Source organism: Lentibacillus cibarius (assembly GCF_005887555.1).
GTDB classification, from domain to species: Bacteria; Bacillota; Bacilli; order Bacillales; family Amphibacillaceae; genus Lentibacillus; species Lentibacillus cibarius.
The window spans coordinates 1,614,795-1,845,480 of the sequence record NZ_VCIA01000001.1; the positions used below are offsets into that span (position 1 = coordinate 1,614,795).

Sequence of the window (230,686 nt, forward strand, 5' to 3'; positions counted from 1 at the left end):
AGAACCTTTTTGCTCAAATTTATTAATCACAATAAAGTCGGCAAAGTCAATCATATCAATCTTTTCCAGCTGTGATGGGGCACCGAATTCGGCCGTCATGACATACATGGACAAATCGGTCACATCAGTGATAGCAGCATCCCCTTGGCCGATTCCGCTCGTTTCAACGATAATGAAATCATAGCCAGAAGCACGGACGACGTCAATGACATCCTGAAGGGACTTTGTCAGCTCGGTCCGCGACTGGCGTGTGGCCAATGAACGCATATAAACACGTTGATTGAAGATAGCGTTCATCCGGATTCGGTCACCTAAAAGCGCCCCACCTGTTTTCTTTTTCGTCGGGTCAATCGAAAGGATAGCGATTTTTTTGTCCGGGATTTCGTTGACGAACCGGCGAATCAATTCATCGGTCAATGAACTTTTCCCGGAGCCGCCTGTACCGGTAATGCCAATAACCGGTGCCTGATTGGACGCTGTCTGCAACGAATCAAGCACTTGTTGCCGGCCATCATCATCCGGCTGATTTTCCATATACGTAATGAATCGGGCAACAGCCTGGCGGTCACCTGCATACAATTTTTCCCAACTGTCTTTCAAGTCAAAGGATGGAGTATAGTCGCATTCCTCCATCATGACATTGATCATACCTTGGAGACCTAATTCGCGGCCATCATTCGGTGAAAAAATGTGGGACACACCATAGTCCTCAAGCTCTTTAATCTCCCTTGGGATAATCACACCGCCGCCACCGCCATACACGTTAATATGGTCGGCACCTAATTCACGCAACAAATCTACCATATATTTAAAGTATTCGACGTGGCCGCCCTGGTAGGATGAAATGGCAATCCCTTGAGCGTCTTCCTGAATCGCGGCATAAACGACTTCCTCCACCGAACGGTTATGACCGAGATGGACAACTTCCGCCCCGCTCGACTGCAGAATGCGCCGCATAATATTAATCGACACATCATGCCCGTCATACAGACTTGATGCTGTTACAAAGCGAACAGGGTTGACCGGTTTATAAATCTGCACTTGCTCCATGATAATCCCCCTTGTGTAAGTTATTCTGTGCGTGAATCTCCTGCGATTTGGTTCATTCGCCAAGCGCGGAAGTGTATGTAACGCAACTGTCCCAAAACTGGCTGACCACATACGACCGATGTGATTGTAAGGTGATTGACCCAGCTTCTGCACGCGGCAAGTGGTCAACTTATTGACGTTAATCCGTTTGTGCTGCTGCCTGCCCCGGGTCGGCAATCGCCAACGCTTGCAGTACATAGTGGATTTGCCGTTCGATATAGGTCTCAAGCGTGAATTGCTTTTGCAGCATCCACCGTCTGAATCCCCACATCTGCCCCTGCACAAAGATGTTGTTAGCAAGCAATGTAGCGTCCTGCCTGGAACTGGATGCCGGCAGACAAGTCACCATGACGTTTTCCAGCATGCTGACCATATCGCGTTCTTTGGTAAGGACGTATTCTCTCGTTTCTTTTTTTAGCGATTTAACTTCCTGATACATGATGATAACTTCCTCTTGCATGTCATCCATTAGTTGGAAGTATGCGGTAATCACTCGTTTAAGGTTGGCAACGGGTGGGCTGTTCCAGTCAATAGCCGCTTCCAAGCGTTCTCTAAACCGCTCATAAATCGCGTTACATACGAGAAAAAGCACATCTTCTTTCGTGCGGATATATTCGTAAAGCGTACCAATGCTAAAACCTGATGCCTTTGCGATTTCCCTTGTTGTCGTGCGATGGAATCCCTTTTCTTTAAACAGGGTGATTGCCCCTTTAATCATTTGGCTGCGTCGTTTTTCAACCAATTCGGCATCCTTCACATTGGATAAAATTCGGCTGTCAGTCATTTCAAGCCCCCTTCCTATTTCTGTATTGAGGCTGCATGCCGTCGGGTGCGTTTTGGCTCGGGCCGCGCGAATTTCCTGACTGTCGCGTGAGCTTCTGCCTAGGCAGCGTGAGTTTCGGCCAGGCCGCGCGAATTTGTGAACTTCAGCGAAAATCTTGTGAACTTCAGCGGAATTTGTGACAACTTTAGCGAAAATCTTGTGAACTTCAGCGGAATTTGTGACAACTTTAGCGAAATCGACCGTGATCGCTCCTTATTTCGTCAGCATGCGCCCGATAACGAGCCGTTGGATTTCATTGGTTCCTTCATAAATTTGGGTGATTTTTGCATCACGCATGTATCGTTCGACCGGGTAATCTTTCGTGTAGCCGTACCCGCCGAAAATTTGCACGGCTTCAGTTGTGATCCGCATCGCCGCATCACCGGAAAATAATTTGGACATGGCTGATGCTTTGCCGTACGGTTTTCCTTCTGACTCGAGCCAGGCCGCTTGATAGGTTAATAGACGGGATGCCTCCACTTCCGTTGCCATGTCGGCCAATTTAAATGATATGCCTTGATTTGCTGCGATTGGTTTGCCGAATTGTTCGCGTTCTTTCGCGTAATCCACCGCAGCATCGAGCGCGCCTTGGGCAATGCCGAGTGCCTGTGCGGCAATTCCGTTACGTCCACCATCAAGGGTTGACATGGCAATCTTGAATCCTTGTCCTTCTTCCCCGAGCAGATTTGCTTTTGGAACTCGGCAGTTGTCAAAAATTAGCTCGGTCGTTGGTGACGAACGGATACCCAGTTTCTTTTCTTTCTTGCCGAATGTGAATCCGTCCATTTCTTTTTCCACAATGAACGCACTGATGCCTTTGTGTTTTGCTTCCGGATCGGTAATGGCAAAAACGATATAAATATCCGCAACACCACCGTTAGTAATCCACACTTTATTGCCGTTTAAAATATAGTCATCACCGTCTTTTTTAGCAACGGTTTTCATAGCAGCGGCATCACTGCCTGACCCTGGTTCGGACAGTGCATATGCGCCAAGTGCTTCCCCGGTTGCCAGCCGGTACAAAAATGTTTTCTTCTGTTCTTCGCTTCCATACTTATAAATCGGCCAGCTGGCAAGCGACAAGTGTGCCGACAGCGTCACACCTGTGGAGGCGCAGACACGTGACAACTCTTCCACCGCAATACAATAGCTTACAAAATCCGCACCAATGCCGCCGTATGCTTCCGGCCACGGGATACCGGTCAAGCCAAGTTCCGCCATTTTATCGAAAATCGCACGGTCAAAGCGTTCCTCTTCATCCCGTTCCGCGGCTGTCGGCTCCACATCGTTCTTGGCAAAATCACGCACCATTTTACGTAGCATTTCTTGTTCTTCGGTTAATTGAAAATTCATTGTCTAGATCCCCTTCCTTGTTGGACATATTGCGTTTTACTGCAGCAAGTTTTTCGCGATTACTTTATGCTGGATTTCATTGGTCCCTTCATAAATCTCGGTCACTTTCGCATCACGGAAAAAGCGCTCCACTGGGTAATCTTCCGTGTAACCGTACCCGCCGTATACTTGCACCGCTTCGATGGCGGCGCGCCTTGCCGTTTTGGATGCGTACATTTTAGCCATGGACGCTTCCTTGCTACATGGGACATTGAGCTGGACGAGTGATGCGGCCTGGTAAGTTAATAGTTTGGCAGCTTCCACTTCTGTCGCCATATCGGCAAGCTTGAATGCGATGCCTTGATTTTTGGCAATTGGCTTGCCGAATTGTTCCCGCTCGCCCGCATACGCACAGGCATGCTCCAACGACGCCTCGGCAATTCCTAAGGCCTGTGCCGCAATACCGATGCGGCCGACATTTAAGTTTGCCAGGGCAATGTTGAATCCGTCGCCTTCTGTACCGAGCAGCTGGTCTTCGGAAACGGTACAATTGTCAAAATTGAGCTGAACTGTACTGGAGCCATGCAGTCCCATTTTCCGCTCTGACTTACCGATGACTAGACCTGGCGTGTTTTTTTCGACAATAAACGCACTAATCCCCTTTGACCCCTGTTCATCCTGTGTTCGGGCGAATGTAATATATGTATCCGCCTCCCCACCATTGGTAATAAAAGCTTTGGAGCCGTTCAGGATATAGTGATCTCCATCCTTTTTCGCTTTCGTACGCATGCTGGAAATATCCGACCCCGCACCTGGCTCCGTCAGTGCAAACGCACCAAGAAACTCACCGGATGCTAGTTTCGGTAAGTAATATGACTTCTGCTGATCCGTGCCGAATGCCAGAATCGGATTGGTGCCAACAGATGTATGCACGGATAAAATGACACCGAGTGCCGCACTCACCTTGGACAGTTCATTGATTGCCGTGATGTATGATGTGTAGTCCATCCCACTACCGCCATACGCCTCAGGGATAGGAATCCCCATCAGGCCGAGTTCGCCCATCTTTTTAATTAATTCAGTCGGAAAACGTTCTTCCCGCTCCATACGCTCTACTTCCGGCTTGACTTCCTTCTCGGCAAAATCACGGACCATGCGGCGCATCATTTCTTGTTCGTCGGTTAATTGCAAATTCATCGCTATGTCCCCCTCCTAGTCATTCCTAGCTGCTAGGACTCATATTGGTAAAAGCCACGTCCAGATTTTTTACCGAGCCAGCCGGCATTCACATACTTCCGTAACAATGGGCATGGACGGTATTTGCTGTCTTTGTATCCATCATGGAGTACTTCCATAATGTAGAGACAGGTATCCAGGCCGATAAAGTCAGCCAGTGTCAGCGGTCCCATCGGATGGTTCATACCAAGCTTCATGACGGTATCCACGTCCTCGACTGATGCCACGCCTTCATGAACGGCAAAAATAGCTTCATTGATCATTGGCATTAAAATGCGGTTAGCAGCAAATCCGGGCGCATCATCAACTTCAACCGATGTCTTAGAAAGTGCTGAAGCCATGTCCGCTATCTTCGTATAAGTGTCATCACTCGTTTGCAGTCCACGAATAATTTCAACCAGTTTCATGACAGGAACCGGATTCATAAAATGCATGCCAATGACTTGTTCGGGACGGTTGGTTGCTGCTGCAATTTCCGTAATTGAAACAGATGACGTATTCGTCGCAAGAATCGCGTGGGAAGGTGCATGGGCATCAAGCTCACGAAATACATTCTTTTTCACATCTGCATTTTCAACGATGGCTTCAATGGCCATGTCACACTTGCTTACGTCCTCCATCTCTGTTGCCGGTGTAAGCCGGTCGATTGCCTCTTGCTTCTCACTCTCGGTGATGCGCGATTTGTCCACCGCTTTGGCCAGACGCTTCTTAATCCCTTCTGTGCCGTTATGAAGTGCCTGTTCGTTTGCATCATGCAGGAAAACGTTGTAACCGGATTGGGCACATACTTGAGCGATCCCTGCTCCCATCTGCCCCGCACCGATCACCATTACTTGTTTGATTGTCATATTATTGCCTCCTTTGTGGAATTGTTTTTTTGCCTGTGAGTCTTTTTGTAACTACTGTTTGCTTTTTTGCGAAGTTGATATATAATTATTGAAATGTTCTCTATAGGTACAACGACTTTTCGTCCACCGTCCGGGATCGCTCTGGGCGGATGCTTTCCGCGGGCACGGCCTCAGCCTCCTCGGAAGAAAACCGCTTCCTGCGGGGTCTTCAGACTCGTGCTGTTCCCGCAGGAGTCACCGCCCTCCGCTCACCCGGACTAGTAAAGTGGTGCACTCGTTTTTCTGTCACGATTCCTGCTTCAATCAATAAAAACAGCGGAGGAAATACATGCCCCTTCATAAGGGGTATGCCGACGTTGGGCGCATCACCCACTCTTGGTCGGCCTTCCTTACGACGGGAACAGTGGCCAGCAGGCTAAGTTCGCGACGTCCTGTCGCAACGCCTGCACTAGCACGTCCTGTGCGTCGGAGACCCCACAGCGAGGTACGAGCGAGGAGGCTCACGGGTCACCCGCGGAAAGCGAAGTGTATTTCCGTAGCGGCGATTTAACACTTATACAAAGTTATGCCGCATTATCTTTTGTGTCAAAAGCATCTTCCTTTTAGAAAACGGCTTTGCCTAAATTACTGTTATGCCGCGTTTTAGTTGGCCGGTACTTCTACAAGAACGGCATCACCTTGGCCGCCGCCGCTGCAGATGGCTGCGATACCGAGACCGCCGCCCTGGCGTTTCAGTTCGTGGACGAGCGTTAAAATAATGCGGGCACCACTCGCCCCGATTGGGTGACCCAACGCGACGGCACCACCGTTTACATTGACTTTTTCCGCATCAATACCGGCTATTTTGCCACTAGCCAGTGAGACGGCCGCGAACGCCTCGTTAATTTCAAAAAGGGCAATATCTTGCTTGGTGTAGCCGGTCTTTTCCAGCAGCTTATTGATGACAAGCCCTGGTGTTTTCGGAAAATCCTTCGCCTCCACTGCCACTTCCGCATGACCAAGGATGGTGGCCATTGGTGCTTTCCCGAGTTCCTTTGCTTTTTCGTCTGACATGACGACAAATGCGCCGGCACCATCGTTTACGCCTGGTGCGTTTCCGGCAGTAATCGTTCCATCTTTATCAAATGCCGGGCGTAATTTGGCGAGCTTTTCTGTATTTGTGTCCCGACGTGGCGCTTCGTCGGTATCCACTGTGATTGGGTCGCCTTTTCTTTGCGGTACATCGACCGGGACAATTTCATCAGCAAATTTACCCTCGTCAATGGCTTTCACCGCCCGCTGGTGACTGCGGTACGACCACTCATCCTGCGCTTCTCTCGTTAGCCCGTATTCTTCCGCGGTGCTGTTGCCATAACTACCCATGTGGACACCGGCAAAGGAACAAGTAAGCCCGTCGTGAACCATCATATCGACTACCTTTTTATCCCCCATACGGTTTCCCCAGCGCGCATCCGGCAACAAATACGGGGCATTGCTCATGCTTTCCATCCCCCCGGCAACAATCACGTCTTCATCACCGGCCCGGATGAGCTGATCAGCAAGGGTAACACTGCGCAGCCCGGACGCACACACTTTATTGATGGTTTCCGTTTTGACGTCCCACGGAATACCCGCATCACGCGCTGCCTGCCGGGATGGAATCTGCCCCTGACCACCTTGCAGTACCATTCCCATGATTACCTCATCAACCTTTTCACCGTCCAATCCAGCACGACTTAATGCTTCCCGTATGGCTGTACCACCAAGTTGCGGTGCTGTCAGCTGCTTCAGGCTTCCCCCAAAAGTACCAAACGGTGTCCGTGCACCGGATACTATAACTGCTTTGCGCATAACTTCAACATCCTTTCCTTTTAGTAGATTTGTAGATTTCTGTGACAGCGGTTTCCTTATTGACCGAACGCTCGCTCAATGATTGGTCAAAAGAGAGGAGGGGTTGCTCACCTCCTCTTTTTATCTAGGTATGCCGCGAGAGAACTTGGCCCGGGCCGCGCAACTTTCCCGGTTACCGGGCTTTATTCCAATAACTTTCTTCTGTTAGGCTGTTTGTTCTTCTTTCTCTGTAAAAACGGAAAGTGCTAGTATTTCGGCTACATCCATCGTGCTAACGTCTTCTTCTATTTCTTTGGCTTTCGTGCCGTCACTAAGCATGGTGAGGCAGAATGGGCATGCACTTGAAATCATCGTTGACTCGGTTTCCAGCGCCTGCTCGGTTCGGGCGACGTTGATCCGGTTTCCGGTTGTGTCTTCTGTCCACATCAGTCCGCCGCCAGCACCACAGCACATGCCATTTTCCCTGCTGCGGTCCATTTCTACCAAATCGAGACCCGGTATGGCTTTTAAAATTTCTCTTGGCGGATCGTACACACCGTTATATCTTCCTAAATAACAGGAATCGTGGTATGTAAGCCGCTGATTGATTTCACGCTGTGGTTTCAACTTACCATTCATCACCAAATCATAGAGCATTTGTGTATGGTGGTAGACTTCTGCTTCAAAGCCGAAATCCGGGTATTCATTTTTGAAAATATTGTACGCGTGTGGATCAATCGTAACAATCTTCTTTACATTATGTTTCTCAAATTCTTTGATATTTTTCTCCGCAATTTCCTGGAACAAAAATTCATTCCCAATCCGACGTGCGGTGTCACCGGAGTTTTGTTCCTTGTTACCAAGAATCGCAAAGCTTATTCCGGCCTGATTCATTAATTTAGCGAATGCAAGTGCGATTTTTTGACTGCGGTTGTCAAATGATCCCATTGAACTGACCCAGAAGAGATATTCAAAATCTTTGTCCTCTTTTTTCAGTTCTTTTATTGTCGGGATGTACGCATCTTCATCCTGCTCGCGCCATTTGATGCGGTCTTTTTTCGACAGCCCCCAAGGATTGCCTTGCCGTTCAATGTTCATGACGGCACGCTGAGCATCCGGGTCCATTTTCCCTTCTGTCATAACCAGATAACGGCGCATATCGATAATCGTGCCGACGTGCTCATTCATGACCGGGCATGCATCTTCACAGTTGCGGCACGTCGTACAGCCGGCAAGTTCTTCTTCTGTAATCACATCACCGATCAGGCTGACATCCGCCATGCCTGCCGCCGCTTCATTGGCTCCTTTACCGGCGAGCCGATTGCCTTTCGTTCCGGAAAAAGCATAGGAAGGAACCCATGGCGATTTGCCCGTAACAGCTGCTCCTTTTTCTGTGAGATGGTCGCGGACTTTAACCATAATATCCATCGGTGACAGCATTTTGCCGGTGCCTGATGCCGGACAGACATCGGTACAACGCCCGCATTCCACACATGCGTAAAAGTCAATCATCTGATGTTGCTCAAAATCTTCCACCTTACCAACGCCAAAAGAAATCTCATCTTCGTCTGCTTCCTCATCAATATCAAAGTCTATTTTTTTCAGTTTGCCAGGTACCTGTTTGCTTAAAAAGACATTAATAGGCGCGGCAATCAAGTGTGCGTGCTTGGACTGCGGCACGTAAACTAAAAATGCCAGTATGGTAATCGTATGAATCCACCAGAAACAATAGAACAACACCATAGCAGCTGTTGGCCCTAGCCAGCCAAATGCAGTAGCTACCAAACTGGCGACAGGCTCTGTCCATGTTGCCGCTTCACCGTGCCAAATCATCGCCATCCCATTTCCAAGTAGTACGGATAGCATTAATGTGGCAATAAATAATAGCACAAGACCCGCTTTGAATCCGCGCTTCAGACGGACAAGTTTTTCAATATAACGGCGGTAAAACGCCCACACGACAGCTACCAGAATCATTAATGTGACAAGTTCCTGGAAAAATGTGAACCCTGGATACAGCGGGCCAAACGGTAAATGACTTTCCGGCGCAAGCCCCTTTACAAACATATCAATGGCGCCGAACTGCACAAGTATAAATCCATAAAACATCATCACATGAATCGTTCCGGACTTCTTATCTTTCAACAGTTTTGACTGGCCAAAAACAATTTTACCTACACGGCGGAAACGCGCTTTAAAATCCCGGTCAAACTCGGACTTTTTTCCAAGTTTAATATAGGAGACACGTGTCGCTACTACTTTGGCAAATAAGTATACGCCATAGATAACAATTGCCGTGAATGCCAACCAGTTGATTAGTAAAAATGTGTCCATCGTTCGCTCCCCCTTTGTCATAGTATAACGGAAAATGATAGCGATTGCATTTTTTTGAAAATAAAATCGCCTGTACGATATATATGATTCTATTACTACTTTATATGATGAGTGATCATTCAGTCAACTCAGAACATGATGACAAATTGGTATAGTCATTGAATTTAGATTCGACTCGAGCCGCGCGAGTTTCCTGATTTTCGCGAGCGTTTTGGCTCGGGCCGCGCGAGTTTCCTGATTTTCGTGAGCGTTTCGGGCCCGGCCGCGCGACTTTCTCGATTTTCGCGAGCGTTTTGGCTCGGGCCGCGCGAGTTTCAACATGTAAAAAAACTTGCAGAGGTGCGGTACCTCTGCAAGTTTTTTTAGTTACATTTTTTCTGGTGCGGTGATGCCGATCAGTTTAAGGCCATTGGCAATGGTGGTCCGGACTGCTTTCATGAGTGCGATGCGTGCTTTTGTGCGCTCCGGATTGTCCGGATCAAGCACTTTTTCCGCGTTGTAGAAACTGTGCAGCTGGGACGCCAGGTCAAAGACATACTGCGGCACTTTATGCGGTGCGTGTTTTTCGGCAGCATCGGCGACAGCTTGCGGGAATTCCCCTAATTTTTTCAGCAGATCGACTTCTTTTTCTGCGGTCAGAAGGCTGGCATCGAAGGATTCACTATCAGCCAAGCCTTTTGCTTCCGCCTGCTTGAGCATGGTGCAAATCCGGGCGTGTGCATACTGGACATAATAGACCGGGTTGTCATTTGATTCGGATCGTGCCAAATCAAGGTCAAAGTCAAATTGGGTGTCATTGGACCGCATGACGAAAAAGTAGCGTGTCGCATCCACGCCGGCTTCTTCCATCAAATCCCTTAGTGCAACAGCATTGCCTGTCCGTTTGCTCATGCGCAGTTTTTCCCCGCCTTCGAACAGGTTGACAATCTGGATAATTTTAACACCAAGTTTGTCTGCCGGATAACCAAGTGCCTGGATCGCTGCCTGCATCCTGGCGATATAACCGTGATGATCAGATCCCCAAACATTGATAATTTTATTGAACCCGCGCTCCAGCTTGTCTTTATGATAGGCGATGTCCGGTGTCAGGTACGTATAGCTGCCATCCTGTTTGACTAACACCCGGTCTTTATCGTCGCCGAAATCAGTCGAGCGGAACCATACAGCCCCGTCCTGTTCATAAACATAACCGCCATCGCGCAATGTTTCCACAGCCGCTTGTACTTTGCCGTCCTCATACAGCGACTGTTCGGAAAACCAGTTATCAAACTGCACGCCAAATTCGTTAAGGTCTTTTTTAATCTGATCGAGTGCATGATTGAGTCCGTATTCCCGGAAAAAGGAAAAACGATCAGATGCATCGGCGTCCACCCATTTGTCCCCGTGTTCTTCGGCTAGCTCCCGGCCAATCGCGGCCACATCATTCCCGCGGTATCCGTCCTCAGGCATTTCAGCGTCATGCCCGAGCGCCTGCAAGTACCGGACTTCAACGGATGTAGCCAGCTTATCAATCTGGTTGCCCGCATCGTTAATATAGTATTCCCGTTCCACGTCATAACCCGCCGCGTCCAATACATTGCAAAATACATCGCCGTACGCCGCACCACGAGCATGGCCAAGGTGCAGATCACCAGTCGGGTTGACGGATACAAATTCCACTTGCACTTTTTCGCCCTTGCCGGTATCGGTTCGGCCATAAGTCTCGCCGGCTTGTAAAATAGTCGGGATCAAATCACCGAGAAAATCATTTTTCATAAAAAAGTTGATGAATCCAGGTCCTGCCACTTCGACTTTTTCCACACTCGCTTTTGCCGTGTCGAGATTGGCTGTAATATCCTCAGCAATTAGCTTCGGCGCTTTTTTGGCGATGCGGGCTAGCTGCATGGCAATATTTGTCGCAAAATCACCGTGCGCTTTTTCTTTCGGTTTTTCGAGAATCACTTCCGGAATGTCTTCTTCGGCTGCCAAGCCTGCTTTTAGGACAGCCGCAGCAATTTCCTGTTTCAGTATATCTTCTGTCTGTGCCAACACGTTACTCATTCGGAGCCCTCCTTATTGCGTACGTTTAAGGTTAGTTGATGCGTTCGTTCCTCTTGTCCGTTCAATTTCACGGTATAATCAATCGTCAGCTGCCCGGCTTCCTGTAATGACGGTCGCTGATAGTTCATCCGTTTCGTATAAGTTTCCATATGTATATTGCCGTGCGGATGCTGATACACATTTTCCGTTGATCGGTACTGGCGGAACTGCTGATGCATAGCAACCGGCCCTTTCCGCTTAATACTCACCTTATCGTTATAAATGGTAATCATGTTGCTGACTTGTGATCCGTCATCCATTGTTTCATTAAAAGTCAGCACATCCATTTTTTCCTGTTGATAATAACGACCCATTTGCCTTACCGTATTGTACTCCATTTCGCCATTGTCAGCAATCGCTGTTCGTAGTTCAATGGCAACCTGTTTCGCATTGTCGTTCATTTCCAACCGCTCCTGCTTGATATAATTGTCTATTATAGCGATAAACCCCAGTGATTTCAATACAAAGACTAGTGTTGACAGTTCCACCCTCGGTAGTCGATGCTCGCCGCTATTCCGTCGATGCTCGACGCTATTCCGGTGATATCCACCTCTATTCCGGTGATGTCCACCGCTATTCCGTTGATGCTCACCGCTATTCCGTTGATGTGCGCCTCTATTCCGGTGATGCTCCTCCCTATTCCGTCGATGTCCGACGCTATTCCGTTGATGTGCGCCTCTATTCCGTTGATGTCCGACGCTATTCCGTTGATATCCACCGCTATTCCGGTGATATCCACCCCTATTCCGCTGATGTCCACCGCTATTCCGCCGATGTCCACCGCTATTCCGCCGATGTCCACCGCTATTCCGGTGATGTCCACCGCTATTCCGGTGATGCGCATCGCTATTCCGTTGATGTCCACCTCTATTCCGTCGATGGCCGACGCTATTCCGTTGATGTGCGCCTCTATTCCGTCGATGCATCTCTATTCCGTCGATGGCCGACGCTATTCCGGTGATGCTCCCCACTATTCCGGTGATATCCACCTCTATTCCGTCGATGTGCGACACTATTCCGCACTATTCCGTTGATATTGACCCTTATTCCGTTGATGTTCCCCGCTATTCCGTTGATATTGGCCCTCATTCCGTTGATGCTCCCCCCTTATTCCGTTGATGTTCCGCACTATTCCGTTGATATTGACCCTCATTCCGTTGATGTTCCCCGCTATTCCGTTGATATTGACCCTCATTCCGTTGATGTTTCCCGCTATTCCGTTGATATTGGCCCTTATTCCGTTGATGTTCCCCGCTATTCCGGTGATACCCACCGCTATTCCGTCGATACCCGCCGCTATTCCGTTGATGTCCGCCACTATTCCGTCGATGTCCACCGCTATTCCGCCGATGTGCACCGCTATTCCGTCGATACCTGCTGCTCAGCAACCGGACTCTTGACCCGCCTGGATGGTTCCACTTTATAAAGATGAACGAACCGGCGTTTAATTCCGTTCATTTTTTCCCATAATGGAACTAGCTAGAAATCTGTCGAAAATGGGGCATGTGATATGCGGAATTTATTGCGGCTGCGCAGAGGCAAAAAAGGAAAAAAACGGTTAGCTTATCTGCTGCCGCTTTCGATTTTAACGGTGGGGATTGCACTGATCATCGGGGTTTATGCGGTCAGTTTTTTGCTTGGTCCCCCACCGTTGGCCAATGACCAAAACACGATTTATTACGGAATCAATGGGAATGTCATCGGTGAAGAGCGCGGTGCACAAAACCGTTATTGGGTAGGTCTGGATGAGATGCCGGCAAATCTAATCAATGCAACTTTGGCAATTGAGGATAAGCGTTTTTACGAGCATAACGGGTTCGATTTGATGCGGATTGCGAGTGCGGTTGTGTCTGATATCAAAAGTTTTTCCCTGAAAGAGGGGGCGAGCACACTTACCCAGCAATATGCTCGGAATTTGTATTTATCCCATGAAAAAACGTGGCTGCGCAAACTTAAGGAAGCGTTTTACACGATAAGGCTGGAAATGCACTATTCCAAAAAGGAAATTCTCGAGGGATATTTGAACACCATTTATTACGGACATGGCGCATATGGCGCGGAGGCAGCCAGTAGGCACTTTTTTGATAAACCGGCGGATAACCTTACATTGGCAGAGGCCGCGATACTTGCCGGTATTCCAAAAGGGCCTGCCTATTATTCACCATTCAATAACCTGGAAAACGCTGAACAACGGCAGGACGTCATTCTCGATCAGATGCTTGCAAACGGTTATATAAGCAAACAGGAACGGCGTCTTGCCACACGGGAAAAGCTCACCTTTACGGATGCACAAGAACGAGAGCGTGTGCCGGTTGCCCCGTATTTTCAGGATGCGGTGCTCAAAGAAGCGGCATCCATTTTAAATCTTGATTCGGAAAAAGTGCGCTCTGGTGGGTATGAAATTTACACAACACTTGATAAACATATGCAGAAGCAGCTGAAACAACATGCATCCGACGTCATTCGGTCCGGGAGTGATATCCAGCTCGGTGCCATGGCTATGAATCCTGACACAGGCGGCGTCCGTGCACTCGTTGGTGGCCGGGACTATACGAAAAGCCAATTCAACCGGGCAATGCAGGCTAAGCGGATGCCGGGTTCTTCCTTTAAACCATTTTTATACTATGCAGCACTGAAGAACGGCTACACACCCACCACGATGCTCATGAGCAAACCAACTGCATTCAGACTGGAAAACGGCAAAGTCTATCAGCCAAGCAACTACAACGGCTATTATGCCGATAAACCTATTTCACTTGCCCAAGCGCTGGCACTGTCGGATAACGTCTATGCCGTAAAAACCAATCTGTATCTTGGTCCGCAAAAATTGGTTGAAACAGCGCGCAAATTCGGGATTGAGAGTAAGCTGCCGGCGGTTCCCTCTCTAGCGTTGGGCAGTGCTGCGGTATCAGTGGAAGAAATGGTGACCGGCTACGGCATGCTGGCTAATGGCGGCCACCGAATCGATAGCCACACGGTGATGAAGATTGTGAACAAAAACGGAAAGACGGTATTTGAGCGGGACAATACGGATGGAGAGCAAGTGCTTGATCAGCAGACGGCATTTGTGCTGACACAACTTTTGACCGGTATGTTCGATCATGCACTTGATGGCTACATGCAGGTAACCGGAGCTAGTGTTGCTAATCAGCTGAGCAGGACCTATGCCGGTAAGTCAGGAACAACCAATGCAGACAGCTGGATGATCGGCTACAGCCCGTCGCTGGCGGTTGGCGTGTGGACCGGGTATGACGACAATAGGCAAATGGTTAAAACAGCCGAAAAGACCTACGCCAAAAACATATGGGCATCCTTTATGGAAGACGCACATACAGAAACCGCTGCAAAGCAATTTCAGGAACCTCCAGGGGTCACAGGTATTGCGATTGATCCTGACAGTGGCAAGCGAGCAACCCCTTATTGCGAGGATAGCCGGGTAATGTATTTTGAAAATGGAACAGCACCAAAGGAATATTGCAAGCTCCACATGCCAGAAAATAAGCAGCAGCCAGAAGAAGATAATAAAAAAGATCAACACGATAAAAAGGGTGTGTTCAAAAGAATAGTCGACTTTTTGTTTTGACACATAACCGAGGTGGCAGGCCCGAGCTGAAACTCGCGCGGACCGGCCAGAAACTTGCGCGATAATCGAAAATCTCGCGTGGCCAGAGCCACAACTCGCGCGGCCCAGCACGAATCTCGCGCGAAAACCGAAAAACTCGCGCGGCACAAGCTGAAACCCCGCAAAGGCTATACTTTCTAACGTTACAAGCAAAAAGAGCTGACTCCCGGCAATGCCTTCAATGGAGTCAGCTCTTTCTGTGTCCTAGTAATACATGTGTTAGTCCATGTACACTTATTTTACAAATTTCCACCAAAAAGTACAAGCGGAAAAATAATTGTTCACCATTCAGTCACAAAATGTTCACTAATTCGGAAGGGCATCTTTTAATTCTGCGGAAGCATTCTCCCACATCTCACCGCCTTCAAAATTAGCAAGAAAGTCTTTCAGAAGTTTTTTGGAATGGTCATCCATATGTTGAACCATAACTTTGCCCTTCAATGATTTCTCCATATGTTTTACATGTTCCGGCATTGATTTAAATGCACGTTTGATGGAACGGTCAACAATGATTTGACTGCCGCATACACCAGCAAAGTACGGACCATGCTCTCCTTTTTCAACCGTTACCCAAACGATCCAGTACAGTTTACCGTTGGCGACAACATCTCTGTCCGATTGAAATTTGACACGGCGCTCCACTTCACTGCGCCCATGCATCGCACCCATGTCAACAAACGCACGATCGTCATTTGGATCAATGATGACCGGGGACATATTTTCCAGACTGATGGATCCGATGCCATAGCCGCCATGGCCGTCATTTGGATCATCTTTAATAATATTGAACTGATTACTTTTCTTTTGGTTGGAAGATTGCTCAGAACTCATGTCAAAACCCTCCTGCAATATAGTGCATCCCATTGTAGCATATGGCGTGTCCGTTTTCATCTGATGCCCACTGCATCAGGTAAAGGCGCGTCTGCTCGGAAGAACTACTGCAACGGGCGGATGGTCCTAATAAACCGGAACGCCTCGTCCAATTCCGACTGTGAGTAGTTTTGCTTCGGTTTGACCGTATGCACTTTTTCCACTGCTTCGTCACGGCTCAGTCCGTCAAAATAAAGAATCGTCGAGACAAGCTCGAGAAAGCGGGAACTCTTTTCCTTTAGCATGGCGATTTGCTCAGTCATTTCCGGCATGTCCATCTGGAACTGACGTAAGAAGTCCAGTCCATCCCCTGTTATCTGGTAGTGATACTGAAAATAGTTGCTCTTTTCTTCTTTCCGTTCGGTTAAAAAGCCAAGGTTGCAGAGCTCCTCCGTCCTTAATGACAGTTCCTCCGAATACGGTCCGTAAAAATGAAACTGGTATTTTTCCTCGAATGGAAAGTCGCATTTTTGCAATATATAAATCATCTTCTGCAGTTTTTTTCGTCCGGTTACTTCCTTTGCTTCGGAAAAAAATTGCATCAGCTTGGCGTGGTCAGTCAGCATGATATTTCGCTCCTTTAATAGATTCTGTTCGCTCACTTATATACAAATGTCGTGATGCTTATGTATCCGCGGCTATCAAGCAGTTCCGGCGATAATCACCTGCGCAAGTCAAGATGTAGGAGTTCTGCAATCCGTTTTTTGGCAGGTTGCTCAGCAGGCAGCTTTTGCAGCATGTCTGCCGGATAATACAGTTTATGGTCCGTACGCTTTTTCCCGGATATGGACTCAACGATATCAGAGTTGCGGGACAGCTCCATTAAGCTACCATTCGGCATCAGTAAGTGAATCGGCAGGCGTTCTTCCTCTTCACCAGGGCGGTAAAAGTCGTACGGCAGATCTGATGAGGAGTCGACTTCCAAGTAATAATCCGGGTCAATGCCCACCTCTTGGAACAATCGATGAAGCTCCATCCACTCATTCATTTGCTGGTTCGGGTTAAATTCAATGTACTTAAACAGGCGCCGGTTCACAAACCGCTCGCACAAATCACACAGAATGGGGTCATCCTCTTCCTGCCAAAGTTGGAAATAATAGGTAACCACTGCCTCGTCCAACTTCAGATAATCGCGTAGGCCGACCGATTCATTAAAAAAGGAAATGAAATGAATTGGCTTCAACTTGAATACATAATCCTGTTCATACAAATACTTGGCACGATGCAGGATTTTTGACAAAATCACTTCCGCACTCCGGGTCACCGGGTGAAAATACACTTGCCAGTACATCTGATAGCGGCTCATAATATAGTCCTCAACCGCATGCATGCCGCTCGATTTGATAACAACCTGATCCTCCAGCGGCCGCATGACACGCAAAATACGCTCCATGTCGAAGTGCCCGTAGCTGACACCGGTAAAATACGCATCGCGCTGCAAGTAATCCATCCGGTCGGCATCAATCTGGCTGGAAATAAGGCTGACAACGAGCTGGTCCTCATAGGTCTTGTCAATTACATCAGCTACTTTTTGGGAAAATCCGGGTTCAACCCGCTCCAGAATGCGGTGAACTTGCGTGTCTCCGAGGATAATCTGTTGGGTGAAATGCTCATGATCCAGTTTGAATACTTTTTCAAAGGAATGAGAGAACGGGCCGTGCCCCAAATCATGTAAGAGTGCAGCACACAGGCAAAGCAGCCGTTCGCTCGCGTCCCAGCGCGGGCTATCTTCAAAATTCGTGATAATCCGCCGAACGATTTCATAGACACCGAGCGAGTGATTAAACCGGCTATGCTCGGCACCGTGAAACGTCAAATACGTTGTCCCGAGCTGCTTGATCCGTCTTAAGCGCTGAAATTCCGGTGTAGCAATCAAATCCCAGATCACCCGGTCATTGACATGAACATAGCGGTGCACCGGATCTTTGAAAACTTTTTCCTCATGCAATTGTTCATCTTTGTACGGCATATTTTCACCTGTTTCTATTCGGCAATTTGGTTTATATTATATAATAGATTCACGAGAGTTAAAAGAGGTTGTTCAAAAGGTCCGGTAAAAATGACGCTTCGAAATTCTTCGTTGGCTTGTTTCTTCGCTGCTCATGTATCTAATAGCATACATTCCGCTGCTCGAAACTACACCGCCTCGAACTTCTCGGTCCTTTTTATCCTCCCTTTTAAACACAGACTAAAAGGATAGACTAAAGGAGTACACTATGAAAAACTGGAAAGAAGTCGTGCACCACACGACATTTCGTTACCTTGACCATACTGAAAAGAATTTTTTCCACGGGCAGGCATACACTGCGCTGACGTCGTTTGCTGTCGACGATGTGCTCGCACTTTCTGCTGCCGGTACGAATGCTAATCCGGCGCTCCGGCTCTGGGTGCATCCGGATACGGTTGTGTTAGGCATTCCGGATGCACGCCTACCGCATCTGGAGGAAGGAATCCAGCTATTGTCGAACCACGGTTATCGTGCCATTGTTCGCAATTCCGGTGGGCTGGCGGTTGCCTTGGATACAGGTGTCTTAAACATTTCCCTCGTCCTGCCCGATGTTAGAGGGTTGTCCATCCACGACTGTTACGAGGCGATGGTTAGCTTTATTCAATATATGTTGCGCGACCTCACCGATGCGATCGAAGCATATGAAATTGTCGGATCTTACTGTCCCGGCGACTATGACTTAAGCATTAACGGACGAAAATTTGCCGGCATCTCCCAACGCCGGGTAAAGGACGGGGCTGCTATTCAAATTTATTTGGATGTGGAAGGAAAAGGCCGCGAGCGTGCAGAACTGATTCGGGATTTTTATGATGTGGCAAGGAAAGAAGAAGAAACATCATTTGACTATCCGGAAATTAATCCGAGTGTGATGGCCTCGCTGTCGGAACTGCTCGGCATCAAGCTGACCGTTGACGACATGAAACAACGGGTCCTAAACGCATTGGAAGATGTGAGCGAAGAATTAGTAAGTAATGACTTTTCCGAAGACGAATTAGTACAATTTGAAAAGCGGTATGAGCAGATGGTGAAACGGAACGAGAAAACCGGGATGAATGGACAAGATTCTCGTTCAGGAAGAAAAGACTAATATTGAGCTGATCCATGTTTTGGGTTGGGCCGCGCGACTTTTTCCATTTTCGCGCGACTCTCGCCCCGGGTCGCGCGAATTCCGGCTCCAGCGCCTTTGTTCAAATATCATTTATGGATTTGTTCTAGGTGCTTCGTGCAGTTAAGATATTCAAGCTTCCAGCCGTCGTCACCTGAAGTGATACAGCTTACTGATGTGTTGGCTAGCAATGTTTGCGTATCTATTTCCGGTATGAGATAGGTTAATAGTTGTTTTAAAAAGGTGCCGTGGCTTACGATTAAAATATTTTCGCCTTCATGTTTTGCTGCCACTTCATCGAGAAATGACATGCCGCGTTCGACCATGCGTTCTCTCGTTTCCAGCCCTAAATCAAGCGATCTCCAGTCAGGTCCCCATGTTGCGGTGCGTTCTTCTTCGGTCATTCCTTCAATCCGGCCGCAGTCGCGTTCCCGAATCCTTTTATCAACATGAAGTTCCACCTTTCCGATGGCTCGTGCAACGGCCTCGGCGGTTTGTTTTGCTCTGGTTAGGTCGCTGGCATAAATGACGTCCCAATTTTCCGTGCAAAGTCGAGCGGCTGCCTGTTCGGCTTCCCTTATGCCTTGTGCATCAAGCGGCACATCGGAGTTTCCTTGTGCCCGTCCTTGTTTATTCCAAAGTGTCGTGCCGTGCCGGACAAAACCAATTGTCGTCATGTCTCTCACTCCAAATCGTTATGCTATGATCAGTATAACATATCGTTGTCGTACTGAACCCGATGCAGCATGATCAGCTGCTCATTAACGTGATAGATGCGAATTTTTTCCGACTAATCTATTTAATTATCTTCAACACTTGTTTAAATGTATCTGTTCCCGCTACTTCCATTAATTCATATAGCGCCATTTCCACGCTCGTACCTTTAATACCGGCCTGTTCCATTGCCTGGATGCCGATTTGTCTGTCGGAAGCAGTTCGTGATGACACAGCATCTTTAACGAGATGGACGTCATAATTCATCGTATGCAGCTCCATTGCCGTCTGATAGACACAAACATGTGCCTCTACCCCGGCTATGAGTGCCTGGCCGCGTCCAGTTGATTGGAGCTTGCTTATGAACGTGTCGTTTTTACATGCGCTGAACGTCATTTTGGGGATTGGTTTTAAGCCATTAAGATATTGAACTAGCTCCGGGACCGTTTCCCCCAACCCTTCCGGATATTGCTCCAACCAAATAATGGGGATGTCTAGAACTTGAAGTCCCCTAATCAGTTTTTCTAATTGACCCAGCACCCGCTCACTGTCCACCACAGTTCGAGCGAGCTTACCCTGAACATCCACAAGAACAAATACCGTATCTTCTTTTTGCAACAACCACCATCCACCCTCTCCTATATTGCTTTACGCTTTATACCTTTACATCGGTCATGCGTCAATCGCGCCCATACTAAATGTATAAAAACCGCCTCATCTCAGAATTCATACCACCATATATATTTCATTACTCATATCGATATAACAAAAGCGCACAGCTTAACTGTACGCTTTTGTCCTATCATGCCTGCGTTGCCGTAATCAATGCCAGATTGTACACATCTTCGGCGCTACAGCCGCGTGACAGGTCATTCACCGGTTTGTTCAGCCCTTGCAAGATTGGGCCAACCGCTTCGAAATTGCCAAGCCGCTGTGCGATTTTATAACCGATATTACCTGCTTCCAGGCTCGGAAAAATAAACACATTCGCATCGCCCTTCAGCACAGAGTCAGGGGCTTTTTTAGCGGCGACGTCCGGAACAAAGGCCGCGTCAAACTGGAATTCTCCGTCAATCACAAGCGATGAATTTTTCTCTCGCGCCAGATTTAGCGCCTCGACAACCTTGTCTGTTTCCTCCGATTCAGCAGATCCTTTCGTGGAAAAACTGAGCATGGCGATACGCGGATCTACATCAAACAGTTTGGCTGTATTGGCACTTTCAACGGCGATCTCCGCCAAATCCTGGCTGTCAGGGCTCATATTAATCGCGCAATCAGCGAAAACATATTTTTCATCACCCCGGACCATGATAAACACGCCGGATGTTTTCTTAACGCCTTCTTTCGTCTTGATAATCTGTAGCGCCGGACGGACAGTATCAGCAGTTGAATGAACCGCGCCGCTGACAAGCCCATCCGCTTTGCCCATATAGACCAGCATCGTGCCGAAATAATTTTCATCGCGGAGAATGTCTTTTGCCTCGTCGGCTGTCACTTTGCCTTTGCGGCGTTCGGCAAACGCGTCAACCATTTCAGTAAAACCTGCATCATCGCTCGGATCTATCCATTCGCACTGGGATACATCAACACCGGCTGCTTTCGCCTTGCTGCTGATTTCCTGCTCATTTCCCAATAATATAGGTGTAACGATTCCTTTAGCAGCAAGCTGTTCAGCCGCTGTCAAAATCCTTTCGTCCAGTCCTTCAGGGAAAACAATCCGTTTATTCCTCTCTTTCAGTCGTCCTTCTATTTCATCAAAAAGATTGCTCATGCTAAGAACCTCCTATTCATACAACGATACACTTCTATCATAAGCGAATTCCTGTCCTATGAAAACAATTTTGATAAGCATATGGTGATTAAAATGACAGGCATATCATTTTCATGCTTATCGTACCCTAAATATGATATAGTTAAAACATGTACAATTAGTCACTGTAATGATTATCGATACATCAGTGAAGCAGCCAATCCGAAAGTAACATATCGGAACTTACTAATGAAGGAGAGATTTACTATGGCAGCTGAAGCGGTTAAAACATTGGACGGGTGGTATTGCCTACATGACATGCGTACCGTGGATTGGACTTCTTGGAAAATGGCATCCAGCGAGGAACGTGATGAAGCCATTCAGGAATTCAAAAACTTGCTGACAAAATGGGAAGAAGTCGAAACAGCGGAAAAAGGCAGTCACGTTCTTTACAACGTTGTCGGCCAGAAAGCGGACTTAATGTTCATGTTTTTGCGCCCGACGATGAACGAATTAACGGACATTGAAACAGAATTCAACAAATCAAAATTTGCCGAGTTTCTGCGCCCTGCTCATTCGTATGTTTCCGTTGTTGAAATTTCACAATATGGTGGGAAAACTTCAGCAGATGATCCAAAAGTCCGGGAGCGGCTTTACCCAATATTACCAAAATGGGAGCATATGTGCTTCTACCCGATGGATAAACGGCGTGAGGGAGATGAAAACTGGTACGCGCTTGATTTTAAGGAACGGGCAAAACTACTTTACGAACATTCCAAAACCGGGCGCCAATATGCTGGTGAAATCAAGCAGATTATTACTGGTTCATTTGGTTTTGACGATTGGGAGTGGGGTGTGACCTTATTTGCACACGACGTGCTCCAGCTGAAAAAAATCGTCTATGAAATGCGTTTTGACGAAGTGAGTGCCAAATATGGCGAGTTCGGAGCGTTTTTTGTCGGTAATCATCTTGCCAAGGATGCCATTGACGCCTATTTGCAAGTATAAATATTGAAATGAAGAACCGGTACTGTTGCCGGTTCTTTTTTTAAAGGTTAGGAAAGTAAAATGATCACCATCCTCCCAATAGACATATGTCACCCCTAAAGTGTCGACCATTAGCCCAATTTGTCAAAAAACCACATACATTAGTATCCGGTCCATTGTCATCATTTCCTTTTCGCCCACATATAGATATCTAGGAAAGTAAATCATCTTAAACATGGTGACATGAGAAGGCGTTGATGCGGCAGTAATCCGATACACAAGAAAGACGGCCAATTTATGATGGTTTTAACTGAGTGGTGCATATCCAGCGCAATGGTCCAGAGAAACAATCTTATGAAAAAATAAATCCCATCGCTTTATGCACCGCTCTCAACGGAGTGTCCCAACGTATATTATCAACAGGAGGTTTTCATATGAGTGAAAATTATTATGACCCAAACCCTTATCAGGCGTATCCATCCTTCTATTTTCCAACGGCGTCACCTGCTTATTATCCGGCTTATGACCCAAGACAATTTCCGCAATACGACAGCAGTATGAGCAGCAGGTACCGCAATATGAGCAGCAACAGTTCCCACAATATCAGCAGCAGATGCCGCAGTATCAACAGCAACAATTCCCGCAATACCAGCAGATGCCACAGTATCAACAAATGCAGCCGCCGGCACAGCAAACAATGCTCCCGTCAGAACAATCCTATATTGAAAACATTCTGCGGTTGAATGAGGGAAAAACAGCCACCGTTTATATGACATTTGAAAATAATGAACAATGGAATGCAAAAATCTTTAAAGGGATTGTCGAGGCGGCCGGAAGGGATCACATTATTCTCAGTGATCCAAAGACAGGGAAACGGTATTTATTACTGATGATTTATCTGGATTACATCACCTTTGACGAGGAACTTAATTATCAGTATCCATTTAACGGTGGACAAATAACTCAACAACCGACGCGCGAAGACACATAAGCCAGGTCGACATACCTACCGAGGAGTCCATACCGCGTTGGACTCCTCCTTTTCCTTTACACGATCATATACACCCGCAATCGACTAGGCGCCCGCATAAAACAGAGAAGCCGCGACAGCTTTACACTTGCAGTAAACGTGGTTATTTTCAAGAACGTTGTGTTAGTCGGCTCGGTAGTTCAATCCCCGCTCCCCCCTTTTATCTTACTTGATGAGCTTGAAGTGGGGGCCTTACCGCCAGTTGTTTGTGAAAATAAAAAGCGCCCGTCTCTAACTCGGGCGCTTGCTGATCAACAAGAGGGGATGTGGCTCATATGCAAAGTCCGTATGAAAAATACTTAAAGATGGAGCGCCTTACGCTTGGACTGGCTGTCGTGGTCGGTATTATTTCAATCATCCAAGGTAACCGATTCATTATCCTATGTAGCTTATATATACTTGGATATAGCATTTTTTGTGAAGGTGTCATTTATTTGAACACAAACTATAAGGATCTTGGTATCAAACAATTTATCAAAGCCGGTATGGTTGTGCTTCTGTCCACCATCCTGCTGTTCAAGCTATAAGTATTTCATAACGGCATAGCCAACGAGCACCCAGCCGATCAAAAAAGCGACACCACCAAGCGGGGTAATCATCGCGAATGTTTTCACACCGGTCACCGAATAGATATAGAGTGTGCCGGAGAAAAGAATGATTCCAATCAAAAACATCCAGCCAGCCCAAATCAGTCCACCATTCTGCCATTTGGCCAGCAGCAGTCCGACAGCCAACAATGCCATCGTATGAAACATCTGATAGTTCACAGCTTTTTCCCATGTGCCAAGTGCCTTTTCCGTAAGCTTACCTTCCAGGCCATGTGCCCCGAATGCCCCAAGCGCAACGGCCAGAAAGCCATTAATCGCTCCGAGTGCCAGAAATGCCTTCATATGTATGCTCCTCTCCGTCCCAGATGTATGTTAAAAGTCAAAAATAGAATCGCCATTTGCTCCGTCTTCTTCCAAAACTTTTCCCGTGGTCTCCCGTGGTGTGGGGGGAGTTGTTGTCCCGATCATCGCCTTCATTTCTTCAACAGTGAAATCACTTCCAGCTCCGGGTATGGATTCCTCCTCTAGCAGCAGTTCGCATAGCAGATGGATATTCGCAATATGTTTTTTCATAGCGCGTTCATCCCCGGTCAGCTGTTTTGCTTGTGCTAGTTCTTTCTGCATCTTCTGAATGATTGTATCATTTGTTACCGCCATGATTGCCACTCCTTTTACGTTACTACGTGTAACCAGTATAACATTGACGCTATCTGTTAACATATAAAAAGTCTTGGATATGCACCAAGACTTCCCCCAAGTTTTCCCCCTAAGTATTATACCTGTAGCCTCTTCTGTGATTCTTCTTTGTATTTCTCATAAACCCATCGCAGGAAGACAAGCTCTTTCTCTTGAAGTTTTCGGCCGAGCTGTTTTTCTGTGTCCTCCCGCACCTTCAGCAGATTATCCATAACGCTGCATCCCCCCTATAATGCTGTCACCGTTGCGGATCCTTTTACTCATTGTATCGTTAATGGTGCCAATAATCAATACGAAAGTGAAAATATACAAAATTAACTGATAACCGACACGTTTCAACATTTGGGTTCGAGCGATTTGTTATGCTTTTTCGTCAAGTTTCGCTTCGAGTTCGGCCATGCGGGATTCTAGCTTTTTAATGTCATCTTTTGTGACAAGCCCAAGATCCTTTGCAAGCTCCTGCATCTGCTCTTGACTTCTCGCATTCCATTCTTCCGTTTTTAATTCGCCTTTTTCCGTGAACTCATGCAGCATATTTTTGGCCTGGTCCTGTGTTAACTCCCCTTTATCTACTAAAGTCTGTAGCTTCTGTTCTAGCTTTTCCTTCCCGGTTACTGCTACCCCAAGTCCAAGAAGAAATCCCTTTTTAAAAAAGTCACTCATTTTTAAGTCTCCTTTTCCGAGTTTTGTTTAAGCTAATCATTTAAAATTTCCCTATTTATTAGTAAGTTAAACATAAACCATACAATAAAACAAAGAATTTCAAGAAACGGACACTATTATTCTACGATTCAAGGTGGACATTTATGCACTTTTAATATTTTTTCTCCCTATCTATGTCGAAAAAACAGATATGCATAATTATACTGGTCAGAAATAATCAAGTCCTTTATACTTAAAAGAAAGTCGCTTATTTAGGGGGAGCTTCATGGGGAAACGAACCTATCAACTAACAGATCATTTAAAATTCCTTATTCCATCGCTGCTAGGCATTTTCCTGTTCATGACCCCGGTCAGTACCGGTGATGGAATGACCATTCCGATTGCAGTCATGGCCGGCTGGGTGGAGTCACTGCTTAAGGATCAGCTTTCAGCTATTATGATGGTTATTATTATCGTTACAGCAATCTTGACCGTGCTCGCTAAAATAATAGGACCTGATGCCTTTAGGCGGACACCTTTTTTTCAGCAGCTATTTTATACAAGTAGCTTTTGGACCGTGACACGGGTGCTTGCGGCAGTATTTGCCGTAATGGTATTTTTCCGTATCGGGCCGGCTGCTATTTATAGCGATGCCACCGGACAAATGCTTCTGGGAGATTTATTGCACGTATTGTTTGCCGTTTTTTTATTTGCAGGACTGTTTTTGCCGTTATTAATGAATTACGGGCTGTTGGATTTATTTGGAACGTTGATGACCAAGATTATGCGACCATTATTCAAACTGCCCGGCCGTTCGTCCGTTGACTCGCTTGCCTCATGGGTTGGTGACGGGACAATTGGCGTATTAATGACGAGTAAGCAGTATGAGGATGGTTATTATACAAAGCGGGAAGCAGCCGTGATCGGTACGACTTTTTCCATCGTTTCCATTACATTCACATTAGTTGTTGTCAGTGAAGTAGGGCTCGGTGACATGTTCATCCCGTTTTATCTGACAGTAATCGCAGCCGGATTTATCGCGGCACTAATAATGCCACGAATTCCTCCACTGTCCCGGAAAGCAGACACATACATCACCGAAACGTCTGGTGGCATTAAGGAAGAAATTCCTGCAGGCTATAACAGTCTGACCTATGGCTATAAGAAGGCATTAGATAGAGCAAAAGGGGAAACAAGTATTTATAAACTCTTTAAAGAAGGCGCCCAAAATGTTCTGGACATGTGGATGGGAGTTGCGCCGATTGTTATGGCATTCGGCCTTGTTGCCTTAATCTTTGCAGAGCATACGCCCCTTTTTAGCTGGCTTGGCCTGCCGTTCATCCCACTTTTGGAACTGATGCAAGTTCCATTTGCTCAGGAAGCATCCGAAACAATCCTGATTGGGTTTGCCGATATGTTTTTACCAGCCATTATTGGATCTACCATTGAGGCGGAAATAACAAGATTTATCATCGCAGCACTATCGGTCACACAGCTAATTTATTTATCGGAAGTCGGAGGACTGCTGCTCGGTTCCAAAGTACCTGTTTCTTTTAAAGATCTGGCTATCATATTTTTGCAGCGGACGCTGATTACACTGCCAATCATCACGCTGTTCGCACATTTCATATTTTAAAAGAAGATACATTAGGCGGGCATCATCACGCCAAACAAAACACCCGGATTGATTAAACCACCGGGTGTTTTTGTTGTTTTATCTGGCTTTAACGGGGATAAATAGCCCGGCCCGGGGAGGAAAGTCGCGCGGCACAGGGCAAAACTCGCACTTTACGGTAGTGGGCGAAAGTGAAGGTTGGTTTCCTTTACTATTTTTTCAGTTGCCAGTGCTGTGTTTTTGGGAATTTCTTTGTCCGGTAATTCCTCTTTTTCTGCCCGTTGAACCAACTCTTTGTCATAACCAAGCGATTCCGCCATTCGTCGCATAAACGAATAAAAACTTGCCCTTTGATTAGGCCCGGCATGATAAACACCTGTCAATTCGTTCATTGCAAATGCCTTCACCGCAGCAGCCAGGTCGTCCACATGCACAAACGTTCGAATTAAGTCATCGCGATAAGCGGTCGTCTCCCCTTGGCGTAGTGATGTGAGCAATTGATTGGTACGTTCATCTCGCTTGCCGAGGCTATTTTTTCCGTAAATTGGGCCAGCCCGTAAAATCACGCAATTTATCAGATCATTTCTAATAAAACGCTCAGCCTTCACTTTTGCATTGGCATAGGTGCTTAACACATGTTCGTCGGGAAGTTTTGTAATCACACTATCCTCTGTATATGGACCATACCCATCTGCAAATACAAAGTCCGTTGAGATATACACCAGTTTTGTTTCTGGTGATAAATGATTGATTAGATGCAGCAGCCCCTCGTTGATTAACTCGTCTTCATAAGGGCCACTCATAACAGACCAGACAACAGCATCCGGCTGAATTTGTTTAAAAAATGCTGAAAATGATTCTGGCTCGTTTACATCAAGTTTATACAGATCATCGAACATGCCCGGATCGTCCAGATAGGTACCTATCACCTCCGTCTGTGGGTCGTTTTTCAACAATTGATAGATTGCCGAACCTGCATAGCCACTTGCGCCAAATACAATTATCTTCATTGCTTTCACCTTTCCTTTCCCAGATTGATAGTTTTACTGACCGGTCCACTTGTTCAGAAATGCAGCATGTGATCTGCTCAATCCTCCTATGCGCTCTTACTTGGCCGATTTTGTCTGTAACCGTTGCCCCGTTTCAGCATTGCTATTTTTCCTTCTACCAATGGCTGCCAAACACCCAGAACCGGCTTACTTGCGAGTATAAACACAATGCCAGCAGCAACCATGGCTAGCCCGAGAACGTCCATAACGTGATGAACGGCAAACAGATCTGCTTTTCGGAATAGCTGGATAAAAAATCCATGCAATAAATAAACATATAACGTGCGCCTGCCTAAATAAGTGAGCCGGCCGTGTCTGGATGGAACCCATGCCAGCACACTAGCAGCCATCAATCCGGACGTGACATAAACTAGTAATCTTGCAAATATTCCTAAATCAGGCATACCCAAATCATTATATGACTTGGAAGCAAGCAGCCAACCCGAATTGAAATCAGGCGCCAAATAAATGGCCGCTCCAATGACGGACATGACAACAAGTGCAGCAATTCGCACCCGCAGTCGCCTCAACCATCCCAATTGCTCGTTCGTCATCCAGTAGCCAAGAAGGAAAAATGGAAAAAACACAAACGTCCTTGACAAGCTAAACGTATGCCCAATTTCACCGAATAAGCCGACAATCAGACCAACGCCGACCGAAATAGCGATCCCCATCCCGGCAGGCACCCTTTTAAATAAAATCAACAGCATATGCCAGCTGAACAAACTAAACAAAAACCATAACGACCAATGCGGATAAAACATACCCGCCTGCCAGCTTCCCTTCCCAATTAAAAAGAAATAACCTGTATAAACCATTTGAAATATAACGTACGGGAGCAGCAGCTTTTTCATCAAGCCCGTAATATAAGTTATGTTCCCTGAACCTTTAGCAAAAAAACCTGACAGAAAAATAAATGCCGGCATATGAAACGTGTAAATCCATAAATACAATGTGTTCATTCCTGTCGACGCTGCTGTAAATGGCTGAATAACGTGACCAAACACAACCAAATAAACAAGCAGCAATTTCGCATTATCTACATAAGCATTCCGTTTCATTCCCCACACCCTTTGCGCTTTAATCATGCTGTTCAAACCATATATACCCGTTTTACTACAGCATTACGACAGGTGGACACCGCTTTTTGATGATTGTTAATGGAATGTAAGTGGAATGTAACCATCGGAAAAATTTTGTAAACTTGTAGGGACTCGTGAAACCCGGCTGGAGGTCGCGCGCATTGGGGCGAAACTCGCGCGATAACGGGAAAAGTCGCGCGGCACAGGCACAAACTCGCGCGAAAACCAGAAAAGTCGCGCGACCCGAGCCCAAACTCGCGCGATAATCTAATCGGTCTTCCTATCCCACGTTTATTTGGCGACTTTTTTCTTTGGGGCTGTTTTTTTGGCGGTCTTCCGTTTTGGTTTTGTCTTTTTATCGTCCTGGGCTCGGTCAAGCGACTTTTGCAAGGCGTCCATCAGATTGGTAACATTGTCGGGTTTTGGTTTTTCCTGAGCGGTTGTAACCTCGTCTTGATCTTTCTTTTCTTCAATCAGCTCCAGCAGCGCCGTGCGATATTCATCTTTGTATTTTTCCGGATCAAATGTTGCAGACAGTTGGTCAATCAGCATCTTTGCCGTATCCAATTCTTTTTCATCTGCATTATCTGCTTCCGGCACATTCGGGACATCCTTTACATCGCGGACTTCATCCGGATAATGAATCGTTTCGGCGACAAGAGTATTTTCATAAATGCGGATAACAGCCAATTGTTCTTTAGAGCGGATCATCATTTTGGCAACGCCGATTTTTCCGGTATCCTTCAATGCCGAGCGAAGAAGTCCATACGATTTTGCCCCGCCTTCATCTGGTGATAAGTAATAGCTTTTTTCAAAATAAATCGGGTCTATTTCGTCCAATTCGACAAAGTCCATGATTTCTACTGCTTTATCTTTTTGCTCCTTTTTGAGGTTCTCCAGCTCCTCATCGTCAAGCACAACAAATTTATTCTTGGCGTATTCGTATGCTTTCACAACCTCGTCATTTTCCACTTCCCGGTCACAGTTCGGGCAGACGCGCTCATATTTAATCGGTGTTTCGCATTCTTTATGGAGATTGCGCAATTTCACGTCTTTGTTTTCGGTTGCGGCGTGCATTTTCACCGGAATATTGACAAGTCCGAAGCTAATCGTTCCTTTCCACATCGTATGCATAGGGACTGCCTCCTTTTTTCAATTTTTACTGGCAGAAGTAAGTCACGTCCGTCCCACGTACCGGACGTGCTGAATGGAGCCGGCCAGCGACCTTTGTTCTATAGTTTGTGAATAAGGGAAAAATTTATCCTAATAAATCGCGCTGATTGGAGGCAACGTAACAGCAAGGAGTGTGGTTGGATGGATGTCATGAAGCCGATAGCCAGTAAAAAATTACCACTTGGCGACGACTGGGTGTATGAAACAAAATATGACGGGTTCCGTTGTCTGCTGCAATGGGAAAAAGATTCGGTTAAACTCATCAGTAGAAAACACACGGATTTGACAGCTAATTTTCCCGAAATCGTTGCAGCTTGCCTAACGCAGCAGCCATTGGTCGAGGAGCTTTTGCCGCTAACGATCGACGGGGAGCTCGTTGTCCTAAACAATGCGCACCAGGCCAATTTTTCCTTACTTCAACAACGCGGTCGGATGAAAAATAACGACCGGATTGCGCGAGCCTCATCCGAACGCCCGGTAAGTTTTATGGCATTTGATCTGCTTTTGGAGGCGGGCAATTCGCTGACGGGAGAATCCTTGGAACAACGGAAGCGGCGGTTAAAAAAGTTGTTTGGTGGTGCCAACCAGTTAGGTGATCTTATTTATCTTGTCCCATTTTTGACCGATGCAGATGCAGCGTGGAGGAAAATGGATCACTATAAAGGGGAAGGTCTTGTTGCGAAACGAAAAACAAGTGTCTATAAACACGCGAAAGACCACCATGACTGGTTTAAAATTAAAAACTGGCGGACGATTACAGCATTTTTAACCTTTTATCATACGAAAAATGATTACTTTACTGCTGGTGTTTTTCAAGACGGCCAGCCGGTTGAAATCGGGAAATGCAAGCATGGGCTGGATGAGTCGGAATTCGATGCGTTGCGGCAGTTGTTTGTCACCAATGGGACGAACGAACCGGACGGCTACCGTCTTCCGCCCGCAGTCTGCGCATCTATCCATACATTGGACTTGGTGTCGGGTGAAATACGCGAACCCTCCTTCCACCGGCTACTTCCGGATATGCATGCAACTGACTGTACAGCAGAAAAAATGACGTTGGATATGGCCATGCTGCCGGAGACCGTTGAGGCGACCAATACGGAGAAAGTTTTTTGGCCATCTGTAGGAATAACGAAGGGGGACTTACTCGCTTACATGCGGGAGGTCGCGCCATATATGCTGCCGTTTTTGCAGGACAAGCTGCTCACCATTATCCGCTGTCCGGACGGGGTAGAAGAGGAATCCTTTTTCCAGAAACACTTGCCGGATTATGCGCCGGATTTTGTCGAAGGTGTGCGTCGTGGCGACCGGGTGCACTTGACCTGTAACAATTTGGACGCACTTATCTGGTTTGCTAATCACGGAGCCATCGAATATCATATCCCGTTTCAAACAGCCAATCACACACAACCGGATGAGATTGTGTTTGACCTGGACCCGCCTGGACGGGAAGCATTCCATCTGGCGGTTAAAGCTGCGACATTGCTGAAGCAGCTGCTGGACAACCTTGACCTGATTTCATTTGTCAAAACATCCGGCGGAAAAGGGCTGCAAGTACACATTCCCATTCCAGCCGGAAGCATGACGTATACGGAAACAGGTATATTCACGCAAGCGATTGCTTGGACGCTTGAACAGGAGTATCCGGACGCCTTCACGACCGAGCGTTTGAAAGAAAAGCGCGCTGGCCGGTTGTATATCGACTACGTGCAGCACGCGAAAGACAAAACATTAATCGCACCCTATTCCCCTCGAAAATGGGATGACGCCACCGTTGCTACACCACTTTTCTGGGCGGAAGTCAATGACAGCCTCGCACCAGACATGTTCAGCATTGCTAATGTTATCGACCGCGTCCGAACAAACGGATGTCCGTTCAAAACCTACTTTACCGCCAAACAGCAGCAACCAATCGACAAAATCATCAACATGACCCGGGAGTAAAGACGTGAGAAAGACTCCCCCGGCCGCGCGACTTTTCCTGTTTTCGCGCGAATTTCGCACCGCGCCGCGAGCGTGTCACCCACTTTATTCAACAGTTGCCTGCACTTCTATTTCTACATTGCCTTTTACGGCGCGGGAGATCATGCAGCTTGATTCGGCTTTTTCGATAAGTTTTTGCAGTTTTGCATATTCCTTCTCACTCGCACCGTCCTGCAAGGCCACGTATGGTTTATGGATGATTTTTTTATACGTGAACACACCTTTCGTCACGTCTACTACTCCCTCCGAGTCAAGTGACATTTCCGCAAGCGGTAGTCCGGACCGTTCGATCATCGCTGCGAGTGTAATTACATAGCATGTGGCTGCCGCTCCCAATAACATTTCGTCCGGGTTGGTACCCACGCCCGGTCCGTCCATCTCCGGCGGTATCGAGATTTTCGTCTGCAAATTCCCGGCTGCAATTGATCCGGTACTGTTCCTACCGCCTGGCCAATTCGCTTGTAAATGAAAATGATGCTGTGCCATCTGATCACTCCTATCCAAATATATAACTCATGCCTGTACCAACAATAACACCAATGATTACAACGAGCCATGCCGGTGCTTTCCAAAAATGTAGCAGGCCGAACAGCGCTACAGCCAATGCAAAGTCTGCACCATCCGCAACGGAACTGGTAAAAACCGGGTCATACCACGCTGCCAGCAATATACCGACCACACTGGCGTTCACCCCGGTTAGGACGCCCTGAAAACCGGAACGTTGGCGCAGCTCGGACAAGAAAGGCAGTGCACCGATAAGCAGCAGAAAAGACGGGAAAAAGATGGCGAACGTCGCAATAATCGCACCGCCTATACCACTAATCATCGTGCCCAAGTAGCTGGAAAACGTGAACAGCGGCCCAGGAACCGCCTGTGCCATTCCGTAGCCTGCGAGAAATTCACTACCAGTAAGCATGCCATTCGGCACCACTTCCTGCTCCAAAAGCGGCAGGACGACATGGCCACCACCAAAGACAAGGGATCCTACTCGAAAAAAGATATCAGCGAGTGTGACATACAAGTTAGACACCGTTTGGGAAATCAATGGCAAGCCGATAAGTAAGCTTACCAGCACCGCCAATGATACCACGCCCTGTTTTTTGCTTATGGGCATAGAAAACGGCTGAACGCGCGGTATAGCTTGATTGGAAAATAGAAAAAATCCCAACATAGCCGCACCAATAATGACACCTAGCTGTACCAATGCTGACGGGAAAAGTAACATAACAACAGCCGCCGTCAGCGCAACGGCAATGCGTGGTGTATCAGGGGTCAGCTTTTTACCGAGGCCAATAACCGCATGGGCAACAACAGCCACTGCTACTATTTTCAAGCTGGCAATCCAGGCCGCGTCTCCCAGCGAAAAGTTTTGATAGAATAACGCAAACAATACAAGTGCGATCACAGAAGGAACGGTAAAGCCGAACCAGGATACAAGTCCTCCTAAAATACCACCACGCAGCATGCCAATCGATATTCCGACTTGACTGCTGGCTGGTCCAGGAAGAAACTGGCACAGTGCAATTATGTCCGCATATGTTTTATCATCTAGCCACTTTCGTTTATCAATGTATTCACCTTTAAAATAACCAAGATGGGCAACTGGACCACCGAACGAGGTTAACCCCAACTTGAGGGCAGCTCCAAGTATTTCTATAAGTGAATGTTGTTTTTGCATCTCTTTCCTCCTTGGTCTTTTTATCCTAACGTCAAGTTACCACATTTCCTTTAACATGACGATTACACCACAGCGCGAAAAAGATGATAGAAAATGATGACAAAATATTGAACAACAAGTGTCGAATTAGCAAAAATGGGCAGTCTAAGAATCCAGATAACTTGCACAACAACTAATCAATCATGCATAGTGGAAGTAGGGATTTGGGTATTGCGTTATAGTTGACGAAAAACAAATTTCATGTAATAGTTAGTATTGGATTATATAAATTATAATCTAGAAAAAACATTAGGTTCGAAACAAACCATTATACATTATTTCAAAATTAGGAGGAGATTAACTATGTCTTTAATTGGAAAAGAAATTCAACCATTCCAGGCATCCGCCTACAACCCAAGTAACGGAGAATTTATCGAAGTGACTGATGAAAATCTAAAAGGAAACTGGAGCATTGTTTGCTTTTACCCGGCAGACTTTTCATTCGTTTGTCCAACAGAACTGGAAGACCTTCAGAACCAATATGCTGATTTGAAAGAGCTTGGTGTTGAAGTGTATTCCGTTTCAACAGATAGTCATTTCGTCCATAAAGCATGGCACGATCACTCTGAGGCAATCAGCAAAATTGAATATACCATGATTGGCGACCCTTCCCAAACTATCTCTCGCAACTTTGATGTATTAGATGAAGAAATAGGTTTTGCGCAACGCGGAACGTTCATCATTGACCCGGACGGTGTTGTGCAAGCTGCTGAAATCAATGCAGACGGTATCGGCCGTGATGCTAGCACGCTTGTCAGCAAAGTGAAAGCAGCACAATATGTACGTAACAATCCAGGCGAAGTTTGCCCGGCAAAATGGGAAGAAGGTTCCAAAACATTGAAACCAAGCCTTGATCTTGTAGGCAAAATTTAAGGGGAGTTCAACTATGATATTAGACGCGGATCTAAAAGCTCAATTAGCTCAATACCTTGAACTAATGGAAGGCGATGTACTGCTTAAAGTTAGCGCAGGTTCCGATGAGGCTTCCCGCGACATGATGGAACTAATGGATGAACTAGCAACCATGTCATCCCATATTAAAGTGGAAACGACCGAACTTGAGCGAACACCAAGTTTTAGTGTAAACCGGATTGGCGAAGACACCGGTATAACGTTTGCCGGTGTCCCGCTTGGCCATGAATTTACATCTTTGGTACTGGCACTTTTGCATGTGAGCGGAAGAACTCCGAAAGAAGACCAGAAACTAATGGATCAAGCGAAGAATTTGGAAGGGGAACACCACTTTGTTTCCTATGTAAGCCTTAGTTGTCAAAACTGTCCGGTTGTTGTCCAGGCACTAAACGTACTTAGTGTTCTTAATCCGAACGTGACGCACACCATGATTGATGGTGCGACATTTAAAGAGGAAGCAGAAGCAAATAACATCATGGCCGTGCCTACCGTGTTCTTGAATGGCGAATCATTCGGAAGCGGCCGTATGACACTGGAAGAGATACTTGCCAAGTTAGGCAGTACCCCGGATGCGTCTGAATTCGAGAACAAGGATCCATATGATGTACTTGTTGTTGGAGGCGGACCTGCAAGTGCCAGTGCCGCTATCTATGCAGCACGTAAAGGTATTCGGACAGGTATTGTATCCGAGCGTATCGGCGGTCAGGTCAATGACACCGCAGGCATTGAAAACTTTATCAGTGTGAAGCGTACGGAAGGTCCTAAATTTGCAGCTGATCTCGAGGAACACGTGAAAGATTACGATATCGATGTGATGAACTTGCAGCGTGCCAAGCAATTGGAAAGAAAACAGGACTTCGTTGACATAGAGCTAGAAAACGGTGCTACTCTCCAAAGCAAGTCCGTTATTCTTGCAACAGGTGCTCGCTGGCGTCAGTTGGGCGTACCTGGGGAAGAAGAATTCCGTAACAAAGGTGTCGCGTACTGTCCGCACTGTGACGGTCCGATGTTTGAAGGTAAGCACGTAGCCGTTATTGGTGGCGGTAACTCTGGTATAGAAGCCGCCATTGACCTCGCTGGTATTGTTAAGCATGTAACAGTTCTTGAGTTTTCACCGGAACTGAAAGCTGATTCTGTATTACAGGAGCGGCTGAACAGCTTGCCAAACACTACTGTTGTAACGAATGCAAAAACAACAGAAATCACCGGTGATGACAACGTAAACGGTATTACCTACATCGATCGTGAATCGGAAACAGAGCAGCACATTGAATTGGATGGTGTATTTGTCCAAATCGGTCTTCTGCCAAATACCGATTGGTTAGGTAACGCTGTGGAACGGAATAAATTCGGTGAGATTGTGATAGACAGAAATGGTGCAACAAATGTACCTGGTGTGTTTGCTGCAGGAGACTGTACTGATGATCGAAATAAACAGATTATCATTTCCATGGGATCCGGCGCAAATGCGGCCTTAAATGCATTTGACTATCTTATCAGAAACTAGGATAACACATTAAATAGTATATTAATTAGGGGGTGCAATCACATATGATGTTGCATCCCCTTTTATTAGATAATCTCGTTGTGCTAAGCAATCGGAGCCAATTAGTGGAATATGGTATTATTTGAACAGTATCATGAAAAAGAAGATAGGGTGAAAGGCTTCATTGTTAGATAGTTTTTGCATCCATCCAGGGAAATTCCATATGTTGTTATAGGGGAGATTCTAGCGTGAAAAAGGGATTACTTTTTTTATTTCTAGCTTTATCGATAACATTAATTGCCTGTGGACAGGAAGAAGACATAGATACATTGGATAAACACAAAGGGACTATTGTGAGTATAGAGAAAAAGAATGAGGATAGTGATTCATTTGAAGGATGGTATTTTATGTTGGTTATATCAGATGTTAAAGACGTTAATATCTCGAAAAAAGATGATGACGAACTAAAAGAATTAGCTAAAGAAAAAGATGGTGCTTATTATAATGTACCTCCAACTATCTACAAAAGTTCAGATTTAAAAGTTGGCAATCAGGTGGTTGCTTATTTTGATAAGGAAAGTCAGGCCGAAAGTAACCCTCCTGTACGTGATGCTGAAAAGATTGATGAGTAAAAATTATTTTTCCTCCAGAATCAAATGGAATTGAGCACAGTTACTACACAACATAGCAAGTTTATAACTCGAAAAAAAGCACAGACGTTTTTCTGTGCTTTTTTGCTTGCTGTTTATATGGTTACACAGGTGAAAAGGATGTCATTCGGCTCGCTCTTGTCTATTGCCTGTCCAATATTTCTTTAAGCACATTGGCCTGGTTATATGTTTCATCTTTAGCTGCGAACAACAAGGTTAGCTGCTTATGATTATCTTTTGTTAGTTCCTTCAGCTGCTGGAGGGCTTCTTGCTGTTTCCCATTCTCAAGCTCTTCTTTGTATTTCTGTTTAAATTCTTCATACTTGTCCGGATCATGGGCGAACCATTTGCGCAATTCGCTAGATGGTCCGACTTCTTTCAGCCAATAGTCAAGCTGTGCGGCATCCTTAGAGACACCTCTAGGCCAAACCCGATCCACTAACACACGCACACCGTCCTCACGATCTACTGCTTCATAAATACGCTTCGTCTTTATAAGCATACTAGGTATCACACCCTCTCATGAATTGTCATGTTGTGGCGCATTTTTTTCTGTTTTCCCAGATGCAAACCAACCTGTTAACGCAATGGCAACGAGTACACCGTAGAATATAAGTTTCCAAGTTGTTGAGTGGGGGAATTCATGTGGAATCAACCCGATATCGTCGTGTGCAAGAACAATCAGTGTCAATTTTACACCAACCCAACCAACAATGGTAAACGCGGCCACTTCTAAACCAGGACGTTTATTAAGCAATTCCACGAAAATATTGGCGGCAAACCGCATAATAATCAAACCGATCATCCCACCGGCAAAGACAACGGCAAACTTCGCACCATCCAGACTGCCGATATTCGGCCAAGCCGTATCGGGAAGGGCAACCGCCAGTGCGACTGCAGCCAAAATCGAGTCAACAGCAAAAGCAAGGTCGGCAAATTCCACCTTTACAACTGTCATCCAAAAACCGCTGCCGGCCGGTTTCGGTTTCGGTCCGCCGTTTTCCCCGTTCTCCGGTTTGAATTTATCGTATAAGTTTTTCCCGGAAATACCGAGCAAATAGAGCGCACCCAAGGCCTGTACCTGCCAAACGTCAACAAGAAACGAAATAATAAACAGTGAACCGAACCGTAGCACAAACGCTCCGGCCAACCCGTAGAAAAGTGCTTTTTTCCGATCTTCGTGCGGGAGGTGTTTCACCATTATAGCGAGCACCAGTGCGTTGTCGGCAGCGAGTAACCCTTCCAAGCCGACCAGTATCACCAATACCCATAAATATTCAATCAGTAATTGTGCCTCCACAATCATCTCTCCTTCTTCTTTATGATCCCACCAAATGGTTGGGACCAAAACAAAGGCGTAAGCGCCCGGGCAGGCTAAGAACGCGACGTCCTGTCGCAACGCCTGCACTAGCACGTCCTTTGCGTCGTAGCGACGTACGGACTGCGCCTGCGCGTCGCAGGTGGATCGGCGTTGCCGCGCATCGCGGCGGGCTTAGCCGATCTTCCCTACTAGCCGCAGGAGATAAAGGAAACATGCCCCTTTATGGGGTATGCCGACGTTGGGCGCTGGCCGGCTAAGTTCGGCACGTCCTGTGCCAACGCCGGCACTAGTACGTCCTGTACGTCGAAGCCGGACGTGGCTAAACTTTGCCAGTAAAAATTGTATTGCTCATTTTATACTTTCACAGACCATAAAAAAAGACCCTTACCATTTTGTGGTAAAGGTCTCGCTAACAACGTGACGTTGCCAACCAAGCCGGAGATAAGCATCTCGAAATGACGACTTTAATTGTACAGCTACTCCCCTTTTCGAAACAGGAACGAATCATATGTTTGTTTTCATTAAACCGCGTTTGTCGTTAAATGTCAAATGATACCGTTCGTGTTGAACGATGGGATGCTAATTACGATTGTACCTAATTAAAAAGTCATTCATCGCCGCAGTCAAATCATCCAGCCGCTTCTTGCTCTCTTTTTCACTGTCACCACGCACACCGACATAACATTTCAGTTTCGGTTCTGTTCCTGATGGGCGCAGACAGACCCAGCAGTCATCGTCCAGCAAAAATTTCACCACATTTTCCCGCGGCAGTTCAATCTGCTCTGTTTGTCCGGTGTGCGGCGTTATGCGCTTACCACTCCAATAATCTTCAACAGCTTGTACGTTCACTCCGCCAATGTCAGTAAGTGACTCGGTCCGTGCCACCTGCATAATACTGGAGATCTTGTCCGTTCCTTCTTTACCGGTCAACTTCAGTGAAATCATATCCTCCAGATAATAACCGTACTGTTCATAAAGTGAATGCAATGCGTCATATAGTGTTTTACCTTGTTTTTTCCAATAATAAGCCATTTCACAAGCAAACACTGCTGCCTGAACCGCGTCTTTATCACGAACAACATCACTAATCAAATAGCCGTAGCTTTCCTCATAGCCAAAAGTAAATGACTCACCGGTGGCATCAAACTGACGGATTTTTTCACCGATATATTTAAAGCCTGTTAATGTGTTAATCGTTTTGACTCCGTAATTGTCAGCAATCCTTCTACCGAGTTCGGATGTGACGATGGTCTTAATCATACGCGCATTTGCCAGCAGTTTCGGGTTAGTAGTTTTTAACCGATAATCGAGCATCAAAGCGCCAAGCTGATTGCCGGTAAGCACCGTATACTCGCCCATGTCATTTGTCACCGCAGCGCCTAGCCGGTCTGCGTCAGGGTCAGTTCCGATCAGAATGTCTGCATTCGACCGTTTAGCCAGGTCGATGGCCATCGTAAATGCCTGGTGTTCTTCCGGATTAGGCGAAGCAACTGTGGAAAACTCCGGGTCCGGTGTGGCCTGTTCCTCAACCACATCCACCTGATAGAAGTTCAGCTGCTTTAGTGCTTGCACTACTAGGTTATGGGCGGTCCCGTGCAATGGCGTAAAGACAATCTGCAAGTCTTTCTCCTGCTGTTGCTCTAAGGAATCCAGTTTCGTTATGGACTTTAGCTGCTCCAAGTAGGCGTTATCCACTTCCTGCCCACCCCATGTGAGTAAGTCGCGTGCTTCCAGTTCGGCTTGTTCTATAACTGGGACGGACAATTCGTCCTCCGTTTTTTCAATCTCCTCTGTAATGGCAGCTGCTTCATTCGGTGTAATTTGTCCGCCATCTTCATTGTAAACTTTAAAACCATTGTATTCCGGCGGGTTATGACTTGCCGTGATCATGACCCCCGCGGCAGCACCAAGGTAGCGGACAGCAAACGAAAGCAGTGGTGTCGGGTGTAGCGTATTAAACACATATGCTTTTATTCCATGCGCACCAAGTACTTTTGCCGTCTCAAGCGCAAATGCTTTTGACATATATCTGGAATCATATGATACTGCTACGCCACGGTCATACACATTGACACAATGCTTTTTCAAATAATGACACAACCCATTTACCGCTTTCCGAACGGTATACCTATTCAAGCGATTTGTTCCCGGTCCAAGCACACCGCGCATTCCCCCGGTTCCAAACGCTAAATCGCGGTAAAATGCATCCTCCAGCACCTCAGGCTGATTACTTATTGCTTCTAATTCTTGTTTGAGATGTGAATCCAATCCTTCACAATTCATCCATTTTTCGTAAACCGTCTCCCACTGACGCATAAAGCACTTCCTCCACCTTTAATCGCATTCAAAACTCGGCATCGCCTCTCCTTATAGCGAGTACCGAAGTTTGTGACGTTAGCACAAATTCTATCATACTTTTGTCCCGTATTCTATGAAACATGGTTATGGTGCCGATGACGCAACGTTTATCCCCTGCCGGTTTAGACAAAACTACTAGTGATTGCTTTTTATCACATAGAAAAACCGTTACAATAGAACAAAATGCTCGCAGAAAGGACGTAATGACAGTGCTGGAAAAACGCTCATTCCAAACAATGACGATGCTCATTCTCATATTTCTATTAATTTTGCTCATTTCTAAAACGAGTTTTATATTTAATCCTCTATTTACGTACATGGGCGCGGTGGCTTTGCCCATCATCGGTGCCGGGATTCTATTTTACCTGACACGGCCGCTAGTTGACCTGCTGGAGAAATATAAAATAAACCGAATCGTTTCCATCCTTATCGTGTTTCTCCTGCTTATTCTGGTACTGTTTCTGATTGTCACGTATGTTGCACCAGTACTCCAGCGGCAATTTACGAACCTTGTCCATAATATACCGCGCATGGTGGCTGGCATACAAGATCTCATCTCGTATTGGCAGGATAATCAGAACCTTATCCCGGAACGAGTAAATGAAACGATTAATGAATTCACATCGAATCTCCAGTCCTATATTCAATCGTTCATGGGCTTTATTTTTGGATTCATCAGTGAGTTTATCGGGTTTATGTTTTCTATCGTGCTCATTCCATTTTTCCTCTTTTTTATGTTAAAGGATGGGGAAAAATTCGCGCCATTTATCACTCAATTTTTCGAAGCCAAGAAAGCTGCCAATATTCGCTCGCTATTACAAAAGATTAACGATACACTCACTTCTTATATTCAGGGACAGCTGATTGTCAGTGTCTGTATCGGTATTTTATTATATATCGGCTATTCCATTATTCATCTGGATTATGCGCTGACACTGGCTATTTTCGGTATGGTCATCAGTGTCATCCCGTTTCTCGGCCCTTACCTTGCAGTCACGCCCGCACTTATTGTCGGGTTTTTCCAAGATCCAATGATGGCCGTCTGGGTAGCCATTGTCATGATTATAGCCCAGCAGATTGAAGGTAACCTCGTGTCGCCAAATGTCATGGGACGTGCATTGCATTTGCACCCATTGACAGTGATTACGGTAATTCTTGCGGCGGGGAGTATCGCGGGATTATTGGGAATGCTGTTTGCTGTCCCATTGTACGCCGTTGTTAAAACAATCATCAGCCACTTTTATGGTTCCTATCAGGATTCCAAACCAAATGAAGAAGATGCATTGATATGACGTGTTCCCCTTGTTTTCCAGCGGGGATCTAGGCTACACTACAGACAGGAGTGATACTATGACAAAAAAGGAAATTGAAGCGGAAATGGCTGAACTGAAAGCAGATTACAGCCGTATCCAGGGAGATGTCGAGAAGGCAACATCGTTCAGTGTGGACACATCCGCCGGTGAAAATCGGTTGATCGAGATCGAAAATCGGATGAAAGAACTGAATCGTAAACTGGATGAATGCTGATAACAAACGCGGCAAGCGCCCTTGCAGGCTAAGAATGCGACGTCCTGTCCGGGCGCCTGCCTACCTTTTCCCGCAGTAGTCGGCCGGCCTCCACTCCAATCAACCATCAAAATAGAGATATAACTAAGCATCATGTAAATGTAATAAGATCAAAAGTACAACACCAGCGGAGGAAATACACGGAGACTCCTGCGGGAAGTAGGAGGAAGCTGCTGAAAAAGTCCCTAAAAAATTTAAAAATCATGCCAGAACACCCTGAAAATGGTTTATAATTATAGTATTAACTTAAAAAGCGGGGATTTCCAATGTTAGAACGCCAACCATCTTTACCATTAAGTGCACACGATGAACTATATGAGATGCTGATTCCGGAAGACAATTTCCTCCGTCAAATGAAGGAGCTAGTGGATTTTCATTTTATTGAAGATGAATTAAAGGATAAATACTGCCTGGACAATGGACGAAATGCGGAGTCTCCCGTTCGAATGTTTAAGTATCTTCTTCTTAAACAAATTTATGACTTATCAGATGCGGATCTCGTGGAACGCGCTCGATACGATTTATCCTTTAAATACTTTCTGGATCTCGTACCAGAAGCTTCCGTAATCCACTCCAGCTCGCTAACCAAATTCCGCAGACTTCGTTTGCAGGATAAAGATCTCATGGATATGCTTGTGGAAAAGACGGTTGCACTAGCGTTGGAACATGACGTATTAAAAAGCAACAGTATTATTGTAGATGCCACCCATACGACATCTCGCTTTCATGCCAAAACGGCTAGGGAATATGTTCAAGAGAAATCCAAATTATTACGAAAAACGGTTTATAAACACCATGAATCCTTGAAAGAGAAATTCCCAGCCAAGCCAACGACTGATTCCCTGGAAGAGGAACTCACCTATACGAATGCCGTCATCAATGTTATTGAAAAAGAAGAACATGTAAAACAGCTCCCTGCCGTTAAAGAAAAAATCAATATGGTGAAAGAAGTCATAGAAGATATTGAAGAAGAAGCTGATTATGGTGGAGACCCTGATGCTCGAAAAGGCTATAAAGCAGCTGACTATTCTTTTTTAGGTTATAAAACCCATATTGCGATGTCAGATGAACGAATTATTACAGCTGCAGTGGTGACGTCTGGTGAAAAAAGTGATACCAATTATTTAAGTGAGCTAATAGAGAACACCGAAAAAAATGGCGTGGTAGTGGATACAGTCATTGGAGACACCGCCTATTCTAGTAAGAATAATTTAAATTATGTGCAGGATAAAGGAATGCAATTAGTCTCCCCCTTACATCCCGTGATTACGAATGGAAAACGCGGCGAAGATAAGGGATTTGAATTTAATAAAGACGCGGATATGTACGTGTGCCCGGCCGGACACTTGGCGACAAAAAAGGCAATCAAAAAGAGACAGGATACATCCAAAAATGCGCAATTAAAATATTACTTTGATGTCGAAAAATGTAAAGTATGCCCATTACGTGCCGGTTGTTACAAAGAAGGAGCTAAAACAAAAACTTATTCTGTAACTGTCAAATCGACAGAGCATCTAGCTCAGGAGAGTTTTCAGGAGACAGAAGAATTTAAACGATTAGCGAGAGAACGGTACAAAATCGAAGCTAAAAATAGTGAATTAAAATACAGACACGGGTTTAAAAACGCTAATTCCTCGGGTCTATTTGGCATGAAAATACAAGGAGCTGCAACCATATTTGTGGCTAATATGAAAAGAATTATAAAGCTAATGAACGAAAATTAGGCAAGAATACGAGATAAAAAAGAAAAAAGGGAGTCATTTTTCCAATAAAACGGAAAAAGTTCCTCTCTTTTTTCTTTTATACCTTTTAATCCTTCAAATAGGATGCTTTTTCAGCAGCCTCGAAGTAGGAGATCGGTGAGACCCCACAGGGCACGAGCCCGAGGAGGCTCACCACTCCCCCGCGGAAAGTGTAGTGTATTTCCGCAGCGGTGGTGTATCAAGGTTGTCAAGGCTCAAATTAGTTCGCCATTGTTAACTGTTTGAGCTTAATTTTTGGGTGCGAAAGTTAAGTAATAACAAATGCAGACCACAAGTTGTCGTGGTCTGCATTTGCTTACTCACTCGTCGTTGCCTGGGCATTTTCACCGTTCGTCCTACCATTATTCCGCTGATTTTCCAGCCGTTTACGGATTTTCTTCATTTCTTTTACCGGTGGCGTCAGACTGACAATCTTATCGCCCGGCTCCGCTGTTACCCGCATTTCCTCCGTATAAAAGCGCATACGTCCGGATGGCTTCATGATATACATGAGAACCGTATCTTCATCCTTATCATTCAAATATTGTTTGTAGCTGTATTGGTTAGTAATGGAGGTCTGGCGAAAGACGTAATGGTGTTCTAGCTTACTATTTAAATATTCGAGCGACAATTTCTTGTTAAACAAAATCCGCCCGGCAACTTTACCCACGATATCGCCTTCGAAATTGTTGCGATAGGGGCTTACTTTAAACACATTCGTCCTACCGAATTCCGGCATAAATGTCGTACAAATCAATGCATTATACGAATTGTACTCGGTACCGGCAATCAGATACTCATATGGATTCGTATCAAGCTGGTATTCCGTCTGCTCTGACAGCATTTCCCCGTGAAAAAACGGTACACCTGCCACGCGTGCCTTGCGCAGCCGTTCCCAGGATGAATCCACAATCATGACCGGGGCTTTTACTTTTTGCAGTGATTTAGCAAGGTTGACGGTGAAATTATTACTGCCGATGATCAGCGTACCAGGCTTTCCTTCCAGCGAGAGGTGCAGCTTTTTGGCAAGCCAGCCGATGGAAAAGCCATGGGCGACAACCGTGGTAAATACTAACGCAAACGTAATCGTAGTGATTAATGACGCATCCACATAACCTGCGTCAGATAAGATAGAGGCAAAATAGCCGGAAACCGTCAACGCAACAATACCTCTTGGTGCAATCCATCCTACGAAGAGCTTTTCATTCAAGGACAGGTCGGTGCCAATCGTTGACAGAAAAATTGATAAAGGGCGAACTGCAAACATCATGAGCAGCACATAGCCCATAATACCGGGATCAAACACTTGCAGCAGGGTATCGACTTTTAATGAAGCGGTTAGCATGATGAAGATAGCCGAAATGAGAAGCATAGAAACATTCTCTTTGAAGTGGCGCATGTCGGCAAGCGAACTGATACCCATGTTCGCAAGTGTCATCCCCATTGCAGTAACCGCAAGTAAACCTGTTTCGTGGATTACTTCATCAGCGATGGTAAAACAGCCGATAACGACCGTGAATACGGCTGGCGATTTTAAGAATTCCGGAATATAGCCGGACTCAAACATCCAGCCAATCCCTTTTCCGCATGCCCATCCCAACATCGCAGCAAAGACAGATGCTGCGAAAAACGTTAATAAAGCAGATCCATCGGGATTTACTGATGTCAGATAGCTGATGATTTCAAAGGCAAACACTGCCAACAGTGCACCAATCGGGTCGACGATAATCCCTTCCCACTTCAAAATTTTCGCCGGCCGTGGCTTTAACTTCGACTGTCTTAACAATGGCATGATAACAGTGGGCCCCGTAACAATAAACAAACCACCAATGACAAAGGCAGCCGCCCAGCTCAGTCCAGCAATATAGTGCGCTGTCACCGAACCAAGAATCCACGACAGGAAGGCTCCGATGGTCGATATTCGAAAGACCGGTCGTCCCAATCCACGAATTTCTTTATAGTTCAAATTAAGGCTGCCCTCAAATAGAATAACGGCAACGGCAACCGAAATAATCGGGTTATATAATTCTCCAAAGTCTTCCTCTGGGTCCATCAGTCCCAAAACAGGTCCAATAAGCAGTCCGGTAATCGACATGAGAACGATTGCCGGCATTCTGTACCGCCAAGCCACCCACTGGGATCCGATACCCAAAAGAAAGACGAGCATTACTTCAAATAAAATGGATGGAACCATATATTACCCCCTAACCTACTAGATTAAAAAACTGGACAATAACATAAGGACATTTTAAATGGGGGGCGAGGTACTTGTAAACAGATAAAAACCTATTCCACAACTGTGACAATTCACAAAAATGTCATTATATAATTTAACTCACCATTACACCGCTAATAATAGCCTTCATTTTGTGATATAGCAGGGTTTTTCCCGGAAAGTATCCAAACAAGTTGCAAGCGTATCATGCAAATATGTGTCGAATTATGTTGACACTTCATGCGGTTCTTGCTAAACTAATCTTGCTTTTGTCGAAATAATATTTTTTTGCAATAAATTTTCTGACTTTTAAATCTTCATTGAAAATATACACTTTCCCATTTAATTAATTGAAAGGAAGGAACCAAGATGAAAAAAGACACGCTGACAGTAGGCTTTATGTTATTTGCATTATTTTTTGGTGCCGGAAACCTCATCTATCCACCAACACTAGGGGATGAATCAGGGACATCTTACTGGGCGGCTATTGTAGGATTTGTACTAACAGGTGTCGGCCTGCCAATCCTCGCCGTAACTGCCATCTCATTTGTAAAAAACGATGCCAGGGAGCTTGCTGATCGTGTTCATCCAATGTTCGGGGCCATCTTCACTTCCGTCGTATATCTTGCCATTGGACCGTTTTTCGGTGTGCCCCGCGCCGCCACCGTTGCATTTGAGATGAGCATGGAACCATTTACAAGCGTATCACCGTTTATATTGTTCCTGTTTACGACGTTTTTTTTCCTAATCGTTTATTTTATCAGCATGAATCCGTCCAAAATGGTTGACCGGGTAGGACAGCTGCTGACACCGTTTTTATTGTTTGCGATCGTTATACTCTGTGTCGGTGGCTTTATGCTATTAAACAACGATGTACAAAGTCCCAGTGAAAAATATGCCGAATCCCCGTTATTTACCGGCTTTGTAGAAGGCTACTTGACGATGGATGCGATTGCAGCACTGGCATTTGGCATTATCGTTGTAAATGCGTTTAAAGACAGAGGCATCACTTCTCGGGAAGCACTTATTCAATCCACACTAAAAGCAGGACTGGTAGCTGGCATCGGACTTGTATCGGTCTATGCGTCGATAGGATGGATTGGCACAAGATTGGGCGCTACCGGCAGCTTTTCTAACGGTGGAGACATTTTATCAAGCGCTGCTAACATGATGTTCGGAAACTTTGGTGCCATATTACTCGGCATCATTGTCGCACTGGCCTGTTTAACTACTTCAGTAGGTCTCGTTGTTGCTTGCGGGCAATTTTTCCATAGGTTGACAGATTTTTCCTACCATTGGATTGTTGCATTGGTCACCATTGTTAGCTACTTGATTGCTAACCAGGGGCTGAACACGATTATTAGTGTTTCGGTACCTGTACTAACATTCCTTTATCCGATTGCGATTGTTCTTATTCTATTAACCTTTTTACAGCCATTGTTCGATGGGGATGCTTACGTTTATCGCGGTGCTATCCTGATGACCGGATTTATCTCTCTTTACGACGGACTTACAGAATATGGTATCAGCATGCCAGCTGTTACGTCGGTACTGGAGCATCTACCGTTTTTCACTTTAGGACTCGGCTGGTTTGCACCTGCCGTCCTTGGCGGTTTAATCGGACTATTGTTTAAAAAAAGCCCGGCGTTATCCTATTCCAAATAGGGCTGGATCGCCGGGTTTTTCTTTACAAACTCAACTTTCGCAGCTTGAAATGATTTCTTTTATAAGCTTTTAGAAAACAGCTTTTATGTTTATCAAGGTTGTAGAGGGCAATGGTTAGAAGGTTTCAAGTTTGCCGCAGTTATCTGTAGAAACTTCATTATTTGGTGTGAAGGTTGTTTTAAAATATATCTTTATGGATGACTTTAAACAACAGCCCCGACATTCGCGAATGCCGAGGTTTTCTAATGGTTTCGACATGAAAGGATATGTTAGGATAAGTAGAAGCAAAGGAGAGACAAGTGATGCTTGAGCAAGCTGAATCCATTTTGAAAACATATTTTGGGTATCCATCATTTCGTTCAGGACAACGGCAAACAATTGAACAGATTATGGGAAAAAGTAACACGCTGGCTGTGATGCCAACCGGCGGGGGTAAATCGCTATGCTATCAGATTCCGGGCATGGCGCTGGATGGAACGGCCATTATCATCTCACCGCTCATTTCCCTTATGAAAGACCAGGTGGATGCCCTAAAGGCGCTGGGAGTAGCAGCAACCTACATCAACAGTTCACTGTCTGCTAGCGAGCAGCACGAACGCCTTGCTGCCATCGAAGCAGGTGAATACCAGTTTGTTTACGCGGCACCCGAACGATTTGAATCCGGCGCATTCATGTCGGTCATGAAACGAATTTCAATTTCGCTGATTGCTTTTGATGAGGCTCACTGCATCTCGCAATGGGGACATGATTTTCGACCAAGCTACAGATCAATCGTCACGACGCTAAAGCAGATTCCCTCCATCCCTGTCGTTGTTGCTCTAACCGCTACCGCAACAGCTGAAGTGATTGCCGATATCCAGTCACTACTTTCCATAGATGATTTTCATGTTGTGAAAACCGGTTTTGAACGGGAGAACCTAGCCTTTCATGTCGTTAAGGGGAAAAACAAACAAACGTACATCAAGTCCTTTATGAAAGCGCACAAACATGAATCCGGAATCATTTATACAGCGACACGGAAGCAAGCCGATGCACTCGCCGAACAGTTTGAACAGTGGGGGCTAGCTGCGGCCAAATACCATGCCGGTTTGACTGAGGACGAACGGAAAGCAGCACAATCCGCCTTCATTCATGATGAAAAAACCGTCATGATTGCGACGAATGCGTTTGGTATGGGTATCGACAAATCGAATGTGCGGTTTATTATTCATTATGCGATGCCGATGACGATGGAGGCGTATTATCAGGAAGCAGGCAGAGCTGGCCGTGACGGGGAGCATAGTGATTGTATCTTGCTGTTTTCGCCGCAAGATGTGCAGCTGCAAAAATTTCTGATCGAACAATCGCAAATGGATGATGAAGCCAAACAAGGTGAATACCGGAAGTTACAGGCGATGATCAACTACTGTCATACCCACAGCTGCCTGACATCGTACATATTAGACTATTTCGGCGATATGTCCAGCCATGAGCCATGCGGCCGCTGCAGTAACTGTCAGCACCGCCGGGAACGTGTGGATATCACTGAAGAAGCACAAATGATTCTGTCATGTGTCAAACGGATGGGCGAACGATTCGGCATCTCCATGACCGCAAAAGTGCTAAAAGGATCAAACGACAGCCGGCTCCGCAGTTTTCGCCTGCATACCTTGTCCACATATGGCATCTTATCCGCTTACACGGAAAAACAACTGGCAGAGCGGATCCAATTTCTCGTAGCAGAACAGCTGCTGGCAACCGCAGACGGCAAATTCCCGACGTTACAGCTGAACAGGAAGTCGGTCGATGTATTGAAAGGTAGAGAGACCGTCTGGATGTATACGGCACCAATCCCTGCCGGCGAGGAAACTGACTACCGGGAAGATCTGTTCACTGCTTTACGCGACAAGCGGAAGAAAATTGCCGACGAGCAGGGCGTACCCCCATATGTCTTGTTTTCCGACGCAACGTTGAAAGAATTTAGCCGCTATTTCCCGGAAACAAAAGCAGACATGCTCGCGATCAAAGGGGTTGGCGAAAAGAAGTACGAACAGTATGGTGACGTATTTCTCGAGGTGATCAGCCAGTGGCGCAAAAACAACCCCGATGCCAGTCGTCCCGTTAAAATAGCTAGCGGTCGTCCAACTGTAAAAAAGGAAAAACAAGCGGACGACCGGCCGAGCCATATGATTAGTTATTCGTTATTTCAGTCTGGAAAACCTGTCAAAGATATTGCCGCATTGCGCGGCGTGACTGCACAAACCGTTGAAAACCACCTGTTTAAAGCATTTCAAGATGGATACCCACTTGTCTGGGATGTATTTTTTAATGCAGAAGATGAAAAAGTCATATTAGAAACCCGAGAGCAGCTGGAAGAACCAAAGCTGAAATTGCTGAAAGACTCATTGCCCGAGAGATTTGATTATACAGCCATCAAGGCAGTATTGGTAAAAAACGGAATTATGTAATGGTGAGAATCAAAGTTGTTTGAAAAAGGAAAAAGCACGGCATGATTTTATGAAATCGTGCCGTGCTTTTTTTGGTTTATTGATGTGTGCGGGTCACACCCGGGCCGCGCGACTTTCACTCGAGTCGCGCGAGTTTTACCCTTTTACATTTAGTGCCCAAGTACCGTTGCGGAATACGGCTTCGGTTGAGCCGTCTTCAAGAATGCCGTCAATGTCCAGGTTTTCAGAACCGATCATGAAGTCAACGTGGACGAGGCTGTCATTGACGCCGTGCTTATCGAGTGTGTTTGCATCCATATCTGAGCCGCCTTCTAAATTGGTCGGATATGCTTTGCCAAGCGCAATATGGCAGGATGCATTTTCGTCAAAAAGTGTATTGTAGAAAATCAATCCTGATTGAGAAACCGGTGATTCATTCGGAACGAGCGCCACTTCGCCAAGCCGGCGTGCACCTTCGTCTGTGTCGAGCAAATGCTTTAATGTTTCCCCGCCTTGCTCTGCTTGAAAGTCAACTACTTTTCCGTTTTCAAATGTAAGTGTAAAGTTATCGATTAGGTTTCCGCCGTAATTCAATGGCTTCGTACTTGAGACCGTGCCGTTCACGCCATATTTGTGCGGCATGGAGAAAACTTCCTCGGTCGGCATGTTTGGATTAAACTGGGTTCCCTGCTCAGATACGGCAGATCCGCCCTTCCAAAGATGTCCATCAGGCAGTTCCAGTTCTAAGTCTGTTCCAGGTGCCTTGAAATGCAGTTTTTTGTACTTTTTACGATTCAGGATTTCGCGGGCCGTCTCCAGCGTCTTGTTATGTGCTTCCCACGCGGCAATCGGATCATCCTTGTCGACACGGACGATATTGACAATCGCATCCCATAAGCTGTCCACCGCGTCTTCACGGGATTTTTCCGGGAAGACTTTCTGTGCCCAGTCACCGGTCGGGATGGAGATAATGGACCAGGTAATGCGGTCGTTCATTGTGTACTGGCGGAAGTTCTTCATTGCTTCACCAGCCGCCTTGTTGGCCATGGCTACCCGAGCTGAATCAATACCTTTCAGCAGGTCCGGATTGGTTGCTTTGATGGACAGAACGGCCGCACCGTCTTCTGCGTATGCATCATGCAGCTTCACCTTCCACTCCGGAAATGAGCCAATCACTTCATCTGGCGCATTTTCATACTTTAAACGCGTCAGTTCGTCATCCGCCCAGTTAATATGTACGTCTTTCGCACCCATTTCGTACGCTTTTCTGGCAACGATTCGGGTAAAATCCGCTCCCTCAATTGGCGCATTGATCATTAATGCTTGGTTTTCTTGCAGGTTGACCCCTGTCCGTAATGCTAAATCTGCATATTTTTCCTTCGTCTGTTGGTTAACCATTTTTTGACCTCCAAAATAAATTTCATGTACTCCTATTATTTCATATTTTTGAAAGATCACCAAATCATACATACATGTTAAACAGGATGCCCATCCGCGTGCGAAAAATGCACCACCGGCTTAAAATGTAACAACTTGAGCCACGCCACCGGCCACAACCTTTTCCAAGCACAAAAACTGCCTGCCCCGCAATGGAGGCAGACAGCTAACTTGCCAACCTATTCACCTTTACCGGTTGCCTGGTCGCGTCCCCAATAATCAACACCGGTCGTATCGTCTAAGGTGTCTCGATAAAATACTGGGTCTTTGCCGGCTTTCCGCTGGTCACGGTAATCATGCAGCACACGCCGGGCAACACCAAATAATCTCGTGATCGCGTACAAGTTGATCAGCGCCATGATGCCCATGGTCAAATCGGCGAGCTGCCAGACGAGATCGAACGTCGCTACCGCACCGAAGAAAACCATTAAAAGCACTGCAATCCGGTAAATAAACCTTCCCAGTCCGGAGTTTTGGATATAGTCAATATTACTTTCGCCATAATAGTAGTTTCCGAGGATAGAACTATAGGCGAAAAAGAATATAGCAATCGCGATGAAGATAGCCGCGCCTGTTCCAATATGAAATTCAAATGCTTGCTGTGTCAGCTGAATGCCATCCAGTTCACTGTCCGCATAACTACCGGCCGAAACTAAGATAAAACCGGTCGCACTGCACATTAGGATGGTATCAAAGAAAACACCTAGTGCCTGGATAAAGCCTTGTTTAGCCGGATGGGTTACCTCGGCAGTCGCTGCTGCATTCGGTGCACTACCCATACCAGCCTCATTTGAGAACAAGCCGCGTTTGATTCCCATCATAATCGCAGCGCCGAATCCACCACCGGCCACTTCACGGATACCGAACGCATTGCTAAAAATAAGTCCAAGCATGTCCGGTACTTCAGCAATATTGATGATTAATATATATACAGCAAGAACAATATACATGATAGCCATAATTGGTACAATATACTGCGTCACGGTTGCAATTCGTTTCAATCCGCCAAAAATAACGATGGCCGTCAACACACACAGTACGATGGCCATCATGTTCCGGTTAATGTCAAACTCGCCGCTAAAGGCAAGGCTAATTGTGTTCGATTGCACGGAATTGAACACGAGTCCGTACGTGAATGTAATGGTTATGGCAAATATAATCCCGAGCCAGCGCTGGTTCAGGCCTTTTTCCATATAATATGCCGGGCCGCCTCTATACTGATCCTTATCAGGGGTTTTATACACCTGTGCGAGCGTACTTTCCACAAAAGCCGTGGCTGAACCGAGCATCGCAATCAGCCACATCCAAAAAATCGCCCCTGGTCCGCCGACTGCCACAGCCGAAGCAACACCAGCCAAGTTTCCCGTTCCAACACGGGATGCCGCACTGATGGCAAATGCCTGGAATGAGGATATTCCTTTCTTTCCTTCCGCACTAACGACCCGTTTATCAAACATAACACGTATCATTTCATTAAAATAGCGGAACTGGACAAAGTCAGTGCGTATGGTAAACCATAAGCCGAGTCCGAGCAGTACGGCGATTAAAATCGTACCCCACATGGCATCATTGGCAACACCAATCACCTGCTCCACGACTCCCATGAGTGTCAGGTCAGTTTCCATGTTGTTCTGCTCCCTTCCATAAAATAGAGCCAGCTTCATTCACCTCACATCCCCACTTGTTTAAGGATGCGATTAGGAAAATGGTTTCTATTGAGTAAGTTGGCTTCTCCACCAACCTATCATAATGGAAAAAGACCTATTTTGAAAAGTCGTGACGGAAAATCGACACCTTATTCATTCCATGGATAAACGGTACCAAACGTCGCCGCCATTTCCCTGGAGCCCTTCCGCCGCTGTTTCCGTTGTTCGGCACGTTCCGGTGCGGATTGATGCAGCTCCTTTTCCTGATCTGTTTCCGGATACACTTCCGGGACAGCAGTGGGCTTGCCGTCTTCATCAATCGCAACAAATGTTGAAAAAGCAGTTGTGCACACTTTCCGATCGCCCGTCTGTAAGTTTTCGGTTACCACCTTGGCAAAAACCTCCATCGATGTCGTGTGTGCCCACGTCACAAATGCTTCCACACAGACCGAGTCTCCTTCCCTGACCGGTTCCAGAAAGTCAACAGAATCGGTCGATGCAGTGACAACTAGCTTTCTCGCATGGCGGACAGCGGCAATTGCTGAGACATCATCGATATGTGCCATCAGCTTACCCCCGAAAAGGGTTCCATGATTGTTCGTGTCCGGCGGCAGCACGTGCGACGTTTTAACTGCCAGTGAATTTCTACAAGATTTTGATTCCATCCTTATTCCTCCATTTTCTCTTCTATATCTGTTTAGTCTGTTCATTTGCCATGTATTTACTCATCAAAGCCTACAGTATTGGTGACAGAAGCCGGGAGAATGATTCTTTAAGACGGATACCGATTGATCGTTTTCGGTACAGTTTCCTAGTCATTTGGGTGGAAACGGCAATATCACCTTTGAATGCTGCCAACAGCCGCTCAGCTAACCCCTGGTCATACAAAAAAGCGTTCACTTCAAAATTAAGTCGGAAACTACGCACATCAATATTCGCTGTACCGACGGAGGCAATTTTTCCATCAACAATAATCGTCTTCGCGTGCAAGAAACCGTTCTGATAAATGTACACTTCCGCTCCTGCATTCAATAGGTCACCAACATAGGACATGGTTGCCCAATAGACAAACGGGTGATCCGGTTTGTTCGGGATCATCACTTTCACATCAACACCTGATAATGCAGCAATCCGCAATGTATCCTGCAGACTGTCATCCGGGATGAAGTAGGGTGTCTGTATATAGACATATTCTTTTGCCGACATGATCATTTTAATATAGCCATTTTTAATCTGTTCCCAATCAGAATCAGGACCGGATGATACAATCTGTACACCGACATCACCACATTTTTCCGTCGTATAGTACCGATCATCATACAAGATATCATTCCGGGATGCTTGGTTCCAGTCAAGAATAAAGCGTGTCTGCATATTAGCCACCGCATCGCCGCATATGCGCAAGTGTGTGTCTCGCCAGTATCCAAATCGTTTATTATGGCCCAGATACTCATCACCAATATTAAATCCGCCAATATAGCCGACTTTTGCATCGATAATTGCCAATTTACGGTGATTCCGGTAATTGATCTTTAAATTGATTTTCGGTATCTTTGGTGGAAAAAATGATTCAATCTGTACCCCTGCTTTTCGCATACGATTAAGAAACTTTTTGTTAATTCCCCGTGACCCCATATCATCGAATAGAACCCGCACTTCCACACCTTGCCTAGCCTTGCGAGTCAGTATACCGGCAATTTTCTTTCCCAGCTGGTCATGGCGTAAAATGTAATAGAGAAGATGGATATGATCATATGCATGTTCCAGATCCTCCATCATTGCAGCAAACTTCTCTTCCCCGTCAGTAAATATACGTACCTTGTTATTCTGGGTAAAAATGGCATCATTATTGTGCAAATGCAAATAAAAAAGATCTTTATACGCGCTTAGTCCCTGATGCTTGAAAGGAAAGCTGTTGTCCTCAATAGCGCGCAGCTGCTCCTGCACAGCCTTTTTCACACCAAGTTTACTTTTCGTATCCCACGTAAAAATGCGCTCGCCGCTGATGCGCCTACCAAAAATGAGATATAGTATAAATCCGGCAACAGGGACAAACATGAGCACCATCAGCCACGCCCATGTTGCCGTTGCATCCTTGCGCTCCAGAAAGATAATCGTCAGTGCAAGCGCAATATTAAATATAAGAATGCCGCCTACAATCATTGACCAGATGCCCACAAATAAAACCTCACTTTAACTGCCATACCATTACCTTTACTATAGCATAATTTTCCTTTTGGCTGTTATGCAGTAATGGCGACTCTCTTTAGAATATGCAGACACACGTCAACATACCCGTTACAAACAAGCCAAAAACAAAAAAACGCTTGGATATACATAAGTTATCCAACTTCTTTATTTTCATTTTGTCTTTTAACTAACATCCCGATGATTGAATAAGCTAATCTCATATAAGCTGATATTGCGGAAGTTAAATTGTAAAGCGTTTTTAGGAAGTTGCCACGTATAGCAATGAATCGCTACCGTTCTAATGCTGATGGTTTCATTTGGCATGCTGATTGCGTTTATCATGTCCGATAACAATAAAAAGTAATCCCTCATGTGGTTTGAACGGCCTTTGAGGGATTATTTTCCTTGAATGCGCCTAGCCCCTCTTGATGGGGTTCGGTCTATTATAACCGTTCCATGTTTCAGCATGGACGGTCTTTATTATCATATGCACTTTTTATGCTTCTATGTTTACTATACCACAAAATCCACGTTTGTTCACTTCTTTTCCCCTGTATTTTGTTGCTGTAATATACATCGACAGCATCAAATTGATAAAAAACACAGTTTCTTCATTCAATTACTGCGCCCGTTTCTATTTTATGGTCAGCCGGTTCCGATTATTATAAACCCAGTGGTTATCCACCCTAATGGTTTCATTTAAATCCCACCTTACAGTCTTAAACATTCAGGCCCGATTGGTGAATAAAGATTAATTTAGACTTTCCACTATATGCTATGTTTCGTTAGTTGAAAGTCTTCTTACACAATACAAATTAGCATTAATATTATAAGGATTTAACAGAGATTCATCACTGAAATTAACAGTGTAATTTGAGCATTGACAATAGCCATTGTGAACGGGGTAAAGGTATGTATTTACTATGCCGATTTAGACCTATTTTTAATAGCAATAAAAAAACAGCATACCAATTTCTAAGTTAGTTGATATGCCTGTTTCATTTGTTCATTCAATTTTCTCCACCAAGAAAGTAAACTACTCAATGTTCATGAGTGTTTTTTATGTTTAGTAAACGATTACGAGAGGCGGTGTACCTCTCGCTAGTTCGTTCTTTTGTGTTTTGCTCGAATAACGTGAACTGCATACAGACTTCTTTAAGACAAGGCGGATGCTATTCGCCTGCAGCTGTATGCGCCTCAGCCAGCTGCAATTGATCCAATGCCTGCTCGAGATCTGCCCATACATCCTGCCACGCTTCAAGACCGACCGATAAACGGATGAGTTGATCACTGATACCCATATCCGCACGTACATCTTCCGGAACGACGGAATGGGTCATCGTTGCCGGATGCTGAATCAATGTTTCGGCATCCCCGAGGCTAACAGCAATTTTAACAAAGTTCAGGCTGTTCAAGAGCTGTTGTGCCTCCGCTTTCGTCCCATTGATCTCAAATGATAAAAGCCCGCCGCCGCGTTTCATTTGCTTTTGACAAATGGCATAAGCTGGACTGGCTTCATCACCTGGATAAAAAACACGTGCGACCTTTGGATGCTGACGGAGCCGTTCGAAAATGTTCTCCGCGTTATCACAATGCCGGTCCAACCGAATCGGCAATGTCTTCAAGCCGCGGATCAACAGCCATGCATCAAACGGTGCCATGACACCACCAATATCTTTTTGGGTCGTCATCGCCACTTCATCAAGAAAATCTTTTTTCCCGACAGCAACCCCGGCAATGACATCCCCGTGCCCACCAATGTATTTCGTCGCACTATGCAAAACGACATCACAGCCTAAGTCAAGTGGCCGCTGCAAATATGGTGAGGAAAATGTATTATCAACGACGACCGGAATGTTATATTCATGCGCAACGTCAGCAACCATTTGTAAATCGATCAGTTTCATCGTCGGGTTAATTGGCGTTTCCACATAAATACACGCTGTTTCCGGTTTAATGCAGTCGCGAACTTCCTCTTTCGTGCGCATCTCGGAAAAGTCATGTGTGATATGATACTTCTCCTTCATCATCGACAAGAGTCCGAACGTACAACCGTATAACCCTGATGAACAGACAATGTGGTCATTCGCCTTCGTCAAGGCAATCAGAATAGCCGACACAGCCGCCATCCCCGAGCTAAACGCCAACCCGCGTTCGCCGTTTTCGAGTGCGGCCATTTTTTCTTCCAGAACGGAGACGGTTGGATTACCCAGCCGTGAATAAATGTAACCATCCTCTTCTCCAGCAAAACGGCGCTCCCCCTGTTCTGCTGTTTCAAATGTAAATGTAGACGTCTGAAACAACGGACTTGACAGACTTCCCAGCATATCGTTTGCATCATAACCATCATGGATAACAGATGTTTCAAAGCGCTTATTGTTTTTCGTCATCGGTAATATTCCTCCCAGGTTAAAACTAATAAACTTCTTACTATTATTATATTCCATGCAGCCATGTTTAGAAAGCGTTTTCTTATGGTTGTTGAAAAAGAAAGCGTCCTATCCGAAGCAATAATAACGCACGTCTCAGTTCCTATTGCGGATATCAACACTGCTACCCCACTGCCAGTCTATAAAACTACCGTATGCAAGAAGCGCGTTTTTAAAAAGGCCGTGCACCCTTATTGCTTTTTTTCAAAATTGATTTTAAAATTGGTTTATTTACATATTCAACTTTCATTGGCCGAAATGAACACATAAGGCTTGGAAGAAGGAAGAAAGGCAGACTAAGAGCGGGCGATGCGCCCAACGTTGGCATACCCCTTATGAAGGGGCATGTATTTCCTCCGCTGTTTTTATTCATTGGGGCAGGAATCGTGGCAGAAAAACGAGTAGCACCACTTCACTAGTCCGGGTGAGCGGAGGGCGGTGACTCCTGCGGGAACAGCACGAGTCTGAAGACCCCGCAGCGGTGGTTTTCCGCGAGGAGGCTGAAGCCGTGCCCGCGGAAAGCATCCGCCCGGAGCGTTCCCGGACGGTGGACGAAAAGTCGTCGTACCTATAGAAAACATTTCAATAAATACATCGCATTATATATCTAATGTGTATAAAAATGACCTTTTAGAAAACAGTTTTTATGTTTATCAAGGTTGTCAGGACAACAGTTAGAAGCGTTTCAAGTTTGTCACAGTTACTGTAGGGGTTTCATTTTTGGGTTCGAAGGTTGCGTTACATACATAAGCGGATTACCAGCAGCAGTTTTAGCCAGTTCATTCATGACGATGCAAAGGGGGATTCTATCATGAACCAGGAAAACAAACTAGGGATTTTGTATGCGACAGTTGCTTATCTTATGTGGGGATTTCTACCTATCTATTGGAAATGGATTGATACGATTCCGGCGGGTGAAATACTTGCCCACCGCATTCTATGGTCATTTATCTTTATGGTGATTGTTGTACTAGCTGTAGGAAAGTGGCGGCCATTCGTTGACGAGTGCAAAGTCATTCTACACGATAAAAAGAAACTGATCGGCATCTCGCTGGCCGCGATTGTCATTAGCATCAACTGGCTTACGTTTATTTGGGCGGTTAATCATGATCACGTCATCCAGTCTAGTCTCGGTTATTACATTAACCCGCTCGTTAGTATTTTGCTGGGAATGCTTGTTTTAAAGGAAACATTAACACGGGTTCAGCTTTTTTCGTTTATTCTGGCTGCCATCGGGGTAGTGAATCTGACCGTTAGTTTCGGAGTGTTCCCATGGATATCCATCCTGCTGGCATTCTCGTTTGCCTCATACGGGCTACTGAAAAAGACCGTCGATATCAGTGCTATGTTCGGCTTAACCGTAGAAACAATGATTGTTACTCCGCTGGCACTTGTGTATTTGTTCTTTTTCAGTGGGGAATCGTTAGCGGGTTCCGTTATGTTCTCTGGTACCGGTCTTTTGCTTGCCGGCGCCGGTATGGCTACAGCCGTGCCACTGCTTTTGTTCGCGTTCGGTGCCAAAAAGATTCCATTATCCATGGTAGGCTTTCTGCAATATGTTGCACCGACGATTATGCTCATTCTTGGTGTATTTGTCTATAAGGAAACGTTCTCCACGGCACACCTGATATCATTTGCACTGATATGGATTGCGCTGATTATCTACATGGGCGCTGCACAACGCAGATCAGTTCGTCACCAAGCAGCCAGTTAACCTTTTTCAAATTTTCTGTTGACTTATGGCTACAAAGGCGTATATAATGTTCATTAAATTAATAAGATTACATCTCTTATCAAGAGCGGCGGAGGGAATAGGCCCATCGAAGCCCGGCAACCAGCAAGCCATGTGCTTTGCAAGGTGCTACATCCTACAGGTCAAGAAAGATCTGGTAGATAAGAGGAGGACGGTTACAAACACAAACCCTCTTCTCTTATGGAAGAGGGTTATTTATTTCTCCTCTTCCTCCAGTCGAAAAGTAACTCATTTTAAAACCAAAAGGAGGAATTTTTTATGACTAATTTTCATTTGTACAATCAGGAAACACATTTACTTCACGGGGGACAGGAACCCGACCCGACAACCGGATCGCGAGCAGTACCGATCTATCAAACGACTTCTTATGTTTTCCAGGACTCTGAACACGCACAAAATCTATTTGGACTGGCGGAACCCGGAAACATTTATACTCGTATTACCAATCCGACCATCGACGCTTTCGAACAGCGGATAGCACTTTTAGAGGATGGTGCAGCTGCCGTGGCAACCGCTTCCGGCATGGCAGCAATTACGATGGCGATTATGAACGTTGCCGGCAGTGGTGACGAAATCGTTGCCGACAGCAATCTATACGGGGGCACGTACAATTTATTCGCCAACACGCTACCTAAATACGGCATTAATGTCATTTTTGCCGATGGAACCGATCCGGACAGCATCAAAAGCGCCATTACTGATAAAACAAAAGCCATTTTCGGCGAGATTATTACCAATCCGAGCTTACATGTGCTCGATATTGAAACCATAAGCGGCATCGCCCACGACCATGGGATTCCGTTGATTATCGATAACACATTTGCAACGCCATACGTTACCAAACCACTGACATGGGGGGCTGATGTCGTTGTTCACTCCGCAACTAAATGGATTGGCGGTCACGGCACGTCTATCGCGGGTGTAGTCGTTGATGGCGGGCGGTTCAACTGGGCTAATGGCAACTTCCCGGAATTTACCGAACCGGATGAAAGCTATCACGGACTGAGGTATGTGGACGTTCAACCAGCTGCATTTGCGACAAAACTGCGCGTCCAGCTGCTCCGTGACATCGGTGCTTGCTTAAGTCCGCAAAATGCCTTCCTGCTATTGCAAGGACTGGAAACATTGCATTTGCGTGTTGAGCGTCATAACGAAAATGCCAAAGAAGTTGCTAACTATCTGCAAGCACATCCTGCCGTGGAATGGGTTAATTATCCCGGCCTGGCTAACCATCCATCCCATGAAACCGCGAATAAATACTTGCAGAAGGGTTATGGATCAATTATTACATTTGGCATTAAAGGTGGACGTGACGCGGGAAGGAAGCTTATCGACAACATTACACTCTGGTCACACGTTGCCAATGTAGGTGATGCCAAGTCACTGATTATTCACCCGGCATCGACCACGCATCAGCAGCTTAGCAAAGAAGACCTTGTCAAAAGCGGTGTATCCGAAGAACTTGTCCGCCTGTCGATTGGACTGGAATCAACAACAGATATCCTTGCCGACCTTGATCAGGCTATCGCTAAGGCGACCGGTGAGGAACCGACCATCCAGCAAACGGAAAAAGACGCCATTAGCTGGCTGCTCGCCTCTCCGTTTGACCGTGCGAATGGGGGACTGCGCAAAAAGGTGATTGCTGTTGTCGGAGGCACTTCTGCAGATACCACAAGCAAGCAAGCAGAACAGCTAGCGCAGCTCGGATTTCAAATCATCCGGATCGACGAAGCCACCTTTACCGAACAGTCAGGTCTACCTAATGTCATTGACGCCGTGCTGACGAGTGAACCTGTGACTCCAAAGATTTTAGACCAATTGGCACAAAAAGACGGAAAAATTTTGTGGACGAATCAGCCACAGCCAAAGACAGAAATTGTAGCTAAAGCTGCTGAATCAGGTATCGCGGTTGTTTTCGGAAAGGATGCCTACGAAGAAGCTGCACGCCTCCGCAGCGGCAGCGCTCGGAAGGAAACAGTACACGTTTGATAGATACTCCCCATTCCCATTTAGATTAACGGGGAGCAGCATGCTAGAATTTATAAACCAATACAGTAAAAAAGGAGCTTTGTACATACCAGCGTGTACAGCTCCTTTTTTTAGTTAAATGTCTGTTTATAGCTCAAAATAACACTTTCGTTTTGCATAGTATATATTAGGGATTTTTTAAATTATGTGACATGGTATAATAAATGAACAAAGGCGCAATTTACTTGCAGACTAAAACCGTCACACCCTGTACGTCGGGGGCGGACGTGGCTCAACTTTGCCAGTAAAAATTGTATCGTTTATTTTATACTTTCTTACTTTTATAACAACAAACCAAATCACTCTTTCCTTTACGGTTGGTGCACCCCAGTGGCACAATGAAAAACAGTCTGCATCAACAAAAGCCTCAAACAACAACGGAAACGGAAAGTGCCTAGCCGTAAGCGCATCTGCAGGTTTACACTTGCGCAGGCAACAGGAATTATACAGTATAGGTGTGAAACATATGAACAAAAAACAGGTTAGCATCTTTTTGATCATACTCGTTCTTTCATTGACCGGCTTTCTGATTTGGCTGCAGCCGGATACCACCATTAGTCAGCCGGCAGAAACAAGTGTACAAGAGGATCGGGAAACAGACGATAATAATCCGGGCGAAACTGACAATGATCATAAAACAGCACAAACAACGGAGGAAAGATCCGGCGAAAAAACAAAAGAGCCTACCTCACAGTTTTCGGATTTGCTTAAAGAAACAGTACAGCGCACAACAAAATTTTTTACAAATCAACAAATGCATGTAACTGCGATTGGTGACTCATTAACACAAGGAGTCGGTGATGACGTTGTGGAAGGCGGCTATGTCGGTATTTTGGATAATAAAATCAATCAAAACCAGCAACTTGTCACGTTTGATAATTACGGTAAACGAGGCAACCGCTCAGACCAGCTCTTAAAGCGACTCGATAAATCGGAAATCCAACAATCGCTTGAAAAGGCGGACATGATCTTGATTACAATTGGTGCAAACGACATCATGCAAGTGTTAAAGCAAAATTTTACCAATCTAAAAATGAATGATTTCAACCAGCCCCAGCAAGCTTATGAATCCAGGCTTAAGAGAATTTTTAAAACAATAAAGGATCTTAATGATGATGCTGCTATTTACCTAATCGGCTTCTACAATCCATTCGGGCGTTATTTTCAGGATATTAAAGAGCTTGATACGATTGTAAGTAATTGGAACAATACAGGAAAAACAGTCACAGCGCAATTTGATCGCACGAATTTTATCCCAGTAGCGGATTTGTTTAACACAACAGATGTAGATTTATTTGCGGAGGATCATTTTCATCCTAATCACCGGGGCTACCAGTTGTTTGCCAGACGTGTGCTCAATTATATAACCGATCAATAGGAGGTGCAGGCGTTGTCAAAGCATAAAATAACAAAAAATGTATGGAAGCGGCTCTTTTACTCGCTAATTGGCGTGAATGTGCTTATCTTCGCGGGCATCGCGGCACTGCTATTTTGGCCTGTCCCTGAAACGGATACACCTGAACCCGCGAAGGAAGAGAAAAAGCCGGGGTCGGAGTTCGTCGTCCGCACAACGAAGCAGAATGTCAACGAGCTTGTCAATGCCTATATTGATAAACTGCTGGAAGGAAACAACCACGATTACCGTATAACATTGGATGATGATGTGAAATTGGTCGGGGAACTTCCTGTTTTTTCTTCATCTGTTCCAGTATCCATTTACCTTGAGCCGCTTGTGCAAGAAAATGGCGATGTTATTTTGAGACAAAAATCCATCTCCATCGGTCAGCTGCAACTCCCGAATAAGAAAATTATGGAATACTTAAAGAAGTATTTGCCGATGCCGAAATGGGTAACGGTGGACCCGGCTAATGAAGAAATCTATGTAGCTGTAACTGATATGCACATTAGAAGTAACTTCCGCGTCAGTGTACAACAATTTGACTTGGAAGCGAACAACCTCGCGTTTAAAATTAACGTTCCTTATGAATCGCTCGGAATTGAAATGGCTATCGAATGACCACTTATTTGGCACGGGGTAGCTAGAAGTCATACGAATTCCAACCGAATCGGATAGCTGATTCAACTTTTGCACTATCAATTGGATTGATGCGATGTTTACTGAGGGGTCTAATTCCCCCTAATCGTCTTCATACACTTGCTGCATGTTGGTGATCTGTTCTTTTACCCGCTCGGCAAGGTGATCCGGCGAAAGCACTTTGGCACGGTCGCCCCACGTCAATATCCAATTAACCAGCCCGTCAGACAGTTTAGCTTTCGTCGTCAGAACAAAGTGGTCATCATCCAGCTCCCGAATATCTGCGTCCAGTCCGAGCCGGTCCAGCACCACATTGACCAGGTCATTATGGAACCGGATTTTTATCCACATTTCCTCCCCGGCAAACATGTGAAAACTCTGATTAACATATTCCTGCAAGTTGAAATCTCGCTTCTTGAACTTCTCATCACTCACTTGAATGTTGCGAATTCGATCAAGCCGGTAGTGGCGGATTTCATCATTGTCCAGGAAAAGGCCAATTAAATAGTAATAATCATTTTGCCAAATGAGCGCATATGGCGCTACGTGATAGATCATGCCGTCTCGGTGGTATTCGAACTCCTTTTGTACGTTGAATTTTCCGTACTGATACGTCAGCACCCTCCCCTCCGAAATGGCACGGTGCACCCGATCGATATTCAGCTTAACTAGTTCGTAATCAATATTGGAGGATTGACTGAACAAAATCGGCTCCGGCAATGTTTTGGCAATCGACTCGCTCGTCATCTTCTTCACTTTTTGAATAAGCTTTTGCTTTTCGTTCGTTGTGATAAAGCGCGCTGACAAAACGGCATCAATGATCAGCCGCAACTGGTATGTTTCGAACAGCCGTGATTGATGACTGTAAAGAGTCTTACCGAATTTACCTGTATTCCGAACAATTTCAAAGCCCATATCGTCCAATGTTGCCAAGTCACGTTTGATCGTCCGTCTATCAAATTTAGCATCATCAGTCATTTCTCGCCGCAGCTTTTCAATCAGTCCATCAATACCCAATTCATGCCATTCGTCCGTTTCATTAAAAAGTATTTCCCGCAGTTGCAACAGGCGGTAATTGTTACCACGCTCCACGAAAAAGCCCCCTTACCAAAAAAACCTATACATCTACTGTAAGCTTCCTAGCATCTGTTAGCAAGTCTTGGTAATATCCAATCAGTAACCGGATAGTGATTTCATTTTTTCCTAGGAGATATTACTTCACCTGCCTCGTAAACAGCCAAGTATTGTTACCCGAAAGTTGACCTACATTTTTGTTCTGCTTTTTAAACCGTATACATTGACGAAACTGTATAAATCTCGTACGCTAATATGGAGTCTATTTTTTGGAGGACGTTTACGAATGATAACTGTTAATAATGTAAGTTTGCGATATGCGGATAAGAAACTGTTTGAGGATGTTAATCTGAAATTCACGCCAGGTAACTGTTATGGTGTCATCGGAGCGAATGGTGCCGGTAAATCCACCTTTTTGCGGGTTCTTTCCGGTGAGGAAGAGACGCAATCCGGTAATGTATCCATCACGCCAGGCGAACGGATGGCTGTATTAAAACAGGACCACTTCGCATTTGAAGACCACGATGTACTAGAAACAGTGCTAATGGGACATGAACGATTGTATGAAGTCAAACAGGAAAAAGACGCTATTTATATGAAAGCAGACTTTTCCGAAGAAGACGGCATGCGCGCTGCCGAACTTGAAGGTGAATTTGCCGAGATGAACGGCTGGGAAGCGGAATCCGATGCAGCCATGCTCTTGAAAGGACTTGGTATCGACGAGTCACTGCATACAGCCAAAATGGCGGAATTGCCAGAGGAACAGAAAGTAAAAGTCTTGCTCGCACAAGCGCTTTTCGGCAATCCGGATATTCTGCTTCTAGACGAACCGACGAACGGCCTTGACATTCATGCGATTCAGTGGCTGGAAGAGTTCCTGATTAACTTTGAAAACACGGTCATCGTCGTCTCACACGACCGCCACTTTTTAAATAATGTGTGTACCCATATTGCGGATATTGACTATGGAAAAATTGAAATTTATATCGGTAACTATGATTTCTGGTACGAATCCAGCCAGCTCGCTAAAAAGATGGCACAAGAAGAAAATAAGAAAAAGGAAGAAAAAATTAAAGACCTTAAAGCCTTTATCGAACGATTCAGTGCCAATAAATCCAAATCACGACAGGCAACATCACGGAAAAAGATGCTCGACAGCATTACGCTTGATGATATTAAACCATCGTCACGCAGGTATCCGTATATTGCCTTTACCCCAGAGCGGGAAATCGGTAACGACCTGCTGTTTGTCGAAGGGCTGACCAAAACCATCAACGGTCAAAAGGTGCTTGATAATGTCAGTTTCACGATCAATAAAGATGATAAAGTAGCGTTCATCGGTAAAAACGACATTGTCAACACGACGTTGTTTGAGATTTTAATGGGCAATATGGAACCAGATGCGGGCACGTACAAATGGGGCGTGACCACATCACAATCTTATTTCCCACGTGATAACTCCGACTACTTTGACGGAAGTGACCTGACCTTAGTTGACTGGCTGCGGCAGTATTCACCGGAAGACGGCACCGAAACATTCCTGCGCAGCTTCCTAGGCCGCATGTTGTTCTCAGGTGACCAGGCACTGAAAAAGGCAAGTGTCCTATCCGGCGGTGAACGTGTCCGCTGCATGCTGTCGAAAATGATGCTCTCAAACGCTAACGTGCTCATTCTAGATGAACCGACCAACCACCTGGACTTAGAATCGATTACGTCATTGAACAATGGGCTGAAGAAATTTAAAGGATCCATCCTGTTCACATCGCACGACCACGAATTCATCCAGACGATCGCCAACCGGCTGATAGAAATCACACCAAATGGCATCGTCGACAAAGAGATGACCTACGACGAATATATTGCAGATAAAGAATTGCAGAAAAAAGTGGAAGAAATGTATACAGAATAAGCAGAAGAAATCGGCATACCAGCCGATTTCTTTTTTTGTATTTGGGATGCGGGTCGCGCGACTTTCACCCCGGGCCGCGCGAGTCCACCTGGCCCAAGGAGCCTGTCCCCACGGTCCGCACGTTTCGCCTATTTCGTTTGAATTTTTTCCAGCATATCTGCTGTCATTGTGTCTATATCATACGTTGCTTCGAAGCCCCATTCTTCTGCTGCTGCGGTGGCGTCGATGCTGTCCGGCCAGCTTTCGGCAATCTGCTGGAGCGCTGGGTCTACATCATAGGCTAACTCAAAGTCCGGTATGTGTTTTTGAATCGCTTTTGCAAAGTCTTCCGGTGCTGCTGATATGGCCGAAATATTATAAGCATTGCGGTAAACAAGCTTGTCCGGGTCCGCTTCCATTAGCTTCATAATTGCATGCAGTGCGTCGGGCATGTACATCATATCCATATACGTACCGGCGGCAATGTAGGATGTATATTTTTTATTACGCACAGCTTCGTAATAAATTTCTACGGCATAATCGGTTGTGCCTCCGCCGGGCGGAGTTACATAGGAAATCAGTCCTGGATACCGGACTCCGCGTGTGTCAACGCCAAAACGATAATAGTAATAATCGCACAGCAGTTCACCGGCTACTTTATTCACGCCATACATGGTCGTTGGGCGCATGATTGTTTCTTGTGGTGTACCTTTTTTCGGGGTTGATGGTCCGAATGCCCCGATGGAACTTGGGGTAAAAAATTGCAGGTTACGTTCTCTGGCAACTTCTAGCGCGTTTATCAACCCGCCCATATTCAGGTCCCACGCTTGCTTGGGTTTGGCTTCGGCTTTGGCAGATAACAGCGCGGCCAGATGCATAATTGTATCGACGTTATGTTTTGCCGCTGCGTCATATAATGCTTTTCCATCGGTCACATCAACGATTTCAAATGGACCTTCTTCCGCTTCACCTTTCCGAATGTCAGATCCGATAACGTTGGCAGTCCCATAATGGTCACGCAGCATGGTGACGAGCTCAGAACCAATTTGGCCTTGTGCTCCTGTAACGAGTATTCTTTTCATAGTGTTTCCCCTTCTGTATTCCTGGTGTGGTGTGTTCATTATACCGGCACCAAACCACAGCAAAAATAAGGGCGGGTGCCGGATAGATTGTTAAATAATACCGAGTTCCTTACCGATTTTTTCATAAGTGGCAAGTGCTTGATCAAGCATTTCTTTCGTGTGGGCTGCTGTCGGCATGTTGCGCACACGACCTGTTCCCCTTGGTACGGTTGGGAAGACGATGGATTTGGCATAAACGCCTTCTTCATTTAGTCGCTTACTGAACGTTTGTGTATCATTTTCGTCACCGATGATACATGGGGTAATTGGTGTTTCACTGTTACCGATATCAAATCCAAGCTTTTGCAGGCCGTCTTTTAAGTAGTTGCTATTCTCCCACAGTTTTTCGTTCAAATCAGTGGATTCCATCAGCAAATCAACAGCTTTCGTGCTGGCTGCGGCATCGGCCGGTGACACAGCTGTCGAGAACAGGAATGGACGGGAACGAACTTTTAACCAGTCAATCAATTCTGCTTTGCCGGCAACATAACCGCCGATCACACCGATTGCCTTGGATAAGGTCCCCATCTGGAAGTCTACCTTATCCTGCAGACCGAAATGCTTGACAGTACCGGCACCTTGACCAAGCACCCCGGACCCGTGGGCATCATCGACATACGTAATCAAGTCAAATTCCTCGGCGATACCGACAATTTCTGGAAGTTTGGCAATATCGCCATCCATAGAAAAGACCCCATCCGTAATGACCATGATTTTATTGTACTGGCCGGACTCAACTGCTTGGCGTGCTTTTTCGCGCAAATCGTCCATATCCGCATGGTTGAATGGTATGATTTTTGCTTTGGAAAGCCGGCATCCATCAATAATTGATGCGTGATTCAACTGATCGGACAGGATGGCATCGTTTTTATCCATTACAGCGGATATCGCTGCCATATTGCAATTGAAACCGGACTGGAAGGAAATGACTGCTTCTGTTCCTTTGAATGCTGCCAGTTTCTTCTCCAGCTCCAGGTGCAGATCCATCGTCCCATTGATTGTGCGAACCGCGCCGGCACCAACGCCATGCGAGTCGACGGCATCTTTGGCGACTTCCTTAAGGCGCTCATCGGTTGCCAGGCCGAGATAGTTATTGGACGAAAGATTAATCAACTTCTTCCCGTCAATCGTAATCTCCGGACCGTTTGCACCTTCGAGAGGATCGATTTCATTGTAGAGTCCTTTTTCTTTCAAGTCGGCAATATTTTCATGTAAAAAGGTTTGCAATGCGTTGCTTGTCATCTTGGTTTCCTCCTTTATGTAAACGCTTTTACACAATCTCCAACATCATTCTACCATGTTCTATCATAAAGTTTAACACATCTCCGGATCATTTAGCACTTCCGTACGGTTCAAGTGATGCTGTTTTAGCGGTTCTTCTGTTCAAAATGACTCCTGCGACTAGTACGACAGACGCGCCTATGGCAATATAGAGACCTGCTGCTGGGTAACTCACCGATTCACCCATATAGCTTTGCGATACTTCCATACTATAAAAAACCAGGAAAACCACAGCAGAAACCGATGTGGCGACACTGAAAAAGCGCGGTGTTTTTTTAAACAGGGAAGCACAAATCGGAAAGGCAAACAGTAAGAGCACGATGTACCCCCGGTGCGCAAATCCATTAACGTTCCCATAAAAGGTAACATAGACCCAAGGAAAGAATAATGAGCTAGTGTATACGGCCGTTGCTATGTAGATAAGCAAATCACCGGTTTTCATTTTTTTTAGCATAGAATCCCTTCTTCCTGTATAACAAGTTTTACCTATCATTTTGTCACAAAAAGCGGTGGTACATTCGTATCTATTTTATTATAATAAAGTAGAGAAAGAAAAAGCGAGGGTGGAAAATTGAAAAAAATCTTAATGGCGTTATTTTTTGTTTTAATCCTCAGTTTTGGTATTATTGGCGTCACCCAAACGGTCAATGACACAAATGATATAGTTGAAAAACAGGATAATGGTGAACATAAAACAGTCACATTTCAGTAGCTGGGCCAAAGTTACACCACATGCGCCTGGCCACTACAAAAAGGAAGCACCCTTAGTGGATGCTTCCTTTTTTCTTTGTGTTTATTTGTTAACAATCGTTACGTCGACAGTGCGGACGCCCCAGTTATAGGCCTTTTTCTTCGTTGGAACATGGATATCAATTCTTTTACCCTGGATGGCACTGCCAATATCGGCAGCCGTTGCGTAGCCGTATCCTTCAACATACACTTCTGATCCAAGTGGAATGACATTCGGGTCCACAGCAATCACTTTGGCGTTCGGGTTGGCGTTTAAGTCCACCCCTGTTGATGTGACACCGGAACATCCGTCACAATCCGCTGTATATGCTGTCGCTGATACGGTGACTGTTTTACCTTCCGGGTTATCTTTGGATGGCTGCTGTTTACTATCGCTTGTTTGTTTGGCTTGTTTCTCACGTTGATCCGCTGTCGTTTCATTCGCTACATGAGATGATGCGACTGCAGCCTTTTTCTGTTCTATTTGAACACCTTTCATGTCAAGTTCTTGTCCAATCACAATTAAATTAGACTCTAATTCATTCCACTTTTTCAGGTTGTCCACAGAGACATGATATGCTTTACCAATACTGATTAGTGTATCACCACGCTGCACTTCATATGTTTGATGCAAGTTTAGTTTTTGTTTCGGTTGGATAGTGGTTGTTTTAAATTCATTTATGTCAACTTGTTTTTCTTCCGTTGTATGATTTGTTTCAGCGATAGTCCAAAGGTTGTCCCCTTTTTCTACGCTTTGTTCTTCTGCCGTTACACTGGTCAGTGCTACGCCGGCTATGGATACAGCCGCAACAATCGAAACTGCCAGTTTTTTCATAAGGTAGCCCCTCCTTTAATTTCAGCATTGCCATACTACCACAGCCCCATCGGCCATGCAGTTACAGGTCAATTAAGAATTCATTACAAGGATTACCAGACTACCAAGGAAATATTACAATTTTAATAGATTTATTGCATCAAAGGGCTTTCATTACATTTGTAAGGGTTTTTAGTGTAATAATTGTCATTTAGTTAAGACAAAATTGAGGGGTTGCCTTTATTGAGGTTTATTCTCGGGTGAAATTCCCGCTTTATCTTTTTAAAAAAACTCACCCGGTTGCTATCACCGGATGAGTTTTCTATCTATTTTACCGTTTCACGTGCGCATTTAACTTTGAACTGCCTGTCGTGCTTTGTGTTCATCATTATATTTATCATTGTACAAGTGGCATGAAACCCAATGATCTTTCGTATACTCCTGCCACTCCGGTTCCACTTTTGCACAGACGTCCATTGCCAGCGGACACCTAGTGCGGAAACGGCAGCCGCTTGGTGGAGCAATCGGACTTGGAACGTCACCTTCAATGACAATCCGTTCTCTCGTGCGTTCGACTTCCGGATCAGAAATAGGAATCGCACTTAAGAGCGCTTGGGTGTACGGGTGTAATGGCTCATGATATAAATCGTCACTCGTTGCTACTTCGGCCATTTTACCTAAATACATCACGCCTACCCGGTCACTGATGTGTTTCACCATGGAAAGGTCGTGGGCGATAAACAGGTAGGTGAGGCCTCGCTCCTCCTGTAGTTTTTTCATCAGATTAACAACTTGCGCCTGAATCGATACGTCCAGTGCGGAAATCGGCTCATCGGCAACGATAAACTCCGGATCGACTGCTAACGCACGAGCAATGCCTATACGCTGACGCTGGCCACCACTGAACTCGTGCGGATAACGGTTGCCGTGCTCCTGGTTCAGACCGACCGTTTCCAATAGCTCGTTCACTCGATTCAGCCGTTCCTTTTTTGACTTGGCCAACCCGTGGATATCAATACCTTCAGCAATAATATCTTTCACAGTCATTCTTGGATTCAGCGATGCATACGGGTCTTGGAAAATCATTTGCATGCAACGGTTGAATTTCTTCAGTTCCTTGGTCGATTTTTTTCCGTGCACATCTTCTCCTTGAAAATCTACCTCTCCATTGCTGGCTTCATACAGTCTTAGAATCGTTCGTCCGGCTGTTGATTTTCCGCAACCTGATTCACCGACAAGTCCGAATGTCTCCCCTTTATAGATATCAAAAGAAATACCGTCTACCGCTTTTAGTACCGTCTTTTTATCCATTGGAAAGTGTTTTTTCAAATCTTTTATTTCAAGCAATTTCTCACGTTGCTCATTCATTTGTTTTCAGACCTCCTGCAATTGCAGATTCGGGTGGTTCTACGTCCGGTGCACGCTCGTCCAGCAGCCAGCATGCCGTTTTTTGTGTATCAGATAGCTCGGTATATTCCGGCATATGGTTTTCGCAAACTTTCATCGCATATGGACAACGCGCTGCAAACGGACAACCCTTTGGCGGATCCAGCAAATCCGGTGGTGAGCCCGGAATTGCCTGCAGCTCCTCGTCGCCACCTTCCAGTTTCGGCATGGACCCGAGCAGTCCCCACGTATATGGGTGACGCGAGTTATAGAAAAGTTCATCAGAAGTACCTGTTTCGACAATTTTCCCACCATACATAACCGCCACACGATCAGCTGCATTGGCTACCACACCTAAATCGTGGGTAATCAGAATAATGGCGGTACCGGTCCGTTCCTTTAAGTCCCGCATTAAATCCATTATTTGTGCCTGAATGGTCACATCCAGTGCAGTAGTCGGCTCATCGGCAATTAGTATTTTCGGATTACAGGCTAGCGCGATGGCAATCATTGCCCGCTGCCGCATCCCCCGGAGTACTGGTGCGGATACTGGTTAATTCGTGTTTCCGGATGAGGAATTCCGACAAGTTTCAGCAATTCGACACCACGTTCGTGTGCCTCTTTTTTCGACATGCCTTGGTGCTTAATCAAACTTTCGGAAATTTGTTTCCCGACGGTCATGGTCGGATTCAGCGATGTCATTGGGTCCTGGAAAATCATACTAATTTCCTGACCGCGGATGCTCTCCATCTGTTTATCAGATTTTTGAATAATATCTTCACCGTCAAACTTAATCGATCCGTCGACAAATTTTCCTGGCGGCATCTGAATCAGACGCATTAGTGATTGGGCTGTTACACTTTTACCAGATCCGGATTCACCGACAATAGCCAGTGTTTCTCGTTCACTCAGTTCGAAATTTACATCGCGAACAGCCTTCACTTCGCCGCCAAACGTATCAAAGGAAACGGAAAGATTATTAACTTCAAGTATTTTTTTCATGTTTCGATCCTCCCATTATTTACGTTCTTTCGGATCCAGCGCGTCCCGCATTCCATCACCAATAACGTTGAAAGCAAGCATGGTCAATACGATAAAGAATGATGGGAAAAAGAGCTGATATGGCTGATATTGCAGATAAGGTAAGGCTGCATCTGACATGGTACCCCAACTGGCAAGCGGTGCCGGAACACCAAGCCCTAAATAACTTAAGAATGCTTCTGTGAAAATGGCGTTCGGAATCGTTAATGTCAGTGTAACAAGAATTGGCCCCATCGTATTAGGTATCAAGTGTCTGAACAGCAGTCTGATTTTACTTGCTCCCAGTGACTGGGCTGCCATAACATATTCCTCGTTCCTTAACTGCATCACTTGTCCACGTACAATCCTGGCCATGTTAATCCAGCCTGTAATCGTCATTGCCAAAATCATCGTCCATAACCCTTGTGGCATAACGACCATCAATAAAATAACGACAAGCAGATACGGAACACCATAGAGAATATCGGCAATACGCATCATATATTCATCAACTCTGCCGCCAAAGAAACCGGCCGTTGCACCCCAAATAACACCAATAATCAAATCGAGAAATGCAGCGGCGAGTCCAATGAAAAGAGAAATCTTCGCACCATACCATGTCCGTGCAAATATATCTCTTCCTAATTGGTCTGTCCCAAACCAGTGCTCACCGGACGGGGGCTTGTTTGCATTAATCAAGTCGTTGGAAAAATAATTGTAGCCGGAAATCGGGCCACCAATTAACGACATAATCCCAAGCAGGACAATAATTCCAACTCCAAATAAGGCCAGTTTGTTCTTTTTAAATCTGCGCCACGCATCTTTCCAAAAAGAAGTCGTTTCGCTGGCGATTCTTTCAGCTTCTGCTTCGTTATATTCAACAGGTTCGAAATCAGATGGTTTCAAGTTCAATTGTGCCATTATTTGCTTCCCCCTTTGCCAACCTTAATCCGAGGGTCAATCAGTCCGTAAATCAGGTCGACTACCAAGATAGAAATCAGCAAAAGAACACTGAAGAAAACAGTCGTACCCATAATGACCGTATAATCACGGTTTGTGATACTTTGGACAAATTCATTGCCAAGTCCAGGAATGGCAAAAATCTTTTCAATGACGAAACTTCCGGTCAAAATAGCTACTACTAATGGCCCCATATAGGAGACAACCGGCATGATTGCATTCCGGAGCGCGTGTTTATATGTCACAACGCGGTCACTCAAACCTTTGGACTTAGCCGTTTTAATATAATCCGAGCTCAACACTTCCAGCATACTCGAACGCATTAAACGTGCGATAAATGCTAGTGGCGTTGTTGCCAGTGCTATAGCCGGAAGTATGGTGTGTGCAAATGACTCAAATCTGGCAACCGGCAGTGCACCCAGTTGAATCGCAAACACATATTGTAATAAAGCGGCCATAATAAAGTTTGGTACCGAAATACCTAGAACAGCAATCACCATTGCCGAATAGTCACCGAACTTATTATGCTTCAAAGCGGCAAACACCCCGAGGAGCACGCCTATCGATAACGCAATAAAAATAGATTCAAGCCCTAGCACAAGTGAATAAGGGAAACTCCGATTAATGATATCGTTGACTGACTGAGCAGGATATTTGAATGACGGTCCAAAGTCCCATGTCGCGATATCAGTCAAATAATCGAAATATTGCACGTATAATGGATCGTTTAATCCATATTGTTCGTTTAACTGTTCCTCAATTTCCGGTGGTAGCTGTCTTTCAGCTGTAAATGGGCCACCCGGGGCAGCTTGCATTAATAGAAACGTAATTGTAACGATAAAAAATAGGGATATAACGATAAAACCCAAACGTTTCAATAGGTACTTTGCCAAAGTGTAACACCTCACCTTTCTATTCTTTGTTTTGCTATAACTCCAAAAGTAGTTTTTACTCAAGACGATTGTTGCTAAAATTATTCGAATCCTATAAGTTTTCGGTAATATTATATTAAAATAGGGGTGAATTTAATCACCCCCTAACAGTTCACTATCTCCATCAAACTGATGGTAGTTTGAAAGAAATAGTGAACGGTTGATAACTACCAACTTATAAGACTTAGATAACACAGGAGTTTAAATTCTTGTTGTATCATGGCTATTCTGTTTTTAGGAAAAGCCGGTATAAGGTATATTAATCGATACACCTTATACGGCTTTCGGTAGCTGCCTACTTATTAGTGTTCAGCAATATAACCCCATTTGAACTGAATGGTTCCCAACTTACTTACTGGTACATCCTTCACGTAATCTTTGTGGGCATAAACGTTTGTATAGAAATAGATTGGTGCAAGCGGCATTTCATCCATGAAAATCTCTTCCGCTTCACGCAGCAATTCTTTACGTGCCGCTTCATCTGTTTCTTTTCTTGCTTCTTCCAGCAGGCTGGCATATTCATCGTTTTCCCAGTTGGTATAGTTCGTGCCACCAACCGTTTCAAAGATTTCCAAGAAGTTGATTGGATCAAGGAAGTCTGCAAGCCAGCCATGGCGACCAACCTGATAATTGCCTTGACTTAAAGAATCGAGATAAACATTCCATTCTTCATTGTTCAGCTCAACGTCAACACCAAGACTCTCTTTCCACATATCCTGAATGGCTTGTGCTATTGCACTGTGCCCTTCACTTGTGTTATAAGAAAGCTTGATTGTTGGCAATTCATCGAGACCCAACTCCTCTAGCCCCTTGTCAAGATATTCTTTCGCTTTTTCAACATCATTATCTTTAAAGTAGCCGTCTTTATTTTCTTCCCAAATGGCTGTCGGAACCAGTGCCATTGCAGGCTTTTGTTCACCCTTAGTAATATTTTCGACAATGCCTTTACGATTAATGGCTAATGCCAACGCTCTCCGGATATTTTTGTTCATGAACGGTTCCTTTTCTGTATTATACGAGTAATAATACGTGCCTGCCTTTGGCGAAACTTTTAAGCTACCTTCTTGTTTCATTGGCGGAATGGCTGCTAATGGTACCGAATCTAACGGTGAGCCTAGCCAGTCCAACTCCCCATTATCATACATTTGCTTAGCCGTGTTTTCGTCGTCGACCATTTCCATGGTGATAGTTTCTAGTTGGACATTTTCTGCATCCCAGTAATCAGGGTTTTTCTTTAGAACAATTTGATTCTTGTGTTTCCATTTATCCAATAGGAACGGTCCGTTTGTTACATAGTCCTCGTCAGCATCAGCTGCCCAGTCTTTGTTCTTTTCGGCCACGTTTTGATTTACCGGGTAATACGTATAGAATGCTGTCAGTTCAAGGAAGTATGGTGTCGGGTTTTCCAGTTCCACAACGAGTGTTTTCTCATCTTCTACAGTAATACCGACATCATCAAGTGAGCCTTCTCCGGTTTTGGCAGCTTCTGCACCTTTAATTGGATACAGCTGATAGGCATACTCAGTATCAGGACTGTTCGGATTGAGCACCCACTTCCACGAGTCGGCAAATGTCTGTGCGGTAATTGGGTCACCATTCGACCATTTCACACCGTCACGGATAGTGAATGTGTATGTTTTCTTATCATCTGAAATCTGAATGTCACTGGCCATCGCCTTTTGCGGTTCCCCATCAGGGCCAATACGCGTCAGCCCTTCAAATACTTGGCTAAGTACAGCATTTGACGTCGTATCCGTTGCCTTTCCAGGGTGCAAGGATGGTGGCTCGGTCTTAAGGTTCACTGTCAGTGACTGGTCATCTGCTAACGTCGCTTCTCCTGATCCTTTATTGTCACCTGTATCTTTTCCCCCGTCGCCGCTGTTGTCATCTCCACCGCCACACGCAGTAAGGAAGATGCCCATGGCGAATACGAGTGTAAACAGTAATGACCACTTCTTCCAATTCATTGATTAGACCCTCCTAGTTAATACATCTGTGTTGTCGAATTTTTACAGATAATTCACATTGTTGTTGAATTATCTGTTCTATTATTATACTATGATTTCTAACAAATTTCACTATTTTTTTTATAGAAAACTATTAATTTTATTTCATAACCGAAATATTTCGTATCTCTAAATAATTCCCGGGTAAGCAATTTCATTTGATAGGGAGGTTCTTTTGCATGTGTATAACACCTGCATTTATGCGGCCGTAGCGTGAATACATATATTTATGAGGAATAGATAAGTTAGAAAGCCCAGTGTGATTCGGTGACTCATATTACTGTTAAAAGCAATACACTTCCTATGGAAAATACCGACTTGAATGAAGTATGTTTCTTAAATGTACCTTTTGTATTCCATCGGTTGTCGTTATATGGCGAATTGCAAAAACCGCAGATAGAGTGGTTAACTTTTTACGAAGAAAGATCCGTGCCTGTGTGCAGCACCCCGTTTCCTTGTGCCTTTTATCCTACTTAGAATGTTTTGATTTGCTCATATCTCGATTCACAATGTTAAACGCAGTTAAAAAGCCATATAAGGTATAGATTAATATACCTTATATGGCTATAGGTTATCTCTTTTTATCCTGCTTTATCGACTGTTCACTTAATGTTCAGTGATATAACCCCACTTGAACTGGATAGTGCCCAGATTTCCGACTGAAACGTCTTTGACATAGTCTTTATGCGCATAAACGTTTGTATAGAAGTAAACCGGTGCAATCGGCATGTTATCCATGAACAGCTGTTCCGCTTCACGCAGCAATTCTTTACGTACTGCTTCATCTTTTTCTTTTCTTGCTTCTTGCAGCAAGCTAGCATATTCTTCATCTTCCCAGTTGGTGTAGTTGTTGCCGCCAACGGTTTCAAAAATCTCCAAGAAGTTTATTGGGTCAAGGAAGTCAGCAATCCAGCCCGTACGGCCAACTTGATAAGTACCCTCAGACATAGAATCAAGATGAACGTTCCATTCTGAATTATTCAACTTCACATCGACACCAAGCGTTTCCTTCCACATGTCCTGTACGGCCTGCGCGATTGCCGCGTGACCCTCATCTGTATTATAGGAAAGCTTGATGTTTGGCAATTCATCAAGACCTAACTCCTCAAGTCCCTTGTCAAGATATTCTTTTGCTTTTTCAACGCCGTTATCTTTGAAGTAGCCGTCTTTATTTTCTTCCCAAATGGCCGTTGGTACCAAGCCCATTCCAGGCTCTTGCTCCCCTTTTGTAATATTTTCAACAATGCCTTTACGGTTAATGGCTAATGCAAACGCCTTACGGATATTCACATTTGTGAACGGTTCTTTTTCTGTATTAAATGAGTAGTAATACGTACCAGCCTTTGGTGAGATATTTAAGCTGCCTTCCTGTTTCATTGGTGGAATAGCTGCTAATGGTACATTATCTAACGGTGAACCAAGCCAATCCAGCTCTCCATTATCGTACATCTGTTTAGCCGTATTTTCATCGTCGACCATTTCCATCGTGATTGTCTCTAGATGAACATTTTCAGCATCCCAGTAATCAGGATTCTTTTTTAAAACAATCTGGTTCTTATGTTCCCATTTTTCCATAAGAAATGGGCCATTTGTCACATAGTCTTCTCCAGCGTCGGCTGCCCAGTCTTTATTTTTATCAGCTACGTTTTGATTAACCGGGTAAAATGTATAGAAAGCTGTCAATTCCAGGAAGTATGGCGTCGGGTTTTCCAATTCTACAACAAGCGTTTTCTCGTCTTTCACAGTAATACCGACATCATCCAAGGAGCCTTTACCTGTTTTGGCAGCTTCCGCACCTTTAATTGGATACAGCTGATAGGCGTAGTCAGTATCAGGGCTGTCCGGATTGAGCACCCACTTCCACGAATCGGCAAATGTCTGTGCGGTGATCGGGTCACCATTTGACCATTTCACACCATCACGAATGGTGAATGTATATGTCTTCTTATCATCTGAAATTTCGATATCACTCGCCATTGCTTTTTCAGGCTCACCGTCCTGATTCATCCGTGTCAAACCTTCAAAGATTTGTGACAGTACTGCGTTGGATGTTGTATCTGTCGCTTTGGCAGGGTGCAAGGAAGGTGGCTCCGTCTTAATATTTACTGTCAACGACTGATCGTCTGCCAAAGCAGCTTCACCATCGTCTTTCCCTTCATTATTTGACTGTTCTGTATCGCCACCTTTACTTTCTCCCCCGTCACCACTGGTGTCATCTCCACAAGCTGCAAGGAATATACCCATGGCAAACACGAATGCTAATAGTAATGACCACTTCTTCCAATTCATCAGCTTTGACCTCCCTAGGATTCTTTATTTGCTATGCAGACAATTGCTATTATTAGTTCAATTATCTACAACATAATTATACTACGTTATCTAATAAATTGCACTATTTTTATAAAAATTATTGATTTTTTAAATATAGACTATTTTAGAAGGTAGATTTGTAGGTGTTAGAAATTAAATTGTTTATTATAAAGGGAAATGTCCAAGTAGTGGGGGACAATCCTTATATAGAATAGAGGGGGCTTGTTGTCCGTTTATGCACGGATACAAGCGACTGGAATATTTATTTAATGTATGCTGATCAACTAATTGACCAGCATACGATAAAGAAATCAATAGGGTTATTCCGATTTTGCACTGACGCTTTTGTTGTTTTATTTAATGTTCGGCAATATAGCCCCATTTAAATTGAACAGTACCTAACTTTCCGACTGAAACATCCTTGACATAGTCTTTATGTGCATAAATGTTAGTATAGAAGTAGATTGGCGCTATTGGCATTTCATCCATGAACAGCTGTTCCGCTTCACGCAGCAGTTCTTCACGTGCTGTTTCATCCGTTTCTTTTCTTGATTCCTCCAGCAAACTAGCATATTCGTCGCTTTCCCAGTTAGTGTAGTTGTTGCCGCCGACTGTTTCAAAAACTTCCAGGAAGTAAATCGGATCAAGGAAGAAGGATGCTGTCCAGCCCATGCGTCCAACCTGGTAATTTCCTTCACTTAGCGTATCAAGATACACATTCCATTCTTCGTTATTCAGCTGTACATCAACATCAAGGCTTTCCTTCCACATGTCCTGAACCGCCTGCGCAATGGCGGCATGAGCTTCATTCGTATTGTAGGAAAGTTTGACTGTCGGCAATTTGTCAAGACCTAGCTCATCAAGCCCTTTCTCAAGGTATTCTTTCGCTTTTTCTACATCGTTATCTTTAAAATAACCGTCTTTATTACCCTCCCAAACGGCTGTTGGTACGAGTGCCATTCCCGGTACTTGATCACCTTTCGTAATGTTTTCTACAATGCCTTTGCGATTAATGGCTAATGCAAATGCCTTGCGAATATTTTTATTGGTGAATGGTTCCATTTCCGTATTAAACGAATAATAATACGTACCTGCCATCGGTGAAATATTTAAACTACCATCTTGCTTCATCGGTGGGATAGCCGCTAGTGGAATCGAGTCAAATGGCGAACCGATCCAGTCTAGTTTGCCGTTATCGTACATTTGCTTAGCTGTGTTTTCATCGTCGACCATTTCCATGGTGATTGTTTCAAGATGTACATTTTCGGAGTCCCAGTAATCGGGGTTTTTCTTCAGAACAATTTGGTTCTTATGTTTCCATGTATCTAAGAGGAACGGTCCGTTTGTAACATAGTCTTCACCCGCATTAGCATCCCAATCTTTGTTCTTCTTGGCCACATTTTGATTTACCGGATAATACGTGTAGGATGCAGTCAGCTCTAGGAAGTACGGTATCGGGTTATTCAATTCCACAACGAGCGTTTTGTCATCTTTGACAGTAATACCGACATCGTCCAGAGAACCTTCACCGTTTTTAGCAGCTTCCGCCCCTTTAATCGGATACAGTCGATAAGCGTAATCCGTATCCGGACTATCTGGATTTAGCACCCATTTCCACGAATCAGCAAATGTCTGCGCGGTAATCGGATCACCATTCGACCATGTTGCGCCGTCACGAATCGTGAATGTGTATGTTTTTTTATCATCTGAAATGTCAATATCACTCGCCATCGCCTTTTGCGGCTCCCCATCGGGTCCTAGACGTGTCAAGCCTTCAAACACTTGACTGAGTACGGCAAGTGACGTATTGTCGGATGCCTTCCCGGGGTGCAATGAAGGCGGTTCAGTCTTAATGTTTACTGTCAGTGATTGATCGTCTGCCAAAGCAGCGTCACTATTGTCATCCCCTCCATCATCTGATTGCTGTGTATTGTCACCTTTACTTTCCTCTCCCTCACCACTGGTGTCATCTCCACAAGCAGCAAGGAAAATTCCCATGGCGAATACGAACACTAATAGTAATGACCACTTCTTCCAGTTCATAACTGTTGCCCTCCCTAACGTTCTGCGTTTTTTTACAGATAATTCATATTATTGGTAAACTAGCTATGCTATTATTGTACTATGGTTTCTGATAAATTGCACTATTTTCTATTGAAAATTACTGACCAATCCCCCAAGAAAGTCGCTAATTAAATTTATAAGCTTACTAAAAAAGTTCTCCACTTTATTCCAAAAACCTTCATCATTGACTAAGTCCTGAACTTTGGATGCAATATCATTAAGCTGCTTTTTAACTGTATCAAAATTTATATCCAAATCGCGCATCCGATTAAATAAATCAATAAGCATTTGCCGGTGTTCGTCGCTAAGTGAAATGCCGAGTTTGTCTAGCTGGTCCTGGACGATTTGTTCGACTTCTTCTTTTGTCGCTGGATTCTGTTCAGCTATTTGCTTCTTGATTTCTGTCAACAGTTCACTTACTTTTTCCTGATTTATTCCTGCTTTATCGGCGAGGTCTGTCGCCACACCAAGTTCGTCATTTGCTAATTCCATCCGTTCTTTATTAAGCTGTTTCCCCTCCGCATCATACGCCTTATAAATCCCGGTTAATGCTGAATGCCCGCTTACCTTTACGGGGGAGGCCACATCGACCGTTGCATTTTCCACACCGGCAGTCAGTAAGGCATTTGCGTACATTTCATTGGTCACCTGTGTAATATTATCCGGGGTGACAATATTGATCGTTAGTCCGGCTCCCTTTTCTTCCCTGGTAATTTTAGCTGATGAGAACATGCGTGAATTCGGATCACCGTCAATATAGTTTGCAATATCCTCACCCGTCACAGTATATGTTTTTACAGTATCAGGGTCTGTTACATCGAGTTGCTCACTCACCTGCTGCTTTTGTGATTTGGATAGAGTATCGCCATAAACAACAATTGGAACACCAAGTTTTTCATTGATCCCTTTATCTGTGGCAAGTGCCGGTTGTGCAGCGAAGATAACCAAACCGACCATCGCCAAGAACATTGTGGCTAATTTAACATAACGTTTCATTTCATTCACCCCTTTATAAGTGGATTCATTCTTGTCCAACAGCACTTATTATTATGATTCATTATACCTTTTTAGCACTGTTATGAATACCGTTTCCCTGTTGAATTTCTAAACAAACGATGTAACAATACGTGGTAAGCATTTAACTTTCCTTTTAGTTTGTGTTGCTATATATTTAGAGTACCGAAATAAATTTCAGAAAGAAGGGACCTGTAATCTCTGGTCAAAACCAAAATGTAAAACGAAATTTAGTCATCATGTGGTTTGCGAATTTCTTTATTGCGGGAAGCATCACCGTGGTTCTTCCGTTTATCTCTCTGTACATTGAGGAATTCGGGGATTTTTCTGATTCGTACGTGCAAACCTGGTCTGGCTGGATATTTGGTATTACCTTTGTCGCTGCATTCATTTTTTCACCGATTTGGGGGAAAATTGGGGATAAGTATGGCAGGAAAAAAATTCTTATTCTCTCATCAGCAGGACTTGGCGTTTCCGTCTTATTGATGGGATTTGCCGACTCTGTTTGGGAACTGTTTTTATTGCGACTGTTTATGGGCGTTTTTACTGGATTCATTCCAATGTCCCAGGCGCTCATTTCAACACAAACACCGAAAGAGGTTGCCGGAAGAGTACTGGGAACGCTGCAGACCGGAAGTATTACCGGATCATTGATGGGACCAATGATAGGTGGCTCGCTTGCTGATATATTCGGCTTTGAGTCAACATTCAAATGGATCTCCGTTACTATCTTCCTATCAGGGATTATCGTCTTATTTGGCATTCGGGAAGTAATGCTAAAAAGTTCCGACGATGCAAAACAAACATCCTATTCCAGTAAAGAAGTCCTCCTACACATTATCGGCAATCCCGTACTGTTTGTTGTCATGCTGATCTCCGCACTTGTGCAAATCGCGCACTTCAGCATACAGCCCATCTTATCCTTATACGTTGCTGACATTCACGGTGAGGCTAATATTGCGTTTTTCTCCGGTATGGCATTCTCGGCTGCGGGTCTCGGAAACCTTCTAATGACCAAGCGCTGGGGACGGCTCGGTGACCGAATTGGTTATGTGAAAGTGATGATTTTTCTTTTGTTCATGGCGGGTATCGTTTACTTTCCGGGAGCATTTGTAACTAGTATCTGGCAGCTGATTATTTTGCGGTTTTTACTTGGTATTTCGATTGGTGGTATTATTCCTGTTCGAATTGCTTATATCAGGCAGGAAGCACCAATTTCGATGCAAGGAGAAGTGCTTGGTTACAATACTAGCTTACGGTTTTTCGGAAATATCATCGGTCCGGCGCTAGGGGGAATGCTTTCGGGGTTATTCGGATTTTCTGCCGTATTCTTTGTGACAAGCGGACTGCTGATTTTAAGCGGCATGATCACCCTTATCGCTTGGTACAAACACGAACATGGCAGCAAAAGGCATAGAAAACGATCACATACCTTTTCACATTGAATGAAAAGCGGTTGCTGAAGGAAGCTACTGTTTTTTTGTTTCCGGGTTGGGTTATTCAGTATAGGTTGATATTAAATAAACGATATGTTACAAATACTAAGTCTACTATTAATAAGAAAGAAAGTGATACCATGGGCGTAGTCATTGTTGAGGTCTGCGACGGAAACGCGATCACTTCTTTAGATATAGAAGAAATCATCGAAAACGAATTTCCAGAGGTAGCCGTTTTAATGAACGAATGCTTATCATTTTGCGGCTTGTGCCGAGTTAAACCATACGCACTTGTCAATAACCGACGCGTTTTCGGGAACACACCTGAAGAATGTTTAGACAAAATTCGTCAAACAATTAAAGAAGAACTGGCCGTTTATCAATAATGGCCAGTTCTTTTTTCTGCTATAAGTACTGTTTTTCGGTTATTTTCACCGAACTTATTTCCCTGCTTTTATTACCCGGGTAATATTTTGGCGAAATTTGCGGTCTATAAACTAGCCTGTAAAATTTCTACCGAGTCGTCTCTTGTCAGTTTTTTAAAGTTACCGAACTCCGGACGGGCGATGACGGTCTTATCGGCCATCTCCTCAAGTGTGCTTTCATCAATGCCGTAATAACCCAATTTTTCAGGAGCACCGATACTATTCCAGAATTCCCGCAGTTTTTCAATACCTTCCAGTGCTGCTTCGTAATCACTTTTTCCATTCGGGTCAACAGCAAACACACGAACAGCCAACTGCTTAAACCGGCTGGCATTAGCTTCATCCAGCACGTGTTTCATCCAGTTCGGAAACAGAATGGCCAATCCACCACCATGCGGAATATCATGAACCGCTGATGCTGCATGTTCCAGGTTATGTGTCGCCCAGTCGCCGCGGAAGCCCATATTAAGCATGTCATTTAAAGCCAATGTCCCGCTTAACATAATTGTTTCCCGGTATTCGTAATTTTCCAGGTCCTCAAGTAATTTCGGGGCTGTCTCCTTAACCGTCAGTAAAATCGATTCACAAAACCGGTCCTGCACAGGCGTATTTCCTGTCTGATGGAAATAGTGCTCCAGTACATGTGACATGATATCGACTATCCCATAAACGGTCTGTTCATGCGGAACGGAAAAGGTATGCGCTGGATCAAGTATGGAAAACTTAGGGTATGTATACGGACAACCCCAGCCATGCTTTTCATGTGTTTCCCAGTTAGTAATTACTGAGCCACGGTTCATTTCCGAACCAGTTGCGGAAATCGTTAATACCGTACCGAACGGCAGTGCATCCGTTGCCTGGACTTTTTTCGTGACAATATCCCATATATCCGCGTCAGTCTTTGCTCCTGCTGCAATCGCTTTTGTCGCATCAATCGTGCTGCCGCCACCGACGGCAAGTAAAAACGCAATACCTTCACGTTTGCAGATGTCTATACCTTTTCTAACGGTAGAGACACGTGGATTCGGCTCCACGCCGGGTAATTCGTGCACTTCCGCATCAATGGCAGCCAGCCTGTCCATGACATTGTCATAAACGCCATTGCGCTTAATGCTGCCCCCGCCATAGACGACGAGAACTTTTTTTCCGTACTTAGAAACTTCTTCCGGTAAGTCTTCCAGCTGACCTCTGCCAAAAATTAATTTGACCGGATTGTAATATGTGAAATTATTCATGATGATTCCTCCAATTGTCAGCTTGTATAGCGTAAGTCTTCATTGGTCGGACTTCTCAATTCGCGGTATAAACGATTGCATCCATTTCAATACGGGCACCTTTTGGAAGCCCACTCACCTCAATAGTAGCCCGTGCCGGATATGGCTCCGACAAATAACTACCGTAAATTTCATTGACAGTTGCAAAGTCATCAATCGAAGCTACATAAATCGTAAATTTCACTACATTTGCAAAGTCCGCATCCGCTTCTGTCAGGATGGCCTTTAAATTTGCCATCACCTGTTTTGTCTGTTTCTCTATCCCCTCTTCTATCGCACCTGTTTCCGGGTTAATCCCAATTTGTCCGGAAATGTAGATGAAGTCACCCGCTTGAATCGCTTGTGAATACGGTCCGAGTGCATTTGGTGCGTGATTTGTATGAATTGCTTTTCCCATAAAAATTCCTCCCCCAATTAATCAAGATTATATCAATCCTATCATTTCATCGCTGATGGTACTACTTTTTTGCAAGCGCGTTCCTATATGCCAGCACGTCACGAACGTAATGAATGTCGCCGTAGCAGGCATTGTATTGTTTGGCCGCTTCACGCAGACAGCTGTATTGTGATTTGTCAGCGGCGCTTTTATACATCTTTTGCGAAAAGGCAATGGCTGCTTCTTCTGAATAAGCTCCCGAATTAGCTGCCACATAATCAATAAAACCCTTGCCAAAATTGTACGACTGGATAGCTAGCTCCACGTCGCCATTCGCCGCCTCCAGCGTCCGTGAAAAATAGGAAACCCCTTGCTTAATCGACATTTCCGGATCATTAATACAACCTCGGGATCCACAATAGCTTTCCGAGGATTGCATGGGATCACTTCCACGGCCGCCTGATTCCTGCATCATCATTGCCAGCAGTACATCCACATGCTCACTTACATCGTATTTGGCTGCATAGGTTTCCACCATTGGCTTGTAATCACGAACTTGTTTACTCACCGCGGCATGTGGTGGGAAAAATGTTTTGTTGTCGTCGTCCAACCTAATCACTGATAATAAAACGAAGGTCCCTACGAATACGAATGCAATGAACATTGTTTTTTTTATCGCCTTTTTCCTTTTACGTTTCATGGTATCCCTCTGCTATTTTCTAGGTAATCGCATTTATTTCCTGCCCGACTTTCATTAATGCCCCCGATGTTTCGCAAATATCTCCTTTTCCCGCCATCTTCCAAACCGATAGTACATAAATGCAGCAAAACTGCTCAGCAAAAAGCTTATCCCCATACCAATGGCAAGGCCTGTATCCCCAAACCAGCCGGAAAAGAGTTCAGCTAGTGGAAATCGGAGAGCCCAGAATGAAATAATATTTAAAGCCAATACTTGATACATCGCCCCAGAAGCTCTTACAATCCCATTCAAAATAAAATTGATGCCAAGAAACGGATAGCACAGTGCAATGATTTGTAAGTATTCGGTCCCGAATGCTACAGCTGCACTGTCGTTAATAAACAGCTTGATGCCATATTCGGCAAACAGAACAACCAGGATGCCGACTAATAGCATAATAGAAAAGTTGTACAGCACGCCGTATGTTGCAATTTTTTTGACACGTTTCCAGTCGCGCACCCCGATATTTTGCCCGGCCATGCTATTGACCGATGTTCCCAAGGCATGTGCCGGCAGCATCAACATACTGTCCAGCCGCTGTGCAGCACCAAAGCCTGCCACAACATGGCCACCAAAGCCAGTCACAACACTCATGATAGCCGCCGACCCAGCCGAAATAACCGCCATTTGTAAGCCGGACGGGATACCAAGATGCAAAATGAGGCCAACCTCTTGTTTCGCCGGTAAGGAAGGAACACGAAACGGCGCCAGCTTTTTGGAAAGCACATGGATTAGGCCATACAAAAACGCACTGCCCTGTGCAAAAATCGTCGCCAATGCCGCACCATTGATACCAAGATCAAATCCTGCGATAAATATCGGATTAACGACGATATTTAACAGTACAGCAATCATAACAAAGCGCAGTGGTGTCTTACTGTCCCCAAAGCCCTAAGTACCGTGCTGATAAAATTATAGCCAAATAGAAATAATATACCGAGAAAATTCATTTGCAAATAAGATTTAGCCGCAGCCAATATCGTTTCCGGCGTCCCTAACAAACGCAGCAATTGTTCGGCAAACGTGTAGCCAAGCGTGCTCAGTAGCAGAGCCATCACCGTCAAAATAACGACAAATGCATTCAAATACTTCTTCAGGCCGGCTTCATTGTTACGCCCTTTCTGCTGCGAAAGAATCGTGAGCGCCGCGTTGTTCAGGCCGATCACAAAGGAAAGTACCGTAAAAATAATGGTACTCGATACAGCAACCGCCCCTAGCGCACTGGCACCAAGTAAATTGCCCACCCACAGACTGTCCGCAAACTGATACGACGTCTGCAGCAAATTGGTCAGCATAAGCGGCCCGGAAAAAACGATTAATTGTCGTAAAATATTTCCCTGTGTGAAATCATGCTGGTTACGCATTGTAGGCCGCCTTTCCACGTTATTCCTCGTTATTATAGCATGAAGTGAACGATTCTATCAGCTGGCAGGACAGTACTAAACGTTCTTACACAAGCGAACGCACGATGGCCGCTGCTGTCTCTTCCCGCTCAATCATTCCGACGCCCTGACCAGCCCACAGTGACTGCACTTCCGCTAGTTCACTTTTCTTTCCGGCCGTGCGGATATCTTTAGTCATTTGATTCTGCACCGGAAATGGCGGCAATGGTACCCCGCTCGACGCCACTTCAGTTACAAACCGGTTACGAATGGCGCGCGCTGGTCGTCCGGAAAATACTTTCGTGATTACTGTATCATCTGTCCCTGCCTGCATGAGCGCCTCGCGATATGCTGCATTCGTTCCGGCTTCCCTCGCTACTAAAAACCTCGTGCCAAGCTGGACGGCTGATGCTCCCATCGCTAGCAGTGCATCGATCTGATTTTTGTATGGATGCCACCCGCAGCAACAACTGGTACATCAATTGCATCAAGCATTTCCTGCAGCAATACCAAAAGTCCGATATTATAGCCATCCGGGTGTTTGGTAACGTCAAATGTGCTGCGGTGCCCACCTGCTTCCGAACCTTGTGCAACGACTACATCATAACCAGCGCTTTCCAATTGTCTTGCCTCATCAACACTAGTTGCCATACCGATCAATATAACATCATGCTTTTTCAGTAGTTTGATCAATCTATCAGCCAATACACCGAAAGCCGTGCTGACAATTGGAATGTCTTCCTTCACAATAACGTTTATTTTTTCCTCTAAATAATCATGTACTTGAATCACTTTATCTCCTAGCGGCATGCCTAATTCGCCCCGGTATCCATCTAAAAATGGCTGCATTGGCTGCTCGTCTCCGGAAACCACCTCCAAATCAGTGGCAAAAAGATTTACTGCGAATGGTTTTTCCGTCAGTTGCTTCACTCGCCGAATATCCTCACGAAGGGCGTCTTCGGTCATGTACCCAGCACCAATAGTCCCAAGCGCTCCTTCATCTGCAACAGCAGCAACCAGTTCAGGTGTCGTTATCCCACCTGCCATACCGGCCTGAATAATCGGCAGGTCCACACCGGCTAATTCCAAAAATGATTGCATCCATATCCCCTCCCTCTAGTATTTTAATTCAACATATTACACGAACTTTTAAAATAGAAAAAGGCCATTTCCCAGCATCAAACTGCAAAAATGGCCTATGAAACTTACACATTTTCCTGGGCAGTTTCAACATGCGTCTTATCTTCCTTATCCTTTTTCCACCATTGATAAGCAATAATAATAGCGAACAGGCCTACACCAATTCCATCTGTCAGTAATGAATGGTTGAGCAGGACAATGGCGGCTGCCACGGCAAGAATCCGTTCCATCCAGCCAAACTTGGTAAACAGATAACTTTGAATAAACGTTGACCAGGCAATAATGCCAATAAACGCGGTGGCGATGCTTAACGCTATCTGGATCCACGTTGCAGTATCATCCTGCAAAATCAGCATCGGATTCATGACAAACGCAAACGGCAGCAAGAGTGCCCCCATATCAAACTTAAATCCTTGTACACCGGTTTTTATCGGATCGGATTTAGCGATACCTGAGGTTGCGTAGGCCGGTAGATTGATTGGTGGTGTATCGTCCGCCAAAATACCGAAGTAAAACACAAACAAATGTGCCGCTAACACAGGAATATCCAGCTGAATTAGCGCCGGTGCCATTACAGCTGCAAGTACAATATAAGTCGCGGTCGTTGGCAGTCCAAGCCCCATAACAATGCATGCAAGCATGGTAAACAAGAGTACCAGGAACAACTGTTCATTCGCCAGATCAAGTATGAGCCCGGATAAAATAGGCCCCAGTCCGGTCATAGTGACAACACCGGTTAAAATCCCGGCAGCCGCACAAGCCGCAACAACGCTTAAGGCATTTTTTGCACCAAGTTCAAGTGCCGTCAAAAATTCTTTCCAGCCAAATGTCACTTGTTTTTCTGTATCCACTTTTTTGCCCATCGCATACCAAATCATCGCAAGCAACAGACTGCCTGCCGAAACATACGTGACGTACTCATTTAGTCCAAACAACAAATGTGCTGCATAGGCTGCACCAGTAAACAGTAACGAGACGAGAAAGCCTGCACCAAAATTTTTCTGCATTCGGTAGGAAAACAGCGCAATCGTAATCGTTCCGACAATGGCCATAAACGACGCAAGAATCGGGGTCAACCGCAGCATAAGCAATATAATGATCGCGACAATCGGTAGAAGCAGGTAACCGCGTCCAGCAAAAATTCTAAACGGGGAAACGAGGTCTTTCCGTGGAATGCCCTTCAGATTAAACTTACTTGCTTCCAAATGGACCATAAACAAAATCGCCGTGTAACTGAGTAATGCCGGTATAGCTGCTGATTTAACGATGTCCAAGTAAGGAATGCCGGTGAAATCTGCCATAATAAATGCAGCAGCACCCATTACCGGTGGCAGCAACTGTCCACTAGAAGAAGCTGCAACCTCAACACCACCGGCAACTTTCGGGCGAAACCCGGTTTTTTTCATCAATGGAATGGTAAACGTACCGGTTGTCACCGCATTGGCAACCGAACTCCCGGAGATGGATCCCATCAAACCCGAGGACACAACGGCAGCCTTGGCAGGTCCGCCTTTGAATGAACCGACAAGCGACATGGCCAGATCGATAAACATTTTCCCTGCTCCGGTCACTTCCAAAAAGGCCCCAAATAAGATAAAAATAAATACATATTGTGCAGATACGGTAATCGGTGTACCAAAGATCCCCTCATTGGACAGGTACATGAATTCCGCAATTTCATTCCAGGTGAAACCAAAGTGATTAATTGCATCCGGCAAAATCGCTCTGGCGCCTAAGAAATCCGGCAAATACATGTCGCCAAGCCAAGCATACAACATAAATACTGTTGCCAAAATGACCAGCGGTTTGCCAACAACACGCCTTGTCGCCTCTAAGACTAGAAGCAATGCGACAAACGACATAGTGGTGTCGATTGTATTGGGGTTACCGACCTTCCCAACCAGTTCCTCGGAAATAATCAAAATATAAATACCGGTTGACGCCCCAAGTGCCGCCAACACTAAATCATACCAAGGAATTTTCTTTTGTCCGAGGTTCTTTTTATATGGAAAGATCAAAAAGATGAGGGTTAAAGCAAATGCCAGATGGACGGCGTTCTGTTGCATTCGCGGCAGCATATCAATACCGGCCGTATACAAATGGAACAATGAAAAGCCGACTGCTACTGTCAACACGATAGCTGCCATCCAGCCGAATAATGTCCGGTCACTGCCCTCAAGTTCGTCCAATTTTTTATTCATTTCATCCTGACCGACGCTGTTATCCAAATTTGATTTAGCCATAAAGGACCTCCCTTCCGTACATCATGATAGTTTGGCCCACAAATACGAGAACCAATTTTCCTTTTTTATGGTAAGTGCAAACGTTCTGCCGACAAATGGTTCCTTGGATATATTCCACGTTTCATCATCTATCGTAATTGTTTGATCCGTGAAGCTGACAGGATGAAAAAGCACTTCTTGAAATGGTTTATCAATCTCATCGATGATATAAAAGCCATCTTCCAGACGATCAGTAGCACCAGGCGGCGGCTCTGTCTCAATGCCGGCGCCAAAGCTGCAGTTCCAACTCTCCATTAAAACCATCTCATAATTATTGCTAACTTCATATTTCTCAATGATTGGACACTTGGCAACAGAATGGGTATAGCGAGATGAAAAACTCGTATCGGCATTTACCCGCTCAGCAATCAGTACGTCACCATTATCTGCCTTTGCATATAAGACATGAACAGTTGACAGGAGCAAATAAATGCCGATAACAGTCATCATCATTAAAAATAGCAGGAAGGCACGCCTGTGATTAAACAGGCTGTGCCGATTTTTGGCAGATACGTCCATTAGTCAGTCGTCATGCCTTCCTCTTCATAATACTTTTTCGCACCTGGATGAAGATCAATTGACATACCATCTGTTGCAGTTTCCAGTGTTATATCTGCACCGCGTGAATGTGCCGATTCCAGCTCATCCCGCTTTTCAAATAATGCTTTTGTCATGTTGTATACAGCATCTTCCGGCAATTCTTTATCTACTACAAGAATAGCCATGACAGCTACCGTGTTTATATCCTCTTTCTGACCATAGTCCGCATACGTATCAGCAGATATTGTACGCTTAGTATAATAAGAATAATCAGAAATTAACTTATCAATTACGTCATCAGAAAGCGATAATACCTTTACGTCTTTGTTTGCACCCAGCTCCTGAATAGCGCTTGTCGGTGCACCGGCAGTAATAAATGCGGCATCAATCGTGCCGTTCTGCAGCCCCTGTGAAGCGTCTCCAAAGCCTAAAAATTCCGTCGTAATATCATCATACGTTATTCCTGCTGCATTAAGTATTTGTTTTGCGTTAGCCTCGGCACCACTGCCCTGGTCACCAACGGCTACATTTTTCCCTTTCAGATCATCCAGTGAATCAATGCCGCTGTCAGCCGTTGTTACTATCTGAATATCTTCCGGGTACAGGGAGGCCATACCAGCCATGTTATCGACGGTACTTCCTTTAAAATCTTCAAGTGTCTCGCCGTTAACCGCATAATAAGAAATATCATTCTGAACTAGAATGGCCTGGTACTTTCCCGCAGCCAATTCCTGTGCATTGGTAACCGATGCCCCCGTCGATACAGCACGTGCTTGGGAAACCCCTTCAACATCAGCAAAAATCTGTTGTGCCATCGCTACACCTAATGGATAATACGTACCACTCGTTCCACCGGTTCCTAGTGTTACGCGCACTTCTTCACCTGAAGAATCATCTCCCCCGCCGTTGTTATCGCTGCCGTCGTCCGTTTCCTCGCCTTCTTTCTGCGAACTTCCGCAGCCAGCCAGGGCAAGTAAAAGAACAAGTAACAGCAAGCCAGCAAGTTTCAGATTTTTCACTTAAAATTCCCCCTTTAGCATATTAATCTATCACAGTCCATCATAAACCGCTTTCAATATCCTGTCAATTTAAAATACTACAAACTCTCCATTATGAAAAGCAACACACCAATACCTGTACACCTTTTTTTAAATTTCTCTTGACAATTTTACGAAAATTCCGTACTATATTGGCATTAGCGAATAGTGTCGTAAAATGTATCGCCATGCAACCTATTATTAAATGGAATAAAAATGTTACCCAATCAGGAAAGGAGGCGAACCACGTGAAGGTTAAAATTGCTGTATTTGGCAGTGAAGCGGTCATCAAGCAATTTCAAAGCTATACAGGCGGGCAGGAGAATATAGAAATTTTTCCGCTTGTTTATTCGGACCCTTCAGAAACAGAAACCTTAGTGGAAAAGGCATTCATGTGTGATATCTACCTGTTTTCCGGCGCACTATCGTACCAGTATGCCAAAGAAAAGATTATTAAAAAAAGGCTGCCTGCCGTCCAAGTTGAAGTAGATGCTTACATGATCTTGATGGCATTTTATTATGTGAAAAATTATAAACAGCAGCCATTGGAGCGGCTTTCCATTGATGTGCCTGATGCAAGTAAAGTAGATGAAACCTTAGACGAAACCGGCATCGCTTGCGACTCTATCTATACGTACAGTTACGGTAAGCGTGATGCGGCAGCAGACATTGCCACGATTGTTAAGTTCCATGAAATGCACTGGAAAACAGGAAAAGTGGATCATGTGCTAACATCCATCAGTGAGGTTGAACAGCTATTGCATGCTAAACATATTCCCGTTACCTGTATGCGGATACCTAACCTGAACATCAAGCATGCTTTAGAAAAAGCAACATCCTTGGCGGCCATCAATCAAACCAACAGCGTACAAATTATTATCGGTTATGTCCATTTAAAACATAAGTCCGCTATTCAATTGGAAAAAGGGAATGCTTATGGTCAGGAATTGCACAGTAGACTACATCAAATTCTGCATAGATATGCCGAAGAAACCAATGCATCAATCTTTTCCGATGAAAATGACCGGTTCGTCTTATTTGGAACACGCGACATGCTCGATCATATTACGAGTCATTACCGTGATTTTCCGTTAATGAAGGAGATTGAACACGCGCTGGACACGCCTGTTGATATCGGTTTCGGACTGGGGTTGAACGCTAAACAAGCCGAGAGTAATGCACAACTCGCACTAGAGACGTGCGGAAGTTCCAACAAGGGGGCATGTTACGTCATTAATGAACGCGGGGAAGCAATTGGGCCGCTCGGCGTTGAAAAGCAGTTTAACCCCTCCATATTATATCGGTCTTTAATCCACAAAGCTAAATTAAACAACGAATTATCATACAATTTTATCGATTTTATTGAAGTGCGCAACAACGAACCATTCTCATCCAATGACATTGCGAATTACTACCAGGTGACCAAACGAAGCGCAGAACGAACCATCAAAAAATTGCTCGCAGGCGACGTTATCAAAGTTGTCGGTGAAGAAAAGCCATATGTAAAAGGCCGGCCGCGGAAACTGTTTCAATTAAACCAAACAAGTTAGCAACCAGCGAAACAAAAAAGCTGCAACACCATAGCATGGTTGTTGCAGCTTTTTTCACCCCTAAGAATGATTGTTATTGAACAGGTAATCCATCATGCTGTCCAACAATGGTACGGAGTCTGTCACTAACAGTACCGGCAAAAGTGCGATAACAACAAGCACCGTAAAATTAGCGACAAAAAATTTAGGTATGCCCTTCAGCATTCTCATGAAATCATCCCCTTTGGTTTATAACCACCTTTCTAGCCATTTTACCCTTTATCTGAATATTTTAAAAGTAGCTCGTTTCATTCTATATATTTAACAATTCTCGCACATCATCTTCGTTCAGACTTGATAGCATCGATTCGCCCGGCTGAATAACCTGGTCGATCAGTTCCCGTTTTTTCTGTTGCAGGTCATAAATTTTTTCCTCAATCGTTCCTTCTGTCACAAGCCGTATCACTTGCACCACATTTTTCTGCCCAAATCGATGCGCACGGCCGGTCGCTTGATCTTCTACCGCCGGGTTCCACCATAAGTCATACAAGATAACGGTGTCGGCACCCGTAAGATTTAACCCGGTCCCGCCTGCCTTGAGCGATACAAGGAAGACACTTTTTTCACCTTGATTGAACCGTTCACTCATCTGGACGCGTTCCTCAGAGGCAGTCTGTCCATGTAAGTAGAAGTAGTCAATTCCCTCATCTTGCAGTTTTTCTATAATAATTTCATGCATGCTGGTAAACTGTGAGAAAATGAGCATCCGTTTCCCATTAGCGACAGCATTTCTTACGGTATCCATCAACTGATTGAGTTTACCGGACTCACCTTCATAATTCTCCATAAATACGGACGGATGACAGCAAATCTGGCGTAGGCGTGTCAGACCGGCCAGAATCTTCATCCGGCTTTTATTGAATCCTTCCGTTTCCATTGATTGTGCCGCATCTTGCTGCAGCTGACGCCAGTAGCCGACATACAACTGTTTTTGTTCCTTCGTTAGTTCAGATACATGAACGGTTTCGATTTTTTCCGGCAACTCTTTTAGTACATCTTCTTTTACACGCCGCATAATAAATGGTCGTGTCATCGCGGCGATCTTCTCATGCGACAGCTGTTTGAATTTGCGCTGATTCGGCATCAGTCCCGGTAGGATCACCTGGAAAATCGCCCATAATTCATCAATAGAGTTTTCAATTGGCGTTCCACTCAGCGCAAACCGTCTGCCAGCCTTTAGCTGCCGTATCGCCTGGGACGTTTTCGTTGCATAGTTTTTAATATACTGTGCTTCATCAAGAATAAGCGTCTGGAATGTTTTTTCGCGATATAAAGCAATATCCTGTCGTAATGTTGCATAGGAGGTAATCCAAACATCGATATCGCTATATGCTTCAATCATTTGCTCACGCTCAGCAGGTGTTCCGGCTAAGACGGCCACCTGCAAGTCAGGCGCAAATTTTATACATTCGTTTTTCCAGTTAAACAAAACAGATGATGGCGCAACGATCAAGTGCGGTGCTTCACCGGGATCGGAAAGCATATAAGCAATACTTTGGATCGTTTTCCCGAGCCCCATATCATCGGCCAAGATCCCGCCAAGATAATAGGCACTGAGCGATTTAAACCATTGATAACCGGTTACCTGATAGTTCCGGAGTTCGGCATGCAAGTTTTCCGGCAATGGGTATACCTGTTCTTCCGGCGACTTCAGCTGATGAAGCAGTTTTTGGAATGCAGGACCGTATTGCTTTTGTGTTCCAATCAGTTCGTCCACCTGTGTGCCGCGGTAAACAGGCATATGAACATTGCCGTTCTGAATATCGTCTTTTTGAATCTCCAAGTCGTCAAAAAGCTGTTTCATCGATGTGAATGCCTCATCCTCCAAGGATAGGAAGGTGCCATCCTGCAAACGATAATAGCGCTTTTTCTCCAAGACAGCATCAAGCACACGGTCGACCTCGTCGTCATCGATACCGTGCACATTAAACCCAATCTCCAGCAGGTTCGACGAGGATTCCAGCTGTACGCTTGTGCTTGGTGAGGGTTCACCGTCGATAAGCAAGCTGCGGATGTCACCAGTCATAAACAGGTCAAGGTAGTTATTGAGTACAGGCAGGACATGGTATAAAAATTCATACAGTGTTTCCTCATCGGCTTCGATATATAATTCCTTACCATTATAATGAAAGTTGGCATATTCAATGAGGTGCATGATTTGTTGTTCTTTTTCCATATCACGGATGACAATGCCGTCATTTTGTTCACGCCCTGTAAATGGGTCAATCTCATAATCACCATAATGATAGGTTAGCTTGCCGATCATCCAATTCCCGTCAAGTTCCAAAAACAATTTAGCGTGTAATGGTGCCTCGATTATTTCCGAGGCAATATCATCTGCTATTTGCACATCACCTACTTTTTTCAGTGATGGAATAACTTCGGAAATGAAGGTGTCCGCTTGTTCCTTCGTAATGTGCAAACGATCGTGTGTGGTTCCTGCCATGGTGATCTGTTCAACAATTGGGAGCTGATCCTGTTTCGGATAATAGAACACCCCATCGTAAAACAATAGATGATAATATTCGAAATACGTCATCGAATCCATATTGTCCATCAACAATGTGAATTCGTCTTTGCCATTTTTCTTTAAGTCAAAGTGAAACGGCAGCGCATCTTCAACAATCTCAAAACTCCTGTACGTGCCTGTGTCCGCTTTAACCGTGACATCACGCTCCTGCAGTGAGTAAAGCATCTGCTTAGAAACCAGCGGCGGAATGACCACAGCGCGATCCGATGTGTCTCTGATATAAGAGATTCCTCTGTCCGCGTAGACTTTTTCGTTGCGAATAATGGAAAAGATTTGCTCTAAAATAGCCCTGTCCTGTTCATGAAAATAGTGTATATCCGGGTTATAGGTGAATGTTTTGGTGAAATAATGCTCATTGCCGGAGAAAACATCTTGTAAAAAATGATCAATATCTTTAACGACCAAGCAGCGTTTTTCGCCTACCTTCAACTCGAGCAGCAGATTGTCGTCCAGATTCCACTTCAAATAGTATTCCACATGCAATGGCGTTTTTTGTTGTGTGATTTCCGATGCGGGTTGATATGTGTTTAATGATGAAATAGCACTCATCAGCCAATTGGTCACTTGATAATCTCTGGATCTCCTAATCGAATTGCTTCTGTCACTATTGCTAATTGCTAATAGCACCGCGGCGATATGCTTACATGGACCGAACGTTTCAAATGCCGGGCAGTTACAGTGAGCTTCCATGGTCCTGTTTTCCAAATCAGGTGTGCTAATTTCCACAAAGTAATCGTCAGACCCGTGCACGGTTGCCGTCCAAACTTTAAAATTCCGGTCAAATACCGGATCACTGACTAAATGATTGTTATAATATTCTACTCCACGATTGTAGACAGCGGATGGAAACATAGATTTTATATTGATATCACGAATAGAATTCAAAACGCTTATACCCTACCTTCTGCCATTCTCTTTATCTACTATTGTACTATGAAGAAAAAAACTTTTAAACTGAATTCTCTTACCAGTATGGAAAGGAGGAATATAAAGTATACGTGGCAAAGCAGTTATTCGTGAAGCTGGGACAAGTTATTGATTTTATCAACCCCCTTGGAAATCTCAAAAAAACCTGCTTGATTCTAATGCAGGTCTTTTCAAAATAACATTTACCTTTCAATATATTTATATTATTTTGAAGTTATGATCTTACTTAAATTCTTAAGTATTCCTTCCTTTTAAACTGTAACGTTATAATCAAAAGAAAGCGAAAGGATTTTTATCAATGACAAAGAAATTCTTGTTTTTTATATTACTTTGCATTGGGGTTATTATACTTTTGGTTTTCAAAATAGGACCCAGCTTTGAAATTGGAAAACATAACTCATCTAATGGCAATCAAGAATCTACGACAAAGTCACTCAATATTAGTAATAATGATTTATATGACTTAAATTATTCATTGGAGGCTATTCGCTTATTAGATGCTTTACCTTCTGACAAAAAAGACATTATAAAGAAGTTCAAAAAAATAAACCCTAATCTATCCACTGACAACCTATATAATGCGTGGCTCTACGTTAATATCGCTAATCTCCTAGACATTGAGCCTAAACATCAAAGGAAAGTAGTTGGAACAGTAAATGAGGTACAGACAAGTTCGGGCTGTTTTGCATCTAACTCTAAAGAAGAATACAGCCCTAAGAATAAGGAGCAATTTATTTTGCCAACCAAAATGGCTTTAGATGTTTATAAGTCATATGGTAAACCTGTTCCAGAAACAGCTTTTAAATGTTTAAAAGAAACTGCGAGTGAACTGTTGAATAAACAAGGAAAAAAGAGTATTTCATATGGTGATTATCTACAACTTATAAAAGGTGTTGATAATAAATTTAAGAATGGCTTTTATTTCCTTAGTAAAAAGCAATATAAAAAATACCTTAATAAAGCTACTCAGCCATTATTAAACAAACAGAATAGTATTAAGAAGCTTAAAGTGATCATGGATATACATTCCAAATTTAAAAATTCAGAGGTTAATATAGATAAGAATGCTGTAAAAGAATATATATACTCAAGACAATTACAGAATGGTTCATTTCCCATTTACGATGATAAGAATAACAATGCGGATACTTTAACAACATTTTATGCTGTGGACATAATGAAAAAGAAAGATATAAAAGTGCCAAAGAAAATTAAACTTATCAAATACCTTAAGGACAATGTAACTGCTAAACTAAAGTAGACAATTTTTGCTAGATAAAAATGAACACTTTACGGGCGCCTTGGCCATTGGAAGCTATATTGGATTGTGTATTGCACCGTGCGGGGATGATTAATATAGACGAACCTAGTTACAGAATGATGTACAGGAAATTTATTTTGGATTGATGGAGAAAACGATACACTAAAACTAGCAAAAGTTCAGGCCCTTTTAGGGGGCATCTTTGTCAATTTGACTAAAGGTGAAAAAGTATGTTTTGTATGTATAAATTGACTAAACAACAACCCCAAATAACGTTACAACAAGTAGCTCTTTAGGGATGGGCTTCTTTTTATTCAGGCGCAATGTTTATGCCGCAACTGCGCCCTATCGTATTATTGAATAATAATTATAACAAATGATAAAACAATGCTAAATATCCGGAGCCAACAAGGATTGCTATCGAAACCCCAAAACAAACTAATGCTGCATATTTCGATTGCTTCACAACACGTTCATCTTTCTTGTGTAAGTATTCAATAAAATTAAGTGTGAAATAAAAGGCAAAAATAAAAAATAAAAATAACATTACAAAAATTGCTGCTGAAATTATTAACCCCACGGAATTTACCACCTCTGAACTTAACTTTCAATCTTGGACATTATGCCCTTATATGGCATAAAAAGCGCAAAGATTTATGCTGCAAACGCGCCCGTTTGATGAAGATTGGAAAGTATTTAAAAGTGAACTCTAGTTATTGCTAATACTAATCTTTGGGATAAGAGCCATTATTAATTTGAAATTTCTTTTAATTTTGCTACTGCTTTTTCTAGGTCATAGGTTTTAAACTCTAACTTTTTTAACTCTGCTCCATCTGTTTCAAATATTAACACCGCAGGAACTTGTTCTATTTTATACTCTGGATATTGTTCTTGAGCATCTTCTGAACTTCTGAGGAATTCTATTTTGTGAAATCTTTCTGAGGAAACATCTATTGCCTCAGTAATAATATCGTCCGTTTCATCATCTCCATTTTGTACCACTAAAACAGAATATAATTTTTTTCTTCTTCATTAGCAGCACATCCAACTAATAAGCTGAAAATGATAGTTGCCATTAAAAGGAGAATCAGTTTACCTTTCACAATTACCACTCCCTTACAAAAACTTGTTTTTTCAACAACCCTGCCCTGTTAGTTCAATAAGCCTTATTCCGTTAAATGGCGCTTATGTATAGAACGGGCGCCAAGTCTTATTTCGGAATGGCGCCCGATTGTTTAACGGTGGATTATTGACTACGATATCCATATTCTTAGAAAGCATCCTCATAAATTTTGTCGATATCTTTATCAATATTCTTTCTAATAATTTGATTCAATTCCTTTATGGTTAACTCTGGATTTTCCTGTCCCGTTTTTGGAGAGTACATTTCTTGTTTAGCCTTCGCCAAATATCCTGCAATGGTTTTCAACAATTTAATTTCTTTATCATCAAGTGCACCATCTTCAGCGATCGGTGATATTTTAGCTGTTCCTTTAATATCAATGCCCTCTAAGAAATAAACGGAATAACGGAAAAACTGAGTGGGAATGATCTCGGAATTCAAAAATGAACTTCCATTCCGTATAATAGTATTAGCTTGTAGTAACTCATCCCGAATCGATTGAATTCTTTTATCTAATTCTTCATTTTGCGGTTTTTCTTCAATGAGATGTTGAATTCTTCCTAATGAATCATCTACCGAAAAGTAAAAATGATTTAAGAATACTTCATATTGTCGTTCTTCTTCTTGTTTATCCTGGTAATTTAGAAATGTAATAATACCAGAAAAAACAACCAGAAATCCTATGATCACAATCATAATTTTTCTGTCTTTGCTCATTCTTTCGTAAATTGCAACTGGATTCTTTTGTAAGTTTTTTAGTCCTCTGAACATAATATCCCCCAAACTGTTTTTTGATATCACTGACTTATTCCACAAAATGGCGCCTTATGTATGCGAACGGACGCCAAGTTTTATTCTGGAATGGTGCCCGTTAGCGAAATAACATTTTGATTCTTTATGTTAAGTTAAGAATATGAGTGGATTGAAAATTGGTAAATTAGTAGCTAACGGAATCATTAGAAATATAAAAGCCCACACTTTTTCATCCGAGTTCAATTCAATCTTTTTAAATAGGATTATTAAAATGACTACAAAAAAGATTGGATAAGATAGTAAACTAAAATAAAAAAGCGAATATCCTACATACCATTCAAAGTTTACTATTAAGAAGTCTGAAAAAAAGTGAGCTACGCCAGATAAAAGCCACGAAATTACAATAAATGCCACCATAGAAAACCAGAACCACTTTGGAAATTCACTCAACAAATCCCTCCTTGAACGCATTCCTATTCCGCGAAAGCGCCCGTTAGTGGTAAATTAACCTTTATTCTTACTACTAAATCTTACTCAATCAAAGTTTCTAATAACCCTTTCCCGAATAACCCCCACGTATAAAGGAAAAGCGATTCAATAATAATAATGACTATGAATTTTTTGATGGTGCTGTGTTTTAATTGTAAATAATAAAAGCCTCCCAAAATTATGTAAAAACTAGCTAGAAAAACATATTCTGCAGTAAGAGGCTCATTTGATGGAGTAAAATTCATACCAAGATAAGCAAAAGCGTTAAATACTAAGAATACAATAAGGCCAATTATATTTAGGATATGAATATAGGTTTTCTTCAACATAATGCTCCTTAAATCATTTAATTATTATTCAACATAATGGCTCTGATATGGCATCTTGGCGCCACTCCTTATTTGGGAATTGCGCCCTATTCTGGCACAAATGTGTTCGATATCGCACCTGTTTACGCAGTTACATTTCTTTGGTGTAATAATCTAGACTCTTAAGTTCTACCTCACTAGGTATATTAAGTTCCTTTTTCTTCTTAAGGAAATTTTTATGGTCTAAGGGTCCAATTGCTTTTGCAGTATCAACTTTAACAACCCAAAAGCCTTCTTTTTGATCAGTTTGTCTAACAATGATGTATTTCTTGTTCCACCCAACTTCAGCAACTTTTGCCGGTACAATGGTGGTTCCACTTCCACTTGCGTCATCTATTAGGGAAATTACAATATTTTCTCCATTTATTCGATCAACCTGTAAATTTCCGGGAAGATCAATAGAATAGTCTCCCAATCCAGCACAGGATGTCAAAATGAATGACATTAGTAATACCACCAAAATCCGATTAAATAGGCTTCTAATTAATCTGCTCATCCCCAAAATTATCCTCTTTTCTTCAAAAAGTACCTTCAGTTGTGTTAGAGTAAAATGTTTATGGGAGAACATATACCTCATCTTTGGTGTTGAAGTCGGAAGACTTCTACGCCAAAGATGAGGCCAGCAAGCGAAGCGCGGTAGTTTAAAGGGTGTTTTACATGAAAAAGAGGACCTTTTCTTGTATAGTTAAGTCTGCTACAACAACAACTATAGAAAGAGGTCCTCTAATGAAAGATATCATATCTGCGCTTACAATGAAAGAATTAGAACAAATTACATACCGTGCATTGCAGGAAAGTTTTTCTCAGGTGATGGCACAGACGTTACAGGAAATAGATGAGGCGATTGCTTCAGAAAGGGATAAGCAACGATTTTATTTGAAGGATAAAAGAACATTAAAGTTTGAGTCCGTCTTTGGGCAGGTGGAACTGAAAAGAAATTATTATCAAGATAAAGAGACGGGAAAGTATGTCTATTTATTGGATCAGTATTTAGCTTTTGACGGCACAAAGGGAATGAGTCCGGTGGTGCAAGATTTGGCTATTGAACTGGCTGTAACAGGCGTTTCCTATCGACAGGCTGGGAAGGCAATGGAGAAGCTTTTGGGCTACCCTGTCATCAGTCATGAAGGTATACGCCAGCAGCTTTTGAATACGGAGGTTGTGCCGGAAGAGTCAGTGCCACTCGAACAGGATGTTGTATTCGTGGAGGTGGACGGGCTTTATACGAAAAGCCAAGAGAAAAAGAAAAAAGGCAAGGAAATTAAGATTGCCAGTGTGCATCAGGGCTGGGAAATGAATGGTAAACGAGCAAAGCTGATAGAGAAGCGACATTTCATTCATGAAGGAAATCTGCCGTTCTGGGAAGAATTTGAGCAGTATCTAATGGCTACTTACGAGTATGATCCGACCAGGCACCACCTCGTTATTAATGGGGATGGAGCGAAGTGGATCACATCCTGCCGGGATCATTTCCAGCATAATGCGACCTTTGTCATCGACCGTTTTCATGTTGCCCGGGATGTGCAGCGTTTGTTTCGGGGTCATTCAAGATACCGCTCCATCCGAAAGAAACTAGCAAGCTATGACTGGGAAGGTTTCATGGTGGAATTAAACAGTGCGGTGGGTACGCTTGAAAATGAAAAGAAGGAAGAACGGCTGGAAGAGTTAATTGCCCAGCTTTCCCAATATCCAGAGGCACTGGGAGATTACCGTGAAAAACTAAAAGAGAGGGGCATAGATACAACAGGATTCCGCCCGATGGGGAGTGCAGAGGGAACGATGAGTGTGTTCGCTAGAAGGCTCAAAAACGGGCGTAGTTGGAGTGATAAAGGGCTTGATAAATTCATCGATATCATGGTTGCCCTCAAAGATAATCTGAAGATAAAAACGCTGCAGGGGATACTTGAACAGACGCAGGAATTAATACAGGAAAGCAAAGAAGAAAAGCCGCCTAAACACTTTGTAGAAAAGCTAAAAGAAAGTGCTGCAGAAGCAACACGCAACAATCTGGGTTATCTGAGGCAGGCTATCGGGAAACCAATTACAGACGCATTAAAAGGATTACGGGGAATTTGAAAAAGTAAAAAAGCACCAACTGATTAAAATGATATAAACATGAAACCGTTACCAAAAGTTGACTAAAACAATACAAAAAAGGGACTTGAAAAAAATCTCCCACAAGTACTTGACTCAATCTTCAGTTGTTCGGTTTAAGCGCCTAATTACTGAAAATGATATAAATATAATTAGAACCTTCCCCATTCAATGTTAAACCTATAAATATAAGGCCTAAACCTAACAATGCCATTATAAAGCCTAGTACACCATCGGTTTCGAATAATATTACAACACCAAATAGGATTACTCCCAGAACAGAAAGTGATACACGCATTAGTACCAAATTCATTTTTTATCCGCCACCTTCTTGAAAGGAGTTAACCCATTAAATGGCCTTCATATGGCGTAAAGGGCGCAATGTTTTATACCGCAATTGCGCCCGTTTGTTACACACCAGCATTAACCAAATACAAGAATAAAGCCACTGATGCAATGACAATGATAATGCTTAAGGCAGCAGTAAGTATATGTTGCTTTTTTATAATATTATAAATTGCAATCACAACTCCAACGGCAAAAAGCACAGCGGTTAAACCTACTCCTTTTGTTAAGAACATATAATTTAATATTCCTAAAATCACCAGCAATAAAGGTATTAGATTAAAAAATAATTTCATCTTCTACCCCCCCTCACTTTTTATTAAATAATATGGCCCGTTTGCAGAGCTAATAAGTTTCTTCTTAAAATAATCTTTTGCACATATTTAAAACGCTTTCAAGGTCATGGTTATGTAAATTACCTAAATGACGTTTCAGTTCTGAACCGTGTATAGAAGTGATTTTAGAAGTACGTACAACAGATGGTTTTAACAAACCAGCTTCTTTCCAGTACTCCAAAACAACGTCAAATTGGTTTCTTGATTTCTGACTAGTAACCGGTGCAATAATGACACCTACATCTAACGCCAACTCATTACCAACAATAAAATATTAGCATTGTTTGATTTGATGCGTTCCTTCAAAACGAACATCCGCCAACCAAACCTCACCCTGCTTCATTTTATTGCTCATTATATATGTCATCCTCCTCGTTATCCCACCAAGAGTAGTTTTCCCCGAACAAAATTACATCGGGAGCCATATATTTTTCCTTAATCTTATCAAGTACCTTTTGCCTTTCTTGTTCACTCAACATATCAATTTCTTTTATAATTTTCTCAGGAATGGACATAGGTCACACCCCCATTTTCTATACAAAGGATTCAAATAATTATGTGAAAAGGATTTCCTTTTTTTCAACTTTGAGAACTATTCTCATAATGGCACTAAACGAAAAGAACAATAGCCCAACGATGACCAATAATAAAAAAGTTTAGCCAAAAAGATGATTCAACTCCATAATAAAACAAACCAAGTAATCCGTTAATATCTTCATATCCAAAATCGTTAAAGTCGACCTCAATATTTTTGATTACATAACCACCAATTTGGATACTGTCGATATTTTTTCTAAATGCGTACTCTTTCCCACCAATTCCAAAGTAAGTGACAATCCTGTCATCCAAACCAACCTCAAGGCCAATATCGTCTACTGCACCTTGAGATATCAATGTTGGGCAGCACCTGTATCTAACACCATATTCCTGATCTGACTACTTTTGCCACTATAGTTTAACGTCATATCTACAAGCAATAATCCATGTTTGTATTTTATTTTCATGTTAGTAGAATCTCCTCAGCCCTACATCTTGTCGGACTTCGAGAACAATATTTTCATGAGAAGTGTGATAAACTAAATCTTCACCTTTTGATTTTAAGAGTTCCTTTGTTGCTGATTCGGCTTATCACAGCCATATCCTTAACGATTTCTTGATTATTTTCAACATGAGATGAAAGTACTTTTAGCTTTACAAATTGATCTGGGTACATTTTTCTTACTTCTGACCACCTCAATTTTACCGCCCCTTTCATTTAACATTATTGTACCATTATTTTGACATCTGCTTTAATAAAGGCAATCTTATGCTTCACATTTTTTACTGTAGAAAAATAAATGAGGAAACCAATTGCAAAATAAAGAACTATTAGCCAAAGAAACAAATCCATTTTATTCCTACCCTACAACATCGTCTTAGAAAGCAATTTATCTCTGGTACAATCCCTATGGATTCTGCTAAATCTGTTGATATAACTGTACTCCCTGAACCAGTATCAACTAAAACACGTTGTAAATGAAGTGACTGTTTATCAAACGTTATTTGCATATCCGTAAGTAATAAACCTTCTTCAAAAATTAGTTTCTTCACTATTTCCTAACACCTACCCATTTTTTCTCAATGATATTAGGTTCCTTACGGCTTGTATGAAGTACATATAATTCCCGTTCAGGATTTTCTTGATGAATTTTTTGATAAGCTTTCATGGCATCAGAAGATTTTGAAAAATTTTTTAGAAGTGAAATTTCCTCCAACACACGCTCACTTTTATCATCCGTATGTGCTTGAACAGCTTCTATTAAAACCCATTTTTCTGGAAAGGCTTGGCGTACATCTTCCCATTTCATTTGAGTCACCTCCGATTATATTTACTTATATTGTATCACGAATAGATCAAGTGTAATTACCAAACAGTAGATCAACTTATAAAGATAAGCGCCCGTTCGTTGCAATTTTAACTTTAAAATAATTTATCAATAACTTTTCCTTCCAATCACACCACTCACGAAAACAATTACTCCGATAGCTATCCCGAGTCTCTTTGCTTTCTTACTACTTGTCAGAGTGATTGTACTGTTATTATTTCTATTTTGGTTATTCGACATTAAAGAGCACCCTCTTTCTAACATATATTAGAAAAAACCTTCGTATCCTTTTATTTAAACTTTAGCATTTAACATCAAAATAACGCGGTGATTTGAGCGTTGACACAATGGCTATCGGGAGATATGTTATTTACTATGTGAATTTGGACTCGTTTTTAGTAATAATGTTGTTATATCAACAAAAAAGCGTCATACCAATTACTATGTTAATCGGTATGACGCTTTTATTGTTCATTCACTTTCCCCATCAAAAGTGAGGTATTTGGTCTTTTGCCGGAATTCCCAATTAGTAGTCATTTCATTTTTGCCGGCAGTGCGTGAATGGATGAGATCAGATCGTTTAGTTTGCCTTCGATCCGGTGAAGCAAATAAAAGGTCACCACAATCGGAAAGCCAACTTCCGTCACAAACGATACCAATGTTTCCACTGACATTACCTCCTATCCGTTTTCATGGATGAACCCCGCCTTAGGTTGGATACGGCCTCCACGGCTTCTGACAAACTCATCCGTTTATAAGCGCGCCTAAGCAAGGGTTCCTGCCACTTTTGTTGAAAAAAGACTAGGGCGATGCAGCCGCTAGTCTTGTGTAGAAACGTTATTCGGGAAGTTCAATTTCTTTAACATTGCGTTCGACAATGCGTGCGCTTTTTTTCGAAGCGAGGTTACCGCCTGATGACGTAAATGCATCCTGCGTTAGGATATCATCCATGGTACTGTTGACTTTAGCCGCATCAACCGGTTCAATGGGCTTCTCCAGCGAGTAAGTCACTGTTTTTCCATCCTCGTTCAAAAATTTAAGTTCGAGCTTTTTCATACGTTGACCTCCTTTTGTCTATTTACTTTAATGTTATTGCTGCGTAATCTCGTAATCATCTGTCCGTTCGACATTGTACAGCGGACGCTCCTGAAGTTCTGCAAGTGCCGCTGCGATGGTAAACAACTGATCCGCCGTCGCTTCGGGTTTGACATTGTTGAAACTTTTTGATTTAAAAATTGTTTCACCTGTCATCATGTCATCCCCATCATCCAGGATAAGCGTTAGCCGCGAACCGACTTTCTGTGCCACAGCCATGTTGATCACCTCCTTTCACCCTTATAATCGAGTGTCAGGATGAAAAGGTGTCATCATTTCAGTACAAATGGGATAACTTCTTAATAGATAGGAAAAACCCAGGCAGTTCCACACTCAAACCGCCTGGGCTTTGGCCCTTATATATAAATAAAAATACAGTAGGATGGATAAAAACACGGAGCCTGATGCGGTCAGATAAATCATCCCATACCCGAACATGGAAGCGATTTGGCCAAATGACATCGCACCAATACCGACACCTAAATCAAAGCAGGAGAAAAAGGTCGCGTTGGCCATCCCTCGCCGGTTGTCTGGTGCATCGTTCACGGCCCATGCCTGCAGCGTCGGCTGAACCGCGCCGAAGCCGAGCCCGTACAGTGCAGCCGCCAATAACATGACACCAGTATTCGGTAGCCAAGAAAGCAGCAGCATGGCACAGAAAATGAGCGCTGCCCCCGGGGGAAATACATACAAGTGACCTTTTCTGTCGTATAACTTGCCTGAAAACAGTCTGGAAATCATCAGAAATAACGCGTACACAAGAAAATAAAATTCAATGCCGGCTACACCACTTTTTTCTGCATAAATGGGTAGGAAAGAGGCAATTCCACCAAACGTAACAGTAACAAAAAATAGCAGAGCGGATGGTCTAACCGCTGATTTTTCAAAAATATCGAATTTAACTGTGGTTGTTTTGTGTTCTGATTGCTCCACTTTTTTATAGCGGATTCGCGATGACAGGATAAATGCCGTCAGCCCCATTGTTGCACAAATCAAAAAGAGTGAGGTAAACGAGATGTGTCCGGTTAACGTCAAGCCAAGTGTTGGCCCGAACGCCAGCGCCAGATTTCCGGACAAACCGAAATAACCCATCCCTTCACCACGACGCTTAGGCGGGATAAGGTCAGTCGCGATGGTACCTGTTGCTGTTGTTGACAACCCCCATCCCACGCCTTGAACGATACGCATGACAAATAACAGTGCAATAACGGAAATAAATGCATAAGAACCAACCGACAACACAAAAATGGACAGACCGGTCATGTAAACAAACGCCCGACCTTTCGACTCGAGCGCATGCCCTGCATACGGCCTGAGTAAAAGTGCTGAAAACGTAAAGATCCCAACAATTAAGCCAATCTGCTGATCACTACCGCCCAGTTCCTCGACAAAGAGCGGCAATGTCGGTAATGTCATTTGAAAGCCCAGAAAGATGAAAAAGTTAGCTAAACATATAAATACAAAATCCCTTGACCAAATCTTATCTTGAGTAGCGGCTTGCGTATGTACAGCTGCCCCCATTAAGTTCCTCCCCCTTTGCTTCGTTACCCGAAATACATTATACACGAATTCAGATAAATTTGAAATAGGAAAGAATAAGGAGTTTAGCAAGCCTGCGCGAGGTGTAGTGAGTTCTGGTGTTGGTCATTGCCTGGGCGGATTTTAACAGCGAATTTTGTTTGAAGCAAAGCGGGCGCACTCTTTATTCAAAAGCGCCCGCCAATTGCTTAAGACTTTGTTTTAATATTTCTTATTCTTTTTTTAAGTCCTCTTCTCTCTCCACTTATTCATCAACAATTGAAGGAAAAAGCCAATTCCAACTCCAGGTACTACTGCTAAAATTGGCAACCATACCGGACCAATAAGAATCCCAAGTATTGTAAAGTCGGATGAAAAAATTAATCCTACTGTTACAAAATAGGCTGAAAACACAAAGGGCAAAAACGAATACGGTTTCTTTCCCCCACCTGCATCTTTATAGGCATCCCACATCGCAAAAAAGTATAAACAAGGATAAAACATGAGCCAATGGTAATCGGTTTGTTGAATCGCCTTTTCAATTTCTCCATGGAAACTTAGAAAGATGACCTTGTTAAAATTCCCCTGAACGTTAACCAAAAACTCTAAAAAAATTAATATAATTCCTTTGATATACTTTCCGTTTAATAGTTGACCAAACCCAGGCAATGCAATACTCCAAAAAAGTTTTTCATACTTATTATTTTCATGCATATTACCAGTCCAAATTATCATAGATGTTATTTTTGTATTTCTTCGTGCAATACGAAAGCATTCACAAAGTTTTCTTATTTGTTGGTTTGTCCTTTTGATAATTTTCTTCTGTCTTGTGCTTGGGGAGGTTCTTCCATCCATCCATTTTTGATCATGACCTGCCCGCTATTTTTAGAAAAAGTGAATATGTCTTGTACAATTTTAGCCATTTTCAAAGGTAAATCGCTTCGTAAACTGAAAGCTGAGCCAACAGCGTTACTTGTCAGACCGAAGCTGGAGAATACACTGGTTTGATACATCATCAATTTGTCTGAGAAAGGGGCATTGGTCGAATCGGTTACTGTACCTGCCCACATAGAAGGGGTGTGTATATCACTTTGACGCAAAACGTCACTTAATTTGGTTACGATTCGTTTCGCAAGTTCCTTCCCATCAAAGAAAATGTTTGCTGCATCTTTATTTTGGGCTGTTTGGGCGAATCCAGTCATGAGTGTCATCCCTATTGTGTTTGCTTCTATCGGTTGATAAAGATGTGCAATTTCAACGGAATTTAAAGGTCTTTTGTGGGATAACAGATTAAATCCAGACATATATTGTTTACTTTTTGCAAATTCAACATCTTTTGGCATCGTGACATAAGGGGGACGAGGGATTGCCGAGTGCTTTAAAAGAAAACCTGTTGTTTGGTCATAAGCTTCTTGAGCATCAGCTGTAAAACGCTGGTACAATTCTCTTATATCATCTCTATAAGCCATGGATAGATGTACTGTGAAAAGTCCCATATTTATGGCTGCAATCAAACGTAAGTGCATAGTATCAAACATTTCATCGTACAGACGAGGTGCCCCCGGGGTAACATCTTTTTCAGTAAACCCTACAGGCAACACAGCCCCCTCTTCCTGAAATATTTTTTTCAGTGTTTCTACATGTTCACTTTCCTTGTTGTAATAGGATTCTAAAATATCTTTGGCTTCCGGATTCTCGGCTTTTTCAATGTAATATTCCAAAAATCTCATATTCATCGTCTTGTTTTGATATCCCATCCAAAGTGATCCAAGTTCTGCCCCTGAAATTGACAGATGGTCTGAAGTGGTCATGTTTAAACCCTCCTAATTTTACCTAGTTTATCTTTAACATTCCTCTAACTTTTATTTTTATTACTCTTAAAACAGAAGAGTCAATTTCATAATTCATTGCAGGCGAGTAAGACACGAACATTAGGTTATCGGTTATACTACCGTTGTCCTAATAAACCAATGTGAAACAGCACAATTGCCCATATAAACATGAATTTAACAGCAAAAGATAGAGTGCTAACACTTTAAGCACTCTAATTTCCAGCACCGGGAGCTCTGCTACTCACTGACAACGCCGCATGCAATCCGTTTACCAGCGTCACCTGCAGGCTGCGATTTAAAGTCATCTGCATTTGCATGGATAATCAGCGTGGTACCACCTTCTTTGAACAAGGAGTTCTCTTTACCTTTTTTCAATGTGACCATATCCGCTGTTACACTGGCAATCACCTTACCATTCTGATTGACAGTAATATTCTGAAGGTCCCCGGCGTGCGGGCCTTCAGGATGATCGAAACCGTGTTTGGCATTCGTCGGATTAAAGTGCCCACCTGCCGATTTAAAGTCCGTCGGCTCACATACGCCGCCTTCATGAATATGAAACCCATGTGTCCCCGGTGGCAGATCGGAAGCATGAAGCGAAATCCGCACACCGTTGCCCTCAGATTTAATGACAGCCGTACCAATATCCTCCTTGTCTCTGTTATACATCGTCATATTTACTTCATCGTCAGTTAAACTGGATGCCGGTTCTGCCTTCTGTTGTTCGTCATTATTCGCTGTTTCTTTGGGCTCGTCTTTATCCGTACATGCACCCAGTACAAACACAAGTGATAGGCCGCTCAATAGTATCAGCTTTTTCAACTGTATGGATTCTCCTTTCTAATAATGGGATTATCAAATACAGTCTTGACAAGGTAGGAAAACTTATTCGGCGATGAACTATTCTATTTTCTTTGGTATACGGAACGGGAAAAAACTTCTGGTGGTTGAAATTGTGGAATACGGTTAGGGGACACATTCGAACGCTAAAATAGTATTACAGGAGGATGAACGGAATGGGATTTTTTGATGGGGTGATGGGTAACGCATCGGAAGCTGATACATATGGTTGACTTGGCTATCCACGTCAGTCCCCCGCACAAAAGCTGACCTCCTACCTGGAAGGTCAGCTTTTAATAGAATGATGTCGTTTAAACAGTGGCAGGTTTCGTTTTGTGTTTTTGACGTGGGTTGTGGTTTTTCAAGTAAGGCATTACCCAACGGTCCAGACCGAAACGTCCTGCGTTGTAGCCGGCAACGAGCAAGAATACGGTGATAAGCACCATTAGTGCGTTCGTGCTGACGGTACCACTGAACAGAAATGCGAAGTTCATCGTTATGCCCATGAGTGCCGCGAAATTAGTAAACAGTCCTAGTATTAATGCTGCTCCTACCAGAAATTCGCCCCACATGACCACAAAGCTGAATAATTCTGCATTAGGTAGGGCGACGGTTTCCAGAAATGCAGCCCACCATCCTTGCACTGCCGGATGTTCACCACCCGCACTTGCAATAGCGCCTTGCATGAATCCGCTGGCATCAAATCCGCCACCAGTTATTTTTCCAAATCCCGATGTCAGCCATTGATACCCGATATATATTCGTAAAAATGCTAAGATCCCTGCAACTACTTTATTATTCCTTAAAATATCCGTAAACATGAGATCCTCCCCTTTTCATATGTTCAGTATTTCACAACTAGTAATAAGATAATATCTTGATTACAGTTACAGCATAACACGCCAGGTTATTCTTTTGTGTGGTTTTGTTCAGTATTTCACAATTATGTCAGAAAGCTATGACAGAAATGTTACGCGTACTGCATGAAACTTATGATAGTATATCTCACTCCTTAGCTAAGGTGTTACCTTTACTTCGTTTTCGGGCGCTCATTACCCTGATGAGTGACCTTTACCTCGTTTCCCCACCGTACTTGGGCACTCATCACACCGATGAGTTACCTTTACCTCATTTCCTCACCACATTTGGGCACTCATTCCCCTGATGAGTGACCTTTACCTCATTTCCCCACCGCATTTGGGCGCTCATCACCCCGATGAGTGACCTTTACCTCGTTTCCCCACCGTACTTGGGCACTCATCACACCGATGAGTTACCTTTACCTCATTTCCTCACCACATTTGGGCACTCATTACCCTGATGAGTGACCTCCCCCTTGTTTTCCCGACGCATTTGGGCACTCATTCCCTTGATGAGTGACCTTTACCTCGTTTCCTCACCACATTTGGGCACTCATTCCCTTGATGAGTGACCTTTACCTCATTTCCCCATCGCATTTGGGCGCTCATTACCCTGATGAGTGGCCTCCCCCTTGTTTTCCCACCGCTTTCGGGCACTCATTCGAATCTGACCATAAAAATAGAGCAGCCGAATTCACATTGGCTGCTCCACACTCATATTATTCACCTATTGTTACATTCCATTCCTGCTCAGGATATAGTGGCAGGCGTAGTGCACGGTATGCCTGGCGGTGGCTTTTTTGTTCAAACCCGGAGACGACGAGTTCGTAAATGACTTCCGCTGGCTGGTCGTCGCTCACTTCAACGACCCGGCTGATTCTTTCGTCACCACCGACATCGATATACCCGGACGTTAGCATGCGATTGCCTGTTTCCGGATAATAATTGGCATCGCCGACGATGTTAGAGAATAAGTCTTTACCACGTTCCTCGCCATAGGCCCACACTTCTTCTACCGTCATTTTTTCCGGGTTGATCCGGTACTGAATGGCGCGGCTGAACTGTTCACTGAGTGGATCTTTACCACGCGTGATGACGATATTGTTATCAAACAGTAAATAGTCATTGGTGGACGAATTATTATCCATATCCGGCATCGTCATGGGTGCATGTGGTCCGGCTGGGAACTTAAAGTCATCGCCCTGTGGATCCAACAAATATTTGTCATAGGATTTCGGCCATTCTTCATGATCCGCTAAAATCCAGTCGACCTCGCCCTCTGGATAGGACATTTTCATAACTAAATCCTGGTGACGGCTGGACACGAGAATCGAATCATCTTCCTCCACGTACCAGATGGCATTCTGATGGAACCAGTCGTTCTTATCAGCTTGCAATCCATCGTATTCCTCATAAAAGCTTTCCGGGAAAATGTCACGAAAACTGAAATCCCGCACTGTCTCGCCGGTTTTGCGGTCTATTTCAATCATTTCATCCTGCACATAATCTGATTCGAGATCATGCACGGTCGCCAGTAAATTGCCATTCGGCAGTTCAATAATGTCATGGTGGACGACATTCGTTCGCGGGTGCTCCTCCATTTGCAGTGTATAGGCGTTATACACTTTACCGAGCATATCCATTTCGAGGATTTCGTTATATTTGTCCTGACCTTTTTCCTTGGTGATAAACATTAGGTTACCATTTTCAAACCGCTTGAAAATGTGTGAGTTCCATAGTGTCGAGTACCACCGAACCTCTCCCTTATCATCCACCGCATATACATAGCGGCTGCTCGGTAGGATAAATGTCAAACCGTTTTCCATTTTATCCGGCTTAGCTTCCACCACTTCATTGGTCAAAAAGTCATCCGGCAAGGCATCCGTTTTGGCGGTGAATGACTTTGTCGCTGTTTCCCCCGCTTCGTTGGTCGCTTTAATCGTTACTGTATTTTCGTAGTCCGGATACAAGCCGAGAACAGGGACGGTGTGTTCGGTCTTCCATTCATCATAGGTACGCTCGATAGCTCCCTTTTCACCTTTGCCCTCGACCGTTACGGTGATTTTTACAGGCTCGTCCGTTTGAAATTTGGCAACTGCTGTGAGCGGTGCCACCCCATATGGATCCACTTTCACAAACGGTTGAGCCAGCGAGTACCCATCTGCAATGTATTCCTCCTGCAGCTGCTTTTCCAATTCTTTCTGCTTGTCCAACCGCCTGGTGTCATAAGAAGATAGCTGCTCCACCTCTCCATCCGGCTTAAAGGATACAGGCGTGTCTTCTGTTTGATTCGCGGCGCTTCCGTTGTCAACGCTCCATTCAATGATTACAAAAAATGCTACAAGTATAATGGCCAATACAACAAAAGTGGCTAATGTTTTTCGCATCCATTTCCCTGCCTTTTTAATAAATTTCTAATCTCTCTACCATGATAATAAACGTAGATTGGGAAAAATGGAAGGCATAATTTTTATTGTACTTCTAACTGGAATATTTCTGTTCACCGGATAATCTGCTTCCATCATTAGCATGCTACATATGATAAGGATATGATGGTTATGCGGATGCTTGTCATACTTACTATCATGATGGCGGTTTTCGGTTGTGGTATGTTTAGTGACAGTCATCAAGTCACTTTCGCCGAACAAGATATACCTTCCTATGCCAAGTGGGGACGGCTGGCGATGAAGGAAACCCAAGCTAAATATCCGAATGCAGCAATCGTGGACTACCTTCATCGAGGCCGTGAACATAAGGATGACACCGCCGTGGAAAAATTCAAGTTATGGCTGCGGGAAAATGAGAAGGAATTCGGTGTGTTCATTGATATTAAATTTAATACCAAAACAGAAGAAGTTATCGACATATCATTCAGGGAAACAACCAATTAGGTTCAACCCTCCGCCCGTAACGTAAATGTTTCTGTATGGTCACCCCACTGAACGCTGACCTTAATCATTGCGTCCTGTTTCACCAGATTACTACTGCTATCGGTAAAAACGCGATTTTCCGGTGGCGTGTCAAAAGTCATCTTGATTTCCTTACTGCTAGTTGGCATCACATATTGATAACGCAGTTTATTAACAGACGACAGCTCCCTAATTGGTCCTTTATATGTCAGCTTAAATACAGCCCGGTCATCATCTTTCCCTTCTCGGTAGGTCTTCTCACCTGTCACATGTAACTGTGCCGACCAGTGTTCACTTTCACCAGTAAATGTATCATTGAACTTATCAACTTGCTTTTCCTGTGACGCTGTCGTTTCTAAGTTCATAGCAAACATGGTAACACCTATCAACAACACAAACCCAATGATCGCCGTAATTAACTTCTTTTTATCCAATCATCAGCACCCCCTTTAGGACAGTTCTCTTCATTTCTATCAGCAGTTTTGCAATCCATCCAATTTCTGTCACACCCATACTACTATGATACGCAGTTTTCCCGGTGCTTATCACTGTTATTTACAAGTGCTAAACTAGAATCTTTAGCAACAAATCCCATTCCACAAACATATATTCACGTCACTCGGGAAAACTTTACGTGAGGTGATGGTATGGATAAGGATAATCTGCGGCTAACATCGGCTGAGATTGGATCGTTATGGACGGAATATGTAAGTGGAACTGCCACCGATATCGTGAATAGATACATGTTATCCATTATTGAAGATGAAGATATAAAGCATCTTTTTGAAGAGGCTATCGATATATTTTCCGAACAAAAACAACAGCTTGGTGCATTTATCGCCAATGAAGGCTTCCCGATACCAATTGGATTTAATGAATCGGATTTGAATACAAATGCCAAACGGCTATTCACCGACATTTTCTGTCTGGAATATTTACACATCATAACGATGCACGGTTTACTAGGACACACAGCAGCGCTTAGTGCTTCAACAAGAAAAGACTTACGCGAATTTTTTGATCGAAGTGATGACCAAGGCAAAGAAATGTATCATAAAACCATTGAACTGCTTTTAGAAAAAGGTCGTTTTCAGCGTGACCCATACTTTTATCCAGACAGTAATCCCGAATTTGTATCCGGACAGCAATTTCTCAGCGGCTTCTTTGGAGATAAACGTCCATTAGCCGCAACAGAAATTGTAAACCTTTCATTAAATATCAAGAAGAAAATTATGTCCAAAACGTTATCAATCGGCTTCAGCCAAGTAGTAAAAGACAAAGAGGTAAGAAAGTTTTTGAAGGGAGCACAAAATACCGCCGACCAACAAATTCAATCACTAAGCAAAATTTTGCATGCGGATAACTTGCCTGTACCTGTATCATGGGAGTCGGATGTTACCACATCACAGGAATCCCCTTTTTCGGACAAACTGATGCTGTTTCACATCGGTTTTTTACTTCAAACGTCACAATCCTTTCATGGTGCAGGATTGTCATCGGCTATGCGTACAGACCTTGTACTAACCTACGAAAAAATTATCTTAAAAAACCTGACGATGGTCAAAGAATGGTTCAATATCATGTCCAAAAACAGATGGTTTGAACAGCCACCACTTGCCCCGGATCGGAAAAAGATTGCCAAAGGATAAGGTGAAACTTCATACAAAACGTCGCATAATTATTAGCCGGGCTGTTACGTGCGGTTTACCTATGTTTACCGGGGAGGATATTACAGCCCGTTCTTGTGTGAATAAATAGTACTGGACACCTCCGCCACGTGTGAGGTGTCCGCTGTTAATGCTGCACGGAGCGTGATCAAGGGTCGATGATGTCGTCTGTCTTCTGTACATCCTTTTCCTTTACCTTTAAGTGGTAGGTCGTTGGGTGTCTATTCCGTCCACTGTAGCTTCCCTTAAAAGTAACCGTCTCTGTTTGATAATCGATGTGGTGCTGACGCAACTTGCTCCTCACCTTGTAATAGTCACCAATATGCTGCGTTGAGAAAACGATGACCCATTTCTGAAATAGATTGCCGAACAGGCCACGCATCACACATCCCCCTCATTCCGGAACTGCATTTTTGCTGCCAACATGACTAATCAAGCAGCAGCCGCAAAGATAGTTCCTATTAAAGCCTATGCATTAATGCGCTTGGCCGATTCCACTGTTTTCACAAACGACATATTACCTCCATTTTTTTAATTATAGCAGCTGCACTCCCATTAAAAATTTTTTAATAGATTTGTTTAAAATCCATATTTAATGGAAAGCATGGATTTATAGAATCATAGAAAAGGGGATGTCTAAATGGGAAAACTACGCATATTTATGATGACTATTGGTTTTTTGTTCTTATTTGCTTTGTTTAGTCCTACCGTTCATGCTGACGATAGTAATACTTATGAAGTAGGGACTGATTCATTGCATATCCGCTCCGGGCCATCGTATGACTCCGCAATTATCGGAACGCTGGTTGATGGTGATCGGGTCACTGTATTTGAAGAACAATACGGATGGGCGCAAACATATTACGGCGGCCAAAAAGCGTGGGTAGCCGGGTATTATCTAATTCCAGCCGAAAACACGGAAACATCCGCCGAAGTGGCCGGCAGCAGCATGAATACCACAAAACTCATTAAAGCAGCAAGCGATGCATCAGGAAAACTAGAAAACTACCACATTGTCCTTGACGCTGGCCACGGTGGTAGAGACGCTGGCGCAATTGCAAATAACAGTGTACTCGAGAAAAATATCACGTTAAATACTGCAATAAGCGTAGCCAAAGAACTTAGTGAAGCCGGGGCAGACGTTACATTGACTCGGTCGGACGACACATTTATACAGCTGGAGGACCGCGTCCGCATTAGCCAAACAAACGAAACCGATGCCTTCATCAGTCTGCATTATAATGCTTTTCCGCTAAACGGGGTAAATGGCTTCAGCACGTATTATTATGCCGATGGAGAAGAACAGCAATTTGCGGATGATATTCAATCTGCATTAGAACAATATCTTGATTTGAACAGTCGTGGTACGAGACAAAACGATTATCATGTTCTGCGGGAAAATAGTGATTTATCTATATTGGTAGAGCTTGGATTCATGACAAACCCGTATGATCTATCGATAATTCAGACGAAAGAACACCGGGAAAACGTTGCGGACGGAATAGTTGAAGGGATTATGGAATATTTTAATAAGTAATTGAGGAAGCGGCGAGCCAGTTCGCCGCTTTCCAATTGTCGCGCGAGTTTCGGGCTGGGTCGCGCGACTTTTTTTATTACTTGAGTAGCACTCCACATTTTCGTTAGCTGGATTTTGTTATAATTATTTGATAATATATCATTAACGACAAGTCGAGAGGAATGATAGCATGGCCATTCCGGATGAGCATAAACGCTATTCCTATGCTGATTATCTGACATGGGATGATGCAGAAAGGATGGAGATTATCGGCGGGGAAGTTGTGGATATGTCGCCAGCTCCCTCACGAAAACACCAGCAAATTCTTAGGGATTTATCAACAGCATTTGCAAACTTTCTGCGTGACAAAACCTGTGAAGTATTTTTTGCGCCTTTCGATGTACGATTAGCTGAGGAAAACAAGCGTGATGATGAAATAAATAACGTGGTCCAGCCCGATTTAACTGTCGTTTGTGATGAAACGAAACTGGATAACAGCGGCTGCAATGGGGTACCAGACATGATTGCTGAAATCACCTCCCCTTCTTCTGTTAAACAGGATCGTTGGACGAAATATAAACTGTATGAAAAAACTGGGGTAAAGGAATATTGGCTTGTTGACCCAGAGAACCAATCAGTAGAAGTCCACATTTTAACCGGTGAGCAGTATCAATTTCAAGGCGTTTTCACAAAGGAAGATACTATCGCCGTTCATGTTTTACCCGGATTAGCATTGGACTTAAGTCAACTATTTATGTAGAACCTTCATAACAGGGGGAGATGGAGATGAGTGCACCAATTATTGAGCAAATCATGGTCGGCAAACCGAAAACTTACGGGGACAAAGATGCCAAAAATCCAATGGATCGTGAATGGACAACAGGTATTGTGAAGCATACCGTTCAAGGAAGAATCTGGGCAGGCGAAACCAATCTGGAGGGTGACGGACAAGGCGACCGCAAAAATCATGGTGGTGTCGAAAAAGCAATTTTTGTCTATCCGATTTCCCATTACGCATTCTGGCAAGAAAAACTGGAACGAGAGGATTTTACCATTGGTGCATTTGGCGAAAATCTAGCCGTTCAGCATATGACAGAAGCAGATGTGTGTATTGGCGACACGTTCCAAATTGGGGATGCCACCGTGCAAGTTTCCCAGCCAAGACGCCCTTGCTGGAGACCGGCCAGACGGTGGAGGATAAAGGATCTGGCCATCCAAATCCAGCGGGAAGAACGGACTGGCTGGTATTTTCGAGTGCTAAAAGAAGGCTATATGCAAGCAGGTGACACGCTTCAGCTTCAGGAACGTCCCTATCCTGAGTGGACGGTGGCAACATGCAATGATGTCATGTATAACCAAAAGCGGGACCGTGAACTGTCTGCCAAGCTTGCAGCCGTGGAGTTACTTGCCCCCAACTGGCAAAACACATTATCTAAGCGGGCACAAGGCAAAACTAGCTCGGATAAAAAACGGGTGATCGGTCCGAATGAGTAGGGGGTCTTCATGGTGTCTGAAACATGCTACACGTAGCTACGTGGATGATATGTTGTTGTTACAAACCTCGGATAACTGAGATTTCAATATAATCCGGGGGTTACTATCAATCTATTTACCTAATATGTATCTTCTGGCGCAACTGTGTAGGAATACGTCTACAATCTGGCTTTCACGATGAGATAAAGGGGAGGCGATGGCAGTATATGATTGAATTGATTCACCAGTAGGGGATATGAAAAGTAGTCACGTTTCTAATCTATATCTTAATTCACAATTGTTCAGCATTCTCTGGATATATTGAAGATGGTTTAGGACGGCAGAACCGCCCCTCCACTTCATTATTTTTCCTCATCGACCATATATGATTTAAAGCCTTCATTTTGAACATCATCAGATACTGGAAGGAACATACTCACCTGCTCGGTTGGTTCAACGTCATCATTTACAACAGAATGAACGACACCGCTAGGAACGAGGAAAGTATCTCCGTCTTTATATGATTTCCATTCACCATTTTGCAGAAGTTTTACCTTTCCTTTAATAATATGAATAACTTCTGCCACGTCATGATAATGAGGTAATACAGCTCCATTCACAGCGATACGTTCCCGTAATACTGAACTGACACTTACACCTAGTTTATCCGCTTGTTCGGCACCTAAAATCTCACGATGATGGACTTCACGGTGCTCAGTAAATAAATTCCACTTTAAATCTTCTCCGACATTAACATTAGTCTTTTTTTCGTTCATTAGAAAAACTCCTTCTTATAATATATAAAAACCGACACATTATTTAGAGATAATGGTTCCAGTCTTACCTAGAACAGCATCCTTAGCTTTTTCCAAGGAAGTAATAATAGATCTTCTGCCGTCCTTGCCACTGACAAATTGAATAGCTGCTTCTACTTTAGGAAGCATACTACCTGGTGCAAAATGTTCTTCTTCTATTAATCTTTCCGCTTCCTCAATAGACAATTGGTCAAGATCTTGCTGATTCGGTTTACCGAAGTTAATCGCAATTTTTTCAACTGCTGTTAGAATAAATAAGAAGTCCACATCCAACTCGTCAGCTAAGCATTTACTTGCCGAATCTTTGTCGATAACTGCTTCAACACCTACTAAACCATGGTTGTCGTCTTCTGCCACCGGAATACCTCCACCGCCAGCTGCAATCACGATACGACCCGCGTTTGCCAGATCTTCAATAATATCTTTCTCCACCACCTTAATAGGTGCAGGCGAAGGGATTACCCGACGATAGCCCCGATTAGAATCCTCCACATAGGTGTCACCGGTTTTAGCCATCAACTTTTCTGCTTCTTCCTTTGAATAGAATGATCCGATTGGCTTCGTAGGATGTTGAAAAGCCGGATCCTTTCTATCAACAACCACTTGACTCACAATTGTTGTCACTAACTTATTAATGGAGCGATTTAACAATTCCTCGCGTATCGCGTTTTGCAAATGATATCCTATATATCCTTGGCTCATTGCACCACACTCAGCAAAAGGCATACTTGGTACATTCGCATGTTCTCTAGCACCGTTCTCAAAAGCTAAGTTGATGGCTCCAACCTGAGGACCGTTACCGTGAGCAATGATAACGTCATGCCCTTGTTCAATTAAATCAACAATTGGCTTAGCAGATCCTTGTACTAATTGAAGCTGCTCTTGGGGAGTATTGCCTAACGCGTTCCCCCCAAGTGCTATTAATATTTTACTCATTAATGCCATCCCCTCCATATACTTCATAAAAACGCATTAAACCTTTTTCAAAGCACGCTTTAGGAGGATGGACGATACCTGCACCAATTTGTCCTATTCCGGCAACTTTATGAGCCATTCCTGTATTAATTACTGGCAAGATACCTGTTTCAATAACTTTTCTAAGATCAATTCCAAAAGCTGAACCGCTGAAGTTCAATGTAGGAAGAGAATAATTACTATTTTCGCTCACAGTGATATCAAACATTTGCTCACTATATCGAATCGCATCCTCAACTTCTCCACCAACAAATTGAACAATCGCCGGCGATCCACCCATGGCAAATCCTCCAATTCCCATCGTTTCCGTAATAGCGCTATCTCCGAGGTCTCGAGTGGCATCCTCTTCTGAATATCCTGGGAAAAAGAGACCTTTAATAAAATTAGCTGGTGCTGTAAACCATTCCTTTTCACCTAGTCCACTGACACGGACACCAAATTCAACACCGTTTCTAGACATTGCTGTGATAACAGTAGAATAAGGAACGCCATGCCCGGCATCCAGTGCTGATTTACAAGCTGGCATAGATAGATTTAAGAAATACTGTTCATTATTCTGTATAAAACGTAGAACTTCCCGCAATGATTGTTTATCTATATCTGTTTGTAGGAAGTAGTCACCGATTTCCCGGTAAAAAAGACTTGTTGAAGCTTTGTTACGATTATGACACTCGTCTCCCATATGCAATGATTGGGCAGTGATTGATTTTAAATCAATTCCTTCTGTAAGTGCTAGAGCCTTCTTCAATGCAGGTGCAAAGACATCTCGAAGCCATTTTAAGCGATCAATAACTTCATCCGAAAAAGCGCCAAAACGCAATACTTTACCGAACCCTTCATTTACCGAGCAGTAAGCTTTATTTCCATGTGTCCTGTTTTCAATCACATGTACTGGCATGGAAGGTGATACAATACCAGCCATTGGTCCAACGGCAGAATGTTCATGGCAGGGATCAAATTCAATCTCTCCGGCGTCTATCAATGCTCTTGCTTCAGTCTCATTATTTGCCAATCCTTCAAAAATCAGTGCACCGATAATTGCTCCCTGCATTGGACCAGCCATGTTTTCCCAGGAAATGGGCGGACCAGAATGGAGAATTTTTTTGCTGTGCATACCAGGAATGACATTAACAGCTTGATCAACATCTATTAGGAAAGGATGAGCTTCCTTGATACGTTTAATTGCTTCCTGGTTTGCCTGTTCCACTTTGTCATTATCCTGGAAGAAGTCCAATGCCTCGATTAATTGGACATTTCCTCCTGCTGGCGGCTGCCAGTCGACTTGAACGGTATCAATACCCTGTAAGTCCAGATCTTCCTTAAATTTAGATGTACCTATGTTAATGACGTGTAGTGATTGATTAAATATCTCATCAATAGTACTCATTTAATTAACCTCCTTTTGAACGAGCATTGTTGCAATTCTCGTTGCCATTTCATTACTGTCAGCTACATAGACACCGGCAGATTGAAGTTTCTTTTGTTGCTGTTTATAATCTTGCTTGTCTTTAGAAGTACCACAAATATAGGAAACAATTGACAAGTGTCTGCCTGCCTGTTCAGCCTGATCCTTTGCTTCTTTCAGTGCGTCCAAAGTAACGCCTGCCGGATCGTCGTTGGAGCCATAGCCCAATTCAAAGTCCAGTAATAAAACAGCGGTCCGTGGATCTTTGGCCTCTTGTATAATCCGCTCATTTCTTAGTGTTGGTTCAATCATTGGATGAGGTTTACCTTTAGTAAATTCATCATCACCCATATCAAGCAGGGTATGACCTACACTCTCCGTTATATCGGCAACCTTTTCTTCTGCCTTTTTAGCCACATTACTTTTCACACTTTCACCTGTAGAGCGAATAATGGACAACGCTTCGGAAGTTAAGGTACCGCCACAGAATAGTCCACGGATATCCTGTTGTGAGTCGCTAAATTTGCCCTTTTCCGCTTCAACCCATGCAGTAACACGCTCGTTCATTTCCGTATCTATTTTCACCTCTGGATCAAGTAACGCCACAGACTTGCGAGCTGCATCAATTAACGTTGCTGAAAAAGTTGCGCCGGCCGCCTCAACAGCTTGTGCATCACCATCCAGGAAGCAGACCACGACTGGCTTCTTGCATTGGCTGACTTCTTTAACAATCTTATCTTGCACACTCGGAGCAGGTGGCTTAGAGATTAATGTAATAACTTTAGTCTTATCATCATTTTCCAAGGCTTTAAGACCTTGCAGCATCATCATTCCGCCTATAGACTCATGAAGATCCCGGCCACCTGTGCCGATTGCTTGTGTAATGCCATAACCAAGACGGTCGATTTGCACCGTAACTTCCTGCAAGCCAGTACCGGACGCAGCGACAAGTCCAATACCACCTTCACTTACCTTGTTGGCAAAACATAGTCCACCATTGTTGATGATTGCCGTTCCACAGTCAGGTCCCATAACAAATAAGTCATTTTCCCTGCCCATTTCTTTCAATGCTTTTTCATCTTCAATACTCACATTGTCACTAAATAACATAACGTGTACGCCCTTTTTCAATGCTTGTCTCGCTTCACGGGCCGCATATTCTCCCGGGACTGAGATAATAGCCATATTGGCATCCGGCATTGCATTCAGGGCAGAATGGACTGATTTTGCTGTTACCTCTTTGCCTTTGCCTTTTTTTGTCTTTTTCGACGTTAGTTCTTCATGGATAACCTCCATTACTTCTTCAACGCGTTCATCTGTATTAGCTATCAATGCAATAATTAAATCGTTTTCCGTTGCAGCTTCTGCCTCATCTGTAAGTAAACCGATATCTTCTAATAAGTCCTTGTTCATTTTTGTAGCCATGGATACAACAGCCTGTTCCACACCATCATAATTGTTAATTTTACTAGACAAAGACATTAACGTTACCGAATCATGGTAAGCATTATTTTCTATAATCACTTTAGACGCCATTGCTTTTCCTCCTTATCATTTATAAGCTGCTGGTATGCAAAACTGACACCTACTAACATATCCGTGCCGGAAGTTGACCCAATTGCCAAGAGTTGTCGTAACTGGGGGGTTGGATCACCATCCAAGTTCTCTAGTAAAGCAAGCAAGGCTTCATTTACCTGCCCTTCCAAACAATGTTTCAACATAAAATAACTCACATCGGTTGTTCTTCCTTTAAGATCTGCTTGATTAGGTTCAAAATCCTTATATAGGGGGAACGCAAAGTATTGCCATGTAGCAAGCAAACCTGTTAGAAAATCATCACCCGATGGGGTCAAGCCGATACCAAGACCAACAAATCGGTCCATAAAATTTTCAAGCTTTTTCCCCTCAATATCCTTAACTAATTGCTCTAGTCCAGCCAGAAATGGGGAAAAGTAAATATTTTTCCGTGTCGTTTCAGGCACTTCCCAACTTACATCGCTAAAACTTTTCCACGCTGGGAAAATGCCCTCTCTCGCACCATATTTTTCGATGAAATTATTCAACAGCATTAGTGTAGAAGCGGTTATATCCGGTTTGGTTTGCGAGAGTGACGCTATGTCCCTTTCCCAAACTACCGCATTCGAGAAATCCCATTGCCAATCATTGATTTCCAAACAACAGTTACCAACTAAATTGATTGGCATACCCGGTTTTAAAACTGAAAGCATCTGTGAAAAACCTTCATCTTCACAGGTTTTCATCATACCTGGCGACTGGATAACCCAATTCTTTGCCAATGAAAAAAGCGTTACGCCGTCATGGGATATAAAATTTACAACCTTATCAAATACACTGTGTACCGTGCCAAGTTGGTTACTGTTCTGTTTATGGCTCAGCCACTCCAATAAGCGGCTATCCATTTGTTTGATTTGATATGGATCTATATCAATCATCATTATCACCGGTTTCCTATGATTCTTCCTTAAGATCGTCTTGACGGCGATAGACATATAATGCGAGTAGTACAATAGCTATTGGTGCATAACCCAATAGTTGCTACAGAATAAATCCCCACCTCTTTGATCATAGCATCGGAGCAGAAGATGTATGGGAGGTTTATACGGAGACGGGCATGACAACATATGTGTGAGTCAATTTCTTGATACTGACTGCTTAATCGTGGACATGCCCGTAGAGGCTTTGTGCTAACCCGACTAAAATTCTATCTTTTGAACGAACTCCTTGCATGTATTGGCGAAAAACTAGATTTAGTTATTCACCAAGTGATGTAAGAAGATTCTCTGACGGAGCCGTCCATCCAAAAATTCCGCCTTGCTGATTAATCATTCGAATGGAATCTTCATGATCCTTGGAGTCAAATGCAGCCGCACAGTCTTCCAGCAATAAACAATCAAAACCACGGTCATTAGCTTCCCGAAGCGTAGATTGAACACATACATGAGTCGTTACACCGGCCACAAGTAAATTTGTGATTCCTTTGTTTTTCAAAATCACGTCCAAATCTGTCTGGTAAAAAGCACCTTTACCGGGCTTATCAATAATAACCTCGCCCTCAACAGGCTTTAACTCGTCCACGATATCATGACCGTATTCCCCGCGAACTAGTATTCTACCCATTGGACCTTCATCACCAATTCCTGCACCTTGTTTACTACCGCGATTCAGCTTACTTGGTGGGCAATCGGATAAATCCGGACGATGCCCTTCACGGGTGTGGACAACAAACATGCCTTTTTCACGGGATGCTTCCAGTACCTTCTCAATATTCGGGATAATGGATCGTGTCAGAGTGATATCATTTCCCAGCTTTTCACCAAATCCACCAGGCGCACAGAAATCACGTTGCATATCGATAATTACCAGTGCAGTTTTTTCTGCATTAAATTCAAAGTTATAAGGTTTTGCCTCTAAAGAATACACTTTATTCATTTGGATCTCCCTTTCAAGTTTTATTCCAAACATGTCTGTCATGTTTTGGCTTTCAATCCTCATGATCCATCATTTACGTTAAACAACATTAAAGACAGCATTAATTAATTGGGCACCCAGAAATATTCCTACCACCCCTACGATACCTATCAAAGGAGGAGCAGGTACTGGTAACTTAATGAACTTAAATAATATGCCCACAAGCAAACCTCCAATTAAAGACAAGACAATCTCCAACATATTAAATGCTCCTTTTTTATTTGGAATCTTATCACCAAGCACGGACATACATATGTTACACGTTTAGCAAAAGCTCACCTTTAATCATGGGAAACTTCCGCCTTTTTCCTCTCATTGAAGGTGCGAAAAAGGAAGTCCATTAGTACTCCTCCTAGGAATATTCCTACCATTCCAAATATTCCGGGTAAGGGTGGGGCAGGTAAAGGCAATTTAACTAAGGAAAATAATACGCCTACAACCAAACCTCCTGTTAATGATAAAAGAAAATCACGCATATTAAACACCCACTCGTATCATAATGACTTGATATAGAAATCCACTGCCAAATAAGAACCAGTTTGCAAGCTGGGTTTGAATAAAAATGACAACCCACCTTATTTACTTAACAACGAAATCCACTTTGAAGCTTAGCAAATACCTGAGATGCTGCCGGTTAATTTCACCACCCTTTCCTCCTCTGCTACCTTTATTATAATAATTGAAAGCGCATTAATCATTGTAACAAGTTGACATTTGTTTTATTTTAAACTGGCAAATACCTACAATAGATGTCATTTTTTTCACAGAAATAAAACAGTGCGTGTTCAATCACTCATTCTTTTTTGAATTTCAGGTATTGATGTAACTGATAGGCTAAGGAAATTTCCGCTAATTCAAATCCATCCTCATCATTTATTCCAAGTTCCTTTAACTTACCCATTCGATAACGCATGGTATTATAATGTACATACATATCATCTGCGGTTTTTTGGAGGTTGGTGTTATTTTGAATGTAATAACTAAGTGTTTCCAACAAGTTTGCACCTTTCCTTTCATCATATTCGATGACACTACCTAACTTTTCGGTTACAAATTCCTGTAAGACGGAGATCTCCTCAACATAATGAAATAAGCGAAATAACCCAATATCTTCGTAAAAACGAACAAAGGATTGTTTGTCCAACTTTTCCTTATAAATTTTAAATACTAACATTGAGTTGCTATAATACTCCCTTATTTGGTCCATATCATAAACTGTATCAGAAATACTTACCCCTAGATTACTTAGCTTTCTGAATCTGTGTACTATGGAATCGCCTGCTTTTTTTAGCTTTTGTTTTAAGTTCTTTTCAAACACAATGCTTATAAAACATACTAACGAATCGTTATAATAAAGTGTTTTACAATTCTCTATAGGGATATCGACTGCCTGTGATACAATTCTCTCAATCATGCCGGAATCGAGCATTCGGTTGTATACTGCTAATTTCTTTTCACTATCTTTTATATTCGTTTTAATACTTAAAATAGCCATTGGAAATTGGAAGTTCCATTTAAATACCTTTGCCTTTTCGGTTATTTCCGTTTGGGAGCCATATTGGTTATTAAAAATATCCCTAATAAAATTGCTTAGATAATTTCTTTCCTTTTGAAGCAATGCTTGTTCTTTCTGAAATAGAAATGCCACCAAAAAAGATGCTTGCTCGATTGCAACGATTAGATTATTATTAAGACTCTTTCCTTGTTCCAGCAGAACGACCAAATAACCAAACTCGTCACCTCCAGCAATGATGAATTGAATATAAATATCGTTTTTCTCATATATTGTCTCATTTACTTGTACGGAGAAATTATTTTTGTCGGCTGAATATACGTCTATCTCGTTTGACTGATCACGTATGGTTATTTTATTGTCACTTTTATCAAGCGATGAATCCACATATTCTAAATCATTGTTTAGAAGTAATACAGGTGCATCAATAAGTTTGGCAACGGATTCAACAAACCTGTTCAAATTGGCATCTTCCAATAACAAACCCAATAATTGCTGGTGCATTTTATCCCGAAATTCCAACACAGAAGTTCTTGCATCTAGCAGTATTGTTAGTATTTGATGCGTTAATGTGGATAAATTGGCACCATCCGGCAATTTCATTAATGGAATACCGTATTCATTGGCTTGCTTGATCATGATGTCTGGGATTTCATCAACATATCTACCTGGTTTAATAGCAACTCCGGCGATATGCATTTCGGCCAATTTAGGTATAAGTGTCTGAATTTGCGCTGGATTATCAGCAATTGGATATAAAGTTGTTAGCAATAAGCCATTTTGTTCGATATATGCATAAATATCAGGAACCTCCATAAAGTACACATTTCTAACCCTGTGGTTCAGATCTGACTTGCCAGCTATGATTTCAACATCCTCAAACTCGTCCAATTTCAAAATATCTTTTATTGTTACATACATGATTATCTCTCCAATCTGCGCCCCATGTTTCATCTTTACTTATATTTTAACCTTTGAATCCCAAAGTATCGTCAAATGAATGGATTTGAACGTGATAATGGGAGCCATTCCGTCAGCATTCACTTTTCCACAAATGACATCTCATTCGATTATAGACGAAAGAAGGTGTTATACTAAAATATAATTATGTAAAAGTGAGGTTTTGACAATGAATGAGCAGGTTCAGGAACTGGTGGATGTGACGCGTGAGACGTTAGGATTAACGAGCCACCAGCTGAAACGGTATCACTTTTTCCGTGAAACAAATCATTTTAATGAAACAATTTATATAATGAATATGGAATGGTCACCGAATAATAGTGAAGCGCCAGATGAGGACATCAATGCTACGGGAACTGCTGTTGTCGATGTGAATTTTCATACACAAGAAGTGCGGCGGATTGTCTTCGTCCAGGATGTTAACACTGCAGACAACAGCGTTTATCCGTCGTCAGCTGCCAAGGAACATGTGATTGAGTGGATCGAGGAAATGACCGAGCTGACATTCGGCAGGCAGTTTTTGATCGCGCATGAGGAAGAACTGGCACTCAGCTTCAGTGCCGCAGTCGATAATATTCCAGTGTCGCCGACGGGAACGATTGAAGTGGCATTCAATGATGACGGGGAATTGATATTGTTTTCGGTTGACGGGGTTTTCCCGAATGAGGAGCAGATTGAGTGGGAGCCGTTTGCGTTGACGCCGGATAAATACGAGCCTGTCGCCAAAGAACAGTGCCAGCTGCTGCAACTACCGGATCAGGAGCAGGAAAAGTGGCTGCCGATTTACGGAATAGGGGAAGTGTTTATTACAAATGATGCGGAGCGGACGATTACGTTCTCGTTAGGAGCGGGCCGGAATTCCTTTGTGGCAGAGGATAAAATTTTACGGTGGGACGAGCCGCTGGAAGGAGAGCTGGAACAAAAAGAAATAGATTTCTCACCGGAAGTTACCCTGGATACCGTGTTACAAAAAGAACCGCACCCGGATACGATTCCATTAACTAACGCCGAGGTGGAAGCATGCGAGAAAGAAGTATTGCGATTTATGCGGCTCGTTTATCCGAATGACAGCAGCGAGCGAAAATTGACTGGGATTTACTTGCAGAACGGGTATGTAATTGCGGAGATTAAACATGCCGAGGACGAGGTGAAACGTGCACTTGATATAAAAATAAAGCTGGTGATCGAGCGGGATACGCTGACTGCGATGAACTATATTGACCAGGACAGGCTGTTTCAGGCATTTAACCATTTTGGTAATGCTGATGAGGTGGTTGTGTCGCAGGAGGATGCATTCGATAAACTGCGTGAGCATCTCGAAGTTGACCCGGTTTATGTGTATGACAGTGAACGCGAGCGTTATATTATGTGCGGAAAGCTGGACTGCGCATATGGTGTGAATGCCGTGACCGGTGAGGTTGTGGCACTGAATGCGTTATAAGGATTATGAAAACCGGTGTGCTCCAGGCCATGGTATGAGCACACCGATTTTTGTTTATAAGTCTGAAATTGTAAAATTCGCTATAAGACGAGGCTAGGCCTGAGTTTTTCTAATCAAGATATTTAATATGTGAACTTTAGCATTTTAGTTGTGAACTTTAGCGAAAACGCTGTGAACTTTAGCATTTTTACTGTGAACTTCAGCGAAAACGCTGTGAACTTTGGCATATGGTTGGAGCGAAGCCAAATCAGCCAATCAGAGCTCGCATGCTCACAACCGTTACAAATCATCAAATCCGTTCAAATCACTCGTTTTCGTGTACTGCCTTGATTTTTGCTCGAAAAAGTCAGTTTTGGTGCCATCAAAATTATCAGCATACGCACGAATCCATTTCATCGGGTTTTCGGTATGGTCCGGATAAATCTCGTCAAGGCCCATCATCCGCAACATTTTATTCGCGCGATACTTAATATAGCCGGCCATTTCCTCGAGGTCAATCCCATCAATATCAGCAAGCACATATCGCGACCATTCGATTTCGAGATCTACCGATTCCTGAAACCGGTTGTATACCCAATCGGAAAAGGCGGCTGTATTCATGTCCGGGTTTTCATGCAGGGTCGCTCGGAATAATTCCGAAATGAATCGACCGTGCTCCAGCTCGTCCCGGTTGATATAGCTGATCATCGTTGACGTGCCGACCATTTTATTTTTCCTTGCTAATGAATAGAAAAACGCAAACCCGGAGTAGAAGAACATCCCTTCCAATAGCGCGGTATAAACCATTGTTTTAAGGATATTTTCAATCGTCGGCTCCTCAACAAACGCATTGTATTGCTGCATGATTGTTTCGTTTCGCTTCAGTAAGACCGGATCTTTGCGGCCAAGCTGGAAGGATTCGTTCTGTTCGTCGAGGGAAACGACGGACGATAAGACGTATGAGTAGCTCTCATTATGCACCGCTTCCTGCTGCGCGATGACGGCCATAATCGACTGAACGGACGGGTCGGTCGCATACAGTGATAAAAGCAGTGCCGTCCGGGTTTGCGGTCCGTCGAGTGTTGATAAGAGGCCGATAATTTTCAAATACGCGTCCCGCTCTTCATCGGTCAGTGATGCAAACTGGCGCAAGTCGTCAGACATATTAATTTCATCGGCTTGCCAGTAGTTGCCGACGAGCCGTTTATACATTTTATACCAGTGTGGATACTTAATATCATTCCAATTCAAAATGCCGCTTGACCTTCCGCCGAACAGTGCTGTCGACTTGTTCGGGTTCATTGGCTCCAAGGTTTTCGCTTTGTTAAGCAAGACTTTTGACATCATGAAGCACTCCTTTCAGCCAGTTTTTGACCACTTGTTCCTGTGAGCCGCGCGGGGACTGTTCTATTTTCAATCCAGGCCACCTGCTTCCGTAAAACGTGACAAGTTTATCTACGGCCAGGCAAAACAGATCATCCCCGCCAAATTGCGTTTCTCCTGTTCCGAAAATGGCCATATGGTCCGGTTTATAGCCAACTTCCAGGATAAAGTCCTTTACCTCATCAGGCGTTGCACCCATATCCCAGGTGAATGTTCCGAGAAAAATCATATCGTAAGCTGCTGCATCAACAGGTGGATCGATACCTATTCGGTGCACGTCCACTATCGCACCATCCGCCATTAAGTAATCAGTGATTATTTCCGCGGCTTCCTTTGTGTTACCACTATAGGATAAATACGCTATGAGACATCTCAACTTTCACACCACTCACATTCCTCAACATCATTAGCCGTTGATCGGACATAATACGTTGTCTTCAAGCCTTCGCGCCACGCTTGCAAATGCAAGTTAAGCAAAACAGATGCTTTAATCGTATGTGGCACGTAAAAATTGAACGAAATACTCTGGTCAATATGCTTCTGCCGGGCTGCGTTCTGCCGGACAGACAAGCGCTGATCGACAATGTAGGCCGAGCGCCGATAAATGCTGTACGTGTGATGATCCAAGTCCGGTGCGGTGAAAGGTATTTTAAAGTCTTTCTTTTCTTCAAAATAAAACGGCTGGAATACCGGGTCGATGCTGGCTGTTGAGCCGGCGATCATCGATGTGGACGAGTTCGGTGCTACCGCCATTAAATAGCCGTTGCGGATGCCGTAAGTGGCCACGTCACGCTGCAGTTGCTCCCATTTTTCCCCTGTATACCCTTTGTCGGTGAAATACTTACCTGTTTGCCACTTGCTTCCGGTAAACACCGGGTAACTGCCTTTTTCGTGGCTTAGCTCCATACTCGTCCGGATGGTCAGATAGGCGATTTTTTCATACAGTTCATCAGCATAGGCTACCGCTTCTTCTGATTCCCATTGAATATGTTTTTTAGCGAGAAGATGGTGCCAGCCGAATGTGCCGAGTCCAATAGCACGGTATTTCCGGTTCGTCAGCTGGGTTTGGGTAAGTGGCAGTGTGTTAATATCTATCACATTGTCCAACATGCGCACTTGAATCCGAATGAGCCGCTCCAGCACCTGGTCCGGCACGGCGCGTCCAAGATTGATCGAACTTAAGTTACAAACGACATAGTCACCTGGTTTATATTTTTGAACAATGGTCCCGTCCTCTTCCGTCACTTCTTCCAAAAATTCCGTCGGGGACTGATTTTGCGTAATTTCCGTGCACAAGTTGGAGCAGTAAATCATGCCCTCGTGCGGATTGTTGTTTTGCCGGTTCACTTCATCACGGTAAAACATAAATGGTGTGCCCGATTCGAGCTGTGACTTCATGATACGTTTCATGATATCGATCGCTGGGACGACACGTTTCGTCAACTTGTCTGAAGCTACACATTCCAGATAGCGTTCACGCCACGATCCGTCACCTTTTTCTTCATCATAGAAATCCTCGAGTGAATACCCCATCACTTGCCGGACTTCATGCGGATCAAATAAATACCAGTCACCTCGGTTCTCTACCTGTTCCATGAAATAATCTGGCAGACAAACACCGGTGAAAATGTCATGTGCACGCATGCGTTCATCACCATTGTTCAGTTTTAAATCGAGGAAAGCCTCAATATCGGCATGCCACACATCCAAATAAATAGCAATCGCGCCTTTGCGTGTCCCGAGTTGATCAACGCTCACCGCCGTGTTATTCAATTGCTTGATCCACGGCACGACACCGCTGGACATACCTTTAAACCCTTTAATGGAACTACCACGGCCGCGAATTTTACCCATATAAACGCCGATACCACCACCATTCTTGGAAAGCTTGGCAATGGCCGTGTTGCTGTCATAAATCGACTGCAGGCTGTCATCAACCGTGTCGATAAAACAGCTCGACAATTGTCCGTGCGTTTTACCAGCATTCGTCATGGTCGGCGTAGCAACGGTCATATACAGATTGCTCAGTGCCCAATACGCCTCAGCGACATACTGGTACCGGTGTGTCGGTTCCTCATCCTGCATCAGGTGCATGGCAATGATCATCCAACGCTCTTGCGGCAATTCATATGTATGATTGTCATGGTCAGTGGCGAGATATCGTGTTGCCAGTGTATACAAGCCAAGATAATTAAATAGCAAGTCCCGCTCCGGCTCGATAATATTACTGAAATAGTCAATTTCTTCTTTTGTATATTTGTGAAGAAAACTATCTGTGTAAATCCCTTTGTCGGTAAGTGTTTCAATCAGCTGATAAAAATCCCCGTAGCGATTGCCAGCATCATATCCCCTGTTAGTCGCTGCCGCTTCATATAACGTCTGTAAATAGAGTCGACTCGCCACATACGTCCAGTCAGGGTTTACTTCATCAATGTTTTCCAGCGCCCATTTGATGACGTGATCAGTTGTCACCGCTGCATCTGCTTTATGTATTTTTGCAAATAATAATTCCTTGTCGACATTTAACCCCTGAGTCGCCCTATCAATTAAGCTTGTCCATCGATCCGTTACTGCTGATATCATGTTTCTCCCCCTTAATGACAAAGGCGCAAGCGACCTTGCAGGCTAAGAACGCGACGTCCTGTCCGGGCGCCTGCACTAGCACGTCCTGTAAATCGTAGCCGGACGTGGCTCATCTTTGTCAGTAAAAATTGTATTGCTTCATTTTTTAAATTCTTATCCTACATAAAAAACCGCTCACCCTTATGGATGAACGGAGGCAAAACGACAGAAAGACGTACGAATCCCTATCATTTTACCACCCGCTTTCCCCGAGGAATGGACGTATCAAACGATGGCAGGTCTCCTGGCTTGTGTTTCTTTCTACTGAGGACCTTCCCGTCATTGCCGCCATGAAGCTGGCAATACAGTGGTTTTCCTGGTCGTCCACATCTACAGTTGCGGGGACAGCTCCGGATTTACACCGGATTCCCTTTTAAGACAACGTGCGTCACCATCATTCGTAATTACTACATATAGTGTTTTCTTGATTGAATATTTTCAATATATTGTGCTTTAATCTTACCATAGAATGTATATCCATTCAACCGCCACTTAAAAAATACATAGAATGAAACCTCAATCAACCGTGGATTTACTAGCGTTTATCGTATGGAATAAAAATTATTCGACATAGAAAGATGAAACCCAATTATATGATATAGCTAATGCCGTGGGTGAAGATATAGAATATAAAATTACCATGTTAATATTATACGCTATTCCAACCAATGAATAAGCTATATTAATATGCAAAATATAAAAATGGTACAACAGAATTATCCAAAAGTATCCATTTTTATGTTAAGCTTTTAATGTCGGTTTATATTTTTCTTAGTCTAATTTTGCCGATATCGGTCGAGTATTGGCCAAACGGTTAAAGAAACGAACTAAACCTATAAAAGTTCTTTCATTTTACAAAAAACAACATATAAATTGATTTCCCTACGAAAAGACTAAAAACAGTATAACAAGTCCCTACCATCGCTACTTTTGCAGCAATAATGGACAAAGCAGCGCCATATTTGTAACGACCAGAGTAAGCATCTTAAAGTGATCCTGCACAAATCCGGGTGACCGGGATAGATTACTTCCATTTTCCTGGGGAAGTGTGCTGTATATCCTGCAAACTAATCGACATGCTATCCATAGAAAGGATGATGATCATGAACAAAAAACTGATTGATTGGCCAACATTTATTGGCGCTTTAGTCATATTGCTTGCAGTCTCCATTCCACTTGCCGTATTTCCTAAGTCCGGGAAAGAAATTGTTAATATGGCAAATAACTTTATGACCGGCAATTTTGGGGTACTTTATTTAATTTTTGGACTGGCTACTTTTGCCTTTCTTATTTATGTTTCCTTCAGTAAAAATGGTCAAATTAAACTTGGTGACCAAGATTCTGAGAAGGAATTTGGTACGTTTTCTTGGGCAGCAATGCTTTTCGCTGCCGGTATCGGCTCTAGTATCCTGTATTGGGCAATGATTGAGTGGGCTCATTATTATCAAGGTCCGCCATTTGGTATAGAAGGAGAATCCAAGGAAGCCATTCAATGGGCGCCGGCATATGGGATTTTCCATTGGGGACCGATGGCATGGGCCATTTATACGTTACCATCCCTGCCAATTGCTTATTTCTATTATGTACGAAAAAAACCAGTTCTGAAAATAAGTGAAGCGGTTCGGCCGGTTCTTGGTAAGTTAGTCGACACACCGCTTGGTAATATCATTGATGTGTTATTTATGTTCGGGCTCATGGGAGGTGCCGGGACAACGCTAGCACTTGGGACACCGATGATTGCCCAGGGCGTGAATGATGTTACCGGATTGCCGCCAAATTTGGTTACGAAAACCATTATCATGCTGCTATGTACAACCATTTTTGCCATTAGTGCATACTCGGGGCTCCGGCGCGGCATTAAAGTGTTGAGTGATGTCAACTTATGGCTTGCTATTTTTATTCTTGCTTTTATCTTTGTCCTTGGTCCGACAGTATTCATTAGTGAAACGACCTTTACAAGCTTAGGACTGATTTTAAACAACTTCTTCAAAATGGCGACATGGTTAGAACCGTTTGCTAATGTGGGCGGCTTTACGGAAACAGGATTCCCAGAGGCATGGACGGTATTCTATTGGGCATGGTGGCTTGTATATGCACCGTTTGTCGGACTGTTCGTAGCACGTATTTCCCGTGGTCGCACTATACAGGAAATGATTCTAGGTACAATCCTGTATGGTACGCTAGGTAGTGTCCTGTTTTTCGGTATTATGGGAAACTATGGACTACACCTGCAGCTAACCGGCGCCTTTGATGTTGTCGGGTATATGAATGAAAACAGTCCACAGGCGGCTATCATAGCGATTCTTGATCACTTGCCAATGGCAGTCATTATAGTGCCTTTATTTACGATACTAGCCATCATCTTTCTGGCAACAACGTTTGATTCTTCCTCCTACATTTTGGCAGCAGTTGTGCAAAAGGAAGTGCAAAAAGAGCCCATACGCTGGAATCGACTATTCTGGGCGTTCACACTGTGTCTGATGCCACTTGTACTTATGTATGTTGGTGACTTAGCGACGCTGCAGACAGCAAGTATTGTTGCCGGTTTCCCAGTGTTATTCATTATGGGACTATTAACGTGGTCATTCATGAAGGCATCCAATGAAGATTTGCGCGCATCCAAAGACTATGAACCCCCAACGATTTACATCAACCGCCGGGAAATTGTCCAGCGCGCCCGTGAGCGGCAAGAACGGCAAGCAGCACGTAAAACATCACAGCATAGAAATCCTGATCAATAGTAACCAGCCCCCTTCCGTATGAAATTGCTTTAAACAGGACAAGTTAGCAAATGGAAGGGGGCTTAACAATGGATTGGCTTTCTTTAATTCCATTTCTTATCGTGATTGGATTATCGATATGGCTGAAAAAGATTTTGCCCGGACTCGTGCTTGGAGTGCTTGTTGGCGCCTTGCTAGTCGAGTTCAGTATACTTGGTGGAACTCGTAAATCCGTTGACTATATCGTGACAACGTTATCTGATGAAAACAATATAAAAATTATTGCCTTTCTCTATCTGTTTGGCGGTCTGATTGGCATGATGAATATTTCAGGTGGTATCAAGGGCTTTTCAGAATGGATTGGTGACAAAATCAAGTCACAGCGCGGACTGCTCAGTCTTATTTGGGGGACACTTCCGTTCACGTTCATGATGCCGATGTTTCGCACAATGATGATCGGCCCAGTTGTGAAATCGCTCATGAAAGATATGCGCATTTCTAAACGTAAGGTCGGATTTACACTGGACGTGTCAACGAGTTCGGTCATCGTTCTTTTACCTGTAGCAACCGCATTTGTTGGGTTCATGATCTCACTCGTGGAAAGCGGCGTCCAAAAACACCATTTAGATATGGATCCATATCAGATTTTTTTACTCAGTATTTTGTTTAATTTCTTTGCGATTGCCATGCTTGTGATTGGATTAATACGAACGTTCTGGTCACCTTCAAAAAAAGAAAGAGCACCAAAACAAAAAGGCAAAAAGAGCAATCAGGATGATAAGGAGGATTACCATCGCGCTGGCATAAAAAAAGAGCTGTCAACAGTCAAAGCACAGCCGTGGAACCTGATTGTACCGCTCGCTCTTTTGTTGGGACTTACATTGTTTTTGTTGTGGCAAGATGGTGTGTCCAAAGGGGCGGATACCATCTTTCAAGCCTTTTCCGAAGCAGATGCTACGTTTGTTATGCTGCTCGGTGTATTTTCGACGCTGATTTTAACATTTATTTTTTACATGGTTCGCCGTCAATCTATGGCAGAAACCATTTATCATTTTTATGATGGTGGTAACCAGCTCATGCAGGCAATTATCTTATTAATCCTTGTTTGGGCATTATCGCTGGTCACCGAGGATCTTGGTTTTTCTAACTTTATCAATGCCACAATTGGAACGTTTTTGCCTGGTTTTACGATACCAGCCATCGTGTTTGTACTTGGAGCAATCGTTAGCTATTTTCTCGGTTCCTCGTGGGGAACGTGGGGGATATTTATGCCACTCGGAATGGCGCTAGCTGTTTCCACAGGAGCATCTATACCACTGACGGTCGGTGCTGTCTTTGCGAGTGGTTCATTCGGTTCCATGACCTCACCACTTGGAGATACGACAATTACTACCGCGTCTATTCTAGAAATGCCATTAGTCGCTTATGCCCGCTATAAGTTGAAAGTCTGTGCGATTGGAGCTGGTATCGCAACTGCGCTTTACCTTGCCGCCGGATTTTTTCTTACTTAAACCTTTTCAGCAACCCAATGATACAAATCGAAACGGATTCGACGCTTGCATAAAAAACCCCTTCGCCATTACTGCAAATGTCTTGGCGAGGGGGTTTGTGTTTCTTGTTTCTTTTCATCATCGTCAATTTCTTTAAAAATATCACGTTTCCATTTCATCTCTTCTAGCTCATTATTCAAATCATTTAATTGTGTACGCAGTTGACTAATTTGTGCATCGGTAGACAGTTGACTCAAAATTTGCTGGATGTTTGCTGACAGTTGTTCGAACTCTTTCCTTGTAACCGGCTGGGCTTCCTTTTTGAGCGTGAATCCAACCTGTCCATTTGGTTCCAGTGTTGCCCATTCAACATCATCTATGTTACTAACATTTTTCATGCGCAGGTTCATCTCTAGCTGGTCCACAGTCAATCGTAATTTTTTTAAATTCTTTTCTTTTACTTGACCGTTCTCAATTAAAATTTTTGATTTTCCAGTAATTAGTTTTTCAAATATATTCCCTTTAATTTGTACGTATTCCATGATAAACAATGTCACAATAAGGAGTGTTCCCACAGCTAGCGTCACCCAGATGTTTTTTCCGGATACCGGCTGAATAAGCAAAGAACCGATTCCAATCATGATGACCGTCTGTGGCAACGTCATTTGGGAGATCGATTTTCTTCCTGCCATCCGCAGTAAAAATGTCCCACCAACGACAATAATAATCGATTTCCATATCCAGTCCAGTTCCATATTACCACGCCCCCTCTAACTTAGTGTGAATAAAATAGCGTTTCTTATGCATAAGAAAGGCGGCCCCGGTGCAGTCCCCCAGCCCCGTGTAGTCATTTGCCTGAGGAGCGACCTTTCCTGGGGATTTCTTCCTCGGTTGGGCGCTCATTCGCTTGATGAGCGACTTTTGCTGGGGGGTTCTTCCTCGTTTGGGCGCTCATTCGCTTGATGAGCGACTTTTGCTGGGGGTTTTTTCCTCGGTTGGGCTCTCATTCGCTTGATGAGGGACCTTTTCAACAGCTCTGCTCTTCATTTAGGCGTTCATCAGCTACACACATGCGGATACCAAAAAACGCTTGGATAAAATTTTTCTATCCAAGCGTTTTTCTAACACCATTTATTTATTCATTTTCGAGAAGAAGTCCGCCAATGGATCTTCCTCCTCTTGTGGTTCTTCGGTCTCTGGCTCATGCAAATCGTCAAGCGCGTTAAGATCGACGTTATCCAAATCAGGTGCATTCGTTGTAGAAGGTTCAGGTTCCGGCTCAGGTGGTTTCGTCTGTTCCAACTCCATGTCCAATTCCGGCTCCATCTGCGTATCCAGTTGATTGCTGTTCAATGTGGCCAATATCGACGTCGCACGGACCGGATCTTGCATGAGCTGATACACAATGTTACCAATCAAGGCTTCGGAATGTTCATGCTTCAGCCAGTTTTTCTGTTCTTTCGTAAGTTGACGGGGGAGCGGCACCGTAACGGATTCGCGCTCCCGGGTGAACGTCTCCTGCACACCTTTAAGTACAAATTGGGCAATTTGACTGGAAAAATTGCGGCGTTCGGTTTCCTTTATCTTTTGCAGTTGCTTTAAAAGATAATCAGGTGTGTCGGACGGTATTCGAAATGTGATCGATTGTCCGCGTTCAATACTTTTTTTCGACCGTTGCATGCAATCACCTTATGATTCATCCGCTGCGGCTGTTTCCTCTGCTTCCGCCGGAGTATTTTTGTTCACAAAATCCATAATCAATTTATAATATGCGTTGGCCATCATCCAGATGCTTTCCTGTTCATCTTCAAAAAAGTCAATATTAAATCCGTCCAATTTATTGTTAAGCGCCTTTAAATAATCTTTCAGCACTGCCGAGCCGCCACCGACGAAATAACAAATTTCTGACTGTGAATTTTTTTGCCAGACATTCCGTAAGTTCCGGTATTCTTTTTTAGCAAGTTCCAGCAATATTCGATCGGTTATATCATGGACGTTCGTACGACTCCCTTTTACCATGATGTGATGACGGTCGTTTTTACGTGTAATAATATCAACAACGTCACGTCGGCTGTCCAATTCAACACCATGTCTCGTTCTGATTTCATCACGGATTTGCTCTAGTGACTCCGCAACCCCAATCGGGAATCCTTGAGCCTTGTCATCATCGACATTCCGATTTTTAATGACTGCAATATCTGTTGATAAACCGCCGATGTCCTGAATTAAAATTTGCTGATCAATCAATTCTTTGTTAATGACGTTTAGGTTGTTATCCATGATCAAATTGACATAAGCGGCAAACCCTTCTGGATACACTTTCACTTCATCAAATTTAATGTTCACTTTTTTACCCTGATATTGTGGTGTAACAAGAAATTCAACCTGATGCACCGACCCAAGCAGTTGGGAGCGGTAGCCAACATCTTTTCCCTCCTTCACTTCACGAAGCGGCAGGCCTGTTCCCAATGTGTAATTAGCATCGATGACATCATTTTTACCTTGATGGAATGAATGACTGCTGACTGCATCCAGTGCAATGGAAGCGAATAGCATCACTAGTGTCTGATCCTCTTCTGATTTGCTGCTGCCAGGATCAAGCTCTGTGGAATTGTCCGTTTTCGTTGCTAGGTTACCGACACGATAGACGGCATTATTTTCTTCCAGGGCAGGGGAGTGGACCCGAATGTGGAGGTTATCAATCGGTTCTTTTTCATCTAAATCTTCTATTCCAATAACTGGACGATCCTCCATATCACGCGCAATCACATTTGGTATGTAATAGGATTGTTCCATTTTTCCAAAGTTTGCTTTTACTGCATCATTTCCAACATCAACAGCTGCGATTCTTCCTTGTGTCATCTGTATCATTCTCCTCTCGTGAAAATAGTTTCCCTTTTAAGAATAATAGATTTCACCAATATACGCAATCAGACTTTATATGCATTCTTTTTTGTATACGTGTACACATTCCAGCAAACGCCTATACAACACTATGTGTACTTAATTGCACACACGCACACGACTTTGTTTACAGCAAGTATACAATATGCATACATGTGTGCACATTTGTGTATAGTTAAATAATGGTAAATTGACTACACTTTTTTAGCAAAACTATCCCCCTCTAGTAACTAAAACCAATTAAAAAACACATGAGAAATCGTGCGACTTCTCATGTGTTTCATTTAAAAATAAATCTATGCCCGACCGGCACGCTCTTTCTTCACTTGTTTACTACGGAGCTGGCCGCATGCGGCATCTATGTCTGCTCCGTTTTCCCAGCGGACGCCACATTGAATGCCGTTCGCCCGCAATTCTTCATAAAATGCTTGAATAGTCTCAGAGTCACTGCGCTGGTATTGGTCGTGCTCACTAACTGTGTTATACGGAATCAAATTCACATACGACAGGTGGCGCTTATCTGACAACAACTGTACAAGTTCCTCAGCATCTTCTTTATGGTCATTCACGCCTTTAAGCATGATGTACTCATAAGTGATGCGTCGGTTAACCCGTTCAAGATAGTAATCGACTGCCTTCATCAACTTTTCAATTGGAAAAGCGCGATTGATCTTCATAATGGACGTTCGCAGCTCATTGTTCGGCGCATGTAACGAAATAGCCAGGTTCACTTGTGTGCCGCTATCTGCCCACTCGTAAATTTTATGCGCAAGCCCACTCGTAGACACCGTGATATGACGCGCACCGATATTAAGTCCTGCATCATCGTTGACGACACTGATAAAGTCCATCAAGTTGTTAAAGTTGTCAAACGGCTCGCCGATACCCATAACAACGATGTGGCTGACCCGCTCGTCGTTGCCCTTGGCGTCCATATCCTTCTGCACATTCATAATCTGTTCAACGATTTCACTGCTATCGAGATCACGGTTTTTTCGCAGCAAGCCACTTGCACAGAACGAACAGCCAATATTACAGCCAACCTGGGTCGTTACGCATACGGACAGTCCGTAATTAAATCGCATCAACACCGTCTCAATCAGATTGCCATCAGCCAGCCGAAATAAATACTTAATCGTACCATCCGCTGATTCCTGCTTGATTTCTTCCTTCATGGTATGCAGGATGAAATTTTCCTCCAGTAGGGCAATCGTTTCTTTGTTGACGTTTTTCATATCCGCGAATTGATGGATGCGCTTTTTGTACAGCCAGTTCCACACCTGATCGGCGCGAAAACGGCGCTGACCGTGGTTGATGAGCCAGTTTTTCAATTGTTCATATGTTAAACCGTAAATGGATTTATTGCTCATGTTATCCCTCATTTCCAAACGTTCCAATCACCTATTGTACTATAGTGGCAAATAGAACGGATTGAGTCAAGTACTTGTGGGAGATTTTTTTCAAGTCCCTTTTTTGTATTGTTTTAGTCAACTTTTGGTAACGGTTTCATGTTTATATCATTTTAATCAGTTGGTGCTTTTTTACTTTTTCAAATTCCCCGTAATCCTTTTAATGCGTCTGTAATTGGTTTCCCGATAGCCTGCCTCAGATAACCCAGATTGTTGCGTGTTGCTTCTGCAGCACTTTCTTTTAGCTTTTCTACAAAGTGTTTAGGCGGCTTTTCTTCTTTGCTTTCCTGTATTAATTCCTGCGTCTGTTCAAGTATCCCCTGCAGCGTTTTTATCTTCAGATTATCTTTGAGGGCAACCATGATATCGATGAATTTATCAAGCCCTTTATCACTCCAACTACGCCCGTTTTTGAGCCTTCTAGCGAACACACTCATCGTTCCCTCTGCACTCCCCATCGGGCGGAATCCTGTTGTATCTATGCCCCTCTCTTTTAGTTTTTCACGGTAATCTCCCAGTGCCTCTGGATATTGGGAAAGCTGGGCAATTAACTCTTCCAGCCGTTCTTCCTTCTTTTCATTTTCAAGCGTACCCACCGCACTGTTTAATTCCACCATGAAACCTTCCCAGTCATAGCTTGCTAGTTTCTTTCGGATGGAGCGGTATCTTGAATGACCCCGAAACAAACGCTGCACATCCCGGGCAACATGAAAACGGTCGATGACAAAGGTCGCATTATGCTGGAAATGATCCCGGCAGGATGTGATCCACTTCGCTCCATCCCCATTAATAACGAGGTGGTGCCTGGTCGGATCATACTCGTAAGTAGCCATTAGATACTGCTCAAATTCTTCCCAGAACGGCAGATTTCCTTCATGAATGAAATGTCGCTTCTCTATCAGCTTTGCTCGTTTACCATTCATTTCCCAGCCCTGATGCACACTGGCAATCTTAATTTCCTTGCCTTTTTTCTTTTTCTCTTGGCTTTTCGTATAAAGCCCGTCCACCTCCACGAATACAACATCCTGTTCGAGTGGCACTGACTCTTCCGGCACAACCTCCGTATTCAAAAGCTGCTGGCGTATACCTTCATGACTGATGACAGGGTAGCCCAAAAGCTTCTCCATTGCCTTCCCAGCCTGTCGATAGGAAACGCCTGTTACAGCCAGTTCAATAGCCAAATCTTGCACCACCGGACTCATTCCCTTTGTGCCGTCAAAAGCTAAATACTGATCCAATAAATAGACATACTTTCCCGTCTCTTTATCTTGATAATAATTTCTTTTCAGTTCCACCTGCCCAAAGACGGACTCAAACTTTAATGTTCTTTTATCCTTCAAATAAAATCGTTGCTTATCCCTTTCTGAAGCAATCGCCTCATCTATTTCCTGTAACGTCTGTGCCATCACCTGAGAAAAACTTTCCTGCAATGCACGGTATGTAATTTGTTCTAATTCTTTCATTGTAAGCGCAGATATGATATCTTTCATTAGAGGACCTCTTTCTATAGTTGTTGTTGTAGCAGACTTAACTATACAAGAAAAGGTCCTCTTTTTCATGTAAAACACCCTTTAAACTACCGCGCTTCGCTTGCTGGCCTCATCTTTGGCGTAGAAGTCTTCCGACTTCAACACCAAAGATGAGGTATATGTTCTCCCATAAACATTTTACTCTAACAATAGAACGGGCCACCAAGATGGGATTGCGACATGCTATCCCGCCGATGTGCGACGCTATTCCGTCGATGTGCAACGCTATTCCGTCGATGCGCAACACTATTCCGTCGATGTGCAGCGCTATTCCGTCGATGTGCAACGCTATTCCGTTGATGTGCGACGCTATTCCGTCGATGTGCGACGCTATTCCGTTGATGGGCAACGCTATTCCGTTGATGGGCAGCACTATTCCGTCGATGTCCACTGCTATTCCGTTGATGGGCGACGCTATTCCGTTGATGTACAACACTATTCCGTCGATGTGCATCGCTATTCCGTCGATATGCAACGCTATTCCGTTGATGTACAACACTATTCCGTCGATGTGCAACGCTATTCCGCCGATGCGCACCAATATTCCGTCGATGTGCGACGCTATTCCGTTGATGCGCAACGCTATTCCTTTGATGGGCAACACTATTCCGTCGATGTCCACTGCTATTCCGTTGATATGCAACGCTATTCCGTTGATGTACAACACTATTCCGTCGATGTGCATCGCTATTCCGTCGATATGCAACGCTATTCCGTTGATGTACAACACTATTCCGTCGATGTGCAACGCTATTCCGCCGATGCGCACCAATATTCCGTCGATGTGCGACGCTATTCCGTTGATGCGCAACGCTATTCCGTTGATGGGCAACACTATTCCGTCGATATGCAACGCTATTCCGCCGATGCGCACCAATGTTCCGTTGATGTTCGATTCCCTGGTATGCAAGCAAATAATTGGCATAGTATAACAACTACTCGTATCATTTCCAGTAAGGAGTGATTAAAAACATGGCAAAAACATTTAATAATATTCCACTATCTGTTCTGGATCTGGCACCTGTTTTGGAAGGTGGCACGCCGGAACAATCATTTAAAAATAGTATGGCGTTAGCGAGAAACGTGGAGCAATTCGGGTTTAACCGCTACTGGCTAGCCGAGCACCATAACATGCCCGGGATTGCCAGCTCAGCAACGTCGGTACTGATTGGCTATATCGCCGGGGAAACGAGTAGTATGAGGGTCGGTTCAGGAGGCGTCATGCTTCCGAACCACGCTGCCCTCGTGATTGCCGAGCAATTTGGAACACTGGCAACACTTTACCCAGGACGTATTGACCTTGGGCTCGGACGCGCTCCTGGCACTGACCAGATTACGGCCTATGCACTACGGCGGACGTTGAATCAACGTGTAGAGGACTTTCCAAATCAAGTGGAAGAACTCGAAAATTACTTTGCCGGCACTGCTAATGTGCATGCTGTTCCCGGTGAAGGGCTCGACATTCCAATCTGGCTACTTGGATCTAGCGGATTCAGTGCACAGCTGTCAGCGCAAAAGGGATTGCCATTTTCATTTGCGAGCCATTTTGCCCCGGACAACACGATGGCTGCATTAAAGCTGTACCGCGACCAATTTCAGCCGTCCAGCCGCATGGAACAACCGCACGCCATGATTGGTGTCAATATCGTTGCTGCGGATACGGATGAAGAAGCCAAATATTTAGCAACTACCCAGCAGCAACAGCTATTGAGTATTCGGCGTGGACAGCCGATGAAACTGCAGCCGCCAATTGAAAACACTGATGAGGTTTGGTCAGAAATGGAAAAAGCGGTAGTCGAGCAGTCGGCCAACTCGCCATACACAATCATTGGCAGTAAAGAAACGGTGCGACAAGGTCTGGAACAACTACTTGAAGACACCGGAGCCGATGAAATGATCGTCAACTCCCAAATTTATGATATTGATGCTCGAATCCGTTCGTATGAAATTGTTGGCGAACTAATGGATTAAGTCTAACTAAAAAACGGCCGTATAAGGGTGGCTCCAGCATGCGGCCGTTTAAATTTTCCCTAGCTGCTTATATGTGTCCCCAGAAGCCCAATGCACCCCAACTAGCAGGCTTTTTTATTTTGCCAATCACTATAAATTGTTATAGTAGATAAAGACAAATCGAGAGGAGAGAAATGGAATGGATTTTTTGTACAAGCAGTTTGAAATGTCGCGTCATATGTTTTTACGGGAGGTTAATCAGACAAACCAAGGGGTACTGGATGTCCAACCAAATGGATTCAGCAACAATATCCATTGGCAAGTTGGTCACGTACTGACGGTGACCGAGCAATTTTTGTTTGGGTTCCCGAATGATGACAGCAACTTGCCGCAAAACTACAAAGACCTGTTTGGTAATGGGTCGTCACCTGCTGCCTGGCCGGATAATGTCCCAAGTGTCGATGAATTAACCGAACAACTTCAAAAACAGTTAGAGCGTATGAAAGAGATCCCTAAGGAAAAGTTTAATGAACAACTTCCTGAGCCTTTTCTTGGCGCGGAAACATTCGGTGAACTAGCAGCATTGGCAGTGGTTCATGAATCCAACCATGCCGGAAGAGTGAATGCAATGAAGAAAGCTATCGGCTGAGGAGAAAGTCATCCCTCCAAGACTGTTACCTGTACAATGGTGAGCACAGTTTTTAATCATTTGCAGTTCTACAGACGAAGAATCCAAGTAGCTGGGTACTAACCTCCAGCAGTTATGGAGCATCCGGCGCGGACAACCGATAAAGAATTAATTATGATGTATAATTAAGTCTAACTTAAAACCGGCCGCTTAACGTGACGATTCACTTTAAGTGGCCGGCATTTCATAAAGTTTTGGTTCAAAAAGACAACAGAACCTTAATAATCACTACATCTGTTTGCCATGCTTATCAGAGTTATTTTCATTTTCATTTTCATCATCAAAAACACCTTTTGTTGCGTGTTTAAACTCTTTCAATGTTTTTCCTGTAGCTTGACCAAGTTGTGGTAATTTACTGGGACCGAATATGATTAAAGCAAGTACGAGAATTAATATTAAACCTGGTATACCGATATTAGCCATTGGACTTCCTCCCTTTTACATTAATAACGTTACATCATTGAAAATTGCTTTTTCTTTTCACAAGCAACACATAATTCTTGTTCTTTGTTCAGCGTTTCATATACTTGATCGCAAGCGGTACATACTTTTTTATACATTTCATGCTTTACAACCGAAACAGGTGTAATCATTTCTTTAAGAGAAATTGCCCCCTCCGGACAAATATCCTGACATAGTGAACAATTAGAGCAATTCTGAGCCAAAAGGGAAAAACCAGTTTCATCAATTTGTAAGCAATTTCTCTTACATAACTTTTGGCATGCTTTACATAAAGTACACTTTTGCGTATCTAGGGTAATCTCCACAAACTGATAATCAGGATAATATTTTGGCAGATCTAAACTTTCATGGTTAAAGCGCCATTTAGCTGGTGCCATATTCTTTGCAATTTGTTTTAAATCTTTTTCCCAAGTGAAGAATAACTCTCTTCGGGTCATTATATCGTCGTTATTATCAGGAGCTTTTTGTTGATAGCTAACTTTAAAAGGTTGTTCTCCCAGTTTAGTTAATACTTCATTTACATTTCTTATCGTTTTTTCCCACTCAGGACTAATCTCGGATTCTTCACAAATAATGGTTGTAATCCCTTTTTTATAGTAAACAAGTAATTCTTTTAATGTTGGCACCTTGTCTTGATCCATTATATATTGATTATTTATGATAGAACGTTTAGGTAGAAACCCTTCCACTGCTTGAACAGGACAACTGGCAACGCAGTCCCCGCATTGTATACAGTTTTTTGAGTCTATTGTTGGCTGGCCATCTTTTATATAAATAGCATCCTTGGGACAACTGTCAACACATTCCATACAACTAGAACGGGGGCTTTGATAACGTGAACAATGTGACAACACTTTATAATCATAATCCAAGCTTTCTAACCAATAGCCTAATATTCCCATTTAGAAAGCCCCCTTTTAAATAGATTGGATAGTTATGAGCCTAATAGATAAAATACATAACGGCTCATACCTTCAGATAATACAAATACTGCTAATGTAAGGAATGTAAGACTTGTAAAAGATTTTTTATATGACGATAGCGTCAAATAACCAAGTAAAGCTACTCCCAAAATAGAAATAATCCATCTCGTTGCGACCATTACTTTATAGGTTGCAATAACACTTGCTGCCATGGAACTGCCTACAATTGTAGTCTCTAATGCTTCCGGGGAGAACAATGCAGTTCCAATAATATGAAGCCCGAATCCTGACAACGTAATAATGAGGGTTGTTTTCAAGAATTGCTTTGCTACTAACTCCAATTTTTGTTTATATAATTTAGGTGTTAGTAACGCTACAGCAAGGACCGCACCCAAGATTAAAGTTGTACCGTAAAATGACATAAAGGTGTTAATTGAATTCCAAGGACCGATTAAGGACTTTGTGTAAATAGCAGCCATGCAATAGACATCGACAAAACCTACTACCGTTGTGGTAATTAGAAGCCAAGGCAGAATTTGCTTACGATAAAGCACCCAAGCGGTGTTGAGCACAGCCAGCCCAATAAAGGTTCCTGTCACAAGAATTTCTCGGCTCATCCAGGAGGACCCAACGTGTCTAATTGTATTTAATGCATTTATTGGTGCGCCGAGGTGAGCAAATGAAGCGCCCAATCCGACTAAAGACAACACACCAATAACGATGAGCGGAATCTTAAACAAGGAAGCCGTATCTAAGTTTCTTTTTCTATTTATTAATTGAAATATCCAAAGCATAAATATTCCGCCGATAGCTGTTTGAATAGATATGGTAAACACTAATAATGGCCATTCATGCATCTTTTATGCCCCCCTTAGATTACTTTTTAATAACGATATTGGGATGTGTAATAGACGAACTCGGCAATCCCTCTATATCAGCATTGTCTCCGTGTTTTTTGCGCAGCTCATCAATTGGACCGAACTCTATCGCGCGCATTGGACAGGAGGCAACACATGCAGGCTCTTCACCTTTTTCACGTAAATCTAGACATGTATCACACTTTGTCATTTTTCCTAATGCCTCATTATATTGTGGTGCTCCATAAGGGCAATTCCATTCACAATACCTACAACCTACACACTTGTCGTGATCAACTACAACGACGCCATCTTCTTTACGTTTATACATCGCTGTAGTTGGACAATTCTCAACACATGTTGGATGATCGCAGTGGTTACAGGATATAGAAAGGTGCCTTAATATTGGGTTCGGAAACGATCCACTTTCAAACGAATATACTCTACGAAAGTTCCTGCCAACTTCTAAATCATTCTTATCCTTGCAAGAAACGACACATGTTTTACAACCAATACATTTTGTCACGTCAATAAAGAAACCCATTTGAGCCATGCATTACACCTCTCCTTCTGGGAAAACAATACGTTGTTCCCATTTCACGTCTTCTTTCAGTGGCTCACCTTTATATTTTTCTATATTACAAATAACTGTATTCCACCCTGAAGTTCCTAACCCTGTGGTAACTGGCTTTGTCAACATATTATCTGCACCAGCCTTATCTATTCCATCTTCCTCATTTATTTCAGGCCAGGCACCATGAGGCAAGGCAATCACTCCCGGCATTAATGTTTCGGTTGTTTCCGCTGGCCGTAATGTTTTGCCATGGTCATTATAAAGCATGACAGTATCACCAGTTTTGATTCCACGTGTTTTGGCATCTGTTTTATTTATAAACACAGGGTTCGGCATTGCTTCACGCAACCAAGGAACATTGTCAAATACCGTGTGAGAACGTCTTAGATAATGGGGAGTCACAACTTGGAAAGGATACTTTCCTTTTTTCTTCTTACCCCAATCATCAAAAGTATCTTCATAACCTACTGTTTTAGGAACATATTTCGGTATTGGCGAAATTTCTGTCCACCCTTTTTTCGACTCTTTGTGAATAGTTTCACAATAAATTTCAAACTTTCCGCTTGGCGTCCCTAAAGGTTGCTCATTTGGATTTTCCACAAAGTCTTGATAAGCAATATGACCGTAATTATCTCCTGGTTTTCTTTCGACCTGATAGATCCCTCTATCTAAAAATTCTTGTAAAGCGATTCTACCTTTTTGCGGCTTTCCATCCACGTTCCAGTCTTTAATATCTTTTGCAGTAATCTCTACTAATGGTTCATAATCCTTTCCATCTTTCGTGATCACTGTACTTGTAGCTAATTCATTAAAGAATGCTTGCTTTTCACTAACTGGATATAGCTTCTTAGGGTCTTTTCCTAATCGTTTTAGTAATTCTTTGGCAATCCAGACGTCGCTTTTAGCTTCGTATAGCGGGTCAACAATATTCGAATGAGCTATCAGTATTTCACGATTACCTGTTAAGAGACCGCCTTCTCTTTCCCATTCAGACGTAACTGGTAAAACAACATCCGAATACTTTGCGTTGGTTGTTAAATTGTACGAATTTGTAACGACGAACTCAACTTTCCGGTGAGCTTTTATTCCATCATTTATTGACGTACGTGTTTGTAATGTTGCATTATATTGATGATAGATAAGCTGTATATTAGCTTTTCGTACACCTTCACCTTTTTGATGATATTTTCCGTCTAAAATTGCTTTAAATATTTCATTGTGGTTAACTTTATTCGTCACAGGGTTTTCTGGGGATGTGTACCCACTTGAACCTGGCTTTACTAACCATGGACCACCATTACCCGAAGAACGGTGGCAACTAACACCGGTCATTTTACCGCTGCGACCCATATGCCCGGTCATGAAGCCTAGAGTGGAAAATGCTTGTACCCAGCCTTCTCCATCGTTGATACGTGCCGGACCCCATCCTGTTAGCAATGCTACGCGTTCTGTTGAACCAATCTGACGGGCTAGTTTGCGTATATCTTCTGGCGCCACACCACAAATTTCAGTCGCCCATTCAGGTGATTTTGGTTCTCCGTCAAGTGTTCCTAATAAATAATCTTTGAAATTATCTTTAGGATCTGCTCCTTTTGGCATATGATCCTTATCAAATCCTACCGTACATTTATTTAAGAAATCCCAGTCTATGAGTGGATTATTCTTAGGATCATCTTCGTCAAGTAACGTGTACATGATTGCAAGGGCTAATGCGTGATCCGTACCTGGCCGCAATGGTACCCAATCAGCGTCAAACACTTGTGCAGATTCTGTATACTTAGGATCAATAGAAATAAATTGAGCCCCTGCTTTTTTGGCTTGTAAGTAATTATAGGTAGGGCTTCCAGGACTGCTCGATGCAGGATTTACTCCCCAAAGCACAATAAGCTGTGAATTGCGGAGGTCAATGCGATCATTGATACCCAATTCATTCCAACCTTCAGCAACGCCCATCATGGTTGGTGCCCAATACCAAGCTCCCCATGATGTTGTACCATAATCTGTTGTACAACCGCCGTTTTCCGATAATACTTTTGTCATCTCACCACTGCCGGTTGCCCAAATAGCCTCGTTACCATATTCATTTGAGATTCGCTTGATTTCACTTGAAACTGTATCAAGGGCTTCATCCCAGGAGATTCTCACCCATTGGTCTTTCCCCCGGAGCTCTTTCTTACCCCCACCGGGTTTCCAGTTCTTTCTTTTCATTGGATATTTTAAACGATCGGCTCCAAATACTTGTTGTCTTTGCGAACGACCTCTGAGACATCCTCTTTGCTGTGGAAAATCAGGACTGTCTGCGTGGGTGTCATCTGTCTTTTGACGAACAACAACGCCATCTTTCACTAAAACTTTATTCAAACACCGGCCACCACAATTGTGCCAGCATGCAGCAGTTTTCCATATTTCATTCGTTTCGCCGGCAGCAAACACTTTATTTTGTTCAGCCTTTGTTTTAAGTCCTCGGCTAACTGGTATGGCTGCCGCGGCTGTAACAGCTGTAGACCAGCCTACAAATGCTCTTCTGGACATTTTAAAATCATTAATTTTCTTTTTTATGTCAAGCATTGGAACGTTCCTCCTTTTGCTCACTGTAATCTGTATGTTTCATTTCCAAAAGCGAATTTAAAAGTGTAGAATCAAGTTCTAAATAGGAATTTAATAACTTTGCTAATCCTGTAAAGAACTGTGTATGAGCATTTTCTATTACCTTTTGAGAAAATTGAGGGGTAAAAGCTAATAAATGATTTCTTAAAAACCTACTTTGCTCCCCTACTAAATAGGTAAGATATGATCTCGATTTGACATTGTTTTTCTTCGCTTGCTCAATACATAATTCGTTTAAATGAAACATGAAGTCAAGTTCTAAGCCAACATGGTCTTCCGCTTCTAAGTTATAGTGATTCATTTCAAAGCCGAAGTTATTGTAGACATAACGAACTTCCAACGTGGTTGCTTGAAATAGCATACGGTCTTTTCGAACATACACGGATTCCCAAGGTGGAGCAGGTAATGTAAAAGGGCCTATAAACATCCTGGTATAATCCCAATGTAAATCCTCATAGTCTTGATCATTATTAACGACATCATGTTCGGCTAAATATTCCTTTATATCTGTTATAGCAGCTTGTATTTGTTCTGAGTCTTCAGCAAAAGGAAATAAGTCAATTAGATCTTCTTGAACAAAGTAGTCTAGGTATTCCTTTGATGGTTCTTCAAGGAAAAATCGCCTTAAAATATCATAAGCAAACTGCCGAACATAAAAAATATACGCTACATCTTTAGAATGCATCATTCCTTTCGCCTCCTCTCTAATTAATATCCTGTGCTTCAAATAATAGTGGGGTGGTCCAATCCACACTTACCTCGCGTACAACATCGCCGTTCATCCTACTTTCAACAACATTGGAAACGACAGCCAGTTCTACATCATCTATTTTCAAGGCATGGATTGCACTTACCGGAAATTGAATAAAGTCAAGCTCTCATCCAAGGTAAAGGGAACGCCAATTGCTTCCAGGTGCTCTTTTACAATTTCTCTATCTTTTCCGAAGGCCTTTACTGTTTTATAAAAATAGTCTTTCGATGAAAAATGATACGTATGATCCATCGCTTGATCATGATTTTGTTGATAAATTTGACCTGTGAATTTATTTTCTAAAGAACAATAATGAACACCCAGGCTTAATGATTGATCAAGTGCGAATTCAACTAAATCCAAACACAACGCTTCACTTTCGGCAACAGCTAAGCCACCTGCATACCAATAGTTATAATAGATCTCATAAGGTGGATTTTTTAACCGGTAACCCTTGTCATTAAAAGATGCTGCATTAACAAGCGGGAAACAGAATTCTAATAGATTGATACCGAATATTCCTATTTCATCCAACGCTACAAGTAATTCCTTCATTTCTTCTTGTGTTCCGGGAATAACAGGCATTTCTACCAATACGTAAGGTATATACTGCTTAGATAACTTTATTTTTTCTAAAACGCGCTGTCTCCTTTTTAATGAATCTTCCATCTTAATACTAATGCGTATCTCATCTAATCCAGCTTCTTTTAATTGCTGTAATAAAGTCTCAGTTAATAAATCACCAGCCGTATATAATCTTGTAAATGTGTTAGGTGTTATTTGTTGAGCTAATCGGAAAAAGTTGACCGTATCTTCTTTAAAAAGAAGTGGTTCCCCACCAGTTAACGCAAGATGCTTCAACTCCAAGCCACTATCTATTAAATAACTTAATTCCTCATTGACGTCCTTTTTATGATTTAAATAAAAAGCGTAATCATCTTGGTTTTTATTAAAACAAAAGTAACAGTCACGATGGCAATTGAGTGAAATGAATGAAGTGTAACTGCCAGTTCCTGTTTTACATGCTTCACAAGCGCTAGATATTTGATTGACATATACACTCTTGTTATTATTCCGAAGTATTGCTTGTTTCGCTTCTAACGTTGCCAGTCTTTCTTGTTTTTCATCCGGATCCTGCCTTCGCTCTAAAGGTAAGCCAAATGAATGAATAGTATCTAACGTATCTTCTTCAATATTCGTGAATACCTGAGCATAATTGCGAAAAGATTCATTTGCAATACTCGATATATTCTCTTTCGTAACTTTTCTTAACATATCTTCATACTCCCTTGGGTTCAACAGGATTGTGGGACGAGTCCCCAGCTAATCAGCTGTTTTTATCTTTTTTGTCATGATCGTCATTACTACCCAGAACGTCTTTTGTCGATTCCTTGAATTCGCGTAATGTCTTTCCAAGCGCTTGTCCGATTTCAGGTAACTTATTAGGGCCAAATATAATTAATGCTAGTACAAGAATTAGTATTAAACCAGGTGCGCCGATGTTCGCCATTGGTCTTCCCCCTTTTGATAATCAATGATCTCGTTAATATGGCAAAGTATAATTGCTGTTCTTCATATGCAGGATATTGACTTTTTAAGGCAGTTAAAATTATTTACCCTTAAACGTCTTTTTGAAATTCCAACATGAGAACCCTCTCCTATCTGAAAGAACTTCTTTCCTCTTTACTCACCCTTTCACAATCATTGCAGCACCATCTCCCTTTTGTATTACTACAAAGAGAAAACGCATGAAAATGAATACTTTTTCCTCTCCAGCTAGTATACAAAGTTTGGTTGTGAATTATTTCACAATGCATTGCAAAAATTTTTTCTGCAAATGGAGAATATGAAACTAACTTTTCATTGACTCGTCCTAAGACTAATATAACTATGGTTTGACAAGCTCATGTTAGAAAGATAAATCTAATTATTTACTAGGTCTACTTCCTTTATACCACATGCCTTATACCCGGTCAAGAAGCCTTTCCTTGTAATCGACTTTCCCCTACAAACACCTTATTAACATGGTTAACTGTTGGTAACCTATTTACATGAATAGCCTTCATTCGCCGGATTTATATGAACTTTTAAATACCACTAATTCTGCCACTTAAAAAACCACGCATCCCCAGCGTGGTTTTTTATCTATGAACATTCACAAGCAGTGCATATCCCCTATATACGAATTTAATGAAACTTAAACCGTTTCTAAAGTACGTTCTTGCATCGTGCCATTTTTGGCATAGTTTGTGTGCCAGGAAAAGGCTTTTTCTAGAACGTGTGGTGTCTGGCCGCCATGCTCAAGTGCTTCAAGATAGTAATTCCAAAGCTGTTCCCGGTACATTGGGTGGGCACAGTTTTCGATAATTTGCGGTACGCGCTCTCTTGGTGCCAACCCGCGCAGGTCTGCATACCCTTGCTCTGTGACGACGACATCCACATCATGTTCCGTGTGATCGATATGGGAGGCGAACGGAACGATGCTGGAGATGTCTCCGTCTTTCGCAATCGATTTCGTGACAAATATTGCTAATTTAGCATTACGAGCGAAGTCACCCGAGCCGCCAATACCATTCATCATTTTCGTACCGGATACGTGTGTAGAGTTGACGTTTCCATAAATGTCAAACTCCAACGCTGTATTAATAGAAATGAGTCCAAGTCGGCGAATGATTTCCGGATGGTTAGAAATCTCCTGCGGGCGCATGACCAATTTGTCACGGTAGTTTTCGAACTGGGAAAAGACTTGCTTCATTCTTTCCTCCGACAGCGTAATCGAACAGCAAGAAGCAAAGTCAACCTTTCCTGCATCCATCAAGTCAAATACAGCATCCTGCAAAACTTCAGAATAGACTTGCAGATGTTCAAACTCCGAATCGACCATACCATGTAATACGGCATTAGCAACCGAACCGATCCCAGATTGAATCGGTGCAAGCTCCTCTGTTAGGCGACCGGATTTCACTTCGTCCCGCAAAAAGTCAAGTAAGTGATCAGCCATGATTTTCGTCTCTTCATCAGGCTGAGTAATTGTTGATGGTGAATCCTCTTGATGCGTGAACACAATTCCCTTTATTTTCGATGTGTCAACCTTAATCCCTTGTTCACCAATACGATCTTCCGGCTTTGTCAGTGGAATCGGCCGGCGCTCACCTTGTTTGGCTGGGCTATACAAATCATGTACCCCCTCCAACAACTCAGGCTGGGCGGTATTAATTTCAACGATAATATTTTTCGCATGCTCGGCAAATACGAGTGAATTACCGATGGATGTAGATGGAATAATCGTCCCATCCTCTTTTATCGAAATCGCTTCCAAAATAGCATAATCAATTGTTTCAATCACCTCGTGCCGAATCCATTCTGAAGTATGTGATAAATGGTGGTCGACAAACATGAACTCGCCTTGATTAATTTTTTTACGCATAACAGGATCCGCTTGAAACGGTAGACGCTTATTGATAATTCCTGCCTCGGCAAACATTTTATCAATATCTGAACCAAGCGATGCTCCGGTAAATACGTTTACTTTGAATTGTTCGTGCGCTGCCCTATTGACAAGTGCAGTTGGTACCGCTTTCACGTCGCCCGCACGTGTGAACCCGCTCATCCCCAGCGTCATGCCATCCGTAATCCATGAGGCAGCATTTTCCGCTGATACAACACGGCCACGGAGGTCTTCGTCATGAATACGATCAAGTTTAGCTGTCATGATGAAACCCCTTTCGTAATTATTTTAAGACTATTCTAACGTATTACGCATAGGTTTTTGGTGTTTTATGTAGAAAACAGCTATATTTACGATAGAGCGGTAATTTAAATGTATGAGACAGAATATTTGTGCAAACAACAGATATATCACGACTGAATGTGAATGCGTATTTGGTGTAACTTGCAGATTAAGAGAATGCGCACTACCCCCGAGGTTTGCTGATTAGGTATGGACCTTTCACTCACTAAAACCCGAGCAATTTTCGGAAATAGCTGGAATACGATTGACTTACCGGAACTTGGGAGCCATTATCCATTGCTAACAGAAATGTCGAGTGGGTGTCTGGGTAAATATCTGCAATATGATGTACATTAACGATAAACGACCGGTGGCAACGTATGAATGTCTCATGCGGCAGAGAGTATTCATACTCCTGCAGTGCACGTTTCGTTGTGCCGGTAAATTCATCTGCATATACGTGTGTCTTCCGGTCTTTTGCTTCCAAATAGACAACATCATGAAACGGGATTGGCTTCCATCCATCGGCCGTTTTCACCGTGACAACCGATTTGCCCTCAGTCATAACTGGATAGATAGCGGTAACGCACCCTTGAAGCTTGCCCAATTGATAAAACGGAACAGCCATCCCATGATATGGCACCCCGAACACACTGCGGTCAATAAATTCAGAAACCTTTTGCTCGGTGTGCAATGCTTTATAGGCAATCGTCCCTGCAATGACAGGATCGCCTGGTCTAATTTTTAAATCAATCCGTTTACTCGGACGGTAATAAACGTATTCCGCTGTATCCGAAACAGCGATAGATATTTCATCAGAAAAAAGTTCCCCAACCACATCAAACAGAGAACCAAACGTTAAGCGGTCCATGATAAGACATCCTCCCCCTCTAGTTATAAAATTACTTTATCATTACCACAAATAAAATAACAATTCCTATGTTTTCCTAGTTTTCCAGCGACAGTTTTGGTAATCTTAACAGTAAGGGGAAGGTTTAAAACTTAACGGGTGATCAAGCAATAATCATATACATAAGGGGTTTTCGTCATGAGAAATGTTGTTATCCTTGGTGGTGGGTATGGCGGTGTCAACATCGTCCAAAATCTGATTGAAGAGGATTTACCTGAAGATGTGCATATTACGGTGATTGACCGCAATCCATACCATTCCATTAAAACAGAATTTTACACTATAGCTGCCGGTACATCCGCTGACAAAAATGTGCGCATGGAGTTCCCGGAACACGACAAAGTCAACTATATCTATGCAGAAATCACCAAAATCGACACGGAAAACAAACAAATTCTATTTCAAGATCGTAGTGAACCAGCAGCTTATGACTATTTAGTAATTGGTCTTGGGTGCGAAGACAATTACCATGGTGTTGAAGGTGCAGCAGATTATACCGAAAGCATCCAAACATTTCATCGGGCACGCCATACAGGAATGGCAATCGGTAACTTAAATGCATACGGAAAAGCCACGATTGTCGGCGCTGGTCTTAGTGGTATTGAAGTGGCAGCGGAAATACGAGAAAGCAGACCAGATTTAAATATTAGGCTGCTTGACCGCGGGAAATCCGTATTAAAGGCATTTGACCGTAAAATTCAAAATTACGTGGAAGACTGGTTCATGAAAAATGACGTGGAAGTACTTCACGAGGCAAACGTCGAGTATGTTGAAAAAGACGGTGTTTGCAATAACGGGGTCTGTTACGTAAACGACGTTACCATCTGGACGGCTGGTGTGCGCCCGAACTATCTGGTACGTGAACTGCCGTATAAAAAAGATGAACAAGACAAAATTGTAATCAATAACTTTTATCAGGTGCCTGAAGAGCCACACGTTTATGTTGTCGGTGACTGTGCGGCCTCGGAGCATTCACCAAGTGCGCAACTCGCCAGACAGCAAGGAGAACAAATCGCTGAAGTATTGTATGCCGTTTTAAAAGGGGAAAAGCCAAAAGAACCCGGCAAATTAAAGTTGAAAGGAACACTTGGCTCTCTAGGTAGTTCAGAAGGATTCGGAGAGATGATGTCCCAATCCGTTGTCGGCTACATTCCGCGCCTGGCCAAATCCGGCGTACTATGGCTTAATAAACGGCACTAATGAATCAGCTATCATTGTAGCGTGCACTTGCACAAAATGGACTCGGGTAAAACTGGATTGAGGACCGCGCGACTTTCGGGCCGGGCCGCGCGGGTTTTCTCGTTTTCGCGCGAGTTTCGAGCCGCGCGACTTTCCTGATTTTCGCGCGAGTTTGGCCTGGGGCCGCGCGACTTTCGACCCCGGCCGCGCGATTTACGAAACTGCTTTTAGCCCGACTACGCCAACAATAATGACTGCAAGACTGCAAATGCGAGACCAATTGCCTGACTCCCCGAAAAAGAAGATGCTAAGCAACACCGCGCCTGCTGTTCCTATACCAACCCAAACTGCATAAGCAATAGTAACCTGTAAATAAGCAAATGAGAGATTAAGCATAGCGACCGATCCCCCGAATCCGCCGATATACATCAAAACATTTCTAATTGACCGATTCTGACTGGCAAATTGCAGGCCTATTACACCAATGATTTCAAATACTGATGCAACCAAAATGAATAGCCATCCCATCAGTTAACACCTTCTTTCGCCTGTTTTTCCACCTTTCTGTCAGCAAGCTGCAAACCAACAACGCCCGCAACTAAAAGAAAGATGAAAGATAATTTTGCTACGCCTAAACTTGCATCAAATAAAATAACATCCATTAATGCAATACCAGCCGTCCCCGCCGATGCAAAAATGGCATAAACGGTACCAGTCGGCAGTTCTTTACAGGCCTTGCGGAAGCATTCCAGATCCGTCAACATAATCAAAAAGACCCCTATATAATGCCACCAGCTTGTTGCAATATTTAAACCATATACCCAACACAATTCAAGCAAACATAAAATTACAACGAATATCCAAGCTCGTTTCATTCAAAAGCCCCTCCTTTTTAGTGACTGATAATCAGTCACATTGGCATTAGATGAAGAAGGGACATAACACCCGGTCACTCTAATCCGAGAGCATGCCCTGCAAAATCCAATACTTCTTTTTTCTTTAAAGCCGCTGTCCGCTCGTCCTGGCGGGTATACATGTATGTTTGTTCTGCGGCATCCTCAATCAATCCGATTAAAATTTCAGCTGTTCGCTTTGGGTTTAATGACTGTCGGATGACACCGGCTGCTTTCGCATTCTCCAGTTCAGCACTTAACCAATCGTAATAAGGTTCATAAATGGCTTCCCATTCTTGCCTATACTCAACAGATGCAAGTCCTGCATATGTAAGTGCAAAGATATCACGGTATTCCCTTGTGATAGCAAACACAGTATCGACAACTTGTTCGAGTTTCAAAGACAGAGATGATTCTTCTTGCACTTTTGCCTCTATTTCCACCAGTATTTTTTCTGTCATCACCTCTGCAATGGAAAGCATGACCGATAGTTTTGATGAAAAATATAGATAAAAAGTGCCTTGCGCAATGCCGGCGCCTTTTACGATGTCCGATACTTTCGTTTTTTCTAATCCCTTTTCACGAAAAACTTCTATTGCCGATTGAATGATTCTTTCTTTCTTATTATCCATTTATACGCCTCACTATCATGACTGACTTTCATTCATTTTATACAGTTTAACTCCGAATTGTCAATCAATAGTGATGATTATTTCTGATTTTTTTCACATAATGATATAATGAATGCAGATACTTATATATAGAGCTTTTTTTCGTTCTTCTTGCTTTTTAATCACCAATGGCTTCTGGGGGTTTTTCATGGACAATATTAAGGAAACAGTGCTGGAAGTTATTTATTCAATTGCTCCGATTGCACTTGTCATTACCCTTCTGCAATTTACAATTATATGGCTGCCGATGGAGGCTTTTATACAATTTTTAATCGGTGTCCTGTTTGTCGGGGTTGGACTTATCCTTTTTTTACTAGGTGTTAATGTCGGGTTGCTTCCGGTTGGGGAAATGATTGGCTCAGCACTAACAAAAACAAAGAAACTATGGGTCATTATCATGTTTGGCTTTCTGCTTGGTGTGGTTGTAACGATTGCGGAGCCTGATGTGCGCGTGCTTTCATCACAAATTGAAAATGTCTCTAGCGGGGCGATTCCACAAAGTATGCTTATCCTCGCTGTCGCACTGGGCGTCGGTATTTTTGTAGGTCTGGCCATGTTACGGATTATTTTCAACATCAGCATTGTTTATTTACTGGCAGGCGGTTATGCGCTCATCTTTTTGATTGCGGCGTTTACCCCGTCGTATTTCGTACCCATTTCCTTTGATTCCGGCGGGGTAACGACAGGACCGTTGACCGTACCGTTTGTGCTGGCGCTTGGGGTTGGTGTCGCCACAGTAATCAGAGGGAAAACAGCCTCAAGTGATGGATTTGGCCTTGTCGGGTTGGCGTCGATTGGGCCGATTCTATCCGTACTCATTTTGGGAGTGATTTATGGATGACGTTTGATATATTTGGCGGGTTTCTCGGGACGATGCAGGAAGTCGCCATTGCGTTACTGCCGCTCGCGATTTTATTCGCGATATTTCATTTTATTTTTTTAAAACTACCACCAAGGAAACTGCTGGATATTTGTATCGGTTTTGTTTTGGCCTTCGCGGGACTCTCCCTGTTTCTTCAAGGGGTACATATCGGGTTCATGCCGTTCGGTGAGCATATGGGCAATGTACTGGGCGGATTATCGTTTAAATGGATCCTCATTCCGATTGGGTTTGTTATTGGCTTTTTTGCCATTTATGCGGAACCTGCTGTCGCTGTCATGGTCGAACAGGCAGAAAAGGTATCCGGTGGTTATATTCCGGAAAAATTGCTGCTGTACACGTTATCGACCGGGGTCGGCATATCCGTTGCTCTGTCTATGATACGGCTCATTTACGGTTTTTCCCTATGGTATTTTATCATTCCAGGATATATAATAGCATTTGTTATGGTACGGTTTTCACCAAGAACGTTCACATCGATTGCATTCGACTCAGGTGGCGTATCGACAGGACCAATGACCGCGACGTTTGTGCTGGCCATGTTTACCGGAATTGCCGGGCAGATTGAGGGACGCGATCCGCTTTTGGACGGATTCGGAATGGTTGCAATGGTCGCGTTGGCTCCGATATTATCTGTGTTGACACTTGGAATATTGTTCAGCAGAAAGGAGAAGAGTCAGTATGTCAGTGACGATTCAAGGGCAAAAGCTTCTGATCACCATCGTCCATAAAGATAAGGCTAAAAAGGTTGTCCAGGCGTCACGGAATGCCGGTGCACAAGGCGGAACGACCATTTTAGGAGAGGGGTTCCGGCTCAATGAAAAAAAACGTGTACTCGGCATACCGGTAGAACGTGAACGTGCCGTCATACTGACACTTGTATCCGATGAAATTTTTGGCGATGTCCGGAACGCGATTATTGATTCCGTTCGTTTGGATAAACCGAGACATGGAATTGGCTTTGTTATTGATACGAAACAAATTGCCGGCATCAACCACTTGCTCGGGTGGAATGGGGAAGGTGCCGAAACGGTCAAGGAGGGTGCTGCTGACACAATGAGTGAGCAAAACGTGTTATATGATCTAATCATTACTATTGTCAATCGAGGCGATTCGGAAAGAGTAGTCGATGCAACCAGAAAAGCTGGCGCAGAAGGCGGAACCATCCTACATGGGCGCGGTACAGGAGTCCATGAAAAAGCTAAACTGTTTAATATCATGATTGAACCGGAAAAAGAAATGGTTCTGACGTTGATCGACCGAAGTAAAACAAAAGAAGTGCTGCAGACGATCAATGAAGATGCGGAGTTGAAAAAACCTGGTAAAGGAATCGCCTTTGTTTTGGAAGTTGACAGCACGGTTGGCATCAGCCATCAAATGAATGAATGGGTGAAAGAAGAATATAAAAAACAAAAGCGGAAGAAGAAAAAGAAGGAAGAGTGATGGAACGACGCCTGGATTTTTAGCGTCCAAGCGTTGTTCCCCCAACGGATTAGGATGGGAGCACTCTTTTTTTAACGTCGGCGGACTACTTAACCAACCACCCATATGGAAACATTTAGGTGCACCTAATTATTCGCAGTAAATGCGGCTGGCATGACGGCTGCTGTCACTACGGCTTTCGCACAGACGGTGTCGCCTGCATACACTTCCGTATGGATTTTAAATTTTTTTGGATGGATTTCTTCAGGTGTACCGACTGCTTTGAGTGTCTGCCCCTGTGGTGTCGGTTTGACGAAATCCACATGGAGTGATGCCGTCACAAACCTTGGCGGCTCCTGAGTGCTACCAGGCTCATGTCCATGTTTTCGGTGCAGTGCCAGTGACGCTGATCCTGTACCATGGCAGTCAATCAGCGAGGCAATCAAACCGCCGTACACAAAGCCAGGAATCGCTGTATGCTGTGGTTCTGGTGTATAAATGGTCACTGTTTTGTCCCCGTCCCAACCCGTCCGGAAGTGGTAGCCTTCCTGGTTGAGCCGTCCGCACCCATAACAATGGGAAAAGTCATCCGGATAATCATCCTGAATAGCATGCTTGATTTGATTGATCATTCGCTTCCCCTCCCTTTTATAGCCAGTATAGCATGAAGGCGATTCCTTTACATGGGAATTTGATTGTTGGATCACTCGACTTTATGCACACACCCTCCTATCTAAAAAGACAGCGCCCGGAAGATTTACTCCTGACGCTGTCTTTATTAAGATTAGGGGGACACATACCCTTTTCCCAAATGATGCAGCAATTTTTCATAAATGGTCTGAAACTGCCGGATTTCCTCGTGCGTAAGTATGTCAAACAAATCTTTATGCAATGCCTCGCCTGCCTTTTGCGCATCGACCAATGCCTGTTGTCCCTGATCTGTAATGGCCAGCAGCACTTGTCGCCGGTCTTGTTCGTCGTATTTACGAACAGCATAACCTCCGTTAATCAGTTTATTCGCTATGTTTGTCATAGCACCGGGAGTATAACTTAATGCTTTGGCAATAGCTGATGACTTATTAGGCCCTTTCTCACGCAATTCAAGCAAAACAAGGATTGACGAAATGCCAATTGGATGACTGTATGATTCGTTGAAGCGAACAATTGTCTCATTATTGAACATTTCAACTGCACGAATCAGTTTAAAAATATTATCGTTCATCCGATTACCCTATCACTTAAAATTTAATGGAGCCGCCATCGACATTGATGGTTTGCCCCGTAATATAACCAGCGTCTTCACTTGCAAGGAATACAGCGGCACGGCCAATATCTTCTTCCAGTTCACCGAAACGACGCATTGGAATGTTTTCCAAAACTTCCTGATAGTATTCCGGTTGTTCTTTCGCCCACTGCTGTACACCAGGTGAATTAGCAATTGGAGCAATCAGATTGACGTTAATACCATCTTTACCGAATTCATTGGCGGTAACCCTTGTAATCGCACGAATGGCTTCTTTTGCTGCTGCGTATGCCGCTTGATTGGCATGTCCTTCTATCCCGGCACCAGATGCAAAATTGATGATTTTCCCTTTGGTCTCCTGTAAATGAGGAATCGCTGCCTGCATCAAGTAGAATGTCGGATAAAAACCAGTATCAAACGACAAGTCCAAGTCCTTTTGGGTCGTTTCCAAAAAAGGTTTGTTTTTCGATGCATGTGCATTATTTACGAGAATATCCAGTTTCCCATACTTGTCCACAACTTGATCCACAATACTTTTTAGTTTATCATGCTCAGCTAAATTAGCTTGAATAAATGTCGACTCCGGCTGGTGCTGCTGCAAATGCTTAATTGCCTTCTGACCGGCTTCTTCATCAAGATCCACAATCACAACCTTGGCACCTTCTTTAACAAAAGCTGTTGCCATCCCCTGGCCAATGCCACCAGCACCGCCTGTAATAATGGCAACCTTATCCTGTAATCTCCCCATTTCGATCACTCCTTAATTGGGTTATACAATTATTTTAACACTAAAATATTCATGGGTGAAATAAATGACTTTACGGCATGTTTAGTTTGCTTAGCATACATCTCTATATACATTGTTCATTGGAAATACAAGATCCCCCTGTTAAAAATGCAACTGTTATACAACCTCAGCCATCTGAATACCGCTTTGTCAGCCACTTGAAAAACAATGGGACCAATAAAATAATCACCAGCAATCGGAAAAGCTGATAGCTCGTCACCACCGACGCGTCACCGCCAACCGCTACTGCCGTCAACCCCATCTCGACCATTCCGCCTGGTGCTGTACTGAGCAAAGCCGTGCCGTAACTGAGCTCATATAAATGGGCGAGACCATAGCCAAGGCCGAACCCGAACAACACAAGTAAAACAATCGTCACCAATGTATAGACCATGATTTTTTTCCAGTTTGGTAGTTCCCGTGGTTTCATCTGCAGGCCGATATGTACGCCGATAAACAACTGCGCAAGATCAATGAAGCTCACAGGCAATGCTGGAGCCGGAATCTCTGTGACATTCAGTGCTATCGTTACCACCATTGGCCCAAGCAATAACGCAGCAGGAACGCGCAATCGGCTAAACAACCACGCACCTGCCACCATAATTAACGGATACAGTATATAGGTGTATATCGGAAGCTCCAGCCAGCCTGCACTTGCTTCACCACCGTTAGCTCCCGGACTCGCAGCCCCATTGGGATCACTGCCAATGACATACACCGTCACAATCGGCACGGCAATGACAATGCCCATCACACGCATCGTCTGCAGAAACGTGATGACCGTGGGATTCAACCCCTTCGCCTCATCAAGAAGCACCATAATCTGGGATAACCCGCCAGGCACACTGCCAATCATGCAGCTGGGCAAATCGAGCCCCGTTAGCTTGGAAAAAGCGACTCCTAAAAGCAAGCTAAACACAACCGTCAGCGCCGTTACCATAACCATTGACGGAATATGATCCCCCATTTGAATAAGTGTTTCTTTTGTAAATGACGTACCAATCAAATAGCCGAGCAGTATCATGGCAATTTTTCGAAAAAGAAACGGCCAGTATAGCTCCCGCTGTGTACTTAAGCTCCATACCGCTACCATAACGAGCGAACCAATCAGCCACGGGAGCGGAATATGTATGACTGTAAAAATCGTAACGCCAACAAGCGCCACCACCAGCGCTTCGACAAACCCAAGCCACTTGCTCACCATGTTCATCTCCTCTATATCACGCTACAAGACAAAAGAACCATCATTATGATGGCTCTTTGTCTCATTATAGAAGAAAAGAGGTTGTTTGTTAAAAAGAGAGCGGTTTTCGAGTGAGTCAAGTTTTTGCGGGAAGTTTCTCTCGACCTTTGTATTTTTTCCTTGATTTTCGTTGTAAAGACGGTTGTTATCTTACCGCGGCCCGGATACACTTCGCTTTCCGCGGGTTAAGTAAGGTTTAATTCCTAGATACTATTGAGGAAGAAAACGATAAAAACAAAACCCAAAAGCGCTTGGATAAATCCATAATCTATCCAGTCCACATAAAGATCGAATATAGAGCTTGTATCCAACGAGGAGTCGTACTAGTACATTTAGTCGTCTATTTATTTTTTAAAGAGAGAATAAATTCACACTAAGTGAAAACAATAAACTAGCTTAACTTTTTACATGGAGTGAATTGTCTCATGGCCGACAAATTAATTTTGTTTGCAGCGTTAATATTACCTTGGTTGACCTTGTTTTTCACCAACTCAAAAACAATAAAAAGATACATGCCTGTAACTATTTTTACATCTTTTCTAATGACGGTTATCTTTCAAATAGCTTATACGTATAAATGGTGGATTATTTATAAGTGGATTGTACCATGGGGTTATATGATTGATATAAGTTTCGTTTATGGCATTTTTGCGGTAGGGACATTTTGGATATTCCGATTGACGTCACATAAATTTCCGCTGTATACAATTGTAAATTTAATTATGGATGCAGCTATGGCGTTTATCGCGCTTCCTTTCTTAGGCGTTTTAGGCATAGCCAGATATGAGAATATTGCTCCATGGCAGTATTTTTTAGTAATGTTTGGTGTTTCATTTATTATTTACGGCTATCATAAATGGCAACAAAAAATATATGAAACAGATGAATCTGTATAGGCTATTGGTTATAACCAATGATATTAGTCCAAAACTATCAAATCGAGCGTGGATGATTTATCTTCCAAGTATTTGAACATATATAAGCGGACTACAAAAAGTCACCGAATAAGACATGTTCCATGAAGAAAATAACCCCCACCCGTATTCTGTTATCCTGAGGGTGAGGGGGTTGTTTTAGCCGACCTTTGTTTAAAACGGATTCGTCGCCCACTGCAGTGATTGTTTAATGAAAATACGCTGATGCAATTTCAGCTGGGATACCATATATTCCGCCAGATCTTCCGGCTGCATGTACTTGTCTTTATCATTTTTATCAGGGTCATCACCATACATCATTTCCGTTGCCACCATGCTCGGATTCATGGTAAAGACACGAATGTTATGCGGCCGCACTTCCTGCATCAGTGCCTCGGACATGCCTTGGACAGCGAATTTGGACGCACTGTATGACGTTGACTTTGCCGTCCCTTTCAGCCCGTTACTGGAGGAAATGTTGATGATATCGCCCTTATCTTTTTCAATCATGTCCGGAAGCACAGCTCGGGTTACATGATACGTACCAAAGACATTCACTTCCAGCGTGTGCTTCCAATCTTGGGGATCAAGTTCCAGGAAATTCCCCTTCAAACCGATTCCGGCATTGTTGATAAGGATATCAGCAGGACCCACATGTTGCCGCAGTTCGCAGGCTGCCTGCTCCACTTTACCCATATCAGCAATGTCACAGGGCGTATAATGGACATTCACCCCATGTGCCTTCGCTTCTTTCGCGACGGCCTGCAGCTTGCTTTCGGTACGGGCAATCAACCCAACATGTACCCCTTCTGCAGCTAATTCAAGCGCAGTCGCACGCCCTATGCCACTGCCAGCGCCGGTTATGTACGCTACTTTTCCTTGTATATCCTGTCCCATTTATGAACCACCCTTTCACAAAAATTTCTTACTGTTAAGTTTAATAATTCCTAGGTGGATATTCAATGCTTACGGTTTGAGCTGAAAAAAGTGAAGGGTGGGCGATTTCTACAATGTCCTCATCTTCTAAAAGCGAGGAATATCGACGGGTTAGCGGGAAGCATCAATGGATGAGCGCCCGTTTCTGGAGAACAGATTAGGTTTGCAGTTCTGAAGTACCTGCGTCAAAAGAAGATAAAGCCATTTAAAACCTAATACAATAATTGTTGTATTAATGCTTCTAGAAAAGGTGACATTCTCATTCTCCTGCCAATCCTTTCTGGTCACCTGTGAAAAAGACAAAAAAGATTTTTATGTGGCTTTTGTTTATTCATGATGTGCTTTCAAATACTCCGCAAAGTCCAAAATCTTATCGACTTCTTGTTCAGGTATTTCATCAATAATTTTAAGCAACCGTTCCTTAGCTGTATTCATGAGAATAATCACCTCTTCCATGAATATTTTATTTTATTATACCACTTGATGTTACGATAAACTATATATGTAACATCTAAGATTGAGTCAAGTACTTGTGGGAGATTTTTTTCAAGTCCCTTTTTTGTATTGTTTTAGTCAACTTTTGGTAACGGTTTCATGTTTATATCATTTTAATCAGTTGGTGCTTTTTTACTTTTTCAAATTCCCCGTAATCCTTTTAATGCGTCTGTAATTGGTTTCCCGATAGCCTGCCTCAGATAACCCAGATTGTTGCGTGTTGCTTCTGCAGCACTTTCTTTTAGCTTTTCTACAAAGTGTTTAGGCGGCTTTTCTTCTTTGCTTTCCTGTATTAATTCCTGCGTCTGTTCAAGTATCCCCTGCAGCGTTTTTATCTTCAGATTATCTTTGAGGGCAACCATGATATCGATGAATTTATCAAGCCCTTTATCACTCCAACTACGCCCGTTTTTGAGCCTTCTAGCGAACACACTCATCGTTCCCTCTGCACTCCCCATCGGGCGGAATCCTGTTGTATCTATGCCCCTCTCTTTTAGTTTTTCACGGTAATCTCCCAGTGCCTCTGGATATTGGGAAAGCTGGGCAATTAACTCTTCCAGCCGTTCTTCCTTCTTTTCATTTTCAAGCGTACCCACCGCACTGTTTAATTCCACCATGAAACCTTCCCAGTCATAGCTTGCTAGTTTCTTTCGGATGGAGCGGTATCTTGAATGACCCCGAAACAAACGCTGCACATCCCGGGCAACATGAAAACGGTCGATGACAAAGGTCGCATTATGCTGGAAATGATCCCGGCAGGATGTGATCCACTTCGCTCCATCCCCATTAATAACGAGGTGGTGCCTGGTCGGATCATACTCGTAAGTAGCCATTAGATACTGCTCAAATTCTTCCCAGAACGGCAGATTTCCTTCATGAATGAAATGTCGCTTCTCTATCAGCTTTGCTCGTTTACCATTCATTTCCCAGCCCTGATGCACACTGGCAATCTTAATTTCCTTGCCTTTTTTCTTTTTCTCTTGGCTTTTCGTATAAAGCCCGTCCACCTCCACGAATACAACATCCTGTTCGAGTGGCACTGACTCTTCCGGCACAACCTCCGTATTCAAAAGCTGCTGGCGTATACCTTCATGACTGATGACAGGGTAGCCCAAAAGCTTCTCCATTGCCTTCCCAGCCTGTCGATAGGAAACGCCTGTTACAGCCAGTTCAATAGCCAAATCTTGCACCACCGGACTCATTCCCTTTGTGCCGTCAAAAGCTAAATACTGATCCAATAAATAGACATACTTTCCCGTCTCTTTATCTTGATAATAATTTCTTTTCAGTTCCACCTGCCCAAAGACGGACTCAAACTTTAATGTTCTTTTATCCTTCAAATAAAATCGTTGCTTATCCCTTTCTGAAGCAATCGCCTCATCTATTTCCTGTAACGTCTGTGCCATCACCTGAGAAAAACTTTCCTGCAATGCACGGTATGTAATTTGTTCTAATTCTTTCATTGTAAGCGCAGATATGATATCTTTCATTAGAGGACCTCTTTCTATAGTTGTTGTTGTAGCAGACTTAACTATACAAGAAAAGGTCCTCTTTTTCATGTAAAACACCCTTTAAACTACCGCGCTTCGCTTGCTGGCCTCATCTTTGGCGTAGAAGTCTTCCGACTTCAACACCAAAGATGAGGTATATGTTCTCCCATAAACATTTTACTCTAACAACATCTAATTATTCCAGAATGGCGCTCTTTTGCGGAATTCTTAAGGTCTATTCCAGAGGAAATTTGTGACTATAAAAGGAATAACAAATGCAATAAATAATATAATACCATTTCCAATTAGACCAATCTTTTTATATACACCTTTTTCAGCAAATAATGCTAATATAAACCCAATTGCAGAAATAATAACTCCACCCACCAATAGGAAGTTATCATTACCTAAGAAAATAGCAATGTAAGATACTAGCCCAATTAAAAATAATATGGTCGAAAATCCACCTAATTTGCTTTTCATTTTTGTCTACCCCTTTTATTTTCGCTACTTCCATTAAATGGCGCCGATTCTTCAAGATCTGGCGTTAATCCTTGTTACAGAAGCGCGTCCAGATTGCGGCAGTCTGCCACAGAATATTTATCGGGTGCTGTCTTTCACAAATATCTTAGGAATGAAATATGCAAGTGTTGCTGCAAGAAATGCAATAAGTAATGAAGTGTAAGAAGAACCACCCTTAAGAATAGTGTTATTGAATAAATTATCAGCTTGGTTCCAAGCACTCGTTATATCCGGAGTATAAAAAAACGTCACTAAATATCCAGATAAAACCTGGAATGCTGCAAACAAAATTATAAAACTAATGGCAAGCACATATATTTTTTCATTAAATATCCTCCCTTGTTCCGTTTTCGCACCGATTGTTTCTAAATAAGCATCAATTTCTTCCCAACTGCAATGAACCCATAACTAAAAGAACTACTAATCCTATAGAAATACCCGGCCATGAAAAACGATCAGGTAAAAAGTCCAGTACCCATAAGTAGCCAAAAATAACCAGTATACCTATATATTCTCTTCGTTCCTCAAGTTTCCAGTAATTGCGATGCACTAAAACGTTAACCGCACCTACAGGGAAAAGCAATAGAATCATTATATACACCCAACTTTTTCTTAAATACCAGGGGCGTTTTTGCTTTTCATTATTATCAATTGTCAAGCTAACATCACCTTTCAATTTTACCTTTAAATGGCCCCATCGTATTACTGAAAAACAATTATATAAAATTAGCCTTCTTAAGTTAGTCTAACACATACACCAATCAGCCACAGTCCACACAATAATCCGAACACCAAAAATTAAAAATTTTTCTCTCCATGACACTTTTCCATCCTCCGCAATCGATTATAGATATGAACCACTCTATTTTGAAGGAGGAATATACCTATGAACTATATTAAACAATTGAACGCTTTCTACAGTCTGCTTGACGTCCGTCCACTGTCATCATCCGCTATTTCTCTCTGGCACGCATTGCTGCACATCAACAACAAGACAGGCTGGAGAAAATCGTTTACCGTCGCGGGAGTTGTCCTGCGTCTCAAATCCGGTCTAAACGAAAGCTCCTTTAAACGCGCTCGACAGGAACTAACAGAAAAAGACTGCATTACATACATGCCAGGCAGAGGCAACCAGGCCCCAAGCTATCAACTCACCTGTCTATCACACACGATGAACCCCAGTACTGATGTACCTGTGGAGGAATGGCCTGCTGATAATGAAAATAACCAGCGTATGGATTACTCTTTGGATCATAATGCGGATTGCAATGCGGACCACAACACGGAGCACAGTGTGAACCGCAATATAGCAGATTTTGCCCCGAATCACGGGCGTGACCGCAACATGGACTATTCTTCGGACCACAATGCGGACTGCAACACGGACCGCAGTGCGAACCACACGGCGGACCCATTAGTTAAACAGAAACATAAACAAATACATAAACCAAACAAAACAACAGTAGCAGATGCTATTGCGTTTCACGAGGAAAATATTGGCTACACACCGCCGTTTATCAGGGACTCCATAACGCATTGGATGAACGACGTCGGCGAATCACTCGTTCTGGAAGCAATGAAACGAGCGATCAAACGAAACAAACCAAGCTGGAACTATGTGAAAGGCATTTTACAAGCATGGGTCAACACCGGTATCCGCACAGTAGACGCAGCCCGTGCGGAAGAAACAACATTTCGCGGCAGTCAATTAACAAGCGTCCGAAAACCAGTATCCGGTGAAGTGGTGCCCGATTGGTTTCATGATCGGAAAAAACAACGCAAGGCCGAGCCACGGCAAATGCCTCAGCAAACACCAGAGCAATTTGCTGAAACTGAACGCCTGCTGGACAAGTTTCGTAAAAAAGCCAAGGTGAATGCTTAGAATGTGATGTCCTGTGCGTCCTAAGTGGGGCGCCGTCGCTACGCATTGCGATGAGTTCTGGCCTGGGGGACGTGTTTCTTGTTTATCGCGCGAGTTTTATCTTGGGTCGCGCAAGTTTCGCCTCGGGCCGCGCGAATTTCGGTCAGATCGCGCGAGTATCGCCTCAGGCATGCGCGACTTTCAATCGGGCGCGTCACCTTAAACATTTATGACGGGCTAACGTCCCAGACGATAAAGTGAATAAATCTCCTTATCCTTCTACCATTTCCAGATAAGGAATCTCCCGACCGTCAACCATTGCAATGTATACCGGTGTATCTGTTGTGTATATTTTCGTCCCTGCAGATAGTTTGCTGGCCACTCCACCCTTGAACCTTATCGCTTTATCTGTTTTGTACGTAATTTCGCCAAACGCTTCACCGAGTGTATATTCCAGCTCCTCGACCCAGGGGATATCCTCGGCATTGGAATAAACCAGCCCATCAAAATAAAAAATGTCAGCATCCTCTTTTTCCAAAAAGTCAGCAGGGGTTGGGTTGTCGTATGTATTAGTAATCATATTTTTACTTCCGTCATGACATGCGGCTAACATCAAAAACACGATAATGCCTAGCGTCACTGGCCAAAACGTTCGCATGAAAACACCTCCATCTATTCAGACGACTAACCATGGTCATACGTTTCTTTTGTTATGTGAAAAGGCTCGTGAAAACCCAACAATCCGCTGTACGATGGTCTTATTTTCGTCTATAATTCAGGAAAAAGGGGGAAGTTGCCATGGTCAAGAAAAAGCGAGCCATCCAAAAGCCGGATCTGCCGGACAAGCTAGACACCATGACATTAGAGAAACTAACCGATCAGGACAATTTGGAGATGGGAGTCATTCAGGAAGCTACCGGTGACCCTATTCACGCCGAACACGTCCGGTTTGAACAAATGCATTTCCAGAACGTGCGCTTAAACGATGCGATTTTGCCGTTCTCCCACTGGCTTGATGTCATTTTTGAAAACTGCGATCTTTCCGGTGTCCAGCTGCAAGGCGCACGATTAAATCGTGTATCATTCCGTAATTGCAAATTGGCTGGCGCTGATTTGGACCGGGCCGTCATGAGCGATGTGACGTGGACCGACTGCCAAGCCCCTTATTTGCTGTGCAATCAAGCCGAGCTACGGGATGTGTATTTTGATCAATGTTTATTGAAAGGGGCCAATTTTATGGACGTGTCCCAAGATCATTTGCAGCTTGACACATCTGACATCCAAGACGTTCAATTCACCGGTACATCGCTCAACAACGTCGACCTCAGCCGGTGTGCATTCGGTTACATACATCTAGGGGAGCAGGACTTACGCGGCGCGGTCATTGCACCGGAACAGGCGAGTGCATTGATTGGATTATTTGGGGTGAATGTGAAGGATGAATAAAGTGTATGGTACAGGTGCCGTAAGTGATTACATTGATGACAATCACTTGATTAGTCGTTAAGTAGTTGATGTTAGCCATTACCGGTCTTTAACCTATAAATACTTTATCATACTCTTTAACTCACGTCATTCACCGTTTCTATGAAATTAGCATCAACGTTATCAGGTAGCGTTAGCTCATCTTTCTTTGCAAAGAATCTTGCCATCCTTTACGTCTGCCTAAATATCATCACCTTGAGGTATGCTTGGTTGTTCGAGTATTTTAAAAGGGGGGGAAATAATGTTGAGAAAAGACTTAGAAAAGATAAAGCAAGTAAAAGAAGAGGCATTAAAGGACTGGTTCCCTAGAAAGACACAAATGGCTAAAGACTTCATCGATGAAGAAAGCAAGCAGCAAAAAAGAAATTTTGATATAGGGGCTGTTCATTTGTGTGAATTAGGTGTAAACATTGGTTCTGAGCAAGGGGAGGAACGTCCTGTAGTAATCTTATCTAATAATAGGATTAACTCATCTTCAACCAATGTCATGATTGTCCCTTTAACAAAGAATCTTAAAAAAAGACGCATAAAAACAAAAAAAGGAATCATCAAAAATGCACCTAAAATAAGAACACACTATTTCCTTATGAAGGATAAGTACCCCTTCCTTTCCTATAATTCAGCCGCCATGACGGAAGGAATAACAACTATAAGCAAAATCAGGATCGGAAAACATATGGGTAAATTATCCGATCAAGATTTAACAGCTATACAAAGTCGATTAAAATGGATTTTCGACTTGCAATAACGTTTTATTTACTAGAGATTTTGTTGACACTGATCTCTATACAGGCTTATAATAAATTTATAAGAAAGCATTCAATTTTACATTGTCCTGCCTTTGTTGCGGACCATTTCACACATTAATATGTGATTTTCATTGTTGCAAAAAGGGAATAAATATTTATTCCCTTTTTGCATATTTAAAACAGTATGGAATAAACTAATAATACATTGCCCTTCTCGTTAAGGGCCACTTCACCCCGTCAACTTCACTGGCGGGGGTTACTAAACCTCCTCTTAGTAAAGGACATTTCAATTTTTATCTTTTTACTGCAGATGCTTTAACACGACAACTAGAATTTTACGTTCTCACCCCCACCTTCAGTAAATAACCATTGAATTTTAATACATTTTTATCATACGAACCCAATATTTATATGTTGTATGAAGGTTCTAACCATTTAATCAAAAAAATTTGATTAAATGGGTTGCAAGTTGTAAATACCAATCGTAAAATATCATTAAATCAAATAAAGTTGATGAACAGGAGATGATCCTATGACGATGTTACAACATAGGAATGATGATGAGCAGCAAGAAATGTTCAAAAGGTATGAAGCGACATTCAAAGCTTTGTCTGACCAACTACGCTTGAAAATCATGTATGAATTAAATCAAAGGGGACAGGTATGCGTCTGTGATCTAACGGAGATTGTTGGCCTATCTCAGTCAAAATTATCCTATCACTTAAAAATACTACTTGACGTCAACCTTATTGAAAGAGAAAAGATTGGTACATGGAACTATTACCGCTTAAATGAGCAAGAAGTCAGAGGGCTGTTATCAGAAGAGCTATGCTGTATTTTTTACCCAGAAAAAAAATAAAAAATTTTAGTGTAAACATCAAAAAAATTTGATACATATATCAAATTAAATTGATATATTAAGGGGGAAGATGATGAATAACTTTATACAATTTCTGCAAACGTTTTTTACACTTTTTGTGGAATTAACGGTTTTATTTATTTTAGTTAGCTTTTTAGTAAGCTGGCTGCAGCAAAAGGTTACGGAGGATCGTATCAAACGCATATTAAATCGGCCCAATAAATGGAGTGGTTACTTGTATGGTACTGGGTTGGGTGCGTTGACACCATTTTGTTCCTGTTCAACCATACCAATCTTAGCTGGTTTATTATCATCTAAAGCACCGTTCGGACCGTCGATGTCATTTTTGGTGGCCTCTCCCTTATTGAACCCGTTGATCGTTATCTTGTTGTGGTCGTTGCTGGGGTGGAAATTAACGCTATATTATGTCTTCATCGTTGGGATGTTTGCCATACTTACCGGAATTGTTTGGGAAAGGCTGGGGCTTCAACAGGCAGTAAAACATGTAAAAGTTAGAAAAGGAGAAGCATCCAACGACACCCCTCATCTTTCTAAATGGAAACTGGCGCTTCAGGACGCATGGTCATTCTTTTACCCGTTGTTGCCATTCTTATTTGTCGGTGTGCTTATTGGTGCATTCATTTATGACTTCGTGCCCCAAGATTTAATTGCGGCCTACGCAGGGAGCGACAAACCCTGGACGATTCCAATTGCATCGGTTATAGGTATTCCTATGTATATTCGGGCCGAAGCCATTTTACCGATTGGCGACGCTTTAGTAAGCAAGGGGATGGGAATTGGCTCCGTTATCGCACTTCTAATCGGTGGAGCTGGAGCAAGTATTCCAGAAGTTGTTCTATTAAGCAAATTGTTTAAAAGAAAATTAGTCATAACATTTGTACTATCCATCCTATTGATTGCCGTTACGACGGGATTAATTGTACAGATGATCCTTTAAAGGAGGTGAAACCAATGGCAGAGAAAAAACCTGGTTTGAAAAAACTCTTCTCTAAATCATCTAACAAAGATTGCTGCAGCGTCGAAATTGACGAAGTAACATCCAATGAAGACGACTGTTGCGATACGGAGAAGACCAGCAAAACGCAACAGGAAGAAGCTTGATAAACATGCACAAACAAGGGGCTTGCGTAATCAGCCCCTTGTTTGTTTAATGATTATCCAAGAAAAGAAGTAAATAACTGCCTGCCCAAAGGAGATAGGCAAGCTGAGTGAGGATAAACATGGTGATTTCAAAAGAAGACAGTTTTCTTTCCCGCTTTAGTTTTTTCAGATGGCGGTAGTAGAAGAAAGAGCACAAAAGCAGCAGCAATACAGATGCCTCGTGTATGTTTTCCAGTAGGCTAACCAAAGCAATCAGTCCTTGTTAGATAGTTTTATCGATTATTTGTAAGCGAATTTGGCTATTTAGGCTTCTTTCACGCTTCAACCCCATTCACCAATATGGTTCCTCTTCATTAGACAACGTTAGGACAAACGGGTACAAACTAAGTATAATGAAGACAGTAATGACGGCAAGAAGCAATGCTGTTCCTACTGAAAAATCTAGCCATGTGGTGATTGGTAGCATCACAATCGGAATAAGTATGAATACGCCTCCCCTTATTCTAGAGGATGCGGATTCGTATTGTTTTTGACCGCAATACGGACATTTCAGTCGGAATATTGTTCTAACCGTTTGTTTCCAAGACCACTTTCTACCACAATGTTGACAAATAGGCATGTGGGTAGCTCCTTCCTGTTTTATCGGATTTCCCTTTTTTCAGTCTGTGCCCGGCTTTTTCCATTCAATCGCATCACTTTCCACTAGTGATTTTATCGTCTGTAAAGGATCCGTATTACTAACAATTTCATAACGTCTGGCACGTCCTTCCGATATGCTAACGTATTGCTCATCCAGACTCACGTGGAGCTCCTCTGTCTTCAATTAATATACCAAATAATGCAGGCGTCATCAAACACCCCTCCCTTCTTCCATAGAAAATACGAGCGCTGAAATACGCTATCTTCCTCATAGTAAAAAGGACGCAACTCCGGCAAAAGGAATTGCGCCCATTGTACTTGCGTTTAACGGTTATTCTTTCCCGGTATCATCCTCATCTTCTGGTGATTCCGATGCTTCCGGGCCTTTAGTGGCGGATGCCTCCTGGTAGTATTTTTCTTTTGGCGAGCTGAAGTGATTCGCATTACCGTGGGATACATAGCTTTCTAACATCGCTTTTAGATCCATGCCGGTTGTTTCCTTCAATGATTCCTGAATGCCGAGCATGGTTGAGGTGACGTTGTTGGCCACTTTGGACGAGCCGCCTTGGGAATCACTGCCGCCCATGTCAATCACTTTCATATCCTGAATCTGGGAAATTGGAGCAGCTACTTTTTCAGCATACTCAGGCAGGACGTTGATAAGCATCTCGACAATCGCAGCCTCGCCGTATTTTTCCATCGCCTCAGCCATGCGCTCTTTGGACTCAGCCTCAGCGATACCACGCTGCCGGATGACTTCTGCTTCCGATTCTCCTTTAATACGTTCTTTTTCTGCCTCTGCTTCGGCTTCTTTCGTCACTTTATACGCCTCGGCATCAGCAATCGAGCGGCGGCGTTTGTTTTCTTCCTCTTCTAGTTCCACCGCACGCTGCTTTTCGATGTATTGAACTTTCAATTCTTCTTCTTTTACTTGCTGGGCGAGCCGCTGCTTTTCCAGTTCCCCCGCTTGTTCAGCGTTGGCATTGGCGCGGTTCGTTTCTTTCTGGAATTCGGCTTCTTTTATGTCTTTTTCTTTTTTGGACTGGGCAATTGCTGTTAGGCGACGGTTTTCTTCGTCCTGTGCCTCCTGATCGTTCTGCGCCTGATAAATACGGGTTTCCTTTTTGGCATCGGATTCAGCCTGGTTTGCCTGCTTCTGGACCTCTGCAATATGCGGGCGGCCTAGTGCATCGATATAGCCGTTTTCAGTATCGACGTCTTCCACATCATTCAGCGCAAACGATGTAATTTCAAAGCCCATACCCTTCAGATCAGATTCGGCAATTTTCTTCACCTGCGTGTTGACTTCTTTAAAATCATTATAAATTTTTTCAATGGAAAGCGATGCGATGATGGCACGCAAATGGCCGTTCAGCACATCCTTCAATTCATCCTCGCGTTCTTTTTGCTTTTTTCCGAGAAATTTCTCCGCGAAGTTCGCCATAATCTCCAATTGGCTTCCGATACTGATGACCGCCGTGCTGACCACCCTTACTGGAATGCCTTCTTTCGTGTACGCTTTTTCGGAATCAACCTTAAGCTGAAATGATGTCAAATCAATCGGGGTTGCTGTCTGGAACATGCGCAACCGATACCCGCCACCGCGAATGATTTTGACCGAGCGCCCATTCTCATCTTGGAAGACATTCCGATCCTTCTCCGGGTCACCAAGCTTCGGACCTGTGACAATCAAAGCCTCATTGGAACTGGCAGTTTTGTAGCGAATCCGGAAAATAATAAACGCTATGATCCCCGCAACGACCGCCACGACCCCAATAATCACCAGAATCATTAACAAAAGTGCATCTTGAAACAAAAAATAACCTCCCCATTAAATTTAAACCTGAACCGTTCGGCAAAAAATATCTATTAGCTACGAAATCATGCAGTTATACGATTCGGCCTTCTATACAGTTTTAATTTTGACAAATTTTTTAGTGTTTGACTACCACCCTGCCGAACATTCCTATTTATTTTATTCGCACCAGTGTGTTTTCAGAAGCATACAAAAAGACAGAGTGAAATGGATTGCTTTAAAAGTTAAAAAGCTGCTGACGGTATGCCAGCAGCTTTTCGTAACATATTCAAATGTTTCAGGAGCATTTTCAACGAACTCGCATTGCGTAATCGGAGTCGAATTCAGCGAATCACTTCGTACGCTTGATCCGCTATATCTTACCGCCGATTATTACTGCGCCCCTGCACACCTGGTTTTGACAAATCACGCTTATTGATCCACACACGATCCTGGTTAGCATTGTCCGGAAACTTTTCACCTGCTGCTAACTTCACCTGCCGTGGATCATCCACGTTACTGCCAGTCTCACCTGCTTCAATGTAAACACCATTATTCGGTGCCTTGTCACCAGCTTGGAATCGTGATTGTTCACCCATATTTATCACTCCTTACTATTTGTATTTCCTATTCTGCCTGATGATCGCAGCATTATTATTGGGAAATTAAGGATGGGCGAACTCAGATAACCGGGTAGTATGGTTCGTATCTTGGATTGACGTAGTATGGCGGTCTGGGCCCGATGACCGGAACAGACCATTTATTCGGGTTATTGTCATACCTCATTTCTGCTTTTTCTCCCGTCTGTGCAAGTATTAAGTACCATACTTCCGGATTATAGTAGGCATCGTACATAGCAATCCCTCCTCTTAGCGTTTATCCTATTCATTTCTGTATGAGATGATCCTTTATGTTCTTTCACCCAGTCAGCCAGGCACGACAATCGCCTATGTAACATAACGTAATTTTGTAAATGCTTTTGAAGGAGGAATCGCCAAAGGTGTCTAAAGAACAAAACAGTAAACAGCACTATCCGTTATATCCCAACTACGGGACAATCACACGCTTCGAGGATGTTGCAGTTACGGTTCCAGAACAGCGGCAGTACCGTCAACCAGGACTGGAACGTCTCATGGTTCCACGACCAATTATCGAAAATCCGAATGAAACCGGAAGCGGAAAACTGACTGGAAAAGTAGCACTTATTACCGGTGGTGACAGCGGGATGGGCGCAGCGGCAGCGATCGCTTTTGCAAAGGAAGGGGCCGACGTGGCCATTGCATATTTGGATGAGCATGAAGATGCAAATCGTACGAAAAATAGAATTGAACAATTAGGACAGCGCTGCCTTTTATTACCTGGCGATCTTAGAGAAAAGCAACAGTGCGTCCATATTGTCGAAAAAACCGTGGAAATATTTGGTGCACTGCATGTGCTTTGCAACCATGTCGGCATTCAGTTTCAACAATTAAGCCTGGAGGATATTACAGACGAGCAGTTTGATGATACCTTTAAAGTAAACATTTACTCGCACTTTTATACGACCCGTGCCGCGCTGAAATACCTGGAAGCGGGTAGTTCCATCATCAATACATCATCGGTTGTGACCTTTGACGGACATGAACAATTAATGGATTACACAGCGACAAAAGGGGCCAATATTGGTTTCACCAGGGCCTTAGCCAACAATCTTGTAAAAAAAGGGATCCGCGTCAACGCTATCGCCCCCGGACGTATCTGGACACCGCTCATTCCGTCCAGTTTCTCGGCCGACCAAGTACCGCTTGCTGGCAACCCAATGGATCGTCAAAGCCAGCCATTCGAAGTTGCACCAACGTTTGTTTACCTAGCGAGTGATGATTCCCGCTTCGTAACCGGGCAGACCCTACATGTGAATGGAGGGCAGGTACTGGAATAAACCGCTAAAAGGCAGCCTTTGTTGTTAGGGTTGGTTAATGGCTTTACTACAATAATACAGCAATTTAATAATCACGTAACACATTTCCCTTGTCATCATAATAGCGATATTTAAGTGTATAGCTACCGTCATTCGCTTCCGGAAGTTTTATCCAGTTAACCGAATACTTATGCACGTTCAAAGGCTGCCTTAGCGTTTGACCATTAACCTCTATTTCCATTCTAGCGGCTTCATTTTCCTGGTTCGTCACCACTATAAACCCACTGACATCATGATTAATCAGATGTACCAAAAATGGAGCAAGTGGACCATCCTCACTGGTTTCAACATGCTGCCATTTATAATTTCCATCCGGGTTCTTCCAAAATTGCATGTAAGCGGGATGGCCATTCGATAAAAAGGCAACCAATCGATTATCCTGTATATCTTTGATCTCCAAAATATGAATGGTCTTATTCTCATAACCTTCCACTGATTTGATCACTTGTTTAATATCACTTTTATCATTGCCATACAACTGCTGTTCGCCACTCGAAAAGCTCACAACTACCGTGACAGCAATGATGATAGCAATGATCAAATAACCTTTTCTGTTGTTCATGAATGCCATCATCTTCATGCCCCTTTAAAAATTACGAGTGGTTCTGCTTTTTCTTTATAAGCACCTTACTACACCGGAAACCCTTGTAGATTCACTTAAACACCTCAATTACAATACATTCTTATTCGCTTTCGGCACCAGCATTGGTGGCATTTCGTGTCGCAAGCGCCATATAAAGTCCATCGGCTTACTTCCGGAATGCTGTACGTAATCCGCGGTTCCCAGAAATATGTATGGGGATGTATACCCATTTTCTTTTTTATATTCCCGCACAAACAACATAATTTGGTGGTCGTTTTCTTTATGATGAATGTAGCGTTGTGCTGTTTTACTATTCGGTGAAACGGTACTTTGTGTTTGCCAATGGATTAGCCGCTCATTAATCGCATAATCCTCATACAATGTGGACGGGGAGAAGTCCTTTTCCGATTTGTTTAATGTGATAAAGAATGCATCCGCACCTTTATCCTTAAAGTGTTTCACACCTTCACGAAAAGCTGGTGCCTTTTGTTCATTATAATACCCCATCGCGGCCATTATTTGATTGATATTGTACTTAGCATGTATACGCAACGGTGATGAAAAGTCCAAGTCATGCATGAATTCCATTTCACTTAAATGGTTGCGATTATAATCTAGAATTTGCATCATTTCCCTTTTGATTTCAGGAACCTGGACAATATGCTGCACCCCGTCTTCAATCGACTGGAAACCTTCCTCGACTGGTGCATTTTTATAAAAAGAATAATAAAACATGTTAGCCATTAAACGCTCTTCTTCACTATGTATTTGAAAGTCATCCAAATACCGCAGATAAAAATCCAGAAGCCGCTTGGAATCTAAGTGAAACAAATTTGGAAGCCGTTTGGTAACCATTTTTTCATCTGTAAAATAAAAATCATTTTTAATACCTGCTTCAACTAGCATTCGACTAAACGACCGATCGGCGCTCTTGCCGTAAAAGTCGTAAATCGACATTTGATAGTAGGTCAAGAAATGATTCAATGTCAATGCTTGGTCAGCGTTGGCATGAAAATCCTTTAGCTTTTGAATTATATGACTACGACGATTGCTCAGCTGTCTTATACTCCGCAACACATATTCTTTTGCTTGTTTTTCCATGACAATGAAAGACCCTCTTGGTAAGGTGCTAAATCCATTTTCAACGTAATGCTTGATCGAATGCTTTGTTTTCCCAACGAGCGCCCGAAACTTCTCCTCAAAGCTATAGTTTTTATGCGCTTGGCCAATAAAGTCAAGGACAGTTAGACAATCTTTATCCTCATGTAGCCGTAATCCTCGCCCAAGTTGTTGCAAGAATACCGTTAAACTTTCCGTTGGACGCAAAAACAAAGTAGTATTAACAGTAGGTATGTCGACCCCTTCGTTATACAAATCAGCAACAAAAATAAACGTCATTTCCCCCGCTTCCAATTCCTTCTTAGCAGATTCCCTTGTTTCCTTGTCAGAACCCCCATGCAATGCAACGGACTTCACACCTTGTTGATTGAAGTAATCGGCCATAAATTGAGCATGCTGCACACCGGCACAAAAGCCGAGCCCTTTCACTTCATCCAAATCGGTAACATACTGCTTCACACTTTTTAAAATTTGATGGGCACGAAACGTATCACCCGTATACAAATTTTCTAATTCTCGCATGTCATACCCTTTATTTCGCCAAGTCACCTGGGACAAATCAACACTATCAGTTATACAAAAGTATTGAAACGGGCTTAATAACTTCTGATCAACCGCTTCTGTTAAGCGCATTTCAGCAGCAATTCGGTCATCAAAATAAGGTAATATACTTTTCCCATCCATACGTTCCGGTGTTGCTGTCAATCCAAGCAGCACTTTTGGTCGATAATATTGGAGCAATGTTTGATATGAAGCTGCTGCAGCATGATGAAATTCATCAACAATAATAAAATCATAGTAGTCAGGCGACGTGTACTCATCAAGCTTTCGACTATTAAAACTTTGGATACTAATAAATAGATGGTCGATATGATCCGGTTGATTGATACCTACTAATAAATCACCAAAATTTAAATCCTGCATAATCGCGCGAAATGTATCCAAGCTTTGTTTTAAAATTTCCTCCCTATGCGCAACAAACAACAACCGCTGGGGACGTCCTTGTTCCTGGACAAAACGTTTATAGTCAAAAGCAGATATAACCGTTTTGCCGACACCAGTTGCTGCAACTAATAGATTGTTATATTTTCCATGTACTTTCCTTTCCACATCAAGATTTTCTAGTATTTCTTTTTGGAAAAAATACGGCTTTATTTCAAATGAAAAATGGATCGGCTTCTCGTCCCGTTCTTTTTTACTTAACGTTGCTTGCAGATATTGATGGTCTTCTTCCTTGTCATAGTGAAACGGTTCAAATTCATCACTATTCCAGTATGTTTCAAACGTGGCGTCCATTTTTTTAAAGACATCAAATGAGTCCTTTTCTGTGATTTTCACATTCCACTCCAAACCAGATGTCAAAGCTGGATTGGAAAGATTGGACGAACCGATATAGGCTGTACTAAAGTTCGTATGTCGTTTAAAAACATAGGCCTTCGCATGTAATCTTGTTTGATCAACATCATATGAAACTTTGATCGTTGTGTTTGGCAATTGACCTAATTCCTTGATGGCTTTGTAGTCAGTCGCTTGCATATAGGATGTGGTAATAATGCGTAGTTGACCACCCTGACCTGTAAACGCTTTAAGTTCTTTTATAATCCCACGAATGCCACTCCATTTAATAAAGGATACGAGCATGTCAATTCGGTCAGAAGATAAGATCTCATTTCGCAATTCATGCATCATATTCGGTTCCGCTTTAGCCCCAGTGAACAGTGAGCTTTCCGAAATAGGTGTGATCGGACGAATAGGATCTTCTTTTTTGACGCTGCGACTAGTATTTATTTTCGAATAGATGGAGGTGAGCACTTCCCCTTCTTCATCCAGTTGCAGACGTTTAAAATCTTCTTCAGGTAATAGTTCGTTCAGTTTTTGAATCAATGCATTGCTGGCTTCAATTTGTTTCAGTAAAGCATCCTGATCATTCTTCTCATTATCACGTATGTAGAATAACGCCTTTCTCGTTACTTCGGAAATATAGGAAGCCAACTTCTTTCTCGCTTCCTCCACATCAAGCGATTCCTTGCCAATGTCATAATGATTAGCTTCTAATTTGTTTAATTCCTGCTTCAATTCCTGCGTTATAACTTCCTCATAGATACCTTCATGGAACAACGGACCACTTCCTTTAATACTTTTTTGTTATATGTGGAGAGATTTAAGAAAAGAGGGAAGTGTTCAATAGCTTTTCAATCGCGGGAATATCGGCCGGTGCCCAGTCCAGAATCTGCAAATCCTCTGGTGATACCCATGCTAGTTTATGATGTTCAGTTCTAATCGGCGTTCCTTCAAGAAGGTGACAAAAATATGTTGTTAGATGGACAGTACCAAAGTCATATTCGTAAACCGTATGGTCAACCTGCGCGCCAACATTTATATAACAATGCATTTCTTCCTCGATTTCCCGTTTCAAGGCGTTTTCCGGTGTTTCACCCTGTTCGATCTTGCCACCGGGAAATTCCCATTTATATGGTAATGATTTTGACGGACCTCTTTGCGCACACAAAATCTTATTGTCATCGAGTATCACCGCCCCAACGACGTGAATGTTCTTTTTCATTGAATCTCCCCTAACCATAGTGATACCCCCATTATAACGGCTTATTGATTATAATTCGATAACCTGTTTCAACTATTGTAGGGCAAGTGCTAGATGGTACCCCGCCGCTTACATAACGGCGGAGAACCTACTTATTCATAAGGTTGTGGTTTATGTGTTTTTTTTGGTCACTTCACAATCTGCACTTTTCTAATCATCCGCCCTTCCAAAGCCAGTATGTTGAACGTTAAGCCGCCGCGTTCGAGTACCTGTCCTTCTTCCGGAAATTCGTTTATTTCCTTTAATAAATAGCCGGCGAGAACGTCTTCTTCTTCAGGAATCTCCGTACCAAAGACCGAGTTCAGCCGGTGCAGCGTTATTTTCCCGTCACAGATGATTTCTGTTTCGGTCATTTTTTCAATCGTTGCATCGTTGGCAAGGTCCATCTCATCTTCAATTTCTAGTCCAATCATGGCTTCAATCACATCTTCATGGGTGAGAATTCCTTCCGTGCCGCCGTATTCATCGAGAATGATGGCCATGTGCTTTTTCTCTGTCGTCATTTTACGAAAAACCCACTCGATCGGTTGGAATTCATATATAATTAACGGATCGGTATAGCAGAACGCCTCTAGTGGTGTCTCTTTTTCCTCTGACCATGACAATAGATATTTGGAATGAAAAACGGCGACAATGTCATCAATACTCTCGTTGTACACCGGATAGCGTGTATACGGATTTTGAATGACGACGTCCCGTACTTCCGCAAACGAAGCTGTCATCGGCAGGGCGGTGATCTCAACCCGTGGTGTCTTGAGGACATCTTTTACGTCCAGGTTGTAAAAATCGAGCACGCCTTTATGCGATGGGATTCGGCTTGGTCAAATGTTCCTTCTGAGTCAGCAATATCAACCATAGCACGCAAGTCCTCTTTAGATATCGATTCATCAGGTGGTTGTCCCTTCGCCAAAGCGTTTGTGATTGCGTCGGTCAACCAGTTAAGCACGATGGTTACCGGCTTAAACACAAACACGAAAAACCGAATGACCGGATAAATGGCTAGTGAAATTTTATCTGGAAATGCCGCTGCGATTGATTTGGGCAGCACCTCAGAGAAAACAAGAATCGTTATGGTCAAAATAGCCGAGGCAAGTCCCACATGAAAGTCATATTGAATTGCCAGCGCAGTTACGAGTGTAGGCATCAGAATGTTGGCTATGTTATTACCGATTAAAATGGTCGTGATAAACTCGCTTGGATTAGAAATTAAATCTAATAACTTCTCGGCCTTTTTATCGTCATTTTTTGCCTTTGTCTGCAGTTTCATCTTATTGGTGGCTGTCAGCGCCGTTTCACTGCCAGAGAAAAATAACGAAGCACATAATAACAGAATAATTGCAATGATCACGGGCAGCTGCCTCCTTATTCATGTACGGTGTATAATAGCATATATCCGTTATTTTTCACAAAAAGGGACATTTTAACCTTCTCGGCTATTACATTTAAAAGCTGATCAGTACTAAAACTGATCAGCTTTCATGATAGGTTGTTTTTAATAGGGTGTCCACTGAACATGCTGTGCGACTTGGAATCGATGATTGACATTTTCCCAGTTAACGACGTTCCACCACGCGTCAATATAGTCTTTGCGTTTCGTGTGATACTGCAGATAGTAGGCATGCTCCCATACGTCTAGTACTAATAATGGAATGGCATCCTGTTGGGAAAGGTTTTGATGCTTTTCCGCCTGCAATATCTCGGTTCGGTGTGATCTTGGGGACCAGACAAGTATCGCCCAGCCGACAGCCTGCACCTTTTCGGCGGCATTAGAAAAGTGCTTCTTGAATTTATCAAAACTTCCAAAGGTGCGACTGATTTCCTTTTTGATATCCCCGGTTGGTTTGCCACCGCCATTCGGGGACATATTATGCCAGAAAATCGTATGAAGATAGTGTCCGGCACCATTAAAGGCTGCCTCGCCTTCCCAATGCTTGATTAGAGAGAAATCACCGCGTTTTCGCGCCTTCTCCATTTCCTTTTCGGCTTTGTTGAGGCCTTCCACATAGCTTCTGTGGTGTTTATCATGGTGCAACCGCATGATTTCTTCGCTGATGTGTGGTTCCAACGCGTTATAAGCGTACGGCAGTGGTGGAAGTTTATGTTCACCAATCGGCACGGTTCGGGATGATTTACGATCGTCATCGTCGTCCAATTCCTCTTCTTCCCGTTCGTCGTCCGCGTCGTCTGTCGGTAGTTTTGTTTGTGTTGCGTCAGAATCAGCTTCGGATAATTCAAAAGCCGGTTCCGCATCATCGTTTGCTGTTGCCTCCGTTTGTCCGGTTATCGTATCGTCAGTTGTCGCTTCCACTTGTTCTGCTTCCATCGTGTCAACCGTTGCCTCTGCTTGCTCGGTTTCTAACTCATTGTCCGCCGTTTCCTCCTTTTGTACACTGGCATTCGGCAATTCTTCTACAAATGTAGCGAACCGCTCCCTTAGCGACTCTGCCTCCCCTTGCAGCGAACGGACATCTTCTGTATCGTCAGTACGCGTTTCACTTTCATTACGGTCAAGTTGGACGCGATGTTCGTTTGCCTTTTCCCGCAGCTGGCTAAATTGGTTGAGCCAATCATCTATTTCTTCTCTCACGCCATCTTCAAAATTTCCTTGGTGTTTAAACGAAATAATTGATTCTTCACATCGTTCCGCCCAGTCGTTCAGATCCTGCAACCAGCTGATTTTTTGTGATGATGATTGCATAATGATTGAGATCCTCCCTTTTTGTAATTGACACTGCATGGTAGCCTATGCTGCTATTCCCGCTTTTGTCACACGTACATATCGGAAGGGCTAGATGGATCAGGTTGGAACGTTTTCTATAAATAAAACCGGATGCTTCCATAGTCACAGAAAAGCCCCCACCAATTTCCAAATAGAAACCTTTACGCACACCATCGATTAGGGTAGGATTTATTATAAGATTATTTATAATTTTAGTACATCTAAACTGCTCCGCTTCAGATGGGGTGATTTTGTTTTCGCGCGAGTTTCGGGCCGGGTCGCGCGACTTTCCTGATTTTCGCGCGAGCCCCGGCACCCAGGCCAATTAAATAAACAAAGAAGGTGATGATTTGAATCTTACCTATTTCCTGTTTTTTCTGTGCATCATCGTCTGTACGCTGATTATTACATACTGGGCGGCGAAACAGAGTAAGACGGCAAACCAATTTTATGTGGCAGCAGGCAGTCTGACAGGTATTCAGAACGGAATGGCGATTGCTGGTGACTACATTAGTGCGGCATCTTTTTTAGGGATTATCGGTACCATCGCCATCAGTGGTTTTGACGGGTTTTTGTATGCGATTGGCTTTCTTGTTTCTTATTTAATCGTTCTATTTTTTATTGCGGAACCTGTGCATCGTCTAGGTAATTACTCGCTTGGGGATGTGATCTGTTCGCGCTTTCCCAGTATCCGTATGCGCTGGCTGATGGCAATCAGTGCCCTGCTTATTTCCATTCTTTATATGATTCCGCAGTTAGTGGCCGCGGGGCTATTGATCCGGTTGCTGCTTGATATTAATTATACGACGTCTGTTCTGGTCATTGGCAGTCTCATGACGGTTTACGTTGTGTTTGGCGGTATGTTTGCAACGTCATGGGTACAGATTGTAAAAACCATTGTGCTCATGTCGGGAACGTTCCTGCTTGCATTGATTGTGTTAGCTCGATTCGGCTGGGACATCGCAGAATTGACTGCCCAGGTTAAAACGGGCACACCGCTGGGCGAGCAGTTTTTCCAGCCTGGCAATCTTTACGATCAACCGTTGGAAAGCCTGTCACTTCATCTGGCCCTGATTCTCGGAACGGCCGGACTGCCGCACATCCTAATTCGTCTATTCACCGTCCGGAATGTCCGGGAAGTGCGCCGGTCGCTTTTAACTGCCAGCTGGATTATCGGGTTGTTTTACATCATCGCCCTTGTACTCGGTCTTGGTGCTGTCACTCTGATCGGCTACAATCAATTAATTGATGCTGATCCGACGGGAAATTTGGCTGCTCCATTGCTGGCAGGGAAGCTGGGTGGTGACTTCCTGATGGCATTCATCGCGGCGATTGCTTTTACCACCATTGTTGCTGTCGTGTCTGGTCTGGTGATTTCGGCGACGACTGCTTTTTCGCATGATGTATACTATCACATCATTAAAAAAGGACAGACGACGGAAAAAAGGCAATTGCGTGCTGCTCAGTGGACAGCATTTGTTGTGGGGCTCATCTCTACGTTGTTCGCACTTGGGCTGCAGCATATCAATGTAACTTTACTCGTTTCGCTAACGTTCATCGTGGCGGCATCGAGCAATCTTCCAGTGCTGTTATTCACTATTTACTGGAGGCGTTTTAACGAAATAGGGGCGATTATTGGGATGGTCTGCGGACTGGGTGCTTCTTTGACATTTCTTTTGCTTGGACCAAACATTATGGACCCGGATGGGGGCTGGATTCCGAGAGAGCCGCTCTTTCCAATGGCAAATCCGGGGATTGTCGCCATTCCCATTGGATTTTTAGGTGCCTATTTCGGAACGCTGCTGACGGAAAATCCCCGCGAAAGTCATCAATCATTCCGGCGGGTCTATATAAAAGCGCATACCGGGATTGACACGAAGGAGGACTCCTCATGACCTATCTGACCATGATTCTGTCAGAGCGGCTTGGCTTGTTGCTTGTGCTTGCCTTTGTCCTGACGCGTATACCGGGATTCCGATCACTACTTGACCGAGAATACAGCAAAAAAATGACGCTGGTTCATATATGCATGTTTGGCCTGTTCGGAGTCGCGGGAACCATGACCGGCGTCGTTTTAGAGGATGGGGTGATTGCGGAACGGTTTTTTGCCTGGTCAGCCGATGATAATCAACTGGTTGTTAGTTCAAGTCTCGTTGCGATTGTTATTGCCGGGTTGCTGGGCGGTCCTGTTGTCGGGCTCGGTGCAGGCGTGATTGCCGGTGCACATCTTTTTTACATGGGGGGCATAGGCTTTATAGCAAACAGTCTGGTCAATCCTGTCACCGGTTTTCTTGCCGGGTGGACAGCTCGCTTTTTTTCCAATGAGCGGGTGATTTCCCCGTTAAAGGCCCTATTCATTGGTGTGTTTCCACCTATTTTGCAAATGCATATGCTGCTGATTGCCGAGCCCGGATCTAGTGCTATAGTCAGCATGGTGAATACGGTTGGGTTGCCGCTTGTGTTGTCGAACAGTATTGCTATTGCCATATTCACTGCCATGATCGGGATTGCTCTTCGTGAACAGGAAAACGAGGCAGCATTGGCAGCTGAGAAGGCATTCACCATTGCGGAGGAGGCACTTCCTTTTTTAAAAAGGGATTCTACCCGGGAAATGGCCGAGGGGATTGCGCGTTTACTTTATGACCGGCTGGAATTGGCTGCCGTATCAGTAACCGATGAGCAAGAAATCCTCGCACACATCGGGATGGGGGATGACCACCATCAACCGGCCGACCCTATTATTACTCCAATGTCCCATGAAGCGATTAGTACCGGACAGATGCAGGTAGCCTATTCCCGATCCGAAATCCAGTGCCCAGATGCGAAATGCCCGTTCGAATCAGTCATCATCATTCCGATTATCGATACCGGCGAATCAGCCGGCCTTATAAAATTTTATTTCCGGAAAGCACAGCATATCCGCCCGGTCGAAATCATGCTTGCACAAGGATTGGGACAATTGATTTCCAATCAGCTGCACACCATCGCGTCGGACAAATTAAAAACGCACATACGTGATGCGGAGCTGCGTAACCTCCAGGCCCAGATCAATCCGCACTTTTTATTCAACACGCTGCATATGATAGCAGCACTTTTCCGAAAAGACCCGGAAAAAGCGCGGAAAATCACGGTCAGCCTGGCTCATTTCATGCGTTTTAATATCAGTCTGGTAGCATCATCGCTTGTTCATTTGGAAAAAGAAATCCAGCACGTCGAGGCGTATATGACAATCATCCAGACGCGTTTCGCCAACCGGCTGCGGATTTACTTTAACAAAGTGGACGGGGGTGCACATGCACACATACCACCATCAACCATTCAGCCACTTGTTGAAAACAGCATCCAGCATGGGTTGCAACATGTAACAGAAGGCGGTGAGGTGCACGTGGAGATGGAGCGTATTACAAGCGGCATCCGGATAACGGTTCGTGATAACGGGGTCGGTTTTGATGAGCAGTTGTTGACCAGCGACGGTATGGTGCAAGTGGGTGAACACCAACAAAGCGGGGCAGGGATTTCCAATGTGAATCAACGTCTCATCAGCCTGCTGGGGGCATCGGCACGCCTGCATATTCGCAACCTGCCCGACCGTGGAAGTGAAGTAGCATTTACCATCCCGCATATACATATGGAAAAAACGAAGGGAGGAAGTTCATATGAAGCGGATTCACGTGATGATAGCGGAAGATGAAGAGCTAGCACGGGAAGAACTCATCTATTTGCTGAAAGAGGAGCCTGATGTCGTGATTAGTCCCGGAGCCGAAACCGGGGAACAATTAATTGACTTATATACCAAGCATGAACCTGATGTTATTTTTCTGGATGTACAAATGCCGGAAATGTCCGGTGTTGAAGCGGCCAAACAGATTACAGCGATCAGCTATCAGCAGCCGCCGTTATTCGTTTTTACAACGGCGTATGATACGTATGCGTTGGATGCATTTGACATTGAAGCTGTCGATTATTTGCTGAAACCGTATGATGACAATCGTTTTCAACAAGCGATGAAGCGGGTTAGAAAACATTTAACACATAACGGCGCTAATCAAGGAACTCCTGCTCTCTCCCAGCAAGCATCCCCGGCGTCCAAGCTGTTGATTGATGACGGAGAGCGTATGGTTGTCTTATCACCTGATTCTATTTATTATGCTGTCCCGGCCAACCGGATGCTGGAGATTCATACAAAAGATGAAATAATTGAAAGTCGGATGACCCTGCAAGAACTGGAAGAAAAACTTTACGGCTTACCTTTTTTCCGTATTCATCGAAGCTATCTCGTCAACTTGAATCATGTCCGGGAGATCACACCATGGTTCAATGGCGCCTATAATGTAACCTTGAAAGATAAACACCATACAACACTGCCAGTCAGCCGATCAGCGAGAAAAATTTTACTGGAGACATTTAAAAATTAACCATTCACCTGAACATTATAATAATTCAAACAATAATGACAACAATTGATACAAAAACTGGTGCCACCGCCGCATGTATCTATTATACTTTATCGTAAGCGTTTTCAATAACTGCGGGGTGATGGCATTCGGATGATGCATTTGGCTGGCAGTCACTGAACGGAGACAACTTATCAATGTAGGGAGGAATAAGCGTGATGCAAACACTTGCACCAGTCAAGACAGGCGCTAATATGCCTGACTATAATGAAGCATGTACGAATTTTTCATGGAAAGACGTTGAAAAGGCCTTTTCCTGGCATGAAACAGGGAAAGTAAACATGGCCTATGAAGCCATTGACCGGCATGCCGAGACATGGCGGAAGAACAAGGTCGCCTTGTACTATAGTGACCAGAAGCGGGATGAAAAATATACATTCCAAGATATGGCTTTCCTATCCAATAAATTCGGTAATGTATTAAGGAATATCGGCACGGAAAAAGGTGATCGGGTCTTTTTATTTATGCCAAGGTCACCGGAGCTCTATGTCAGCATGATGGGCATATTAAAAATTGGTGCTATTGCAGGGCCGCTGTTTGAAGCGTTCATGGAGCAAGCTGTCCGTGACCGGCTCGAAAACAGTGAAGCATCCGTATTGATTACAACACCGTCACTACTCGAACGTGTACCATATAACGAACTTCCGCACTTGGAAAATATTATTCTAGTCGGGGACGGAGAGGCGCCTGAAGATGGTGATGTGAAGTTTTACCGATTTGAGGAGGAGATGGATAAAGCCTCACGGGACTTGGATATCGAATGGGTGGACCGGGAAGACGGCATGATTCTCCACTATACATCCGGATCAACCGGCAAGCCAAAAGGCGTATTGCACGTTCACAATGCCATGATTCAGCAATACCAGACGGCCAAATGGGTGCTGGATCTGAAGGAAGATGACATTTATTGGTGCACCGCCGATCCCGGCTGGGTAACCGGTACATCATATGGCATTTTCGGTCCATGGTTGAACGGGGTATCTAACTTAATTCGCGGTGGACGCTTCAGTCCGGAAGATTGGTACGGAACCATTGAAAAATACCGCGTTTCCGTCTGGCTGAGTGCACCGACAGCATTCCGCAGATTGATGGCAGCGGGAGATGACGTCGTGAAACAATTTGATCTAAGCTCGCTTCGTCATACCTTGAGTGTTGGGGAACCACTGAACGCAGAAGTCGTCCATTGGGGGATGAACGTCTATCAATTGCGCATCCATGATCACTGGTGGATGACAGAAACTGGCGGTATCGTTATTGCCAACTATCCGACCATGCCAATTAAACCTGGATCAATGGGTAAACCATTCCCAGGCGTGCAAGCAGCTATTTTGGATGAAGAAGGAAACGAACTGTCACCAGGGCAAATGGGACGTTTGTGCATTAAAGCTGGATGGCCGTCCATGCTGCGAACCGTATGGAACAATGAAGAACGTTTTAACAAGTACTTCCCTGTGAAAGGCTGGTTCGAATCTGGTGATCTAGCTTCGATGGACGAAGACGGTTACTTCTGGTTCGAGGGACGTGATGATGATGTGATCCAAACTTCCGGTGAACGGGTTGGACCTTTCGAGGTAGAGAGTAAGCTTGTCGAACATCCTTCCGTTGCCGAAGCGGCCGTTATTGGCAAACCTGACCCTGTCCGCGGACACATTATTAAAGCTTTTGTGGCACTGAAAGACGGCTATGAGAAAAGCGATGAACTCGAGGAAGAACTTCGCAAATTCGTTAAACAAAGACTTGCCGCCCATGCAGCACCGCGGGAAGTAGAAATTCGTGACTTTTTGCCAAAAACACGCAGCGGAAAAATCATGCGCCGTGTGCTGAAGGCGTGGGAGCTTGACCAGCCAACAGGCGACTTATCCACGATGGAAAAATAAATGATCCGTTTCAGTTGGGGAGTTTTCCAGGCTTGATGGGAAACACCCCTCTATTCCATTCCAAACAAAATGAGGAGGATTTTCATGAATGATGAAAGCGGATACAATTCGATAGACGAATCCGGGCAAGCGATTGACTTCGAGAAAGTGGAACAAAGCAAGCCGTTTCAAAAGCTTATGCATGAACGAAAAAAATTCATTGTACCGTATACCATCTTCTTTCTTGTTTTTTACTTTTTACTACCGATTTTAACGTCGTACACGAATTTTTTGAACACACCGGCCTTTGGTGATATCTCTTGGGTATGGGTGTTTGCATTTGCCCAATTTATAATGACATGGGTATTGTGCACGATTTATGTGAAAAAGGCTTCTTCCTTTGATGATCAAGCAAACGATATTATCGAGACACAGATTAAGAATGGAGGGAAGGCGTCATGAGCCCGACAGTTATTGTTCTTTTTCTGATCATTGTTGCATTGACTCTTGTTATCACGTATTGGGCGTCAAAACAGACGCAAACGACGGGAGACTTTTATACGGCCGGCGGTGAGTTGACTGGGTTTCAAAACGGGATTGCCATTTCCGGTGACTATCTGTCAGCAGCATCTTTTCTCGGTATTGCCGGGTCGATAGCACTTTACGGTTTTGATGGCTTCTTTTATAGTATCGGCTTTTTGATTGCCTATCTCGTTGTGTTATTTTTAGTCGCAGAGCCGTTAAGAAATCTTGGAAAGTACACACTTGCCGATATGATTAATGCTAGGTTTGATGCCAAAAAGGTGCGTGGATCAGCAGCACTGAGCACGGTTACGATTTCTTTATTTTACATGATTGCACAGCTCGTCGGGGCAGGAGCACTTATTCAGCTGTTGTTTGACATTCCTTATTGGATAGCTGTTCTCATTGTTGGGGTCATGATGACCATTTATGTGCTGTTCGGCGGGATGATTGCCACCAGTTGGGTGCAAATTGTTAAAGCCGTTCTGCTAATGGCAGGAATGTTAATTATATCCTTCCTTGTTCTATTGAAGTTCAACTTTAATATTGGGGAAATGTTTAGTGAAGTCAAAACGGCCACAAGCCACGGGGCTGCCTATTTGAAGCCGGGACTGAAGTATACACAGCCGCTGGACACTATTTCTCTCATGTTGGCGCTTGTCTTGGGAACAGCCGGCCTGCCGCATATTCTCATGCGCTTCTTCACGGTTAAAGATGCCAAAACAGCACGAAGCTCCGTCATAACCGCCACATGGACCATCGGCATTTTCTACGTGTTGACGTTATTTCTTGGTTTTGGCGCTGCAGCATTCGTTGGCGAGACCAAGATTATGGAAGCAAATCCTGGCGGGAATATGGCAGCACCACTGCTGGCAGAAGCTATCGGTGGGGAAATCTTATTCGCATTTATATCCGCCGTCGCGTTTGCCACCATTCTAGCAGTCGTTGCTGGCCTTGTTTTATCTGGGGCAAGCGCCTTTGCTCATGACTTATATGGTCAGATTATTAAAAAAGGAAAAGCTACAGATCGGCAGCAAATGCTCGCAGCCCGGTATGCAGCTTTAGCCGTATCCGTACTGTCCATCGTCCTAGCTTTGTTCGCGCAATATTTGAACGTGGCATTTCTTGTTTCTCTAGCCTTCTGTATCGCAGCAAGTGCCAATTTGCCAGTCATCCTTTATACGGTTTACTGGAAAAGGTTTAACACATCAGGTGCTGTCTCCGCCATGTTGGTCGGGTTGTTCTCAGCATTAGTCCTCGTGTCCATGAGTCCAAGTGTGTTTTCACCAACAGAAGGAGCAGCATTGTTTGTTGGCGAGCCGATCTTCCCGCTATCTAATCCAGCTCTTGTCTCCGTACCGCTTGGCTTCCTAGCAGGCTACGTGGGCACGATACTGTCAAGCAGCAAAGCCGACGCCAAACGATACGCCAAAGTAAAAGTCAAAGCCAATACCGGCTTTAAGGAGACAGGAAACTAATACCGTAAGCGACTGCTATTATCGCAGTCGCTTTTTTGTGGGAGGAAAGAGCAGGCTTCGGGCCGCGCGAGCTTTGGGCCTGGTCTCGCCCGTATTCGGGAAGCTCATTATTACAACATGACCTTTACAACCAAAGACCTAATAGCGCTGCAGAAGCACCCGTAAGCACCGAAGTCAAGACATAAAGAATCGCTATGTTTACTTTGTTTGCCACTAGCAGTTTGACCGTTTCATACCCAAATGTCGAAAACGTCGTAAACGCTCCGCAAAAACCAGCACCTGCAAACAACCATAGCGATTCACCGATTTGAGCAGTTAAATAACCATCCAAAAGTAATCCTAGTAAAAAGGATCCGGCCGTATTCATCAGCCACGTACTAATAGGAAAATCACGCGAAGCCCCATCCGCCAGTACCTTGCCAAGCCAATATCTCGTACCAGCGCCGAGAGATCCGCCCAATCCAATTAGCCAAAGCATTAGTGTTCACCCCGCTTAAATTGGACATTAGCTAATTTATATCCTATATATGCTAGAAGCAATCCTCCAACAATACTCATACCACTGTAAAAAGCTCCTTGCCATATGTCACCATCCCGAATAAGCTGTATCATGTCCAAAGAAAAAGTGGAGAATGTGGTAAATGAACCGGTAAAGCCTGTGCCGATAAGCAAGGACACTTCTCGCCATCGTCCTTGCTGCCAGCTGCTAAACGTCATAAACCAGCCAAGAAACAGACAGCCTGATAAATTGGCCAGCACTGTTGCCAATGGAAAATCGACAGAACCAATCCATTCCCCCAACGCAAACCTGACCACCGCACCAAGAAATCCCCCAGCCATCACGAAAAATAGCTGCATCTCCATCACCCGCTTTTTACCGTTCATTCATTTTTCGCTAGTTTTACAAATTATTTTCAAATACCGCCAGTACTAATCTGTGCTTCCTTCATCCATGGCCGCATATTCATCTCCAACTGTCCGATTCCTGCCTGCACCGAATCCGGCGATGGTCATTAGTGCTGACACAATTAATAGCGTAATTAGCGGTAGCTGCCAGCCCTGGGTTATATCATTCAAATAGCCGATTAAGATTGGCCCGATTGCAGCTAAAAAGTATCCAAGCGCCTGGGCCATGCCGGATAACTCCGCTGCTTGACGTGCATTGCTTGCGCGCATCCCTAAAAATGCGAGCGCCAGTGGGAATAATCCCCCAGAGCCGACACCAATCAACGTGACACTTGCAAGCATGGTAAAACTGGACTGTCCAAATAGCAAACCAAAAGTACCTATCATCGCCAGCAGACAAGTGCCAACAGTCAGCATACTTTGTGACTTGAATTTGCCGGCAATCACCGGCAGTAAGAAACCAATTGGTAGGCCAATAAACTGACTGTAAGATAACAGCCATCCGGCCATTTCTTTACTTGTGCCATAGTCTTGCAAAATTTGTGGCAACCAAGCAATAATTACATAATATAAAAACGCCTGCAGCCCGAGAAAGATTGCTACTTCCCACGCAAGGCGTGATTTCCACATACGCACATCACTTGCCGCAACATATTTAACTCGAACCTCATCTGCCGAACGCCGCTGTTTCACAAAATAGACCCAAATGGCAATTCCTGCAACAGCCGGAAGTCCCCAGAAAGCAAGTGATAGCTCCCAACCGAAACCTGCCATATTCGCAAGTGGCACACTGATTCCCGATGCCAGCGCCGCAACAAGCCCCATTGCTGTTGCATACACACTAGTCATGAGCGTCACTCGATTCGGAAAGCGCTCTTTAATAACGCCGGGAAGCAGCACATTAGAAACCGCAACCCCGACTCCAATCATTAGTGTCCCACTAAAAAGAGAAACAACAAAGGGAACAGAACGTATAAGAATACCTGCCAAGAGTACAATCATGCTCCATATCAGTACAATTTCATTGGTATACCGTAGCCCTAATTTCGGTGCAACCGGTGACATGACAGCAAATGCTACTAGTGGCAGGCTGGTCAGGATTCCGACGCTCCAGTTTGCAAGTCCGAGCTCATCGCCAATAACACCGACGAGCGGGCCGACGGATGTTATCGCCGGGCGCAAATTGAAGGCAATCACGACAATTCCCGTAATGAGCAACAATTGATTGTATCCTTTTAGATCTTCGTATTGATACATGCTCATAAAAAGACGCTCCTTCCCCAATCATACTTTAAAACCGTTTCAGCTTCCGTACACATGCTAATGGATGTCATAGTAATAATCAAACAAAAAACCACTGATGTACAAAACACCAGTGGCCTATCCTATGTTCTATTTCAACATATAGTTCACGCATTAGGATCGCTCGACGGTTTTAGCCGGAAGATTTTTCACCGGTATTATACTGGGTGCTTTCCCACTTAAGAACTAGACCTTCCATTTCAAAAACAGCTTAGCTTAAGCATTCATCGATCCTTCTCCACCGGGCTGAATCATCGACTGGTATATTTCGTCAAGCGACCACGTTTTACCTTTGGCATCTTTATATACAACGTGCTCCCTTCTAAAATGGACAGGAGAATCCAATCCGGCTGCCGCAGCGACCCGGAATAAGCCTTTGCGCATCGATATAACGTAATTGGCGGTACGATGTTTCTTTTCATCAATCACAAGCGCCTTCTGTAAATCCGGGTCCGTTGTTGTGACCCCAACCGGACAGGCATTGGAATGGCATTTCAACGTCTGAATGCAGCCAACCGTGATCATAAATGCACGAGCAATGTTGACAAGGTCAGCGCCCATAGCCAATGCGATGGCTACCCGGTCTGGTGAGAACAATTTACCGGAAGCGATAATTTTTACCCGATCACGGACACCATGTTTTTTCAATGCATAATCAAGAAGCGGCAATGCTGACTTAATCGGCAGACCAACACTATCTGTTAGCTCTTGATAGGATGCACCTGTTCCACCTTCACCACCATCAACCGTAATGAAGTCCGGGCCTTTTCCGGTCTCCTTCATCTGTTTAGCTAAATCATCCGCATCGAGATGACTGCCAACAACAATTTTCATTCCGACTGGTTTGCCAGTATGTTCGCGGACGCGTTCGATAAAGCTAAATAACGACGGAGCATCATCAAATTCCGGAAATCGGTTCGGACTGTCAATCGATGTAAACGGCTCCACCATCCGAATCCTGGCGATCTCCTCCGTCACTTTTTCCGCATCCACGTGACCGCCGCGTGTTTTCGCACCTTGAGCTAGTTTTACCTCAAATGCTTTTAGCTGGGGGATTTTGCTTTTTTCCAGTAATTCATCCCAATTGAAATTGCCTTCTTTATCCCGAACACCAAACATCCCGGGGCCAATCTGCATGATTACATCCGTGTCCCCTTTCAGATGATAATCAGACAGTCCACCCTCACCTGTGTTCATCCATGCACCCTTGGCGATGCCTAACCCTTTCGATAAAGCTGTAATGGCACGGTCCCCCAACGAACCATAGCTCATCGCCGACATACCAATCTGGCCGCGCACCCGAAACGGATACTTACAATTTTCACCAACGACAATCGTGTCTTCCTCATCAAGTAGATAAGCCGGCGATTCATCTTCCTCCAGATGTTCCTCCCGCTGCGTGAATAACGGATCTTTTACAAGTAAGTATCGATTGGTTTTTTGTTTAATCTTCTTGTCCATCCTGAGTTCCTCGGTTAGCTTGGGAAACATGGAATTTCGGATATAATAGCCTGGTTCCTCAAAGTCTCGCTGCGAACCAAATCCTCTTACATCTCGCTTATATTTGGCTTTTTTAACGATGTGCTGGAAGTCATTACGCGAAATTGGCTTCCCTTCACGGTCGTTATTGAAAAAATACTGCCGAAGTTCCGGACCAATTTTTTCAAAGAAGTAACGGACCCTGCCAACAACAGGATAATTTCGGAGGACAGGGTGTTGTCTCTGTGTACGGTCCACGAAGAATATATAAACAACAATACCTAACAGAATGGCGATAATCAACACAACCGCTACAAAACCAATCACCGTCAAGATATCTGCTATGTTCATCTATGCATCCACACCTTTTTTAAAGACTGATACTATTAAGGTGGACCAAAAACGTGAAATTTATCCAGTCGGAAAAAGGTGTTTAGTTAAAAATCCGTAGCAGCCAATTTGTCATATAGCAAGTGCCGAGGTTTTTCTTATAAGACGTTCGGAAACATACCTACCCATGGCTAATGGACATGCACCCAACATAAGAAAAGAGCTGAATCATCAGTGATCCAGCTCGGCTTTTCTGAAAGTAACGATTAAATAGCCCTGGCTTTCGACTTAATAACAGGATAGCCTAAGTCTTCTATCGCCTTTTCGATCGATTCCATTGTAAGCGCTTCTGCATCAAAATTGGCTTTGACTTTACTTGAGTTGAATAGAACCTCTACACTGTCTTTTTCAATCCCGTTCATGCCTTTTAGGGCATTTTCAATCTTTTGTATACAGGATGGGCAAGTTAATGTTTCTAAGTTAATGATTGCTTTTTGCATGGTGACTCTCTCCTTTTAAAATTTATTTGAGATCTTTTCTCTATCTCTAATTCTTATTATAGGGCAACTTCCCTGTTAATGAATTGATGTGAATCAAGTTTCACTTACTTTTTTTGCAAAAAGAATTAATGTTGGTTTTAGCTTCTGGATTATGCGTGCTGATTTCTCAAACGATAGCGGAGCAACCGTATACCGTTCAAGATGACAACTAAAATACTTCCTTCGTGTGCCAGCATGCCGATGGACATATTCATCCAGTCACTGAAGAATAAACCGGAAAACAATACGATGACGACACCGATTGCGATGGCAATATTCTGCTTCATGTTTCTTGAAATGGCTTTGGTCAGACCGAGTGCATGTGCCAGGTGATTAAAATCTGATTGCATCAATACGACATCGGAGGTCTCGATTGCAACATCCGTTCCACTTCCCATGGCAATGCCGATATCTGCCAGAGCAAGGGAAGGACTGTCATTAATACCATCACCTACAAAAGCAACAATTTGACCTTCTGCTTGCAGTTTCTTAATATAATCTGATTTATCCTCAGGCAGCATGTGCCCGTGTGCTTCTGTTAACCCGATTTCATTAGCAACTGCATCAACGGTTCCTTGATTATCCCCTGATAGAACGATGAGGTTTTTCGCACCGAGATTTTTCAAGTTCTGCAGTTCTTCTTTCACGCCTGGTCGAATTTTATCCCGGATACCCATCAGAATTTTTAATTCGCCATCAACAGCGGTAAGGACGAGGGAGTTCCCGTTCTTCTCATATTGGTTGATATCTTGCTTGGCTTGTTCATTTAGAGTGACGTTTTTCCTTTCCATCAGCGCTGCATTGCCAACCGCTATATGATGGCCATTCACAGTTGCAACCACACCTTCACCTTTGACGACTTCGGTTGCTTCAACAGTCGAAACAGTCGTTTCTCCAATGTCATCGAGAACTGCTTGTGCCAATGGATGGTCTGATTCACGTTCGACACTTGCCAGATAGCCGAGTGCTTCATCAATATTTTCCCCGTAGAATTGCTTATCAGCTACTTCCGGATTACCAACAGTCAATGTACCTGTTTTATCAAAAACGATTGTATCGACTCGACTGAAGTCGTTGATGACTTCACTTCCCTTTAAAAGCACGTTGTTACGTGCCCCATTTCCAATACCCGAAACGTTCGATACCGGAACCCCGATGACCAGTGCCCCAGGACATCCCAGGACCAACGCTGTAATCGCCATTTCAGTATTCTGCGTAAATAACCAAATGATAATCGCAATCCCTAAAATAGCTGGTGTGTAGTATTTAGAGAAACGGTCAATAAATCGTTCTGCTTCTGATTTGGAGTCTTGTGCATCTTCAACCAATTCGATGATCCGGCCAAATGTTGTGTCTTCCCCGACGCGGTCTGCCTGTACCTGGATTGTTCCATTTTCCAATATGGTACCTGCAAATACTTCTCCTCCTTCTTTTTTACCAACCGGTACCGATTCACCCGTGACACTTGCTTCGTTCACATGGCCTTCACCGGATAGGACTGTTCCATCGACAGGGACACTTGACCCTGTTCTTACCAATAAAATGTCACCTTCATCTACGTCGAAAACGTCCACTTCTTCAAATTCGCCATCTTCCATTTGTTTCATGGCTGTTTCAGGTGCCATGTCTGTCAACTCTTTAATGGCTGAGCGGGTTTGATTTAAGGTTCGCTGTTCCAAATAAGCACCAAATAAAAACAGGAATGTAACAATAGCTGATTCTTCATAGTTCTTAATTAAAACCGCTCCTACAACGGCAATCGTGACCAACACATCAATACTGACGACTTTTACTTTTAATGCTTGATACGCCTGAATAGCAATTGGTGCAATCCCAAGAATAGATGCGACGATGAGCGACCAGTTGAAAAGCGTTATGTTTTCCAAAACGAATCGACCAAAGAATCCAAGTACAATTAAAATGGCACTAATAAGTGTAATCTGATTTTTTTTGCTTAATAAATACCTTTGCATATCAGTTTCCCTCCACATCTGATTTTTTTGATGGCAACCTTTTTTGTATTGTTCTATCTTCAGTATAGATGGCTTTGAAGTATGTCTCCTTGATTCAAGTCAAATTTCAACATTTCTACTGGCAACGTTGTTATTACTATGTTAAATGATATGCCAAATAACTTGTTAACTCAGTTTTTTCTCCATCAAAAGTGAACTACTTGCTCTGGTAATAAAGTTTCCCAATATGCTCGTTGCCATTTATGTCGCACCGTGATATAGTCATGGTGTGACATAATAAAAGGATGAGAAATATGAAACAAGCAAAATTATTCAAGTCATACATACCTATGACCGAAACGGCTTTTTACATTTTGCTCTCTCTGGCTGAACCACGGCACGGATACGGCATTATCAAGCACGTGGAGACCATCACAAATGGCAGGATTCACTTAGGGTCCGGGACAGTTTACGGGACATTGACGAAAATGCAGCGCGACGGTCTGATTATCGTCTATGCAGATGAGAAACGGAAAAAGATTTATGAAATCACCGATACAGGCCGGCAAGTGATGCAAGCAGAAATAGCTAGGCTTAAAGAATTGCACGCAAATGCCGTGAATTTCGAGGGGGAATTCTATGATTAACGTCTTCAAGCCATTTTGGAGCTATGATGTCGCCAAAACAGAAAAATGGTTAACAGACATGGCGGCACAAGGATGGTCCTTTGTGGATATGAATACAGCGACACGGCAATTCTTTTTTGAAAAAGAGAAACCTGAAGATATTACGTTTCGTATTCAATATGACAAAAACGCGAAATTGCCTGTTGCTTTGGAAAATGACGGCTGGCACCTTGTATTTCGGCATCGCAAGTGGCAGGTCTTTCGAAATGACCAGCCTGCACAAGCTATCCGTACATTTCCTATACGTGATGGCATTATTAAGCGTAATCGCATATTAATGTATGTATTTGGCGGTATTTTCCTTTATCATATCTTTACTTTTTTCATTTTCCTGCTTATCAATGTCTTGATACTGACAGCAGGCGGGGGTTTTCACGTGGAGGGAAGTCCGTTTTGGGCGGTAACAATTGCTTATTGGATGGCGGTGTGGGGATTGGTCCCTTATTCCTTCATTAAGCTTTATCGTTCGCTCAGGCGACTCAAGTTTGACACTAGGACAACCCTAAGCAGTGAAAAGCCAGCAAACTCGACCGGCCGCATCATGACAAAATGGAAATTCGGCTGGAATTATGCACCTGATAAACTGGAACAGTGGCTTATGAAAATGGAGAAAAACGGATATAATCTGATGCGCATCAGCATGTTCGGTCTCCGGTTTCAGTTCCAAGAGGGCACACCTAGACAGGTTAGCTATTGTGCGGATTATCAGAACAGTCATCGGCCAAGTTATTTTGATATGCATCTACAAGCAGGGTGGCGGCTTATGTACAGCAGTGAGGCCTTTTTATCTAAATGGACGATCTGGGCTAAAGCATACCAAGCCGGAGAAGCACCGCCACAGTTGTATAGTGACAACAAACACATGCAGAAACATGCCAGGAGGATTTTAATAACCAATCTAGCCCTATTTGTCCCAATCATTGTCCTATACATCGCGCTGATTCGGATGAATATCAACATGGCACAAACTTATAGCTTTGACATGAATTGGATACTAGTGTTTCTGTTATGTTTTATCATCATTGAATATGCGATACTTTTGATCCAATCCTTGCTGTACTACCGGCGGGTCAAGAAGCGGGTAGACTAGGTGGCTGCGTCGTAAAAGGCTCAGGTGGACATACATTGGTTAAACGATTAGTCAGAAACAGAAGTCATACATGGTTGCCAATATGTGCAATCATCACACGAAGGGATAACGGTGGTTGTACTGCTGCGACCGCATGACTTCTTTTTAGTTGGCTGTTACCTTGACCCCCGATTGGAAACGCCATTGTCCATTCGTTCACGATAAGCTTCCAACAACTTATCCCGCCGAACAAATAATGTGGTAATCAAGGCTACCTCACTGACAACAAGCAGGATTGCTCCCAGTACTAACCCACCAAGGAAAAGCGCTTCACTAGTCCCCCAGGCGTAGAAGAACCAGCCAAAGATCGCACATGCCCCTAAGAAAAGATTCATAACCGTTGCAACAGCAACCTGCGAGCCAAATAAACCGGTCATTTCGATCCCTTTCCATGCGTACAGATAGCTGAGGGCTAATGCAATAAATAGAAATAGTACATAAACCGTTATCGCTACGTTACTTCCTTCTAACGTCATGCCGCATGCTCCTTTATCTTTACTTTCTGAGGTTATCGGTGTCATAACGACTTGCAGCACCACTGTTTTCAATAGAATTTTCTTCTCTATTTATTTTCCATACGTTTATTGATCACCCGGTCGTATCGTTTGTTATTTTCGAACCAAGAAGCGATAGCACTTGCAAAGCCAAACAACATCATGAGCAGCAACACGCCTATAAGCTCTCCCGTTGATAAGGCTGTCGCAATTTCCAGTGGTGTATAGTCATTGCCAAACAGCTGTCCGAGGCTGACGACCACAGCGATGGTGAAAGTTGACCATAGTCCTTTTCCAGCGACATAGAGCCAAAAACCCTTGCCCCGTTGCTTCGTCCATTTCCGATAAAACGTTTCATCTGTATTCCCGTGTCGTATGTTATACAAGCCAATCAGAAATAATATCGTAGCCGCTACATAATAGAATGGTGTATAATAAATAGGCATCATTACCGGTAAAACAAGAATAATCACCCAGACTATGATGAAAAATAAACTTCTGCGTGTCATCAATTTCCCCCTTTTAGCCACTCCTAACATTGCGGTTGTTCCTATATCAAATCTTACAATAATTCATTTAATTTTAAAATCATTTACGCCATACAATGCAGATCATATCCGGCAATAAAAACTCCCGGGATTTTCACTTCTCTACCGGGGGTAACCGCAGAATGCTTCTCCTAATTAACTGTACATTTCGAGATGCCTTCTCAAGACCTTTTCGACCGCTTTTGCGTGCCGTTTTGGTTTCGAGATGGCCTCTCGAGACCTTTTCGACCGCTTTTGCGTGCCGTTTCGGTTTCGAGATGCCCTCTCAAGACCTTTTCGGCCGCTTTTGAGTGCTGTTTTGGCTTCGAGATGCCCTCTCGAGACCTTTTCGACTGCTTTTGAGTGTCATTATGGCCTTGAGATGAGCATTCGAGACGCTTACAGTATATTTAATTAAACAGAAAAGAAATTCAGTCATTATTTAAATTTTTTACAAACTGGCGTACAATAAAGGTAACCAAACAAAAAGGATGAGTGCCATGACAGAGGTACATACCGATATCACCCAATTTCGCGGTAGTCATTATGAATTGGGTTACGCGCAAGGGACTGCTATCAAGGATTCCCTTGTCCTGAAAAACCGCCGGGACAGCTGGCGCATCCGTAAGCCTCGGTTTGAAACAATCGAACAGGATGCGAAACATGCGTTTATGCGGTTTGCTCCAGGCATCTGGGAGGAGCTCTTAGGTATGCGTGATGCACTTGGTATGCCGATGACGGAAGTGCTGCGGGATTTCGGACATTACCGGGTGAATACAACACCGAGTGGCTGTTCCATTTTGACAGGGAACGACTTTATGGTGCGCAATTATGATTACCATCCGAAGACGTACGATGGGCGTTATAGCTTTTTTCAACCAACAGATCAGGGGCATGCGATCATCGGGCCTACCTCTCGTGTTACCGGTCGCATGGACGGCATGAACGAACATGGGCTAGCGATGGGATACAACTTCATGCAGCGTCGCAAGCCCGGCGATGGCTTTGTTTGCCACATGATAGGACGGATCATTTTGGAGACGTGCGCTACTGTCGATGATGCCGTGCAGCTATTGAAAGAGATTCCCCACCGCGGATCATTTAGTTACATCGTTTTGGATCGTCATGAAGAAACATACGTCATTGAAGCGTCACCGCGTGGCGTAGAAGCACGGAAATCACGTGCATGCACGAATCACTTTGAACTGCTGAGCCACGAGAATCGCCACCATCTGGATGACTCTAAGCGTCGATTGAACCTAATCCAGGAACAGGAGGGTCAAATTAGTGCACATGGTGCGTTCCGGCTCATGAATGATAAGGATCGGGGCGTGTTTGCCGACCTGTATAAAAGCTGGGCAGGCACGATTCATACCACCGCTTATTTTCCAAAAGAACGAAAAGCATGGTTCGCCTTAGGTGGAAATCAGGAACCTGTTGTCTTTGATTTTGCCAGCTGGCTTCGTGGTGAAGATGTGGCAATCAAGTCCGTCCATGGTACATTGGATACGGAGCTGGGGCTGTCTAATGCGGATTGACCAGTTTTGAACGAGTAAATTGTTATCACAAAAAAACACCCGTTCACCCAATAAAGGGGGACGGGTACTTTTTTAATCGATGTCCTTTGTCAGCCTTGACTAACCTCATTCGGACAATGCATTCATAAACAGCTGCCAAAACCGGTCCGAGTCAAGCTGGCGGGCGAATTGAACGTTTGGTTCTCGGTTTGGTCGGTCACTACCGTCGATAACCGTCATGCCGTAAGTGAATTCACCTTTTGTTTCAACATCAACACGGACATTTTCCAGCTGAAACATCGCTGGATCGATCAGATAGGCAACAGGGCATGGGTCGTGCAGCGCTGCTCCGGCGAACTGTCCTTTATAAGCACCTGAATAAAAATGAAGCATATCCATCACAGCCGCTGCTGCAGGGGTGTCAATTGCTGCTAGCTGCTTCATCCGCTCATCGGTGGCCAGTGCCTGATGGGTAACATCGAGTCCAAACATGGTTAGCGGTGCACCACTTTCAAATACGATCTTAGCCGCCTCGGCATCCGCATAGATGTTAAATTCCGCAGCCGGTGTCCGATTCCCGAATGTACCGCCACCCATTATTGCAATCTCTTGGATGCGAGGAATAATTCGCGGTTCCCTTCGCATAGCCAGTGCGATGTTCGTCAACGGGCCGATTGCCACAATGCTGATATCCTTATCTGCGTTCATTATTTTCTCGATAATCACATCAACCGCATGCATATCAGCAGCCTGTTTGACTGGCTTCTCAGGCAAGGAAGTCCCGTCCAAACCGCTTTTGCCATGTACATGAGCAGCCTCCAGTGGTTCCCTCACCAATGGCCGATCTGCTCCTTTAGCGACAAGGGTGTCGTCAAGACCAGCAAGTTCACATACACGCAACGCATTAATCGTGTTTTTATCAACACCAACATTACCGGCCACCGTTGTCATTGCCTCTATCTGCAGACCGTTTCCCTTTGAAGCAGCCAAAAGAATGGCCATCGCATCATCGTGGCCAGGATCACAATCAATGATTAGTTTCTTATCCATTCTGTCACCTCTCGCTCATGTTGCCCGATATTCTCTTCATATTCCAGCTGTATAACTATTCCTTACTTTTTCGACAATACGGCTTTGACATCCTTTTTAAACGAACGCAACATGCATTTCACTTTATATTTTCTTCAATGCTTCGCTAATTTCCGTTTCACCTGCAATCAGGTCAAACGCGCATTTATATGTGTTTTCTTCAGTTAGGGAGGCTACGACCGTGCTTGCCACATCCTCACGTGGAATAGACCCCCGCTCCAACAGATTTTCGGAAGCGGTGACTTTGCCTGTACCCGGTTCATTTAGAAGACCACCCGGCCGGACAATCGTATAATTCAAGCTGGTCGCTTGCAGGAATCTGTCGGCATAGTGTTTGGCGACATAGTAATGCCGGATTTTTTCATTCCAATTGTTACGATTGTTGGCCTGCAGTGCACTTACCATGACAAAACGATCTGCACCAGCTTCCTCCGCTGCTTCCATCGTTTTGACTGCACCGTCCAAGTCAACGAGTAATGTCTTATCAGCGCCCGTGCTGCCACCGGATCCCGCTGTAAAAATAACCGCGTCACAACTTTTGGCCGCTTTTTTAATTGCTTCCTTTCTACCTTCAAGATTAGCCATGACAGCGTCAATTCCCTTTTTCTTCAGTTCCTCCGCCTGCTCCTCTTTCCGAACCATGGCTCTTACTGTATGTTGATCACTGTTGTGCAATTGCTTGACAATGTTCTGTCCGATTTTTCCATTCGCACCTGCAACCAAAACCTGCATGAAGTCCATCTCCTTCATAAAAGTGTATAATTATTATTATTCCAAACAGCAGCTGTGATGACAACTATACTGTTTTAACTATTATTTAACTCCCTCTAATTAAGTATGCCACCCTAACGCCTTCTCATATACCTTTCCTGTATTAAAAACCCTTCTATGCTTTATAGAAAGCATAGAAGGGTTTTATCGCTCTTTAGATGGCTTGAAAAGTGAACCGCATGCAACTATTCGGCACGCGGTTCACTTTCAAATTCAACTCTCTTATGGCTGCCATCACAAAATGGCTTATTGGATGAATGTCCACAACGACATAAGGAAAAGGTCTTTCTCGTCTCAAACACATTCCCTTCTGCATCCACCATTTCTACATCTCCCTTTACCACATATGGTCCATTATCTTTTACCTTTATTTGTGTGTTATCACTCATGTATCTTTTCCCCCTTCTTTTTACTATCTGATAAATATATTCGGCAAATATATTAAAATTCCTGCTCAGAAAAATTCAGAAGCCGTCTCGTTTTATAGCGAATAAGAAAAACCCCGAGTCACTCAAGGATTAGGGCGCCTTTTCACATGGTGGTTCCAAAAAAAGTCACCATCTCGCTTTTCAAACGGAAACAGTCGTTTTTCCCTTGCCTCTTCTGCATGCTCTGTTATAATTTCATCGAAAAGTTGACTATTACTTTTATGATCCGTGTTCAATTCGAGTTCTTTCGCTGTCTGGTACAGTTTTTTATCATGTATTTCCTCTTGCAGCTTCTGTGGATCTTTTCCTTTTATATCAATATCTAGTTCCTTTGCCTCTTTTTTCACAATTGCTTTGAGCACGGCTTGCTTTAGTCCGCGCAGATCCCGTTCTTCCGTTTCCACGCCAAGCTCTTTCGCTTTTTGCCTTAGCATTTCTTGGTACACATCCTCGGCAAGCATCTGTGGGTCTTTTAGATTTTGGTCAATGCCCAGTTCCTCAGCCTTTTTCTTTACTTCGGCGTGATGAACTTCTTTAGCCAATTCCTTAATATCTTTTCCTTCCGTCTTAATGCCTAGCTTTTTGGCGGAGCGCTTGATCTTTGTTTCCGCAACTTCTTTGGCTATTTGTTCCGAATCTTTACCCTCTGTTGCAATCCCGAGTTCTTTAGCTTCCATTTTAATGAAAATCCGTTGGTACGTTTCTTTTTTATCTTCCTCCACATCCTGCTTTCTGTGCAAGTCCTCGGCAAACCCTTTATAGAAGTCTGATGCAAAAGATATAGCTGCTGGAGAGAAAACCAGTGAAAATGCCAAAACTGCTGCTGTGATCCAACGTTTCATCATGGACTCGTCCTCCTGTTCATTAAAATAGCGACATGAATTAGTATAGCCAGAAAGCACAAATCCATGAAACGGGATTACTGTTTATGTAGCCAGCGAGCAAATGCCAAAAGGTTCGGAAAATCCATGTCCGCTCCAGCCTTTTGCTGCTCACGTTCACGGTGCCCGATAAGCACTGTCGTCGTTCCAGCCTGCTCGCCAGCAGCTATATCAGGCTCCCTGTCACCGGCCATAAAGCTTTCATTCAGTGTAATATCATGCTTTTCCGCCAGATCAAGAATCATTTTGGGACGCGGTTTACGGCAGGCGCAACCAGCATGCGGCTTATGCGGACAATAGGCAATATCATCAATTCGCGCACCAAATGCCGCAATATCTTCTTTCATTTGTTTATGTATAGCTTCCAGTGCTTCTTCCTTCATATAGCCAAGCCCAATTCCGCCTTGGTTCGTCACGACAAATACGTGATAACCTATATCATTAAATATGCTGATTGCTTCTGCGACCCCATCTAATAAATAGAAGTCACTTGGCTTGTTGACGAATTTCACCCGATCACTAAGCACTTCATTAATAACCCCGTCCCGGTCCAAAAAAATACCACGATGCATACCCTAACCTCCTATGCAGAAAAGCGGTGTGACCGTACAGCATCACACCGCAAAGAAAAGATTTTTTGGTGTTTAGGCGCATAAGACTTCGCAGTTTTAGCCTGCGCACGCCACAGCGACTTCGTCCATTCCTTACTACTCCTCTTTGTCACTTATAAACTCATTGGGACGGCCGCCCTTGGCATTATGGTTTTTATACTGGCTTTTGCGTCCATTGCGGTGTTCGCCATGGTTTGTGTTCTCTTTGAATTGGTTATTTTTTTCAGCCATGTGTGTTACCCCCTTTTTCATGGTACGGTTATAGTCTTTGGCTGAAGGAAGTTGCTTATGCAAAACTGTTACATTGGCAGGCGAGAAGACCCCCACTCCAAGCATCAACTAAATTAGGGTAGTTCAATGTAGCCAACCCTTTTCCCTTGCTTTAGAAATGGCCTCTATCCGGTTCGTTACTTCCAGTTTGTCGAGAATGACGGATACATAGTTGCGGACCGTACCGTTTGTCAGGTAAAGCTGGCTTGCAATTTCCTTTGTACTTTTCCCCTCAGCAATCAACTTAATCACCTGTTCTTCCCGATCTGTCAGTGGGTTGTCATGGTCGTAAGCCATATCAACCAATTCCGGCGCATAAATCCTGTTCCCGTTCATAATTGTGCGGATGGAATTTGCTAGGTCTTCACTCGGGCTATCCTTCAGCAAATAGCCACTCACATTAGCTTTCCGCGCGCGTTCAAAGTACCCCATTCGTGCAAAAGTGGTTAACACAATGACTTTACAAGGGGCATCCTTCAATTCTTCCGCTGCATCAAGGCCGCTTTTTACCGGCATTTCAATATCCATCATACAAATATCCGGACGTTGCTGCCGGACAAGTGCTAATGCTTCTTCCCCATTTCTTGCTTTCCCTACAACCTCCATATCTTCTTCCAGATCAAGCAGCGATCCAAGTGCACCAAGCAGCATGCGTTGGTCTTCTGCTATGACGATACGTATCACGGTCATCCCTCCTGTTCCGGCCCTTGAATGGCTTTTGGTATCCGAATCATCAGGGTTATCCCATTGGCGGAAGTGATTTCTAAGCTGCCGTTGACAAATTCCAGCCGCTCTTCCATTCCCTGCAGGCCATTTTCGGAATAAGTATCTTTTTGATTTACCATCCCAACGCCATCATCCTTTATTTCCATCACTATTTCTTCCGGCAATGATGAAATAGTAACAGTACAGGAAGACGCGCTGCTATGCTTGACGACATTGGTCACCGCCTCTTTCAAACACATACTCAGCACGTTTTCAATAAATAAAGGCGTGTCTGTTAGCTCCGGGGTTCCTTCCATATGGAAATCAATCCGGGCAGCTTTCAACATCTCCTGGATTCGATTGACTTCATCTTCCAGTTTGGCACCTTTCATGTTTGACACCATTTCACGCACTTCTTTCAGGGCCGTACGAGCCGTCTGATTGATATCATTTATTTCATTTTTTGCTGCATCGGGTTTAACATCCATCAGCTTTCCTGCCAAATCACTTTTCAGACCGATCATAGACAGCTTTTGTCCCAACGTATCATGCAAATCGCGGGCAATCCGCTGACGCTCCTCCAGAACTACTAACTCAGAAATTTTGTCATTCGCAGCTTTTAATTGGTTTTCCAATCCTTCCTGCTTATTTCGGAAATAAATCGTTAGAGGCAGCAGAATAACGCCAAGGACGCTAAAAGCAATAAATGGCATTTGGGAGAAGAATAAAGCACTATGGGTGAAAAAACTAATCGTAACCGCTGCAATCGTTGTAACCAGATGAACCACATACAATGTTATAAAGCCAGCTTTATGCTGTATATTTCCGATGTAGAACGCCAAAAACAATGCAAAATAAACATATCCCAAAAACACCGTCATCACGACGCTTATAACCATCTCGACCCCTACTGACAGATACACCGCCCAACCTTCTGAAAGGAAAGACACGCTGTATGCGGTGAAAAAAAGCAACACCATGAAAATGCCAAAAATAATTTCCCATGTTCCCGATGTCCGGAAGATAAAATAGAAAGGCAGAATACAAAAAATAATCCACGCATATATACTAAGCCCCGTGTTTTTCGGGATAATGTGATACCATTTCCGCATACCGTCCCCCCCTAACTGCCTTTCGTTAAGTATATCATAGTGCAAAACAAAACCCTTCCAACAAAGGCGAAGGGTCTCATTAGCTTGTTTATTTTTCCTGAACGGTTGATCGTCCTGAGCTCATCCGTATGTTCACCTTTTCTTTTTTCAACAATCCTTTAACCTCTTTAAAACTAATAAACGTCTTGTTCGTTTCATCATACAGACGGAAGCGGATGGACTTTAAGCTGGAGGCTAGCGTAATCGTTGTTGCCTGCTTCAAAGGCGGTGTCGATTCATGAGCTTTTTCCAAATGGTAATTCGGGACTTTAGGGCTTAAGTGATGCACATGATGGAACCCAATACTGCCTGTCAACCATTGCAACACTTTCGGCAGTTTGTAATACGAGCTTCCGTCAACAGCAGCTTTGACAAAATCCCATTCATCCTCATTTTCGAAATAAGAATCCTCAAACTGATGCTGTACATAAAACAACCAAATCCCCAGCGCACCCGCAATAAACATGATCGGCAGCTGGATAATGAGAAATGCCTCCCACCCGATGGTCCAAATTAGCAGGACATATATAACGGCAACAGATGCATTAATGATGTAGGTGTTCAGTCGCTCTTTCCGCTTAGCTCCTTTACGGTTAAAGCGATTGGAAAGAAAATAAAGATACAACGGCCCTAATCCGAACATCACTATCGGGTTGCGGTAAAGCCTGTAAGCAAGTCTGCCCCAAAAGGAAGCAGCCATATATTCATCAACTGTCATCACCCATACATCACCCGTACCACGCTTATCCAGGTTACCACTTGTCGCGTGATGAATCGCGTGACTCCGTTTCCACTTTTCAAAAGCGAATAGCGTAATGACGCCGGTTATCGTTCCAACTATGCGATTAGCCTTGCCATTTTTGAAAAATGACCCATGTGTACAATCATGAAAAATAATGAAGATACGAACGACGAATCCTGATGCCAAAACCGTCAAGGCAAGCGTTAGCCAAATCGAAACAGACAGACTTTCGTAAGCCAAAAACCAAATAAGGAAAAACGGCGGAATCGTGTTTATGAGCTGCAGTATGCTTGCTTTCGTATCTGGACTAGCAAAGGCAGCAACGCTTTTTTTCAACTGTGCTTGTTTTTGTCTGCTCATCATATCCTCCTGCAGTAAAATTATTTTTGTCTATACGTTTACACTTAGGATATAAAAAATCAATAACCTTTATAAGTCATAATCGTCAAATATCACATATGACAAATGTCATTTATATTATTTATATGCTAAATCCAAATATTTCCCACCGCATTCAATTGATTTTTTCGGCAAAAATATACTTATGGGAACCTACGCAATCATTGAAGGAGGCTTTTTTCGTGGAAGAGATGAATCTGCATCATATTTTTTCGCTCATACTTGTTCTCGTCATGCTAGCTGCGGGCATTACGGCGATTGCGAAAAAATTCAAGCAACCCTATCCAATCGCGCTTGTCATTATTGGCGCTGTCATTGGCCTTAGTAACATCCCTTTTTTGGAACCGCTAAAGACCTTCATAACGGAAGGAGAAGTCTTCAACTTTGCCGTTCTTACCCTGTTTTTACCTGCGTTACTTGGAGAAGCTGCATTAAAATTGCCATTTTCCCAGCTGTTCGACAATAAAAAGCCCATTCTCTTGTTGGCATTTGGCGGTACATTTCTGTCATTTATCGTTATCGGATTTTCATCTTTATGGCTCTTGCAGCTATCTGTACCTGCTGCTTTTGTGTTCGCATCAGTCATGAGTGCAACAGACCCTGTCAGTGTGCTGTCCATCTTCAAAAACCTTGGCGTGAACAAACGTCTCTCTACCATGATCGAAGGGGAGAGTTTGTTCAATGACGGGCTGGCAGTTGTGCTGTTTAACATCTCTGCTTTTTCACTGCTTACGTATATGGATTTAGGTATCGAGGGTGCCGGCCTCGGCTTGTGGGAGTTTGTTAAAGTGGTTGCACTTGGGCTGATTATTGGTGGTGCCGGTGGGTATGTTGCATCAAAGCTGACAAAGTATTTTGATGACTACCCGCTGGAGATTATTTTTAGCATCATCTTGTTTTACGGGGCTTATTTATTAGCGGAAAATGTGGGCGCATCTGGCGTTATTGCCGTCGTCGTCGCAGCATTAACGCTTGGAAATTATGGCGCAAACATCGGAATGAGTCCGACAACCAAGCTGAATATTAGTAATTTTTGGGACGTTGTTACCTTACTTATCAACTCGCTCGTCTTTTTAATGGTCGGACTGGAAATCACCAGAATTGATGTCGCCGATCGATGGGGACTAATCTTCATAGCCATTCTGATTGCACTTATCGCCAGAAGCATCGCTGTCTATACGAGCACCCTTTTTACCGAAAATATTCCTTTTACATGGAAACACATTTTAAACTGGGGCGGTCTGAAAGGGTCGCTTTCCATTGCACTCGTGCTCAGTCTCCCTAGAGATTTTGACGGACGTGAGGATATCCTGATTTTTACCTTTAGTATGGTATTATTTTCACTCGTATGCCAAGGTCTTACCATCAAGCCTGTACTCGACTGGCTTGGTGTCAACAAACAGGAAAAAGGCTACGAAGATTATGAAGTGCTCTTGGCCCATGCGTATCGGTACGAAAAGGCCCTTGATGAAATCGGCAGAGTGAAGAATAATTTGCGAGTCACTGATGCGGTCACACATGAAATGGTTGATGAGTATCAGCAATCCCTCGAAAAAATACAAAACGATATTACCGACCTTTTCGAAAAACAACCAAAACTTAAGAAAAAACAGCAGAACATATTGGAACGCCACTCCCTGTATGCCCAGCATGAAGCAGTTGAACGGCTAGTCAGGGAAGACATTATATCCAGCGAAGCAGCTGATAAAATCACGGAACAAATTATGGACCATTTGGCCGAACTGGAAAGTGATCATTAGAGTGGAGCCAGAGTGGAGTTTATTTGCAACAATGAGTGACCTTTATCAGGTTCCTGCTCTCCGTTCGGGCACTCATCATGGCAATGAGTGACCTTTACCGGGTTTCCAATCTCCATTTGGGCACTCATTTCGCCGATGAGTGACTTTTACCAATTAAAAAGGATGGAAGCCACAGTCCATCCTTCACAATTCCCAACTATTCAGTTACTTTTGACAAACAGCTATTCCGATTGGGTATCGACCGCTATAGTAATCCTCTGCAGATATAATTAACGGGCCTCTTTGATAGTAAAAGTCAGCGATTGTGTAGCCTGTAAACAATTGCTTAAATTCATCCACCGTCAGCTGGTGCACATGGAATGGTGATTTGCACGGCTTGCCGCGTCCTTGTCCAAACGGTGTCGATAATATGAGGGTGCCACCAGGTTTCAGTAATGCATAAACATTCGCCAAGAACTGTTCCTCCGCCTCTATGTGCTCAATCGTCTCAAAGCTGACGACACAATCAAACGTTCCCAGCTTTTCCGGCAGACCAACATTTGTTACATCCCCCTCCATAAAAGCAGAACTCGGATGATGATACGTGCCGCGCGCATAATGAATCGCGTCCGGATCTAGATCAACACCAATAACTTCGTGGACTTCCGCTTTTGATCTTTTGGCAAGAATATGCGTGCCATAACCCGCACCACTGGCAAAGTCGAGCACCCGTCCATACACATAGTCACTGGCAAAATGATACCTTGCCACATGCTCCATCAGCATTTCATTGGTTATTTTCATGTTTTCAGGAATAATCCGTTCCCCTGTATCTTCTATCATCAATTGTCACCGCTTTTTTTTAAAATTAATGTGCTTGCAGTTTGGTTTTCTCAGGTCGTTTTGCTGAGATAGCACAAACAGCGCCGATAATCGGAAACGCAAGAGAAACCAGTAATACCGGTGTATAGTTATGAAATAGATCAAATCCAGCACCGAACGGCAATGGGCCTAGCGACGAGCCGATAACCACCATTGTCATTCCGACACCATTGATGCTGCCGACATATTTCCGCCCAAAATAATCAGGCCAAATGATGTTCATACCTATCCGCTCCAGACCATTCGCAGCACCCCAAACAATCCCGAATAAAATTGCCATAAGCGCACTTTCGGTTACAAGCAACATTAACAGAAAAATAATTTCAATGACAAAAACACTCGCCAGCAAATAATTCGTCGGTATCCGTTCAGTTATAAAACCGGAAACAAACGATACCGGAATACCAGCAAATGCCATCAAACTCAGCACCATCGCAGCTATAGCAGGTGACAGGCCATTCGTATCAAATATAGATATAATATGAAACGTTATCCCAGTATTAATCATCGCTGGAATGCCGACACTAATCAGAATTCCCCAAAAGGCCCACGTCCGCATTGCTTCCTTTAACGTGAAGTCTTCATCGGATTCAGGGAGTGCAGTACTAGCAATGAGTTCGTTTGTTTCATCATCCGATTCCGATCGAAGCCCATCCGGTTCAAGCCCGATTTCTTCCGGCCGGTTGCGCACGCCAAACAGGGCAAATGGAACAAACACGACCAGAAGCGCTACACCCCAAAAACGCCATGCCATTTGCCAGTCCCATGTGTCAATGATCCACGTGTTGATGACCGGAAATAGCGTCGCACTGGCAAAACTGCCCAAAGTCATAAAACTGAATGCACGGCCCCTTTTTTTGACGAACCATTGCGCGGTAAGTGTATTGGGAATTAGCGACATCGTTCCCTGCCCAAGCAGCCGTACGAAAAAGAACCCAATGGCCAACATGAACATATTCGAAACCATACTATTCCAAAAACAAGCTAGTGCAAACACCGTTCCGACCGTGACCATCATGAATCGCTGCCCATACCGATCAATATACCGCCCGACAAACATCATCATGATTCCAGCTATCAGTGTCGCTGTCGAATATAGACTGGACACTTCCGTACGCGACCAGCCAAAATCCTCGATGTACTGATCAATGAATGCGGCGTTTGAATATGTCTGGCCCGGTCCGGAGAAAAAAATCCCCAAACCGCCAATAAAGACGATAAACCAGCCGTAATAAAACCTATTTAAAAAATTCCTCCCACTCAATACTGCCCCTCCTTAAATGCCGTTTATGTGCCGTTTATTTTACTTGAATTTGGCAGGTGGGACAATCATTCGAATTTTATGTTCCACCACAATCGCGGCACTGATCATTGATTCCCTCGAAGGGTCTGAAACGCCTTTGATGATTGCATCCGGTCAGTACCTGCGTTCAGGTTTCCGTTCAATAAATTCCTTACAGGCAAGCGCGTTTCCAAACGAAAAATGGTTATTTTCACCGGGCATACACCTGCCTTTCAAGTAAAAAATAAGCATGACACCTATTTGAAAGGAGATATTTATGGAAGCTGACCGTGCCCAAGAAATCATTGACTCCATTACGATGATTAACGTGGACTATCATGGAATTCCAGTATATCTGAAACAATTAAATCAAGGGGAGAACACAGTAACTGTTTTCCCTCTTGATGAAATGAATCATGAACAGCGTGTTGATTTGCATGGTTTAACTGAAGACGGTCCATACTAGTAGTAAAACTGTAAAGGAGCACTGCCTTATGAAACGTTCAACGAAATTTTTTCTAATTTTGGTCAGTGTCGGTCTGTTTGTGCTGGCCGCGTGTACTAATGAAATGGGCGCGGATTATCACAATAGAGTAGATGTAGATAACAACCAGCTGCCTATCTCAGCAATGAGAACAGACCAGTCCAGTAATCAAGAAGGGCCAGGAGCTCAACAGATTGACTTTCGTGAAAATCTGAACGAACGTGGCCTAACAGAAATAACTGGGGAACAAATTACAATGGACCGACGAACAAAAGGGAAGATCCGCTAGAGCGTCATTTGCAAAGAGGCAACGATCCACAAATTAAGCAGCGTCCAGCCGGGCAAGAGCCTATTGATCGTCGAAACAACGATAACCGACCTCAACAGGGAATCGGTGAATACGCATCCGAAGTGATTAAGCTGACAAACAGGGAACGAAATAAGCAGGGACTTCCCGCACTAAAAACAGACAAACAATTAAGTCGCGTTGCCAGAAATAAGTCGATGGACATGAAACAAAAAAATTATTTTTCCCACAAAAGTCCGACGTATGGATCCCCGTTTGACATGATGAAGCAGTTTGATGTCACCTTTCAATCAGCAGGTGAAAATATCGCGAGAGGGCAACGTACACCCGAACAGGTTGTTGAAGGCTGGATGAACAGTAAAGCGCACCGCAACAATATCCTTAATGATTCATTCACTCATATTGGTGTCGGTTTTACAAAAGAGGGAAATTACTGGACACAAATGTTCATTGAGAAATAAAAAGATTTAAGCCATGTTGTGCAACAGCATGGCTTTTTCAAAATAAGAAGCACTTTTTTTGACACTGTTGAATAAAAAAGTTAGTGTCAATACATATAATTCCTATTATTTTTATATGAATTAATATCACCTTTTACAGGGGGAAAATCAATGAAAGCAATGTGGAGAGGTTATTTGCAAGCATCGCTCATATTAAAAATCACCGTTGCACTAGGGCTTGGTGTTCTAATTGGTTTGATTCTTGGCGAGGATGCAGCTGTTCTGGCGCCATTTGGCGATCTTTTGCTACGTCTTTTAAGATTTCTGATTGTACCACTCGTTCTGTTTACATTAATTGTTGGTGTCAATCAAGCAAATTTGGGAAATCTTGGCCGGATGGGCGGAAAAGTCTTTATCTATTATCTTGTGACATCAGCATTTGCTATCACAGTCGGAATCGCAGTTGCCAGCATGTTTAACCCTGGAACAGGAATGACACTTGATGGCAGTGAGTCATTTGATGTCCCGGAAAACCCCGGACTTACCAGTGTTCTCTTAAATATCGTTCCTAACAATATTATAACAGCATTCAGCGAACTGAACTTATTAGGTATTATTTTTACCGCGCTGGTATTCGGTATTGCTATCTCGATATTGCGTTCGTCAGAGAATACTCATGAGATTGGTGAAACCGTGTACAACGTTATCAACGGGCTCAACGAAGCTACGATGACAATTATGAAGGGAATCATTCAGTATGTCCCGGTCGGAGTTTTCGCGATTGTAGCAGAGATTGTCGGAAAGCAAGGAGGCAATACACTGCTTTCGCTTGGCAATGTGATTGCAGTTCTGTATATAGCATTACTTGTCCAGCTTCTCATCTATGTAATTTTTATGTCACTGTCAAAAATTAATATCAAAGACTTTTTCAAACAGGGACGCACACCGATGATCACCGCGTTTGTCACGCAAAGTAGCTCTGGCTCACTACCGCTGACACTGAATGCCGCTAAGAATCTTAACCTGGCAAAAAGTCTTTACGGGTTCAGTCTCCCGCTTGGTGCAACGATTAACATGGATGGAGCAGCCATCCGGATTGCCGTATCCGCCGTTTTTGCTGCCAACGTGGTCGGGGATCCGCTCAGCTTCACGGAAATGCTGCAAGTCGTGCTCGTCGGTACCTTGGCATCGGTTGGTACTGCTGGTGTACCTGGTGCAGGCATCATCATGATTGCTACCGTGTTTGCTCAACTTGGTTTGCCAATGGAAGCTGTTGGATTGCTCACCGCCATTGACGTTCTCGTCGGCATGGGATGTACAGCTCTGAACGTGACCGGCGATCTAGTCGGAACAAGCATTATTAATAAAACGGAACAAGACAGAGATGACAATTCTACAAATCTGAGCAAAGGTTAAATTCTCATACATCTCCCGTATTTTTCGGGGAGGTGTATGTTTTAAATGATGGACCAAGGTTGGACGGTCAAAAGATCTCGGAGAACAACGCTACTGGACATTTCCACCTGCAAAACGACTGAAAATACCCTCGAGAATACCTTCCACCGGGGGATCATCGCTAACCTGATTAATCGTCAATGAACACTGTCAGCACTTTAGCCCCATCATTGTCGACCGGGATGAACAGATGCGGTTTCACACCTTTAAAATAGCTTGTATCACCCTTTTCCATATAATGCTTTTCTCCGTCATAAAAAAGCTCAATCGCCCCTTCAACAATGTAAATAAACTCATCTTGGGAGTGCGTATACGGCTCGTGACGCTTATTATAATCTTTCGGGGTGACATGGACGATGGTCGGTTCAATCCGTGAAAAATGGGACCGATTGGCGAGCAGTTCAAACGAATAACCCATATTCTCATCATCTACGTTCATTTGCCTGTCCCCTTTAGGAAGCACCACCAAATCTGTCTCCGGATGCCCGTCTAGCACCCACGTTAACGGTACATCAAGGGCCTCAGAAACTTTAGAAAGTGTTGCAACAGCAGATGTAGTCTGGCCATTTTCAATTTTTGAGAGCAGGCTTTTGGAAATACCGCACCGATCTGCTACTTGCTGCTGTGTATGTTTACTTTTAATACGTGCTTGCTTCAGCTTCTGGCCTATCGTTTCAAGATTAATAGCTACTCTCTCCTTTCACCTGAATCAATCAAATTCCTTCCTACATAGAATAGAGCAAATTGCGCACGCTGGCAACCGGTAGATGTTTTTTAGCTGTACAAATGGGACGGCGATATAAGGTGGTAAGTAATTTAGCCGGATCCGTCGATGTCTCGGACTATTCCGGTGATGTCCCCGCACAATCCGTTGATATCTCGACCTATTCCGTTGATATCCCCGCATAATCCGTCGATACCTTCGACTATTCCGCTGATGTCCCCATACGATCCGTTGATGTCTCGACCTATTCCGCTGATATCCCCGCATAATCCGTCGATACCTTCGACTATTCCGCTGATGTCCTCATACGATCCGTCGATATCCCCGGTGGCCACATCCTGATACATGGCAAACCCTCACCTGCTTACATGCAGGTGAGGGTATTTCCGTCCATATTATAGTAACTCCTATTTCATTTCGCGTCTGCGTCCGATATCGGCGCTAAATCTCCTACCTATCAGCTTTGGCTTGCTGCTGATGCTAATGTCTTACTGGGCAGCGTTTTGCCTAGCTTATTCTGAATAAAAAGTGCCGCTTCCTGGAGTTTTCGTTCACTGATACCTGTATTGATTCCTAGTCCGTGCAACAAATACAAGACATCATTCGTCGCGACATTTCCCGCGGCTCCCGGTGCATACGGGCAGCCACCCAAGCCGCCAATGGAGCTGTCAAACCGGGTAATGCCATATTCCATCGATGTCATGATATTGGCGATGGCCATTCCGCGCGTGTCGTGGAAGTGCATAATGATGCTTTCCTGCGGGTAGCGGCTGAGGACGACATCCAACAGCTGCTCCACTTGCGAGGGTACGGCCGTGCCAATTGTATCACCAAGTGAAACATCATCCACACCGAATGCAAACAGCTTATCACAGACGCGAACGACCTGTTCCGGGGTAATCCGTCCTTCATACGGGCAGTCAAACACTGTCGACACATACCCCGTCACATGTTTTCCCGCTTTTTTTGCTTCCTCTATCACTTCCTGCAATACGGGAAAAGATTCGTCAATAGATTTGTTGATGTTTTTCCGGTTATGCGTTTCACTTGCTGACATGAACACCGATGCTCCGTCAATTCCCGTCTCCAACGCAAGCTCAAGCCCTTTCATGTTAGGAACTAGCGCCGAGTAACTGACATTTGGATGTCGTTTTATTCTTTTGCCGACATCATGAGCGTCCGACAAAGCCGGAACCCATTTCGGATGAACAAATGAGGAGTACTCAATCTCCTTCACACCCGACTCTGACAGCATATTAATCCAGTGGACTTTATCCGCCGTGGCCACCCTTGCTTTTTCATTTTGCAAACCATCGCGCGGACCAACTTCCTTTATCTGTACATTTTCCGGCCAACGTCCCATGCATCCCCCTCCTTTTCATTATTGAAAAACCTGCCTCGTGATGAATCCGTTTGCAAAGTTGCTTATAACACCAAATTTGCTGACAATAGTTCAACATATTCCCATTATATTCATATAAGTTTCTTTTGATTCAACATTGTTGAACCTAGTGTAATAAAAAATACCCGTTATGTCAAATTTATGAAATATAAAAATATTATGTACATAGTCGTCCCAGAGGTTATTTCCAAATGAAATATTCGTTTCTTATCTTTAAATAAAAACCCGAACGATGATTCAAAACCGTTAGATTTCGAATCAGTTCGGGTTTTCAGCATATAATTGACTTTTAAATGAAAAAAGGTGTTTCCTTTCAGCTATTATTTCGTATCTTCCATTAACGTATTACCGGAAAAGATCCATGAGCCGAGCCCAAAAACCTTTCTCTTCTTTTTCATCTGTTCGCTCGGTTAAATCAGGTTCTGCCATTTCAATCCGCTTGGTCTGCAGGACGAATTGCACCACGTCAATCTTTTCATTTTTATCTGAAACAAACGATTGCGGTTCAAAATCTGATGCGTCGTATTCATCCATCATTTCATCGACCTCTGACTGCACTTCACCAGGCAAATCGCTCGTTTCTTGCTGCAGTTCTTCTGCTCCACTTTTCAGTTCACTAGCACCGCTATCAAGGTCGGAGGTGCCTCCCGTTATTTCTTGAATACCGGCATTAATGTCCTGGTAGGAAGTTGCCAAATTGCCGACGCCATCGGTATAGTCTACCAGGCCGCTATGAAATGCCTTATATTCAGTAGCTAAAGCGGACAATCCTTTTTCCAGCTCTTTCAAGGCACCCATTTGATTCATGTTTTTCATGGATTTTTCTATACCAGTAGCCATATTTTCGGCATTGTTGGCCATCGTCCGTAAATTGCCGGAGACCTTATCCAGTGTACCGGAGACAGCACCAAATACTCTCTGAACAGCCTGATACGTCCCTTTGGCTTGTTGGGCGGACCGGTACGTATCCAGCAATTGTTTGATGACCCTTGGATCAGCATTACTGTTTTGTAGTGCTTGGATTTGTTGTTTACTAATTCCGTAGTTCGGTATCCCGCTCATAGCACTATCCAACTGACTGTACGCCTTCCTGTAATTTCGCTCCAAGGTATCCAGCCCTTCAGCCGACTGACGCAAACCGCCCGCCATATCACGAAGCCCTTTAGGCACCTTGTTAAACTCACGCATATCTGGGGCGCCAGCGTTCCCTTGCAAAGACTTGTCCATCTTTTGCAAAGCGTCACGAATGTCAGCAGAACCACGCTTCAGCTCACCGGACGATTGATCGAGTTCGTTTATACCACTTAAATAATCACTGGACCCGCTACTCAAATCGGCTGCACCGTCATTAAGATCAGAAATACCACGGTTCAAGTCACCGACACCCTTATTGATATCACGGATTGCGTTAGATAGCGACTGCATTTTGCTTTTCATATTACCTAAATTCGGATCCTCTATTGGCATAGACGCAGGTGTTGCCGATATGCTGATTGGATCCATTTCAAAATCGGTGACATCAGCGGATATAATAAACGTTTCCTCTTTTTCCGGCATCACGGTGAACGTTACTTGGGTATCTTTACCCGAACTAACTTTCATTCCATCAGGCGCCTGAATATTAGTGAATGTCTCCGGACCCATTGTCGCTGAAATTTGTAGCATGTAGTTCTTGAAAAATACGGGATCGACATTTCCATTGGCGGATGTGGCAATCTGCAGTTCGAGTGTACCGTTCTTGCCCGCCAGCTCATCCGGCCCCAATTCTTTTCCATCAAGTATATAGGTGATATGGATATCCCATGGGAGTGGCTGATTGGCCATATCTCCCTGATAATAAAACTCACCCTTTTCCGCTTGAAAACGGATTTTATTGTCGCTAGTCTGTTTCACGTCTTTTAAATTACTCAGGTTCCGGACATCAGTATACTTCCCGTAGTCCACAAGTTGACCGGGTTCGGTGACATGAAACGTGTTGATGACATACATATCTTCCAGCGAACCACTCGCATCCAGATTTCCGTAAATTGCCTCATCCTTCGTGGAATATTCGCCGGCTTTCGTCCCTGTATCATCCGTCTTTTGTCCATCATTCGTATCGTCTGCAGCAAAAGATGGTACGGGAAGTGAGCCAACCACGAGCATGGCACTCATTAATACAGTCAGTAATTTTTTTAGCCGCATAGCCTTACTCACCTCTATAAAAATTTGGTTTAAAGGTTGTTTTTTTGATAACCCGGTCAAATACAAGTAATAAAGCCGGTAGGAAAAGCACAACCAAGAGAAATGCCAGTAACGCACCGCGCCCAAGCAACAGGCCAATGGATGAAACGATTGGATCGGATGATGTTGCCCATAAAATAAATCCAACACTAGATAGGATTGATACAGACACACCAATTGAGAAAATCTTTTCATCAATTGTTTTCTTAACCGCAGCCATTGCGCGCATTTCTTTCCGGTTTTCGGTATAAGCTTCCGTCAATAAAATGGCATAATCGACCGTTGCGGCAAGCTGGACCGTGCTAACGATTAAATATCCTATATAGATAAGAGATGAATCGGTGAAATACGGCACCGCCAAATTAATCCATACAGCCGATTGAATCGTCAGCAGCAGTACAACCGGAATAGAAATTGATCGGAACGTGATTAAAAGGACAAGGGCAATCGTCATAACCGTCAGTACGTTCACCACTGTATTATCTCGCTCAACGACGTGTTTCATGTCATACAGTGTGACACTTTCCCCGAGGGCATAGTAATCATCGCCATAATAGTCTTCCGCTGTACCCTTCACATTCTCCACAAGGGAAAAGGCGTCTTCTCCCTCTGTATCAGTTGTCGTATTTAAAACAATTCGGCTGTAGTTCTCCGAGAAGAACTGACTTCTAGTCGATTCGTCGAGGTATTCAGGGGGTATGGCCGTTCCAACATTGCTAACATAGGAAACCGTACTTTTTACGTTATCAAGGTCATCAAGTTCCTGAACAAGCTCATCTTCCCGTGCCAGATCACCTTTTGGCACTAGCATAACGATTGGTGTAAATTTACCGAAATCATCTTTAATGTCGGCAGCATCGTGGCCAGCCCGAGTTGAATCCGGATGTCCCCCGGTCCCGTAAAGAAAGTTCGTCTCGCTCTGTGCCAAAAACGCCGGGACAATCAAGAGCAGTACGATGATAATGGTCGGAATGCGTAATTTAAGAAGACCCTTCCCAACACGCGGTGTCGTCGGTAAAAATGGTTTGTGTGCTGTTTTATCAATCCATTTATAAAACATTAGCGTCAGTGCCGGCAAGAAAACAATGACACTGATAAAACTGAGCAAAATGCCTTTAACCAGGTTCAGTCCCAAGTCTGCGCCAATTTCAAAGTCCATAAAGGTGAGCGCGGTGAAGCCGAAGAACGTGGTTGAAGCACTGGCAGCGATTGCTGGAAATGACCGCTTCATCGCAAGCTGCATGGCTTCTTTCGGGTCCGATGTCTCTTTCCGATAATCGGCAAAACTATGCAGCAGGAATATCGCGTAATCAAGCGATACAGCAAGCTGTAAAATCGGTGCCACTGCTTGTGTTACAAAGGAAATTTCGCCGATAAAGATGTTCGTCCCCAAGTTAATCAGGACAGAAACCCCAATAGCTGTCAGAAAAAATATTGGTTCGGCCCATGACGTTGTCGACAGAAATAGAATCAGGATGACAACCGGCACAAGAATCGCTGCAGCAAACATTGATTCCTTCCCTGTCTGTTCTTGTGATATGGCCGTATCCAACGCATCACCGGACATAGCGCCGTCTTCACCGATCAAATCATAGATAGCATCTGTTGTTTGCACTTCTTTACCATCTTCAATTTCAAAGGAAAACAGCGCATTGCCATCTTTATAGTACGATTCAACGGTATCTTCATCCGCCGTTTCGATCGGTGTCTTGATATCAATAGCGTCATCTAGCCACGTTACATTCGAGACGCCATCGATAGCTTTCAAATCTTTTTTATACGTCAATGCTTCCTGAATGCTAACGTCTTTCATCATTACCCGTGTATTGGCTACAGTCCCGTCAAATTCATCTTCCATCACATCCATCGCTACCGTGGATGGTGCGTCATCCGGTAAATAGTCAACCATATCATGATTGACCGAGACCATGGACTGTACCAACGCACTGACAATCGCCAGCATCATAAAGGTGATGACGATTGATTTTCTATGCTTTAAAACAGTTGTTCTTAGTTTTTCAATCGGTGTTCATCCTCTCTTGCTTCATTCATTCGAACACGATAATATTATATACGACAACGTGTTGGATTTACAACAAACAGTTTTTTATTTCGCGTATATAATCCGACATATGGAGAATAATTGTTGTCTAACATCTAAAAGAAAGTGTGACGTTTTGATGAACCAAAAATTAGACCGCCGAAAAAAATATACTCGCATGGCCCTAAAATATAGTTTAATCACATTGTTAAAAATAAAACCAATTTCCACTATTACTGTCAAGGAAATTTGCGAACGAGCCGATATTAATCGATCCACTTTTTACACCCACTACCATGACCAATTCGATTTACTAGAACAAATAGAGGAAAAAATGATTGCCGATATCAATACTTATTTAAGTCAGTATAATTTCACGCGAGATGAAAAATCCCTGCAAATGACGGAAAAGCTATTGGAATATATCGCCGCCAATTATGACATCTGCCAAACACTTCTTAATGAAAATGGCGATCATTCCTTTGAAAGGCGAGTAATGGACGTCGCCCGCACATTCCTCGTAAGAAACTGGACGGAAAAAAACAACATGGATGCTGACTTATCCGAATACGCCGGAACCTTCCTCATTAGCGGAAGCATCTACGTCATCAAGCAGTGGCTTGCCAACAACATGGACAAGCCACCAAAACAAATCGCCCAACTAATCAATAGCATAGAACTTAACGGATAGGCCCAAGAGGACAGCGAGAACCAAGGGGACAGGAGAACCAAGGGGACAGGAACCTTGGGCCACTTTGTTGGTGCACCGGGGTGCCTGTCCCCTTGGTTCTCATTGCTTTGAACAGTATAATTTAATAATAAACGTTTTAGTGTTAAAATAGTTACAAATCCAATTAGGAGGAATTCTCATGGGACGATTAGATAACAAAGTAGCCATTATTACAGGAGGCGGCGGTGGCCAGGGCAAGGAAGAAGCTATTCTATTTGCCAAAGAAGGCGCCAAAGTCGTTGTTACCGACGTACAGGAGGACAATGTAAAACAAGTGGCTGACGAGATAAACGCTGATGGGGGACAAGCTAGAGCATTTTTCCATGACGTATCTAGTGAAGAAGGCTGGAAGGAAGTTGTACAAAAAACGCTGGATGCATTCGGGAAAATTGACGTCCTTGTCAACAATGCCGGTATCACCATCCAGAAAAAAATGCATGAAACAACCGTTGAAGAATGGAACAAAATCATGAACATCAATTTAACCGGCACTTTCCTTGGTATGAAACATGTCGTACCACACATGCAGGAAAATGGTGGCGGCAGTATTATTAATATCTCGTCCACTTCCGGGTTAACCGGCGGGGGCGGTGCAAGTCCTTATACAGCCTCCAAGGGTGCCGTACGCATGCTATCCAAAGCAGCTGCCGTTGACTATGCCAAAGATCGCATCCGTGTCAACTCCGTCCACCCGGGCATCATTATCACACCGATGACCGAGGAAATGTTCCAGGATGAGCAAATGAGCAACTGGGCCCATTCCGTTACACCACTTCCGGACCTTGGCAAACCAGAAGACGTGGCCAATGGTGTGTTATACCTTGCCTCTGATGAATCGAAGTTTGTCACAGGTATCGAACTGCCAATTGAAGGCGGCTATACCGCGAAATAGCATATGAAACGGCTGTCCGGATATCCGGGCAGCCGTTTTTTAAATGAAATTTTTTACAGAAAACCTACAAGCACACCTGCGAGTACGACCGAAACAATGGTTACTGTGACAAAGCCTCCAACCAGCATCGGTGGCAGCATATGACTTGTCAGCACCTCTTTCTCTTGCTCATCGTCTGTTAACGATTCAATCACTTCATTCGTAATAATATAGTCAGCCGGGAATCCATATAATGCAGTCAGTGACACCGCAAAAGACATTTCTTTACTCGACTTGAGGAATCTTCCGACAATAAATGAAAGAATATACATACCGATGACGCCCAGCGCAATACTGCCAATAAGAACGAACAGAATGTCCATCATCATCGTTGGTGTTGCATTTTTAAGCCCGTCCAGGATATATAGCATAAGGCCGAGCATTGCAAAGCCGAATCCATTCGCTTTCTCCAATATGCGCGTTTCCAGAAAACCAATATTTGTTGCAATAACACCAAACAACAGACAAAGTACAAACGGGCTAATGGAAACAACAGGATCTAACATCGTTGATACAAGATAAGCGAGGTATCCAACCAAAGCAACCTTGAAAAATTTAAAATAGTTCGTGTTATACTTTTCCGGTATTTTGTTAAACAGCTTTGGCCTTGGCTTTTCTGTCACTTCTGTTGCAGCCGCGACTTCTTTTACAGCCAGCTTCCCGTCCCGATTCAGCTGAAGGAGCCGTTTCCCTTCACGTTTCAGCATAATGGATGTTAATGGATAGCCAACAAACCCTTGCATAACGTACACAACGATGGCAAATACAGATAACGTCGCAAGTCCAGCTTCTGTAGCGCCCTCTGACATAATAAGTGCCGATACCAATCCACCTACTAGTGGAGGTATAGCAACAATGACTGTCTTCATTCCGAACAGTAGCGTACCAATACTTAATAGTAAAATGATAGCCCCCACAATACCGGATAGGGCGATTAGGACGGTCCGCCATTGCCGCT

At 43.6% G+C, this 230,686-nt stretch carries 217 protein-coding genes, 5 pseudogenes and 2 riboswitches (2 of these 224 only partly in view); of the genes and pseudogenes, 67 read left to right on the forward strand and 155 right to left on the reverse strand.

Annotation, left to right across the window (positions count from 1 at the left end):
• The 9 genes from icmF to FFL34_RS07780 all read right to left on the reverse strand — a co-directional run.
• Window positions 1–1,050, reverse strand: partial view of a fused isobutyryl-CoA mutase/GTPase IcmF gene (gene icmF, locus FFL34_RS07740; protein ID WP_138602932.1) — the 5' portion only. It extends 2,187 nt beyond the left edge of the window; the window shows 1,050 of its 3,237 coding nt (coding positions 1–1,050); it begins with the start codon at window positions 1,048–1,050; its stop codon lies beyond the left edge, outside the window.
• A gap of 178 nt (window positions 1,051–1,228) precedes the next feature.
• Entirely contained in the window at window positions 1,229–1,873 is a 645-nt protein-coding gene (locus FFL34_RS07745; protein ID WP_138602933.1) for a TetR/AcrR family transcriptional regulator, read from the reverse strand.
• 252 nt (window positions 1,874–2,125) lie between these two features.
• A complete protein-coding gene (locus tag FFL34_RS07750) occupies window positions 2,126–3,265 on the reverse strand; it encodes an acyl-CoA dehydrogenase (protein ID WP_138602934.1) in 1,140 nt (379 codons plus the stop codon).
• A 36-nt stretch (window positions 3,266–3,301) separates the two neighbouring features.
• Window positions 3,302–4,441, reverse strand: a complete 1,140-nt coding sequence (locus FFL34_RS07755) for an acyl-CoA dehydrogenase (RefSeq protein WP_138602935.1) — start codon at window positions 4,439–4,441, stop codon at window positions 3,302–3,304.
• A 32-nt stretch (window positions 4,442–4,473) separates the two neighbouring features.
• The gene (locus FFL34_RS07760; RefSeq protein ID WP_138602936.1) at window positions 4,474–5,328 is read right to left on the reverse strand and encodes a 3-hydroxybutyryl-CoA dehydrogenase; all 855 of its coding nucleotides are present in this window, start codon (window positions 5,326–5,328) and stop codon (window positions 4,474–4,476) included.
• A 642-nt stretch (window positions 5,329–5,970) separates the two neighbouring features.
• Complete coding sequence (locus FFL34_RS07765; RefSeq protein WP_138602937.1) at window positions 5,971–7,158, reverse strand: acetyl-CoA C-acetyltransferase; 1,188 nt, start codon at window positions 7,156–7,158, stop codon at window positions 5,971–5,973.
• Window positions 7,159–7,362: 204 nt separating this feature from the next.
• Complete coding sequence (locus tag FFL34_RS07770; RefSeq protein WP_138602938.1) at window positions 7,363–9,471, reverse strand: (Fe-S)-binding protein; 2,109 nt, start codon at window positions 9,469–9,471, stop codon at window positions 7,363–7,365.
• A gap of 366 nt (window positions 9,472–9,837) precedes the next feature.
• Window positions 9,838–11,511: an arginine--tRNA ligase gene (argS, locus tag FFL34_RS07775; RefSeq protein WP_138602939.1), complete on the reverse strand. Its 1,674-nt coding sequence runs from the start codon at window positions 11,509–11,511 to the stop codon at window positions 9,838–9,840.
• Window positions 11,508–11,951, reverse strand: coding sequence for a YwiB family protein (locus tag FFL34_RS07780; protein ID WP_138602940.1), 444 nt, complete (start codon window positions 11,949–11,951; stop codon window positions 11,508–11,510). The genes argS and FFL34_RS07780 overlap by 4 nt, the downstream gene beginning before the upstream one ends.
• Window positions 11,952–12,050: 99 nt before the next feature.
• On the opposite strand from FFL34_RS07780, the gene FFL34_RS07785 reads away from it, so the two are divergent.
• The 3 genes from FFL34_RS07785 (at window position 12,051) to FFL34_RS07795 (ending at window position 15,133) form a co-directional block, all read left to right on the forward strand.
• The gene (locus tag FFL34_RS07785; RefSeq protein WP_138602941.1) at window positions 12,051–12,584 is read left to right on the forward strand and encodes a ribosomal eL19 family protein; all 534 of its coding nucleotides are present in this window, start codon (window positions 12,051–12,053) and stop codon (window positions 12,582–12,584) included.
• Window positions 12,581–12,976 carry a hypothetical protein gene (locus FFL34_RS07790; RefSeq protein ID WP_171046324.1) on the forward strand — a complete coding sequence of 132 codons (396 nt, stop codon included), beginning with the start codon at window positions 12,581–12,583 and terminating at the stop codon, window positions 12,974–12,976. The genes FFL34_RS07785 and FFL34_RS07790 overlap by 4 nt, the downstream gene beginning before the upstream one ends.
• An 84-nt stretch (window positions 12,977–13,060) precedes the next feature.
• Window positions 13,061–15,133: a transglycosylase domain-containing protein gene (locus tag FFL34_RS07795; RefSeq protein WP_138602943.1), complete on the forward strand. Its 2,073-nt coding sequence runs from the start codon at window positions 13,061–13,063 to the stop codon at window positions 15,131–15,133.
• A 345-nt stretch (window positions 15,134–15,478) separates the two neighbouring features.
• Here FFL34_RS07795 and FFL34_RS07800 read toward each other — a convergent pair whose 3' ends face one another.
• From FFL34_RS07800 to FFL34_RS07810, 3 genes are all read right to left on the reverse strand, one after another.
• Window positions 15,479–16,003, reverse strand: a complete 525-nt coding sequence (locus tag FFL34_RS07800) for a YwhD family protein (RefSeq protein WP_138602944.1) — start codon at window positions 16,001–16,003, stop codon at window positions 15,479–15,481.
• Between the two features lie 104 nt (window positions 16,004–16,107).
• A complete protein-coding gene (locus FFL34_RS07805; RefSeq protein WP_138602945.1) occupies window positions 16,108–16,608 on the reverse strand; it encodes a YwgA family protein in 501 nt (166 codons plus the stop codon).
• A gap of 95 nt (window positions 16,609–16,703) precedes the next feature.
• Window positions 16,704–18,011, reverse strand: coding sequence for an HD domain-containing protein (locus FFL34_RS07810; protein WP_138602946.1), 1,308 nt, complete (start codon window positions 18,009–18,011; stop codon window positions 16,704–16,706).
• Between the two features lie 247 nt (window positions 18,012–18,258).
• On the opposite strand from FFL34_RS07810, the gene FFL34_RS07815 reads away from it, so the two are divergent.
• Window positions 18,259–19,137 carry a lipoate--protein ligase family protein gene (locus FFL34_RS07815; protein ID WP_138602947.1) on the forward strand — a complete coding sequence of 293 codons (879 nt, stop codon included), beginning with the start codon at window positions 18,259–18,261 and terminating at the stop codon, window positions 19,135–19,137.
• 107 nt (window positions 19,138–19,244) lie between these two features.
• On the opposite strand, the gene FFL34_RS07820 is transcribed toward FFL34_RS07815, so the two are convergent.
• The 3 genes from FFL34_RS07820 to pta all read right to left on the reverse strand — a co-directional run bounded on the left by FFL34_RS07820 (window position 19,245) and on the right by pta (window position 21,640).
• A complete protein-coding gene (locus tag FFL34_RS07820; RefSeq protein WP_138602948.1) occupies window positions 19,245–19,832 on the reverse strand; it encodes a histidine phosphatase family protein in 588 nt (195 codons plus the stop codon).
• 118 nt (window positions 19,833–19,950) lie between these two features.
• The gene (locus FFL34_RS07825) at window positions 19,951–20,490 is read right to left on the reverse strand and encodes a hydrolase (protein ID WP_138602949.1); all 540 of its coding nucleotides are present in this window, start codon (window positions 20,488–20,490) and stop codon (window positions 19,951–19,953) included.
• A gap of 181 nt (window positions 20,491–20,671) precedes the next feature.
• Window positions 20,672–21,640 carry a phosphate acetyltransferase gene (gene pta / locus FFL34_RS07830; protein ID WP_138602950.1) on the reverse strand — a complete coding sequence of 323 codons (969 nt, stop codon included), beginning with the start codon at window positions 21,638–21,640 and terminating at the stop codon, window positions 20,672–20,674.
• Window positions 21,641–21,886: 246 nt separating this feature from the next.
• Here pta and hemQ point away from each other — a divergent pair, with 246 nt between their 5' ends.
• The 3 genes from hemQ (at window position 21,887) to FFL34_RS07845 (ending at window position 24,163) form a co-directional block, all read left to right on the forward strand.
• The gene (hemQ, locus tag FFL34_RS07835) at window positions 21,887–22,627 is read left to right on the forward strand and encodes a hydrogen peroxide-dependent heme synthase (protein WP_138602951.1); all 741 of its coding nucleotides are present in this window, start codon (window positions 21,887–21,889) and stop codon (window positions 22,625–22,627) included.
• Window positions 22,628–23,219: 592 nt separating this feature from the next.
• A complete protein-coding gene (gene gerQ, locus FFL34_RS07840) occupies window positions 23,220–23,597 on the forward strand; it encodes a spore coat protein GerQ (protein WP_411712369.1) in 378 nt (125 codons plus the stop codon).
• A gap of 314 nt (window positions 23,598–23,911) precedes the next feature.
• On the forward strand, window positions 23,912–24,163 hold the full coding sequence (locus FFL34_RS07845) for a hypothetical protein (RefSeq protein WP_138602952.1): 252 nt from the start codon (window positions 23,912–23,914) through the stop codon (window positions 24,161–24,163).
• Here the strand turns inward: FFL34_RS07845 and FFL34_RS07850 are convergent.
• From FFL34_RS07850 to FFL34_RS07860, 4 genes are all read right to left on the reverse strand, one after another.
• Entirely contained in the window at window positions 24,158–24,526 is a 369-nt protein-coding gene (locus FFL34_RS07850) for a DUF423 domain-containing protein (protein ID WP_138602953.1), read from the reverse strand. The genes FFL34_RS07845 and FFL34_RS07850 overlap by 6 nt on opposite strands.
• A 30-nt stretch (window positions 24,527–24,556) precedes the next feature.
• Entirely contained in the window at window positions 24,557–24,841 is a 285-nt protein-coding gene (locus FFL34_RS07855; protein WP_138602954.1) for a DUF5327 family protein, read from the reverse strand.
• Window positions 24,842–24,957: 116 nt separating this feature from the next.
• Entirely contained in the window at window positions 24,958–25,092 is a 135-nt protein-coding gene (locus FFL34_RS18790) for a hypothetical protein (protein WP_267900362.1), read from the reverse strand.
• Window positions 25,093–25,240: 148 nt separating this feature from the next.
• Entirely contained in the window at window positions 25,241–25,543 is a 303-nt protein-coding gene (locus tag FFL34_RS07860; RefSeq protein WP_138602955.1) for a phasin family protein, read from the reverse strand.
• A gap of 265 nt (window positions 25,544–25,808) precedes the next feature.
• On the opposite strand from FFL34_RS07860, the gene FFL34_RS07865 reads away from it, so the two are divergent.
• Window positions 25,809–27,158, forward strand: a complete 1,350-nt coding sequence (locus FFL34_RS07865; RefSeq protein ID WP_138602956.1) for a YjiH family protein — start codon at window positions 25,809–25,811, stop codon at window positions 27,156–27,158.
• A gap of 152 nt (window positions 27,159–27,310) precedes the next feature.
• Here FFL34_RS07865 and FFL34_RS07870 read toward each other — a convergent pair whose 3' ends face one another.
• The 3 genes from FFL34_RS07870 to ku form a co-directional block, all read right to left on the reverse strand.
• The gene (locus FFL34_RS07870) at window positions 27,311–28,147 is read right to left on the reverse strand and encodes an SDR family oxidoreductase (protein ID WP_138602957.1); all 837 of its coding nucleotides are present in this window, start codon (window positions 28,145–28,147) and stop codon (window positions 27,311–27,313) included.
• A gap of 86 nt (window positions 28,148–28,233) precedes the next feature.
• On the reverse strand, window positions 28,234–29,247 hold the full coding sequence (locus tag FFL34_RS07875) for an acyltransferase family protein (RefSeq protein ID WP_138602958.1): 1,014 nt from the start codon (window positions 29,245–29,247) through the stop codon (window positions 28,234–28,236).
• A 312-nt stretch (window positions 29,248–29,559) separates the two neighbouring features.
• Window positions 29,560–30,402 (reverse strand): non-homologous end joining protein Ku, encoded by an 843-nt coding sequence (gene ku / locus FFL34_RS07880; protein ID WP_138602959.1) that lies wholly within the window; start codon window positions 30,400–30,402, stop codon window positions 29,560–29,562.
• A 180-nt stretch (window positions 30,403–30,582) separates the two neighbouring features.
• Between ku and FFL34_RS07885 the strand changes: the two genes are divergently transcribed.
• Complete coding sequence (locus FFL34_RS07885; RefSeq protein WP_138602960.1) at window positions 30,583–32,385, forward strand: DNA ligase D; 1,803 nt, start codon at window positions 30,583–30,585, stop codon at window positions 32,383–32,385.
• A gap of 84 nt (window positions 32,386–32,469) precedes the next feature.
• Here the strand turns inward: FFL34_RS07885 and FFL34_RS07890 are convergent, their stop codons facing one another.
• Entirely contained in the window at window positions 32,470–32,910 is a 441-nt protein-coding gene (locus FFL34_RS07890) for an OsmC family protein (protein ID WP_138602961.1), read from the reverse strand.
• 10 nt (window positions 32,911–32,920) lie between these two features.
• The gene (gene chrA, locus FFL34_RS07895) at window positions 32,921–34,102 is read right to left on the reverse strand and encodes a chromate efflux transporter (RefSeq protein ID WP_138602962.1); all 1,182 of its coding nucleotides are present in this window, start codon (window positions 34,100–34,102) and stop codon (window positions 32,921–32,923) included.
• A gap of 342 nt (window positions 34,103–34,444) precedes the next feature.
• Here chrA and ahpC point away from each other — a divergent pair, with 342 nt between their 5' ends.
• The 3 genes from ahpC to FFL34_RS07910 all read left to right on the forward strand — a co-directional run bounded on the left by ahpC (window position 34,445) and on the right by FFL34_RS07910 (window position 37,171).
• Complete coding sequence (gene ahpC / locus FFL34_RS07900; RefSeq protein WP_138602963.1) at window positions 34,445–35,014, forward strand: alkyl hydroperoxide reductase subunit C; 570 nt, start codon at window positions 34,445–34,447, stop codon at window positions 35,012–35,014.
• A 13-nt stretch (window positions 35,015–35,027) separates the two neighbouring features.
• A complete protein-coding gene (gene ahpF, locus FFL34_RS07905) occupies window positions 35,028–36,560 on the forward strand; it encodes an alkyl hydroperoxide reductase subunit F (protein WP_138602964.1) in 1,533 nt (510 codons plus the stop codon).
• A gap of 227 nt (window positions 36,561–36,787) precedes the next feature.
• A complete protein-coding gene (locus FFL34_RS07910) occupies window positions 36,788–37,171 on the forward strand; it encodes a hypothetical protein (RefSeq protein WP_138602965.1) in 384 nt (127 codons plus the stop codon).
• A gap of 160 nt (window positions 37,172–37,331) precedes the next feature.
• On the opposite strand, the gene FFL34_RS07915 is transcribed toward FFL34_RS07910, so the two are convergent.
• The 3 genes from FFL34_RS07915 to FFL34_RS07925 all read right to left on the reverse strand — a co-directional run bounded on the left by FFL34_RS07915 (window position 37,332) and on the right by FFL34_RS07925 (window position 40,826).
• Entirely contained in the window at window positions 37,332–37,691 is a 360-nt protein-coding gene (locus tag FFL34_RS07915) for a DUF488 domain-containing protein (protein WP_138602966.1), read from the reverse strand.
• 18 nt (window positions 37,692–37,709) lie between these two features.
• Window positions 37,710–38,489, reverse strand: coding sequence for a TerC family protein (locus FFL34_RS07920; RefSeq protein WP_138604699.1), 780 nt, complete (start codon window positions 38,487–38,489; stop codon window positions 37,710–37,712).
• Between the two features lie 600 nt (window positions 38,490–39,089).
• A complete protein-coding gene (locus tag FFL34_RS07925; protein ID WP_138602967.1) occupies window positions 39,090–40,826 on the reverse strand; it encodes a phospho-sugar mutase in 1,737 nt (578 codons plus the stop codon).
• 245 nt (window positions 40,827–41,071) lie between these two features.
• On the opposite strand from FFL34_RS07925, the gene FFL34_RS07930 reads away from it, so the two are divergent.
• From FFL34_RS07930 to FFL34_RS07935, 3 genes are all read left to right on the forward strand, one after another.
• Window positions 41,072–42,160: an AI-2E family transporter gene (locus FFL34_RS07930; RefSeq protein ID WP_318279617.1), complete on the forward strand. Its 1,089-nt coding sequence runs from the start codon at window positions 41,072–41,074 to the stop codon at window positions 42,158–42,160.
• Window positions 42,161–42,218: 58 nt separating this feature from the next.
• The gene (locus FFL34_RS18210) at window positions 42,219–42,395 is read left to right on the forward strand and encodes an SE1832 family protein (RefSeq protein WP_171046325.1); all 177 of its coding nucleotides are present in this window, start codon (window positions 42,219–42,221) and stop codon (window positions 42,393–42,395) included.
• Window positions 42,396–42,700: 305 nt separating this feature from the next.
• Window positions 42,701–44,158, forward strand: coding sequence for an IS1182 family transposase (locus tag FFL34_RS07935; protein WP_129678471.1), 1,458 nt, complete (start codon window positions 42,701–42,703; stop codon window positions 44,156–44,158).
• A 334-nt stretch (window positions 44,159–44,492) separates the two neighbouring features.
• Here FFL34_RS07935 and FFL34_RS07940 read toward each other — a convergent pair whose 3' ends face one another.
• A complete protein-coding gene (locus tag FFL34_RS07940) occupies window positions 44,493–46,370 on the reverse strand; it encodes a cation:proton antiporter (protein WP_138602969.1) in 1,878 nt (625 codons plus the stop codon).
• A gap of 390 nt (window positions 46,371–46,760) precedes the next feature.
• Here FFL34_RS07940 and brnQ point away from each other — a divergent pair, with 390 nt between their 5' ends.
• Together brnQ and recQ are read left to right on the forward strand one after the other, a co-directional pair.
• Window positions 46,761–48,056: a branched-chain amino acid transport system II carrier protein gene (gene brnQ / locus FFL34_RS07945; protein ID WP_138602970.1), complete on the forward strand. Its 1,296-nt coding sequence runs from the start codon at window positions 46,761–46,763 to the stop codon at window positions 48,054–48,056.
• A gap of 302 nt (window positions 48,057–48,358) precedes the next feature.
• Complete coding sequence (gene recQ, locus FFL34_RS07950; RefSeq protein ID WP_138602971.1) at window positions 48,359–50,503, forward strand: DNA helicase RecQ; 2,145 nt, start codon at window positions 48,359–48,361, stop codon at window positions 50,501–50,503.
• A gap of 135 nt (window positions 50,504–50,638) precedes the next feature.
• On the opposite strand, the gene FFL34_RS07955 is transcribed toward recQ, so the two are convergent.
• The 5 genes from FFL34_RS07955 to megL form a co-directional block, all read right to left on the reverse strand.
• On the reverse strand, window positions 50,639–51,880 hold the full coding sequence (locus tag FFL34_RS07955) for an aminopeptidase (RefSeq protein WP_138602972.1): 1,242 nt from the start codon (window positions 51,878–51,880) through the stop codon (window positions 50,639–50,641).
• Window positions 51,881–52,098: 218 nt separating this feature from the next.
• Window positions 52,099–53,523, reverse strand: a complete 1,425-nt coding sequence (locus tag FFL34_RS07960) for an alanine/glycine:cation symporter family protein (protein WP_138604700.1) — start codon at window positions 53,521–53,523, stop codon at window positions 52,099–52,101.
• A 191-nt stretch (window positions 53,524–53,714) separates the two neighbouring features.
• Window positions 53,715–54,230, reverse strand: a complete 516-nt coding sequence (locus FFL34_RS07965) for an acyl-CoA thioesterase (protein ID WP_138602973.1) — start codon at window positions 54,228–54,230, stop codon at window positions 53,715–53,717.
• Between the two features lie 70 nt (window positions 54,231–54,300).
• On the reverse strand, window positions 54,301–55,743 hold the full coding sequence (gene cls / locus FFL34_RS07970; protein ID WP_138602974.1) for a cardiolipin synthase: 1,443 nt from the start codon (window positions 55,741–55,743) through the stop codon (window positions 54,301–54,303).
• Window positions 55,744–56,927: 1,184 nt separating this feature from the next.
• The gene (gene megL / locus FFL34_RS07975) at window positions 56,928–58,145 is read right to left on the reverse strand and encodes a methionine gamma-lyase (RefSeq protein WP_138602975.1); all 1,218 of its coding nucleotides are present in this window, start codon (window positions 58,143–58,145) and stop codon (window positions 56,928–56,930) included.
• A gap of 850 nt (window positions 58,146–58,995) precedes the next feature.
• Here megL and rarD point away from each other — a divergent pair.
• The 4 genes from rarD to FFL34_RS07995 all read left to right on the forward strand — a co-directional run bounded on the left by rarD (window position 58,996) and on the right by FFL34_RS07995 (window position 63,982).
• Entirely contained in the window at window positions 58,996–59,898 is a 903-nt protein-coding gene (gene rarD / locus FFL34_RS07980) for an EamA family transporter RarD (RefSeq protein WP_138602976.1), read from the forward strand.
• A gap of 73 nt (window positions 59,899–59,971) precedes the next feature.
• Window positions 59,972–60,084: riboswitch (SAM riboswitch) on the forward strand.
• Between the two features lie 111 nt (window positions 60,085–60,195).
• Entirely contained in the window at window positions 60,196–61,926 is a 1,731-nt protein-coding gene (locus FFL34_RS07985) for a PLP-dependent aspartate aminotransferase family protein (RefSeq protein ID WP_138602977.1), read from the forward strand.
• A gap of 505 nt (window positions 61,927–62,431) precedes the next feature.
• A complete protein-coding gene (locus FFL34_RS07990) occupies window positions 62,432–63,343 on the forward strand; it encodes an SGNH/GDSL hydrolase family protein (protein WP_138602978.1) in 912 nt (303 codons plus the stop codon).
• Window positions 63,344–63,355: 12 nt separating this feature from the next.
• Window positions 63,356–63,982, forward strand: a complete 627-nt coding sequence (locus FFL34_RS07995) for a YpmS family protein (RefSeq protein WP_138602979.1) — start codon at window positions 63,356–63,358, stop codon at window positions 63,980–63,982.
• A 120-nt stretch (window positions 63,983–64,102) separates the two neighbouring features.
• Here the strand turns inward: FFL34_RS07995 and FFL34_RS08000 are convergent, their stop codons facing one another.
• Entirely contained in the window at window positions 64,103–65,092 is a 990-nt protein-coding gene (locus FFL34_RS08000) for a helix-turn-helix transcriptional regulator (protein WP_138602980.1), read from the reverse strand.
• Between the two features lie 268 nt (window positions 65,093–65,360).
• Between FFL34_RS08000 and FFL34_RS08005 the strand changes: the two genes are divergently transcribed.
• Entirely contained in the window at window positions 65,361–66,983 is a 1,623-nt protein-coding gene (locus FFL34_RS08005; protein ID WP_138602981.1) for an ABC-F family ATP-binding cassette domain-containing protein, read from the forward strand.
• A gap of 128 nt (window positions 66,984–67,111) precedes the next feature.
• Here the strand turns inward: FFL34_RS08005 and FFL34_RS08010 are convergent, their stop codons facing one another.
• The 3 genes from FFL34_RS08010 to FFL34_RS08020 all read right to left on the reverse strand — a co-directional run bounded on the left by FFL34_RS08010 (window position 67,112) and on the right by FFL34_RS08020 (window position 69,818).
• Complete coding sequence (locus FFL34_RS08010; RefSeq protein ID WP_138602982.1) at window positions 67,112–68,044, reverse strand: NAD-dependent epimerase/dehydratase family protein; 933 nt, start codon at window positions 68,042–68,044, stop codon at window positions 67,112–67,114.
• Window positions 68,045–68,134: 90 nt separating this feature from the next.
• On the reverse strand, window positions 68,135–69,325 hold the full coding sequence (locus FFL34_RS08015; protein ID WP_138602983.1) for a glycine C-acetyltransferase: 1,191 nt from the start codon (window positions 69,323–69,325) through the stop codon (window positions 68,135–68,137).
• Window positions 69,326–69,413: 88 nt separating this feature from the next.
• Window positions 69,414–69,818 carry a hypothetical protein gene (locus tag FFL34_RS08020; protein ID WP_138602984.1) on the reverse strand — a complete coding sequence of 135 codons (405 nt, stop codon included), beginning with the start codon at window positions 69,816–69,818 and terminating at the stop codon, window positions 69,414–69,416.
• A gap of 117 nt (window positions 69,819–69,935) precedes the next feature.
• On the opposite strand from FFL34_RS08020, the gene FFL34_RS18215 reads away from it, so the two are divergent.
• Complete coding sequence (locus FFL34_RS18215; protein ID WP_171046326.1) at window positions 69,936–70,076, forward strand: hypothetical protein; 141 nt, start codon at window positions 69,936–69,938, stop codon at window positions 70,074–70,076.
• Window positions 70,077–70,157: 81 nt separating this feature from the next.
• Here FFL34_RS18215 and FFL34_RS08025 read toward each other — a convergent pair whose 3' ends face one another.
• The 9 genes and pseudogenes from FFL34_RS08025 to FFL34_RS08065 all read right to left on the reverse strand — a co-directional run bounded on the left by FFL34_RS08025 (window position 70,158) and on the right by FFL34_RS08065 (window position 82,581).
• Window positions 70,158–70,928: a 3D domain-containing protein gene (locus FFL34_RS08025; RefSeq protein WP_138602985.1), complete on the reverse strand. Its 771-nt coding sequence runs from the start codon at window positions 70,926–70,928 to the stop codon at window positions 70,158–70,160.
• Window positions 70,929–71,258: 330 nt separating this feature from the next.
• Entirely contained in the window at window positions 71,259–72,275 is a 1,017-nt protein-coding gene (locus FFL34_RS08030; protein ID WP_138602986.1) for an ABC transporter ATP-binding protein, read from the reverse strand.
• Window positions 72,268–73,295: pseudogene (locus tag FFL34_RS08035) on the reverse strand (ABC transporter ATP-binding protein). Before FFL34_RS08035 ends, FFL34_RS08030 begins: the two are co-directional and overlap by 8 nt.
• A 15-nt stretch (window positions 73,296–73,310) precedes the next feature.
• Window positions 73,311–74,234, reverse strand: a complete 924-nt coding sequence (locus FFL34_RS08040) for an ABC transporter permease (protein WP_138602987.1) — start codon at window positions 74,232–74,234, stop codon at window positions 73,311–73,313.
• Entirely contained in the window at window positions 74,234–75,166 is a 933-nt protein-coding gene (locus tag FFL34_RS08045) for an ABC transporter permease (RefSeq protein ID WP_138602988.1), read from the reverse strand. Before FFL34_RS08045 ends, FFL34_RS08040 begins: the two co-directional genes overlap by 1 nt.
• A 341-nt stretch (window positions 75,167–75,507) precedes the next feature.
• Complete coding sequence (locus FFL34_RS08050) at window positions 75,508–77,172, reverse strand: peptide ABC transporter substrate-binding protein (protein WP_138602989.1); 1,665 nt, start codon at window positions 77,170–77,172, stop codon at window positions 75,508–75,510.
• A 645-nt stretch (window positions 77,173–77,817) separates the two neighbouring features.
• Window positions 77,818–79,500 (reverse strand): peptide ABC transporter substrate-binding protein, encoded by a 1,683-nt coding sequence (locus tag FFL34_RS08055; protein WP_138602990.1) that lies wholly within the window; start codon window positions 79,498–79,500, stop codon window positions 77,818–77,820.
• 378 nt (window positions 79,501–79,878) lie between these two features.
• Window positions 79,879–81,564 carry a peptide ABC transporter substrate-binding protein gene (locus FFL34_RS08060; RefSeq protein WP_138602991.1) on the reverse strand — a complete coding sequence of 562 codons (1,686 nt, stop codon included), beginning with the start codon at window positions 81,562–81,564 and terminating at the stop codon, window positions 79,879–79,881.
• Between the two features lie 108 nt (window positions 81,565–81,672).
• Entirely contained in the window at window positions 81,673–82,581 is a 909-nt protein-coding gene (locus FFL34_RS08065; protein ID WP_138602992.1) for a DUF1002 domain-containing protein, read from the reverse strand.
• Window positions 82,582–82,838: 257 nt separating this feature from the next.
• On the opposite strand from FFL34_RS08065, the gene FFL34_RS08070 reads away from it, so the two are divergent.
• Window positions 82,839–84,044 (forward strand): MFS transporter, encoded by a 1,206-nt coding sequence (locus FFL34_RS08070; RefSeq protein WP_138602993.1) that lies wholly within the window; start codon window positions 82,839–82,841, stop codon window positions 84,042–84,044.
• A 131-nt stretch (window positions 84,045–84,175) separates the two neighbouring features.
• On the forward strand, window positions 84,176–84,421 hold the full coding sequence (locus FFL34_RS08075; RefSeq protein WP_138602994.1) for a YuzB family protein: 246 nt from the start codon (window positions 84,176–84,178) through the stop codon (window positions 84,419–84,421).
• A gap of 104 nt (window positions 84,422–84,525) precedes the next feature.
• Here FFL34_RS08075 and FFL34_RS08080 read toward each other — a convergent pair whose 3' ends face one another.
• From FFL34_RS08080 to FFL34_RS08115, 9 genes and pseudogenes are all read right to left on the reverse strand, one after another.
• Entirely contained in the window at window positions 84,526–85,695 is a 1,170-nt protein-coding gene (locus tag FFL34_RS08080; RefSeq protein WP_138602995.1) for an iron-containing alcohol dehydrogenase, read from the reverse strand.
• A 55-nt stretch (window positions 85,696–85,750) separates the two neighbouring features.
• Window positions 85,751–86,131 (reverse strand): RidA family protein, encoded by a 381-nt coding sequence (locus FFL34_RS08085; protein WP_138602996.1) that lies wholly within the window; start codon window positions 86,129–86,131, stop codon window positions 85,751–85,753.
• Between the two features lie 61 nt (window positions 86,132–86,192).
• Entirely contained in the window at window positions 86,193–86,810 is a 618-nt protein-coding gene (locus tag FFL34_RS08090; protein ID WP_138602997.1) for a lysozyme family protein, read from the reverse strand.
• A gap of 54 nt (window positions 86,811–86,864) precedes the next feature.
• Window positions 86,865–88,213, reverse strand: a pseudogene (locus FFL34_RS08095) (MATE family efflux transporter).
• Window positions 88,214–88,298: 85 nt separating this feature from the next.
• Complete coding sequence (locus FFL34_RS18795; protein ID WP_267900363.1) at window positions 88,299–88,649, reverse strand: NAD(P)H-dependent flavin oxidoreductase; 351 nt, start codon at window positions 88,647–88,649, stop codon at window positions 88,299–88,301.
• A gap of 2 nt (window positions 88,650–88,651) precedes the next feature.
• Window positions 88,652–89,332, reverse strand: coding sequence for an NAD(P)H-dependent flavin oxidoreductase (locus FFL34_RS18800; RefSeq protein WP_267900364.1), 681 nt, complete (start codon window positions 89,330–89,332; stop codon window positions 88,652–88,654).
• Window positions 89,333–89,436: 104 nt separating this feature from the next.
• A complete protein-coding gene (locus FFL34_RS08105) occupies window positions 89,437–91,614 on the reverse strand; it encodes a TRAP transporter permease (RefSeq protein WP_234031457.1) in 2,178 nt (725 codons plus the stop codon).
• 21 nt (window positions 91,615–91,635) lie between these two features.
• On the reverse strand, window positions 91,636–92,172 hold the full coding sequence (locus FFL34_RS08110; RefSeq protein ID WP_138602998.1) for a DUF1850 domain-containing protein: 537 nt from the start codon (window positions 92,170–92,172) through the stop codon (window positions 91,636–91,638).
• The gene (locus FFL34_RS08115) at window positions 92,172–93,212 is read right to left on the reverse strand and encodes a TAXI family TRAP transporter solute-binding subunit (protein ID WP_138602999.1); all 1,041 of its coding nucleotides are present in this window, start codon (window positions 93,210–93,212) and stop codon (window positions 92,172–92,174) included. Before FFL34_RS08115 ends, FFL34_RS08110 begins: the two co-directional genes overlap by 1 nt.
• Before the next feature lie 266 nt (window positions 93,213–93,478).
• Here FFL34_RS08115 and FFL34_RS08120 point away from each other — a divergent pair, with 266 nt between their 5' ends.
• Window positions 93,479–94,780 carry a hypothetical protein gene (locus tag FFL34_RS08120; protein ID WP_234031458.1) on the forward strand — a complete coding sequence of 434 codons (1,302 nt, stop codon included), beginning with the start codon at window positions 93,479–93,481 and terminating at the stop codon, window positions 94,778–94,780.
• 60 nt (window positions 94,781–94,840) lie between these two features.
• Here FFL34_RS08120 and FFL34_RS18220 read toward each other — a convergent pair whose 3' ends face one another.
• Both FFL34_RS18220 and FFL34_RS08125 read right to left on the reverse strand, forming a co-directional pair.
• A complete protein-coding gene (locus FFL34_RS18220) occupies window positions 94,841–94,990 on the reverse strand; it encodes a hypothetical protein (protein WP_171046327.1) in 150 nt (49 codons plus the stop codon).
• An 82-nt stretch (window positions 94,991–95,072) separates the two neighbouring features.
• The gene (locus FFL34_RS08125; RefSeq protein WP_138603001.1) at window positions 95,073–98,234 is read right to left on the reverse strand and encodes a DEAD/DEAH box helicase; all 3,162 of its coding nucleotides are present in this window, start codon (window positions 98,232–98,234) and stop codon (window positions 95,073–95,075) included.
• A 340-nt stretch (window positions 98,235–98,574) separates the two neighbouring features.
• Here FFL34_RS08125 and FFL34_RS08130 point away from each other — a divergent pair, with 340 nt between their 5' ends.
• Window positions 98,575–99,537 (forward strand): prenyltransferase/squalene oxidase repeat-containing protein, encoded by a 963-nt coding sequence (locus FFL34_RS08130; protein ID WP_138603002.1) that lies wholly within the window; start codon window positions 98,575–98,577, stop codon window positions 99,535–99,537.
• Window positions 99,538–99,904: 367 nt separating this feature from the next.
• Here the strand turns inward: FFL34_RS08130 and FFL34_RS08135 are convergent, their stop codons facing one another.
• The 5 genes from FFL34_RS08135 to FFL34_RS08155 all read right to left on the reverse strand — a co-directional run bounded on the left by FFL34_RS08135 (window position 99,905) and on the right by FFL34_RS08155 (window position 102,715).
• Window positions 99,905–100,117, reverse strand: coding sequence for a hypothetical protein (locus FFL34_RS08135; RefSeq protein ID WP_138603003.1), 213 nt, complete (start codon window positions 100,115–100,117; stop codon window positions 99,905–99,907).
• Between the two features lie 170 nt (window positions 100,118–100,287).
• Window positions 100,288–100,539, reverse strand: a complete 252-nt coding sequence (locus tag FFL34_RS08140; protein ID WP_138603004.1) for a hypothetical protein — start codon at window positions 100,537–100,539, stop codon at window positions 100,288–100,290.
• Between the two features lie 268 nt (window positions 100,540–100,807).
• Window positions 100,808–101,431, reverse strand: a complete 624-nt coding sequence (locus FFL34_RS08145; RefSeq protein WP_138603005.1) for a hypothetical protein — start codon at window positions 101,429–101,431, stop codon at window positions 100,808–100,810.
• Window positions 101,432–101,943: 512 nt separating this feature from the next.
• Window positions 101,944–102,228 carry a hypothetical protein gene (locus FFL34_RS08150; RefSeq protein ID WP_138603006.1) on the reverse strand — a complete coding sequence of 95 codons (285 nt, stop codon included), beginning with the start codon at window positions 102,226–102,228 and terminating at the stop codon, window positions 101,944–101,946.
• 133 nt (window positions 102,229–102,361) lie between these two features.
• On the reverse strand, window positions 102,362–102,715 hold the full coding sequence (locus tag FFL34_RS08155; RefSeq protein ID WP_171046328.1) for a DUF3997 domain-containing protein: 354 nt from the start codon (window positions 102,713–102,715) through the stop codon (window positions 102,362–102,364).
• A gap of 281 nt (window positions 102,716–102,996) precedes the next feature.
• Here FFL34_RS08155 and FFL34_RS08160 point away from each other — a divergent pair, with 281 nt between their 5' ends.
• Window positions 102,997–104,346 (forward strand): ISLre2 family transposase, encoded by a 1,350-nt coding sequence (locus FFL34_RS08160; RefSeq protein WP_234031459.1) that lies wholly within the window; start codon window positions 102,997–102,999, stop codon window positions 104,344–104,346.
• Window positions 104,347–104,774: 428 nt separating this feature from the next.
• Here FFL34_RS08160 and FFL34_RS08165 read toward each other — a convergent pair whose 3' ends face one another.
• From FFL34_RS08165 to FFL34_RS08230, 14 genes are all read right to left on the reverse strand, one after another.
• Window positions 104,775–105,005 carry a hypothetical protein gene (locus tag FFL34_RS08165; protein WP_138603009.1) on the reverse strand — a complete coding sequence of 77 codons (231 nt, stop codon included), beginning with the start codon at window positions 105,003–105,005 and terminating at the stop codon, window positions 104,775–104,777.
• Window positions 105,006–105,069: 64 nt separating this feature from the next.
• A complete protein-coding gene (locus FFL34_RS08170; protein WP_181955055.1) occupies window positions 105,070–105,297 on the reverse strand; it encodes a type II toxin-antitoxin system PemK/MazF family toxin in 228 nt (75 codons plus the stop codon).
• Window positions 105,298–105,388: 91 nt separating this feature from the next.
• The gene (locus FFL34_RS18225) at window positions 105,389–105,559 is read right to left on the reverse strand and encodes a hypothetical protein (RefSeq protein ID WP_171046329.1); all 171 of its coding nucleotides are present in this window, start codon (window positions 105,557–105,559) and stop codon (window positions 105,389–105,391) included.
• A gap of 94 nt (window positions 105,560–105,653) precedes the next feature.
• On the reverse strand, window positions 105,654–105,938 hold the full coding sequence (locus tag FFL34_RS08175; protein WP_138603011.1) for a pepsin/retropepsin-like aspartic protease family protein: 285 nt from the start codon (window positions 105,936–105,938) through the stop codon (window positions 105,654–105,656).
• A 695-nt stretch (window positions 105,939–106,633) separates the two neighbouring features.
• Window positions 106,634–106,891, reverse strand: a complete 258-nt coding sequence (locus FFL34_RS08185) for a hypothetical protein (RefSeq protein ID WP_138603012.1) — start codon at window positions 106,889–106,891, stop codon at window positions 106,634–106,636.
• Window positions 106,892–107,442: 551 nt separating this feature from the next.
• Entirely contained in the window at window positions 107,443–107,583 is a 141-nt protein-coding gene (locus FFL34_RS08190; RefSeq protein WP_181955056.1) for a YvrJ family protein, read from the reverse strand.
• 163 nt (window positions 107,584–107,746) lie between these two features.
• Entirely contained in the window at window positions 107,747–107,965 is a 219-nt protein-coding gene (locus tag FFL34_RS08195; RefSeq protein WP_138603014.1) for a DUF2922 domain-containing protein, read from the reverse strand.
• Window positions 107,966–107,998: 33 nt separating this feature from the next.
• Window positions 107,999–108,223 (reverse strand): DUF1659 domain-containing protein, encoded by a 225-nt coding sequence (locus FFL34_RS08200; protein WP_138603015.1) that lies wholly within the window; start codon window positions 108,221–108,223, stop codon window positions 107,999–108,001.
• A gap of 114 nt (window positions 108,224–108,337) precedes the next feature.
• Window positions 108,338–109,525, reverse strand: coding sequence for an MFS transporter (locus FFL34_RS08205; RefSeq protein ID WP_138603016.1), 1,188 nt, complete (start codon window positions 109,523–109,525; stop codon window positions 108,338–108,340).
• 240 nt (window positions 109,526–109,765) lie between these two features.
• Window positions 109,766–110,236, reverse strand: coding sequence for a hypothetical protein (locus FFL34_RS08210; protein WP_138603017.1), 471 nt, complete (start codon window positions 110,234–110,236; stop codon window positions 109,766–109,768).
• Window positions 110,237–110,310: 74 nt separating this feature from the next.
• On the reverse strand, window positions 110,311–111,333 hold the full coding sequence (locus tag FFL34_RS08215; RefSeq protein ID WP_138603018.1) for a DUF3231 family protein: 1,023 nt from the start codon (window positions 111,331–111,333) through the stop codon (window positions 110,311–110,313).
• A gap of 258 nt (window positions 111,334–111,591) precedes the next feature.
• The gene (locus FFL34_RS08220; RefSeq protein ID WP_138603019.1) at window positions 111,592–112,176 is read right to left on the reverse strand and encodes a superoxide dismutase family protein; all 585 of its coding nucleotides are present in this window, start codon (window positions 112,174–112,176) and stop codon (window positions 111,592–111,594) included.
• Between the two features lie 329 nt (window positions 112,177–112,505).
• Window positions 112,506–113,015, reverse strand: a complete 510-nt coding sequence (locus FFL34_RS08225; RefSeq protein WP_138603020.1) for a DoxX family protein — start codon at window positions 113,013–113,015, stop codon at window positions 112,506–112,508.
• A gap of 758 nt (window positions 113,016–113,773) precedes the next feature.
• Window positions 113,774–115,441 carry an aryl-sulfate sulfotransferase gene (locus FFL34_RS08230; RefSeq protein WP_138603021.1) on the reverse strand — a complete coding sequence of 556 codons (1,668 nt, stop codon included), beginning with the start codon at window positions 115,439–115,441 and terminating at the stop codon, window positions 113,774–113,776.
• Window positions 115,442–115,612: 171 nt separating this feature from the next.
• On the opposite strand from FFL34_RS08230, the gene FFL34_RS08235 reads away from it, so the two are divergent.
• Window positions 115,613–115,945 (forward strand): YqzG/YhdC family protein, encoded by a 333-nt coding sequence (locus FFL34_RS08235; RefSeq protein ID WP_138603022.1) that lies wholly within the window; start codon window positions 115,613–115,615, stop codon window positions 115,943–115,945.
• Window positions 115,946–115,947: 2 nt separating this feature from the next.
• Here FFL34_RS08235 and FFL34_RS08240 read toward each other — a convergent pair whose 3' ends face one another.
• Complete coding sequence (locus FFL34_RS08240; RefSeq protein WP_138603023.1) at window positions 115,948–116,397, reverse strand: hypothetical protein; 450 nt, start codon at window positions 116,395–116,397, stop codon at window positions 115,948–115,950.
• Between the two features lie 213 nt (window positions 116,398–116,610).
• Between FFL34_RS08240 and FFL34_RS08245 the strand changes: the two genes are divergently transcribed.
• A complete protein-coding gene (locus tag FFL34_RS08245; protein WP_138603024.1) occupies window positions 116,611–117,612 on the forward strand; it encodes a DUF3231 family protein in 1,002 nt (333 codons plus the stop codon).
• A 166-nt stretch (window positions 117,613–117,778) separates the two neighbouring features.
• On the opposite strand, the gene FFL34_RS08250 is transcribed toward FFL34_RS08245, so the two are convergent.
• The gene (locus tag FFL34_RS08250) at window positions 117,779–118,012 is read right to left on the reverse strand and encodes a hypothetical protein (protein WP_138603025.1); all 234 of its coding nucleotides are present in this window, start codon (window positions 118,010–118,012) and stop codon (window positions 117,779–117,781) included.
• Window positions 118,013–118,270: 258 nt separating this feature from the next.
• Here FFL34_RS08250 and FFL34_RS08255 point away from each other — a divergent pair, with 258 nt between their 5' ends.
• The 3 genes from FFL34_RS08255 to FFL34_RS08265 all read left to right on the forward strand — a co-directional run bounded on the left by FFL34_RS08255 (window position 118,271) and on the right by FFL34_RS08265 (window position 120,640).
• Window positions 118,271–119,167 (forward strand): N-acetylmuramoyl-L-alanine amidase, encoded by an 897-nt coding sequence (locus tag FFL34_RS08255; RefSeq protein ID WP_138603026.1) that lies wholly within the window; start codon window positions 118,271–118,273, stop codon window positions 119,165–119,167.
• 169 nt (window positions 119,168–119,336) lie between these two features.
• Window positions 119,337–119,906, forward strand: a complete 570-nt coding sequence (locus FFL34_RS08260; protein WP_138603027.1) for a Uma2 family endonuclease — start codon at window positions 119,337–119,339, stop codon at window positions 119,904–119,906.
• Between the two features lie 26 nt (window positions 119,907–119,932).
• Entirely contained in the window at window positions 119,933–120,640 is a 708-nt protein-coding gene (locus tag FFL34_RS08265; protein WP_318279698.1) for an MOSC domain-containing protein, read from the forward strand.
• Between the two features lie 341 nt (window positions 120,641–120,981).
• On the opposite strand, the gene FFL34_RS08270 is transcribed toward FFL34_RS08265, so the two are convergent.
• The 9 genes from FFL34_RS08270 to FFL34_RS08310 all read right to left on the reverse strand — a co-directional run bounded on the left by FFL34_RS08270 (window position 120,982) and on the right by FFL34_RS08310 (window position 129,737).
• Window positions 120,982–121,395: a cupin domain-containing protein gene (locus FFL34_RS08270; RefSeq protein WP_138603029.1), complete on the reverse strand. Its 414-nt coding sequence runs from the start codon at window positions 121,393–121,395 to the stop codon at window positions 120,982–120,984.
• Between the two features lie 39 nt (window positions 121,396–121,434).
• The gene (gene arcC, locus FFL34_RS08275) at window positions 121,435–122,370 is read right to left on the reverse strand and encodes a carbamate kinase (protein WP_138603030.1); all 936 of its coding nucleotides are present in this window, start codon (window positions 122,368–122,370) and stop codon (window positions 121,435–121,437) included.
• Window positions 122,363–123,796, reverse strand: coding sequence for a YlbE family protein (locus tag FFL34_RS08280; RefSeq protein WP_138603031.1), 1,434 nt, complete (start codon window positions 123,794–123,796; stop codon window positions 122,363–122,365). The genes arcC and FFL34_RS08280 overlap by 8 nt, the downstream gene beginning before the upstream one ends.
• A complete protein-coding gene (gene fdrA / locus FFL34_RS08285) occupies window positions 123,797–125,350 on the reverse strand; it encodes an acyl-CoA synthetase FdrA (RefSeq protein WP_138603032.1) in 1,554 nt (517 codons plus the stop codon).
• On the reverse strand, window positions 125,335–126,270 hold the full coding sequence (locus tag FFL34_RS08290) for an oxamate carbamoyltransferase subunit AllH family protein (protein WP_171046330.1): 936 nt from the start codon (window positions 126,268–126,270) through the stop codon (window positions 125,335–125,337). The genes fdrA and FFL34_RS08290 overlap by 16 nt, the downstream gene beginning before the upstream one ends.
• 316 nt (window positions 126,271–126,586) lie before the next feature.
• A complete protein-coding gene (locus tag FFL34_RS08295; protein ID WP_138603034.1) occupies window positions 126,587–127,264 on the reverse strand; it encodes a cysteine hydrolase family protein in 678 nt (225 codons plus the stop codon).
• A gap of 78 nt (window positions 127,265–127,342) precedes the next feature.
• Window positions 127,343–127,504, reverse strand: coding sequence for a XapX domain-containing protein (locus FFL34_RS08300; protein WP_138603035.1), 162 nt, complete (start codon window positions 127,502–127,504; stop codon window positions 127,343–127,345).
• 80 nt (window positions 127,505–127,584) lie between these two features.
• A complete protein-coding gene (locus FFL34_RS08305; RefSeq protein WP_138603036.1) occupies window positions 127,585–127,779 on the reverse strand; it encodes a DUF1427 family protein in 195 nt (64 codons plus the stop codon).
• A 317-nt stretch (window positions 127,780–128,096) separates the two neighbouring features.
• Entirely contained in the window at window positions 128,097–129,737 is a 1,641-nt protein-coding gene (locus FFL34_RS08310) for a PucR family transcriptional regulator (RefSeq protein WP_138603037.1), read from the reverse strand.
• Between the two features lie 208 nt (window positions 129,738–129,945).
• Here FFL34_RS08310 and FFL34_RS08315 point away from each other — a divergent pair, with 208 nt between their 5' ends.
• Window positions 129,946–131,217: a hypothetical protein gene (locus FFL34_RS08315; RefSeq protein ID WP_138603038.1), complete on the forward strand. Its 1,272-nt coding sequence runs from the start codon at window positions 129,946–129,948 to the stop codon at window positions 131,215–131,217.
• Window positions 131,218–131,496: 279 nt separating this feature from the next.
• Here FFL34_RS08315 and FFL34_RS08320 read toward each other — a convergent pair whose 3' ends face one another.
• The 3 genes from FFL34_RS08320 to FFL34_RS08330 are packed head-to-tail and all read right to left on the reverse strand — an operon-like array spanning window position 131,497 to window position 135,162.
• A complete protein-coding gene (locus tag FFL34_RS08320; RefSeq protein ID WP_138603039.1) occupies window positions 131,497–132,540 on the reverse strand; it encodes a ribonucleotide-diphosphate reductase subunit beta in 1,044 nt (347 codons plus the stop codon).
• On the reverse strand, window positions 132,521–132,955 hold the full coding sequence (locus tag FFL34_RS08325) for a flavodoxin (RefSeq protein WP_138603040.1): 435 nt from the start codon (window positions 132,953–132,955) through the stop codon (window positions 132,521–132,523). Before FFL34_RS08325 ends, FFL34_RS08320 begins: the two co-directional genes overlap by 20 nt.
• Window positions 132,952–135,162 (reverse strand): ribonucleoside-diphosphate reductase subunit alpha, encoded by a 2,211-nt coding sequence (locus tag FFL34_RS08330; protein ID WP_138603041.1) that lies wholly within the window; start codon window positions 135,160–135,162, stop codon window positions 132,952–132,954. Before FFL34_RS08330 ends, FFL34_RS08325 begins: the two co-directional genes overlap by 4 nt.
• 256 nt (window positions 135,163–135,418) lie before the next feature.
• A riboswitch (cobalamin riboswitch) is annotated at window positions 135,419–135,612 on the reverse strand.
• A 692-nt stretch (window positions 135,613–136,304) separates the two neighbouring features.
• Here FFL34_RS08330 and FFL34_RS08335 point away from each other — a divergent pair.
• Both FFL34_RS08335 and FFL34_RS08340 read left to right on the forward strand, forming a co-directional pair.
• Entirely contained in the window at window positions 136,305–137,942 is a 1,638-nt protein-coding gene (locus tag FFL34_RS08335) for a BCCT family transporter (RefSeq protein WP_138603042.1), read from the forward strand.
• Between the two features lie 68 nt (window positions 137,943–138,010).
• On the forward strand, window positions 138,011–139,432 hold the full coding sequence (locus FFL34_RS08340; protein ID WP_171046331.1) for a Na+/H+ antiporter NhaC family protein: 1,422 nt from the start codon (window positions 138,011–138,013) through the stop codon (window positions 139,430–139,432).
• Between the two features lie 68 nt (window positions 139,433–139,500).
• Here the strand turns inward: FFL34_RS08340 and FFL34_RS08345 are convergent, their stop codons facing one another.
• From FFL34_RS08345 to FFL34_RS08365, 5 genes are all read right to left on the reverse strand, one after another.
• Complete coding sequence (locus FFL34_RS08345) at window positions 139,501–140,166, reverse strand: DUF421 domain-containing protein (RefSeq protein ID WP_138603044.1); 666 nt, start codon at window positions 140,164–140,166, stop codon at window positions 139,501–139,503.
• Window positions 140,167–140,542: 376 nt separating this feature from the next.
• A complete protein-coding gene (locus tag FFL34_RS08350; protein ID WP_138603045.1) occupies window positions 140,543–141,091 on the reverse strand; it encodes a hypothetical protein in 549 nt (182 codons plus the stop codon).
• Between the two features lie 9 nt (window positions 141,092–141,100).
• On the reverse strand, window positions 141,101–142,273 hold the full coding sequence (locus FFL34_RS08355) for a ParM/StbA family protein (RefSeq protein ID WP_138603046.1): 1,173 nt from the start codon (window positions 142,271–142,273) through the stop codon (window positions 141,101–141,103).
• Between the two features lie 338 nt (window positions 142,274–142,611).
• Window positions 142,612–143,685, reverse strand: a complete 1,074-nt coding sequence (gene rlmN, locus FFL34_RS08360) for a dual-specificity RNA methyltransferase RlmN (protein ID WP_138603047.1) — start codon at window positions 143,683–143,685, stop codon at window positions 142,612–142,614.
• 179 nt (window positions 143,686–143,864) lie between these two features.
• Window positions 143,865–145,214 (reverse strand): ISLre2 family transposase, encoded by a 1,350-nt coding sequence (locus tag FFL34_RS08365; RefSeq protein WP_234031459.1) that lies wholly within the window; start codon window positions 145,212–145,214, stop codon window positions 143,865–143,867.
• Between the two features lie 206 nt (window positions 145,215–145,420).
• On the opposite strand from FFL34_RS08365, the gene FFL34_RS08370 reads away from it, so the two are divergent.
• From FFL34_RS08370 to FFL34_RS08380, 3 genes are all read left to right on the forward strand, one after another.
• Window positions 145,421–146,185: a hypothetical protein gene (locus tag FFL34_RS08370; protein ID WP_138603048.1), complete on the forward strand. Its 765-nt coding sequence runs from the start codon at window positions 145,421–145,423 to the stop codon at window positions 146,183–146,185.
• 40 nt (window positions 146,186–146,225) lie between these two features.
• Window positions 146,226–147,224: an LLM class flavin-dependent oxidoreductase gene (locus FFL34_RS08375; protein ID WP_138603049.1), complete on the forward strand. Its 999-nt coding sequence runs from the start codon at window positions 146,226–146,228 to the stop codon at window positions 147,222–147,224.
• 178 nt (window positions 147,225–147,402) lie between these two features.
• Window positions 147,403–147,852: a DinB family protein gene (locus tag FFL34_RS08380; protein ID WP_138603050.1), complete on the forward strand. Its 450-nt coding sequence runs from the start codon at window positions 147,403–147,405 to the stop codon at window positions 147,850–147,852.
• 267 nt (window positions 147,853–148,119) lie between these two features.
• On the opposite strand, the gene tatA (FFL34_RS08385) is transcribed toward FFL34_RS08380, so the two are convergent.
• From tatA (FFL34_RS08385) to FFL34_RS08430, 11 genes are all read right to left on the reverse strand, one after another.
• On the reverse strand, window positions 148,120–148,314 hold the full coding sequence (gene tatA, locus FFL34_RS08385; RefSeq protein ID WP_138603051.1) for a twin-arginine translocase TatA/TatE family subunit: 195 nt from the start codon (window positions 148,312–148,314) through the stop codon (window positions 148,120–148,122).
• Between the two features lie 29 nt (window positions 148,315–148,343).
• A complete protein-coding gene (locus FFL34_RS08390) occupies window positions 148,344–149,255 on the reverse strand; it encodes a 4Fe-4S dicluster domain-containing protein (protein ID WP_138603052.1) in 912 nt (303 codons plus the stop codon).
• Window positions 149,256–149,287: 32 nt separating this feature from the next.
• On the reverse strand, window positions 149,288–150,133 hold the full coding sequence (locus FFL34_RS08395; RefSeq protein WP_138603053.1) for a dimethyl sulfoxide reductase anchor subunit family protein: 846 nt from the start codon (window positions 150,131–150,133) through the stop codon (window positions 149,288–149,290).
• A 19-nt stretch (window positions 150,134–150,152) separates the two neighbouring features.
• Window positions 150,153–150,686, reverse strand: a complete 534-nt coding sequence (locus FFL34_RS08400) for a DMSO/selenate family reductase complex B subunit (RefSeq protein ID WP_138603054.1) — start codon at window positions 150,684–150,686, stop codon at window positions 150,153–150,155.
• A 3-nt stretch (window positions 150,687–150,689) separates the two neighbouring features.
• Window positions 150,690–153,068, reverse strand: coding sequence for a molybdopterin-dependent oxidoreductase (locus FFL34_RS08405; protein ID WP_234031460.1), 2,379 nt, complete (start codon window positions 153,066–153,068; stop codon window positions 150,690–150,692).
• A 199-nt stretch (window positions 153,069–153,267) separates the two neighbouring features.
• A complete protein-coding gene (locus FFL34_RS08410) occupies window positions 153,268–154,002 on the reverse strand; it encodes a TorD/DmsD family molecular chaperone (protein ID WP_234031461.1) in 735 nt (244 codons plus the stop codon).
• 16 nt (window positions 154,003–154,018) lie between these two features.
• The gene (locus tag FFL34_RS18805) at window positions 154,019–154,150 is read right to left on the reverse strand and encodes a hypothetical protein (protein WP_267900365.1); all 132 of its coding nucleotides are present in this window, start codon (window positions 154,148–154,150) and stop codon (window positions 154,019–154,021) included.
• A 14-nt stretch (window positions 154,151–154,164) separates the two neighbouring features.
• The gene (locus FFL34_RS08415; RefSeq protein ID WP_234031462.1) at window positions 154,165–155,340 is read right to left on the reverse strand and encodes a radical SAM protein; all 1,176 of its coding nucleotides are present in this window, start codon (window positions 155,338–155,340) and stop codon (window positions 154,165–154,167) included.
• Window positions 155,341–155,392: 52 nt separating this feature from the next.
• Entirely contained in the window at window positions 155,393–155,575 is a 183-nt protein-coding gene (tatA, locus tag FFL34_RS08420; RefSeq protein WP_138603056.1) for a twin-arginine translocase TatA/TatE family subunit, read from the reverse strand.
• Window positions 155,576–156,262: 687 nt separating this feature from the next.
• Window positions 156,263–157,777 (reverse strand): acetyl-CoA hydrolase/transferase family protein, encoded by a 1,515-nt coding sequence (locus FFL34_RS08425; RefSeq protein WP_138603057.1) that lies wholly within the window; start codon window positions 157,775–157,777, stop codon window positions 156,263–156,265.
• A 244-nt stretch (window positions 157,778–158,021) separates the two neighbouring features.
• Window positions 158,022–158,666: a LytTR family DNA-binding domain-containing protein gene (locus FFL34_RS08430; RefSeq protein WP_138603058.1), complete on the reverse strand. Its 645-nt coding sequence runs from the start codon at window positions 158,664–158,666 to the stop codon at window positions 158,022–158,024.
• Between the two features lie 177 nt (window positions 158,667–158,843).
• Here FFL34_RS08430 and FFL34_RS08435 point away from each other — a divergent pair, with 177 nt between their 5' ends.
• On the forward strand, window positions 158,844–159,905 hold the full coding sequence (locus FFL34_RS08435) for an NAD(P)/FAD-dependent oxidoreductase (protein ID WP_138603059.1): 1,062 nt from the start codon (window positions 158,844–158,846) through the stop codon (window positions 159,903–159,905).
• 192 nt (window positions 159,906–160,097) lie between these two features.
• Here FFL34_RS08435 and FFL34_RS08440 read toward each other — a convergent pair whose 3' ends face one another.
• The 3 genes from FFL34_RS08440 to FFL34_RS08450 form a co-directional block, all read right to left on the reverse strand.
• A complete protein-coding gene (locus FFL34_RS08440) occupies window positions 160,098–160,412 on the reverse strand; it encodes a DMT family transporter (protein WP_138603060.1) in 315 nt (104 codons plus the stop codon).
• Window positions 160,412–160,759, reverse strand: coding sequence for a DMT family transporter (locus FFL34_RS08445; protein ID WP_138603061.1), 348 nt, complete (start codon window positions 160,757–160,759; stop codon window positions 160,412–160,414). The genes FFL34_RS08440 and FFL34_RS08445 overlap by 1 nt, the downstream gene beginning before the upstream one ends.
• A gap of 74 nt (window positions 160,760–160,833) precedes the next feature.
• Window positions 160,834–161,409, reverse strand: a complete 576-nt coding sequence (locus FFL34_RS08450) for a TetR family transcriptional regulator (RefSeq protein WP_138603062.1) — start codon at window positions 161,407–161,409, stop codon at window positions 160,834–160,836.
• A gap of 187 nt (window positions 161,410–161,596) precedes the next feature.
• Here FFL34_RS08450 and FFL34_RS08455 point away from each other — a divergent pair, with 187 nt between their 5' ends.
• The 3 genes from FFL34_RS08455 to FFL34_RS08465 are packed head-to-tail and all read left to right on the forward strand — an operon-like array spanning window position 161,597 to window position 163,771.
• Window positions 161,597–162,289, forward strand: a complete 693-nt coding sequence (locus FFL34_RS08455) for a DUF1538 domain-containing protein (protein WP_138603063.1) — start codon at window positions 161,597–161,599, stop codon at window positions 162,287–162,289.
• Complete coding sequence (locus FFL34_RS08460) at window positions 162,286–163,059, forward strand: DUF1538 domain-containing protein (RefSeq protein ID WP_138603064.1); 774 nt, start codon at window positions 162,286–162,288, stop codon at window positions 163,057–163,059. The genes FFL34_RS08455 and FFL34_RS08460 overlap by 4 nt, the downstream gene beginning before the upstream one ends.
• Window positions 163,010–163,771 (forward strand): P-II family nitrogen regulator, encoded by a 762-nt coding sequence (locus FFL34_RS08465; RefSeq protein WP_138603065.1) that lies wholly within the window; start codon window positions 163,010–163,012, stop codon window positions 163,769–163,771. The genes FFL34_RS08460 and FFL34_RS08465 overlap by 50 nt, the downstream gene beginning before the upstream one ends.
• Window positions 163,772–163,896: 125 nt before the next feature.
• Here FFL34_RS08465 and FFL34_RS08470 read toward each other — a convergent pair whose 3' ends face one another.
• The 4 genes from FFL34_RS08470 to FFL34_RS08485 all read right to left on the reverse strand — a co-directional run bounded on the left by FFL34_RS08470 (window position 163,897) and on the right by FFL34_RS08485 (window position 166,984).
• Window positions 163,897–164,382, reverse strand: a complete 486-nt coding sequence (locus FFL34_RS08470; RefSeq protein WP_138603066.1) for a PaaI family thioesterase — start codon at window positions 164,380–164,382, stop codon at window positions 163,897–163,899.
• Between the two features lie 152 nt (window positions 164,383–164,534).
• Window positions 164,535–164,972, reverse strand: a complete 438-nt coding sequence (locus tag FFL34_RS08475; protein WP_138603067.1) for a MarR family winged helix-turn-helix transcriptional regulator — start codon at window positions 164,970–164,972, stop codon at window positions 164,535–164,537.
• A gap of 16 nt (window positions 164,973–164,988) precedes the next feature.
• On the reverse strand, window positions 164,989–165,741 hold the full coding sequence (locus tag FFL34_RS08480; RefSeq protein WP_138603068.1) for an SDR family NAD(P)-dependent oxidoreductase: 753 nt from the start codon (window positions 165,739–165,741) through the stop codon (window positions 164,989–164,991).
• Window positions 165,742–165,907: 166 nt separating this feature from the next.
• On the reverse strand, window positions 165,908–166,984 hold the full coding sequence (locus FFL34_RS08485) for an AbrB family transcriptional regulator (RefSeq protein ID WP_176961201.1): 1,077 nt from the start codon (window positions 166,982–166,984) through the stop codon (window positions 165,908–165,910).
• Between the two features lie 464 nt (window positions 166,985–167,448).
• Between FFL34_RS08485 and FFL34_RS08490 the strand changes: the two genes are divergently transcribed.
• The gene (locus FFL34_RS08490; protein ID WP_138603070.1) at window positions 167,449–167,919 is read left to right on the forward strand and encodes a hypothetical protein; all 471 of its coding nucleotides are present in this window, start codon (window positions 167,449–167,451) and stop codon (window positions 167,917–167,919) included.
• Between the two features lie 192 nt (window positions 167,920–168,111).
• Here FFL34_RS08490 and FFL34_RS08495 read toward each other — a convergent pair whose 3' ends face one another.
• The 4 genes from FFL34_RS08495 to FFL34_RS08520 all read right to left on the reverse strand — a co-directional run bounded on the left by FFL34_RS08495 (window position 168,112) and on the right by FFL34_RS08520 (window position 172,038).
• Complete coding sequence (locus FFL34_RS08495) at window positions 168,112–168,834, reverse strand: 3-ketoacyl-ACP reductase (RefSeq protein ID WP_138603071.1); 723 nt, start codon at window positions 168,832–168,834, stop codon at window positions 168,112–168,114.
• Window positions 168,835–169,508: 674 nt separating this feature from the next.
• A complete protein-coding gene (locus FFL34_RS08505; RefSeq protein ID WP_234031459.1) occupies window positions 169,509–170,858 on the reverse strand; it encodes an ISLre2 family transposase in 1,350 nt (449 codons plus the stop codon).
• A gap of 228 nt (window positions 170,859–171,086) precedes the next feature.
• Complete coding sequence (locus FFL34_RS08510) at window positions 171,087–171,341, reverse strand: hypothetical protein (protein WP_138603072.1); 255 nt, start codon at window positions 171,339–171,341, stop codon at window positions 171,087–171,089.
• A gap of 415 nt (window positions 171,342–171,756) precedes the next feature.
• The gene (locus FFL34_RS08520; RefSeq protein WP_138603073.1) at window positions 171,757–172,038 is read right to left on the reverse strand and encodes a hypothetical protein; all 282 of its coding nucleotides are present in this window, start codon (window positions 172,036–172,038) and stop codon (window positions 171,757–171,759) included.
• 228 nt (window positions 172,039–172,266) lie between these two features.
• Here FFL34_RS08520 and FFL34_RS08525 point away from each other — a divergent pair, with 228 nt between their 5' ends.
• Window positions 172,267–173,262: a DnaD domain-containing protein gene (locus FFL34_RS08525; RefSeq protein ID WP_138603074.1), complete on the forward strand. Its 996-nt coding sequence runs from the start codon at window positions 172,267–172,269 to the stop codon at window positions 173,260–173,262.
• A 250-nt stretch (window positions 173,263–173,512) separates the two neighbouring features.
• Here the strand turns inward: FFL34_RS08525 and FFL34_RS08530 are convergent, their stop codons facing one another.
• Complete coding sequence (locus tag FFL34_RS08530) at window positions 173,513–173,899, reverse strand: hypothetical protein (RefSeq protein ID WP_138603075.1); 387 nt, start codon at window positions 173,897–173,899, stop codon at window positions 173,513–173,515.
• A 140-nt stretch (window positions 173,900–174,039) separates the two neighbouring features.
• Here FFL34_RS08530 and FFL34_RS08535 point away from each other — a divergent pair, with 140 nt between their 5' ends.
• The 5 genes from FFL34_RS08535 to FFL34_RS18230 all read left to right on the forward strand — a co-directional run bounded on the left by FFL34_RS08535 (window position 174,040) and on the right by FFL34_RS18230 (window position 177,456).
• On the forward strand, window positions 174,040–174,687 hold the full coding sequence (locus FFL34_RS08535; RefSeq protein WP_138603076.1) for a pentapeptide repeat-containing protein: 648 nt from the start codon (window positions 174,040–174,042) through the stop codon (window positions 174,685–174,687).
• A 280-nt stretch (window positions 174,688–174,967) separates the two neighbouring features.
• Window positions 174,968–175,474, forward strand: coding sequence for a type II toxin-antitoxin system PemK/MazF family toxin (locus tag FFL34_RS08540; protein ID WP_171046333.1), 507 nt, complete (start codon window positions 174,968–174,970; stop codon window positions 175,472–175,474).
• A gap of 533 nt (window positions 175,475–176,007) precedes the next feature.
• Entirely contained in the window at window positions 176,008–176,334 is a 327-nt protein-coding gene (locus FFL34_RS08545; protein WP_411712404.1) for an ArsR/SmtB family transcription factor, read from the forward strand.
• 70 nt (window positions 176,335–176,404) lie between these two features.
• Window positions 176,405–177,292: a permease gene (locus FFL34_RS08550; protein ID WP_138603078.1), complete on the forward strand. Its 888-nt coding sequence runs from the start codon at window positions 176,405–176,407 to the stop codon at window positions 177,290–177,292.
• Between the two features lie 14 nt (window positions 177,293–177,306).
• Window positions 177,307–177,456 carry a hypothetical protein gene (locus FFL34_RS18230; protein ID WP_171046334.1) on the forward strand — a complete coding sequence of 50 codons (150 nt, stop codon included), beginning with the start codon at window positions 177,307–177,309 and terminating at the stop codon, window positions 177,454–177,456.
• 46 nt (window positions 177,457–177,502) lie between these two features.
• Here the strand turns inward: FFL34_RS18230 and FFL34_RS18605 are convergent, their stop codons facing one another.
• The 6 genes from FFL34_RS18605 to FFL34_RS18240 form a co-directional block, all read right to left on the reverse strand.
• Window positions 177,503–177,712 carry a hypothetical protein gene (locus FFL34_RS18605; protein ID WP_407656615.1) on the reverse strand — a complete coding sequence of 70 codons (210 nt, stop codon included), beginning with the start codon at window positions 177,710–177,712 and terminating at the stop codon, window positions 177,503–177,505.
• A 75-nt stretch (window positions 177,713–177,787) separates the two neighbouring features.
• Window positions 177,788–178,075, reverse strand: coding sequence for a TIGR04104 family putative zinc finger protein (locus FFL34_RS08560; protein ID WP_138603080.1), 288 nt, complete (start codon window positions 178,073–178,075; stop codon window positions 177,788–177,790).
• 39 nt (window positions 178,076–178,114) lie between these two features.
• Entirely contained in the window at window positions 178,115–178,258 is a 144-nt protein-coding gene (locus FFL34_RS18235) for a hypothetical protein (RefSeq protein WP_171046335.1), read from the reverse strand.
• A gap of 168 nt (window positions 178,259–178,426) precedes the next feature.
• Entirely contained in the window at window positions 178,427–179,911 is a 1,485-nt protein-coding gene (locus FFL34_RS08565) for a flotillin family protein (RefSeq protein WP_138603081.1), read from the reverse strand.
• Between the two features lie 359 nt (window positions 179,912–180,270).
• On the reverse strand, window positions 180,271–180,489 hold the full coding sequence (locus FFL34_RS08570; RefSeq protein ID WP_138603082.1) for a YjzC family protein: 219 nt from the start codon (window positions 180,487–180,489) through the stop codon (window positions 180,271–180,273).
• A gap of 82 nt (window positions 180,490–180,571) precedes the next feature.
• Window positions 180,572–180,745, reverse strand: a complete 174-nt coding sequence (locus FFL34_RS18240; protein WP_171046336.1) for a hypothetical protein — start codon at window positions 180,743–180,745, stop codon at window positions 180,572–180,574.
• 145 nt (window positions 180,746–180,890) lie between these two features.
• Here FFL34_RS18240 and FFL34_RS08575 point away from each other — a divergent pair, with 145 nt between their 5' ends.
• Window positions 180,891–181,808 (forward strand): SDR family oxidoreductase, encoded by a 918-nt coding sequence (locus FFL34_RS08575; protein ID WP_234031463.1) that lies wholly within the window; start codon window positions 180,891–180,893, stop codon window positions 181,806–181,808.
• Window positions 181,809–181,872: 64 nt separating this feature from the next.
• Here the strand turns inward: FFL34_RS08575 and FFL34_RS08580 are convergent, their stop codons facing one another.
• From FFL34_RS08580 to FFL34_RS08600, 5 genes and pseudogenes are all read right to left on the reverse strand, one after another.
• Window positions 181,873–182,421 (reverse strand): hypothetical protein, encoded by a 549-nt coding sequence (locus tag FFL34_RS08580; RefSeq protein ID WP_138603084.1) that lies wholly within the window; start codon window positions 182,419–182,421, stop codon window positions 181,873–181,875.
• Window positions 182,422–182,517: 96 nt separating this feature from the next.
• Window positions 182,518–185,667: a DEAD/DEAH box helicase gene (locus FFL34_RS08585; protein WP_138603085.1), complete on the reverse strand. Its 3,150-nt coding sequence runs from the start codon at window positions 185,665–185,667 to the stop codon at window positions 182,518–182,520.
• Between the two features lie 43 nt (window positions 185,668–185,710).
• Window positions 185,711–186,112, reverse strand: coding sequence for a (deoxy)nucleoside triphosphate pyrophosphohydrolase (locus FFL34_RS08590; RefSeq protein WP_138603086.1), 402 nt, complete (start codon window positions 186,110–186,112; stop codon window positions 185,711–185,713).
• Between the two features lie 167 nt (window positions 186,113–186,279).
• Window positions 186,280–187,499: pseudogene (locus tag FFL34_RS08595) on the reverse strand (hemolysin family protein).
• 144 nt (window positions 187,500–187,643) lie between these two features.
• The gene (locus FFL34_RS08600) at window positions 187,644–188,849 is read right to left on the reverse strand and encodes a superoxide dismutase (protein WP_234031464.1); all 1,206 of its coding nucleotides are present in this window, start codon (window positions 188,847–188,849) and stop codon (window positions 187,644–187,646) included.
• A gap of 371 nt (window positions 188,850–189,220) precedes the next feature.
• Here FFL34_RS08600 and FFL34_RS08605 point away from each other — a divergent pair, with 371 nt between their 5' ends.
• The 6 genes from FFL34_RS08605 to FFL34_RS08630 all read left to right on the forward strand — a co-directional run bounded on the left by FFL34_RS08605 (window position 189,221) and on the right by FFL34_RS08630 (window position 197,180).
• Entirely contained in the window at window positions 189,221–190,765 is a 1,545-nt protein-coding gene (locus tag FFL34_RS08605; protein ID WP_138603088.1) for a solute symporter family protein, read from the forward strand.
• On the forward strand, window positions 190,762–192,561 hold the full coding sequence (locus FFL34_RS08610) for a LytS/YhcK type 5TM receptor domain-containing protein (protein ID WP_138603089.1): 1,800 nt from the start codon (window positions 190,762–190,764) through the stop codon (window positions 192,559–192,561). The genes FFL34_RS08605 and FFL34_RS08610 overlap by 4 nt, the downstream gene beginning before the upstream one ends.
• Entirely contained in the window at window positions 192,527–193,285 is a 759-nt protein-coding gene (locus tag FFL34_RS08615) for a LytR/AlgR family response regulator transcription factor (protein ID WP_138603090.1), read from the forward strand. The genes FFL34_RS08610 and FFL34_RS08615 overlap by 35 nt, the downstream gene beginning before the upstream one ends.
• Before the next feature lie 197 nt (window positions 193,286–193,482).
• Window positions 193,483–195,201, forward strand: coding sequence for an acetate--CoA ligase (acsA, locus tag FFL34_RS08620; protein ID WP_138604705.1), 1,719 nt, complete (start codon window positions 193,483–193,485; stop codon window positions 195,199–195,201).
• 84 nt (window positions 195,202–195,285) lie between these two features.
• The gene (locus FFL34_RS08625; RefSeq protein WP_138603091.1) at window positions 195,286–195,642 is read left to right on the forward strand and encodes a DUF485 domain-containing protein; all 357 of its coding nucleotides are present in this window, start codon (window positions 195,286–195,288) and stop codon (window positions 195,640–195,642) included.
• Window positions 195,639–197,180 carry a solute symporter family protein gene (locus tag FFL34_RS08630; protein WP_138603092.1) on the forward strand — a complete coding sequence of 514 codons (1,542 nt, stop codon included), beginning with the start codon at window positions 195,639–195,641 and terminating at the stop codon, window positions 197,178–197,180. Before FFL34_RS08625 ends, FFL34_RS08630 begins: the two co-directional genes overlap by 4 nt.
• Window positions 197,181–197,304: 124 nt before the next feature.
• On the opposite strand, the gene crcB (FFL34_RS08635) is transcribed toward FFL34_RS08630, so the two are convergent.
• The 6 genes from crcB (FFL34_RS08635) to FFL34_RS08660 all read right to left on the reverse strand — a co-directional run bounded on the left by crcB (FFL34_RS08635) (window position 197,305) and on the right by FFL34_RS08660 (window position 203,709).
• Complete coding sequence (gene crcB / locus FFL34_RS08635) at window positions 197,305–197,658, reverse strand: fluoride efflux transporter CrcB (RefSeq protein ID WP_138603093.1); 354 nt, start codon at window positions 197,656–197,658, stop codon at window positions 197,305–197,307.
• A complete protein-coding gene (gene crcB / locus FFL34_RS08640) occupies window positions 197,658–198,038 on the reverse strand; it encodes a fluoride efflux transporter CrcB (RefSeq protein ID WP_138603094.1) in 381 nt (126 codons plus the stop codon). Before crcB (FFL34_RS08640) ends, crcB (FFL34_RS08635) begins: the two co-directional genes overlap by 1 nt.
• 72 nt (window positions 198,039–198,110) lie before the next feature.
• Window positions 198,111–199,349, reverse strand: a complete 1,239-nt coding sequence (locus FFL34_RS08645; RefSeq protein WP_138603095.1) for a CynX/NimT family MFS transporter — start codon at window positions 199,347–199,349, stop codon at window positions 198,111–198,113.
• A 255-nt stretch (window positions 199,350–199,604) separates the two neighbouring features.
• Window positions 199,605–201,218, reverse strand: a complete 1,614-nt coding sequence (locus FFL34_RS08650; protein WP_138603096.1) for an FMN-binding glutamate synthase family protein — start codon at window positions 201,216–201,218, stop codon at window positions 199,605–199,607.
• 245 nt (window positions 201,219–201,463) lie between these two features.
• Window positions 201,464–201,697 (reverse strand): heavy-metal-associated domain-containing protein, encoded by a 234-nt coding sequence (locus FFL34_RS08655; RefSeq protein WP_138603097.1) that lies wholly within the window; start codon window positions 201,695–201,697, stop codon window positions 201,464–201,466.
• Window positions 201,698–201,846: 149 nt separating this feature from the next.
• Entirely contained in the window at window positions 201,847–203,709 is a 1,863-nt protein-coding gene (locus tag FFL34_RS08660; protein ID WP_138603098.1) for a heavy metal translocating P-type ATPase, read from the reverse strand.
• A 293-nt stretch (window positions 203,710–204,002) separates the two neighbouring features.
• Here FFL34_RS08660 and FFL34_RS08665 point away from each other — a divergent pair, with 293 nt between their 5' ends.
• Both FFL34_RS08665 and FFL34_RS08670 read left to right on the forward strand, forming a co-directional pair.
• A complete protein-coding gene (locus FFL34_RS08665) occupies window positions 204,003–204,335 on the forward strand; it encodes a PadR family transcriptional regulator (RefSeq protein WP_138603099.1) in 333 nt (110 codons plus the stop codon).
• Window positions 204,328–205,464, forward strand: a complete 1,137-nt coding sequence (locus FFL34_RS08670) for a DUF2812 domain-containing protein (protein WP_138603100.1) — start codon at window positions 204,328–204,330, stop codon at window positions 205,462–205,464. Before FFL34_RS08665 ends, FFL34_RS08670 begins: the two co-directional genes overlap by 8 nt.
• 155 nt (window positions 205,465–205,619) lie before the next feature.
• Here FFL34_RS08670 and FFL34_RS08675 read toward each other — a convergent pair whose 3' ends face one another.
• Window positions 205,620–206,051, reverse strand: a complete 432-nt coding sequence (locus tag FFL34_RS08675) for a hypothetical protein (protein WP_138603101.1) — start codon at window positions 206,049–206,051, stop codon at window positions 205,620–205,622.
• 14 nt (window positions 206,052–206,065) lie between these two features.
• Window positions 206,066–206,506 (reverse strand): hypothetical protein, encoded by a 441-nt coding sequence (locus FFL34_RS08680; protein WP_138603102.1) that lies wholly within the window; start codon window positions 206,504–206,506, stop codon window positions 206,066–206,068.
• Between the two features lie 518 nt (window positions 206,507–207,024).
• On the opposite strand from FFL34_RS08680, the gene FFL34_RS08685 reads away from it, so the two are divergent.
• Complete coding sequence (locus FFL34_RS08685) at window positions 207,025–208,062, forward strand: C45 family autoproteolytic acyltransferase/hydolase (protein ID WP_138603103.1); 1,038 nt, start codon at window positions 207,025–207,027, stop codon at window positions 208,060–208,062.
• A 105-nt stretch (window positions 208,063–208,167) separates the two neighbouring features.
• Here the strand turns inward: FFL34_RS08685 and FFL34_RS08690 are convergent, their stop codons facing one another.
• The 9 genes from FFL34_RS08690 to desA all read right to left on the reverse strand — a co-directional run bounded on the left by FFL34_RS08690 (window position 208,168) and on the right by desA (window position 215,049).
• Window positions 208,168–209,091 carry a nucleoside hydrolase gene (locus FFL34_RS08690; protein ID WP_138603104.1) on the reverse strand — a complete coding sequence of 308 codons (924 nt, stop codon included), beginning with the start codon at window positions 209,089–209,091 and terminating at the stop codon, window positions 208,168–208,170.
• A 123-nt stretch (window positions 209,092–209,214) separates the two neighbouring features.
• Entirely contained in the window at window positions 209,215–209,862 is a 648-nt protein-coding gene (locus tag FFL34_RS08695; RefSeq protein ID WP_138603105.1) for an SDR family oxidoreductase, read from the reverse strand.
• A gap of 224 nt (window positions 209,863–210,086) precedes the next feature.
• Complete coding sequence (locus FFL34_RS08700) at window positions 210,087–210,290, reverse strand: CDGSH iron-sulfur domain-containing protein (protein WP_138603106.1); 204 nt, start codon at window positions 210,288–210,290, stop codon at window positions 210,087–210,089.
• A 122-nt stretch (window positions 210,291–210,412) separates the two neighbouring features.
• Window positions 210,413–211,174 (reverse strand): hypothetical protein, encoded by a 762-nt coding sequence (locus FFL34_RS08705; RefSeq protein WP_138603107.1) that lies wholly within the window; start codon window positions 211,172–211,174, stop codon window positions 210,413–210,415.
• A 74-nt stretch (window positions 211,175–211,248) separates the two neighbouring features.
• The gene (locus FFL34_RS08710) at window positions 211,249–211,782 is read right to left on the reverse strand and encodes a D-glycero-alpha-D-manno-heptose-1,7-bisphosphate 7-phosphatase (RefSeq protein WP_138603108.1); all 534 of its coding nucleotides are present in this window, start codon (window positions 211,780–211,782) and stop codon (window positions 211,249–211,251) included.
• A 135-nt stretch (window positions 211,783–211,917) separates the two neighbouring features.
• Complete coding sequence (locus FFL34_RS18810) at window positions 211,918–212,052, reverse strand: hypothetical protein (protein WP_267900366.1); 135 nt, start codon at window positions 212,050–212,052, stop codon at window positions 211,918–211,920.
• A gap of 123 nt (window positions 212,053–212,175) precedes the next feature.
• Window positions 212,176–212,775 (reverse strand): response regulator transcription factor, encoded by a 600-nt coding sequence (locus FFL34_RS08715; RefSeq protein ID WP_138603109.1) that lies wholly within the window; start codon window positions 212,773–212,775, stop codon window positions 212,176–212,178.
• Between the two features lie 2 nt (window positions 212,776–212,777).
• Entirely contained in the window at window positions 212,778–213,908 is a 1,131-nt protein-coding gene (locus FFL34_RS08720; protein WP_138603110.1) for a sensor histidine kinase, read from the reverse strand.
• Window positions 213,909–213,996: 88 nt separating this feature from the next.
• Window positions 213,997–215,049, reverse strand: coding sequence for a Delta(5) desaturase DesA (gene desA, locus FFL34_RS08725; RefSeq protein ID WP_138603111.1), 1,053 nt, complete (start codon window positions 215,047–215,049; stop codon window positions 213,997–213,999).
• Between the two features lie 221 nt (window positions 215,050–215,270).
• On the opposite strand from desA, the gene FFL34_RS08730 reads away from it, so the two are divergent.
• Window positions 215,271–216,848, forward strand: a complete 1,578-nt coding sequence (locus FFL34_RS08730) for a cation:proton antiporter (RefSeq protein ID WP_138603112.1) — start codon at window positions 215,271–215,273, stop codon at window positions 216,846–216,848.
• Between the two features lie 204 nt (window positions 216,849–217,052).
• On the opposite strand, the gene FFL34_RS08735 is transcribed toward FFL34_RS08730, so the two are convergent.
• The gene (locus FFL34_RS08735; protein WP_138603113.1) at window positions 217,053–217,670 is read right to left on the reverse strand and encodes a class I SAM-dependent methyltransferase; all 618 of its coding nucleotides are present in this window, start codon (window positions 217,668–217,670) and stop codon (window positions 217,053–217,055) included.
• Window positions 217,671–217,695: 25 nt separating this feature from the next.
• A complete protein-coding gene (locus FFL34_RS08740) occupies window positions 217,696–218,973 on the reverse strand; it encodes an MFS transporter (RefSeq protein WP_138603114.1) in 1,278 nt (425 codons plus the stop codon).
• Between the two features lie 295 nt (window positions 218,974–219,268).
• Between FFL34_RS08740 and FFL34_RS08745 the strand changes: the two genes are divergently transcribed.
• The 4 genes and pseudogenes from FFL34_RS08745 (at window position 219,269) to FFL34_RS08760 (ending at window position 221,638) form a co-directional block, all read left to right on the forward strand.
• A complete protein-coding gene (locus FFL34_RS08745; protein WP_138603115.1) occupies window positions 219,269–219,457 on the forward strand; it encodes an H-type small acid-soluble spore protein in 189 nt (62 codons plus the stop codon).
• A gap of 28 nt (window positions 219,458–219,485) precedes the next feature.
• A complete protein-coding gene (locus FFL34_RS08750; protein WP_138603116.1) occupies window positions 219,486–219,764 on the forward strand; it encodes a hypothetical protein in 279 nt (92 codons plus the stop codon).
• Window positions 219,765–219,886: 122 nt separating this feature from the next.
• Window positions 219,887–220,243: pseudogene (locus FFL34_RS08755) on the forward strand (CAP domain-containing protein); the annotation flags it as partial.
• Window positions 220,244–220,393: 150 nt separating this feature from the next.
• Window positions 220,394–221,638, forward strand: coding sequence for a dicarboxylate/amino acid:cation symporter (locus FFL34_RS08760; RefSeq protein WP_138603118.1), 1,245 nt, complete (start codon window positions 220,394–220,396; stop codon window positions 221,636–221,638).
• Between the two features lie 169 nt (window positions 221,639–221,807).
• On the opposite strand, the gene FFL34_RS18610 is transcribed toward FFL34_RS08760, so the two are convergent.
• The 6 genes and pseudogenes from FFL34_RS18610 to FFL34_RS08785 form a co-directional block, all read right to left on the reverse strand.
• Complete coding sequence (locus FFL34_RS18610) at window positions 221,808–222,116, reverse strand: cupin domain-containing protein (protein ID WP_234031465.1); 309 nt, start codon at window positions 222,114–222,116, stop codon at window positions 221,808–221,810.
• 57 nt (window positions 222,117–222,173) lie between these two features.
• A pseudogene (locus FFL34_RS18815) lies at window positions 222,174–222,362 on the reverse strand (helix-turn-helix domain-containing protein); the annotation flags it as partial.
• A 131-nt stretch (window positions 222,363–222,493) separates the two neighbouring features.
• Window positions 222,494–222,748, reverse strand: a complete 255-nt coding sequence (locus FFL34_RS08770; protein WP_138603120.1) for a hypothetical protein — start codon at window positions 222,746–222,748, stop codon at window positions 222,494–222,496.
• Between the two features lie 110 nt (window positions 222,749–222,858).
• Window positions 222,859–223,764 carry a hydroxymethylglutaryl-CoA lyase gene (locus FFL34_RS08775; RefSeq protein WP_138603121.1) on the reverse strand — a complete coding sequence of 302 codons (906 nt, stop codon included), beginning with the start codon at window positions 223,762–223,764 and terminating at the stop codon, window positions 222,859–222,861.
• A gap of 384 nt (window positions 223,765–224,148) precedes the next feature.
• Complete coding sequence (locus FFL34_RS08780; RefSeq protein ID WP_138603122.1) at window positions 224,149–225,987, reverse strand: YhgE/Pip domain-containing protein; 1,839 nt, start codon at window positions 225,985–225,987, stop codon at window positions 224,149–224,151.
• A gap of 4 nt (window positions 225,988–225,991) precedes the next feature.
• Window positions 225,992–227,992, reverse strand: coding sequence for an efflux RND transporter permease subunit (locus FFL34_RS08785; RefSeq protein ID WP_138603123.1), 2,001 nt, complete (start codon window positions 227,990–227,992; stop codon window positions 225,992–225,994).
• Window positions 227,993–228,206: 214 nt separating this feature from the next.
• Here FFL34_RS08785 and FFL34_RS08790 point away from each other — a divergent pair, with 214 nt between their 5' ends.
• The gene (locus tag FFL34_RS08790; RefSeq protein WP_138603124.1) at window positions 228,207–228,758 is read left to right on the forward strand and encodes a TetR/AcrR family transcriptional regulator; all 552 of its coding nucleotides are present in this window, start codon (window positions 228,207–228,209) and stop codon (window positions 228,756–228,758) included.
• A 178-nt stretch (window positions 228,759–228,936) separates the two neighbouring features.
• Window positions 228,937–229,689, forward strand: a complete 753-nt coding sequence (locus FFL34_RS08795) for an SDR family NAD(P)-dependent oxidoreductase (RefSeq protein ID WP_138603125.1) — start codon at window positions 228,937–228,939, stop codon at window positions 229,687–229,689.
• Window positions 229,690–229,742: 53 nt separating this feature from the next.
• On the opposite strand, the gene FFL34_RS08800 is transcribed toward FFL34_RS08795, so the two are convergent.
• Window positions 229,743–230,686, reverse strand: the 3' portion of a protein-coding gene (locus tag FFL34_RS08800; protein WP_138603126.1) for a hypothetical protein. The gene runs 244 nt beyond the window's last position; the window shows 944 of its 1,188 coding nt (coding positions 245–1,188); the start codon falls outside the window, past its right edge; the stop codon is at window positions 229,743–229,745.

Coding starts and splice junctions, on each gene's coding strand:
- FFL34_RS07745 (WP_138602933.1), bottom strand. CDS start 1,873: ATGACTGACAGCCGAATTTTATCCAATGTGAAGGATGCCGAATTGGTT.
- FFL34_RS07750 (WP_138602934.1), bottom strand. CDS start 3,265: ATGAATTTTCAATTAACCGAAGAACAAGAAATGCTACGTAAAATGGTG.
- FFL34_RS07755 (WP_138602935.1), bottom strand. CDS start 4,441: ATGAATTTGCAATTAACCGACGAACAAGAAATGATGCGCCGCATGGTC.
- FFL34_RS07760 (WP_138602936.1), bottom strand. CDS start 5,328: ATGACAATCAAACAAGTAATGGTGATCGGTGCGGGGCAGATGGGAGCA.
- FFL34_RS07765 (WP_138602937.1), bottom strand. CDS start 7,158: ATGCGCAAAGCAGTTATAGTATCCGGTGCACGGACACCGTTTGGTACT.
- FFL34_RS07770 (WP_138602938.1), bottom strand. CDS start 9,471: ATGGACACATTTTTACTAATCAACTGGTTGGCATTCACGGCAATTGTT.
- argS (WP_138602939.1), bottom strand. CDS start 11,511: ATGAGTAACGTGTTGGCACAGACAGAAGATATACTGAAACAGGAAATT.
- FFL34_RS07780 (WP_138602940.1), bottom strand. CDS start 11,951: ATGAACGACAATGCGAAACAGGTTGCCATTGAACTACGAACAGCGATT.
- FFL34_RS07785 (WP_138602941.1), top strand. CDS start 12,051: ATGCTCGCCGCTATTCCGTCGATGCTCGACGCTATTCCGGTGATATCC.
- FFL34_RS07795 (WP_138602943.1), top strand. CDS start 13,061: ATGCGGAATTTATTGCGGCTGCGCAGAGGCAAAAAAGGAAAAAAACGG.
- FFL34_RS07800 (WP_138602944.1), bottom strand. CDS start 16,003: ATGAGTTCTGAGCAATCTTCCAACCAAAAGAAAAGTAATCAGTTCAAT.
- FFL34_RS07805 (WP_138602945.1), bottom strand. CDS start 16,608: ATGCTGACTGACCACGCCAAGCTGATGCAATTTTTTTCCGAAGCAAAG.
- FFL34_RS07810 (WP_138602946.1), bottom strand. CDS start 18,011: ATGCCGTACAAAGATGAACAATTGCATGAGGAAAAAGTTTTCAAAGAT.
- FFL34_RS07815 (WP_138602947.1), top strand. CDS start 18,259: ATGAAAAACTGGAAAGAAGTCGTGCACCACACGACATTTCGTTACCTT.
- FFL34_RS07820 (WP_138602948.1), bottom strand. CDS start 19,832: ATGACGACAATTGGTTTTGTCCGGCACGGCACGACACTTTGGAATAAA.
- pta (WP_138602950.1), bottom strand. CDS start 21,640: ATGAGCAATCTTTTTGATGAAATAGAAGGACGACTGAAAGAGAGGAAT.
- hemQ (WP_138602951.1), top strand. CDS start 21,887: ATGGCAGCTGAAGCGGTTAAAACATTGGACGGGTGGTATTGCCTACAT.
- gerQ (WP_411712369.1), top strand. CDS start 23,220: ATGCCGCAGTATCAACAGCAACAATTCCCGCAATACCAGCAGATGCCA.
- FFL34_RS07845 (WP_138602952.1), top strand. CDS start 23,912: ATGCAAAGTCCGTATGAAAAATACTTAAAGATGGAGCGCCTTACGCTT.
- FFL34_RS07850 (WP_138602953.1), bottom strand. CDS start 24,526: ATGAAGGCATTTCTGGCACTCGGAGCGATTAATGGCTTTCTGGCCGTT.
- FFL34_RS07855 (WP_138602954.1), bottom strand. CDS start 24,841: ATGGCGGTAACAAATGATACAATCATTCAGAAGATGCAGAAAGAACTA.
- FFL34_RS18790 (WP_267900362.1), bottom strand. CDS start 25,092: ATGGATAATCTGCTGAAGGTGCGGGAGGACACAGAAAAACAGCTCGGC.
- FFL34_RS07860 (WP_138602955.1), bottom strand. CDS start 25,543: ATGAGTGACTTTTTTAAAAAGGGATTTCTTCTTGGACTTGGGGTAGCA.
- FFL34_RS07865 (WP_138602956.1), top strand. CDS start 25,809: ATGGGGAAACGAACCTATCAACTAACAGATCATTTAAAATTCCTTATT.
- FFL34_RS07870 (WP_138602957.1), bottom strand. CDS start 28,147: ATGAAGATAATTGTATTTGGCGCAAGTGGCTATGCAGGTTCGGCAATC.
- FFL34_RS07875 (WP_138602958.1), bottom strand. CDS start 29,247: ATGAAACGGAATGCTTATGTAGATAATGCGAAATTGCTGCTTGTTTAT.
- ku (WP_138602959.1), bottom strand. CDS start 30,402: ATGCATACGATGTGGAAAGGAACGATTAGCTTCGGACTTGTCAATATT.
- FFL34_RS07885 (WP_138602960.1), top strand. CDS start 30,583: ATGGATGTCATGAAGCCGATAGCCAGTAAAAAATTACCACTTGGCGAC.
- FFL34_RS07890 (WP_138602961.1), bottom strand. CDS start 32,910: ATGGCACAGCATCATTTTCATTTACAAGCGAATTGGCCAGGCGGTAGG.
- chrA (WP_138602962.1), bottom strand. CDS start 34,102: ATGCAAAAACAACATTCACTTATAGAAATACTTGGAGCTGCCCTCAAG.
- ahpC (WP_138602963.1), top strand. CDS start 34,445: ATGTCTTTAATTGGAAAAGAAATTCAACCATTCCAGGCATCCGCCTAC.
- ahpF (WP_138602964.1), top strand. CDS start 35,028: ATGATATTAGACGCGGATCTAAAAGCTCAATTAGCTCAATACCTTGAA.
- FFL34_RS07915 (WP_138602966.1), bottom strand. CDS start 37,691: ATGCTTATAAAGACGAAGCGTATTTATGAAGCAGTAGATCGTGAGGAC.
- FFL34_RS07925 (WP_138602967.1), bottom strand. CDS start 40,826: ATGCGTCAGTGGGAGACGGTTTACGAAAAATGGATGAATTGTGAAGGA.
- FFL34_RS07930 (WP_318279617.1), top strand. CDS start 41,072: ATGACAGTGCTGGAAAAACGCTCATTCCAAACAATGACGATGCTCATT.
- FFL34_RS18210 (WP_171046325.1), top strand. CDS start 42,219: ATGACAAAAAAGGAAATTGAAGCGGAAATGGCTGAACTGAAAGCAGAT.
- FFL34_RS07935 (WP_129678471.1), top strand. CDS start 42,701: ATGTTAGAACGCCAACCATCTTTACCATTAAGTGCACACGATGAACTA.
- FFL34_RS07940 (WP_138602969.1), bottom strand. CDS start 46,370: ATGGTTCCATCCATTTTATTTGAAGTAATGCTCGTCTTTCTTTTGGGT.
- brnQ (WP_138602970.1), top strand. CDS start 46,761: ATGAAAAAAGACACGCTGACAGTAGGCTTTATGTTATTTGCATTATTT.
- recQ (WP_138602971.1), top strand. CDS start 48,359: ATGCTTGAGCAAGCTGAATCCATTTTGAAAACATATTTTGGGTATCCA.
- FFL34_RS07955 (WP_138602972.1), bottom strand. CDS start 51,880: ATGGTTAACCAACAGACGAAGGAAAAATATGCAGATTTAGCATTACGG.
- FFL34_RS07960 (WP_138604700.1), bottom strand. CDS start 53,523: ATGGGAGTCGTGGAGCAGGTGATTGGTGTTGCCAATGATGCCATGTGG.
- FFL34_RS07965 (WP_138602973.1), bottom strand. CDS start 54,230: ATGGAATCAAAATCTTGTAGAAATTCACTGGCAGTTAAAACGTCGCAC.
- megL (WP_138602975.1), bottom strand. CDS start 58,145: ATGACGAAAAACAATAAGCGCTTTGAAACATCTGTTATCCATGATGGT.
- rarD (WP_138602976.1), top strand. CDS start 58,996: ATGAACCAGGAAAACAAACTAGGGATTTTGTATGCGACAGTTGCTTAT.
- FFL34_RS07985 (WP_138602977.1), top strand. CDS start 60,196: ATGACTAATTTTCATTTGTACAATCAGGAAACACATTTACTTCACGGG.
- FFL34_RS07990 (WP_138602978.1), top strand. CDS start 62,432: ATGAACAAAAAACAGGTTAGCATCTTTTTGATCATACTCGTTCTTTCA.
- FFL34_RS08005 (WP_138602981.1), top strand. CDS start 65,361: ATGATAACTGTTAATAATGTAAGTTTGCGATATGCGGATAAGAAACTG.
- FFL34_RS08010 (WP_138602982.1), bottom strand. CDS start 68,044: ATGAAAAGAATACTCGTTACAGGAGCACAAGGCCAAATTGGTTCTGAG.
- FFL34_RS08015 (WP_138602983.1), bottom strand. CDS start 69,325: ATGACAAGCAACGCATTGCAAACCTTTTTACATGAAAATATTGCCGAC.
- FFL34_RS08020 (WP_138602984.1), bottom strand. CDS start 69,818: ATGCTAAAAAAAATGAAAACCGGTGATTTGCTTATCTACATAGCAACG.
- FFL34_RS08025 (WP_138602985.1), bottom strand. CDS start 70,928: ATGAAAAAACTGGCAGTTTCGATTGTTGCGGCTGTATCCATAGCCGGC.
- FFL34_RS08030 (WP_138602986.1), bottom strand. CDS start 72,275: ATGAATGAGCAACGTGAGAAATTGCTTGAAATAAAAGATTTGAAAAAA.
- FFL34_RS08040 (WP_138602987.1), bottom strand. CDS start 74,234: ATGGCACAATTGAACTTGAAACCATCTGATTTCGAACCTGTTGAATAT.
- FFL34_RS08050 (WP_138602989.1), bottom strand. CDS start 77,172: ATGAATTGGAAGAAGTGGTCATTACTGTTTACACTCGTATTCGCCATG.
- FFL34_RS08055 (WP_138602990.1), bottom strand. CDS start 79,500: ATGAATTGGAAGAAGTGGTCATTACTATTAGCATTCGTGTTTGCCATG.
- FFL34_RS08060 (WP_138602991.1), bottom strand. CDS start 81,564: ATGAACTGGAAGAAGTGGTCATTACTATTAGTGTTCGTATTCGCCATG.
- FFL34_RS08065 (WP_138602992.1), bottom strand. CDS start 82,581: ATGAAACGTTATGTTAAATTAGCCACAATGTTCTTGGCGATGGTCGGT.
- FFL34_RS08070 (WP_138602993.1), top strand. CDS start 82,839: ATGTGGTTTGCGAATTTCTTTATTGCGGGAAGCATCACCGTGGTTCTT.
- FFL34_RS08075 (WP_138602994.1), top strand. CDS start 84,176: ATGGGCGTAGTCATTGTTGAGGTCTGCGACGGAAACGCGATCACTTCT.
- FFL34_RS08080 (WP_138602995.1), bottom strand. CDS start 85,695: ATGAATAATTTCACATATTACAATCCGGTCAAATTAATTTTTGGCAGA.
- FFL34_RS08085 (WP_138602996.1), bottom strand. CDS start 86,131: ATGGGAAAAGCAATTCATACAAATCACGCACCAAATGCACTCGGACCG.
- FFL34_RS08090 (WP_138602997.1), bottom strand. CDS start 86,810: ATGAAACGTAAAAGGAAAAAGGCGATAAAAAAAACAATGTTCATTGCA.
- FFL34_RS18795 (WP_267900363.1), bottom strand. CDS start 88,649: ATGGGAGCATCAGCCGTCCAGCTTGGCACGAGGTTTTTAGTAGCGAGG.
- FFL34_RS18800 (WP_267900364.1), bottom strand. CDS start 89,332: ATGCAATCATTTTTGGAATTAGCCGGTGTGGACCTGCCGATTATTCAG.
- FFL34_RS08105 (WP_234031457.1), bottom strand. CDS start 91,614: ATGGCTAAATCAAATTTGGATAACAGCGTCGGTCAGGATGAAATGAAT.
- FFL34_RS08110 (WP_138602998.1), bottom strand. CDS start 92,172: ATGGACGTATCTGCCAAAAATCGGCACAGCCTGTTTAATCACAGGCGT.
- FFL34_RS18220 (WP_171046327.1), bottom strand. CDS start 94,990: ATGAGAATGCTGAAGGGCATACCTAAATTTTTTGTCGCTAATTTTACG.
- FFL34_RS08130 (WP_138603002.1), top strand. CDS start 98,575: ATGACAAAGAAATTCTTGTTTTTTATATTACTTTGCATTGGGGTTATT.
- FFL34_RS08145 (WP_138603005.1), bottom strand. CDS start 101,431: ATGTTCAGAGGACTAAAAAACTTACAAAAGAATCCAGTTGCAATTTAC.
- FFL34_RS08155 (WP_171046328.1), bottom strand. CDS start 102,715: ATGTCATTCATTTTGACATCCTGTGCTGGATTGGGAGACTATTCTATT.
- FFL34_RS08160 (WP_234031459.1), top strand. CDS start 102,997: ATGAAAGATATCATATCTGCGCTTACAATGAAAGAATTAGAACAAATT.
- FFL34_RS08165 (WP_138603009.1), bottom strand. CDS start 105,005: ATGAAATTATTTTTTAATCTAATACCTTTATTGCTGGTGATTTTAGGA.
- FFL34_RS18225 (WP_171046329.1), bottom strand. CDS start 105,559: ATGTCCATTCCTGAGAAAATTATAAAAGAAATTGATATGTTGAGTGAA.
- FFL34_RS08185 (WP_138603012.1), bottom strand. CDS start 106,891: ATGAAATGGGAAGATGTACGCCAAGCCTTTCCAGAAAAATGGGTTTTA.
- FFL34_RS08190 (WP_181955056.1), bottom strand. CDS start 107,583: ATGTCAGTGGAAACATTGGTATCGTTTGTGACGGAAGTTGGCTTTCCG.
- FFL34_RS08195 (WP_138603014.1), bottom strand. CDS start 107,965: ATGAAAAAGCTCGAACTTAAATTTTTGAACGAGGATGGAAAAACAGTG.
- FFL34_RS08200 (WP_138603015.1), bottom strand. CDS start 108,223: ATGGCTGTGGCACAGAAAGTCGGTTCGCGGCTAACGCTTATCCTGGAT.
- FFL34_RS08205 (WP_138603016.1), bottom strand. CDS start 109,525: ATGGGGGCAGCTGTACATACGCAAGCCGCTACTCAAGATAAGATTTGG.
- FFL34_RS08210 (WP_138603017.1), bottom strand. CDS start 110,236: ATGCATGAAAATAATAAGTATGAAAAACTTTTTTGGAGTATTGCATTG.
- FFL34_RS08215 (WP_138603018.1), bottom strand. CDS start 111,333: ATGACCACTTCAGACCATCTGTCAATTTCAGGGGCAGAACTTGGATCA.
- FFL34_RS08225 (WP_138603020.1), bottom strand. CDS start 113,015: ATGTTTACGGATATTTTAAGGAATAATAAAGTAGTTGCAGGGATCTTA.
- FFL34_RS08230 (WP_138603021.1), bottom strand. CDS start 115,441: ATGCGAAAAACATTAGCCACTTTTGTTGTATTGGCCATTATACTTGTA.
- FFL34_RS08235 (WP_138603022.1), top strand. CDS start 115,613: ATGCGGATGCTTGTCATACTTACTATCATGATGGCGGTTTTCGGTTGT.
- FFL34_RS08245 (WP_138603024.1), top strand. CDS start 116,611: ATGGATAAGGATAATCTGCGGCTAACATCGGCTGAGATTGGATCGTTA.
- FFL34_RS08250 (WP_138603025.1), bottom strand. CDS start 118,012: ATGCGTGGCCTGTTCGGCAATCTATTTCAGAAATGGGTCATCGTTTTC.
- FFL34_RS08255 (WP_138603026.1), top strand. CDS start 118,271: ATGGGAAAACTACGCATATTTATGATGACTATTGGTTTTTTGTTCTTA.
- FFL34_RS08260 (WP_138603027.1), top strand. CDS start 119,337: ATGGCCATTCCGGATGAGCATAAACGCTATTCCTATGCTGATTATCTG.
- FFL34_RS08265 (WP_318279698.1), top strand. CDS start 119,933: ATGAGTGCACCAATTATTGAGCAAATCATGGTCGGCAAACCGAAAACT.
- FFL34_RS08270 (WP_138603029.1), bottom strand. CDS start 121,395: ATGAACGAAAAAAAGACTAATGTTAATGTCGGAGAAGATTTAAAGTGG.
- arcC (WP_138603030.1), bottom strand. CDS start 122,370: ATGAGTAAAATATTAATAGCACTTGGGGGGAACGCGTTAGGCAATACT.
- FFL34_RS08280 (WP_138603031.1), bottom strand. CDS start 123,796: ATGAGTACTATTGATGAGATATTTAATCAATCACTACACGTCATTAAC.
- fdrA (WP_138603032.1), bottom strand. CDS start 125,350: ATGGCGTCTAAAGTGATTATAGAAAATAATGCTTACCATGATTCGGTA.
- FFL34_RS08290 (WP_171046330.1), bottom strand. CDS start 126,270: ATGATGATTGATATAGATCCATATCAAATCAAACAAATGGATAGCCGC.
- FFL34_RS08295 (WP_138603034.1), bottom strand. CDS start 127,264: ATGAATAAAGTGTATTCTTTAGAGGCAAAACCTTATAACTTTGAATTT.
- FFL34_RS08300 (WP_138603035.1), bottom strand. CDS start 127,504: ATGTTGGAGATTGTCTTGTCTTTAATTGGAGGTTTGCTTGTGGGCATA.
- FFL34_RS08305 (WP_138603036.1), bottom strand. CDS start 127,779: ATGCGTGATTTTCTTTTATCATTAACAGGAGGTTTGGTTGTAGGCGTA.
- FFL34_RS08310 (WP_138603037.1), bottom strand. CDS start 129,737: ATGTATGTAACAATAAAAGATATTTTGAAATTGGACGAGTTTGAGGAT.
- FFL34_RS08315 (WP_138603038.1), top strand. CDS start 129,946: ATGAATGAGCAGGTTCAGGAACTGGTGGATGTGACGCGTGAGACGTTA.
- FFL34_RS08320 (WP_138603039.1), bottom strand. CDS start 132,540: ATGTCAAAAGTCTTGCTTAACAAAGCGAAAACCTTGGAGCCAATGAAC.
- FFL34_RS08330 (WP_138603041.1), bottom strand. CDS start 135,162: ATGATATCAGCAGTAACGGATCGATGGACAAGCTTAATTGATAGGGCG.
- FFL34_RS08335 (WP_138603042.1), top strand. CDS start 136,305: ATGAACAAAAAACTGATTGATTGGCCAACATTTATTGGCGCTTTAGTC.
- FFL34_RS08340 (WP_171046331.1), top strand. CDS start 138,011: ATGGATTGGCTTTCTTTAATTCCATTTCTTATCGTGATTGGATTATCG.
- FFL34_RS08345 (WP_138603044.1), bottom strand. CDS start 140,166: ATGGAACTGGACTGGATATGGAAATCGATTATTATTGTCGTTGGTGGG.
- FFL34_RS08350 (WP_138603045.1), bottom strand. CDS start 141,091: ATGCAACGGTCGAAAAAAAGTATTGAACGCGGACAATCGATCACATTT.
- FFL34_RS08355 (WP_138603046.1), bottom strand. CDS start 142,273: ATGACACAAGGAAGAATCGCAGCTGTTGATGTTGGAAATGATGCAGTA.
- rlmN (WP_138603047.1), bottom strand. CDS start 143,685: ATGAGCAATAAATCCATTTACGGTTTAACATATGAACAATTGAAAAAC.
- FFL34_RS08365 (WP_234031459.1), bottom strand. CDS start 145,214: ATGAAAGATATCATATCTGCGCTTACAATGAAAGAATTAGAACAAATT.
- FFL34_RS08370 (WP_138603048.1), top strand. CDS start 145,421: ATGGGATTGCGACATGCTATCCCGCCGATGTGCGACGCTATTCCGTCG.
- FFL34_RS08375 (WP_138603049.1), top strand. CDS start 146,226: ATGGCAAAAACATTTAATAATATTCCACTATCTGTTCTGGATCTGGCA.
- FFL34_RS08380 (WP_138603050.1), top strand. CDS start 147,403: ATGGATTTTTTGTACAAGCAGTTTGAAATGTCGCGTCATATGTTTTTA.
- tatA (WP_138603051.1), bottom strand. CDS start 148,314: ATGGCTAATATCGGTATACCAGGTTTAATATTAATTCTCGTACTTGCT.
- FFL34_RS08390 (WP_138603052.1), bottom strand. CDS start 149,255: ATGGGAATATTAGGCTATTGGTTAGAAAGCTTGGATTATGATTATAAA.
- FFL34_RS08395 (WP_138603053.1), bottom strand. CDS start 150,133: ATGCATGAATGGCCATTATTAGTGTTTACCATATCTATTCAAACAGCT.
- FFL34_RS08400 (WP_138603054.1), bottom strand. CDS start 150,686: ATGGCTCAAATGGGTTTCTTTATTGACGTGACAAAATGTATTGGTTGT.
- FFL34_RS08410 (WP_234031461.1), bottom strand. CDS start 154,002: ATGATGCATTCTAAAGATGTAGCGTATATTTTTTATGTTCGGCAGTTT.
- FFL34_RS08415 (WP_234031462.1), bottom strand. CDS start 155,340: ATGTTAAGAAAAGTTACGAAAGAGAATATATCGAGTATTGCAAATGAA.
- tatA (WP_138603056.1), bottom strand. CDS start 155,575: ATGGCGAACATCGGCGCACCTGGTTTAATACTAATTCTTGTACTAGCA.
- FFL34_RS08425 (WP_138603057.1), bottom strand. CDS start 157,777: ATGACAGCTAAACTTGATCGTATTCATGACGAAGACCTCCGTGGCCGT.
- FFL34_RS08430 (WP_138603058.1), bottom strand. CDS start 158,666: ATGGACCGCTTAACGTTTGGTTCTCTGTTTGATGTGGTTGGGGAACTT.
- FFL34_RS08435 (WP_138603059.1), top strand. CDS start 158,844: ATGAGAAATGTTGTTATCCTTGGTGGTGGGTATGGCGGTGTCAACATC.
- FFL34_RS08440 (WP_138603060.1), bottom strand. CDS start 160,412: ATGGGATGGCTATTCATTTTGGTTGCATCAGTATTTGAAATCATTGGT.
- FFL34_RS08445 (WP_138603061.1), bottom strand. CDS start 160,759: ATGAAACGAGCTTGGATATTCGTTGTAATTTTATGTTTGCTTGAATTG.
- FFL34_RS08450 (WP_138603062.1), bottom strand. CDS start 161,409: ATGGATAATAAGAAAGAAAGAATCATTCAATCGGCAATAGAAGTTTTT.
- FFL34_RS08455 (WP_138603063.1), top strand. CDS start 161,597: ATGGACAATATTAAGGAAACAGTGCTGGAAGTTATTTATTCAATTGCT.
- FFL34_RS08460 (WP_138603064.1), top strand. CDS start 162,286: ATGACGTTTGATATATTTGGCGGGTTTCTCGGGACGATGCAGGAAGTC.
- FFL34_RS08465 (WP_138603065.1), top strand. CDS start 163,010: ATGTCAGTGACGATTCAAGGGCAAAAGCTTCTGATCACCATCGTCCAT.
- FFL34_RS08470 (WP_138603066.1), bottom strand. CDS start 164,382: ATGATCAATCAAATCAAGCATGCTATTCAGGATGATTATCCGGATGAC.
- FFL34_RS08475 (WP_138603067.1), bottom strand. CDS start 164,972: ATGAACGATAATATTTTTAAACTGATTCGTGCAGTTGAAATGTTCAAT.
- FFL34_RS08480 (WP_138603068.1), bottom strand. CDS start 165,741: ATGGGGAGATTACAGGATAAGGTTGCCATTATTACAGGCGGTGCTGGT.
- FFL34_RS08485 (WP_176961201.1), bottom strand. CDS start 166,984: ATGGTGAGCAAGTGGCTTGGGTTTGTCGAAGCGCTGGTGGTGGCGCTT.
- FFL34_RS08490 (WP_138603070.1), top strand. CDS start 167,449: ATGGCCGACAAATTAATTTTGTTTGCAGCGTTAATATTACCTTGGTTG.
- FFL34_RS08495 (WP_138603071.1), bottom strand. CDS start 168,834: ATGGGACAGGATATACAAGGAAAAGTAGCGTACATAACCGGCGCTGGC.
- FFL34_RS08505 (WP_234031459.1), bottom strand. CDS start 170,858: ATGAAAGATATCATATCTGCGCTTACAATGAAAGAATTAGAACAAATT.
- FFL34_RS08510 (WP_138603072.1), bottom strand. CDS start 171,341: ATGAAAAGCAAATTAGGTGGATTTTCGACCATATTATTTTTAATTGGG.
- FFL34_RS08525 (WP_138603074.1), top strand. CDS start 172,267: ATGAACTATATTAAACAATTGAACGCTTTCTACAGTCTGCTTGACGTC.
- FFL34_RS08530 (WP_138603075.1), bottom strand. CDS start 173,899: ATGCGAACGTTTTGGCCAGTGACGCTAGGCATTATCGTGTTTTTGATG.
- FFL34_RS08535 (WP_138603076.1), top strand. CDS start 174,040: ATGGTCAAGAAAAAGCGAGCCATCCAAAAGCCGGATCTGCCGGACAAG.
- FFL34_RS08540 (WP_171046333.1), top strand. CDS start 174,968: ATGTTGAGAAAAGACTTAGAAAAGATAAAGCAAGTAAAAGAAGAGGCA.
- FFL34_RS08545 (WP_411712404.1), top strand. CDS start 176,008: ATGACGATGTTACAACATAGGAATGATGATGAGCAGCAAGAAATGTTC.
- FFL34_RS08550 (WP_138603078.1), top strand. CDS start 176,405: ATGATGAATAACTTTATACAATTTCTGCAAACGTTTTTTACACTTTTT.
- FFL34_RS18230 (WP_171046334.1), top strand. CDS start 177,307: ATGGCAGAGAAAAAACCTGGTTTGAAAAAACTCTTCTCTAAATCATCT.
- FFL34_RS08560 (WP_138603080.1), bottom strand. CDS start 178,075: ATGCCTATTTGTCAACATTGTGGTAGAAAGTGGTCTTGGAAACAAACG.
- FFL34_RS08570 (WP_138603082.1), bottom strand. CDS start 180,489: ATGGGTGAACAATCACGATTCCAAGCTGGTGACAAGGCACCGAATAAT.
- FFL34_RS18240 (WP_171046336.1), bottom strand. CDS start 180,745: ATGTACGATGCCTACTATAATCCGGAAGTATGGTACTTAATACTTGCA.
- FFL34_RS08580 (WP_138603084.1), bottom strand. CDS start 182,421: ATGATGGCATTCATGAACAACAGAAAAGGTTATTTGATCATTGCTATC.
- FFL34_RS08590 (WP_138603086.1), bottom strand. CDS start 186,112: ATGAAAAAGAACATTCACGTCGTTGGGGCGGTGATACTCGATGACAAT.
- FFL34_RS08600 (WP_234031464.1), bottom strand. CDS start 188,849: ATGCAATCATCATCACAAAAAATCAGCTGGTTGCAGGATCTGAACGAC.
- FFL34_RS08610 (WP_138603089.1), top strand. CDS start 190,762: ATGACCTATCTGACCATGATTCTGTCAGAGCGGCTTGGCTTGTTGCTT.
- FFL34_RS08615 (WP_138603090.1), top strand. CDS start 192,527: ATGAAGCGGATTCACGTGATGATAGCGGAAGATGAAGAGCTAGCACGG.
- acsA (WP_138604705.1), top strand. CDS start 193,483: ATGCAAACACTTGCACCAGTCAAGACAGGCGCTAATATGCCTGACTAT.
- FFL34_RS08625 (WP_138603091.1), top strand. CDS start 195,286: ATGAATGATGAAAGCGGATACAATTCGATAGACGAATCCGGGCAAGCG.
- FFL34_RS08630 (WP_138603092.1), top strand. CDS start 195,639: ATGAGCCCGACAGTTATTGTTCTTTTTCTGATCATTGTTGCATTGACT.
- crcB (WP_138603093.1), bottom strand. CDS start 197,658: ATGCTTTGGCTAATTGGATTGGGCGGATCTCTCGGCGCTGGTACGAGA.
- crcB (WP_138603094.1), bottom strand. CDS start 198,038: ATGCAGCTATTTTTCGTGATGGCTGGGGGATTTCTTGGTGCGGTGGTC.
- FFL34_RS08645 (WP_138603095.1), bottom strand. CDS start 199,349: ATGAGCATGTATCAATACGAAGATCTAAAAGGATACAATCAATTGTTG.
- FFL34_RS08650 (WP_138603096.1), bottom strand. CDS start 201,218: ATGAACATAGCAGATATCTTGACGGTGATTGGTTTTGTAGCGGTTGTG.
- FFL34_RS08655 (WP_138603097.1), bottom strand. CDS start 201,697: ATGCAAAAAGCAATCATTAACTTAGAAACATTAACTTGCCCATCCTGT.
- FFL34_RS08660 (WP_138603098.1), bottom strand. CDS start 203,709: ATGCAAAGGTATTTATTAAGCAAAAAAAATCAGATTACACTTATTAGT.
- FFL34_RS08665 (WP_138603099.1), top strand. CDS start 204,003: ATGAAACAAGCAAAATTATTCAAGTCATACATACCTATGACCGAAACG.
- FFL34_RS08670 (WP_138603100.1), top strand. CDS start 204,328: ATGATTAACGTCTTCAAGCCATTTTGGAGCTATGATGTCGCCAAAACA.
- FFL34_RS08680 (WP_138603102.1), bottom strand. CDS start 206,506: ATGACACGCAGAAGTTTATTTTTCATCATAGTCTGGGTGATTATTCTT.
- FFL34_RS08685 (WP_138603103.1), top strand. CDS start 207,025: ATGACAGAGGTACATACCGATATCACCCAATTTCGCGGTAGTCATTAT.
- FFL34_RS08690 (WP_138603104.1), bottom strand. CDS start 209,091: ATGGATAAGAAACTAATCATTGATTGTGATCCTGGCCACGATGATGCG.
- FFL34_RS08695 (WP_138603105.1), bottom strand. CDS start 209,862: ATGCAGGTTTTGGTTGCAGGTGCGAATGGAAAAATCGGACAGAACATT.
- FFL34_RS08700 (WP_138603106.1), bottom strand. CDS start 210,290: ATGAGTGATAACACACAAATAAAGGTAAAAGATAATGGACCATATGTG.
- FFL34_RS08705 (WP_138603107.1), bottom strand. CDS start 211,174: ATGATGAAACGTTGGATCACAGCAGCAGTTTTGGCATTTTCACTGGTT.
- FFL34_RS08710 (WP_138603108.1), bottom strand. CDS start 211,782: ATGCATCGTGGTATTTTTTTGGACCGGGACGGGGTTATTAATGAAGTG.
- FFL34_RS18810 (WP_267900366.1), bottom strand. CDS start 212,052: ATGGCTGAAAAAAATAACCAATTCAAAGAGAACACAAACCATGGCGAA.
- FFL34_RS08720 (WP_138603110.1), bottom strand. CDS start 213,908: ATGCGGAAATGGTATCACATTATCCCGAAAAACACGGGGCTTAGTATA.
- desA (WP_138603111.1), bottom strand. CDS start 215,049: ATGAGCAGACAAAAACAAGCACAGTTGAAAAAAAGCGTTGCTGCCTTT.
- FFL34_RS08735 (WP_138603113.1), bottom strand. CDS start 217,670: ATGATAGAAGATACAGGGGAACGGATTATTCCTGAAAACATGAAAATA.
- FFL34_RS08745 (WP_138603115.1), top strand. CDS start 219,269: ATGGAAGCTGACCGTGCCCAAGAAATCATTGACTCCATTACGATGATT.
- FFL34_RS08750 (WP_138603116.1), top strand. CDS start 219,486: ATGAAACGTTCAACGAAATTTTTTCTAATTTTGGTCAGTGTCGGTCTG.
- FFL34_RS08760 (WP_138603118.1), top strand. CDS start 220,394: ATGAAAGCAATGTGGAGAGGTTATTTGCAAGCATCGCTCATATTAAAA.
- FFL34_RS18610 (WP_234031465.1), bottom strand. CDS start 222,116: ATGAACGTAGATGATGAGAATATGGGTTATTCGTTTGAACTGCTCGCC.
- FFL34_RS08770 (WP_138603120.1), bottom strand. CDS start 222,748: ATGTATCAGGATGTGGCCACCGGGGATATCGACGGATCGTATGAGGAC.
- FFL34_RS08775 (WP_138603121.1), bottom strand. CDS start 223,764: ATGGGACGTTGGCCGGAAAATGTACAGATAAAGGAAGTTGGTCCGCGC.
- FFL34_RS08780 (WP_138603122.1), bottom strand. CDS start 225,987: ATGCGGCTAAAAAAATTACTGACTGTATTAATGAGTGCCATGCTCGTG.
- FFL34_RS08785 (WP_138603123.1), bottom strand. CDS start 227,992: ATGATGCTGGCGATTGTCAGTGCGTTGGTACAGTCCATGGTCTCGGTC.
- FFL34_RS08790 (WP_138603124.1), top strand. CDS start 228,207: ATGAACCAAAAATTAGACCGCCGAAAAAAATATACTCGCATGGCCCTA.
- FFL34_RS08795 (WP_138603125.1), top strand. CDS start 228,937: ATGGGACGATTAGATAACAAAGTAGCCATTATTACAGGAGGCGGCGGT.